Source organism: Massilia oculi (assembly GCF_017582745.1).
GTDB classification, from domain to species: Bacteria; Pseudomonadota; Gammaproteobacteria; order Burkholderiales; family Burkholderiaceae_D; genus Telluria; species Telluria oculi_A.
Genome location: NZ_JAFVIM010000002.1, coordinates 113188 through 339024 on the forward strand (window position 1 = coordinate 113188; position 225837 = coordinate 339024).

The following is a 225837-nucleotide window of genomic DNA, read 5'->3' on the forward strand; positions in this document are numbered from 1 at the left end:
TCCGTATCTTCCCGGACAAGCCGATTTCGAACAAGCCGGCCGAAGTCCGTATGGGTAACGGTAAGGGTAACCCAGAGTACTACGTCGCTGAAATCCAGCCAGGCAAAGTCCTGTACGAGATGGACGGCGTCGCTGAAGAACTGGCGCGCGAAGCGTTCCGCCTGGCCGCTGCCAAACTGCCACTGGCTACCACCTTCGTGGTGCGCCAAGTTGGCCAATAACAGGAGTTGAATATGAAAGCATCGGAACTCCGCGGCAAAGACCAGGAAGCGCTGCAGAAGGAGCTGAACGAGCTGCTGAAGGCCCAGTTCGGTCTGCGCATGCAAGTCGCTACCCAGCAGCTCGGTAACACCGCGCAGCTCAAGAAAGTACGTCGCGATATCGCGCGTGTGAAGACTGTGATGAACACGAAGGAAGCCAAATGAACGACACCACTAAAACGGCGCTGAAGCGTACGCTGGTCGGCAAAGTCGTGTCCGACAAAATGGACAAGACGGTGACCGTGCTGATCGAACGTCACGTCAAGCACCCGCTGTACGGCAAGATCATCGTGCGCTCGAACAAGTATCACGCGCACGACGAAGCGAACGAAGCGAAAATCGGTGACACCGTCGAGATCGCAGAAGGTCGCCCGATCTCGAAGACGAAAGCGTGGACTGTGACCAAAGTGTTGCAAGTCGCACAGGTACTGTAAGTATCTAGAAAATTTGTCTTGCGTGGCCCGCTGGTATCTGAGATACTAGCGGGCTTCGTTCATGTGTTGCCGCAGTTTGTCCCCTCGGCAAGTGCGGCCTGTAACGAATGCGTTATTGGAAAGTCCAATCACCCAATCGTGGTGCTCCAGCAGGGGCGGCACGGCGGGACCAAGACTGACCGCAGGCCCATGGGTTTCCGTGGGGTTTTCTACGGCTTAAGTTGGGAAAGAAAATACTATGATTCAAACCGAAAGCCGGCTCGAAGTAGCCGACAACACCGGTGCCAAGGAAGTTCTGTGCATCAAGGTGTTGGGCGGCTCGAAGCGCCGTTACGCGAGCATTGGCGACATCATCAAGGTCACCGTGAAAGTCGCTGCCCCACGTGGCCGCGTCAAAAAGGGTGAAATTTACAATGCCGTGGTTGTGCGTACCGCCAAGGGTGTGCGCCGCCAGGATGGTTCCCTGGTCAAGTTCGACGGCAATGCCGCCGTCCTGCTGAACGCCAAGCTGGAGCCGATCGGTACCCGTATCTTCGGACCGGTGACGCGCGAGCTGCGTACCGAGAAGTTCATGAAGATCGTGTCCCTGGCACCTGAAGTTCTGTAAGGATACGCGACATGGATAAGATTCGTAAAAACGACGAAGTCATCGTTCTGACCGGTAAGGACAAGGGCAAGCGTGGCGTCGTTCAGAAGCGTGTAGACGCTGAACACGTCATCGTCGAAGGCGTCAACGTCGCTAAGAAAGCGACCAAGCCGAACCCGATGACCGGTGTTACTGGTGGTATCGTCGACAAGACTATGCCGATTCACGTGTCGAACGTCGCGCTGTTCAACGCTGCGACCGGCAAGGCAGATCGCGTTGGCTTCAAAGACCAGGACGGCAAGAAAGTCCGCGTCTTCAAGTCGAACGGCGAAGTAGTGAAAGGGTAATAAGAAATGGCCCGTCTCCAAGCAATTTACAAAGACAAAGTCGTCGCCGAACTGACCGAGAAATTCGGCTACAAGTCGGTGATGGAAGTGCCGCGCCTGACCAAGATCACCCTGAACATGGGTCTGTCGGAAGCAGTCGCCGACAAGAAGATCATCGAGCACGCTACCGGCGACCTGACCAAGATCGCTGGCCAGAAGCCAGTCGTGACCAAGGCTCGCAAGGCAATCGCAGGTTTCAAGATCCGCGAAGGCTACCCGATCGGCACGATGGTGACCCTGCGCGGCGCCCGCATGTACGAATTCCTGGACCGTTTCATCACCGTGGCCCTGCCGCGCGTGCGTGACTTCCGTGGCGTGAGCGGCAAATCGTTCGACGGCCGTGGCAACTACAACATCGGTGTCAAAGAGCAGATCATCTTCCCAGAGATCGACTACGACAAGATCGATGCGCTGCGTGGCATGAACATCTCGATCACCACGACTGCTAAGACCGACGAAGAAGCCAAAGCGCTGCTCGCCGCCTTCAAATTCCCGTTCAGGAACTAAGAGCATGGCAAAACTTGCACTGATTAACCGCGAACAGAAGCGTGCAGACCTGGTGGAGAAATTCGCCGCGAAGCGTGCCGCTCTGAAAGCAATCATCGACGACCAGTCGAAGTCGGAAGAAGAACGTTACGAAGCGCGCCTGAAGCTGCAGGCTCTGCCGCGCAACTCGGCCCCGACCCGCCAGCGTAACCGCTGCGCCATGACCGGCCGTCCACGTGGCACTTTCCGTAAATTCGGTCTGGCCCGTACCAAACTCCGCGAATTCGCCATGAAGGGCGAAATTCCGGGTATGACCAAAGCTAGCTGGTAATAGGAGAATAAGCAATGAGTATGAGCGATCCTATCGCCGATATGCTGACCCGCATTCGCAACGCACAAGTTGTTCAGAAAACCTCGGTCGCAATGCCGTCGTCGAAAGTCAAGGTTGCCATTGCCAACGTCCTGAAGGACGAGGGTTACATTGAAGATTTCGCAGTGTCGTCCGAAGGCGGCAAAGCGGAACTGAAAATCGGTTTGAAGTATTACACCGGCCGTCCGGTCATCGAGCGCCTCGAGCGCGTTTCCCGTCCAGGCCTGCGTATCTACAAGGGCAAGGACGAGATCCCAACCGTCATGAACGGCCTGGGCGTGGCTATCGTCTCGACCCCGCAAGGCGTCATGACTGACCGCAAAGCACGTGCTACCGGCGTCGGTGGCGAAGTGATTTGCTACGTGGCTTAAGGAGTAGACGATGTCTCGAGTAGCTAAGATGCCAATCGCCGTCCCTGCCGGTGCCGAAGTCGCGATCAACGCGTCGTCGATCACCGTCAAGGGCCCGCTGGGCACCCTGACCCAAGCCCTGAACGGCCTGGTCAAAGTGGAAAACAACAATGGCACGCTGACCTTCGACGTGATCGACGAGTCGCGTGAATCGAACGCCATGTCGGGCACCCTGCGCGCCCTGGTCAACAACATGGTCGTCGGCGTCACCAAGGGCTTCGAGAAGAAGCTGAACCTGGTCGGCGTGGGCTACAAGGCAGCAGTGCAGGGCAACGCCCTGAACCTGTCGCTGGGCTTCTCGCACCCGGTCCTGCACGCGATGCCTGAAGGCGTCACCGCTGTGACCCCGACCCCAACCGAAATCGTGATCAAGGGTATCGATCGCCAGAAGGTTGGCCAGGTTGCCGCCGAAGTTCGCGCTTACCGCGCTCCTGAGCCTTACAAGGGCAAGGGCGTCCGTTATTCGGACGAAGTGGTGAAGCTTAAAGAAACCAAGAAGAAATAATCGGAGCTGACGATGGACAAGAAAGAATCGCGTCTGCGTCGTGGACGTCAAACCCGCATCAAGATCGCCCAGCTGGGCGTGAACCGCCTGTCGGTTCACCGCACCAACCTGCACATCTATGCGAACCTGATCAGCCCGGACGCAAAAGTACTGGTGTCGGCTTCGACCCTGGAAGCGGAAGTGCGCGCCGAACTGGCTGGCAAGACCGGCGCCGGCGGCAACGCTGCTGCAGCCGCCCTGGTCGGCAAGCGCGTCGCAGAAAAAGCACTGAAAGCAGGAATCACCGAAGTTGCGTTCGATCGCTCGGGTTTCCGTTACCACGGCCGTGTGAAGGCGCTGGCGGAAGCCGCGCGTGAAGCCGGTCTGAAGTTCTAAGGAAGAATCGTCATGGCAAAAATGCAAGCGAAAATGGCAAGCGACAAGCCGGATGATGGCATGCGCGAAAAAATGATCGCGATCAACCGCGTGACCAAAGTGGTCAAGGGTGGTCGTATCATGGGTTTTGCAGCGCTGACCGTTGTCGGTGACGGCGATGGCCGCATCGGCATGGGCAAGGGCAAGTCGAAGGAAGTTCCTGTCGGCGTGCAAAAAGCGATGGAAGAAGCCCGCCGCAACCTGATCAAGGTCCCGCTCAAGAACGGCACCCTGCATCACACCGTGTCCGGTCGTCACGGCGCCTCGCGCGTCATGATGATGCCAGCGAAACCTGGTACCGGCGTGATCGCTGGTGGCGCAATGCGCGCTATCTTCGAAGTGATGGGCGTGACCGACGTGGTCGCCAAGTCGACCGGTTCGTCGAATCCTTACAACCTGGTGCGCGCAACCCTCGACGGCCTGTCGAAGATGAGCACCGCGGCTGACATCGCTGCCAAGCGCGGCAAGTCGGTCGAAGACATCGTCGGTTAAGGAGAACTCACATGGCAAACACCGTTAAAGTTCAGCTCGTCAAGGGCCTGATCGGTACCCGTCAAGACCACCGCGCTACCGTGCGTGGCCTGGGCCTGCGTCGCGTCAACTCGGTCTCCGAGCTGCAAGACACCCCAGCCGTGCGTGGCATGATCAACAAAGTCGCGTACCTCGTGAAAGTTGTTTCGTAAGCCCTCGGGCTTGCGAACGGAGAAATCAATGGAACTCAATACCATTCAACCAGCCGAAGGCGCGAAACACGCCAAGCGTCGCGTCGGTCGCGGCATCGGCTCCGGCCTGGGCAAGACCGCCGGCCGTGGTCACAAGGGTCAGAAATCGCGTTCGGGCGGCTTCCACAAAGTCGGCTTCGAAGGCGGTCAGATGCCTCTGCAGCGCCGTCTGCCGAAGCGCGGCTTCAAATCGCTGAACGCGACCTTCAAGGCTGAAGTTCGTCTGTCCGACCTGAACAACCTGGCTGTCGGCGACGTCGACATCCTGGTGCTCAAGCAGGCAGGCATCCTGCCGGTCGTGGCACGCGATGTGCGCGTCATCCTGTCCGGCGAGATCACCAAGGCGGTGAACCTCAAGGGCCTGAAAGCGACCGCTGGCGCGAAAGCAGCGATCGAAGCAGCTGGCGGCTCGGTCGCGTAAAGCGGCCGCTGCCTGATCGGAGCAAAAATTGGCGACTAATTCACAACTTGGTAAAAGCGCCGCTTCCGGATTCCCCTGGGGCCGGCTGTGGTTTTTGCTTGGCGCATTGGTCGTGTACCGCATCGGTGCTCATATCCCGGTTCCCGGGATTGACCCGGTGCAGCTCGCTGCGCTGTTCAAGCAGAACGAGGGCGGCATCCTGGGCATGTTCAACATGTTCTCGGGTGGCGCCTTGTCCCGCTTTACCGTGTTCGCGCTCGGCATCATGCCTTACATTTCGGCTTCGATCATCATGCAGCTTGCATCGATCGTCTCGCCGCAACTCGAGGCGTTGAAGAAAGAGGGCGAGGCCGGCCGCCGCAAGATCACCCAGTACACCCGTTACTTCACGGTTGCGCTGGCTCTGTTCCAGGCGTTCGGCATCGCAGTCGCGCTCGAGGCGCAGCCTGGCCTGGTCATCGACCCTGGCCTCGGCTTCCGCTTCGTGACCGTCGTTACCCTCCTGACCGGCACCATGTTCCTCATGTGGCTGGGCGAGCAGATCACCGAGCGTGGTCTTGGCAACGGCATTTCGATCATCATCTTTGCCGGTATCGCAGCAGGTCTGCCTTCGGCCCTGGGCGGCTTGTTCACCCTGGTCTCGAACGGCTCGATCGGCAGCTTCTCGGCCATCCTGATCGTGGTCCTGGTGGCTGCGGTGACGTATGCGGTGGTGTTCGTGGAACGCGGACAGCGCAAGATCCTGGTCAATTACGCGAAACGTCAGGTCGGCAACAAGATCTACGGTGGCCAAACCAGCCACCTGCCCTTGAAGCTGAACATGGCAGGCGTGATCCCGCCGATCTTCGCATCGTCGATCATTCTGTTCCCGGCGACGATCGTCGACTGGTTCACGCGCGGCAAGGATTCGTCCGGCCCCGTGATCGGGTTCCTGAAGGATCTGGCGGCGTCGATGGCGCCAGGCGAGCCAATCCACGCGTTGCTGTATGCGGTGGCGATCGTGTTCTTCTGCTTCTTCTACACCGCGCTGGTATTCAACAGCAAGGAAACGGCGGACAACTTGAAGAAGAGCGGCGCGTTTGTTCCGGGCATCCGTCCGGGCGAGCAAACCGCACGCTATATCGACAAGATCCTGATGCGCCTGACCCTGGCCGGTGCAGTCTATATCACCCTGGTGTGCCTGGTGCCGGAGTTCATGACCGCCCAGTGGAAGGTTCCCTTCTACTTCGGTGGCACGTCGCTCCTGATCATCGTGGTGGTGACGATGGACTTCATGGCACAAGTGCAGAACTACGTCATGTCGCAGCAATATGATTCCCTGCTGCGTAAGGCTAACTTCAAGGGTGGAGTTCCTACGCGATAAGCGGGGGAGTGCATAGAGCGAATGGCAAAAGACGACGTCATCCAAATGCAGGGGGAGATCCTCGAGAATCTCCCAAACGCGACGTTCCGCGTGAAGCTGGAAAACGGACATGTGGTCCTGGGGCATATCTCGGGTAAAATGCGGATGAACTATATCCGCATCCTCCCGGGTGACAAGGTGACGGTGGAGTTGACCCCGTATGACCTGTCCCGGGCCCGCATCGTGTTCCGCACCAAGTAAAAACATCATCAAGTAAACGAACCGAAGAGAGTGCAAAATGAAAGTTAACGCTTCAGTCAAGCGGATTTGCCGCAACTGCAAGATCATCAAGCGCAAAGGCGTGGTCCGTGTGATCTGCGTCGAGCCGCGTCACAAGCAGCGTCAAGGTTAATCGAGGAATAACGAATGGCACGTATTGCAGGGGTTAACATCCCAAATCATCAGCACACCGTTATCGGCCTGACGGCTATCTACGGTATTGGCCGTCCGCGTTCGCAGAAGATCTGCGACGCAACCGGTATCGCGACCAACAAGAAGGTCAAGGACCTGGACGATAACGAACTCGAGAAACTGCGCGACGAAGTCGGCAAGTTTGTCGTGGAAGGCGACCTGCGCCGCGAACTGTCCATGAACATCAAGCGTCTGATGGACCTGGGTTGCTACCGCGGCATGCGTCACCGTAAGGGCCTGCCGGTCCGCGGTCAGCGTACCCGCACCAATGCTCGTACCCGTAAAGGTCCGCGCAAGGCAGCTCAATCGCTCAAGAAATAATCTAGGAACCGACCATGGCCAAGCAACAAAGCAGCGCAGCAGCAGCACGCGTGCGCAAGAAAGTGAAGAAGAACGTTGCCGAGGGCATCGCCCACGTGCACGCCTCGTTCAACAACACGATCATCACCATCACCGACCGTCAGGGCAACGCTCTGTCGTGGGCAACCTCCGGCGGCGCCGGCTTCAAGGGTTCGCGCAAATCGACCCCGTTCGCGGCTCAGGTCGCTGCCGAAGCTGCAGGCAAGGTCGCTCAGGAATCGGGCGTGAAAAACCTGGAAGTGCGTATCAAGGGCCCAGGCCCAGGCCGTGAATCGGCTGTGCGCGCTCTGAACAACCTCGGCATCAAGATCACCGAGATCCAGGACGTCACCCCAGTTCCACACAACGGCTGCCGTCCGCCGAAGCGTCGCCGTATCTGATGCGTCAGGGCAGGGCGGTCCGCCGCTCTCCCGCGCATTGATATCGACGCACGGGGCGCAAGCCCCGTTGTGTTTTACGAGATCGCCGGTGCAGTTGCCCAGAAATGGGTTATACTGCCCGGCTCTTGTCGCCTGCCATCTCGATGGCGGGCGATGTTGTAAGCCACGTCCGGCCTCATGCAGAGCTGGACTAGCGCCTGGGTGCATGTGCATCGCTGGGGCGTGATCAAATATTAAAGGAAATCTAACGTGGCACGTTATATCGGACCAAAAGCAAAACTGTCGCGCCGTGAAGGCACCGACCTGTTCCTGAAGAGCGCACGTCGCTCGCTCGATTCGAAGTGCAAACTGGACGTCAAGCCAGGCCAGCACGGCGTCAAGTCGGGTGCCCGCACCTCGGACTACGGCAACCAGCTGCGCGAAAAGCAGAAGGTCAAGCGTATCTACGGCGTGCTGGAACGTCAGTTCCGCCGCTACTTCGCTGAAGCGAACCGTCGCAAGGGCAACACCGGCGAAACCCTGCTGAAGCTGCTGGAATCGCGCCTGGACAACGTCGCTTACCGCATGGGCTTCGGCTCGACCCGCGCCGAAGCACGCCAGCTGGTGAGCCACAAGGCCTTCACCGTGAACGGCAACGTCGTGAACATCGCTTCGTACCAGGTCAAGACCGGCGACGTGATCGCTGTTCGTGAAAAAGCCAAGAAGCAAGTGCGTATCGCTGAAGCGCTGTCGCTGGCTGAGCAAGTCGGCTTCCCGAGCTGGGTCTCGGTCGACGCGAAGAAGCTGGAAGGCACCTTCCGTTCGTTCCCAGAGCGTAACGAAATCGCTGCTGACGTCAACGAAGCGCTGATCGTCGAACTGTACTCGCGTTAATCGACTGCGACAGAGCCGACTGCAAGTCGGCTCTTGGGCAGTCGTCCCCGCGCAGGCGGGGATCCCAGTTTGCCGGCTAGGTCGAAAAACTTGGGTTCCCGCCTACGCGGGAACGACGGGAGTGGTAGTGCAAGCGCAGCGACCTCGGGTCGGCCTTGCACTGATTCCAGAATTCCTCCTTCTCCCGTCGCACAGAATTCGTTTTACCGCCTGCTCACGCAGGCGTTCTCTTTAAAGCCATCAGCCTTATCGGTGTAACGAGCCGAGGGTATTGAAAAGGACTCATTCATGCAAAATAGTTTGTTGAAGCCACGTATCATCGACGTCGAAGCACTGGGCGCCGGCCACGCGAAAGTCGTGATGGAGCCGTTCGAGCGTGGTTACGGCCACACCCTCGGCAACGCACTGCGTCGCGTCCTGCTGTCGTCGATGGTGGGCTATGCGCCGACCGAAGTGACGATCGCTGGTGTCGTGCATGAATACTCGTCGCTGGATGGCGTGCAGGAAGATGTCGTCGACCTGCTGCTGAACCTGAAAGGCGTGGTCTTCAAGGTCCACAACCGCGATTCCGTCACCCTGACCCTGAAGAAGGAAGGCGAAGGCGCCGTCCTGGCTTCGGACATCGACCTGCCGCACGACGTCGAACTGATCAACCCTGACCACGTCATCGCCCACCTGACCGCAGGCGGCAAGCTGGACATGCAGATCAAGGTCGAAAAAGGCCGCGGCTACGTGCCGGGCAACGTCCGTCGCCTGTCGGAAGACACCAACAAGACCATCGGCCGCATCATCCTGGACGCATCGTTCTCGCCAGTGCGCCGCGTGTCGTACGCCGTGGAATCGGCCCGTGTCGAGCAGCGTACCGACCTGGACAAGCTGATCATCAACATCGAGACCAACGGCGTCATCACGCCTGAAGAAGCGATCCGCCAGTCGGCACGCGTGCTGGTCGACCAGCTGAACGTGTTCGCCGCCCTGGAAGGCACCGAAGCCGCCGCCGAAGCGCCATCGCGTGCACCGCTGGTCGATCCGATCCTGCTGCGTCCGGTCGACGACCTGGAACTGACCGTCCGTTCGGCCAACTGCCTGAAAGCAGAAAACATCTACTACATCGGCGACCTGATCCAGCGTTCGGAAAACGAACTGCTCAAGACGCCGAACCTGGGCCGCAAGTCGCTCAATGAAATCAAGGAAGTCCTTGCTTCGCGCGGCCTGACCCTGGGCATGAAGCTGGAAAACTGGCCACCAGCCGGCCTCGAGAAGTAATTTGTCGTACCCCGCCTGGACATGATGCCTGGGCGGATTTAACCCTGAACCGGTCCGCGGACATGCGCGAGCATGAACGATCGAAGAACTGGATTTGAAAACACCCGAAAGGAAATACCATGCGTCACCGTCACGGCCTTCGTAAACTGAACCGTACCTCGTCCCACCGTCTGGCAATGCTGCGCAACATGACTGTTTCGCTGCTGCGTCACGAAGCCATCAAGACCACCGTCCCGAAAGCCAAGGAACTGCGTCGCGTCATCGAACCGATCCTGACCCTGGGCAAGACCGACACCCTGGCAAACAAGCGCCTGGCCTTCGCTCGCCTGCGCGACCGCGAAATGGTCCAGAAGCTGTTCGCTGAACTGGGTCCTCGCTACGCAAACCGCAACGGCGGCTACCTGCGTATCCTGAAGATGGGCTTCCGCGTTGGCGACAATGCTCCTATGGCCTACGTCGAACTGCTGGACCGTCCAGAAGTCACCTCGGCTGAAGAAGCACCGACCGCCGAGTAATCGGTAGTCCGACGACTGAAAGACCAGGCCTTTGGCCTGGTTTTTTTTCGTCTATTCCAAATGAGTTCCGGCGTGAAACTAGGTCCGGGTGTACCATGCCGGTGCAGTAACAACTCAACGACCACCATGTACCGATCCTACGTTCGTGGCCTGCTCCAGGCCTGCCTGACGCTGTTCGCCGTCTTCTTCCTGTTCACCGCAACGCCAGCCCGCGCCCAGCAGGACTTCCTGGACCCCGCCGTCGCCTTCAAGTTCGAGGCACGCATGGCGGACCCGCAGACCGCCGAGATCACCTACGTCATCGCCCCCGCGTACTACATGTACCGCGAGCGCTTCGCCTTCAAGGCCAGCGGCGCCGGCGTCACGCTGGGCGAGCCGCAGATCCCGCAGGGCAAGGTGAAGTACGACCCGACCTTCGAAAAGGATCTCGAGACCCATACCGGCACCCTGACCATCCGCATCCCGGTCGAGGGCACGGGCCCATTCACCTTGACCGCCACCAGCCAGGGCTGCGCCGACGCCGGCCTGTGCTACCCACCGCAGGAGCACAGCGTCAATCTGGGCGCCGGCGGCGCCCAGCCCGCGTCCGGGCTGCCGATCGGAATCGGCGCAGCGCAGGCCCCGCTGTCCTCGCAGCCGATAGCCGACAGCGCGCCTGCCGCGAGCGCGGCGGCGCCGGCATCGGACCTGTCGAACATCGCCGGCATCCTCGGCGGCGGCAGCCTGCTGGCCATCGTGCCGGCCTTCATCCTGCTCGGCCTGGGCCTGGCGTTCACTCCCTGCGTGCTGCCGATGGTGCCGATCCTGTCCTCGATCATCGTGGGCGAGGGCAGGCACGTGAGCCGTTCGCGCGGCTTCGTGCTGTCGCTGGCGTATTCGCTGGGCATGGCGATTGTCTACACCTTGCTGGGCATCGCCGCCGGCCTGGCTGGCGAAGGGCTGGCTGCCGCGCTGCAGAACCCCTGGGTACTGGGCGCCTTCGCGACCCTGATCGTGGCCATGTCGCTGTCGATGTTCGGTTTCTATCAGTTACAACTGCCTAACACCTTGCAGACCCGTTTGACGCAGGCATCCAACAGCCAGCAGGGCGGCAAGCTGGCCGGGGTGTTCGTCATGGGCGCCATTTCGGCCCTGATCGTGGGTCCTTGCGTGGCGGCGCCGCTGGCCGGCGCCCTGGTCTACATCAGCCAGACGCGCGACGTCCTGATCGGCGGCGCGGCGCTGTTCTCGATGGCGGTGGGGATGAGCATCCCGCTGCTGCTGGTGGGTCTGTCGGCCGGCTCGCTGCTGCCGCGCGTGGGGCCGTGGATGGAATCGGTGAAGCGCCTGTTCGGCGTGCTGATGCTGGCGATGGCGATCTGGCTGGTGTCGCCGGTGATCCCGGGCCTGGCCCAGATGCTGCTGTGGGCCGCGCTGCTGCTCGGGTATGGTTTCTATCTGCTGCGCCATACCCGCCATTGGGCGGCGATGGCTTTCGGCGCGGCCTTTGCCGTGCTGGGGGCAACCCAGCTGGTGGGCCTCGCCAGCGGCGGGCGCGACGCCTGGGCGCCGCTGGCGCACCTGGGCGGCGCGCCGCAGAACCACGGGCTCGTGTTCAGCCGCATCAAGACCGTGGACCAGCTCGACGCCGCGCTGGCGGCCAACGCCGGCAAGACCGTGATGCTCGATTTTTATGCCGACTGGTGCGTGTCGTGCAAGGAGATGGAGAAGTTCACCTTCGTCGACCCGGCCGTGCAGCAAAAGCTGGCCGATACGGTGCTGCTGCAGGTCGACGTGACGGCCAACGACGCCGACGACAAGGCCATGCTCAAGCGCTTCGGCCTGTTCGGGCCGCCGGGCATCATCCTGTTCGACGGGCAGGGGAAGGAAATCGCGGACAGCCGGGTGATCGGCTTCCAGAATGCGGAGAAGTTCCTGGCCTCGCTGCAGCGGCTGCAGCGGTAAGGTTGGCGGCATCGCCGCCAACTTTGCGAGCGGTCAAAGTTATGCGTTCGCGCGCTTGCCATGATGGCCGTGATGGCGCGGACCCTTGCGGTGCTTGGCCTGCTCATCGAAGGTCTTGCGCTGCTCCGGCGTCAGCTGGGCATAGAAACTGTTCAGGGCGCCAAGGCGCGTTTCCATGCGCGCGGTGCGCTCCTTCTGCATGGCGATCTGCTTTTCCATGCGCTGTGGGGCGCTCAAGCTGGCCCAGGCGGCGCGGTCGCCACGTCCGGCGCGCTCACCCTTCTTTTGCGGCGCCATGCTGGCGACGAAGGCATCCCATGCCGGCTGCTGCTGCGCATTGAGCTTGAGCGCATCGCGCAGCTTGGCCTGGCGTTCGGCGCGATGTTGCTCCATCTTCGCGCGGCGTTCGCCGGCCTTGGCCTGCCACTCGGCCTTCTTGGCCAGGCGTTGCTCGGCCGTCAAGGCCGGACGTCCCTCGGCCGGGGCGGCGGTCTGGGCCTGGGCGCCAACGGTGGCGCCGAGCAGGCCGGCAGCGGTGAGGGCGATCACGAGGTTCTTGCGGAGGGTGTTCATGGTTCTTCCTTTGTGAGAGTCTGGTTGTCTGTGCATCCGAAACGCTCGCTGCACGGTTCCCATCTTGCGCACAAACTGTAACCGCGGGGTTTCCCCTGTCTCATACATTGTATCAATATGTATCGGGCCTATAGGCTTATACACAGCGATACAAAATGCTCCTCCGGGCTTGTCATAAACTCGGATAATTGAGGTTATGGATACTCCCTCTACGATTCTGATCGTCGACGATGACCGCGACATCCGGACGCTGCTGGCCGACTACCTCGAGTCGAACGGCTACCGGACGCTGGCCGCCGCCGACGGCACGGCGATGTGGAAGGCGCTCGACGAAACCCGTCCCGACCTCATCGTGCTCGACCTGAACATGCCCGGCGACGACGGGCTGACCCTGTGCCGCAAGCTGCGCGCCACCTCGACCCTGCCGGTCATCATGCTGACCGCCCGCAACGAGCCGCTGGACCGTATCCTCGGCCTCGAGATGGGCGCCGACGACTACCTGCCCAAGCCCTTCGAGCCGCGCGAGCTGCTGGCGCGCATCCGCAGCGTGCTGCGCCGCTCGCATGCCATGCCTTCCAACACGCCGTCCGAGAACGTGCAGCAGATGCGCTTCTCGGGCTGGACGCTCGACCTCACCGCGCGCCACCTGCTCAACCCGGACGGCATCGTGATCATGCTGTCGGGCGCCGAATTCCGCCTGCTGCGCGTGTTCCTCGAGCATCCGAACAGGGTGCTGAACCGCGACCAGTTGCTCAACCTCACGCAAGGGCGCGACGCCGATCCGTTCGACCGCTCGATCGACATCCAGATCAGCCGCCTGCGCCAGAAGCTGGGCGAGGATGCGCGCATGCCCCAGATCATCAAGACGGTCCGCAACGGCGGCTACGTGCTGGCCGGCCAGGTGACGGTGGAGCCGGCGGCGTGAAGGATTTCTTCGGGTCGATGACGGGCCGGGTGTTCCTCACGCTGCTGCTGGGCGTGTGGATCTCGGCCGCGCTGATCCAGCTGGTGGCGGACTACCAGCGCTGGCGCGACTGGGAGCGCCAGCTCGAGCAGCACAGGCTGGAACGCGCCGAGCAGCTGGTCATGGCCACCGAGATCGTGCCGGCCGAGGCGCGTTCGATCTATCTCGAAGTCGCCAACCGTCCCGGCCTGGAGCTCGAAGTCGCCGACACCCAGCCGGAAGCGGCCCCGCCCACGCCCTTCGCCCAGCAGCTGGCAGCGCGCCTCGGCAAGGGCTACCGGGTCGAATCGGTCACTGCACGCCCGGCCGCCTGCGACACCGCGCAACGCCTGCCGATGATGTACGGCCTGCTCAGCATGGCTTATGGCGGCGCCTGCGAATCGCTCAACCTGCACCTGCGCGATGGCGCCGAGCTGCGCCTGTCGGTGCTGCCGCCGCGCCTGCTCCGGGACGGCGACACCGACCTGCGCATCCTGGTGGCCCTGTTCATGGTCAGCATCGCCGTGCTGGCCTACCTGGTGGCGCGCATGACCACCAGGCCGTTCAAGCAGCTGGCCCAGGCCGCGCAAGACCTGGGGCAGGACATCAACCGTCCGCCGCTCGACCTCACGGGCGCCAGCGAGATCCGCCAGGCCAGCGCCGCCTTCAACGCGATGCAGGCGCGCATCCGCCAGTACATCTTCCAGCGCACGCAGATGCTGGCCGCGATCACCCACGACCTGCAGACGCCGCTCACGCGCATGCGCCTGCGGCTCGAGAAAGTATCGGACGGCGAGCTGCAGGAACGCCTGATCGGCGACCTGTCGGCGATGCAGGAAATGGTGCGCGAAGGCCTGGTGCTGGCGCGCAGCATGGACACCACGGAGGCGATGCAGATGCTGGACCTCGATTCGCTGCTCGAGGCGGTGTGCGCCGACGCGAGCGACGCCGGCCAGGACGTCACGCTGCAGGGCAAGGCCACGATGGCGGTGCTGGGCCGGCCGCTCGACCTGCGCCGCTGCCTGGGCAACCTGATCGACAACGCGGTGAAGTACGGCCGCGATGCGCGCGTCTGCGTCGACCGCATCAACGGCACGGCGCGGGTGCGCATCCGCGACAGCGGACCGGGCATCCCGAGGAGCGAGCTGGGACGGGTGTTCGACCCGTTCTACCGGGTCGAGACCTCGCGTTCGCGCGAATCGGGCGGCACCGGCCTGGGGCTGACGATCGCGCGCAACATCACCGAGCAGCACGGCGGCAGCATCACCCTGACCAATCACCCGGAAGGGGGACTCGAAGTGACCCTGATGCTGCCGGCCTATTATCCGAACAAATCCTGAACGCATAGCGAACAGACAAGCGCAGTACACGCAGCGGTAACAACACTGTGGGACAATGCGCCGCCCTCATTCCAGGGCGGGCGGCAATGCCACCACGATCATTGATGGAGTCGCCGACAACGGGCGGCAAGGGACGAGAATGAAAAAGAAGAATGTCGGCGTCATCGCCGGAATCGCGGCGCTGGCCGTGGCTGGCGGTTGGTATCTGAACCAGGGCAACGATGCCAAGGCCGAGGGGCCGGGAGGCAAGGGACCGGGCGCGGGCGGCCCGCCGCCGGTGACCGTCAACGTCATCGCGCCCGAGCGCCGCGACGTCGGCGTCGAACTGTTCGCCAACGGCAGCGTGACCCCAATGAAAACGGTCAACCTGCATCCGCAGACCGTCACCACGATCCGCGAAGTACACATCCGCGAAGGCCAGTTCGTCAAGGAAGGCCAGCTGATGTTCTCGCTCGACGACCGCGCCGACATGGCCAACGTCGCGCGCGCCGAAGCGCAGGTGGCGCGCGACTCGGCCACCCTGGCCGACCTCGAGCGCCAGTACAAGCGCAGCCAGGAACTGGTGGCCCAGAACTTCCTGGCCCAGAGCGCCCTCGATTCCCTGCTGAGCCAGGTCGAAGCCCAGCGCGCCCTGGTGCAGTCGAACCAGGCGGCGGCCCGCGCCACGCAAGTGAGTGCCAGCTACACCACGATCCGCGCGCCGATGACGGGCCGGGTCGGCGCCATCGACGTCCATCCGGGCGCCCTGGTGCAGATGAGCACCTCGCTCACCACCATCACCCAGCTCGATCCGATCAACGTCTCGTTCACCCTGCCGGAATCGACCCTCGGCGCGCTGCTGTCCGCGCAGAAGCAGGGCAACGTCGAAGTGCGGGTCAACCCGGGCAGCGGCAAGGACGACGAAGCACCGGTGGTCGGCCGCCTGAGCTTCATCGACAACGCCGTCGATCCGCAGGCCGGCACCATCCGCGTGAAGGGCGAGTTCGCCAACGGCGACACCTCCCTGTGGCCGGGCCAGTACGTGACCGCCAACGTGGTGGTGCAGACGCTGAAGAATGCGGTGGTGATCCCGCAGACCGCCATCATCACGTCGACCAACGGCACCTTCGTCTACGTGCTGGGCGAGGGCAACTCGGCGCGCCAGGTGCCGGTGCAGCGCGTGTACGCCTTCGGCGACCGCGCCGCCGTCAGCGGCCTCAAGGGCGACGAAAAAGTCATCACCGAAGGCAAGCAGAACCTGCGTCCGGGCGGCAAGGTGCGCCTCGCGGGCCAGGATGGCAAGCCGGCCGCGCCGGCGGCAAGCAAGCAGGGCGACAAGGCATGAATCTGTCCGAACTGTGTATCCGCCGTCCGGTGATGGTGGTGCTGCTGTCGCTCAGCCTGGTGCTGGTCGGCATCCTGTCGTACATGCAGATCCCGGTCGCCGCACTGCCCAGCTATAACACGCCGGTCATCAACGTCTCGGCCAACCTGCCGGGCGCCAGCCCGGAGACGATGGCGTCCTCGGTGGCGCTGCCGCTCGAGAAGCAGTTCTCGACCATCGCCGGCATCAAGCTGATCACCTCGAGCAACACCCAGGGCGACACCAATATCACGCTCGAATTCGACAACGAGATCGACGTCGACAAGGCGGCGGTGGACGTCCAGGCCGCGCTGCTGGTGGCCCAGCGCCGCCTGCCGCTGGAAATGACCGAACTGCCGGCCTACCGCAAGGTCAATCCGGCCGACGCCCCGATCCTGTTCATGCACCTGACCTCGCCGTCGATGGACCTGTCGGAGCTGAACGACTATGCCGAAAACCTGATCTCGCCGGCGATCTCGACCGTGCAAGGCGTGTCCCAGGTGTCGATCAACGGCGGCAAGCGCTTCGCCGTGCGCGTACGCGCCCGCTCCGACCTGATGAACGCCCGCAACATCTCGATGGACGAGCTGGCGGCCGCGCTGCGCGCCGCCAACTCGAACACCCCGCTGGGCATCCTCGACGGCCCGACCCAGGCGCTGACGATCCAGGGCGGCGGCCAGCTGATGAAGGCAGCCGACTTCGCCAACCTGATCATCGCCACCCGCGACGGCCTGCCGGTGCGCCTGCGCGACATCGCCGAGGTGCAGGACAGCTACCAGTCGGTCAAGGCCATGGGCAGCCTGAACGGCGAGCGCTCGATCTCGCTGATGGTGCAGCGCCAGCCGAATGCGAACACCGTGCAGGTGGTCGACGCGGTGCGCGCGCTGATCCCGCGCTTCGAAGGACAGTTGCCGGCCTCGATCAAGATCGAGCTGGTGAACGACCGCTCGCTGTCGATCCGCGAAGCGATCCACGACGTCAACCTGACCCTCGCCGGCACCGTGCTGCTGGTCATCCTGGTGATCTTCCTGTTCCTGCACCGCGCGGCCGCCACCTTCATCCCGGCGGTGACGGTGCCGATCTCGCTGCTCGGCGCGCTGTCGCTGCTGTACTGGTTCGGCTACAGCCTGGATAACATCTCGCTGCTCGGCATCACGCTGGCGGTCGGCCTGGTGGTCGACGACGCGATCGTGGTGCTCGAGAATATCGTGCGCCATATGGAGATGGGCAAGAAGCCGATGGCGGCGGCCCTCATCGGCGCGCGCGAAGTGGGCTTCACCATCATCTCGATCTCGATCTCGCTGGTGGCGGTGTTCATCCCGATCTTCTTCATGCCGGGCGTGATCGGCCTGCTGTTCCGCGAATTCGCGGTCGTCGTCGGGCTGGCGGTGCTGGTCTCGGCCCTGGTCTCGCTGACCCTGGTGCCGATGCTGTGCTCGCGCCTGCTCAAGGATGGCGGCCACGTCGATCCGAAAGACATGTCGTGGATCGGCCGCCGCTTCGAAGCCGGCTTCACCAGGTTACGCAACGGCTACGGTAAAACCCTCGACCTGGCGCTGCGCTTCCGCTTCATCGTCCTGATGCTGGCGGCGGGCACTTTCGTGCTGACCGGCGTGCTGTATTCGACCATGCCAAAAGGCTTCTTCCCGGAAGAAGACATCGGCCAGATCCGCGTGATGGTCGAAGCCTCGGAAGACACCTCGTCGATGGCGCTGGCCGAGCTGCAGGGCAAGGTGGTCGACATCATCCGCGCCAATCCCTATGTGAAGGACACGACCTCGTTCAGCGGCGGCGGCAATACCGGCCGCATGTTCCTGGTGCTGAAAGACCGCGGCGAGCGTCCGCCGATGGACCTGGTGATCGACGACCTGCGCAAGGCCACCCGCGCGGTGCCCGGCGTGCAGGTCTTCATGTCGCCGCAGCAGAACCTGCAGCTGGGCGGCCGCCAGAGCAAGGCGCGCTACCAGTACACGCTGCAGAGCGTGTCGGGCGGCGAGATCGGCGGCTGGGCCGAGCAATTCCTGGAAGGCATGCGCAAGGACGAGCGCTTCCGCGACGTCAACAGCGACTCGCAGAACAAGGCGCTGCAGGCGACGGTGGACATCGACCGCGACAAGGCGGCGCTGCTGGGCGTGGAAATGGACGATATCCGCACCGTGATGTACGCCTCCTTCGGCGAGCGCCAGGTGTCGACCATCTATTCCACGGCGGCCAGCTATTACGTGATCCTGGAAGCCGCCGCGAGCGACCGCTACTATGACGAAGCGCTGTCGCGGGTTTCGGTGCGTTCCAAGTCGGGTGAACTGGTAAAGCTGTCGAGCATCGCCAGCGTGCGCCGCACGGTCGGCCCGCTGCAGGTCAACCACCAGGGCCAGCTGCAGGCGATCACCCTGTCGTTCAACCTGGCGCCGGGCGTGTCGCTGGGCGACGCCACCGCCGCCATCGACGACATGGGCCGCGCGATGAAGCTGCCGGCCTCCGTCATCGCCACCTATGGCGGCGACGCCGCGGTGTTCCAGGACACGCAGTCGAGCCAGCTGATCCTGATCATCACGGCGGTCGGCGTCATCTATGTGCTGCTGGGTGTGCTGTACGAGAGTTATATTCACCCGTTGACCATCCTGGCCGGCCTGCCGTCGGCAGCCGTCGGCGCCCTGATCACCTTGTGGATTTTCGACAAGGACCTGACCCTGATCGCGATGATCGGCATCCTGATGCTGATCGGCATCGTCAAGAAGAACGCGATCATGATGATCGACTTCGCGCTCGACGCCCAGCGCAACCTGGGCATGAGCCCGCAAGAGGCGATCCGCGAGGCCTGCATCCTGCGCTTCCGTCCGATCCTGATGACGACCCTGGCGGCGCTGATGGGCGCGCTGCCGATCGCGCTGGGCATCGGCGCCGGCGCCGAGCTGCGCCAGCCGCTGGGCCTGGCGGTGTGCGGCGGCCTGATCTTCTCGCAAGTCATCACCCTGTACATCACCCCGGTGATCTACCTGTACCTGGACCGCTACAGCGGCTCCGGCCCGATGACCGATGAGCAGATCGCGAAGGCGGACCAGGATCACGTGGCGCATCCGGCCCCGTCGGCCCACCCGGTGCATCCCGCCTAAGGCAGCACGCCAGAAAAGCCCTCCGGCCGCCAGTATCGGATACAGTATTGTTCCGATACTGGCGGCCGGAAACATTTGGTAACAACCATCAATGGATTGGATGGGGCGGCCGGGCGGCTAGCGTGATGCGGTTGCGCCGCAAAACGGTTAGACTGCGGCTCTCTGCCGTTTTTTTAGACGTAGCTATCAGGAAACCGATCCATCTTGCGTGACCATTCCCACACCTACGAACAGGACAGTGAAGTGTGTTCCCACTGCGGGCAGCCGTTGCCGCCCACGGGGCCGCGTTACGGGCTGGGGATGAGTTACGGTCGCAAGAAGCCGAGCCGCTATGGCGTGGCCGGCACGATCGCGCTCCACCTGTTGCTGGTGCTGCTGTGGTTCTACGAGCCGAAGGAACCGGACCAGCGCACGGCGCGCCCGGCTTCCGAGGACCAGGGCGACAGCCAGGTCGTCTACGTGGCGCCGCTGCAGGAAACCTCGCCCGTCGAATCGGCGCCGCGGCCGACGCCGCGTCCCTTGCCGGCGCCGCCGGTGCCGCGCGTGGAACAGGAACGCATCATCGTCCAGCGCCTGCCGGACACCATCACGGTCCCCGACGAGCGTCCCGCGCCGCCGGCTCCGCCGCAACCGCAGCGCCAGCAGCCGCCAACCGAGGTGCCGCCCGACATGGACATGGCGGCCTACGTGAAGGCCCAGCGCGAGCGCCGCGGCGCGCCGACCGGCGCCGAAGTGCCGGCCCAGGAAAGCGACGCCGCGCGCGGCACCCGCAACGCGCTGGCGAACATCGCCGCCATCAATGGCCGCGGCACCGACGACAGCAACGAGACGGGCGGCATCTTCTCGGTGTCGAACAAGACCTTCAACACCATGGACCTCAAGTTCCGCGGCTGGAACCCGAGCTTCAAACGGCGCTGGCTGACGGCGGTGACGGTGGAGCAGGGCAGCGAGCGCGACATCGAGACCGCGGTGATCAAGAAGATGATCGAGCTGATCCGGCGCGAGAAGAAGGGCGATTTCGAGTGGGATTCGCACCGCCTGGGGCGCGTGGTGAAGCTCAGCGCGAGGCCGCAGGATACGGATCAGCTGGTGGAATTTCTGTACAAGGAAATGTTCCCGGATTACAGGCCGGCGCCTGGGCGCTGAGCGCGCATCAGCTTCCTAGGCGGCAACCGCGTCTTCATCTTCTTCGAGTTTAATTTCCGATTTCCACTTGGAACGTGATTCGGAAACGATGATTTTGGCGTGACTGATACGGTCGAGCGTATTGAGCATGTCCAATAACGCAGACACGTTCTTGTCGCCGCTATGTTTACGCACAAACAGCATCCTTAGCATCAGATCGATTGCCTTTGGCACCTTGCCAGTTTTTTCCCATTTGGCGACGGCTTGCTCGGTGTAGCCTACGGCCTGTCCCAAGGATTTCTGCGACAGCAACAACGCTGTGCGGATGTAGCGAAACTCGGCTCCGGTCAGTCGCCCTTGCTTCTTGACCAAGGCATTGCAGATGGCCACGACAAGCCCGTCGAGATCGTGAAAGGAAACCGTCTTGCCATAGGGCGTGCTGCGTTCGACGTAACCGTTCTTCAGCCAAACGTTCCGCAGGCCTCCGTCGGTAAAGCGGTACATGGTTCCTCCTAAATATGCATTGCTGTGACGACAAGCAGCGCGGGATCGTCGTCGCTCAAGGCGACGACGACGCCAATATTGTGCCCAGTGGTGTAGTGTTCCATCCGGCACTCGAGTGTGCCGAAGTGTGTGTTCGGCTCAGGCCGGCGTCGGATGCTGCCGTTTCTTAATGTGGCGAGGACGCATGGCATGGTTATCTTTCGTTCCCGCATCCGTTTTTGCACATGCACAGAGAAGGCCACATTGATCGAATCCTGCGATGTAGCTCGGATATGTGCCTGTAACTGAGGCGTCGACAGCGAAGTGATTTTCCGCGGTTGCTTCATCGAGCTACCTATACAAAATATAGGTTAGACAGAGGGATTCCGCAACAGTTTTCTTAAGGTGCAGCGTTCAGGATCTGCGTCATGTCGCCGTCTTTGCGGGGCCGTCGACAAAAAAAATGCCGCTCAGCTTTTGCTGAACGGCATACGTGCCTTGGCACCGGTCCTGTCAGTCGGATGCGATCAACCCGCCTTCAGCTTGCGCGCGATATCGAGCGCGAAATAGGTCAGCACGCCATCTGCGCCGGCACGCTTGAACGCCATCATCGATTCCATCATGACCTTGTCGTGATCGAGCCAGCCGTTGAGCGCCGCCGCCTTCAGCATCGCGTACTCGCCGCTGACCTGGTAGGCGAAGGTCGGCACCTTGAACTCGTCCTTTACGCGACGCACCACGTCCAGGTAGGGCATGCCCGGCTTGACCATCACCATGTCGGCGCCTTCGGCCAGGTCGAGCGCCACTTCGCGCAGCGCCTCGTCGCTATTGGCCGGGTCCATCTGGTAGGTGTTCTTGTCGGCCTTGCCCAGGTTGGCGCTGGAACCCACGGCGTCGCGGAACGGACCGTAGAAGGCGGACGCGTACTTGGCCGAATAGGCCATGATGCGGGTATGGATGTGGCCTTGCGCCTCGAAGGCGTTGCGAATCGCGCCAATGCGGCCGTCCATCATGTCCGACGGCGCCACGATGTCCACGCCGGCTTCGGCGTGGGTGAGCGCCTGCTTCACCAGCATCTCGATCGTCTTTTCGTTGACGATGTAGCCGTTCTCGTCCGGCAGGCCGTCCTGGCCGTGGGTGGTGTAGGGGTCGAGCGCGATGTCGCTGATCACGCCCAGTTCCGGGAAGTTCTTCTTGAGTTCGCGGATCACGCGCGGCACCAGCCCGTCCGGGTTGGTCGCCTCGATGCCGTCATAGGTCTTGACCGACTGGTCGACCAGCGGGAACAGGGCCATCGCCGGGATGCCGAGCGAAACGCATTCTTCGGCGACTTTCAGCAGCAGGTCGAGCGAGACGCGTTCGACGCCCGGCATCGACGCCACTTGCTGGCGCTGGTTTTGTCCTTCGAGCACGAAGACCGGGTAGATCAGGTCGGCGGCGGTGATGGTGTGTTCGCGCATCATGGCGCGCGAGAATGGGTCGCGCCGCATGCGGCGCGGGCGGGCCGCCGGATAGGCGGAGGTGATAATGGTCATCTTTGATCGTCCTAGCAAAATCAGGCGGAGGGTTTATCGTCGTCCGCCGACGGCGCAGCACTTTCTTCGTTGCCGATATTGTCTCCTGCTTCTTCCTCTTCCGAGTTCAGCCCGGCCAGCTCCAGGATCTTGGCGTCCGCCTCCTCGATGCCGATGCGCTTGAGCGCCGAGAACAGCTGCACCGTGAACGGGAAGGCGTTGCCTTCCTCGTCGACATAGCTGTCGAGCACGGCGCGCGCTTCGCGCAGGGCATTGGTCGACTCGTTGCGATTGAGCTTGTCGGCCTTGGTCAGGATGCAGTGGATCGGCTTGCCGGTCGGGGCGAACCATTCCAGCATCTGGACGTCGAGGTCGGTGAACGGACGGCGCGAATCCATGATCAGGATGAGCGCCGCCAGCTGGTCGCGGCGCTGGACGTAGTCACCCAGCAGTTTTTGCCAGTGCAGCTTGGCGGTGCCCGAGACTTCGGCATAGCCATAGCCCGGCAGGTCGACCAGCAGCGCTTCGATCTCGTCGACCCGGACCGCGTCCTTGCGGTGCTGGCCCACGTGGGCGCCGCCGATCGAGAAGTAATTGATGTGCTGGGTACGGCCGGGCGTCTTGGAAGCGAAAGCCAGACCCTTCTGGTTGGTCAGGATATTGATCGCTGTGGATTTGCCGGCGTTCGAGCGCCCGGCGAAGGCGATTTCCGGTACTTGCGTGCCTGGTAAATCGCGCAACTGGTTAACGGTCGTGAAGAACCGGGCTTGCCATAATCTGGACATTGGGAGAGGGATTAAGGGCCATGAAATGGCGTTGGGGAAACAAAGCTATTGTACAATAAGGGGTTGATTGCTGCTCCGCCCATCGGCGGGTAGATCAAGTCGCTGCACTGAACTTTCTAATTTGACTTTATAAGGTGCCAGTTATGAATCGGTTGACGTCCCCCCTGCTCAAAACACTGTTGGTCACTTCGCTGACTGTCTTTGGGGGACTACCGGCGGCGATGGCGGCGTCCGCCGCAACCGCTACCGCGGTCAAAGCCGATCCAGCCAAAGGTGGCGCCCTGTACGAAGCCGGCGACGCCGCGCGCGGCCTGCCGTCCTGCCTGTCCTGCCACGGCGCGGCCGGCAATTCGACGATCGCGGTCAATCCGAAACTGTCGGGCCAGTTCGCGACGTATACGCACAAGCAGCTGGTCGATTTCACGACCGCGCACCGCCAGCAGCCGATCATGACGACCTATGCCAAGATGCTGACGGAGCAGGAGAAGAAGGATATCGCAGCCTGGCTCGCGACGCAGGCGCACAAGCCTGGCGCGGCGAAAAACAAGGAGACAGTGGAACTGGGCCGCAAGATCTACCGCGGCGGCATCGCGGAAAAAGGCGTGGCGGCCTGCGCCAGCTGTCACGGCGCCACCGCCAACGGCATCCCGGCGCAATACCCGCGCCTGGCCGGCCAGCACCAGGATTACACCACTGCCCAGCTGGAAGCATTCAAGACCGGCGCCCGCGCCAACAGCCCGCAGATGACGGTGCTGTCGCAACGGATGTCGCCGGAAGAGATGCGTGCAGTGGCAGACTATATCGCCGGCTTACGCTAAAAGTGTCGCTTTAGCGCTACGCATGAGCATGAGATGAACGGAAGAGGGCGGCAGCGTCGAGCTGACGCCCTTTTTTCCACGCGTGGCCCCGACCGCGCGCAGGATGAAAGTTGTAGAGTATGAGTACCACCGGAATTGAACTGAATACCCGCCGCCGCTGGCTGGCCGAGGCAGTCGAGCTGATCTCCTCGATGCGTTTCGCGATCAGCCTGCTCACCATCATCTCCATCGCCTCCGTCATTGGCACCGTGCTCAAGCAGAACGAGCCGATGCCCAATTACGTCAACCAGTTCGGGCCGTTCTGGTTCGAGATCTTCGACAAGCTCGGCCTGTACAACGTCTATTCGAGCTGGTGGTTCCTGGTCATCCTGGTGGTGCTGATCGTCTCGACCGCGCTGTGCGTGGTGCGCAACACGCCCAAGATGCTGCGCGATATGCGCAGCTGGCGCGAAAACGTGCGTGTCGATTCGCTACGCAATTTCCACCACAAGGCTGAATGGCAGGCGCCGCTGGTGCGCGCCGAGCTGGCCGAGCAAAGCGCGCTGCGCCTGCGCCACGCCGGCTATGCCACCAAGGTCGTGGAAAAAGACCAGGCCATCCTGGTGTCGGCCAAGAAGGGCGCCGGCAACAAGTTCGGCTATATCTTCGCCCATACCTCGATCATCGTGATCTTGCTGGGCGGCATGCTGGATTCGGAACTTCCTGTGCGTGTCCAGCAGTGGTTCTTTGGCAAGACGCCCTTCACCGGCAGCGGCGTGATCGCCGAGATCCCGGCCCAGCATCGCCTCAGTACGAGCAATCCCAGCTTCCGCGGCAATACCGCGATCGCCGAGGGCCAGACCAGCCATACCGCGATCCTGAACCAGCCGTCCGGCGTGCTGGTGCAGGAATTGCCGTTCGGGATCGAGCTCAAGAAATTCCATATCGAGTTCTATTCGACCGGCATGCCCAAGCTGTTCGCCAGCGACGTCGTGGTGCACGACCTGGAAAACGGCCATACATTCGAGTCGACCATCAAGGTCAACCATCCGCTGATCTACAAGGGCATCGCCGTCTACCAGTCGAGCTTTGACGATGGCGGCAGCAAGCTCAGGCTGACCGGTTTCCCGATGACGGGCGCCAGCGCGGCCAGCTTCCCGATCGAAGGCGAAGTCAATGGCGCGACTGAGCTCAAGTTCGGCAAGGACACTTATGCCGTCGAGTGGTCGGGCTTCCGTCCCTTCAACGTCGAGAACGTCGCCCAGGGCAACGATGCGCGCGCGGTGGGCAAGAACGTCGGTTTCAATGCACAGTTGTCGGCCACGCTGGGCAAGGCCTCCGGCGCGGCGGCCGACCCGGACGCCAACAAGGACCTGAAAAACGTGGGCCCCAGCGTGCAATACAAGCTGCGCGACCACACGGGCCAGGCGCGCGAGTACATGAACTACATGCAGCCGCTGACCCTCGAAGGCGCCCAGGTCTACCTGGCCGGCGTGCGCTCGAACCCGTCCGAGAACTTCAGCTTCCTGCGCATCCCGTCCGACGAGCGCCACGGCGTGGGCGACTGGATGCGCCTGCGCGCGGCGCTGTCCGACCCGGCCGCACGCCAGGAGGCGGCCTTCCGCTACGCCAGCCGCGCGCTGAGCGCGGAACAGCGCGGCGGCGGTGCGCTTGCCGGCCAGTTGAAGGATTCGGCCGCGCGCACGCTCGACATCTTCGCCGGCGCCGACGGCCGCGGCGGTTTCGTCGGCGTGGCCCGCTTCCTGGAACAGATCCCGCAGGCCGAGCAGGAAAAGGCGGCCGGCATCTTCATGAAGATGCTCAACGGCGCGCTGTGGGAGCTGTGGCAGGTGGCGCGCGAGAAGAACGGCGACGCCGCGGCCGAGCCGACCGATGAAAACGGCCGCTTCCTGCAACTGGCCACCAATGCCTTGTCGGACAGCTTCCTGTACGGCGCGCCGGTCTATTTGCAGCTGGACGATTTCACCGAAGTAAAGGCCTCGGTGCTGCAGATGACGCGTTCGCCGGGCAAGAATGTGGTCTACTTCGGTTGCCTGCTGCTGACGCTGGGCGTGTTCGCGATGTTTTATATTCGCGAGCGCCGCGTCTGGATCTGGGTGCGCGACGTAGATGGAGGGGCCGAGGCCCTGATGGCGATGAGCACCCAGCGCAAGACGCTCGATTTCGAGCGTGAATACGAAGAATTGTCGGTCAAGCTGCCGCAACCGGCGTAAGCTGGCGACGATCTGGAGAAAATGATGGAACTGTCCCAAACGAAAAATAGCGCCCCGGCGCGCTCGACCGAGAAATACCAGGAAAAGGTCGGCTACTTCCGCCGCCTGACCGCGGCCGACTGGCTGTACGGCATCGCGCTGCTTGCGGCGGCCCTGTACGCGCAAGTCCAGTACGGCCATTTCATGGACATCTATGAAGAAATCATCCTGATCTGTACCGCGCCGGTGTTCGCGGCGCTGGGCTGGTACTGGAAGCCGATGCGCTGGCTGTTCCCGCTGGTCGGTGTGCTGTCGCTGGGCGCGATCTCGATGTACGACGGCAACCTGGCGGCGGCCGAGCAGAAATTCTTCCTCAAATACATGCTGTCGAGCGGCTCGGCCATCCTGTGGATGAGCACTCTGTTCATCTTCTCGACCGTGTTCTACTGGGTCGGCCTGTTCAGCCGCGGCAAGTTCGGCGGCAGCGTCGGCGCCAACCTGTGCTGGGCCGCCGTCGTGATCGGCTCGGTCGGCATGATGGTGCGCTGGTACGAAAGCTACCTGATCGGGCCGGACGTCGGCCACATCCCGGTGTCGAACCTGTACGAAGTGTTCATCCTGTTCGCGATCATCACCGCGATGTTCCACCTGTATTACGAAGAACACTACAAGACCCGCCAGCTGGGCCCGTTCGTGATGCTGATCATCTCGGCCGCGGTCGGCTTCCTGCTGTGGTACACGGTGTCGCGCGACGCCGCCCAGATCCAGCCGCTGGTTCCGGCGCTGCAGAGCTGGTGGATGAAGATCCACGTTCCGGCCAACTTCATCGGCTACGGCACCTTCGCCCTGGCGGCGATGGTGGGCAGCGCCTATTTGTTGAAATCCCACGGCATCCTGGCCGACCGCCTGCCGTCGCTCGAAGTGCTGGACGACGTGATGTACAAGTCGATCTCGGTCGGCTTCGCCTTCTTCACCGTGGCCACCATCCTGGGCGCCCTGTGGGCGGCCGAGGCCTGGGGCGGCTACTGGTCGTGGGACCCGAAAGAGACCTGGGCCCTGATCGTCTGGCTCAACTACGCGGCCTGGCTGCACATGCGCCTCATGACCGGCCTGCGCGGCCGCGTGGCGGCCTGGTGGGCGCTGGTGGGCCTGCTGGTGACCACCTTCGCTTTCCTGGGCGTGAACATGTTCCTGTCGGGGCTCCACTCCTACGGCGAGCTGTAAGTTGGTGGCCTAACGCTGGCTTAAGGGAACTTCGTGTAATGTGAAGACTCTTAAGCTCGCGGGGCCTGCCATGCTGTTCAAACGTCATCCCAACGGACTCGATCTTCCGTTCCCTTCCGAAATCACGCCGCAAGAGGTCTATACCGGGCGGCGTCAGTTCATCACCCGCATGGCGGCCACGGCGGCAGTCGGAACCGGCATGTGGGAGATGGCCAACCGCGAAGCCTTCGCCCAGGCCGCACCCGCCCAGAAACTGGCTGCGCGCGCCAACGTGGCGCTGTCCACCGACGAGAAGCAGACGCCGTTCAAGGACGCCTCCGGCTACAATAATTTCTATGAGTTCGGCCTCGACAAGGGCGATCCGGCCGAGAACGCGCACACCTTGCGCACCCGCCCCTGGACCGTGCGCATCGAGGGCGAGGTCAACAAGCCGCTTACGCTCGACATCGACAGCCTGCTCAAGCTGGCGCCACTCGAGGAACGCATCTACCGCCTACGCTGTGTCGAAGGCTGGTCGATGGTCATCCCATGGGTCGGCTATTCGCTGTCGAACCTGCTCAAGCAGGTGGAGCCGCTAGGTGCTGCCAAATTCGTCGAATTCACCACCCTGGCTGATCGCAAGCAGATGCCGGGCCTGAAGAGCGGCGTGCTCGACTGGCCATATGTCGAGGGCTTGCGCATCGACGAAGCCATGCATCCGCTGACCATGCTCACGATGGGCATGTATGGCCAGGTGCTGCCGAACCAGAACGGCGCGCCGGTGCGCCTGGTCGTGCCCTGGAAATACGGTTTCAAGTCGGCCAAGTCGATCGTGCGCATCCGCCTGGTGTCGCGCCAGCCGCGCACCGCCTGGAACGACTCGGCGCCGCGCGAATACGGTTTCTATTCGAACGTGAACCCGAACGTCGACCACCCGCGCTGGTCGCAGGCGAGCGAGCGCCGCATCGGCGAGACCGGCCTGTTCCAGCCCAAGCGCAAGACGCTCATGTTCAATGGCTATGACCAGGTTGCCTCGCTGTACACGGGCATGGACTTGAAGCACTATTACTGATGGCGCTCCAGCTTTCCAATAAACAGGTCGGGTGGGTCAAGGCCGCCATCTTCGTGCTGGCGCTGCTGCCCTTCGCGCGCCTGGTATGGGGGACGGCGACCGGCGCCTTCACCGATCCGCTGGCGGAAATCACCGGGGTCAGCGGCGAATGGGCGCTGTACTTCCTGTGCATCACGCTGGCGGTCACGCCGCTGCGGCGCCTGACGGGCTGGAACTGGCTGGTGAAGTTGCGGCGCATGGTCGGGCTGTTCGCCTTCTTTTATGCATTCGTGCACTTCATCGCCTTCCTGTGGTTCGACCATTTCTTCGACGTCGCCGCGATGCTGGCCGACGTGGTGAAGCGGCCGTTCATCCTGGTCGGCTTCATCGCCTTCGTGCTCCTGATCCCGCTGGCGGCCACGTCGACCAATGCGATGATCAAGCGCCTGGGCGGCAAGCGCTGGCAATGGCTGCACCGGCTGATCTATGTGATCGGTCCGCTGGCGATCCTGCACTACTGGTGGATGAAAGAGGGCAAGAGCGACTTCGCGCAGCCGATCCTGTTCGGCGCCATCGTGGCCGTGCTGCTGGGGCTGAGGGTGTTCTGGCATGTCAAACGCAAGCCGCAACCCGTGCGCGCCTAAAATCGAAAAGGCCCGCATTGCGCGGGCCTGGTTTTACTTGATCATCGTCTCGAGCGCGAACACCTCGGCCGGCGTTTCGCGCCGGCGCACCAGGTGGGTGACATCGCCATCGACGATCACCTCGGCCGCGCGGCCGCGGGTGTTGTAGTTCGACGCCATCGTCATGCCATAGGCGCCGGCCGTCATGATGGCCAGCAGGTCGCCCTGCTCGAGCGCCAGTTCGCGCTCGCGCGCCAGCCAGTCGCCCGACTCGCATACCGGGCCGACAATATCCCATACCAGCTTTTCACCGTCGCGCGGGCTCACCGGCTGCACGCCCATCCAGGCCTGGTACAGGGTCGGACGCATCAGGTCGTTCATCGCGGCGTCGACGATGCAGAAGTTCTTCTCGGCACCCGGTTTCAGGAATTCGGTCTTCGTCAGCAGCACGCCGGCGTTGGCCACGATCGAGCGGCCCGGCTCGAAGATCACCTTGATCGGCCGGCCGCCGTGTTTTTCCGCGCCCCAGGCGTCGATGCGCGCGAACAGGCGGCCGAGATAGTCGCCCACCGGCACCGCCGGCTTGTCGCCGGCCACGCCGTAGTCGACGCCGATGCCGCCGCCGATGTCCAGGTGGTGCAGGTGGATGCCCTCGGCGTCCAGGGTGTCGATCAGCTCGATCAGTTTATCGAGGGCTTCGAGCAGCGGGGCGTCGTCCAGCAGCTGCGAGCCGATATGGCAGTCGATGCCGACCACGTCCAGGTGCGGCAGGCTGGCGGCAGTGCGGTAGGTGTCCAGCGCATCGTCGAAGGCCACGCCGAACTTGTTGGCCTTCAGGCCGGTCGCAATATACGGGTGGGTCTTGGCGTCGACGTTCGGGTTCACGCGCAGCGAGACCGGGGCGCGCATGCCGAGCTTGCCGGCCACCTCGTTCAGGCGGTGCAGTTCGGGGATCGATTCCACGTTGAAGCACAGGATGCCCTTTTCCAGCGCCAGCTGCATCTCCTCGACGGTCTTGCCGACGCCCGAGAAGATGGTCTTGCCCGGGTCGCCGCCGGCCGCGATCACGCGCAGCAGTTCGCCGCCCGAGACAATGTCGAAGCCCGCGCCCTGGCGCGCCAGCAGGTCGAGCACGGCCAGGTTCGAGTTGGCCTTCATCGCGTAGCAGACCAGGGCGTCGCGGCCCTGGCAGGCGTCGTGGTAAGCGGAGAAGTTGTCGAGCAGGGCGGCTTTCGAGTAGACGTAGGTCGGCGTGCCGAATTGTTCCGCGATGGCGGACAGCGAAACGTTTTCGGCGTGCAGGACGCCGTCTTGGTGCGAGAAGTAGGACATCAGCGGTGCGGTGCAGGGGTGGAGGCGTTGTTCGAAGGGACGGGCTGGGGTGGCTGATCGACCGGGACTGCGGGCGGCGCCGATGCGGGCCTGGCGGGCGGCGTCGGCATGTACAGGTCGCCGGTCTGGCCGCAGCCCGACAGGGCGGCGAGCAAAACAGCGGCCGGGAGAAGCGCAAGAGAGGACTTCACGATTAGAATCACGGTTTGATTAGCAGATTCTGGAGTGTAGCATGACCGAAACCGAATTTTTGGACCTTGCCGACCTGACCCTCAAGCAGATCGAGGAAGCCTTCGATCGCCTGAACGACGAGGACGTGATCGACGTCGAATGCAAGCGCAGCGGCAATGTGCTGGAGATCGAGTTCATCGACAACGGCTCCAAGATCATCGTCAACAGCCAGGCGCCCTTGCAGGAAATGTGGGTGGCGGCGCGCTCGGGCGGCTACCACTACAAGCGCGTGGGCGATGAATGGCGCAATACGCGGGATGACAGCGAGTTCTTCGCGTCGTTGTCGAAGTATGCGGGCGAGCAGGGTGGGGCGCAGGTGTCGCTGTCGTAATGCTCGGGTGACTGAAGCGGTCGACATGCTTGCCTAATGCGTGTCGTCTGCACGCCCCAGACTAATACTCATCGTAAAATTTTTACAATGTATTAGTCACATGTTGCGATGCGTTGTATTGATGTCGCATTAGTCGAATTAAACAAATAATAACTACTTTAGGTATTTAAGTCTGAGCTACAGTGTCCGATTAACTATTTATCGGACATCATGGAAAAGACCATACCCAAGGGACTATCGCTGTACCTGGATGTGGTAAGGTTCGGCGCCGCCTTCGTCGTCCTGCTCAGCCACGCCTGGCCTGTACTGTTCCCCAAGTCTCCCTTGCCGTGGCCCGGACACGAAGCCGTCGTCGTGTTCTTCGTGCTGTCCGGCTACGTCATTGCGTTTGCCACCTTCAGGCCCGGGGTCACGCTGGGCAGCTATGCCATGCACCGCGCGGTCCGCATCCTGTCCGTGTCCGTGCCGGCGGTCGCGTTGTCGATCCTGATCGCCCCCTTCGTTGCCGGCGCGCCGGGCATGCCCTTTATCGCCGATATGTCGCCATCGGCGAACGATATCTGGCACGCGACGTGGATCAACCTGCTGTTCCTCGGCGAATCCTGGAGCAATAACGTACGTCCGCCATTCAATAGCCCGTACTGGTCGCTGTCGTTCGAAGTCTGGTATTACGTCATATTCGCCGCAGCGGTGTTCACGCCCCGTCGCTGGCGCTGGCTTGCCGTGCTGCTCGCGATGGTCGCGGCGGGACCGCGTATCCTGGCGCTGTTTCCGATCTGGCTCATGGGCGTGTGGCTGTACCGCTCGAAGTTGACGATGGGACGGCGCACGGCCGCTGCGCTCTTTGCGCTGACAGCGCTATGTGCCTTCGTCTTCTATTGGACCGGCTCTTCTCACTTGCTGCGCGCCGCTTTGGTCCAGATGTTTCCCGAGATGATGGGCATGCTCAATGGCGCGAACCAGTTCGCCGGCGACTTGATCCTTGGCGTGCTGGTGACAGCGCATTTTGCTGCCGCGCGCGCCCTGACCGATTGTTTCGACTGGCTGGCCCGACTGCAGGCGGTCATCCGCCATCTCGCCTCGTTTACCTTGTCCATCTACCTGTTCCATATGCCGCTGACCGTGCTGATCTGGAATGGTTGGGGGATCCACGAACCGTGGCAATTCTGTGCGCTGCTGTCTGGCGGGGTTTTCTTGCTGGGGTCATTGACGGAACAACGAAATGCGCGGTATCGCCGGCTGTGCGCGACCGGTGTCGCCTTGCTCCGGACACGTTTGCGACGCACCGAACGCATCGCCTGATCCGATGCCCAAAAAAGCAAGGGCGACCATAGGCCGCCCTTGCTTGCTGAAGCCGATCAGAACAACTCGTTCCTCACCGCATCACGCTCCTTCTGCTGTTCCGGCGCCGGTGGCGGCCCCACGTCCAGCGTCTCGACCCCGCTGCCCGGCGGCGTCTCGGCGTAGTAGTAATCCGACCCGTACTGCACCAGCCCGGCCGGCACTTCGCGCTCGACGTTCGGCTCGCCCTTGAGCGCCTTCTGCATGTAGCCGATCCAGATCGGCAGCGCCAGGCCGCCGCCGGTTTCGCGGGCGCCCAGGTTGCGCGGCTTGTCGTAGCCCATCCAGGCGATGCCCACCACCTTCGGCTGGTAGCCGGCGAACCAGGCGTCGATCGAGTCGTTGGTGGTGCCGGTCTTGCCTGCCAGGTCGGTGCGCTTGAGCGCCATCGCCTTGGCCGCGGTGCCGTAGCGCACCACGTCCTTGAGCATGCTGTCCATCAGGAAGGCGTTGCGCGCGTCGATCACGCGGTTGGCTTCGTCGCCGGCGCGCGCCGGGCGCGCCTCGGACAGCACCTTGCCGTCGCTGTCGGTGACCTTCGAGATCAGGTAGGGGCTGATGCGGTAGCCGCCGTTGGCGAACACCGCGTAGGCGCCGGCCATCTGCAGCGGCGTGGTGGCGCCGGCGCCCAGCGCCAGGGTCAGGTAGGCCGGATTGCGTTCCGGCTCGAAGCCGAAGCGGCTCGCGTATTCCTGGCCGTAGCGCGCGCCGATCTTGTTCAGGATGCGGATCGAGATCATGTTCTTCGACGAGGTCAGGCCGCGCCGCATGGTCATCGGACCTTCGTACTTGTTGTCGTAGTTCTTCGGCTCCCAGGCCTGGCCGCCGGTCTGGCCGGCGTCGAAGCTGATCGGGGCGTCGTTGACGATCGTCGCCGGCGACAGGCCGCGCTCGAGCGACGCCGAATAGATGAAGGGCTTGAACGAGGAACCCGGCTGGCGCCAGGCCTGCGTCACGTGGTTGAACTTGTTGCGGTTGAAGTCGAAGCCGCCGACCAGGGCGCGGATCGAACCGTCCTCGGTATTGGCCGCCACGAAGGCCGACTCGACTTCCGGCATCTGGGTGATCAGCCACTTCGACTCGTCGTCCTGCATCACGCGGATCACGGCGCCGCGGCGCACGCGGCGGTTCGGGGCCGCCTTGTCCGACAGCCAGGCGCGCGCGAAGGCGAGGCCCGGGCCCGAAATGGTGATCGTGTCGCCCGAGGCGATGGTGGCTTGCACCTGCGTGGCGGAAGCCTGCAGCACGACGGCGGCGATGATGTTGTCGCTGTCCGGATGCTCGGCCAGCTCGGCCTCGATCGCCTCGTCGGCGTCAAGCTTGGCGCTTGGGATGTCGATGAACGACTCGGGGCCGCGGTAGGGGCGGCGGCGCTCGTAGTCCATCACGCCGCGGCGCAGGGCCAGGTAGGCGGCGTCCTGGTCGGCCTTGGTGATGGTGGTGAACACGTTCAGGCCGCGGGTATAGGTGTCTTCCTTGAACTGCTCGTAGACCAGCTGGCGCGCCATCTCGGCCACGTATTCGGCATGCACGCCGAAGGCGGTGCTGTCGGTCTTGATCTTGAGCGGCTCTTCCTTCGCCTGGGCGAATTGCGCGTCATTGATGTAGCCGAGCGAGTGCATGCGCTGCAGGATGTATTGCTGGCGGGTCTTGGCGCGGGTCGGGTTGACGACTGGATTGTAAGCGCTGGGCGCCTTCGGCAGGCCGGCCAGCATGGCCGCTTCGGCCACGGTGATGTCGCGCAGGTCCTTGCCGAAATAGATCTGGGCCGCCGACTGGAAGCCGAAGGCGCGCTGGCCCAGGTAGATCTGGTTCATGTACAGCTCGAGGATCTGGTCCTTGGTCAGGTTCTTCTCGATCTTCCAGGCCAGCAGGGCCTCGTAGGCCTTGCGCTTGAAGGTCTGCTCGGACGACAGGAAGAAGTTGCGCGCGACCTGCTGGGTGATGGTCGAGGCGCCCTGGCGTGCGCCACCGGTGGCGTTGCGGAAGGCGGCGCGCAGGATCCCCAGGTAATCGATGCCGCTGTGCTCGTAGAAGCGGTCGTCCTCGATCGATAGCACGGCCTTTTTCATGACATCCGGGATGTCCTTGAAGTGGACCAGGGTGCGGCGCTCCTCGCCGAACTCGCCGATCAGGACATTATCGGCTGTAAAGATACGCAGCGGCATCTTGGGCCGGTAGTCGGTGATGGTATCCAGCGCCGGCAGGTTCGGGTAGGCCATCGCGAGGGCGAACACGAGCACCAGCACGCCGATGGCGCCCAGGCCGAACAGGCCGGCGATGGCCATCAGGATCAGGCGTTTGGGGCTGAATTTCGAGGAAGAAGAGGGTGCGGCTTGTTTCTCTTTCATGCTGACTTTCGCTTTGTTGATCCGCCTCATTATAAGGCAGCGGTTTGGAGCCCGATACTGGCTGGAGCTTAATGGAACTCAAGGGCAATATTGGCCTGGCAATGAAAACACCAGAGTGTGGCGCGCACGCCCCGGAAAGGGGTGTTCCAGTGCAGAAATTTCTTGTCCGTAGTCATCCTTTGTTGCTACGATCCTTGGCGGTGCTGCACGTAAGTACCGGATTTTTATAAGAAAGTTATAAGAAGTAAATAGCTGTTCTATTTACGACAACATCCAATTCCGGGCGATTTCAGGCCCATTCTGCAGCCAAGGGGTGTATTTGGTGATCAATCTGGGTTCCTTGTTTGGTAAATCGAGTCCGCCCATGGTCGGGCTCGATATCAGCACGTCGGGCGTCCGCCTGGTCGAGCTGGCCGATGCCGGCAAGGGTATCGTGCGCCTGGAGCGCTACGCCACCGAGGCGCTGCCGCGCGGCGCCGTGGTGGACGGCAATATCGAAAACATGGACCAGGTCGCCGACGCGGTGCGCCGGGTCTGGAAGAAGAGCGGCACCCGCGCCCGTCACGTGGCGCTCGGCATGCCGCCTGCCGCAGTGATCACCAAGAAGATCATCCTGCCGGCCGGCTTGTCGGAAGACCAGTTGGAAGTGCAGGTCGAGTCCGAGGCCAGCCAGTATATCCCGTTCGCGCTCGATGAGGTCAGCCTCGACTTCGACGTGATCGGCCCGGCCCCGAATTCGCTGGACGACATGGAAGTGATGCTGGCCGCCGCGCGCCGCGAAAAGGTCGAGGACCGGGTCGCGATCGCCGAAGCCGCCGGCCTCACCGCCACCGTGATGGACATCGAATCGTACGCCGCGCGCAGCGCGCTCGAACACGCGGCCCTGCCGCGGCAGGACCAGATCGTGGCCTTGTTCCAGATCGGCGCCCACGCCACCCACGTGTCGGTGCTGCTCAATGGCGAAGCGGTCTATGAGCGCGAGCAGCCCTTCGGCGGCAATGCGCTGACCCAGGACATCGTGCGCAGCTACGGCATGGCGTTCGAGGAAGCCGAGACGCGCAAGAAGGCGGGCGACCTGCCCGAGAACTACCGCGCCGACATCCTGGCGCCGTTCCTGGAAAGCGCGGCGCTGGAAATCACGCGCGCCATCCAGTTCTTCTACACCTCGACCCCATATACCCGGATCGACGGGTTGTACCTGGCCGGCGGCTGCGCGCTGCTGCCCGGGATCGTCGACATCGTGGCCGGCCGCACCCGTCTCCCGGTCAGCCTCGCGGCGCCGTTCGAGGGCATGCAGCTCGGTTCCGGCGTGCGCGAACACCAGCTGCGCCAGGACGCCCCGGCCTACCTGGTCGCCTGCGGCCTGGCGCTGCGGAGGTTCGGCTGATGATCCGGATTAACCTGCTGCCCCACCGCGAGGCCAAGCGCAAGCAGAAGCAGGCCGCCTTCGTCGCCCTGCTGGCGCTGGGCGGCGTGCTGGGCGCCATCGTGGTGATGCTGGTCGGCGCCTATAACGCCAGCCAGATCTCGGTCCAGAACCAGCGCAACGACGTCCTGAAGAAGGCCAGCGCGGAGCTGGACAAGAAAATCGGCGAGATCACCAACCTGAAGGAAGAAATCGCGGCCCTGCAGGCGCGCCAGCAGGCGGTCGAGGACTTGCAGGGCGACCGCAACCAGCCGGTCCACCTGCTCGACGAACTGGTGCGCCAGACGCCGGAAGGCGTGCACCTGAAATCGGTCAAGCAGAGCGGCCAGCGCGTGATCCTGACCGGCAACGCCCAGTCGCAGGAGCGGGTGGCCGAGCTGCTGCGCAACCTGTCGAGCGGCTCGGCGTGGCTGCAGAACCCGGACCTGACCGAGGTCCGTGCGATCAGCCTGGCCCAGGGCAAGACCAGCCGCAATGTGGTCGAGTTCACGCTCGGCGTGTCGATCAAGCGCGCGCGCCTGAGCGACGAGGGTGAAGAGGCTGCAGACGGCGGCAAGCCGGCCGGGGCCAAGCGTGCGGCGGAGAAGTCATGAACATCGACATCAAAGAACTCGGCGCCCGCCTGGCGGCGCAGTTCCAGGATCTGCAGGGCCGTCCGCCCGGCCAGTGGCCGCTGGCGCCACGCCTGCTGTGCGCCGCCGGCGTGCTGCTGGCGGTCGTCGCCATGGGCTACTACTTTTACTGGAGCGACCAGTTCGCGGCCCAGGAGCGTGGCGCGCGCGACGAGGAAAAGCTGCGCGCGGAATACAAGACCAAGATGGCGCAGGCGATCAACCTGGAAGCGCTCAAGGCGCAGAAGGCGCAAGTCGACGGGTACGTGGTGCGCCTGGAGAAGCAGTTGCCGAGCAAGTCCGAGATGTATTCGCTGCTGTCCGACATCAACCAGTCGGGCGTCGGCCGCGGCCTGCAGTTCGAGCTGTTCAAGCCGGGCCAGGAAGTGGTGCGCGACTACTACGCCGAGCTGCCGATCGACATCAAGGTGAGCGGCCGTTACCACGACATGGGCGCGTTCGCCGCCGACATGGCCAACCTGCCGCGCATCGTCACCCTGAACAACCTGACCCTGCAGGCCGGCAAGGACGGCCGCCTGGGGATGCAGGCGGTGGCCAAGACCTTCCGCTACCTCGACCAGGAAGAACTGGCGGCCCAGCGCGCCGCACGCGCGGCCGAGAAGAAGAAGGGCAAAGGCAAGGGCAAGACCAAGGCCAAGACCGGGGGCAAGAAATGATGCGCGCACGAGTGATGGTGCTGTTGCTGGCGAGCGGCCTGCTGGCCGCCTGCGGCGACGGCGGCGTGGGCGAGACCCGGGCCTGGATGAAACAGGTGGAAAAGCAGACCGTGCCGAAGGTCAAGCCGCTGCCGGAGCCGAAGACCTTCGAGCCCTATGCCTACGATGCGCGCCAGGCGCCGGACCCCTTCGATCCGGGCAAGCTGCTGGGCGAGATGGCGCGCATGGCGCAGGCCAGCAGCAATGCCAACCAGCCCGACCTCGAACGGCCGAAGGAATTGCTGGAGACCTTCCCGCTCGACACGATGCGGATGGTGGGCACGATCCAGAAGGGCGGCGTGAATTACGCGCTGGTGCAGGTCGAGCGCTCGTTGTACCGGGTGCGCAGCGGCCAGCGGATTGGACAGAACTATGGGCGCATCACGCGTGTGAGCGAGGGCGCAATCGAGATCAGGGAATCGGTGCAGGACGCCACTGGCGACTGGGTGGAACGCGTGGCCCACATCGAGCTGCAGCACCGCGCTGCGGCAAAATAAGGAGAGCAGTAAATGACCTTCAACGTCAAGATTCGCTTCGCACCGCCGGCATGGCTGGCGCGCGCCGCGGCCGCACTCATGCTCATGATGTGCGCCGGCGCCGCCCTGGCCCAGGGCAATGCGATCGAGTCGATCACGGCCAACCAGCAGGGCAGCAACGTGGTCATCAACGTGACCATGCGCGAGGTCCCGGCACGTGCGCCGATCGGCTTCGCGATCACCAATCCGTCCCGCATCGCGCTCGACTTCGGCGCCACCGCCAATGCCACCGGCAAGGCGGTGCACGAGCTGAACCTGGGCGACGTGCGCAGCCTGAACGTGGTGCAGGCCGGCGAGCGTACCCGCCTGGTGCTGAACCTGGCGCGCGCCCTCAACTACGCCACCACGATCGACGGCAAGTCGGTGATCGTGACCGTGGAAGGCTCGGGCGGCGTGGCGCGCGCGCTCGACGCCAGCGGCATGCCGGCAACGGCTGTCGCGGCGCCGGCCGCGCTGCCCGCGACGCGTCCTCAATTGCGCGACCTCGACTTCCGCCGCGGCGCCAATGGCGCCGGCCGGGTCGTGGTAGACCTGCCCGCCAACCAGGTGGCGGTCGACGTGCGCCAGACCGCCAGCGGCGTGACCGTCGACTTCCTCAATGCGCGCCTGCCGGAGTCGCTGCGCCGGCGCCTGGACGTGACCGATTTCGGCACGCCGGTCACCCGCGTCTCGACCCTGGCCCAGGGCGACAACGTGCGCATGACGGTGGAAGCGCAAGGCGACTGGGAACAGTCGGTCTTCCAGAGCGACTCCCAGCTCGTGGTCGAGGTGCGCAAGGTGGAAGGCGACCCGAATCGCAGCAGCACGGGCTCGCGCGACAACCCGCAGGGTTATCGCGGCGAAAAGCTGTCGTTCGATTTCCAGGACGTCGAAGTGCGCGCCGCGCTGCAGGCGGTGGCAGATATCTCGGGCCTGAACATCATCGCCAGCGATTCGGTCACCGGCTCGCTGACCCTGCGCCTGAAGAACGTGCCGTGGGACCAGGCGCTGGACGTGATCCTGACCGCCAAGGGCCTGGACCAGCGCAAGAACGGCAACGTGGTGTGGATCGCGCCGAAGGAAGAACTGCTGACCAAGGAAAAGCTCGAGCTCGAGCAGCGCGCCCAGATCGCCGAACTCGAGCCGCTGCGCTCCGAGATCTTCCAGCTCAATTACCAGAAGGCGGAATCGTTCCGCAACGTGTTCGGCCTGGACGCCGGCGGCGCCACCTCGAGCGCCGACTCGGGCGGCCGCAACCGCGTGCTGTCGCGGCGCGGCAGCGCGATCATCGATCCGCGCACCAACCAGCTGTTCGTGACCGACATCGCTTCCAGGATCGAAGACATCCGCAAGCTGATCCAGAAGACCGACATCGCCTCCAAGCAGGTGCTGATCGAGGCGCGCCTGGTCGAGGCCAACGACGGCTTCTCGCGCAACCTCGGCGCCAAGCTCGGCTTCAACGACCTGCGCACCCAGCGCGGCGGCGACTCCGGCTGGCAGATCAGCGGCAACGAACGCGTCGCCATCGGCGGCAACCTGGCCGGCGTCGGCCAGGTCACGGGCCAGACCCCTGCGACCACCAGCATCGACAACACCACCATGGTCAACCTGCCGGCGGCCGGCATCGGCGGCGTCCCGGCCTCGACGCTGGCGTTCTCGCTGTTCTCGTCGGCCGCCAACCGCTTCCTGAACCTGGAGCTGTCGGCGCTGGAAGCCGACGGCAAGGGCAAGATCATCTCGAGCCCGCGCGTGGTCACCGAGGACAAGCAGGTCGCCGTGATCGAGCAGGGCGTCGAGCTGCCCTACGAGCAGGCGACCAGCAGCGGCGCCACCTCGATCTCGTTCAAGAAGGCCAACCTGCGCCTGGAAGTGACGCCGCAGATCACGCCGGACGGCAACGTGGTGCTGGAAGTGGACGTCAACAAGGATTCGAAGGGTGAAGAGACCCGCGCCGGCTTCGCGATCAACACCCAGCACGTCAAGACCAAGGTGATGGTCGAGAACGGCGGCACGGTGGTGCTGGGCGGGATCTACCAGCAGACCGAGCGCAACAACGTGACCAAGGTGCCGCTGCTGGGCGACGTCCCGCTGCTGGGCTATCTGTTCAAGACCACCGGCACCGAGCACAGCAAGACCGAGCTGCTGGTCTTCATCACCCCGAAGATCGTGAACGAGAACGTGGCGGGCACGCGCTGAACCTACTTCAACAACAAGCGATAACAAAAAAATGAACAACCAGCACATCAAGTACGGCAGCCTGGCGCTGCTCCTGGCCGCGACCCTGTCCGCCTGCGGCGGCGGCGGCGGCAATCCGGGCACCCCGGGCGGCAGCGGCGGCAACGGCAGCGGCGGCACGCCGGTCACGCCGGCCGCGCCGACCGTCGGCGTCAGCCTGGTCGGCGCCACCGGCACGGCCAGCACCTCGCTGTCCGGCGCCACCCCGCTGACGGTGCGCGCCCTGGTGCTCGACGCCAACAAGCAGCCGGTACCGAATGCGCTGGTCACCTTCACCACCGCCGCCGACCTGGCCGTGTTCGCGCCCGGCGCCGGCACCGCCCTGACCGATGCCAGCGGCACCGCCAGCATCACCATGCGCGTGGCCAGCCTGGCGGCCGGCGGCGCGGGCACCGTCACCGCCAGCGCCACCGTGGCCGGCACCGCCATCACCAGCACCGCCAACTACTCGGTCAATGCCACCGCGCTGACCTTCAGCGCGCTGCGCCTGGAGCCGGCCAGCATCAACGCCTATGATTCGAGCAAGATCTCGGTCGACCTGCTGGCCAATGGCGCCAAGTACACCGGCCAGGTGAACGTCAACTTCACGTCGGCCTGCGTCGCCGCCGGCAAGGCGACCCTCGCCGCCGTCGTCGCCACCAGTAACGGCACCGCCGAGACGGTCTACCGCGACCAGGGCTGCGGCAACAACGACACCATCACCGTGACCGCCGACGGCGTCACGACCCCGGCCACGGGTTCGCTCGTGATCGCCCAGCCGGGCGCCGCGTCGGTGCAGTTCGTCGAAGCGCTGCCGACCGACAAGTCGATCGTGATCCGCGGCCAGGGCGGCATCAACCGCACCGAGACCGCGACCCTGCGCTTCCGCGTGTTCGACCTGTTCAACCGTCCGCTGGCCAACAAGGAAGTGCGCTTCTCGCTCGAACCCGATGGGCTGGTCACGCTGAACAAGAATATCGACCGCACCGACCAGAACGGCGAGGTGATCACCACCGTCAACTCGGGCGCCGTGCCCACCTCGTTCCGCGTGCGCGCCGTGCTGCCCGGCACCGCCAGCGGCAATGGCGCCGACATCTCCACCACCTCGGACTCGATCGTCGTGACGACCGGCCTGCCGGTGCAGCGCGCCTTCTCGCTGAGCGTGACCCAGGGTAATGTGGACGGCTGGGAATTCGACAGCGGTCCGGTCACGCCGGCCGCCACCGTCAATGTGCTGCTGGCCGATGCCTTCGGCAACCCGGTCGCCGACGGCACCCCGGTCGTGTTCCAGACCAATATGGGCGCCATCGGTTCGTCGGACAAGGGCGGCTGCACCACCGTCAACGGCGGCTGCTCGGTGCCGTTCCGCACCCAGGAACCGCGCAAGGCCATCCCGAACATTCCGGCTACCCCTTGCAATACCGGCCCCGGATCGAGCCCGGACGTCAACCGCATGGGCGTGGCCACGATCTGCGCCAGCACGACCGACGGCACCAATACCCAGTTCGCCAGGACCACGATCACCTTCAGCGATGCCGACGTGGCGAACGTCTACCTGGAAAACGTGCTCAAGCCACAGTCCGGATGGCCGATCGACCTGGGTAGCGCCAACGCCAACGATTCGAAGGTGCTCACGCTCAAGCTCACCGACCTGAACGACAATCCGCTGCCGGCCGGCACCACGATCTCGGTCAGCGGCGCGGTGAATGCCACCGGTGTGGAAGTGATCCCCGAGACCGTGCCGAGCATCTTCGTCACCGCCGCCACGGGCACCGTGGGGTCGAGCCACACCATCACCGTGGCCGCGACCGGCGAAAAGCCGTGCACGACCTCGAGCGCGGCCACGTTCAACGTGCGCGCCACCACGCCACGCGGCAAGATCACCTCGATCCCGTTCAAGCTGGCCTTTACGTGCACCCGTCCATAAAATTCGCGGATTGACAGGCGGCCAGTCTATACTGGCCGTCTTTTCATTAGAGCGGGTTTGGTAGTGCCACATCCCAAGAACGACAATATCTTCCTTGTTGGCCTGATGGGGGCAGGGAAGACCACGATCGGTCGATTGCTTGCACGCAAGCTCAATCGCCGCTTCGTCGATTCCGACCACGAGATCGAGGCGCGCACCGGCGCGACCATCCCCTGGATCTTCGAGATCGAGGGCGAGGCCTGCTTCCGGCGGCGCGAAGCGGACGTGATCCGCGACCTCTCCGGCCAGCAGGGCCTGGTGCTGGCCACCGGCGGCGGCGCCGTGCTCAACCCGCAAAGCCGCGCCTTGCTGGCCGAGCGCGGCACCGTGATCTACCTGCGCGCCTCGATCGGCAGCATCCTGCAGCGCACCGCCCACGACAAGAACCGTCCGCTGCTGCAGACGGCCGACCCGCGCGCGAAACTCGAAGAGCTGTGGACCCAGCGCGATCCGCTGTACCGCGAGATTGCGGACCTCGTCATCGACACCGGCCGTCCTAACGTACAATCGATGGTACAGACCATATTGGATCAGCTGGCGGCGCAGGAAACAGCTCGCGCGCGCCGGCTTGCAAGGACATCGATGAACGAACAGGACCACATCACCCTCAACGTCGAACTCGGCGAGCGCAGCTACCCGATCGCGATCGGCCCCGGCCTGCTGGACGACGCCGCGCTGCTGGCGCGCCACATCGGCGGCAACAAGGTGGCCATCGTCACCAACACCACCGTCGCGCCGCTGTACCTGGCCAAGGTGGCCGGCCACCTGCGCGCCGCGGGCCGCGACGTGGTCGAGATCGTGCTGCCGGACGGCGAAGAGCACAAGAACTGGCAGTCGCTCAACCTGGTGTACGACGCGCTGCTGCAACACAAATGCGACCGCAAGACCACGCTGGTGGCGCTGGGCGGCGGCGTGATCGGCGACCTGACGGGCTTTGCCGCCTCGAGCTACATGCGCGGCGTGCCTTTCGTGCAGATCCCGACTACCCTGCTGTCCCAGGTCGATTCGTCGGTGGGCGGCAAGACCGGCATCAATCACCCGCTGGGCAAGAACATGATCGGCGCCTTCTACCAGCCGCGCGCCGTCATCGCCGACACCGCGACGCTCGACACCCTGCCGGCGCGCGAGCTGTCGGCCGGCCTGGCCGAGGTGATCAAGCATGGCGCCATCCTCGACGCGACCTTCTTCGACTGGATCGAGGCCAACATCGAGCAATTGATGGCGCGCGAGCCGCAAGCCATCGCCCATGCGATCGCGCGCTCGTGCGAGATCAAGTCCGACGTGGTGCGCAAGGACGAACGCGAAGGCGGCCTGCGTGCGGTGCTGAACTTCGGCCATACCTTCGGCCACGCGATCGAGAACGGCCTGGGCTACGGCGAGTGGCTGCACGGCGAGGCGGTCGGCTGCGGCATGGTGATGGCGGCCGACATGTCGGCGCGCCTGGGCCTGATCGAACCGGCCGCCGTGGAGCGCGTGCGCGCCCTGGTGCGCGCCGCCGGCCTGCCGGCCGTGGCGCCCGATCTCGGCGAGGCGCGCTGGATCGAGCTGATGGAAGTCGACAAGAAGAACGAGGGCGGCGAAATCCGCTTCATCCTGCTCAAGCCGCTCGGCAGCCCGTCGATCACCACGGCCCCGCTCGACATCCTGCGCTCGACCCTGGCGGCGTGCAGCGGCTGAGGGGCGCACGATGAACGCGACGCGCAGCTTCGACGACGGCCTGGCTCCCTTTGCTGCGCACTCGTCGCAGTCGCGCGGCCGGCGCCACCTCGAACCGGGTCCGGGCTCGCGCAGCGAATACCAGCGCGACCGCGACCGCATCATCCACTCGACCGCCTTCCGCCGGCTCGAATATAAAACCCAGGTGTTCCTGAACCACGAGGGCGACCTGTTCCGCACCCGGCTGACCCACAGCATCGAGGTGGCGCAGATCGGCCGCACCCTGGCGCGCAGCCTGCGCCTGAACGAAGACCTGGTCGAAGCCACCGCGCTGGCGCATGACCTGGGCCACACGCCCTTCGGCCACGTGGGCCAGGACGTGCTCAACGACTGCATGAAGGATTTCGGCGGCTTCGAGCACAACCTGCAAAGCCTGCGCGTGGTCGACCACCTCGAGGAGCACTACGGCGCCTTCGATGGCCTGAACCTGACTTTCGAAACGCGCGAGGGCATCCTCAAGCACTGCTCGCTGAACAATGCGCGCCAGCTTGGCGAGCTGGGCCAGCGTTTCATCGACCGCAGCCAGCCCAGCCTGGAAGCGCAGCTCACCAACCTGGCCGACGAGATCGCGTACAACAACCACGATATCGACGACGGCCTGCGCTCGGGCCTGCTGACCATGAAGCAGATGGAAGAGGTGGAGCTGTTCGCGCGCCTTCGCCACGAGGTGGAGCTCCAGTATCCCGGGTTAGCCGGACGGCGCGCGCTGTACGAGACGATCCGCCTGATGATCACGGCGATGACGGCCGACCTGGTCGAGACCTCGGCCCAGCGGATCCTGGACGCGAACCCGCGGAGCATCGACGACGTGCGCGCCGGCCCGCCGCTGATCCGCTTCTCGGACAAGATGCGGGCCGAAACCACGGCCCTCAAGCGCTTTTTATACGCCAACCTGTACCGCCACTTCCAGGTCAACCGCATGCGGGTGAAGGCGAGTCGCATCGTGCGCGAGCTGTTCCAGGCCTTCCTGGACGACCCGGTGCTGCTGCCGAACGACTACCAGGTCGAGGGCGACCCGATGAAGCAGGCGCGCAAGATCGCCGACTACATCGCCGGCATGACCGACCGCTACGCGATCCGCGAGCATCGGCGCATCTTTTCGCTCGATCATTTCTGAACCGCCTGCCCGGCTCCCGCTTCTGGCCGAGGGCGGCAGGCAAGTTTGAAAGTAAGATATCGAGTGTGGACGGCGCACGGGCGCCCTACAGTGGAAGCTCTTTCATTCCAGGAGTTCACCATGACAGGCACCTATGCGCTGGCGCGCCGCCCCGAGGACATCGTCCCGGCCTTGCTCGCCCACCTCAACTCCCTCGATACCGAGGTGATGCTGAATTTCTACGATCCCGAAGGCATGCTGGTCGACGCCCAAGGCGTGCCGCAGGTCGGCCGCGAGGCGATCCGCGCCGAGCTGCGCAAATACTTCAGCCTCGGGCTGCCGATGAAGATCACGGCGCGCCACATCTTCGTGGCCGGCGACATCGCCTCGCTGGTGCTGGACTGGTCGTACACGGGCACCGGGCCGGATGGACAGGAGGTCGACATCGTTGCCACCGCCAACGACATCGCGCGCCGCGGCGCCGACGGGTATTGGCGCTACCTGATCGACAATCCCTTCGGCACGGCGCTGCGCACGGAAGTGTGAGATGCAGGCGCGTACCGAGGAGGATCCGCGCTGGCGCCGCATCGTCGCGCGCGACCGCTCGGCCGACGGCAGCTTCTGGTACTCGGTGTCCAGCACAGGCGTCTATTGCCGGCCGTCCTGCCCGGCGCGCACCGCGCACCCGCGCTTCGTGCGCATCCACGACACCCTGGACGCGGCGCGCGCCACGGGATGCCGGCCGTGCGGGCGCTGCCATCCCGAGGCGCCGTCGCTGCACGAGCAGAACCGCGACCTGGTCGAGCGGGCCTGCGCGCTGCTCAGGGACAGTCCCCACGAGCTGCCGCTGGGCGTGCTCGCGACTCTGGTCAATCGCAGCCCGAGCCACCTGCACCGGCTGTTCAAGACCTTCACCGGCCTGACGCCGAAGGCTTTCCAGGTGGCCTGCCGCGCCGAGCGCCTGCGCGCCGCGCTGGATGGCGACACGACCGTGACCACCGCGCTGTACGACGCCGGCTACGGTTCCAGTGGCGCCTTCTATGCGCAAGCTGCGGGCGTTCTCGGCATGCAGCCCGGGCGCTTTCGCGCCGGCGGCGTGCGCGAGACCCTGCATTTCGCGCTGGGCCAGTGTTCGCTCGGCGCGATCCTGGTGGCGTCCAGCCCGCGCGGCGTCGCCGCGATCGCCCTCGGCGACGATCCGGCGCAGCTGCTGCACGATGTGCAGCAGCGCTTTCCGCGCGCGCGGCTGATCGGCGCCGACCCCGGCTACGAGGCGCTGGTAGCGCAGGTGGTCGGAATGGTCGAGCGTCCAGGCCTGGGCTGCGAACTGCCGCTCGACATCCGCGGCACGGCCTTCCAGCAGCGCGTCTGGCAGATCCTGCGCCATACGCCGCCGGGCAGCACGATCAGCTACCGGGACATCGCCCGCGCGCTCGGCATGCCGCGCGGGATGCGCGCGGTGGCCGCGGCCTGCGCCGCCAATCCGCTGGCGGTGGCGATTCCCTGTCACCGCGTGGTGCGCGAGGATGGCAGTCCGTGGGGATATCGCTGGGGGCTGGCGCGCAAGGAGGCGCTGTTGCGGCGCGAAGCGGCGGGGCAGGCCGTTCCGGGCCGGTAGACGCGGGATACAGAAGGCCGTGGTTCCCGGGGTTTATGCGATGGCTTGCAGCAAGAGGCGCAGGCAGTTCTGGACCCGTTGCTCTGCATTGTCGATATGGCGTGTTGCTCTGGTCATCTCGGTCGATAACCGGTCGAAGTCATGCTCGACTATCTGTTTCAGCACACCGATCGTTCGTTCGCTGGCGACTCGTTGGATATCCTTGCCCAGCAAGTACACTCCAGCCAGATCGGGATCGTAGTCGCCAGCTTCGATGACGCCTTCTTCGTCGTACACACGGTCGATATTGCCTGCGGCGGCGTAGCTGTCCATCAGGTGGATGAGATCGTGGGCGTCCTTCGGATTTTCTCTTCCTCGATCAGACCATGCGACCAGCTTGAGTATGGCAAGGCCCGCAAGGGAGACGACTTTGCCGTCGAACCCGGGGGCGAATGTCACGAGTTCTGCCGTTGCAAGAACATCATCGTAACCGGCCAGATTCATGATGATTTTCATGTCCGGTGGCCAGGCCAGTTCGTCGGTGCCCTGTGATATTCGCCCGAATGGTACGAGGTCCAGATGGTAGTGCAGGTCGCCTCGAGCACCTTTGTAGTAAAGGCGTTGTTGCGCCTGTCCGCCAGAGTCGAAAGTTCCACGCGCAATGAGCCTGGCTCTGAGGGCATCGAACTGCGCCCAATCCTTGACGGCGATGGCGAAATCCACGTCGGACGTCGCACGCCTGGCGGACAATCCGAACACATGGGTAAGAAGGATATCGCGTGCTGTCGCCCCTACGAGCATGTAATCGACTTGCTCTGCCAGCGCTTCTTCCGCCACGGCACGCAGAATATCGATCGTGACATGGTCGACTGGGCGGTCAGCTCTGATCGTACGAAGCGTCAATGAACTTCTCCTTGAGCATACGCGCAGTCTCTTGCGTGCGTGGGTCCAGCAGCCCGAGCAATTCTGAATACACCAGTAGCGGCGGAGCGATATCTGGCGTTGGTGCTTGTTCCCAGTGCCAGAATTTTTCCAGTATTTCGATATTGCCGTTGTGATCGGGCCTGATGCGATGCTGCTTGCTCAATATCTTGATTGCACCATCCATGTCACCTGGTCGGACGTACAGGGTTTGTGTGGCTGGCTTGAGATGACCGGTCAACTTTGCTGCAGCGACCTCCGATCCCCACGCCGCGTCGATGCCTTGCAAGTCGGCCGCTTGCCACCACGACGATTCGGGAGCGCTGAAGCGCCGGCTGTTCAGCTTGGTACGCAGGGTCGTGGGGTAGTTGATCGCCCACTCGTCCACCAAGCGTTCCGGTTCCAGCAATCTACGGCGCTCGGAATCTCCTTTGTTGATGAGGTAGCCGCGTCGTTCGAGATCGTTCAGGACGTTATGGGCTGTACCTAAGGAAACGCCAGCGTGTCTTGCAAGTTCCTTGTACGGTAAATGAATAGAGTCTGGCTTGGCGAGCAAGACGAATACCACGCGCAGTGCCGCGGTACTCGTGAGTCCTTTCGGCGCCGGCAAGGACTGCTGTTTGCGTTCGTTTTTTTCGCCCGTAATGAGGACGAAAAGACCGGGGGCTTGCAAATAGGCGTTGCCGTTCGTGTCAATGAACTGCAATCCGGTTGCACGGCAGTGTACGGCCAGTTCTTTGGTGATATATGGTGCGATTAGCAGAGCTGGGCCGTCAGCCGTTTCCAGCTGGCGCCGGACCTGGTCGACGTGTGCCTTGCGGTCGACCAGAAACTTGCACTCGACGGCATAATGGGCGGAACCACCTTCGTATGCAAGATCGATCGCGGCGTCCGGCTGATACCTGGCAGACGAAACTGTTTCAAGTTCGACAATGCTTCCTCTGATACCGATCTTCTCCGCGAGCGCGTCAAGCGCAGCCAACATCAGACTTTCCTTGGCATCGGGAAGATTGTAGGAAAATGCGCGATCATTCATTCAATTTTCCTCATTTTCATGGGCGATGAATGAGGTCATTCTATGCAAAATAATCGGAGCTTTCAATAATTTTCCATTTTCACGTAACGTGAAAAATATAAAAAATTGAAAGCTCTGTTTAGCCAAACAAGCCTGGTCTAGCCAAGTCCAGCAACAGCTTCTTGACCGGCATCGGCAGCGGCGCCTCCTTGAGCGCATCCAGCTTCCACCAGACCTGGTCCTGCGGCAGTGCGACGTGCCGGATGACAGACGATCGAATGGCTGGACGTGTCATCGGCAGCGCCAGGCGCCAGGCTTCTGCCGACAACGGTCGTCGTCAGGAAGCGGCATGCGCAGCCGACTATGGAAGAACGTAATCCATCGTGTAGCTGTGCTTGCCGTTGTCGATCTCGATCGTCATCGCGCCACGCAATCCCGTCAGCTCACCGGTGCCGGAATCGGGGACCACCGTCAGCACCAGCGACGATGTCCCGCGGTCCATCGTGCCGCTGTGCTGCAGGACGAAGCTGCCTGTGCGACCGTGCAATGTCCCTGTCACGCGTTCCAGTGCTACATAACCGGCCGAACCTTGTACCTGGGTGCGAATCGCCAGCATTTCGCCGAGGCTGGCTGCGGCCAGGTCGCCCTGGAATTGCTTGTCGATCGTCATGCGACTGAGCGCTGCCGTTTCGATTCCGGGCGCTGCGGCTTGCGGTGTCAGCTTGACGTCGAATGTTCCTGTCGCATGCATTCTTGCCATCTCTTTCGTTGCGGTCGGTGATGCGGCTGCATCGTTATGGGATTGCGCATTGGGCAGCGGGCCGAGCACAAGAACCAATGCTGCCAGGCAGGCCAGTCCGTCGAGTCGTACAGGCATCGTTAGCATTCCAGTAAGATATGACGGCGAGCAACTGAGCCGCGGAGACATGAATATACCAAGGGCGGGAACACCGATGATAGGAAAAACGCGACAGGCAAACGCCTGGGGCGGTGGCGCGCGATGAGCGGCAAGCCTGGCGAGCCGCGCGGCGTATTGCGCCGGCAGGGCGCACGTGGCCGGTTCCAGCACGAACGTCTCCTGCCGTCGTCAGGGCTGGCCGGCCTGGTCGAGCACTACTGGTACGTCAGTTGGGACCTGAGCTTGCTGCCGCCGCAGTTGCAGGCGACGCTCCCCCATCCCAATGTCCATCTGGTGGTCGAAAGGAATGCATCGACGATCTACGGTGTACGGACCGAGCGTTTCGAGCGCTGTCTCGAGGGCCAGGATTTCGTCTTCGGCATCAAGTTCAGGCCAGGCGGCTTCCATCCCTTCCTGCAAGAACCAGTATCGACGCTGGCGAACCGCTCACTGCCTGCGCGAGCCGTGTTTGGCATTGCCTGCGAGTCGCTGGCGCCGCGGATCGCCGCCTGCGCCACCGTGGACGCGATGATGGCCGTGGCAGAGACCTTCCTGCTCGGGAACTTGCCCGCTCCCGATCCCGCTTCCGATCCCGACATCGCGCGCGCCGGCGCGCTCGTGTCCACCATTGCCGACGACCTCGGGATCACCTCGGTGGACTGTTTGATGACCATGGCGGCGATCGACAAGCGTGCCTTGCAACGGCTGTTCCAGAAATACGTCGGCATCGGTCCCAAGTGGGTGATCAGGCGCTATCGCCTGCATGAGGCGATCGCGCGGATACAGGACGGCGCGCCCGTGGACTGGGCCGCGCTCGCGGCGGAGCTGGGGTATTTCGATCAATCCCATTTCGGACGCGACTTCCGCGCCCTGGTGGGACAGTCGCCGACCGGATATGCGCAGTCCTTGATTGCGTCGGCAGCGGAAGACGAACAGTCGATCAGCCGAACAGGCTGGGCTGCGCCAGGTCCAGCAACAGCTTCTTGACCGGCGCCGGCAGCGGCGCCTCGCCGATCGTATCGAGTTTCCACCAGACGGTGCCAGGCGCCAGCTCTGCGCGCGTCGCCAGCGTCACTGCGAACGGCGCGATATGCAGCTTGTAGTGGGTGAAGACATGCACCAGCGGGCTCAGTGGCCGCACTTCGTCGAGCGTGCCGAATGGGCCGGCGGCGACAGCAACGTCCGAGGTACAGACCGGCGCTTCATCCTCATCCATCGGCACGTGTCCACCCACTTCCGGCAGCGACAGCAGGCCGCCCCAGATGCCGGTCTGCGGACGCTGTTCCAGCAGCACCTCGCCGCGGTCGATGACGACCAGCAGCGCGGTGCGCTTTTCCGGCGTCGCCTTCTTCGGTTTGCGCACCGGCAGTTCGGCCGTGCGGCCGGTGGCGAAGGCCACGCAGCGCGCCTGCAGCGGGCAGCGGCCGCAGTCGGGACGCGAGCGGGTGCACAGGGTGGCGCCCAGGTCCATCAGGCCCTGGGTATAGGCCTCGATGGCGCCCGGGTTGCCGGCCACCTCGGGCAGCAGGGCGTCGGCGCGCCGCCACAGCGCATCCTCGATGGGTTTCAGGCCGGGATAGGCGTCGATCCCGAACACGCGCGCGAACACGCGCTTGACGTTGCCGTCCAGGATGGCGGCGCGCACGCCGCTGGAAAACGCGGCGATCGCCGCTGCCGTCGAGCGGCCGATGCCGGGCAGGTCGGCCAGCAGCGCCGGGTCGCTCGGGAACACACCGTCGTAGTCCTGCACCACGCGCTTGGCACAGGCGTGCAGGTTGCGCGCGCGGGTGTAGTAACCGAGGCCGCTCCAGTGCGCCATCACGTCCTCTGAAGGCGCTTCGGCCAGCGCGTGGACGGTCGGGAAGCGTTCCAGGAAGCGGGCGTAATAGCCCAGCACTGCGGCCACTTGCGTCTGCTGCAGCATGATCTCGGACAGCCAGACGCGGTAGGCATCCTGGGTGTTTTGCCAGGGCAGGGTGTGGCGGCCATGGCTGCGCTGCCAGTCGATCACGGCCTTGGAGAAGGTCGGATCGGCCAGCTGGTCGAACTCGGTGAGGCGTTTCATGCGGTGTCGTGTTGCGGGCTCGAAGCCTCTAGTGTGGTGGTGACGCCGGCCGCGATGGCGGCCAGGCGCTGGCGCGTGGATTCGAGTTCGGCCTGGCCGTGCTCGAAGGCGCCGATCTTCTGTTCCAGGCTGTCGCTGGCGTCGTGGATGCGCTGGACCGTGGCCTGGCGCTGGCGCAGGCTGTCGCGGTGCTGGCGGATCTGCGCTTCCAGCGGCGCGTTGGCGACCTTCAGCCAGGCTTCGACGTCGGCGTTGGCGGCGCGATAGACGCGCCGCACGCGCGAGGCGATCGAATCGAAGAAGCGCTCGAGCAGCGTCGCGCGGCTGGTCATCAACAGGGTCGCGGTGCCGAACTGGCGCTCGAACAGCGTTTCGATGGCATCGATCTCGTCGACGTGGCGCGTCAGCGACAAGGCTTGCGGCAGCGCCAGCGACAGGCCGTGTTCGGCCGCGAAGCGGCGGTGCATGGCGTCCATCATGGACTTGATCTCGTCGACCTTGGCGCAGGCGTCGAGCAGGCCGGCGCGCGCGCCGGCGAAGTAGTTGCGCACCGGCGCGCGCATGCCGGTGGCGAAGCGCGCGGCCGACATCGCGGCGCGCACCGTTTCGGTCCGGTCCTGCAGGCCGTCCATGCCGACCAAGGTGTACAGCTCGGTCGACAGGCGCGTGAACACGGCGCGCGTGCCCTGCAGCTTGAACAGGCCGGCGTCGAATTCCTTCTTCTCGGCCTCCACCCGGCGCACCATGTGGGCGATCATGCCCTGGTTCTTGCCGCGCAGGCTGCGCAGCTCCTGCAGCTGCTCGACCAGCTCGCGCAGGCGCGCCGCCATCAATACCTGCTGGCCTGCCGCCAGGATCTCGAGGTCGGCGCGCAGCTGGCGCGCGTTGATCGCGCGCCGCGCCGGGATCAACTGGTGGAACAGCGCCGATTCGAGCGCCCCCATGCGGCTGCGCTCGAACAAGTCCATGTCGCCGCCGATGCGTCCGACCAGCGCCTTGTGGGCCGAGACCGGATAGACCTGGCCGGCGTCCAGCCCGAGCAGGCGCGCGACGTCGTGCTGCTGGCGCGCGATCTCGGTTTGCACGGCGACCGGGCTCTTGAGCTCGTCCCACATGGCGTCGATCTTGTTCAGCACCGCCAGCCGGCCCGGCCCGGCGCCGATATGGGTGCGCCAGACCTCGATGTCGCTGCGCGTCACGCCGGTGTCGGCGGCCAGCACGAACAGCACCGCGTGTGCGTTCGGGATCAGGTTCAGCGTCAGTTCCGGCTCGGTGCCGATCGCGTTCAGGCCCGGCGTGTCGAGGATCACCAGGCCCTGCTTGAGCAGCGGATGCGGCAGGTTGATGATGGCGTGGCGCCAGCGCGGGATCTCGATGCTGCCGTCCGCAACGACGCTGTCGGCCAGGTCGGGATCCTGCGGGTCGAACAGGCCGTAGCGCTCGGCCTCTTTCACCGGTACGTGGCGCGTCTGGCTGACCTGGCGCAACGTCTCGTGCATCGCGCCCGGATCGTCCAGGTCGAGCGGCAGCACGGTCCAGGCGCCGGAGTCGTCGCGGTAGTCGCCCAGGGACAGCTGGCCGGCGCGGGTCTCGACCGGCAGCAGGCGGATGCAGGGCGGAAGCTGAGCATCCCACAGCAGCTCGGTCGGGCACATGGTGGTGCGGCCGGCGCTGGACGGCAGGATGCGCTGGCCGTAGTCGGCGAAGAACAGGGCGTTGATCAGCTCGGTTTTGCCGCGCGAGAACTCGGCCACGAAGGCGACCGACAGCCGGTCGTCGCGCAGGCGTCCGAGCGCGCGCGCCAGCACCTGTTCGCCGGCGGCGTCGATCAGTCCGGCTTCGCGCAGGGCTTTGCCGTAGCCTTCGAGGCTGGCGGCAACGCTGGCCCTCCACGCCCCATACTGTTGTAGATCCTGCATCGTTTTAGCCCGTTATGTCCCTAGCGCTGGCACTGCGCGCAATAGAAGGTCGAGCGCTGGCCCTGCTTGATCTGGCGGACCGGCGCCTCGCACTGGCGGCAGGGCACACCAGCACGATCATAGACGAAATATGTCTGCTGGAAATATCCAGACTGGCCATTTACAGCAATAAAGTCACGCAGGGTACTGCCGCCCTGGACGATGGCGGCGGCCAGGATCTCGCGGATCGCTTCGGCCAGCCGGTCGTAGCGCGCGCGGCTGATGCGCGAGGCCGCCGTCCTGGGGCTGATCCCGGCGCGGAACAGGCTCTCGCAGGCGTAGATATTGCCGACGCCCACCACGATGTCGCCGGCCAGCAGCACCTGCTTGATCGGCGCGCTGCGGCGCCGCGTTTCCCGATGCAGCAGGGCGCCATTGAAGTGCTCGCCGAGCGGTTCCACGCCCAGGCCGCGCAACAGGATGTGTTCTTCCAGGTCGCCATCCTCGTTGGCATGCCACAGCACGGCGCCGAAGCGGCGCGGATCGTGCAGGCGCAGCACCTGCACGCCGTCAAGGCCATTGACGACGAGGTCGAAATGGTCGTGCTTGCGCGGTTCGATGCCCGGCGGCAGCACGCGCAGGTGGCCGGACATGCCCAGGTGGACGATCAGGGTGCCGTGCTCGAAATGAATCAACAGGTATTTACCGCGCCGGCCGGTGGCCAGGATACGGCGGCCGGCCAGCAGCGCGCCCAGGCCGGGCGGGAAGGGCCAGCGCAGGCCGTCGCGGCGGCAGACGACCTGCTCGACCACGCGGCCTTCGATATGGGGCGCGACACCGCGCCGGGTGACTTCTACTTCTGGCAGTTCAGGCATGGGGGAGACGAATCGTGTAAAGTCGGGTTGCCGTCGCGGCTGGGCAGCCTGCGGGCCGGGCTGGCGCCAGGAATCCTGACGCAGCTCATGCGCGGCAGGCGCCTGCGCATGAGCGTAGAATCAAATCAAAACATCAACTCGGATTTTGGACTTGCTTTGAAAAACGCTTTCGCCATTGTAACCGTCTCCGGGCTGCTTGCAGGCCTGCTCTCAGGATGTGCTGTCTCGCCGCAACAGCAGTCGCTCGCCGCCGGCGAGCAGGCCGAGTTCGGCCAGCAGCAATCCACGCAGCAAGAGACCGAGCCCGAGCTGGACGAGGAAGAGCTGGCGGCCAAGCAAAAGGCCGAGGAAGAAGCGCGCCTGCCCAAGGTCGAGCTCACGCCCGTCATGCTCGAGCAGCTGATGAAGGCGGAATTCGCGTTTCGCAACGGCGACTGGCAGGGGCCCTATCTCACCGTCTACAACCTGGCCCAGCGCACCGGCGATCCGCGCCTGGCGCGCCGTGCGGCCGAGATGGCGGTGGCCGCCAAGCAGGCCGACGACACCCTGGCCGCGGTGCGCCTGTGGTACCGGCTCGACCCGGAATCCGACGAAGCGACCCAGTATTTCGTCGGCATGGCGGTCACGTCCGACAAGATCGCCGAACTCGAACCGATCTTCGAGCAGCGCCTGCGCGAGGCGACTCCGGCCCGGCGCGGCGTGCTGCTGTTCCAGGTCCAGCAATTGCTGGGCCGTGCGAAGGACAAGGAAGCGGCGATCGCCATGCTCGAGCGCCTGATCGCGCCCTACGACAACACGATGGAAGCGCGCGTCGTGCGCGCCCAGATCGCGCTGGTGAAGGGCGACAAGGCGCTGGCCCGCAGCGAAGCCCAGGCGGCCCTGGCCATCAAGCCCGACGCCGAGATCGCCCTCCTGATGCTGGCGCAGGTGACCGAGGACGAGGCGCAAGTGGTGGCCTTGATGCAGAAATTCCTCAAGAGCTATCCGAAGGCGAACGACGTGCGCGCCGCCTATGCGCGGGTGCTGGTCAACTGCAAGGATTATCCGGCGGCACGGCGCGAGTTCGAGCTGCTGGTCAAGGCCCAGCCCGACAACGCCGCCCATCTGTATGCGCTGGGCATCCTGGCCACGCAGATGAACGATGCCCTCGGCGCCGAACAATATTTCACGCGCTTCGTGGAAGTGCTGGGACGCAATCCAGACGACGAACGCGATCCTTCGCGCGCGCTATTGATCCTGTCGCAACTGGCGGAAGAGCGCAACGACCTGGTCGGCGCCCTGCAATGGCTGGACAAGGTGCCGGAGGGTACGGATCCGCAAACCCGCTTCAATACCCAGCTGCGCCGCGTCCACCTGGTCGGCAAGGGCGGCGACCTGAACAGCGCGCGGCGCTTGCTGGCCGAGATAAAGACCGACGATCCGGCGCGCCAGGCCCAGCTCATGGCGGCCGAGGCGCAACTGCTGCGCGACGCCAACCAGCTGCAGGAAGCCTATGCGGTGATGGAAGCGGCGACCAAGCGCTTCCCGAAGAATCCCGACCTGCTGTACGACTTCGCGCTGCTGGCCGAAAAACTGGGCAAGGTCGACGTGATGGAGGCGCAATTGCGTGAAGTGATGGCGCAGGCGCCGGACAACCACCATGCCTATAACGCCCTCGGCTATTCGCTGGCGGAGCGCAATGTGCGCCTGCAGGAAGCCTATGGCCTGATCGCCAAGGCGCTCGACATGGCGCCGGACGACCCCTTCATCATGGACAGCATGGGCTGGATCCATTATCGGATGGGCAACCTGGCGGAAGCCGAGAAATTCCTGCGCCGCGCCTACGGCCTGCGCAAGGACCCCGAGATCGCCGTCCACCTGGGCGAAGTGCTGTGGCAGAAGGGCGATAAGTCGGCGGCCGAGAAGTTGTGGCGCGAGGCGCGCGCCAAGGATCCGCAGAACGATACGCTGCGCACCACGCTGGCGCGGTTGCGGCCTTCCTTGTGAAATAATCCAGCCTGGCGGCGGACCGCATTGCGCTGTCCGCCGCGTTTGTCCAATTCGCTATCGTTCCTATGCCACTGACCCGACGTCTTACCCTGCTCGCCGCCGCGTGCTCCTTCGCTGCCGCGCTTGCCGGCTGCGCCACCGGCACCGCCAACCTGTCCACCGCCACGGTCGGCGACTACCGCGACACCATCGACCTCTCGGGCAAGCTGTCGGTCAATTATCAGAAGGATGGCAGGCAGGAGTCGATCACCGGCAATTTCAACTGGGAACAGCGTCCGGAGGCGATCGACGTCGCCCTGATTTCTCCGCTGGGCCAGACCGTGGCGACGATCAATGTCACGCCCACTTCCGCGACCCTGGTCCAGGGCGGCGAGGAGCGCACGGCGGGCGACATCGACAGCCTGACCCAGGAAACCCTGGGCTGGCCGCTGCCGGTGTCCGGCCTGCGCGACTGGCTGCAGGGCTACGCGCTGGACGCGCAGGGGCAGCGCTTCCGCGCCTCGCCGGCCAATAACAGCGTGACGACCAGGGATGGCTGGCGCCTGCGCTTCGTCGAGTGGCAAGATCCGGCGGCAAGCCAGCCGGCGCCGCGCCTCATCCAGGCCGAGCGCGCCGCCTCGGGCGACATCACGGACCTGGCGATCCGCATCGTCATCCTGCCGGCAGCCTGATCCATGCGTTCGCTGCACGATTGCCCGGCGCCGGCCAAGCTCAACCTGTTCCTGCACGTCACCGGCCGCCGCGCCGATGGCTACCATCTGCTGCAAAGCGTATTTCAACTGATCGACCGTGCCGACCGCTTGCATTTCGATTTGCGCGACGACGAGCAGATTCGCCGTACCAACGAGGTGCCGGGCGTGCCCGAAGACCAGGACCTGGTCGTGCGCGCGCTGCGCCTGCTGCAGGCGGAGTTCGCGCGCCGGCATGGCCGGCTGCCGCCGGGCATCTCGGTCAGGGTGGACAAGGTCTTGCCCATGGGCGGCGGGCTCGGAGGAGGATCGTCGGATGCGGCCACGGCCTTGATGGCGGCCAACGCGCTCTGGCAAGCCGGCCTGAGCCGCGAGGAACTGATGACGCTGGGCCTGCCGCTGGGCGCCGACATCCCATTCTTCCTGTTCGGCGAAACCGCGTTCGCGGAAGGCGTGGGGGAGGCCTTGCAGGCGGTGCCGGGGCCGGATTGCTGGTATGTGGTGATCGAGCCGGGTGTCGCGGTGCCGACCCCCGCAATTTTTTCTGCGCCGGATTTGACAAGAGATTCAAAGCCCGTCAGAATAGCGGACTTTTCCAGCCACACCGATTCATGCAGTACGGTTGGTTTTGGGAAAAATGATTTGCAGGACGTGGCGATGCGCCTGTTCCCGCCGGTAGCAGAGGCGGTTGAATGGTTGAGCAGCCATGGCGATGCCAGGATGACTGGCTCAGGGGCGTGCGTGTTTTGCGCGTTCTCCAGCGAAGACGCCGCCAACCATGTGTTGGCGCAAGTGCCGGGCAAGTGGACGGCATGGAAGGCAAAGTCGCTGAAGACACACCCGCTGATGAAATCGCTCTTGCAAAATCAGGGAGTTATAGAATAAAATACTGCCTGTCGCAGCGTTGAGTAGTAAGTAAAATGCTGTGGCGAGCAGTAAAGATCGTGTAGGGGAATCGCCAAGTTGGTTAAGGCACCGGATTTTGATTCCGGCATTCCAAGGTTCGAATCCTTGTTCCCCTGCCAAAGTTTTCTTGTTCTGTCGATGCGGATGCGTCCAGCAAGAAAATCGCGATGCGGTGCCGAGCGCCACATCAGCATGCTAATCAGCCGGTCTATCCGGCTGATTGTTTTTCTACCGTACAAACGCTTTTTACCCTTTTAGGACTCCCATGGCTTACGAAAACCTGATGGTTTTTACCGGCAATGCCAATCCGGCACTAGCAGAGGGGGTCGCAAAAAGCCTCGGCATTCCTCTCGGTAAAGCAGTCGTCTCGAAGTTCTCCGACGGCGAAGTCATGGTCGAGATCAACGAGAACGTGCGTGGCAAGGACGTCTTCGTCCTGCAATCGACCTGCGCCCCGACCAATGACAGCCTGATGGAAATCATGCTGATGGTCGACGCCCTCAAGCGCGCCTCGGCCGGCCGTATCACCGCCGCCATTCCTTACTTCGGCTATGCCCGCCAAGATCGCCGTCCGCGTTCGGCGCGTGTCGCGATCTCGGCCAAGGTCGTCGCGAACATGCTGGAAGAAGCCGGCGTCGAGCGCGTCCTGATCATGGACCTGCACGCCGACCAGATTCAAGGTTTCTTCGACATCCCTGTCGACAATATCTACGCATCGCCAATCCTGCTGGGCGACCTGCAGAAGCGCAACTACGACGACCTGCTGGTCGTGTCGCCTGACGTCGGCGGCGTGGTGCGCGCACGTGCCCTGGCCAAGCGCCTGGGCTGCGACCTGGCGATCATCGACAAGCGTCGCCCGAAGGCCAACGTGTCGGAAGTGATGAACATCATCGGCGAAGTCGAAGGCCGCAACTGCGTGATCATGGATGACATGGTCGACACCGCAGGCACCCTGTGCAAGGCCGCCGAAGTGCTCAAGGAGCGCGGCGCCAAGAAAGTCGTTGCCTATTGCACGCACCCGGTCCTGTCGGGCCCGGCGATCGATCGCATCGCGAGCTCGCCGCTGGACGAACTGGTCGTCACCGACACCATCCCGCTGAGCCCAGCCGGCGCCGCTTGCGGCAAGATCCGCCAGCTGACCTGCGCACCGCTGCTGGCCGAGACCTTCAAGCGGATCGTCAAGGGTGACTCGGTGATTTCGCTGTTCGTCGACTAAGCAGTTTCGACGTCGTATTTCGCGGCGCGCCTGGCTGAAACAGCCGGCGCGCCGTTGTAGCATCCGGGATTTACCGTATTTCTTGAGCGTGCAGCATTGGCGCTCGTTCTTGACCGTCCCTGGTCGCGGGGATGGTCGCCACTTGGGCAACCGGGCCGGGAAACGTTTTCCCCGACATTCGGGCCCGATTTATTTTTGGAGTTTCACATGAAAGTAGTCGCATTCAACCGCACTCAGCAGGGGACCGGAGCGAGCCGCCGCCTGCGCAACGCTGGCCAGACCCCAGGCATCATCTACGGTGGCACCGAAGCCCCGGCACTGATCGCCCTGGACGGCAACGCGTTGTACCACGCGCTCAAGAAAGAAGCATTCCACGGTTCCGTGCTGGACCTGGAAATCGACGGCAAGACCCAGCAAGTGCTGCTGCGTGACTTCCAGATGCACGCATACAAGCAACTGGTCCTGCACGCTGACTTCCAGCGCGTCGACACCTCGAAGCCAATCCACACCAAGGTCACCCTGCACTTCGTGAACGCCGAGATCTCGCCAGCAGTCAAGCTGAGCGGCGCCATCGTGTCGCACGTGCTGAACGAAGTCGAAGTGTCCTGCCTGCCAGGCCAACTGCCAGAGTTCATCGAAGTCGACCTGTCGAAGCTGGAAGCCGGCCAGTCGATCCACACCGGCGACCTGGTCCTGCCAGAAGGCGTGACCGCGCTGACCCACGGCCAGAACCTGACCATCGTCACCACCTCGATCCCACGCGGCGCAGCGACTGCTGAAACCGCTGCTGAGTAATATCGGCTGAGGGCGCCGCTTCGGCGGCGCATCGATAAAAACCCGTCGTGGCTTGCCCGGCGGGTTTTTTGTTTTCCGTTGGCCTGCACCGAACATCGTTGTGTACGCCAGCTGGCCCGTTTAAGCGATAATCGCGTTTTCTCCAAAGAACACCACGCATGTCCATCCGTCTGATCGTCGGCCTCGGCAACCCTGGCCCGGAATACGAACAAACCCGCCACAACGCCGGCTTCTGGCTGGTCGACAACCTGGCCAACAGCCTGCCGGGCTGCCGCCTGCAGCGCGAATCGCGTTTCAACGCCCTGGTGGCCAAGACCTCGATCTCGGGCAACGACGTCTGGCTGCTCGAGCCGCAGACCTTCATGAACCGCTCCGGCCAGTCGGTCGGCGCGCTGGCGCGCTTCTACAAGATCAACCCGGACGAAGTCCTGGTCGTGCACGACGAGCTCGACCTGATGCCCGGCGTCGCCAAGCTCAAGAAGGGCGGCTCATCGGGCGGCCACAACGGCCTGAAGGACATCACCGCGGCCCTCGGCACCCAGGAATACTGGCGCCTGCGCCTCGGCATCGGCCATCCGCGCAGCCTGAACCTGCAACAGGGCGTGGCCGACTTCGTGCTGCATCGCCCGCGCCGCGAAGAGCAGAGCCTGATCGAGGAATCGATCGACAAGAGCCTGCGCATCATCCCGCTCGCCTGCGAAGGCAAGCTCGACGTGGCGACGATGCAACTGCATACGGCCTGAGGCCGCGTTCTTCACTTCTCCGGCTCATCCTCCCCGCACCACGACCTGCGAGCGCAGGTCGCGCAGCATGCGCTCGAGCGCCGGCCGCATGCGCCGGTAGTCGTCGGGCGAACAGGTGGCCGCCGTGTGCCTGAACTTGAGCTGGCGCTTGACCGTCACCAGTGCGCCGCGTCGCTGGTAGTGCGAGCGGTAGGCGAAGTTGGCATCTTCCACCTTGACGGCGCGCGGCAGGGCCAGCACCTGCGCGCGCTTCGGCAGGTGGAAGCGTAGTTCATCCTCGGCATCGATCGCCGGACACACGAACTCCTGGCGCCGCTCGGGCTCCTGCGTGAACGCGAACACGGCGTCGCCCAATCCTCCCCAGAAGTTATACGTGGTGGCCAGCCCCGTCGGCCCCGGCAGTTGCGTGAAGCCGCTGCTGGCGCCGCGGAACGACAGCGTATAGTCGTCGGCTACGCCTTCGGTATCGCCCGGCTCCAGCACGCCGCCGCCCTGTTGCCCCAGCCCTTGCAGCATGCGTTCGACGAAGCGGTCGCGCTCGGCCGCCGGCGTGGCGCGCACCACGCGGCGGTAGGGCTCGGCCTGGGCGCCGCTGCTGGTGCGCGTGACCTTGAAGCGGCTGCCGCCGTCCGGCTGGATGTCGAACTGGGTAAACGTGCGGCTGCGCGCCTGCTGGAAGAAGGGAATCATCGCGAACTCTCCCGAGCGCGCCAGCACCGCCGGCTTGCCGAGCAGCGCCGCCGGCAGGAAGCCGCCCGCCACCGATTCGGCGGTGGGATCGAGATACAGCTGCAGCGAAGGGATGTAGACGATCGCGTGATTGAGCACGCCCAGCGTGGGCACGCCCGGCAGGCGATAGGCGTCGCCGTTATTGACCAGCGCCACCGTGCTGTCGATGCCGGAGCTGGCCAGCAGCGCCTCGAGCAGGGTCGCGTGGTCCTTGCAGTCGCCATAGCGATTGGCCAGCACGCTGGACGCCGCATGCGGCACCACGCCGCCTGGGCCGAGATAGACACCGACGTAGCGCACGTTCTTGCGCACCCAGTCGGAGAGGGCGATCGCTCGGGTGCGGCGGTCGAGGGTGGCGCCCGTGATGCTGGCCGCCAGCGCCGCCACCGTGTCGTCGGGCAGCGCCTTGCCGGCGGCGCGCTCCTGGTAGGCGCGGGCGAAGGCGGCATAGTCGGCGAAGGTCGAGACCGCGAGCCGCTTGCCGTAGTCGAGATAGCTGACCGAATCGGCCTCCAGCCGCGCATTGTCGCCGTCGACGTAGCGCCAGGCGTAGCGGCGCTTGCCGGGCGTGGGTGCGGGCATGCTCATCGTGGCAATCGCCTCGAAGCCAACCGCGTCGGCGTGCAGCGGCATCGAAGCCGGCAAGTCGTAGACCAGGCGGAAGTCGCGCTGGCGCTGGAAGCGCGCCGAGGTCAGGTCTTCGAAGTGGCCGGGAAACAGCGGCGTGTGGCGCCGCACGACGTAGCGCACCGCGACCTTGTCGCCCGCTTCAACGTCAGGGAAGACGACGATCTTAAGCCGCGTATCCTGGAACATCGGGGCGTCGAGCGAGGCGGCTTCTTGCTGGTCGCGGATCTGGTGCGGCTGCACCGCCAGGCGCCGGCCGTCGGCTTTCTCGGTATGCGCCTCGACGGAGACGACTTCGTCGAGCGACTGGTTGTAGCCAATGTAGAACTGGGCGTGTTCGTGCAGCGCCGCGCGGTTGACGATGGTCTTGGCCTGCTCGACCGTGAGCGTGTAGCCGCCGCTGGCGTCGACGACGAAATGCTGGATGTAGCGGTCCACCACCACCGAACGGTCGGTGCCGCTGTCGGCCTCGAGCGCGCTCGCCATTGCCGGCAGCGAGCACAGCAATGGGCATAGAAGCAGACACAGCATGACGACGAAGCGCAGATGCATGACACTCTCCGGACACGCGACCGGCCCATGTTACGCAGCAGTACGGTGACAGGATTGATCGGGCGCAAGTGCATGCTTCCTGCGATAATTTCGGCATGAAGGCGCTCACTTTTCATGCCGGGCCGCTGGCCATGGCGCAGATTTCAGAACACGGCTTGCGGGCCCGGGACGTGGCCATCGTGCCGGCCGCGGCGGGCGGCCCCAAGGGCCTGATCTTCCAGTCGCTCGACCAATGGATGTTCGGAGAATGGTTCCCTTCGGCCCCGCGCGAACGTACGCTGATCGGCGCCTCGATCGGCGCCTGGCGCATGGCGGCCGCCTGCCAGAAGGATCCGGCCAAGGCTTTCGCCCTGCTGGGCGAGCTGTATGCAGGCCAGCGCTACACGAGCCTCAAGCCGACGCCGCAGGACATCGACGCGGTCGTGCAGGCCTTGCTGGGCGAACTGGTGCGTGGGCATGAAGACGACATCGTCAACCACGAGCACTACCGGCTGCACTTGCTGACCGTGCGCGGGCTGCGTTCGCTGGCGGCGCCGGCGCACCGCTACGCAGAGATGCGCGGTTTCCTGTCGGCGGCGCTGCACAATGCCGGCTCGCGCGCCTGGCTGGGGCGGCTGATGGAGCGGGTCGTGATTGGCGATGTACGAAGCCAGGCGCCATGGCTGCGCGAGCGCTTCGACAGCTTCAATACGCATTTCACCACGCTCACGCGCGACAACCTGGCGGCCGGACTGCTCGCTTCGGGCACGCTGCCCCTGATCATGAAGGCGGTGACCGGCATCGCCGAGGCGCCCGCCGGCAGCTACTGGGACGGCGGCATCATCGACTATCACCTGGCGCTGCCGTATTCGCGGGCTAGGGGCGAGCTGGTGCTGTACCCGCATTTCACCGAGCACATCGTGCCGGGCTGGCTGGATAAGGGATTCCCGTGGAGAAGGGCGGCGCGCGGCGCCAACCGTGGCTGGCTCGACAACGTGCTGCTGGTGGCGCCGTCCGACGAATTCCTGCGCACGCTGCCGCGCGGGAAACTGCCGGACCGCGCCGATTTCAAGTTCTACGGCCTGGATCACGACGAGCGCGTGCGCACCTGGAGGCGGGCGATCGGGGAAGGGGAGCGGCTGCGCGACGAGCTGGCCGAATTCGCCCTGCGGCCGGACCTTGGCCGCATCAAGCCGATCTAGCTTGTCACAGTAGAAACCAACCGTTGCAACGGGCACGGAAAGCGCCGTTTTTTGCGGCAGTCAAGCCTGTCCGGGTTACAATGCACGGTTTGGAGCGGTTCACCGATCGCTCGCGTTTACCGAATTAGGAATAGTATCCATGACCCTCAAATGCGGCATCGTCGGCCTGCCCAACGTTGGCAAATCCACCCTGTTCAACGCACTGACCAAGGCCGGCATCCCGGCTGAAAACTACCCGTTCTGCACCATCGAGCCGAACGTGGGCGTGGTCGAGGTGCCGGATCCGCGCATCGACGCGCTCTCCGCCATCGTCAAGCCGGAGCGCGTGGTCAAGGCCATCGTCGAATTCGTCGACATCGCGGGTCTGGTGGCCGGCGCGTCGAAGGGCGAGGGCCTGGGCAACCAGTTCCTGTCGCACATCCGCGAAACCGACGCGATCGTCAACGTGGTGCGCTGCTTCGAAGACCCGAACGTGATCCACGTGGCCGGCAAGGTCAGCCCGATCGACGACATCGAAGTCATCCAGACCGAACTGGCGCTGGCCGACATGGGCACCGTCGAGAAAGCCATCCACCGCGAGCAGAAGAAGGCGCGCTCGGGCGACAAGGACGCGGCCAAGCTGGTCGCGCTGCTCGAGCGCCTGATGCCGCACCTGAACGAAGGCCAGCCGGTGCGCACCATGGGCCTGGACAAGGAAGAGATGGCCATCATCTACCCGCTGCACCTGATCACCGCCAAGCCGGCGATGTTCGTGGCCAACGTGTCGGATACCGGTTTCACCGACAACCCGCTGCTGGACCAGCTGACCGAATTCGCCAACAAGCAGAACGCCCCGATCGTCGCCATCTGCGCCGCGATCGAATCGGAAATCGCCGAGATGGACGATGCCGACAAGGTCGACTTCCTGAACGATATGGGCATGGACGAGCCGGGCCTGGATCGCCTGATCCGTGCGGCGTTCAAGCTGCTGGGTCTGCAGACCTACTTCACCGCCGGCGTGAAGGAAGTGCGTGCCTGGACCGTGCCGATCGGCGCCACCGCGCCGCAGGCCGCGGGCGTGATCCACACCGACTTCGAGCGTGGTTTCATTCGCGCGCAGACCATTTCGTATGACGACTTCCTGACCTACAAGGGCGAGTCGGGCGCCAAGGAAGCGGGCAAGATGCGCGCCGAGGGCAAGGAATACATCGTCAAGGATGGCGACGTGCTGAACTTCCTGTTCAACGTCTGATCCACCAGGCGCGCGCTGCGCCCAACCCTACGCAAGCCCTTCCTTCCGAAGGGCTTGTTGCTTTTTGGCTTATACAAAAACAATAAGGCATGCCGTCTGGATACGGTTGAGCTACAGGAAAACATGAACGATACAGTCCAGAACCGCTTGCTGCCCTTGCCGTACTGGCGCGCCGCGCTGGCCGAAGTGAGCCTGCTGCATCCCGAGGTGGCACCCGACAGCAAACCGATCGCGCTCGCGGAAAACGACGGCGCGTGGCGGGTTGCACAAGCCGCGCCCGACCTGGCAAGCTGGATCGAGGCACAGTTCAGTGCCAGCAAGCTGGAACGGGCCGGCCGCATCCCCTTCGTGCTGATCCCGGCCCGGCTGGCGCTGGACGCAAGCCATGGCGCCAAGCAGGACGGCGCCGAGTTGCACAAGGGCGCTTCGGTGCTCTGCATCCCCTGCCTGCTCGATCGCCAGGGCGTGCTGTCGCCGGACCCTGATCGCATGCCGTGGATTCCGCGCGAGCTGCTGGAGCCGACCCTGCGGCGCACATCGGTCGGCGCGCTGGCCAGCGTCGACGCATTCATCGGCGCGCTGCCGGAGCAGGCCACCGGCATGGGCGATACCTTCCACGTGGCGGCGCGCCTGTTCGAAGCGGTGACGGGCGCCGGGCTGCCCGGGCTTTCCGCAATGGCGTCGGCCGAGCCAGGCCAGCGGCTGCCGGATTTCGCGCTGGAGGAGCACCGCCTGGTGTCGGGCTGGCACGGCATGCCCTACGAGCCACCGATCGTCGCGCGGCATCTCCTGAAGCTGTACGACCGCATTATCGCCGAGGGGCTGCCCACGCCACTGCTCGACACCTTGCGCACCGTCGCCGACCGGCCGGCGCGCGCGCCGCTGCCATTGCAGCAGACCGCGCCATATGACGGCCAGACGGTCGGCCACATGCATCCGCTTCACCACCTGTCGCCGTCCCAGCGCACAGCGATGGTCGAGCTGCAGCGCCTGGGCGAGGGGCAGGTCCTGGCGGTGAACGGTCCGCCCGGCACCGGCAAGACCACCTTGCTGCAAAGCGTGGTGGCCCAGCTCTGGGTCGATGCGGCCCTGGCCGGCGGCGATTGTCCGCTGATCGTGGTCGCCTCGACCAATGTGAAGGCGGTCGAGAACGTGCTCGACAGCTTCGCGAAAATCTCGTCCGAGACCGGGCATCGGCGCTGGCATCCCTACGGGCGCGGCTTCGGGCTGTTCCTGGCGTCCGAATCGCGCCAGACCCAGCATCCGGTCTGCACCGGCAAGAGCCACCCCTTCGAGGAGTTCGAGACGCCGGAAATGCTGGCGGCGGCGGAGCGCCATTACCTCGACTGCGCGGCGATGCACTTCAGGCGGCGCGGCGATGGCGTCGGCACCGTGGTCCACGACCTGCACGCCGAACTGAAGGAGCTGGCCGCCCGCCTCGACACCCTGGTGGCGGCGCGCCATACCCTGTTCCATGCGCTCGGCCAGGACGTCGACGACGGCGCCGTCGCCTCGTACCGCGCCTTGCTGGCGACCTTGAACGAGGAACTCACGCGTTGCCGTGAACAGCTGGCGCAACTGCGCGCGCGCCTGGACGAGAGCGAACAGGCCGCCGACGCCGCCTTGCGCGCCTACGAGGCGCGCCGCGACGACATCATGCAGGCCGAAAAGGCATGGGCGGCCTACCTGGCCGACGCCTCGATCTGGCTCGACCTCTTCAGTTTCGTACCGGCCGTGCGCCGGCGCCGCATGGCGCGCGACCGCCAGGTGCTGATGGCGCATCCGCTGACCGCCGACCTCCAGCACCGCGCCGACGGCGTGCCGGGGCATTTCCATACGCTCAAGAAGGAAGCGCTGCAGCACAAGAACGATACCGCGGCCGAGCTGCTCGCCTTGAAGGGGACGCTCGCGCGCCAGGGGGACGAGGTCAAGCAGGAGATGGCGCGGGCCGAGACGGAGCGCGCACGCATCACCAGCGCCTTCGCCGCCTGGCGCGACGTGGCCGGCGACGATCCCGAACTGCTCGACGCCAGCCTGGCCAACCTGAACGACTACCTGGACAAAAAGGTGCGCGCACGCATGTTCGCCGTCGCCGACTGGTACTGGTCGGGCCAGTGGATCCTGGAAGTGCGGCACCGGATCAGGAGCGGCATCAAGGATACGAAGGGGCGCAGCAAGCTGGAAGCGAAGTACCGCCGCTTCGCCAAGCTCTCTCCCTGCCTGGTGTCGAACTTTCACATGGCGCCGTCGTTCTTCACCGCCTGGGAAGGCGAAGACATGCCGTTCTGGAATACGATCGACCTGCTGGTGGTGGATGAGGCAGGGCAGGTCTCGCCCGATATCGGCGCGCCGATGTTCGCCCTGGCGCGGCGCGCGATGGTGGTCGGCGACACCTTCCAGATCGAGCCGGTCTGGAACAGCGGCGAAGCGACCGACCGCGCCAACGCCGTCAAGTTCGGCCTGGCGCCGGCCTTCCACGACCCCGCCTACGAGCGCCTGGAGCAGGCCGGCCACACATCGGCCAGCGGCAGCCTGATGCGCGTTGCCAACCGCGCCTGCACCGTCCAGCAGTACGAGGACGTCCGCGGCCTGATGCTGACCGAACACCGCCGCTCTGTGCCGGAACTGATCGATTACTGCAACCGGCTGATCTACGCGGGCCGCCTCGAACCGAAACGCGCGTCGCTGCCGCCGGAAGCGCGCATCCTGCCGCCATTCGAGCTGATTCACGTGGCCGGCAGGGATGCGCGGCGCGGCGGCAGCCGCTACAACGAGCTCGAAGCGGCCGCCGTCGTCGACTGGATCAAAGCCCACCGCGCCGACATCGAACGCCATTACCTCGATGACGCGGGCAAGCCGACGCCGATCTGGCAACTGGTGGGCATCGTGACCCCGTTCGCCGCGCAGGCGGGGGCCATCGAACGGCGCCTGCGCCGCGACATGCCGGACCTGCTGCGCAAGGACAGCCGCCTGACGGTCGGCACCGTGCATGCGCTGCAGGGCGCCGAGCGCGCCATCGTGCTGTTCTCGCCGACCTATGGCGAGGGTTTCAATGGCGGCGCCTTCTTCGACCAGAAGCCGAACATGCTGAACGTCGCGGTATCGCGCGCCAGGGACAGCTTCATCGTCATCGGCAACCGCAAGGTGTTCGATGCCGACCGCACTGCGCTGCCGTCCGGCCTGCTGGCGACGTATCTGGTGGAACGCAGCCGCGAGACGGTCGAGGGCTAGCGCAGGGGCAGGGCGGATTCCATCGAATCCGCCCTGCGGAATCGTGCCAGCGGCGCCGATTGCTGCCATACTGTTGGCTTCTTACCATCCCGATCACAGCATGGCCACCGTCACCGAACTCCTCCTTTATCCGATCAAGTCCTGTGGCGGCCTGTCCGTGCCGGAGGCGACGCTCGCCCTCGACGGCCTGTCGGCAAACGGCGTGCACGACCGCGAATGGATGGTGGTGACGCGCGAAGGCCTGTTCCTGACCCAGCGCGAATACCCGCGCATGGCGACCATCGCGCCGCGGGTCGAAGGTGACGATCTGGTGGTCGCGGCCCCCGGCATGCCGCCAATCCGCCTGCCGCTGGCGCACGACCTCGAGGCGCCAACGCTCGAAGTGCTGATCTGGGACGACCACGTCCTGGCCGCCGACTGCGGCGACAATATCGCCGCCTGGTTCTCCGACGCCGTCGGCGCCCCATGCCGCCTGGTGCGCTTCCGTCCCGACGTCGTGCGTCCGAAGATCAGCCCATGGACTGGCGGCCTGCCCGCCGCGGCCCGCTTCTCGGACGGCTACCCGATCCTGCTGATCGGCCAGTCCTCGCTCGACGACCTGAACGGCAAGTTGACGCAGGCCGGCCGCGCCGCGCTGCCCATGAACCGCTTTCGTCCCAATATGGTCGTGGAAGGCATCGACGCCTTCGAAGAAGACTTCGTGGAGACCTTCAGCGATGGCGCGATCAACCTGCGTCCAGTCAAACCCTGCGCCCGCTGCCCGATCCCGTCGGTCGACCAGGCCACCGGCATCCCCGGCCCCGATCCCCTCGACATCCTGCAGACCTACCGCGCCAACGCCCGCATGGAAGGCGCCGTCACGATGGGCATGAACGTCATCGTCCAGGACGGCATCGGCCGCACTTTGCGCGTGGGCCAGGAACTAAACGCCGAGCTCGCTTTCTAAAGTACAAGGGAGCGACGACAGGCCAAACGCCGGCGACACCGCAACAGTGTCGCAAAATCGCCTATTCCCGCCTCTTCCACGATATTGACAAGCGGTTTTTCATATCCAAGCAAGAGTGGATGGCGTAATGTTACGGTTATTGCTGAAAGGAATGCTCCATGCATGAGCCGAGCGCGTCGACGCGAGAACTGATGGCGGAAAACGAGACCTTGCGCGCGCGCATGGCGTACCTGCTCGAGCAGGCCGAACGCAACCACGAAATCATGTGCCGCCACCAGGCCTTCGACCTGCAGATCGTGGGCGCGGGCAGCTTTCCGGAACTGGTCGGCACTATCTTCCGCACGCTGCCGGTGATCTCGGAACTGGATACCGTCACCCTGTCGCTGGTCGATCCGGATGCCGACATCTATACCGTCATGCACCGCCTGGGCGTCGATTTCGAGCAGTTCCCCAACCTGATGTTCTGCGAGCATGCGGTCGAACTCGGCTTCGACATGTCGCCCGAGCGCCGTCCGCGTCCGATCCTCGGCGCCTATGCGCCGTCCCAGCACTGCGTCGTGTTCCCGCATCCGCCCGCCGGCCTGCAGAGCGTGGCCCTGGTGCCGCTGCTGCGCAATACGCGCCTGATCGGCAGCCTCAACCTGGGCAGCACCGATCCGACCCGCTTCACGCCGAACCTGGGCACCGATTTCGTCGAGCACATGGGCTCGATCATCGCGATCTGCCTCGAAAACGTGATCAGCAACGAGATGCTGAAATACATCGGCCTCACCGATTCGCTCACCGGCGTCTACAACCGCCGCTACATGGACCGCCGCCTGCTCGAAGAGATTGCGCGCGCCCGGCGCCAGGGCTATCGCCTGTCCTGCATGTACATCGACATCGACCACTTCAAGCGCGTCAACGACACGGTCGGCCACCAGGGCGGCGACGACGTCCTGCGCGAGGTGTGCGGCCGCATCAAGGCCGAGCTGCGCATGTCGGATGCGCTGGGCCGCTTCGGCGGAGAAGAATTCGTGGTGCTGCTGATCGACGCCGACCTGGAAAGCGCGAGCATGGTCGCGCAGCGTATCCGCGCCAGCGTGGCCGCCGAACCGGTGAGCTTGAGCAGCGGCGAGCGGGTCGACGTGACGGTGTCGATCGGCGTCGCCGCGTTGTCAGCGCAGTTGTCCGATCCTGCGCGCGATAACGCGATCGAAGGCGTTGCGCAGGAACTCGTGGCATCGGCCGATGCGGCGCTGTACCAGGCCAAGGCCGGTGGCCGCAACAAGGTCGTGACGTTCGCTTAGGGCTGTCATAACAACCGGTCCTCGGCCCGGCTGACCGCCTCCCCATCCCCGCGCAACACCACCACGTCGCCGGCGGCCAGCACCACCTCGGGCCGCGGCTCGACATCCTCGCCGCAGCGCCGCAGCGCCGTCACCTCGGCCGCCACGTCCTCCAGCCGCAACTCCTGCAAGCTCCTGCCCACGGCGCCGGCCTGCGCATGCAGCCGCACCGAATGCAGCCGCACATGTCCCGGCTCGAGATCGGCGCCGCTGTCGCTCGCGCCGTGGAAGTAGCCGCGCAGGGTGGCGTAGCGGTCGTAGCGCGCCGCCTGCACCCGGTGCACGACGCGCCGCAGCGGCACGCCCAGCGTCAACAGCGCGTGCGAGGCCAGCATCAGGCTGCTCTCCAGCGCTTCCGGCACCACCTCGGTGGCGCCGGCTGCCTTGAGCATCTCCGTATCGCGATCGTCGTAGCTGCGCACGATCACCGGCAGCGATGGCGCCAGTTCGTGCACCAGGTGCAGCACCTTCATGGCGAACCGGGTGTCGGCGAAGGTGATCACCAGGGCGCTGGCGCGGTTGATGCCGGCCGCCATCAGGCTCTCGCGCCGCGTAGCGTCGCCGTACGAGACGGTGGCGCCGGCGGCTTGCGCGTCCTGCACCCGCTCCGGATCCAGGTCGAGCGCATGCCAGGGCAGCGCCTCTTCCTTGAGCAAGGCCGCCAGGCTCTGGCCATTGCGCCCGAAGCCGGCAATGATCACGTGGTTCTGGGTCTTCATGGTGCGCGTGGCGAGCTGGGTCAGCTGCAGCGACTGCGTCATCCACTCATTGGCCGCGAGCTTCATCACGATCCGGTCCATGCTGGCGATGACGAAGGGCGCGAGCAGCATCGACAGCACCATCGATGCCAGCACCAGCTGCATCACGAACGGGTCGACCAGCTTCGAGCCGGCAGCGTGATTGAGCAGCACGAAGCTGAATTCGCCCGCCTGGGCCAGCGCCAGGCCGGTGCGCATCGCCGTGCCAAGGGATGCCCCGAAGGCGCGCGCAAGCAGCGCGATCAGGCCGAACTTGAGCAGCAGCACCAATGCCAGCAGGAGCAGCACCAGCCACCAGTGTTCGGCCACCATCCCCAGGTCGAGCAGCATGCCGATCGTGATGAAGAACAGCCCGAGCAGCACGTCGCGGAACGGCTTGATGTCTTCTTCCACCTGATGCTTGTATGGCGTCTCCGAGATCAGCATGCCGGCGACAAAAGCGCCGAGGGCCAGCGACAGGCCGGCCTGCTCGGTGATCCAGGCCGCGCCCAGGGTCACCAGCAGCAGGTTGAGCATGAACAGCTCCTGCGAGCGGCGCTTGGCGACGATGGTGAACCAGCGTCCCATCAGCTTCTGGCCGAAGAACAGCAGCAGGGCCAGCACCAGCGCCGCCTTGGCCGCTTCCACCCCGAGCGTGATCGCCATGTCTTCCGGATCGCGCGCCAGCGCCGGGATCATGATCAAGAGCGGCACCACCGCCAGGTCCTGGAACAGCAGGATGCCGACGATGCGCCGTCCATGCTCGCTTTCGAGCTCCAGCCGCTCGGTGAGCAGTTTGACGACGATGGCGGTCGAGGACATCGCCAGCGCGCCGCCCAGCGCGAAGGCGGCCTGCCAGCCGAGCGGAATGCCGGGCAGGGCCCAGGCCACCAGCAGCCCGATTCCCATGGCGGCCACGATGGTCGACACCACCTGGGCCAGGCCCAGCCCGAACACGATGCGCCGCATCGATCGCAGCTGCCCGAGCGAGAACTCCAGGCCGATCGAGAACATCAGGAACACGACCCCGAACTCGCCCAGCGCATGGGTGGTCGGGCTGTCTTCGGCCAGGGCCAGGGCGTGGGGGCCGATCAGGACACCGACGGCGAGGTAGCCGAGCATCGGCGGCAGATGAAGGCTACGGAAGGCGACCACGCCCAGGACGGCGCAGCCCAGAAGGAGGAGGGTGAGTTCGAGGCCGGAATGCATTGATGCGATGCTGGGATAAACAGCAAAAGTGTTGATCTTATGGCACTAGCCAGGTGTGGTGCGGCATGCGCTTGTTATCGTTTGTTACGACTGGCAAGTTTTTTGCTTTCCCAATTCGTTTATACTTCCAAAATGAGTGTAACCGATGAAAAAATAATGCCGAAAAGTTTTGACGAGACCCTGGCCCGGCGCGTGCTGGAATTGGGTCGCGAAACGCTGTCGATCGAAGCCGACGCCATCCGCGCGCTGCAGTCGCGCCTGGGCGACGACGACAGTTTCGTGAACGCCGCGCAGCTGATCATGGCCTGCGACGGCCGCGTGGTCGTGTCCGGGATGGGCAAGTCGGGCCACATCGGCCGCAAGATTGCCGCCACCCTGGCGTCCACCGGCACCCCGGCCTTCTTCATGCACCCGGGCGAGGCCGCGCACGGCGACCTGGGCATGGTCACCAAAAATGATGTCGTGATCGCGATTTCCAATTCGGGCGAATCGTCCGAGATCCTCGACATCCTGCCGGCCGTGAAGCGCCTGGGCGCACGCGTGATCGCCATGACCGGCAAACCATCCTCGCGCCTGGCCAAGCTGGCCGACGTACACCTGAACATCGCGGTGGACAAGGAAGCCTGCCCACTCAACCTGGCGCCGACCACCAGCACCACCGTCACCCTCGCCATGGGCGATGCGCTGGCCGTGGCGCTGCTGGATGCGCGCGGCTTCCGGGAGCAAGACTTCGCGCTGTCGCATCCGGGCGGCGCGCTGGGTCGCCGCCTCCTGACCCATGTGCGCGACGTGATGCGCAGCGGCGATGCGGTGCCGAGCGTCGGTCCCGAGACGTCGCTGGTCGAAGCGCTGCTGGAAGTCACCCGCAAGGGCCTCGGCATGACCGCCATCGTCGACGCCGAAGGCCGTCCGGTCGGCGTGTTCACCGACGGCGACCTGCGCCGCGTGATCGAGCGCATGCATGATTTTTCGAACGTCCAGATCCGCGACGTGATGCACGCCAACCCGCGTCGCGTGCGCCCCGAGCAGCTGGCGGTCGACGCCGTCGCCGTGATGGAAGAATTCCGCATCAACCAGATGCTGGTTGTCGATCAGGACGACCGCCTGGTCGGTGCGCTGCACATCCACGACCTGACCCGCGCCAAGGTGATCTGATGAGTGAATTCATTCCCGCCATTACCCCGCTGGCGCACATGGAACGCGCGGCCCGCATCAAGGTCATGATCTTCGACGTGGACGGCGTGCTGACCGACGGCAGCCTGACCTACGGCCCGGAAGGCGAAGTCACCAAGACCTTCAACGTGCTCGACGGCCTGGGCATCCAGCTGTTGAACAAGACCGGTGTCCAGACCGCGATCATCAGCGCGCGCCTGTCGCCGATCGTCGTCAAGCGCGCGGCCGATCTGGGCATCTCGCATGTCCACCAGGGCATCCACGACAAGCGCATCGGCTTCGCCAAGCTGCTCGAGGCCACCGGCTTCACCGCCGAGCAGTGCGGCTACATCGGCGACGACGTGATCGACCTGCCGCTGTTCGCGCGCGTCGGCTTCGCCGTCGCGGTGCCGTCCGGCCACCCCGAAGTGCAGCACCGCGCGCACTACGTGACGAAGAACGCCGGCGGGCGCGGCGCGGTGCGCGAGGTGTGCGATCTCGTGATGCGCGCCCAGGGCACCTACGACCAGGCGCTCGCGCCGTACTTCGCCTGAGGTTATAAAAAATGGCTACCGTCGTCGTCAACAAGCGCACCGCGCACCGCTGGAATCTGCTGGCGATGATCGTGATCGGCACCTTCTTCGCCTTCGGCAGCTTCTGGCTGCTGCAGCTGATGCAGGCCTCCGACATCGACGCCCAGCTGGGCGGACCGCCGGACGAGCCGGACTACATCGTCGAGAACTTCTCCTTCGTGCGCATGACCGAGAACGGCCAGCCGAGCTATCTGGTGTCGGGCAAGCGCCTCGCGCACATCCCGAATGGCGACGTGTCGCACGTCGACGAGCCGGTGCTGCGCGGCGTCGAGCCGGGCCGCCCGCCGATGACGGTGGTCGCGAAGAACGCGCAGATCCATCACCAGGAGCACCGGGTCGAACTGATGGGCGACGTCGACCTGCAGCGTCCCAAGACCGCGCAGAGCGAGGCGCTGCGCGTGCGCAGCCAGGCGCTCACCGTGCTGCCCGATGAAGAAATCGTGAAGACCGATCTGCCGATCGACATGCAACTTGGCGCGTCCACGCTCAAGGGCACCGGCATGGTCGCCAACAATGCGACCCAGCAGATGCACCTGTCCAGCCGTGGCCAGATCGTCTATCCGCCACGCCAGCGCTGATCCTTGAACGACGTGCGCCGCGTGCCAACCCGAGACCCGTTTCCAATCATGAAAAAACTCCTTGCTGCCGCTTTCCTTTCCCTGCTGTCGCTGACCGCGGCCGCCGAGCGCGCCGATTCGCTCAAGCCGGCCACCATCGAATACGACTCCGCCGACGTCGACGGCATCACGGGCACCCGCGTCTTCACCGGCAACGTGGTCCTGACCCGCGGCACGCTGCTGCTCAAGGCCGACCGCGCCGTGGTCAATGAGTCGCCGGAAGGGTATATGAGCGTGACGCTCACCGCGTCCAACGGCAAGCTGACCACCTTCCGCCAGAAGCGCGACGGCGGCCCCGACCTGTGGGTCGAAGGCCAGGCCGAGCGCATCGAGTACGACGAGCGTTCCGAGCTGGTGCGCCTGTACTCGAACGCCCTGATCAAGGAGCTCGAGAATTCGCGCATGACCAACCAGATCACCGGTCCTTTCATCTCCTACGACAACCGCAAGGAAGTGGCCACCGTGCGCAACGACGTCAGCGGCCAGACCAAGGCCGGCGGCGGACGCGGCACCCTGATCCTGTCGCCCAAGCGCGCCCCGGCCGGAGGCGCTCAATGACGGCGATCCCGATGGAGCTGGGCGATTGCAGCACCCTGGTCGTCAAGGGCCTGCAGAAAAGCTATGGCAAGCGCCTGGTGGTGCGCGACGTGTCGCTGCAGGTCGAATGCGGTGAAGTGGTCGGCTTGCTGGGCCCGAACGGCGCCGGCAAGACCACGTCGTTCTACATGATCGTCGGCCTGGTGCCGTCGGATGCCGGCTCGATCGACATCAACGGCACCGACATCACCAGCCTGCCGATCCACCGCCGCGCCGTATTGGGCCTGTCCTACCTGCCGCAGGAGGCGTCGGTATTCCGCAAGCTGACGGTGGAAGAGAACATCCGCGCCGTGCTCGAGCTGCAGAAGGACAACGGCAAGCCGCTGTCGAAGGACCAGATCAACGAGCGCCTCGACACCCTGCTGGCCGACCTGCAGATCGAGAAGCTGCGCGAGAATCCGGCGCTGTCGCTGTCGGGCGGCGAGCGCCGCCGCGTGGAAATCGCGCGCGCGCTGGCGACCAATCCGCGCTTCGTGCTGCTCGACGAACCGTTCGCCGGCGTCGATCCGATCGCCGTGATCGAGATCCAGCGCATCGTGCGCTTCCTGAAGGAGCGCCGGATCGGTGTTTTGATCACCGACCACAACGTGCGCGAGACGCTCGGCATCTGCGACCGCGCCTACATCATCAACCAGGGCGCGGTGCTTGCCTCCGGCCGCCCTGACGACATCATCGCGGACGAGTCGGTGCGCCGCGTGTACCTGGGTGAACACTTCCGCATGTGAGCGACGCCTAGATGAAACAGTCCCTGCAACTCCGCACTTCGCAGCACCTCGCGCTTACGCCGCAACTGCAGCAGTCGATCCGGTTGCTGCAACTGTCGACGCTCGAGCTGCACCAGGAGATCGAGCAGATACTGGGCGATAACCCCTTGCTCGAGCGGCTCGACGATCCGCTCGACCGCTCGGTGCGCTTGCTGGCCGATGGCGCCATCAACAATGCGCCCGCCAACGGCGAAGCGCCGCCGGCGCCCGGCCAGCAGGCCGAGGGCCAGGATGCGCCGGCGCAGGAGGGCGAGGGTTTCGAGGGCGGCGCCGACAACGATCGCGTCGATGCCGACTGGAGCGAAGGCGGCGCGCCATCCTCGGGCGGCGGCGAGGACGAGGACGGCCGTCCGCAGCTGGAAGCCTGCGCCATCACCCTGCGCGAACACCTGATGGAACAGGTGCGCGAAGCCACCCTGTCGGCGCGCGACCGTGCGCTGGCCGAGCTGGTGATCGATGCGCTGGACGACAACGGCTACCTCGAAGAGCCGCTCGACGAGATCCATGCCAGGCTGCCCGAAGAGCTCGAGATCGAGCTCGACGAGCTGCGCTGCGCGCTGGCGCTGGTGCAGAGCATGGACCCGGTGGGCGTCGGCGCGCGCAGCGCGGCCGAGTGCCTGGCGCTGCAGATCCGGCGCATGCCGGGCGTGCCGCTGGTCACGCGGCGCATGGCCCTGACCATCGTCGAGGGTTACCTGAGCTGGTTCGCCCAGCGCGAATACAGCAAGCTGAAAAAAGCGCTCGACTGCGACGACGAAGACTTGCGCGAGGTGCAGGCCGTGGTGCGCCAATGCAATCCGCATCCGGGCGCGGCGTTTGCCTCGAACGTGTCGGACTACGTTGTACCGGACGTGATCGTGCGCCGTTCCAAGAGCGGCTGGGCGGTCACCCTGAACCCGGACGTGATGCCGCGCCTGCGCGTGAACAGCCTGTACGCCAGCCTGCTCAAGCAGGGCAAGAGCGAGGCGCAGATGGGCGCGCAGCTGCAGGAAGCGAAGTGGCTCATCAAGAATATGCGCCAGCGATTCGACACCATCCTGCGTGTGGCGGAGGCGATCGTCGAGCGCCAGCGCAACTTTTTCTCCCATGGCGCGGTTGCCATGCGGCCCCTTGTTTTACGTGAGATAGCTGATACACTAGGCCTACACGAGAGCACAATTTCTCGTGTCACAACCCAGAAATACATGCTGACCCCGCACGGCATGTTTGAGTTGAAGTATTTCTTCGGCAGCCACGTTGCCACCGAGGCGGGAGGCGAAGCATCCTCGACGGCAATCCGTGCGCTCATTGCACAATTGACAGGAGCAGAAGACCCTAGGAACCCTTTATCCGACAGCAAGATCGCGGAGATGCTCGGGGAACAAGGCATGGTCATCGCGCGCCGCACGGTTGCAAAATACCGTGAAGCCCTCAAGATACCCCCTGTAAGCCTCCGCAAGTCCTTGTAACTGCGCCGTCCACACCCGTCGTGCCTTGTCGCGTTGCTGTGGTCCACACGGTGCAATATTTTCAAAGGAGTGTGTATGAACCTCACAATCAGTGGCCATCATCTCGAAGTAACCCCCGCCATCCGTGAATACGTTCAGAATAAGCTCGAGCGCATCATTCGCCATTTCGACCAGGTGATCGACACCCACGTCTTCCTGGCCGTCGACAACCTCACTGAAAAAGAAAAAAGGCAGAAAGCAGAGATCAACGTCCAGGTGTCGGGCAAGACCCTGCACGTGGCAAGCGTCGCACAAGACCTGTACGCCGCGATCGATACGCTGATGGATAAGCTGGACCGACAGATCCTCAAACACAAGCAAATGCTGAAGGACCATAGCCGTACCTCGATCAAACGCCTGCCGGAAAACGGCGGCGAAGACGCTGCTGTCGCCTGATCAGGCGCAGGGCTCACACTAGCTAAGGGCGTCTGAGGGGACGCCCTTTTTGCATCCGGCTTCCCCGATGTGACGCGTATCGTGTGTTCGGTAAAATGCATGTCTCTCCAATACGGATTACGCCATGACCGACCACGTCCTGACCCGCATCGCCAACCGCACCGGCATCATCACCCTGGACCGCCCAAAGGCGCTCAATTCGCTGTCGCTCGAGATGGTGCGCGCGCTGACCGACGTGCTGCGCGCCTGGCAGCATGATGCGCAGGTCGAGGCGGTCGTACTGACCAGCAGCAGCGAGAAGGCCTTGTGCGCGGGCGGCGACATTCGCTTCTTCCATGAGGTCGGCCATGCGTCGCCGATGGGAGGCAGCGCGCTGCTCGAGGATTTCTTCACCGAAGAATACGCGCTGAACCACCTGATCCATTTCTATCCCAAGCCCTATATCGCCATCATGGACGGCGTCGTGATGGGCGGCGGTATGGGCATCGCCCAGGGCGGCCCGGATTGCGGCCTGCGCATCGTGACCGAGCGCACCAGGATGGCCATGCCCGAGGTGAACATCGGCCTGTTCCCGGACGTCGGCGGCAGCCACTTCCTGTCGCATGCGCCGGGACAGCTCGGCAACTACCTGGGCCTGACCGGGCTGACGATCGGCGCCGCTGACGCGCTCTATATCGGCCTGGCCGACGTCTTCGTGCCGAGTGCCGAGCTGCCAGCGTTGCGCACGTTGATCGAGACGACGCAGGGCACCGGCCTGCCGGCGGCGATCCGCGCCTTTGCCGCGCCGTTTACTTCGATGGCGGGGGAGAGCGAACTGCAGACCCAGCGCACGTCGATCGACGCGCATTTCGGCGCCGCCTCGGTCGCTGCGATCATGGCCTCGCTCGAACGCGACGAGACGCCGTTCGCGCAGAAGGCCCTGGCGGCGATGCGCCAGCGCTCGCCGCTGCTGATGTGTGTGACGCGCGAGCTGCTGGCGCGCGGCGCGCAGCTGTCCGTCGCCGAGTGCCTGCGCATGGAGCGCTCGCTGGTGCGCCGCAATTTCGAGCATGGCGAAGTGCTGGAAGGCATACGCGCGCTGGTCATCGACAAGGACAATGCGCCGCAATGGAATCCGCCGTCGCTCGAACAGGTGACGCCCGAGATGGTGGCGCGCTTCTTCGAGCCGGTGTGGCCGGAGCACGCGCATCCGCTCAGGCATCTCGCATAAACATTTGCATGCATATCCATTTTTGCGTGACACGATATTGATGAGGTGTGAACATCGGGCCTTCATGAGCTGAAAGGAAACCGATGCGCCTGCCTGTCTTGCTGATTTCGATGACCTTGTGCGGGACTGCCGCCGCGCAGGATTACCAGCCCGCCTTCGATCCAAGCCGGCTCAAGGGGCCGACAGCAGGACCGGTCAACGAGATCATGGTGCTCGGCTCGCCCCACCTGGCGCATTTGCCCAAGACCTTCCAGGTGTCGAGCCTGGCCCCGCTGAACGAACGGCTCGCCGCCTGGAAGCCGCAGGCGATCGCGGTCGAGGACCGCTCCGGCCCGCAGTGCGATTTCATGCGCCGTTATGCGGTGCGCTACCAGGAGGCGGTCGACACCTATTGCCGGGATACCGCGCCGGCCAGGGCGGCGACCGGACTCGATGTGCCGCAGGCCACCGCCGAGGCCGAAAGGCTGCTGGCTGCCTGGCCCGCGGCGCCGTCGGCCGCCCAGCGGCGGCGCCTGGCGGCCGTGTTCCTGGCCGGCGGCGAGGAGGCGTCGGCGGTGGTCCAGTGGCTCCGCCTGCCTGCCTCTGAACGCCGCGCCGGCGACGGGCTGGATGACGTCCTGGTCGCGCAGCTGCAAAAGCTGGCGGACCATCCCAACGAAAGCGTGTCGGTCGCGGCGCAACTGGCGGCGCGGCTGGGGCATGAACGCGTGTACGCGATGGATGACCAGACGGCAGGCCGTCCGTACACCGATCGCAAGGCGGCCGGCGAGGCGATCATGAAGGCCTGGGACAATCCGGCCAATGCGAAGCGCAAGAAGGAGGACGAGATCCTCGACCGGGGTGTGGCTACCCCGGAAGGGCTGCTGGCGATGTACCGCGCCTACAATTCGCCGGCCCACGTCGCGGCGACCTTCGAGATCGACTTCGGCGCGGCGATGAACGAACCGTCACTGCAGCGCTTCGGCCGCGCCTACGTCGGCTACTGGGAAACGCGCAACCTGCGCATGGCGGCCAATATCCGCGACGTGGTGGGCGTCATGCCGGGCACGCGGCTCTTGGTCATCGTCGGGGCATCGCACAAGGGCTATCTGGAGGCGTATCTGCACCAGATGCATGATGTGCGGGTAGTGGATACGGCGGCGGTGCTGCGGTAAATGCCGCACTGTCGCACGGGGCCCGATTTAATGCAATGCAGGGCCGTAGCTCACGGCAAAGCGCGCCGCCAGTTTGTCGAGCCGCTTGTCTCGCGTCCATAGTCGCGAGCCGGGCGTCAGCAACGTCGATGACAGCAAGGCGAGATCGACCAGGCCGCAGCCGAGCCCATAGAGTTGTTCTCGCTCGATCAGTTCTCTTATCTCGTCGAGGCTGGCTTGCTTTGCCATCGGCAGCGCCGCGATATCTGCCAAGGTTCGTGCACGCGGAGCTGGAGGTGTGCCGCAGGCTAACTCGGCCACTACCATTGGGTGGGCAAGTGCGAGGTCGAGCGAGAGCAAGCCGACCAATGGCGCATTATGATGAAGGAAATGATCGACCCAGACAGAGGTGTCGATCAGGACTCTATTCATCGGTTCAGCTCAGGACGCCTGCGAGGTATTTCGGACATGTCAGGCGTGGCACCACCAAGAGCAGCAAGACGTTTGGCTGCTTGCACGCGCACGAATGTCTTGATCGCCTCCCTGAACAAGTCCGCCTTGTCCATTTCTGGATCAGCCATCTCCAGCGCTTTCGCATAAAGCTCATCATCGATAGTGACTGTCGTTCGCATGGCACTTTTCCTGCGTGGGAAATAAAGTCATTCTGCGGGAATCGGGAAATCCCTGCAAGCCGGCGGTGAGAATGCGTGAGCCTGCAAGCCATCTCCATATGCTACTGTCAGATTTTTATCAATCATGACAGCTGCCCATGATTTCCTGGCAAGACCTGATCTCTAGATACCGCGCGCTCCCGTCATTCGTGAAAGCATCCCTGGCAATCAGCGTCGTATCGCTGGCATTCCTGGTCCCATACCACATGGGTGAGAGCATAGGCGTCGCAGCCTATTACTTCTTCAATAGCTGAACAGCGACGACGAGATCACGCCGCCGGATTCTTCGGCTGCTCCCGATGCCGCACGATCACCCGCTCGGTATCGCCGAAATAGGCGCCGAGGTGCTCGGCCATGTACACCGAGCGGTGCTGGCCGCCGGTGCAGCCCACCGCCACCGTCAGGTAGCTGCGGTTGTCGGTCTTGAACGAAGGCAGCCACTTGGCCACGAAGTTGCGGATGTCGGCCAGCATCTCGATCGCGCTCGGCTGGGCGTCGAGGAAGTCGATCACCGGCTGGTCCTTGCCGGTGAGAGGGCGCAGGGCCAGGTCGTAATACGGGTTCGGGATCGCGCGCACGTCGAACACGAAGTCGGCGTCGAGCGGCACGCCGACCTTGAAGGCGAACGATTCGAAGAACAGGGTCAGCGGCGCATGATCGACCTCGGCCAGCTCCTTGATCCAGGCACGCAGCTTGTTGGCCGAGAGTTCCGAGGTGTCGATCACATGGCCCAGGTTCTCGATCGACGACAGGCGCTCGCGCTCTTCGGCGATGCATTCGATCAGGGTGCGGCGCGAGGCCGGGTTCTCGCCCGGGCGCAGCTCGTGCGACAGCGGATGGCTGCGGCGGGTTTCGGAAAAGCGCGCGACCAGCGAATGGGTGCTCGAGGTCAGGAACATGACCTTGACCGCATGGCCGTCCTCGCGCATGCGGCGCACGCTCACCGGCAGTTCGACCAGCGACTCGGCGCTGCGCGCGTCGACTGCGACCGCCATCTTGGCGGTGCCGGTCTCGTTGACCGTATTGACGAGGGCCGGCAGCAGGGCCGGCGGCAGGTTGTCGACGCAGTAGTAACCCGCGTCTTCCAGGACATTCAGGGCCACGGACTTGCCCGAGCCCGAGATGCCGGTGATGAGGACGATGTGCATGCGGCGATGATACCGCAACCTTCACCCGATGGCACGCCGCCGGGCCGTCGATACCGGTTCCTCGGTTGTTCAGTCTGCGCTCATCGCCTGGCGCTGGCGCTCCATGAATTCCTGCAGCGTGTCGATGCCGCGCAGTTGCAGGATCGTGTTGCGCACCGCGGCCTCGAGCAGCACCGCGATGTTGCGGCCGGCCGCCACCGGGATGACGACCTTGCGGATCGGCAGGCCCAGCACATCCTCGGTCGGGAAGTGGAAGGGCAGGCGCTCGACTTCTTCGTCCAGCGCGCCGCGCTTGACCAGGTGCACGATCAGCTTGAGGCGCATCTTGCGCCGCACCGCCGTCTCGCCGAAGATCGCCTTGATGTCCAGCAGGCCCAGGCCACGCACTTCGAGCAGGTTCTGCAGCAGCGGCGGGCAGCGGCCCTCGATCATGTTGGGCGCGATGCGCGAGAACTCCACGGCGTCGTCGGCCACCAGGCCGTGCGAGCGCGAGATCAGTTCCAGGCCCAGTTCGCTCTTGCCCAGGCCCGAGTCGCCCGTGATCAGCACGCCCACGCCCAGCACGTCCATGAACACGCCGTGCATGATCACGCGCTGCGCCAGCTTCTTGGACAGGTAGACGCGCAGGAAGTCGATCACCTGCGCCGCCGGCAGCGGGGTCGAGAACAGCGGGATATTCTGCTCGTCGCAGATGGCCAGGATGTCGGGCGGGGTTTCCAGGCCCTGGGCGATGATCAGCGCGGGCGGGCCGCCGCCGATCAGTTCGCCAACCACGTGGCTGCGCGAATTGGCCTTGAGGCGGTGGTAATAGTCGAGTTCCTGATGGCCGAACACCTGGATGCGGCCCGGGTGGATCAGGTTCAGGTGGCCAACCTGGTCGGCGGCCGAGGCGGCGTCGCCGGCGATCTGGCGTTCACCGCCGGGAAAGCCCGCGAACCAGCCGAGTTGCAGGCTGTCGCGGTTGTCGTCGTACAGCCGTTGGATGGTCAGCGGAGACTGCAGCATGGGCATTGTCGTCGTCGCAAAAAAGGCGCGCGCGGCGTGATTGCCGAGCGCTCAGCAAACGATCAGTTTAACCCAGAGCCTGGAGGCTGGGTTGCCAGTTGATAATGCGGTCATGCACCGACTTCGGATCCGGGTCGGTCGCCAGGGCGGTGCGCACTGACTCGTCGGAGAACAGCTCGGCGATCTCGGACAGGATCTCGAGGTGCTGCTGGGTGACGTGATCGGGAATTAGCAGGAAGAACAGCAGGCTCACCGGCTGCCCGTCGGGCGACTCGAAGGGAATCGGCTCCTTCAGGCGCACGAAGGCGGCTAGCGGAGACTTGAGGCTCTTGCTGCCCTTGATGCGACCGTGCGGGACGGCGACGCCGTGTCCCAGGCCGGTCGAGCCCAGGCGTTCGCGCGCGAACAGGTTGTCCGACACGATCGAGCGGGCGATGCCGCAGTTGTTCTCGAAGATCAGGCCGGCTTGCTCGAAGGCTCGTTTCTTGCTCGACACTTCGATGTCGAGTTGCACGTTCTCGAGCGAGAGAATTTTGCTTAGATTCGTCATAACGTGGGTGCGATGCACGCGTGGAGTGCTTGCGAGCACGGGATTATAGGCCTGTTTGGGGCCTGAGACACTCGATTTCGCGACAGTTTGGGCTTCTCGCCGAACGGCCGCACGATACCCGTCGAAACGGGATAAGCAGTTAGTTGATTTGCATCAACATCGTTACGCAATTTCCTCAACGAATCAGCTGTTGAGGCCAGCAATCGTATGCCGGTCCTCCTGTTTACCGATGATTGCTCGCAGGCCTGCTCAAAAACAAGGCAGGTTGTTCAGTATCGTATAGCAAAAGGTGAAGCCATGCACGGTGCATGGCTGTCGCCTAAAACGCACAAGCGTGCGGGTAATATCCTGACAGAAATTGGATGTTTACTGGCGCGCGCCACGCAGATTACCTGGCTTGCCGGTAGTAAAGTTGGCCCGCCATGGATTGATGTCCAGGCCGCCGCGCCGCGTATAGCGCGCATACACGGCCAGCTTGCTCGGCTGACACTGGCGCAGCACGTCCATGAAGATGCGCTCCACGCACTGTTCGTGGAATTCATTGTGTTCGCGGAAGCCGATCAGGTATTTCAGCAAGCCTTCCTGGTCGATTTGCGGACCGACGTAGCGGATCTGCACCGTGCCCCAGTCCGGCTGGCCAGTGACCAGGCAATTGGACTTGAGCAGGTGCGACACCAGGGTTTCTTCCACCGGCGCGTCCTCGTGGTTGGCCTTGAGCAGCTGCGGGGCCGGCGAGTAATCATCGACCTCGATGTCGAGGCGGTCCAGCAGCGTGCCTTCCAGCTCGCCCATCTTGATGCCACCAAATTGTTCCGGGCTGGTCAGGGTGACGTGGACCGGCGCGCCGAAGCCGTTCGACAAGTCGTCGCGCAGCAGGGCCAGCAGGGCCTCGGGACCGGCGAGGCGGGTCTGGTTGAACGAGTTCAGGTACAGCTTGAACGACTTCGATTCGATGATGTTCGGCGAATCGGCGGGCGCCGTCACGGTCGCGATCGCGACCTGCGGCTTGCCTCGCATGTTCAGCCACGACAATTCATAGGCGTTCCAGATGTCGACCCCGAAGAAGGGGAGCGTGCCCGACAGGCCCAGTTCCTCGCGCTTTTGCTGGCGCGGGATCGGGAACAGCAGCTCCGGGGCGTACTGGCTCTGGTAGGCGGAAGATTTGCCAAGTGGCGATTGATCAGGGGTATTCATAGACTTGGGGCGTCATGCCCCCAAAAACAATTTATAGACGGGATTCCCGCTCTCGTCCCAGTAGCGGTAACCGAGCGAGGCCAGGAACTGGCGGAACTCATCCATCTCGGCCTGCGGCACTTGCAGTCCGACCAGGATGCGCCCCACGTCGCCGCCCTGGTTGCGGTAGTGGAACAGCGAGATATTCCAGTTCGGCGCCATGCTGTCCAGGAAGCGCATCAGCGCACCTGGCCGTTCGGGGAACTCGAAACGATACAGCAATTCGTCATGCGCAAGTGAACTTTTCCCGCCCACCAGGTGGCGGATATGCAGCTTGGCCAGCTCGTCATAGGTGAGATCCAGCGTCTTGTAGCCGTGTTCCTCGAAGGTGCGCGCCAGCAGGCCCGATTCGCTGCGGTTGCCCACCTGCACGCCGACGAAGACGTGGGCTTCGTTTTCATCGCTGATGCGGTAATTGAACTCGGTGACGTTGCGCGGGCCGACCAGCGCGCAGAAACGGCGGAAACTGCCGCGCTGCTCGGGCACGGTCACGGCAAAGACTGCTTCGCGCGATTCGCCCAGCTCGGCGCGCTCGGCCACGAAGCGCAGGCGGTCGAAGTTCATGTTGGCGCCGCAGGCCACCGCCACCAGCGTCTCGTTTTTTATCGGCTCGCGGTTCATCTGCGAACGCTCGACATAGGCCTTGGCGCCGGCCACCGCCAGCGCGCCGGCCGGCTCGAGGATGCTGCGCGTATCCTGGAACACGTCCTGGATCGCGGCGCAGATGGCGTCGGTATCGACCAGGATGATCTCGTCGACCACCTGCTGGGCGACGCGGAAGGTCTCTTCTCCCACCAGGCGCACCGCGGTGCCGTCCGAGAACAGGCCGACGTCAGTGAGCGTCACGCGCTGGCCGGCCTTCAGGCTGCGCGCCATCGCGTCCGAATCCAGGGTCTGTACGCCGATGATCTTGATGTCGGGACGGATCTGCTTGACGTAGGCGCCGATGCCGGCGATCAGCCCGCCGCCGCCGATGGCGACGAAGATCGCGTGGATCGGGCTCGACAGCTGGCGCAGGATTTCCATGCCGATCGTGCCCTGACCGGCGATCACGTCCGGATCGTCGAAGGGGTGCACGAAGGTCAGGCGTTGCTCTTTTTCCAGCAGCAGCGCATGGTTGTAGGCGTCGGTATAGGAGTCGCCATGCAGCACGACTTCGACGCTGGCGCCGCCGCGTGCCTTGACCGCGTCGATCTTGACCTGCGGGGTCGTGGTCGGCATCACGATCAGCGCGCGGCAGCCGAGACGGCAGGCCGACAGCGCCACGCCCTGGGCGTGGTTGCCGGCCGAGGCGCAGATCACGCCGCGCTTGAGTTGCTCGGGCGTCAGGTTCGCCATCTTGTTGTAGGCGCCGCGCAGCTTGAAGCTGAACACGCTCTGCATGTCCTCGCGCTTGAAGTAAATGCGGTTGCCCATGCGCTGGGACAGGGTCGGGGCGAGGTCGAGCGGCGTCTGTTCGGCGACGTCGTAGACGCGGGCGGTCAGGATTTTTCTCAGGTAGTCGGTAGTCATGGTCGGGTTGCAAAGGTCAGGCCGGCTGGGCCGGCGGGACGGACGACGTGAACTGTTCCGCTAGGGTGGGTGACCATGGCGCAAAGGTCGATACGGCGCGCTGGATGGCAGGCTCGTCGTATCGTGTCGTGACGATATTACCGGATCATTATAATGGAGGCTTATTGTCACCACTAGGCCATGGCCTAAGCCCGCATGATCGAATCCGCTGTCCAATGGCTGCTTGACTTCCTGGCTGCACCGACCGTCGGGCTGACCTCGATCTTCATCGTCAGTTTCGTCTCCGCCACCTTGTTGCCGCTCGGCTCCGAGCCGGCCGTGTTCGCCGTGATCAAGGCCAACCCCGACATGTTCTGGCCGGCAATCCTGGTCGGGACGCTCGGCAATACCCTGGGTGGCGCTTTCGATTATTTTCTTGGCTACCGCGCCAAGGTCGCGTTCGCGAAAGAGCGCCAGAGCCGCTGGTTCGGCTGGCTCAAGCGCTATGGCGCCAAGACCATGCTGCTGTCGTGGCTGCCGGGCATCGGCGACCCGCTGTGCACGCTGGCTGGCTGGCTGCACCTGCCGTTCTGGCCCAGCGTGCTGTATATGGCAATCGGCAAGTTCGCGCGCTACCTGACCATGACGCTGGCGCTGCTGTACATTCCGGACGGCTTCTGGCAGTCGCTGGGTGATATGCTCACCCGGGTGTTTGGCTAGGATTGCATCATGACCGACCGTCTGCCTGTTCCGCTCGACAAAGCCTATCGCCTGATGAACCACGGCCCGACCGTGCTTGTCTCTGCACGCCATGGCGAAGCGATCAACGTGATGGCCGCCGCCTGGTCGATGCCGCTCGACTTCGCGCCGCCCAAGGTGGCAGTGGTGCTCGACAAGAGCACGCTCACGCGCAACATGGTCGAAGCATCCGGCGAATTCGCCCTGATGGTGCCTTCGCGCGAACTGGCGCAGCTGACCCTGCAGGTCGGCTCGACCAGCGGCCGCGAGGTCGACAAGTTTGCCGCCTTCGGCGCCGGCTACTGGACCGGCGAGCAGACCGGCGCGCCGCTGCTGGACGGCTGCCTGGCCTGGCTCGAATGCCGGCTGCTGCCCGAGCCGCACATCCAGGACACCTATGACCTGTTCCTTGGCCAGGTGGTCGCCGCCTGGGCCGATCCGGCCGTGTTCCGCGACGGCCATTGGGTCACGACCGACGGGGGGCCGAAGAGCATCCACTATGTCGCCGGCGGCCATTTCTTCGAGCTCGGCGAGGCCTTCGAGACCAGCGCAGAGCTGCCGGAAACGCCAAACAACGCCGGATGACATATGCCATTCGGGTCGCGTGGCTTTATGAATGATGCAACGTAGCCATTTTCAGAAAATTAAGTTTGGTCATTCAAATTAGTATAGACATTTTGTTGTGTCGGCCAGAATGGCGGCCCGGGCATTAACCGAGCGTGGTGCATCGCAATAAGCTAGAATGAACGTCCTTCGGGCCTGTCCGATCGTCGACCAGAATTCATGAACGCCCCCGCACACATCCATACCCTGCTTGCCGACAACGCACCCGCGCGCCTGCGCGAGATCCCCTATAACTACACTTCGTTCTCGGACCGCGAAATCGTGATCCGCCTGCTCGGTGAGTCATCGTGGGAGTTGCTCGACAGCCTGCGCGGCGCGCGCCAGACCGGCCGTTCGGCGCGCATGCTGTACGAGGTGCTGGGCGATATCTGGGTGGTGCGCCGCAATCCCTACCTGCAGGACGACATGCTGGACAACCCGAAGCGCCGGGCCAAGCTGATCGAAGCGCTGCACCACCGCCTGGCCGAGATCGACAAGCGTCGCACCACGGTCGATGCGCTCGACGGCGGCGACCCCGACATGGTGGCGAACCGCAGCGCCGCCGTGGAGCAGCTGCTGGCGGCCGCGCGCCGCGCCGTGGACGACTTCGGCCGCGAGTTTGCCGAGACCTACGACCTGCGCAAGCGCGCCACCAGGGTGCTGGGCGCCTACACCGACAAGCGCAACATCCGCTTCGACGGCATGCACCGCACCTCGCACGTCACCGACGCCACCGACTGGCGCGTCGAGTATCCCTTCCTGGTCCTGCTGCCGGACAGCGAGGACGAGATGGCCGGCCTGGTCAAGGGCTGCATCGAGCTCGGACTGACCATCATCCCGCGCGGCGGCGGCACCGGCTATACCGGCGGCGCGATCCCGCTCACGCCGATGTCGGCCGTGATCAATACCGAAAAGCTGATCGGCATCGGCGAGGTCGAGATGACGACCATGCCTGGCCTGAACCGCGAGTACGCGACCATCCACACCTATGCCGGCGTCGTCACGCAGCGGGTGTCGCAGGCGGCCGAGAAGGCCGGCTTCGTGTTCGCGGTCGACCCGACCTCGGCCCACGCATCCTGCGTGGGCGGCAATATCGCGATGAACGCGGGCGGCAAGAAGGCCGTGTTGTGGGGCACGGCGCTCGACAACCTCGCGTCGTGGCGCATGGTCGACCCGAATGGCGACTGGCTCGACGTCACCCGCATCAACCACAACCTGGGCAAGATCCACGACGCGCCGACGGCCGAATTCCTGCTCGAATGGACGCACCCTTCCGTCAAGGGCGCGCCAAAAGGCCAGCCGTTCCGCACCGAGACCCTGACCATCGAGGGCAAGCGCTTCCGCAAGGAAGGCCTGGGCAAGGACGTCACCGACAAATTCCTGGCCGGCCTGCCGGGCATCCAGAAAGAGGGCACCGACGGCCTGATCACGTCCGGCCGCTGGATCCTGCACAAGATGCCCAAGTTCACCCGCACGGTGGCGCTGGAATTCTTCGGCCAGGCGCGCGACGCGATACCGTCGATCGTCGAGATCAAGGATTACCTGGACAGCCTGCCGAAGAACGGCGACCCGGCGTTCGCCACGCTGCGCCTGGCGGGCCTGGAACACTTGGATGAACGCTATCTGCGCGCGGTCGGCTATGCCACCAAGTCCAAGCGCGGCGTGCTGCCCAAGATGGCGCTGTTCGGCGACATCGTCGGCGACGACGAGAACGCGGTGGCGCTGGCCGCCTCCGAAGTCGTGCGCCTGGCGAATACCCGCGTGGGCGAGGGCTTCGTCGCCGTCAGCCCCGAGGCGCGCAAGAAGTTCTGGCTCGACCGCGCCCGCACCGCGGCCATCGCGCGCCATACCAACGCCTTCAAGATCAACGAAGACGTCGTCATTCCGCTGAACCGCATGGGCGAGTACACCGACGGCATCGAGCGCATCAACGTCGAGCTGTCGATCAAGAACAAGCTGCAGCTGATTGACCAGCTGCGCGCCTACCTCGCCAGCGACCACCTGCCGCTGGCCAAGAGCGACGACGCCAGCGGCGACGCGGTCGACCGCGACGAGATCATGGGCGACCGTCCGCTGCAGGCGCGCGCCCTGGTCGACCTGGTCGACAAGCGCTGGACCTTCATCCTGGCCAATCTCGATGCGCCGCTGGCCGAAGTGCGCGAGCAGCTGCAGACCCTGGGCCTCGACCACCTGAACGAAGCGATCCTGCAGCGCCTGGCGATCCAGCCCGATGCGCGCCTGTTCGACGCGGTGCAGGACCATACCGTGCGTGTCTCGTGGAAGGCCGAAGTGCGCGCGCCGCTGCGCCAGATCTTCAACGGCGCCGCCTACCAGTGCATCCTCGACGAAGCGGTCGCGATCCACAAGCGCGTGCTGCGTTCGCGCGTGTTCGTCGCCCTGCACATGCACGCGGGCGACGGCAACGTCCACACCAACCTGCCGGTGAACTCGGACGACTACGCCATGCTGCAGGACGCCCATAAGGCGGTCGAGCGCATCATGAAGCTGGCGCGTTCGCTGGACGGCGTGATCTCGGGCGAGCACGGCATCGGCATCACCAAGCTGGAATTCCTGACCGACGAGGAAATCCAGGACTTCCGCGACTACAAGGTGCGCGTCGATCCGGAAGGCCGCTTCAACAAGGGCAAGCTGCTCAACCTGGAAGGCGCCCACGCCGACCTGCGCAATGCCTATACGCCGTCGTTCGGCCTGATGGGCCACGAATCGCTGATCATGCAGCAGAGCGATATCGGCGAGATCGCCAACAGCATCAAGGACTGCCTGCGCTGCGGCAAGTGTAAACCCGTGTGCACGACCCACGTGCCGCAGGCGAACCTGCTGTATTCGCCGCGCGACAAGATTCTCGCCACCTCGGCGCTGATCGAAGCCTTCCTGTACGAGGAACAGACCCGGCGCGGCGTCTCGCTGCGCCACTGGGAAGAGTTCGAGGACGTGTCCGACCACTGCACCGTGTGCCACAAATGCGTCACGCCCTGTCCGGTCAACATCGACTTCGGCGACGTGTCGATGAATATGCGTAACCTGCTGCGCAAGATGGACAAGCGCAGCTTCAAGCCGGCCAACCGCGCGGCCATGTTCTTCCTGAATGCGACCGACCCGACCACCATCAACGCCACGCGCAAGGTGATGATCGATTTCGGTTTCAAGGCCCAGCGCATGGGCAACCGCCTGCTGAAAGGCCTGTCCAAGCCGCAGACCGCCGCGCCGCCGCCGACGGTCGGCAAGGCGCCGGTGCGCGAGCAGGTGATCCACTTCATCAACAAGAAGATGCCGGGCAACCTGCCGAAGAAGACGGCGCGCGCGCTGCTCGACATCGAGGACGACAAGATCGTCCCGATCATCCGCAACCCCAAGAAGACCAACGCCGACACCGAAGCCGTGTTCTACTTCCCTGGCTGCGGCTCCGAGCGCCTGTTCTCGCAGGTCGGCCTGGCCACCCAGGCGATGCTGTGGGAAGTCGGCGTGCAGACCGTGCTGCCGCCAGGTTACCTGTGCTGCGGCTATCCGCAGCGCGGCGCCGGCCAGTACGACAAGGCCGACAAGATGATGACGGATAACCGCGTGCTGTTCCACCGCATGGCCAATACGCTGAACTACCTCGACATCAAGACGGTGCTGGTCTCCTGTGGCACCTGCTACGACCAGCTGGCGACCTATGAATTCGAGAAGATCTTCCCGGGCTGCCGCATCATGGACATCCATGAATACCTGCTGGAGAAGGGCGTCAAGCTCGAAGGCGTGAACGGCACCCGCTATATGTACCACGAGCCTTGCCACAACCCGATGAAGCTGCAGGACTCGGTGAAGACGGTCAATGCGCTGGTCTCGACGCATGACGACGTCAAGATCGAGAAGAACGACCGCTGCTGCGGCGAGTCGGGCACCTTCGCCGTGAGCCGTCCCGACATCTCGACCCAGGTGCGCTCGCGCAAGGAAGCCGAGATGGTCAAGGGCGGCGATAAACTGCGCGCCGACGGCTTCAAGGGCGACGTGAAAATCCTGACCAGCTGCCCGTCCTGCCTGCAGGGCCTCTCCCGCTACAATGACGACTCGGGCACCACCGCCGACTACATCGTGGTCGAGATCGCGAAGCACCTGCTGGGCGAGAACTGGCTGCCAGAGTACGTGGCGCGCGCCAATAACGGCGGCATCGAAAGGGTGCTGGTATGACGCGCGAAGCTGGCTGCGAGCTGTGCAACCTGTCCGTGCCGACCGTATGGCGCGGCGACAAGTTCAGCGTCATCGTCGTCGACGACGCCAACTACCCCGGCTTTTGCCGCGTGATCTGGCACGACCACGTGCGCGAGGTGAGCGATCTTTCGCGCGACGACAGGCTGCTGGTGAACGAGGCCGTGTTCCTGGTCGAGGAGGCGGTGCGCGAAGTCATGCAGCCGCTGAAGGTCAATGTGGCCAGCCTGGGCAATGTGGTGCCGCACCTGCACTGGCATATCATTCCGCGCTATGCGGATGACGCGCACTTCCCGGCGCCCGTATGGGCCCAGGCGGTGCGTGAGACTGAACCCGACACCCTGGCCGCGCGCCGCGCGCTGGCCGGACAACTGGGCGCCGCGATCGCGCGCCGTTTCAACCGATAGAGAAAAGATTCATGCCTAATCCAACCGAACTGACCGTCCACCAGAAATCGCGCGTGCTCGACATCGCCTACGACGACGGCAGCGCCTATTCGATCCCGTTCGAGCTGATGCGCGTGTACTCGCCGTCGGCCGAAGTGAAGGGCCACGGCCCGGGCCAGGAAGTCCTGCAGGTCGGCAAGCGCGAAGTCGGCATCGCCGACGTCGAGCAGGTCGGCAACTACGCGATCAAGCCGACCTTCTCGGACGGCCACGACACCGGCATCTTCAGCTGGGACTACCTGTATGAGCTGGGCCGCAGCCAGGAGTCGCTGTGGAAGCAGTACGTGGCGCGCCTGCAGGCGGCCGGCTTCGACGAAGAAACCGGCCGCGCGTCGGGCACCATCCTGCCGGGCTCGGCGCCGGCCAAGTCGGGCGGCGGTTGCGGCTCGGGCGGTTGCGGCTGCAAATAAGCGACGCCGTTTGCGTCAGCCAAAACAAAAGAGCACATCCGCGGATGTGCTCTTTTGTTTTTTGTAGCCCGCCTTGGCGGGCTGATGCAGTATCAAGCCTGTGGCTGGATGTTTGCAGCCTGCTTGCCTTTAGGGCCGGCAGTGATGTCGAAGGTCACGCGCTGGTTTTCCTGCAGCGACTTGAAGCCGGTGGCGTTGATTGCCGAGAAGTGTGCGAACACGTCTTCGCCGCCGCCATCAGGGGTGATGAAGCCGAAACCTTTAGCGTCGTTGAACCATTTGACAATGCCAGTAGCCATGTTAATTCCCTCAAATATAAGTTGTTTTGCGTTGATGCCCTGTTTGCGTACCTAGGACAAAAACCAGGGCCACGCTCTACATTGCAAATCTGATTATAAGGATAATTTCTTAAAACGGAAGCAAGATTTTTCAACCGTGCTCGTATTTACCACAAGTCATCCAGACCGCATGTTCTACGAGCCTGGACGCCGATCAGAACGTCATCGGCACCCGCAGCGTGAGGGTGACGTCGGGGGTATCGCGGGTTACGCCGGCGCCCACCGCGATGTTCAGCGTGCGCTTCGGGCTCAGGCGGTAGGAGTAGCCCAGCAGCAGGGTACCGAGCTGGGTGCGCACCGAGCCGGCCACCGGCTGGCCATTCTGCTTCATGCGCGCGATGGTGCTGTGGTCGTAGCCCAGGCTGAGCGAAGCCTTGTCGTTCAGCGCGAGACCCATGCCGAAGTTAAAGCCGAGCACGTAACCCGGTTCCAGCTCGCCCAGCGGCTCGCGCACGCCGTTGCGCACCAGGCGCGTCACGTCCGAACGCTTGAAGTTGTGCACATAGCTCAGGTTGCCGAAGAAGACCGCCGGATCCGATGGATACAGCCAGGTCAGGGTGCCTTGCAGCGAATGGAAGCCGGAACCGGTCGGCAGGTCCAGCGGCAGGCCGGTGCCGGTCACGTTCTCGCCGATGCAGCGCTGGTCGCAGTCGGTCACGACCTCGAACGGGTCGCGCCCGGTGCGGCTCTTGTAGCGCAGGCCGGCGATGTAATAACCCTGGTCCGGGCCGCCGTTATTGAGCTGGTAGCGGCCGGCGACTTCGACGTCGCCCAGGCCCTTGCCGGTGGTGTCGAACACGCGCTCGACCGCGGTGCCGGTGAACAGCTCGCGGCTGACGGTGGCGTCCGAGCGGTACACATAGGGCACCTTGACCTCGACTTCCATCCGGTTGTTGATGCCGGTGCGGCCGGTGATCGCGGTGGTGAAGGTGTTGCGCTTGATTTCGCGCACGTCGACCAGGCCGATCAGGATCGCGGGAATCACCGTGTAGCCGACCAGGGCCACGCGGTTGCTCGACGAGTAGCCGTACTGCACCGACGGCTCGAGCACATAGGTGCCGCGCTGGGTCAGCACGCCCGGCTGGTCGCCGATAGGCGCGACCTCGGGCGGACGGTTCGGCTCCTGGCGGTTATTGTTCTGCGCCGTCTGCGGCTGCTGGCTCTGTTGCTGGGCCGGCCGCTGGGTCTGCGCCTGGGCCGGACCGGGGGCCGGAAGGGTAGGCTGGTTGGGACGCGGCTGCGGCGGCAGCGGGGCCGCCACGCCGCTTTCGGCCGGCGGCAGCACCGGCGGCTGGGCCACCGGCGCCTGCATCGACATGCCGGTGCCGCGCTGCTGCGACAGCAGCACGCCGTCGGCCAGCGCCGTCGGCACGGCGAACGGGGCGCCCGACAGCGGGGTGGCTTCTTCCACGATGCGCTCGCGTGCCGCCAGCGCCGGGGCCGCAGGTGCGCTCTGGTCCTGCATGCGCTGCAGCTGTTCGCGCTGGGCCTGGAGTTCGAGCACCAGACGGTTCACCAATGCCCGCTGTTCGGCCAGTTCGTCCCTGAGTTGGGACAGTTCGGTCTGTCGGTCCCGCGGGCCTGGCTCGGCCGCAGGTTGTTGAGCGAGCACGGGCGGCGCCAGGAGGGCGGCCGCCAGGCCGGCGGCGCCAAGCCGCGCGACGTGTGGATACATCCAGATCTCCAGTTTTATATTAACAATTTTGCAATACTACAGTGTTCCCGGGGAACGTACTACCGCGTCACGAATCGTGCTCTGGAAATTCATGTCTTTTAGTAAGGACATGCTATTGACGGCCGAGGTAATGGTGGTGACCGAGCTGATCGCCTGGTTGTCGAGGGTGTTCTGTACCAGGGTCGCGCCATTCGGCAGGTTCAGGTCGGCCGCCGCGAAGTTGTTGCCGCCGATCTGGATCATGCGTGCGGCGCCCAGCGCGTCCTGGGCCAGGCGGGCCTGGTCGGCGGTCATCGCGGCCAGGTCGGGAATGGCGATATTGGTGCGCGACATGATTTCGCCGTTGACCGACACCACGCGCTCGATGCCGAGCGCCACCGACAGGCCGCCCGCGATCTCGAAGCCGCCCCTGGCGCCGTCCAGCGTCTCGGCCCCGACCGGGGCGCCGAAGCCGGCCACATTGTTCGCGCTGGCATCGGCGGCCTGCACGGCCGGCATCGTGCCGATCGCCGCGCACAGGGCGCCCGCTAGAAAGCCGCGTTGGATCATCGTCTTGAAATTTGGCCAGCGCATATCACGTCCTTTGGTCAAAAGTCGCCTGGGCCGAACTTCGGCAGCGAGGCGCTCAGTTGGTCCTGGTGCATGCCGGTGCCCAGCGGCGCGCGCGGGGCGCCGCGCCAGTCGCCCGGATTGTTGAAGGCGATGCCGTCCTTGTGGCTGTGGATCACGAACAGGATCTTGTTGCGCCAGATTTCCTGGAAGCGTTCCATGCTCACGACGCGGTTGCCGGTGGACGGGTCGCCGATCAGGATGCGGCCATCCTCGAAGCCCTTGACGACCACGAAGTGGTTGAAGCCGCGGTCAGTGATCAGCACGATGGCCGGCAGTTTTTCTGCGATCAGCTTTTCGATCGGCAGCTTGAAGCCGTCGGCGCGAAAGCCGCGCGCGGCCAGGAAGCGCTGCATGTCGAGCAGCGAAAAGCCTTCCTTGTGAATCTTGGTCTTGTCCCCTTTTTCGTACATCTCCTGGAACACGTCCTGTTCCGGCGTCGGGGTGTTGTAGTGGTGTGACAGCAGGGTCGACAAGGCGGCGGCGCCGCAGCTGTAGTCGTACTGCTGGCGCGTGGTGCGCTGGAATTTGATGTCCTTGAGGCTGGTGACGGGCACGTTGACGCGCCCGACCACCGCCAGTTCGAGCGCTGGCGCCGGAGCCGGCGCCAGCAGGGTGCCGCACAGGGCGGCGAGGAAGATCCCGTGCTTCATGCTCTTCCTATTGCAGTTGCAGGTTGATGACGGTCGCGTTCTGGATCAGGACGTTCGCGCCGGAGTTCTGGATCACGACAGGCAAGCCCGAGGAATTCGCGAACGAGCCGTTGTCGATGACGTTGAAGCCGGTGGTCACGTTGGTGGCCGTGTTGTTGCCGACCGTGCCGCCGAGCGTCGCCTCGGTGGTCACGATGTCGGCGCCGCCACGCAGGCCGCCCAGTTCCTCGGCGTCGGTCGTCTTGCCCCAGCCTTTGGTGAAGTCGTCTTCCCGGCTCGGCGCGACATCCACCTTCGACAGGAAGCCCACCACCACCGGCAGCTTCGCCGGTTCCGACGCCTGGGCCGCCACCGGCAGCGCCATGCAGGCCGCCAGGAGGAGAGCGCTAATCTGGGTAATCCGTTTCATGATGCCTCGCTCGAAAAGCCGCCACGCGAAGAAGGCCGCGTGGCGGATCGCAGGCGGCTGGCCTGGCCGGCCGCCTGCGTGGTTGCAGCTCACGCCAGATTACTGGCCGCCGACGTTCATGTTCGACTGAACGTTGACGCTTTGCTGGATCAGCGACGAGAAGCCGTTGTTCTGGCTGATGATCGAGATGCCGGCAGCCGACTGGGCGATGTTGCTCATCGAGTTCGACATGTCGAACGAACCCGCAGTCACGTTGTTGGTGCCGCCGTTGCCGCCGGTGCCGGCGCCGCCGAAGCCGCCGGTGCCTGCGCCGGCAACCATTTCGCCGGTCGAGCCGCCAGCGCCGCCGGTGCTCGAGCCGCCCGCGCCGCCTGCGCCGCCTGCGCCCGAGGTGGCGTCGCCCGAGGTGGCCGAGCCGCCGGTGGCCGAGCCGCCGGTCGACGAGCCGCCTGCGCCGCCGGTGCCGGTCGATGCGGTCGCTTCAGCGCCCGAACCGCCCATGCCGCCCGCGCCAGCCGTGCCGCCCTGGCCCGCGCCGCCTGCGCCGCCGGTGCCGGTGGCACCGTTGCCGCCAGTGCCGGCCGTGCCAGCCGCGCCCGAACCGCCCGCGCCTGCGGTGCCGGTGGCGCCGGCGCCGCCGGTGCCTGCCAGTGCCGCGCCCGAACCTGCGGTGCCGCCGGTGGCCGCGCCGCCTGCTGCGCCGGCGCCCGAGGTGTTGGTGCCTGCTGCGCCCGAACCGCCTGCGCCGCCTGCCGCGCCTGCGCCGCCGGTGCCGGCCATCGAGTCACCCGCGGTGCCCGAGCTGGCGCCGCTGGTCGGGCTGCCTGCGGTCGAGGTGCCGCCGGTGTTGGTGGCCGCGCCGCTGGCGCCGCCGGTGCCGGCGGTTTCGGTGCCCGAGCCTGGCATGCCGCCCGAACCCGAGGTCGAGGTGGCGTCGCCGATTGCTGCGCCGCCGCCGCTGGCGCCGTTCGATGCGGTCAGGGTCGAGCCGGACGAATTGCCGCCCATGCCGCCTGCGCCGCCCAGGCCGCCTGCCGCGCCTGCGCCGCCGTTGGATTCGCCTGCGCCGCCCGCGCCGCCGGCGCCGGTGCTGATCGCGCCGTTCGCGCCGCCGTTGCCGCCAGCCAGCGAGCCGGTCGAGCCGCCTGCGCCGCCGATGGCTGCGCCGCCTGCCGCGCCGCTGCCGCCGTTGGCCGCGCCGCCCGAGGCGCCTGCGCCGCCGGTGCCCACGCCGCCTGCCGCGCCGTTGCCGCCGGCAGCGTAGCCGCCGGTTGCGCCTGCTGCGCCGGCGCCGCCGGCCGAATCAGCCGCGCCGCTCGCGCCGCCTGCGCCGCCGGCTGCGTTGCCGACGGTCGAAGCGCCGGTCGATGCGGTGCCCGCAGCAGCGTAGCCGCCTGCGCCGCCAGCTGCGCCAGCCGCGCCCGAAGCCGAACCGCCGGCTGCGCCGGTGGCCGAGGTCGAGCCGCCGTTGCCCACGCCGCCGGCCGAGCCGGTGCCGGCTGCGCCGTTCGCGCCGCCGGTGTTCTGGGCGGTGTTGCCGATGTTGCTGATGTTATTGCCCGACACGGTGCCGGTCAGCGAGCTGACGGCGTTGGCCGACGAGGTGTTGAACGAGTTGGCGACCGACGAATTGGCGCTGCCACCGTTGTTGGCGGCTGCGGCGCCGGCGGCTGCCGCGCGCGCGTCACCCGAGCTGTTGTTCTGGCCCGAGCTGTCCTGGCTGCTGTCGTTGGTGGTCGTGGTGGTCGAGGTGATCGTGTCGTTGCTGTCGATCGTGGTGGTGTTGGTGCGGGTGTCCGACTGCGAGTTGGTGTTCGTGGTGGTCGCGGTGCGGTTGTCCGAGTTGTCCACCTGGTTGTTGTTGTTGGTCGTGTTGGTGCTGTTGTTGTTTTGCTGGCTGTTGTTGTTGGCCTGGCTGTTGTTGGTGTTGGTCGTCGTGTTGGTGTTGGTCGACTGGTTGTTGCTGTCCGAGGTGTTGGTGCTGCTGTTGTTGGCCTGGCTGTTGTCGGTGTTGGTGCTGGTGTTCGTATTCGTATTCGTGTTCGTGTTGGTTGCCTGGTTGTTGCTGTTGGCCTGGCTGTTGTTGGTATTGGTCGTGGTGTTCGTGTTGGTGTTGGTGTTCGTGTTCGTGTTCGTTGCCTGGTTGTTGCTGTTCGAGCTGTCGGTGTTGGTCGACGAGTTGGTCGAGGTATTGCCGCTGTTGCGGGTATCAGTGACGGTGCTGTTGTCGGTGTTGGTGGTCACCGACGAAGTCTGGGTGTTGCCGCCGCGGACGTCGTTGACGGAATTTTCTTGTGCGTGAGCCATGCTGAATGCCAGGGCGATCGCGGTTGCCAGGATAGTGCGCTTCATTGTTGCTCCCCTAATTGTCACTGAGTTGAATTCCCGGGGTCCCATGACGCCCGGTCCACTCGTCTCATAGCAGTTCCCATGCCAGGTGAATGTCGTCTTTTTAAGTCCTTGATTATGTAGGACTATTTTGATGAGTTTTGGGCGTGCTAAAGGGGGAAATGAAGCAGAACAATAGCTAGAAAATAAAGTGTCTCAGACCTGTGACAAACTTAACTGAACGGTCATGAAACTGTATCAAATTGCAAGCGCCAGGCACTCGCGCCAGAGTGACAGTGGCGCTGCAACGCGCTGCCGGGAGGCAACGCGCTGGCGGGAAAAGCCTGTCAAATCAAGGGGGAAGGGCGTAGGAAGAGGACGACGGGAGGGGAGGGCCGAGGATTACGAGGAAATCGCGTGCTTGGCCATCAGGCGATACAGTGTCATGCGCGAGACACCCAGGTCGCGCGCGGCCTGGCTGATGTTGTTGCCGCTGCGCGCCAGGCTTTCGCCGATGGCGATGCGCTCGGCGGAGAGACGCGAATTGCCGAGTCCTTCCTTGACCGGGCAGATCGGGCCGGCGCTGGGCAGGTCCAGGTCTTCCGGCATGACCAGCCGTTGTTCGGCCAGCACCATGGCGCGCCGCACCCGGTTGATGAGTTCGCGCACATTGCCCGGCCACTCGTAGCGCGCCATCGCCTGCAGCGCTTCGCGGCTCACGCCCTTCAGTTGCGGGCTGCGTTCGGCGGCGTACTTGTTGAAGATGAGGTCGGTCAGCAATGGCAGGTCTTCCTTGCGTTCGCGCAGCGGCGGCACCCTGATCGGGAACACGCTGAGGCGGTAGTACAGGTCTTCGCGGAAGCGTCCCTCGGCCACGGCCTGCGGCAGGTTGACGTGGGTGGCGGCAATCACGCGCGCATCGACCGCGATGGTGCGGGTGCCGCCGACGCGGTAGATCACGCGCTCCTGCAAAAAGCGCAGCAGGCTGGCCTGCAGGTCGAGCGGCAGGTCGCCGATTTCGTCCAGGAAGATGCTGCCGCCGGACGCCGCCTCGAGCAGGCCCTGCTTGTCGCGGGTGGCGCCGGTGAAGGCGCCGCGCTCGTGGCCGAACAGCTCGGAGTGGATCAGGGCCGGCGCCACGGCCGCGCAATTGATGGCGATGAAGGGGCCGCCGGCGCGCTGTGAGCGCAGGTGGACCTCCTGGGCAGCGAGTTCCTTGCCGCTGCCGCTCTCGCCCGAGATCAGCACCGGCGCGTCGACCGCGGCGATCTTGTCGATGTGGGCGCGCAGGCGCACGATGGCGCGCGAGACGCCGTCGATGTGGCTGGCCTGGCTGGCGGCCTGGCGCCGGTGCGGCGGCGTGGTCTTGGCCAGCGTCGCCATGCCGTGGGCGTGGCCAAGCGAATGTTTCAGCCGCAGTGTATCGACCGGAAGCGTATGGAAATCGACCAGGTGGGCGGCAATCAGCTCGCGCAGCGACGGCTGATCCAGGCGCGGCGCATCGAACACGCCGATCCAGCGCGTGTGGTGGTGCTGGCGCAGGAAGCGTTCGATCTCGGCGTCGCCCACGCCGTCGCTGCTGTCGAGCAGCAGGCCGACCCCATAGTGCTGCTGCGACAGGACCTTGCGTGCGGCGGCAATATTCTCGACCACGCACACATCCCAGCCGGACAGCTCCCCGTGGCAGGCTCGCGCATGCGCGCTGCCCTTACCCGAAATGCATAAAAGACGTTTTACAGACACCGTTGCCCTCGTTATCGCCGGTCTTGCCGGCTTCGTTGTTATGAGTCCTGGTGCGTGTTGGCATGACGCATCCGTGCGGCAACTGATCCCGCAACGCGGGTTGCTGACGCGAAAAGTATTGTTCAATTAAACCTGAAATACCTGCGGGGTGGCGCACAAACATTAATAGAAGCTTAATGACATGTGCAATTGTGAATCATGTATTTACTTTAATTTAAAGATTCGGCGCTAATTTTGTTAGCTGCATGATATTGATCTTACCGAGGGCGGGCGTGGCCGGGAAGGGAGGCGTGCGAGAAGTGTCGCTGCTGAGCGGCCTGTTAGCGCTCCAAGCGTTGTGCATGTCCAACAAGGGCGAATGCTTCGATTCCGCCGGGCAGCAAATCGCGCCGGCATGCCAGCGTGGCGGCCTGGCCGCCAATGAGGAGGTCCAGCGCCGCCCTGCTTGTATAATGCGCCAACACCCAACCGTTTCGCACATATGACCAATACCACTCACTTCGGCTACAAGACTGTCGCCGAGGACCAGAAGGTCCAGGAAGTCGCCAAGGTTTTCCACTCGGTCGCCTCGAAGTACGACGTCATGAACGACCTGATGTCGGCCGGCCTGCACCGCGCCTGGAAGATGTTCACGATCGCCCAGGCCGGCGTGCGTCCCGGCTTCAAGGTGCTCGACATCGCCGGCGGTACCGGCGACCTGGCCAAGGCGTTCGCGAAGCAGGCGGGCAAGACCGGCGAGGTCTGGCTCACCGACATCAACGAGTCGATGCTGCGCGTGGGGCGCGATCGCCTCTTGAATAAAGGGCTTGTCACCCCAACCATGTTGTGTGACGCCGAAAAATTGCCGTTCCCGGACAACTATTTCGATCGGGTCAGTGTCGCTTTCGGGCTGCGCAATATGACCCATAAAGACCAGGCCCTGGCCGAGATGCGCCGGGTGCTCAAGCCGGGCGGCAAGCTGCTGGTGCTGGAATTCTCGAAAGTGATCGCGCCGCTGCAGAAACCGTACGATGTGTATTCGTTCTCGGTGCTGCCGTGGCTGGGCCAGAAGATCGCCGGCGATGCCGAGAGCTATCGCTACCTGGCCGAATCGATCCGCATGCACCCCGACCAGGACACCCTGAAGGGGATGATGCAAGATGCAGGACTGGAGCGGGTCCAGTATTTCAACCTGACGGCGGGTGTGGCCGCATTGCACACCGGTATCAAACTGTAGTTTCACTCTAAGGACGGAGACGATGAAAAAATTCCTGGTCACGACGATGTTGGCAGTCACCGCGTTCGCGATGGTGGCGGACGCCTTCGCCCGACCAATGGGCGGCAAGCGCTCGATCGGACGGCAATCGCAGTCCGTGCAGCAGCAGGGCCCGGCCCCGGCGCCAGCCCAGAACATGCAGCGCCAGACCCCGAATTCGGCAGCACCGGCTGCAGCGGGCGCCGGCGCCGCAGGCGCCGCTGCGGCTGCCAAGAAACCAAGCATGATGCGTAACATCCTGGGCGGCGCACTGCTGGGCCTGGGCCTGGGCGCGCTGCTGTCGCACCTGGGCATCGGCGGCGCCCTGGCCAGCATCATCTCGACCATCCTGATGGTCGCGCTGATCGGCCTGGTGATCATGTTCATCGTGCGCATGGTCCGCCGCAAGGATACGCCGGCCAATCCGGCCAATCCGGCCGCGGCGACCGCGGGCGGCTTCGGTGGCTTCCAGCCGCCTGCCGCCGGTTCGACCGCCACGCCAGAGATCGGTTCCGGCCTGCGCAATCAGCCGGCCGCTTTCCAGGGCAATGTAGGCCTGGATAAAGGCACCGCAGCCGGCTTCGGCGGCGCTGCTGCTGCCGCGCCGGCCTACCAGCAATGGGGCGTGCCGAGCGACTTCGACACCGAGAGCTTCCTGCGCCACGCGAAATCGTCCTTCATCCGCATGCAGGCGGCCTGGGATCGCGGCGACACCGACGACCTGCGCGAATTCACCGCGCCCGAAGTGTTCGCCGAACTCAAGATGCAGATCCAGGAACGCGGCGGCGTGGCCGACTATACCGACGTCGTCAATATCGACGCCCAGCTGCTGGGCATCGAGAAGACCGCGACCGACTACCTGGCGAGCGTGCAGTTCAACGCCATGATCCGCAGCGCCAAGGACGCGCTGCCGGAGCCGTTCGTCGAAGTCTGGAATATGTCGAAGCCGCTGTCGGGCTCGGGCGGTTGGGTGCTGGCCGGTATCCAGCAGACCAATTAAGCGCATCTGCCGAGCGTTTAGTTTTGGCGGAATTATTTTTCGATAAACATTCCGTGCCACCGGGTTTGCGCCCGGCAAACTGGTAAGATCAAAACCGCCCGCATCAACCCGGGCGGTTTTGTTTTTTGAGGGTGTCCTTCTTCATGTTTGCTAGTCTTTCCTCACTGTCGCCCCAGCACGCTCTCACGCTGCCCGCGGTCGCCGCGATCAACCACTTGCTGGCCCAGGAAGCCTGGGCCAGGGCCTTGCTCATGCGCCATGCCGGCAAGGACGCCTGCATCGACGCCGGCCTGGCCCGGCTGCGCATGCGTGTCGGCCGCGATGGCCTGCTCGAAGCGAGCCAGGGAGACGCCGCGGCCAGCGTCACGATCCGCGTGAAACCGGCCGACCTGCCGCTGATCGCCCAGGACCGCACGCGCGCGTTGTCGTACGTGAAGATCGAAGGCGACGCCGAGTTCGCCAACGTGATCTCGCAGCTGGCCAACGGTCTGCGCTGGGATGCCGAGCACGACCTCGAGCGGGTGGTGGGGCCGCTGGGCGCCCATCGCCTGGTCAAGACCGCGCGCGGCGCCGCCGGCGGCGCGACCGAGGCGACGCGGCGCCTGGCCGAGAACCTGGCCGAGTTCCTGGCCGAGGAAAGGCCGGTGCTGGTGCGGCCCGCGCAGCGCGAAGCCTTCGCCGCCGACGTGGTGCGCCTGCGCGACGACGTCGAGCGCACCGCCAAGCGCGTAGCTAGACTCGAGCAAGCGCTGGCCCAGCGCGATGCCGCCACCCCCTCCATCATATTGACCAGCGCAGACCACCACCCGGATCGTCGATGATATTGAAATTCCTGCGCCTGCTGCGCATCCTCACCGTCTTCACCAGGTACGGCCTGGACGAGATCGCCGTCACCAGCATCAATGCCCCGCGCACCGCGCGCCTGATGAACACCTTCTTCTTCTGGCGCCGCATCACCTCGCCGCGCGCGATCCGCCTGCGCCAGGCGCTGGAAGAGCTGGGCCCGATCTTCGTGAAGTTCGGCCAGGTGCTGTCGACCCGGCGCGACCTGGTCCCGCCCGATATCGCCGACGAGCTGGCGCTGCTGCAGGACCGGGTGCCGCCGTTCGGCTCCGACCTGGCGGTGGCCCAGATCACGCGCTCGCTGGGCGCCCATCCCGACGAGCTGTTCGCCCGCTTCGACCGGGAGCCGGTGGCCTCCGCCTCGATCGCCCAGGTCCACTTCGCCCAGCTCAAGGATGGCAAGGAGGTCGCGGTCAAGGTGCTGCGTCCCGGCATGAAGAAGCTGATCGACGAAGACATGGCCCTGATGCACCTGGCGGCCAGCCTGATCGAGCGCGTGTGGGGCGAGGCGCGGCGCCTGAAGCCGCGCGAAGTCGTGGCCGAGTTCGACAAATACCTGCACGACGAGCTGGACCTGATGCGCGAGGCCGCCAATGCCAGCCAGCTGCGCCGCAACTTCGCCGGCTCCGATTTGCTGATGGTGCCCGAGATGTTCTGGGATTATTGCTCGAGCAGCGTGATCGTGATGGAGCGCATGTACGGCATCCCGATCTCGCAGATCGATCGCCTGGCGGCCGCCGGCGTCGACCTCAAGAAGCTGTCGAGCGACGGCGTGGAGATCTTCTTCACCCAGGTGTTCCGTGACGGTTTCTTCCACGCCGATATGCACCCGGGGAACATCCTGGTCTCGACCGCGCCGGAGACCCTGGGCCGCTATATCGCGCTGGACTTCGGCATCGTCGGCACGCTGAACGATTTCGACAAGGATTACCTGTCGCAGAACTTCCTGGCCTTCTTCCGCCGCGACTACAAACGCGTGGCCGAGGCCCACATCGAATCGGGCTGGGCGCCCTCGACCACGCGCGTGGACGAGCTGGAGGCCGCGGTGCGCGCCTGCTGCGAACCGATCTTCGATCGCCCGCTGAAGGACATCTCGTTCGGCCAGGTGCTGCTGCGCCTGTTCCAGACCTCGCGCCGCTTCAACGTCGAGGTGCAGCCCCAGCTCGTGCTGCTGCAGAAGACCCTGCTCAATATCGAAGGATTGGGGCGCCAGCTCGATCCCGACCTGGACCTGTGGAAGACCGCCAAGCCGTATCTCGAGCGCTGGATGACGGAGCAGGTCGGCTGGAAAGGCCTGACCGACCGCCTGCGCGCCGAAGCGCCGCGCTACGCCCAGATCTTCCCGCAGCTGCCGCGCCTGGTGTACCAGGTGCTGGAGCGCGAATCGACAGGGCATATGGCGCATCCGCATGTCGCGAACGCCGACATGCTGGCCATGGTGCTGCTCGAGCAGCGCCGCACCAATCGCATGCTGGCCTTCCTGACCTGCATGGCTGCCGGGTTCGGGTTGGGGCTCGTGGCGCTGTATCTGCTGTGATTGAACGCGTGGACGGCTTCGCCGTCCACGCGTTCAACCGACGTCCGCCCACCGCGGCCCAAAAAGAAAAAGCCCGCATACGCGGGCTTGGCAAGCTAGTGTTCTTGTACGGACCGCGCTGATGGGGACATCGCGCAGTCTTCTGTTTCTTCTTTGCGGTGAGCGACAGGGGTTTCCTGTCACCAACATTCGGTGAAACAGGCCGTATTAAAACATCTGCGGCATCCTTGGGCAAACGAAACACCTGTTGACGATGGTGAAAAACAACATCCTTTCGTGCGCGCTTGCCCATGCGCCGGGTCTGTGCCAGCCAAGGCAGGCCGCAAACGGTTAATTCCCGTGTAAAAGCTTTATAATTCAGGGTTTTGAAGATTTTTGCGGAGCACCCAGCATGCCGATTTACGCCTACCGCTGCGAAGAATGCGGTTTTACCAAAGATGTGCTGCAAAAGATTTCGGATCCGGTCCTGACCGTGTGCCCGTCCTGCGCCAAGCCGTCCTTCAAGAAACAAGTGACCGCTGCCGGCTTCCAGCTCAAGGGCACCGGCTGGTACGTGACCGATTTCCGTGGCGGCACGCCGCCGGCCACCGGCACGTCGAGCAACGGCAATGGCGCCGCGCCGGCGCCGGCCGCGTCTACCGAGTCCAGCGCACCGGCAGCCGCTCCGGCGGCCCCGGCCGCGCCGAGCACGTCCGGCGGCGACAAGGGCAGCACCTGAGCCGGGCGCGGCTTTGACGCCGCACGCCAACAAGAATAACGGGAATCCGATGCGCAAATATTTCATCACCGGCCTGCTGGTCCTGGTCCCCCTGGTCATCACGGCCTGGGTGCTGAACCTGATCATCAGCACGCTCGACCAGTCGCTGCTGTTCGTGCCCGACGCCTGGCAACCACGCACCATGTTCGGCATGGACGTACCGGGCTTCGGCGCGGTGCTGACCCTGGCCATCGTGTTCCTGACGGGACTGCTCACCAACAACCTGGTCGGCAACTACATCGTGCGCCTGGGCGAACGCCTGCTCAAGCGCGTGCCGGTGGTCAGCTCCCTGTATGGCAGCGTCAAGCAGGTGTCGGACACGCTGTTCTCGCCGTCGGGCAATGCCTTCCGCCAGGCGGTGCTGGTCCCGTATCCGCATGCCGATTCATACACCATCGCCTTCCTCACCGGCGTGCCGGGCGGCGAAGTGGCGGCGCACCTGGGCGGCGACTACGTCAGCGTCTACGTGCCGACCACCCCGAACCCGACCTCCGGCTTCTTCCTGATGATGGAGCGCAGCCGCGTCAAAGAGCTGGACATGTCGGTCGATGCGGCATTGAAGTACATCGTCTCGATGGGCGTGGTCGCGCCGGTGGAAGCGTCCGCCAGCGCGCCGGCCACGGCGATCAAGTAACACCGAATCAAAGAATAGTGGCCGCCATCGATGGCGGCGCGAGCAATCAACCAACCTGGAACGAAAACTATGTCCACCATGCGTACCAACTACTGCGGCCTCGTGACCGAGGAACTGCTGGGCCAAACCGTCAGCCTGTGCGGCTGGGTGCACCGCCGCCGCGACCACGGCGGTGTGATCTTCATCGACCTGCGCGACCGCGAAGGCCTGGTGCAGGTGGTCTGCCATCCGGACAACGCCGCCGTCTTCAAGGCGGCCGAGCACGTGCGCAACGAGTACTGCCTGCGCATCGTCGGCTCCGTGACCAACCGCCTGGAAGGCACGGCCAACGCCAACCTGAAGTCGGGCAAGATCGAGATCAACGCGACCGAAGTCGAAGTGCTCAACGCCTCGGTGCCGGTGCCGTTCCAGCTGGACGACGACAACCTGTCGGAAACCACCCGCCTGACGCACCGCGTGCTCGACCTGCGCCGCCAGCAGATGCAGCACAACCTGCGCCTGCGCTACAAGGTGTCGATGGAAGTGCGCAAATACCTGGACAACCTGGGCTTCATCGACATCGAAACCCCGATGCTGACCAAGTCGACCCCGGAAGGCGCGCGCGACTACCTGGTGCCGTCGCGCGTCAATGCCGGCAACTTCTTCGCGCTGCCGCAGTCGCCGCAGCTGTTCAAGCAGCTGCTGATGGTCGCCAACTTCGACCGCTACTACCAGATCACCAAGTGCTTCCGCGACGAAGACCTGCGCGCCGACCGCCAGCCTGAATTCACCCAGATCGACTGCGAGACCTCGTTCCTGACCGAACAGGAAATCCGCGACCTGTTCGAAGAGATGATGCGCGTCGTGTTCAAGAACACCACCGGCATCGAGCTGGCCAACCCGTTCCCGGTGATGGACTTCGCCACCGCGATGGGCAAATACGGTTCGGACAAGCCGGACATGCGCGTCAAGCTCGAGTTCACCGAACTGACCGAGCTGATGAAGTCGGTCGAGTTCAAGGTGTTCAACAGCGCCGCCAACCTGCCGAACGGCCGCGTGGTCGGCATGCGCGTGCCGCAGGGCGGTTCGATGCCGCGTTCGGAAATCGACGCCTACACCCAGTTCGTCGCGATCTACGGCGCCAAGGGCCTGGCCTACATCAAGGTCAACGAGAAGGCGAAGGGCCGTGACGGCCTGCAGTCGCCGATCGTCAAGAACATCTCGGACGAGGTGCTGGCGCAGATCCTGGAACTGACGGGCGCCGAAGACGGCGACCTGATCTTCTTCGGCGCGGATAAAGCCAAGGTCGTCAACGACGCCATCGGCGCGCTGCGCGTGAAGATCGGCCACTCGGAATTCGGCAAGAAGGCTGGCCTGTTCGACGATGTCTGGGCGCCGCTGTGGGTGATCGACTTCCCGATGTTCGAATACGACGAAGACGGCGACCGCTGGAACGCGACCCACCACCCGTTCACCGCGCCGAAGGACGGCCACGAAGACATGCTCGAGACCAACCCAGGCGCCTGCATCGCCAAGGCCTACGACATGGTCCTGAACGGCTGGGAACTGGGCGGCGGCTCGATCCGTATCCACCGCGAAGAAGTCCAGAGCAAGGTGTTCCGCGCGCTGAAGATCGATGCCGAGGAAGCGCAGCTCAAGTTCGGCTTCCTGCTGGACGCGCTGCAGTACGGCGCGCCGCCGCACGGTGGCCTGGCCTTCGGCCTGGATCGCCTGATCACGCTGATGACCGGCTCCGAGTCGATCCGCGACGTGATCGCCTTCCCGAAAACCCAGCGTGCGCAGTGCCTGCTGACCAACGCGCCGTCGGAAGTCGACGAGAAGCAGCTCAAGGAGCTGCATATCCGCCTGCGTAACGAGCCAAAGGTGGCGTAACGATGGCCGGGGCGGACGGCCATGCCGTCCGCCTCCCGTCCTGCCCATGAAACCGCACAAGATCCCCGAATCGGTCCTGGTCGTGATCCACACTTCCGACATGGAAGTGCTGGTGCTCGAACGCGCCGACCGCCCGGGCTTCTGGCAATCGGTCACCGGTTCGCTCGACGCGGCCGACGAGCCGTTGATAGCGACCGCCGCGCGCGAACTGTTCGAAGAGACCGGCATCGTGGTTGATGGCGAAAGTATCCGCCTGCGCGACTGGCAGCTCTCGAACGTCTACGAAATCTATCCCGTCTGGCGTCACCGCTACGCCCCCGGCGTGACTCACAATACCGAGCACGTGTTCTCGGTCTGCGTGCCGCGCGACATCCCCATCCTCCTCAGCCCGCGCGAACACCTGCGCCATGCCTGGTTGCCATATCTGGAAGCGGCGGACCGCTGCTTTTCGTCATCCAACGCCGAAGCCATCCTACAATTGCCCCGCAAAATCGCTTAAAAATTGCGAACAGCAAATAAAATTTCCTTAAAGCAGGTTATTTGCCGAAAATCAGCATTGAAATATGGCATCTTCACGCAATAAAATGACGTTTTTTAACAAAAGTACGTAGGTACTTTTTTCAAAAATGGTCTGTGCGTGGCCGCGCATATGAGCTCGCTCAAACGCATTCTCTCCTATGAAAATACATTTGAATACACTTCACCTGTCTTTTTCATAACAGGAGGAAATTTTGTCGAATTGCATGTGCACGAGATATTCCACGTTTGACATGTGTAAATGCGTGGATTAAGGTCAACGGCTCACCCATGGTGAATTTTTGATGTGCAACTTTTAAGTGGATGATTCTGGGAGATAAAATGGATAACCTCGAACTGAATAGCGACAAGAAAGTTAAGGCAATCACCCTAGGGGACGACTGCATCTATATCGACCTGTTCGACGGCCTGCGCCTGAGCGGTCCGCTGGCGCCGCGCCAGGAGAAGCAGGGCGCGCAAGAGCGTCGCCCGCGCCGCATGATCGTGTCGGGGCATGAAGCGGTCTACGACACGGCGCTGGCGCTTGCCTGAATGTCAGATTCAGCTCAGTAAGGGCGCGACGGCATTAAAATCGACCGCCGCGCTCCGCGCTCCAGCACCAGGCTGGGAAGCGCACGATTGGGCCCGTTTCACGAGAACGCTGGTCCGATCCGGGTAGAATGTTCCCATGAAAATCCGTGTAGCCACCTACAACATTCATAAGGGCGTCTCGTCCCTGCGCAGCACGCCACGCGTGATCGCACTCAAGAAAGCCATTGCCGAATTCGACGCCAACGTCGTCTTCCTGCAAGAGGTGCAAGGGCGGCACGACCGCTTCCAGGCGCGCTACGGCAAGGAAGACCGCGGCCACCGCCATTGGCCAGAAACGGCCCAGTACGATTATTTCGCTCCCGACGCCCACCACACGGCCTACGGGATGAACGCGGTCTATGACCACGGCCACCACGGCAATGCGTTGCTGAGCTGCTGGCCGATCGAGAATTCGCACAACCACGACGTCTCCGACCACGCCTACGAGCAGCGCGGCATCCTGCACTGCATCCTGGGCGCGCCCGAATGCCGCGTGCACTGCTATGTGGTCCACCTCGGCCTGTTCGAGGGCAGCCGCGGCCGCCAGACCGCCTCGCTGATCGAGGCCGTCAACGCATCGGCGCCGAACGGCGAGCCGGTGATCATCGCGGGCGACTTCAACGACTGGCGCAATACCCTCAGCGACAAGCTGCGCAACGCCCTGGGCGTCAAGGAAGTGTTCGACGAACTGGGGCCGCGCTCGCCGATGGGCGATATGGTGCGCAGCTGGGCCGGCCGCCAGCCGCGCCTGGCGCCGGCCCGCACCTTCCCGGCCATGCTGCCGTGGTTCAGGCTCGACCGCATCTATGTGCGCGGCTTCAAGGTCAACAACGCCAAAGTGATGCATGGTCCCTTGTGGGCCAAGCTGTCCGATCACGCGCCGATCGTGGCCGAGCTCGAACTCACACAAGGGCCATGCGCAGTCTGACCTTTGTCGACAACAATGACATCACGCTGCTGCAGAGCGGCATCGCATTCTTCCCGGCGCTGATCGAGGCGCTCGATGCCGCCCAGCACGAGGTCTTGTTCGAGACCTATATCTTTGCCGAGGACGAGACCGGCGTTGCCGTGCGCGACGCCCTCGCGCGCGCCGCGCGGCGCGGCGTGAAGGTGAGGGTGCTGGTCGACTGGTTCGGCACCGGCCACCGCTGCTGCGGCCGGCTCGGGCCCATCCTGCTTGACGCTGGCGCCCAGTACCGCGTCTTCAATCCCTGGTGCCGGCGCGGCATCGCCCGTTCGCACCGCAAGATCGCCGTGATCGACCGCGAAGTCGCTTTCGTGGGCGGCATCAACGTCAACGACGACTGGCTGTGCGACCACGCCGACGGCCACCGTCTGCCGGCGCCGCGCTGGGATTTCTCGGTGCGCGTGCGCGGGCCGCTGGTGGCGCAGATCCACCACGAGGCGCAAGTCCAGTGGGCCCGCAGCGGCCGCCTGCGGCTGCGCAAGCGCTTCCAGTTGTTCCGCGAGATGCGCAAACAGCCCATTCCCTCTTGCGAAAGCCCGGCACGGGCCGCATTTGTAGTGCGTGACAACCTGCGTAACCGCAGCACGATCCAGAAAGCCTATCTGCACGCGCTGGGCCATGCGCGCCACAGCGTGCTGCTGGCGACGCCGTACTTCGCGCCGGGCCGCAAGTTCCGCAAGGCGCTGGCGCATGCGGCGCGGCGCGGCGTGCAGGTGACGCTCCTGATCGGGGTGGGGGAGTTCAAGATCCAGGATGCGGTCGCGCATTCCTTCTATCCCAAGCTGCTGGCGGATGGCGTGCGGGTGGTCGAATACCGCAAGACCCAGCTGCATGCAAAGGTGGCGGTGGTCGACGACGACTGGGCCACGGTCGGTTCCAGCAATTGCGACGGCCTGTCGCTGTTCCTGAACCAGGAGGCCAATGTGGTGGTGAGCGATCCGGTGTTCGCCGCCACAATGCGCGCTCACATCGAGCGCGGCATCCTGGACGGCAAGGAGGTCTGCCCGCAGGAGTTCGCCCACACCGGCTGGCTGCGCCGCGCCACCTATGGCATGGCGTATATGGCCTACAAGCTGGTGATGCGGGTGGTCACGTTCGGCTATACCTAGAGCCTATCCCGGTAGGTGGGGGGAAGCTCATGGCGACATGCGCGTAGGCGATGCACGGCAGGCGTGGGCCAGGCGCGAGGAGGCCGCATGGCGGGCCATGCAACGACGAGCAACGCAGCACACGCCTGCCAGGCGCGTCAGGAGCGACTCCCACCTGCCGGGATAGGCTCTTATGGATTGGAAAGAGAAAATGGAAAACGAGAACGTACGAATCGATAAATGGCTGTGGGCGGCGCGCTTCTTCAAGACCCGCTCGCTGGCCCAGGACGCGGTGGACCGCGGCCGGGTGCGCATCGGCGGGGAACCGGTCAAGCCGGCGCGCGCCGTCAAGATGAACGACCGCATCATGATCGACAACGGTTCCGATCGCTGGGAAGTGATCGTGGCCGCGATCTCGGGTTCGCGCGGCCCGGCGCCGGTGGCGCGCACCCTGTATTTCGAGACCGACGAGAGCATCGCGCGGCGCGAGAACGACAAGACGGCGCGCCGCCTGTATCCCGAGCCGAGCATGGACATCAAGGGCCGGCCGACCAAGCGCGACCGGCGTGCGATGGAGCGTGTCGGCGAGGAGTGACGACGGCGCAATGCCCTCCGTCAACGGGATATCCCGTTCCCTCAAAATGCTGTACCTTAATGGCTGAAACAACAAACTTCCATTCGCCGCCTGCGGTGGCGGATGGAAGCGCCTCACGATGCCGTCTCCCGGCATCGGTCCTTGTCTTGCGTTGTCTTGCATCAATAGAACGCCACCTCTAAGTTCCCGTTTGACATTCCTCGGCTGATAGATAATAGTACGAGCGTTCGGATTTTTTTCGATTCAGGGGCAGCCATCAGTACTTCAGCAAAATTCATGCGCAAGGGCGAACAGACGCGGGCCGCGATCCTCGACGTTGCGCTCGAGCTTGCCAGCCGCAACGGCCTCGAAGGCTTGACCATCGGCCTGCTGGCCGACCGGATGAGCATGAGCAAATCGGGCGTGTTCGCCCACTTCGGTTCGCGCGAAGACCTGCAGCTCGAGGTGGTCAAGCTGTACCACCACCGCTTCGAGCAAGAGGTGTTTTACCCGAGCATCAAGGAAGCGCGCGGCCTGCCGCGCCTGGTGGCGATGTACACCCGCTGGGTCAAGCGCGTGTCGGTCGAGATCGCGTCCGGCTGCATCTATATCAGTGGCGCGGTCGAATACGACGACCGCGAAGGCCAGATTCGCGAGCAGCTGGTGTCGATGGTGCGCGCCTGGCAGGAAGCGCTGCTGCGCAGCGTGCAGCAGGCGGTCGAGCTTGGCCACCTGCGCGCCGACCTGGATGCCGCCCAGCTGGTGTTCGAGATGCACGGCCTGATCCTGGCGCTGCACCACGACGCCCGCTTCCTGCGCAATCCAGGCGCGGTCGAACGCGCACGGGCCGCCTTCGAGCGCCTGGTCGAGAATTACCGCAATCCCCAACTACCGCAAGACCATCAGGCGGATTGAAGCCGCCTGCCACGTCCAACATCTTTACCATCGTTCAGGAGATAACCATGGGTCAGTACGTCGCGCCAATCCGGGATATGCAGTTCGTTCTGCACGAATTCCTCAACGTCACCGAAGAATTCAAGAATCTGCCGAAGTACTCGGAGATCGATGCCGACATCATCAACCAGGTGCTCGAAGAAGGCGCGAAGTTCACGCAAGAGGTGCTGTTCCCGCTGAACCACTCGGGCGACCGCGAAGGCTGCCATTTCAACGCCGCGGATAAAACCGTCACGACCCCGAAGGGCTTCAAGGAAGCCTATAAACAGTACGTCGAAGGCGGCTGGGCGGCATTGGCCTGCGATCCCGAATACGGCGGCCAGGGCCTGCCGATCTCCCTGAACAACTCGTTCTACGAGATGCTGAACTCGTCGAACCAGGCCTGGTCGATGTACCCGGGCCTGTCGCACGGCGCCTACGAGTGCCTGCTGGAGCACGGCACCGACGACCAGAAACGCCTGTACCTGCCGAAGCTGGTCTCGGGCGAGTGGACCGGCACCATGTGCCTGACCGAAGCCCACTGCGGCACCGACCTGGGCCTGCTGCGCTCGAAGGCCGAACCGCAGGCCGACGGCACCTATCTCATCACCGGCTCCAAGATCTTCATCTCGGCCGGCGAGCATGACATGTCCGAGAACATCGTCCACCTGGTGCTGGCGCGCCTGCCGGACGCGCCGGAAGGCTCGAAGGGCATCTCGCTGTTCCTGGTGCCGAAGTTCCTGCCGAACGACGACGGCTCGCTGGGCGAACGCAACGGCATCGCCTGCGGCGCCATCGAAGAAAAGATGGGCATCCACGGCAACTCGACCTGCCAGATGAACCTGGACAATGCCCGCGGCACCCTGATCGGCCAGCCGCACAAGGGCCTGCAGGCGATGTTCGTGTTCATGAACGCGGCCCGCCTGGGTGTGGGCATGCAGTCGCTGGGCCTGACCGAAGTCGCCTACCAGAACGCGCTGGCCTACGCCAAGGACCGCATCCAGATGCGCAGCCTGTCGGGCCCGAAGGCGCCGGATAAACCAGCCGACCCGATCATCGTGCACCCGGACGTGCGCCGGATGCTGCTGACCGCTAAAGCCTATGCCGAAGGCGCGCGCGCGTTCTCGTCGTATGTCGCGCTGCAGATCGACCGCGAGCTGAACCACCCTGACGAAGACGTGCGCAAGGAAGCGGCCGACGAAGTGGCTCTGCTGACCCCGATCATCAAGGCCTTCATCACCGACAACGGCTGGATCGCCACCTCGGAAGCGATGCAGGTGTACGGCGGCCACGGCTACATCGCCGAGTGGGGCATGGAGCAGTACGTGCGCGACGCCCGCATCAACATGATCTACGAAGGCACGAACACCGTGCAGTCGCTGGATCTGTTGGGCCGCAAGATCCTGATGGACAACGGTGCCAAACTGCGCAAGTTCGGCGAGAAGATCAAGGCCTTCGTCGAAGACAACGGCCTGGACGAATCGCTGTCCGAGTTCGTGACCCCGCTGGGCGAACTGGGTGACAAGGTCACCAAGCTGACCATGGAAATTGGCATGAAGGCCTTCCAGAACCCTGACGAAGTGGGCGCCGCCGCCGTGCCTTACCTGCGCGTGGCCGGCCACCTGGTGTACAGCTACCTGTTCGCGCAACAGGCCAAGATCGCGCTGGCCAAGCTCGATTCGGGCGACAAGTTCTACGAGTCCAAGCTGGCGACGATCCGCTTCTACTTCGCCCGCCTGTATCCGGAAACCGCGATGCTGATCCGCCAGGCGCGTTCGGGCGCCGCGAACCTGACGGCGCTGGATGCCGAGCTGTTTTAATCACCTGTCACGCTGATAGAAACCGCCGTCGTCCCCGCGGAGGCGGGGATGACGAGCCAACTAAGGAATACTTACATGTCCAATTTCATCGTCAAGAAAGTCGCCGTGCTGGGCGCCGGCGTGATGGGTGCGCAGATCGCCGCGCACTGCGTGAACGCCAAGGTGCCGGTCGTGCTGTTCGACCTGCCGGCCAAGGAAGGTGCTAAAAACGGCATCGTCCTGCGCGCCATCGAGAACCTCAAGAAACTGTCGCCGGCCCCGCTGGGCAACAAGGATGACGCAGCGCTGATCGAAGTGGCCAACTACGAGGACAACCTCGACGTGCTGGCGGGCTGCGACCTGATCATCGAAGCCATCGCCGAGCGCATGGACTGGAAACACGACCTGTACGCCAAGGTCGCGCCGCACATCGCGCCGCATGCGATCTTCGCCTCGAACACCTCGGGCCTGTCGATCAACAAGCTGGCCGAAGGTTTTGACAGCGAGCTGAAGGCGCGCTTCTGCGGCGTGCACTTCTTCAATCCACCGCGCTATATGCACCTGGTGGAGCTGATCCCGACCGAAGCCACCCGCCCGGAAATCCTGGACCAGCTCGAGACCTTCCTGACCTCGACCCTGGGCAAGGGCGTCGTGCGCGCGAAAGACACGCCGAACTTCATCGCCAACCGCGTCGGCATCTTCGGCATGCTGGCCACCATCGTCGAAGCAGAGAAGTTCGCTTTGAGCGTAGACGTGGTCGACGACCTCACCGGCGCCAAGCTGGGTCGCGCCAAGTCGGGCACCTTCCGCACCGCGGACGTGGTCGGCCTGGACACCATGGGCCACGTGATCAAGACCATGCAGGACAACCTGAAGGACGATCCGTTCTTCAGCGTCTACAAGACGCCTGACATCCTGGCCAAGCTGATCGAGAAGGGCGCCCTGGGCCAGAAGACCGGCGCCGGCTTCTACAAGAAGGTCGGCAAGGAGATCCAGCGCCTGGACTTCGCCACCGGCGAATACGTGCCGAGCGGCGCGAAAGCCGCCGACATCGTCGGCCGCATCCTGAAAGAGAAAGACCCGGTCAAGAAGTTCAAGGCCATGCGCGATTCGACCAACCCGCAGGCGCAGTTCCTGTGGGCGATCTTCCGCGACGCTTTCCACTACATCGCCTTCCACCTCGACACCATCGCCGACAATGCGCGCGACGTCGACTTCGCGATGCGCTGGGGCTTCGGCTGGAGTGTCGGTCCGTTCGAGACCTGGCAAGCCGCCGGCTGGACCCAGATCGCGCAGTGGGTGAAGGAAGACATCGAAGCGGGCAAGGCCCTGTCCGATGCGCCGCTCCCAAGCTGGGTGTTCGAGGGTGCGGTCGCCGAGAAGGGCGTGCACACCCCTGAAGGTTCGTACTCGGTCACCAAGAATGCCTACGTTCCTGTCTCGGACCTGCCGGTGTATAAGCGCCAGCAGTTCCGCGCGCCTGTGGTCGGATCGACCACGCTGGACGCCAAGACTGCCGGCACCACCGTGTTCGAAGACGACTCCGTGCGCCTCTGGCACTCGGGCGACGAGGTCCTGGTCATCTCGCTCAAGACCAAGATGCACGTCATCGGCGATGGCGTCATCAAGGGCATCCAGCGCGCGCTGAAGGAAGCCGAGCAGGGCTACAAGGGCGTCGTGATCTGGAATACCGACGCGGCCGAAGGCGGCGCCTTCTCGGCCGGCGCCGACCTGCAATCGGCCCTGCCGGCCTTCATGGCCGGCGGCGCGAAGGCAATGGAGCCGATCGTGCGCGAGCTGCAGGACACGTTCATGGCGATGAAGTATTCGAACATCCCGGTCGTCGCGGCCGTGGCCGGCCTGGCGCTGGGCGGCGGTTGCGAACTGGTGCTGCATGCAAGCAAGCGCGTGGCCTCGATCGAGTCGTACATCGGCCTGGTCGAAGTGGGCGTGGGCCTGGTGCCGGCCGGCGGCGGCCTGAAGGAAGCTGCGCTGCGCGCGGCGAACGAAGCCAAGGGCAACGACATCCTGCAATTCCTGAAGAACGGCTTCATGAACGCGGCCACCGCGCAGGTGTCGAAGTCGGCGCTGGAAGCGAAGGCGATGGGTTACCTGAAGGAAGACGACGTCATCGTGTTCAACGCGTATGAACTGCTGCACGTGGCGAAGACCACCGCGCGCGCCATGTTCGACGCCGGTTATCATGCTCCTGCACGCCGCACCTTCCCGGTCACCGGCCGCTACGGCTGGGCCACCATCCGCGGCCAGATGGTCAATATGCGCGACGGCGGCTTCATCTCGGCCTACGACTACCACCTGGGAGACACCATCGCCGAGATCGTGACCGGCGGCGACATCGACCAGGGCAGCGTGGTGAGCGAGCAGTGGATCCTCGACCTGGAACGCAAGGCCTTCGTGGCCCTGCTGAACAATCCGAAGACCCAGGAACGCATCATGGGCATGATGCAGACCGGTAAGCCCGTACGCAACTAACGCTGACGACTGAACAGGACTACTGACATGAGCAAACAACTTCAAGACGCATACATCGTCGCAGCGACCCGTACCCCGATCGGCAAGGCGCCGCGCGGCATGTTCAACAAGACCCGCCCGGACGACCTGCTGGTGCACGCGATCCGCGGCGCCATGGCCGCCGTGCCGAACCTCGACCCGGCGCTGATCGTCGACGCCATCGTCGGCTGCTCGTTCCCGGAAGCGGAACAGGGCTTCAACGTGGCGCGTAACGCCGTCGTGCTGGCCGGCCTGCCGAACACGGTGGGCGGCGTCACCGTCAACCGCTACTGCGCCTCGGGCATCACCGCGCTGGCGATGGCGGCCGACCGCATCCGCGTGGGCGAAGCCGACGTGATGATCGCCGGCGGCGTCGAATCGATGTCGATGGTGCCGATGATGGGCCATCACCCGTCGATCAATATGGATGTGTTCAAGGACGAGAACGTGGGCCTGGCCTACGGCATGGGCCTGACCGCCGAGAAGGTCGCCAACCAGTGGAAGGTGTCGCGCGAAGACCAGGACGCCTTCGGCCTGGAATCGCACCGCCGCGCCATCGCCGCCCAGCAAGCCGGCTACTTCAAGGACGAAATCACCCCGGTCGAGATCGTCACCCGCACGCCGAACCTGGCCACCGGCGAGATCAGCGTCAAGAAACGCACCGTGGACAGCGACGAAGGCCCGCGCGCCGACGCCAGCGCCGAAGGCATGGCGAAACTGAAGCCGGTGTTTGCGGCCAAGGGTTCGGTCACCGCCGCGACCTCGTCGCAGATGTCGGACGGCGCCGGCGCGCTGATCGTCGTCAGCGAAAAAATCCTGAAGGAGCACAACCTGACCCCGCTGGCCAAGTTCTCCTCGTTCGCCGTGCGCGGCGTGCCGCCGGAGATCATGGGCATCGGCCCGAAGGTGGCGATCCCCGCCGCGCTGGCCGCCGCCGGCATCACGCAGGACCAGCTGGACTGGATCGAACTGAACGAAGCCTTCGCCGCCCAGGCGCTGGCCGTGATCCGCGACCTGGACCTGGACACCAGCAAGGTCAACCCGATGGGCGGCGCGATCGCCCTGGGCCACCCGCTGGGCGCCACCGGCGCGATCCGCGCCGCGACCGTCGTGCACGCGCTGCGCCGTAACAACCTCAAGTACGGCATGGTGACGATGTGCGTCGGCGCCGGCATGGGCGCTGCGGGCATCATCGAGCGCGTCTAAAAGACATGGCGGCGCTTTGCTGCGCCGCCGCATTTCAAGCGTGGGCGGGAAATCCAAGCACCGTACGTCAATGCCGCGAGCGTGACGTGGGGTGGGCGGGTCTCCCGCCCACGCGTCCAATCGGCCCATGAACAATTCTGGAGACAACACCATGAGCATCCGCCTCACCAAAGCCGACGGCATCCTCACCATCGAATTCAACCGCGTCGAACGCAAGAACGCGATCACCGGCGCGATGTACCAGGCCATGGCCGACGCGCTGCGCGACGCCGACCAGGACGCCGCGGTGCGCGCCATCCTGATCACCGGCCAGCCCGAGATCTTCACCGCCGGGAACGACCTCGACGACTTCCTGAACAACGTCGGCGAAGGCGCGATGACGCCGGAACGCCCCGTATTCCAGTTCATGACGGCGCTGGAAGGCGCGACGAAGCCGGTGGTGGCGGCCGTCGCCGGCGCCGCGGTCGGCATCGGCACTACCCTGCTGATGCACTGCGACCTGGTCTACGCCGCCGACAACGCCAAGTTCTCGATGCCGTTCACCCAGCTCGGCCTGTGCCCGGAATTCGCATCGTCGCTGCTGGTGGCGCAATCGGCGGGCTACACGCGCGCGGCCGAGAAGCTGCTGCTGGGCGAGCCGTTCCTGGCCCAGGAAGCGCTGGAGATGGGCATCGTGGCCCGCGTGCTGCCGGATGCCGAGCTGCTGTTCTTCGCGCAGGGCCAGGCCGCCAAGCTGGCCAAGCTGCCTCCTAGCTCGATCCGCACCACCAAGGCGCTGATGAAGCGGGCACGTGGCGCGCTGGTGAAGGAGACCATCGCCGCCGAGAACGAACGTTTCAGCGCGATGCTGACCGGAGCGGAGGCAAAGGAGGCGTTCACCGCCTTCTTCGAGAAGCGCAAGCCGGATTTCAGCAAATTCGATTGAATATCTCGCCGCCTGCGATGCCTCAAGCAGCGTTTCCTTAAGTTTTGCTCAGGCCTTCCGATATTGTCGATATGATCAATGAATAGGGAGGCGAGCATGAGCCTGAGCATCTCCAGTGTCGGCCAGCAGGGAGCGACCCTCCCTGCCGCCAGGGTAAAACCCGCGGTGGCCGAAGCACGACAGGAAACGGAAACCTTGGTCCAGGACAAAGTGACCCTGGGCGGACGACAGGCCGAGCCACTGACCTATGGCAGCAAAGGCGGCGGCAAGGTGACCCAGTCCGAGCTTGCAAGCATGATCGAGGAATCCGATCGCAAGGCCCAGGAAGTCATCGACCTGATCCGCCCGCTGGTCGAGCAGCAGGGTCTCAACTTCGCCAAGGTGGCGAGCGGAGAACAGCAACTGACGGCGGATCCCGACACCATCGAAGCAGCCAGGGCGGCTATCGCGGATGGCGGCGAATTCAGCGTGGAAAAGACTTCCGAGCGCATCCTGGGCTTTGCCAGGGCAATGATCGGCGCCGATCCATCCAGGATGGACGCCATTCGCGCCGCGGTCGAAAAAGGCTTCCAGGAAGCGCAGGACATGCTGGGAGGAAGCTTGCCCGAGATCAGCCAGAAAACCCTGGCTGCGGTGCAGGCCGGTTTCGATCAATGGCAGAAGGATGGCATCCCGGCGGACTGAATCGCCCGTCCGTCGCGCTGCCGGGTTCCGCAGGTTTATTTGGCCTCGCGCGGTGGCTTGAGGCTCTTGCTGTAAAAACCCGACGGGTCGAAGCAACAGACCCGCTTCTTGCCGGCGGCCAGCATGTCGCCGGCGTCGGCTACCCGGCTCATACGGGTCTTGGCCTGCTTGGCCGACTCGATCCAGTGGATCCAGTCGATGCGGGCGATGGTGGTGGTGGCGTCCCAGGTCGCCCTGGCTGGTGGCGATGCGTCGAGTACTTCATCCAACTCGGGCGGGACTAGTGGTTCCTGCTCGCTCGGTGCTGGAGCAACGTCGAACGTGACGATATCCCCGATCGCGACACCCGCCTCAGTCATCAGCGTGGCCGGAACCCTGAACCAGTGACTCAACTGGCCGTCGGGCTCCAGCGTGGCCTGGAACAGGTGGCCGTTGAGTGTGCCTTGCATGCTTGTCCTGCCGCGCCGCGGGAAGACCTCGCTGACCGGTTTTGGCAGGACGACGAAGGCCCAGCGATCGTTTTCCTGTACCTCGGCCGGGTGGCATAGCGCAGCTTCGAAACTTGACTCGGCAATTGCAGCTTTCATTCCTTCCCCTCGCGGGCTCGACGATCAGTGGAGTGTAGAAAGCAAATTCAGTCACTGTCAATGCAGCGCCTGCTGACCAGCCAAGAACCCGGATCTTGACTGTATCAATTAACGGACTATACTGGCTCGAGGTTCGTTAGTGGAGGTCATTGTGCGCTACAAGGATTTTCCCAAGCACGATTTCAGAAGGTGTTTGCTGGTACTCGTCACGCTGGAGAAACTCGGCGCACGAGCCACATTGCATTACACCGCACAAGCACTCGAATGCACACGGGCCGAGGTATTGCGCGCTATCGAGCTCGCGCAGCAACAGTTTTTTGTCGGGATCGACAAGAACGGTCCGGTCTATCGAATCACATCGTGGGGCGTGCTCGACCGGGGCGGTGTCGCCACAGCGCTTCGCCAGGTATCCGGCGACGATCGCCTTTCGCAGATTTTTGGGCAAGAGAGCATCGTGTGGAACAGGGAAACTGAAGCCGATCTGGTCAATTCGCTTGCCGATGCAGTGGCAATGCGCAGATTGCCGAAATCGGGGCGCGAGGCCGATGTCTACCGACTGTCGGCACAGTTACTCAAGACAAGGCACCGGGTAGCGGCTGATTTTCTTGATTCCGCGGCACGCCAGTTTCACTACCAGGCGCACACCGTGCCGCGGCCGTTTCCTGACGTGGTCAAGGATGGCCTGGTCAGCGATATGCCTCGTTTGCGCAGTCTTCTCGAGAAGCGCATGGATGGAGTGCGGTCATGGTGAAACCAATCGAGTTTGCGACCCACACCGATCTGGCGAATGGACTGCGATCGCTGATCGTCGAACTTGAACGACGAGTGAATTTGCGTGAGCCGCTGACGATGCTCATTGCCGGCGGCATGGCGATTCATTTGTACACGGCCGCGCGGACTACCACAGACGTCGACGCCGAGTTTTCAAAGCGAATCCTGTTGCCTGCCGACCTGGTTGTCGAGACGAGGGAAGGCAATATGCTGTACCTGGATGCCAGCTATAACAGTACGTTCGCATTAATGCATGAGGACTACCAGCAAGATGCAGTGCCGGTGCCGATTGGAACGGACATGATGAGAGTCCATGTGCTGAGTCCTCTCGACCTCATTGTCAGCAAGATCGCCAGATTGTCCGACCCGGATAAAGAAGACATCCAGAATATGATTCGTCGTTTTCATATCTCTGCTGAAGAGATCGAGAAACGTGCAGAGGAAGCGCTCGGTGGATATATCGGTAATACGGATTACTTGCGCATGAATCTGCGCGAGGTTCTGGCGATGGCCCGGCAGGGCGGCTCGACAGGTCGTATCCTGACGGACGCCTGAGTATCCGGGTCAAGCGACGCCCTGGGATGCGAAAGACGACATCGCGCTGGCGATCGCGTCGAACGTCACGCGGCAGCCGGTATTCTGGCGCAGGTCCTCGTGCATCGTCACCCAGGTCTCGAGCGATATCGATAATTCGCCGGGCAGGATGCGCACCAGTCGCGGCTCGCTTCGCGCCAGCGCAACCTGGCAGATGCCGATGCCGGCATCGGCGCGGATCAGGGCCAGTTGCGCCAGGTCGTTGTCGGTGCGTAGCGCGAGATTCGCATGCTGGAACTGTGGCCAATGCCGCAGCGCTTCGCGGATGAACGGCGTGCCGCAGTCATAGCCGATCAGCGTATGGCTGGCGAGGTCGGCGAGGCTGGCAGGTTCACCGCAGCGCGCCAGGTAGCCACTGCCTGCATGCAGGCCCCACTCGATGATGCCGGTGCGACGCGCGATAAGCTGCTCTTGCGTGGGGCGGGAGACGCGCACGGCGATATCGGCTTCGCGATGCAGCAGATTCTGTACCTGGTTGACCACGACCAGTTCGATCTTTAATTCGGGATAACGTTCGCGCAATGTCGCGATAACGGCCGGCATCACCTCGACACCGATCACCTCGCTCACGCTGACCCTGACGGTGCCCCGCACGCCGTGACCGAAACCGCTGGCCGTCCGCTCCAGCGTGGCGGCCATGCTTTCCATTGCGTGGGCGTGCGCCTGAAGTGCGAGCGCGGCTTCGGTCGGCAGAAAACCGGTCGGCGACCGCGTGAACAGCACCAGTCCCAGGGCGTCTTCGAGCGCCGCGATATGGCGCCCGACCGTCGGCTGGGCCATGCCCAGCACGCGGGCAGCGCCTGACAGCGACCCTTCGCGCAGGACGTGGGAGAAGCTCCGATACAGTTCCCATTCGATCAAGCCGGCACCTTCGAGGTATTCAAATCTGCATAGCAGCTAGCGCAGTTCATGCAATTTTCAATTGGCCCAGCATGCATCAGTATGTCTTCATCGTCAAGGAGGCAACCATGGATACGAAAAACGCTCCCGCAGTGCTGCGGGGCTTGCTCTGCTCGATCATCGTGATGTCGCTGCCAACCGGGGCGGGCGTGGCGCTCATCGCGCTGGCGTCGGCGCCGCCCTGGCGCCTGGCGGCGCTGCGCGGTATGTCACGCCGGTGCGCGTTCCAGGCGAAGCGCATAGCAGCCATATGCGGCGTAGCGGCCAGGGAAGGCGAGAGTGTGGTCATGGCGGCGTCACTGCGAAAGTGGAGATGCCGCGATCTTCGCGCAATCCCGCCCGCGTCGCGCCTCGTTCCTTGCTGTCGAATCCCGTCAGCGCGCCTGGGTGACGTGCGCTTCGCGCAGCGGCCGCCATCCGAGCCGCGCCTCGATCGCGCGCCGGTAACGGGTGTCGATGTGGGCCGGCGTGCGGCGGATATAGTCCTCGGCCGCTTCGCGCTGCGCGCCGGCGCGGCCGTCCAGCCAATCCACCACCTCGTCGGCCGTCGGCACACGGCCGTTGTGACCGTCGAACTTGGGCGGCACGGCGGTCCACACCGCCGCGTCGATGCGCCTGGCGCGCAGCCATGCCGCGATGCGCGGATCTTCCCGCGTGCCGTCGCGGGCAGGAATGCTGCCGATCCATTCGGGCCGCTCGAGCGTGATCTTTTCGCGCTCGCGCACCATGGCGCGCGCCTCATCGAGGTCGCCGGTGGCGAGCCAGGCCCAGTAGGTCGGCGCCAGGCGCGCGGTTTCGCACAGCACCAGCGCCAGCTCGGGACTGTCGTCGCTCTGGCGCGCGAATTCGAGGGGAAGCGGCGGGCCGCCGGGATGCCAGCCAGAGGCCAGCTTGAGACCCTGGGGCTTCCACAGAAGCGAGCCCCAGGCGATACAGACGATGTTCATGACGGAAGAGCCTGGCAATCAAAACCCCAGTCTAGCCCGTCATGCGAAAGCGGCGAGCACGGCTATACAGCCGGCATCAGTCTTCCCGGGCTTCCTTGGCCGCCGCCGCGCCGAACAGGCGGTCCTTGGCCGACAACAGCTTCTGCACCTTGGAACCCATCTTCATCAGCTGCGACATCGACTCGGGCGACAGGCGCTGCAGGTCGTCGAACCAGTTATTGGCCAGGTCGACCAGCTCGTGCATCTCGCGCATGCGCTCTTGCGCGAACTGGTCTTCGGGGCTCTTGGCGGTGGCCAGCAGCGATTCGCGCAGCACCGACAGGGTCGGCGCGACTTCGCGGCGGCGGCGTTCGGCCGCGACCACGCGGAAGATTTCCCAGACGTCGCCGAGCGAGGTGAAGTACTCGCGCCGGTCGCCGGGAATGCGCGACAGGCGCACCAGGCCCCAGGACTGCAGTTCCTTGAGGCCGATGCTGACGTTGGAGCGTGAAATGCCGAGCTTCTCGCCGATGTCGTCGGCGTGCAGCTGTTCCTCGGTAACGAAGAGCAGGGCGTAGATCTGCCCCACCGTGCGGTTGATGCCCCAGCGGCTGCCCATTTCACCGAAGTGACTGACAAAGGTTTGGACGAGTGGCGTCATGTTGAGAACTTTTCGATGCTTTTGAAAGGTGGATTATCCCACGGTCCCACGACACGCACACGGACTGGCTCACCACGGTGGTGCAAGCAAGCCGTTAATACATGAGTAATTCCCGACAAAGTCACTCTCCTTTCCAGACAAACTTGAAGTTTCAGTGCATAATTTCACTAATTTCTGAAAATTCAAAATCTTTAGAAGGCTTGGCGTAAGCTAAGGATAACGTAGATCAAGGCATCGGCTTCACCGCTGGACTGAACACCATGAACGCGCAACGCAACCGCTCCATCATCCTCTGGCTCGCCGCCCTGGCGATCCTGTGGGGCATGCTTGCTCCCTCACTAGCGGCGAATTTCGCATCGCCTCAGGCGAACCAGGGCAAGACCTGGATCGAAGTCTGCATGTCGGCTGGCACCAGGCTGATGGCGCTCGACCTCGATACCGACAGTGCCGCCGGCGACAAGCTCGTCCATCCCGGCATGCATTGCCCGGCCTGCGTGTCGCAGTACGACCTGGCCATCGTCGGGCATCCTCCGGGCAGCCTGGTGCTGCTGGACACCCCGCTCGTAGCTGCCCTGCGCCCTCACGGGCCGGCGCTGCGGCTCGCTTCGACCTTCCGCACCGACCACCGCAGCAGGGCGCCGCCACCCGCCGCCTGACCCGGTATCAGCACGCGGCCCGCCGCCCCCCTCAATCGTCTGGAGAACCACCATGCTTCGCCGTCAAGGCCGTGGCCCGGCCACGCACGTCCCATCCACCCGCAGCGCCACCTTCGTGATAAGCGCGGCGGCGCTGCTGTGGATTCCGCAGGCAGCCCTGCTGGCCCATGCCGTGCAGCGGCTGGCCAATGGCGCCGGCCTGGCGGACATGCTGGCGCTGGCCTGCGGCTTCCTGGCGCTGGGCGTGCTGCGCGCCAGCAGCGAAGCCTGGGGCGCGCGCCGCCTGTTCGCGGCCTCGCGCCTGCACCTGGCCCAGCTGCGCAGCAAGGCGGCGCAAGCCCTGGCATCGCGTTCGACGCTGGACCGTGAGCGCCTGGCCAGCGGCCGCGCCGCCAGCGCATTGGCCGAGCAAGCCGAAGCCGTGCTGCCCTGGCTGGTACGCTACCAGCCGGCGCGCATGCGCACGATGCTGGCGCCGCCCGCGATCGCGCTCGCCGTCCTCCATTACTCGTGGGTGGCTGCCCTGATCCTGGTGGTGGCCGCACCGCTGATCCCGATCTTCATGGCCGTCATCGGCTGGCGCGCCAAGGCCGCCAGCGAAGCGCAATTGCAGGTCATCGGCGGCATGAGCGGCTTCCTGCTCGACCGCCTGCGCGGACTGTCGACCCTGCGCGCGCTTCGAGCCGTGGACGCTACCGCGCAGCGCGTGCGCGCCACCGCCGACAGCGTGCGCGCCAGTACCATGCGTGTGCTGCGCATCGCCTTCCTGTCTTCCACCGCGCTGGAACTGTTCTCGGCGCTGGGCGTGGCGCTGGTCGCTGTCTACGTGGGCTTCCACCTGCTTGGCGAGATTGGACCGGGCAGCTGGGGTGTGCGCCTGACGCTGGCCCAAGGGCTGTTCATCCTGCTGCTGGCCCCCGCCTTCTTCGAGCCATTGCGAGAACTGTCGGCCGTGTGGCACGACAAGGCCTCGGGCGAGGCGGCGCTGAAGGAGCTCGAACAGCTCCAGCACGCCGGCCTGGCGCTGCCGGGTGCCTTGGTCCCGCAGGGTAAGCAGCCTGCTGGCCGCTCGCCGGTGGCGCCGTCGGTCGAGATCGAGGGCCTGGTATTCCAGCACCCCGGCGAAGCGCCGCTGTTCGATGGCGAGGACTTGCACGTCCGCGCCGGCGAGCACGTGGCCCTGGTCGGCCCCAGCGGCAGCGGCAAGACCACGCTGCTGTCGGTCGTCGCGGGCCTGGCGCCCGCCAACGGCGGAGTGGTGCGCATCGGTGGCGTGCCGCTCGACGACAGTTCGGCGGCCGGCCTGCGCGCCAGCATGGCCTGGATCGGCCAGAAGCCGCACGTGTTTTCCGGCTCGGTGCGCGGCAACGTGTCGCTCGAGCGCGACGGCATCGACAGCGCGGCGGTCGGCGCCGCCGTGCGCCGCGCCGGCCTGGGCCATGTGGCCCACGCGACGCCGGGCGACAGCCTGGGCGAGGGCGGCCTCGGCCTGTCGGGCGGCGAGCTGGTGCGCCTGGCGCTGGCGCGCGCGGTGTGCGCGCCGCATGCCGGCCTGCTGCTGGCCGACGAACCCACTGCCCACCTCGACCGTGACACCGCCGCCAGCGTGATCGATGCGCTGGTGGAGCTGGCCCGGGGCCGCACCCTAATCGTCGCCACCCATGACCTGACCCTGGCCGCGCGCCTGGGACGCGTGGTGCGCATCGGCGAACCCTTTATCAAACGGAGCGCGGCATGAAATCCCGTCACGACCTGCAACCGGTGCTTGCCCTGTTTCTGAAAACGGGCGGGCGCCGGCTGGCGCTGGGCGCCTTCCTTTCCACCCTGGTGGTGCTGGCCGGGATGGCGCTGCTGGGCACCTCCGGCTGGTTCATCACCGCCACCGCGCTGGCCGGTCTCGCAGGCGCTGCCGCGATGTTCAACGTCTTCGTGCCGAGCGCCGCGATCCGCCTGCTGGCGCTGGGCCGCACCTTCGGCCGCTACGCCGAGCGCATGGTGACCCACGACGCGACGCTCGGCGTGCTGGCCGCGCTGCGCGAACGGCTGTTTCGCGGCTGGGCCGGCCCGCAGGCGGCGCGCACCTTGCTGCGCCGTCCCGCGCGACTGCTGTTCCGCCTGACCGGCGACATCGACGCGCTCGAATCGATCTACCTGCGCCTGATCGTGCCGGCCATCGCCGCCCTTGGCGCGGCGCTGCTGGCCGGCGTGGTGCTGGCGAATCTCGACTGGCGCCTCGGGCTGGCGATGTTCGCCTGGCTGCTGGCCTTCGGCTGGGGTGTGACGGTCCTCGTGGCGCGTCTTGCCCGCCCGGTGGCGCTGCGCCGCGCCCGCGCGCTGGAACGGCTGCGGGCCCAGGCCATCGACCTGGTCGCCGGCCAGACCGACCTCGCCATGGCCGGCCGCCTGCAGGCCCAGTGCGCGCGCCTTGTACAGACGGACGACAGGCTGGCGCGCGCCGACGATGCGCTGCACCGGCTCGAGACCGGCGCCGGCTGGACCTATGCGGTCGGCGGCCATCTGACCGTCGCGGCGACCTTGCTGGCGGTGGCTGCGCTGGGAGCGAGCGCACCGGCGGCGGCACTGGCCTTGCTGATCGCCCTGGCCGCGCTGGAACCGTTCGCCGCGATGCGCCGCGGCGCCATCGAAGCCGGCCGCAGCTGGCTGGCCGCGCGCCGCGTGGGCCCCCGTTTGCGAGAGGAGGCGGATGACGCCAGCGCCGTCGGCGCCCCTGGCGAGGACGAAGCGCTGCTGCTGTGCGACGCCAGCGTCGTGCATCCAGGCCGCGAAGGCGCCGCGCTGCACGAGGTCAGCTTGCGCATCGCGCGCGGCGAGCGGGTCGCCGTGGTCGGCGGCAGCGGCGCCGGCAAGTCGACCTTGCTGGGACTCGTCGCCGGCGAACTGGCGACGCATGCGGGGCAGGTGAGGGCGCTCCCCGCCACCTGGCTGACCCAGCGCACCGAATTGTTCCAGGACAGCCTGCGCGACAACCTGCGCCTGGCCGATGCGCAGGCGAGCGACGAGCAGCTGTGGGACGCGCTGCGCGCCGCCGGCCTCGAGGTCGACGTGCGCCTGCTGGCGCGCGGCCTGGACACGCCGCTGGGCGAGGGCGGCCTGGGCCTGTCGGGCGGGCAGTCGCGCCGCCTGGCGCTGGCGCGGCTGCTGCTGCGCCGGGCCGATTTCTGGCTGCTGGACGAGCCGACCGAGGCGCTCGACGCCGCCACCGCCGCCGACGTGATGGAACGCCTGGCCCGTCATGCGGACGGGCGCACCGTGCTGCTGGCCACGCACCTGCGGCGTGAGGCGCAACTGGCCGATCGCCTGCTGGTGATGCGCGCGGGACGCCTGGTCGCCGACCACCGGCGCGGGACACGAGGATTCGACGCGGCGCTGCTGGCGCTGCGTCAGGACTAGACAACCAACATCGATTCACCAATAAGAAAGGATTCACCATGGATCTCGACGTCGTCGGGCTCTCCCGACTACAGTTCGCCCTCACGGCGCTGTACCACTTTTTGTTCGTTCCCCTGACACTGGGGCTGTCGATGGTCATCGCCATCATGGAAACCGTGTACGTGATGACCGGCCGCCCGATCTGGCGCCAGATGACCAAGTTCTGGGGCGTGCTGTTCGGGATTAACTTCGCCATCGGCGTGTCCACCGGCCTGGTGATGGAGTTCCAGTTCGGGATGAACTGGAGCTACTACAGCCACTACGTCGGCGACGTGTTCGGCGCGCCGCTGGCCATCGAAGGCCTGATGGCGTTCTTCCTCGAAGCTACTTTTGTGGGCCTGTTCTTCTTCGGCTGGGACAGGCTGTCGAAGCGCCAGCACCTGATGGTGACCTGGCTGACCGCCATCGGCACCAACTTCTCGGCGCTGTGGATCCTGATCGCCAACGGCTGGATGCAGAATCCGGTCGGCGCATCGCTCAATCCGCAGACCATGCGCATGGAGGTGTCGGACTTCGGCGCGGTGCTGGCCAATCCGGTGGCGCAGGCCAAGTTCGTGCACACCGTGTCGGCCGGCTACGTGATCGCGGCGCTGTTCGTGCTCGGCATCTCGGCCTGGTACTTGCTGAAAGGCCGTCACATCGAGCTGGCCAAGCGCTCGATGACGGTGGCCGCCTCGTTCGGCCTGGCCGCCTCGCTGTCGGTGGTGGTGCTGGGCGACGAAAGCGGCTACCTGGCCACCGAGCACCAGCACATGAAGCTGGCCGCGGTCGAAGCCATGTGGGACACGCAGCCGGCGCCGGCCGCCTTCACCGCGGTGGGCTTCCCGGACCAGGATGCGCGCGAAACCCATTACGCCATCCACATCCCCTGGGTAATGGGCCTGATCGGCACCCGTTCGATCTCCAGCGAGATCCCGGGCATCAACGACCTGGTCAAGCTGGCCGAGGTGCGCGTGCGCCAGGGCATCCTGGCCTATGACGCGCTGGAGAGAATCCGCGCCCTTGGCGGCAAGGGCCCCGTGCCGGCCGAGCTGCAGGCGAAGTTCGAAGAGAACAGCAAGGTGCTGGGCTATGCACTGCTGCTCAAGCGCTACGTCGACGATCCGCGCCAGGCTACCGAGGCGCAGATCAGGCAGGCCGCCAACGACACCGTGCCGCAGGTGGCGCCGCTGTTCTGGTCGTTCCGCATCATGGTCGGCTTGGGGCTGTACTTCATCGTGCTCACCGCGGTGTTCTTCTGGCTGTCGGCACGCCGCCGCCTGGACGCGTATCCATGGCTGCTGAAAGTGGCCGTGTGGTCGATCCCGTTGCCGTGGATCGCCGCCGAAGCCGGCTGGATCGTGGCCGAACTGGGGCGCCAGCCATGGGCCGTCGAAGGCGTGCTGCCGACCGCGGTCGCGGTGTCGAACATCGGCATCCAGACCGTGCTGGCCACCTTGCTCGGCTTCGTGGTGCTGTATTCGATCCTGATCGTGGTCGAGATGAAGCTGATGCTCAAAGCGATCCGCAAGGGTCCCGAAGAAGAGGCCGAGCATTCGCCAGGCACCCACAGCCCCCTGGTCGGCACCACGCCGGCAATGCGCACTGCGCCAATGATCACTGCGGAGTAACGACATGATTCTTCATATGCTTCTCGACTACGACACCCTGCGTGTCATCTGGTGGGTGCTGCTGGGCGTCCTGCTGGTCGCCTTCGCGGTGACCGACGGCTTCGACCTCGGCACCGGCACCCTGCTGCCTTTCGTGGCCAAGACCGACCTCGAACGGCGCGTCGTCATCAACACCGTCGGCCCTGTATGGGAAGGCAACCAGGTCTGGCTGGTGCTGGGCGGCGGCGCCATCTTCGCCGCCTGGCCGCAGCTGTACGCGGTCTCGTTCTCGGGCTTCTACCTCGCCATGGCGGCCGTGCTGCTGGCGCTGATCCTGCGCCCGGTCGGCTTCAAGTACCGCAGCAAGCGTGACAGCACCCAATGGCGCGCGGCCTGGGACTGGGCCCTGTTCGTCGGCGGCTTCGTGCCGGCGCTGATCTTCGGCGTCGCCATGGGCAATGTGCTGCAGGGCGTGCCGTTCCGCATCCAGCCCGACATGCAGATCTTTTATGAAGGCGGCTTCTTCGGCCTGCTCAATCCTTTTGCGCTGCTGTGCGGCCTGGTGTCGGTGGCGATGCTGGTGATGCATGGCGCGGCCTGGCTGGTGCTCAAGACCGATGGCCTGGTGGCCAGCCGTGCGCGCACCTGGGGCATCCGCGCGGCGCTTGCCACCGTGGTGCTGTACGCCGTTGCCGGCGTGCTGCTGTGGAACGTGGTCGATGGCTACCGCATCAGCAGCGAGCTGGTGACGACCGGTCCATCGAACCCGCTGTTCAAGACCGTGCAGGCGGGCGTCGCCGGCAGCTGGTTCGCCAACTATGCGGCCCACTCCTGGACCCAGCTGGCGCCCGCCGCCGGCATCGTCGGCGCGCTGCTGACCTGGATGGCGCTGGTCAAGCGCAAGGAAGGCGTGGCGATGCTGACTTCGAGCCTGTCGGTCGCCGGCATCGTGCTGAGCGTGGGCGCCTCGATGTTCCCCTTCATCCTGCCGTCGTCGACCCAGCCGCAGGCCAGCCTGACGGTGTGGGATTCGTCGTCGAGCCACCTGACGCTGTTCATCATGCTGGTCTGCGCCTGCATCTTCCTGCCGCTGATCATCATGTACACCAGCTGGGTCTACAAGGTACTGTGGGGCAAGGTGAATCCGACCGACATCCGCGATGGCAAGGGCCACGCCTACTAATCGAAGAAAGAAAGGAAACCATCATGTGGTATTTCGCCTGGTTGTTGGGACTGCCGCTGGCAGCGGCGTTCGGCGTGCTGAACGCGATGTGGTATGAGCTGATGGACGATGCGGCGGTCGCCACCGCGGCCAAGCAGAAGGAGCCGTCAGTGCTGCCGGTGCAGGACGCATTGCGCAAACGCGCCTGACGGCTAACGCGCGCCGGGGCGCTGGTCCCGGCGCACGTTTTGTCATCACCCTGTCAAAGTCTTTCGACAGTATTCGAACCGTGGCTCCAGCATCGACGCGCTGGCCCTTGAATCGAAAGAATACTGTTCGCATGCAAACCAATCTCGCCATCGCGGCGCTTTCCGCGCTCGCCCAGGAATCGCGCTTCGCCGCCTTCCGCCTGTTGGTGCAGGCCGGTCCCCAGGGCCAGTCCGCCAGCAATATCGCCGCCGCCCTTGAAATGCCGGCCTCGTCGCTGTCTTTCCATTTGAAGGAACTCACCCACGCCGGCCTGGTATCCCCACGCCAGCAAGGCCGCTACATCATCTATGCGGCGCGCCTGGAGACCTTGCAGCGTTTGATGGAGTTCCTCGCGTCCACTTGCGGCAGCGCTGGCGCGCAGTCGATGCAGGAGCGCCTGGCCCCGGTATGATGGCTTGCGCCGGAAGATCCGGCGCGTATCCATCATGAGGAAAGCCAATGACGCCACACCGTGTGCAATTGAGTCGCAAGAAGGGCTGGCGCATGCCGCCGAACACGATTTCGGTGGCGCGTCCGGGCCGCTGGGGCAATCCATTCTCGGTGCTGCCCGACGTGGCGCCGGGCACGCCGGTCGGGCGCTATGTGGCGATGCCGACGGTGGAAGAGGCGGTGGCGGCCTACCGTCGCTGGCTGAACGACGATCCCGACGGCCGCCAGCTGGCGCAAGAGGCGCAGAGCATCCTGCGCGGGCATAACCTGGCTTGCTGGTGCCGGCTCGACGGGCCTTGCCATGCTCAGGTGCTGCTCGACCTGGTCAACGGGTAACCGCGTCGGCAGCGTGGCTGCCAACCCCACAGGGTGGTGTGGCGTTATTTGGCGGCGGTGACGTTGCCGATGCCCGACACCGAGCGGCTGACCGAACGCGGTTGGCCGTAATAAGTCAGGTTACCCAGGCCCTGCACGCTGGCATTGAGGCGGTTCTTGGCGTGCACCGACACTTCGCCGATGCCGCGGAAGGTGACGTCGGCATCCTGGGCCACCAGGTCCTTGGCAATGACCTCGCCCACACCCTCGGCGTTCAGGCGCAGATGGCCCACGCGGCCGTTCATCTGCAGGCTGCCGGCGCCGCGGTAGTTGACGTCGAAGTTGTCGCCGCGAACGTTATTCAGCACCATCAGGCCGGCGCCTTCGCCGCGGAAGCTGGCGAGCTCCGGCATGGTGACGACGACCCGCTCGCCATCCTTGATATTGACGTTGTTCCTGTTCTTGTCCTCGAAGCCCAGGCGCAGTTCGCCGTTCACGACTTCGGTCGTGACGCGGTCGATGAATTTCTGATTGCCTTCGACCCGCACCGAATGGGCCTTGCCCACCTCGACCACCAGGCTGACCGGGCCGCGCGCATCGATGGTCTTGAATGGCGTGACGTTACGCACCTGGTCGGCGGCCTGGGCCGACAGGGAGGCAAGGGCGAGAAGGGCGGCGATGGCGGCGCGTTTCATGGTGGTCTCCGGTAAGTTGATGAAACCATTCTAGGGAGCGCGTCCTTGCCTTGCGCGCCCCGTGCGATGGACTGCACAAAACCGTGCCTGAACTGCACAGGCGCCGGAACCAGGAGGGATCAATGCTTGGTCGCCAGGAATTCGCCCTTGCCGACCGGGACCAGGCTGGTGCTCCATCCGGACGCGCAGCGCAGCGCCTGCATGAAGGGCGCCAGTTCCTGGGCGTGCGAGGTAGCGTTGTCGACCACCACCAGCCCGCCCGGGCGCAGGATGCGTTCGATGTGCGGCAGCCAGCCGAGGTAGGCGCTGCGTTCGGAGTCGAGGAAAAGCAGGTCGAACGATTCGTCGGCGCTGCTGGCCAGGAAATCGGCGGCCTGGCCTTCGACCTGCACGATGCGATCCTGTAAAGACGCGCGCGCAAAATTCTCGCGCGCCAGCGCGACCTTCTCGGCCGACAGCTCGACCGTGGTGACGCTGCCGTTGATGCCTTGCGCGGCGTCGGCCAGCCACAAGGTGGAATAGCCGTTCGAGGTGCCGATCTCGAGGACGCGGCGGGCGCCCATGGCGCGCACCAGCACCGCCAGGAATTCGCCGGTGTCGTGGGTGATATTGAGCAGGCGGCGCGCGCGGTTGGCGGGCGCGGCATCATGGCTGACGCCATGGGTTTCGAGCTCCTTGAGCAGGGCTTTGAGTGAGGTAGGCAACATTGTTCTCCTTTTGACACGAGAAATCGATCCGCACGATTGCGTGGATGCTAATATTGTCGAAGAGATAAGGCTATAATCTTTTCGTCCATTAGCAAGCCACTATCATGCACATCTCAACCGTTACACTACCTGAAATGAAGCTCGCCGGGCTGCCTGTCGCAGGGCCCGCCTCGGTTCTGGAAACGGAGTTGCCAGAGATCTGGAAATCCTTCCTTGCCCGCGAGGCGGAGCTGGGCGAGACCGATGGCCTGCATTATGGCGTGCGCATGCCGCAATATGGCGGCATGAAACTCGAATGCATCGCCGTCGAAGTCTCGGACCTCAACAACCTCCCTCCCGGCATGATCGCGATCCGGATCCCGGAACGCCGCTACGCCCTGATGACCCATCGCGGGCCCATGGTGCACGCCCAGGCCAGCACCGTGACCGGGATCGCCACCATGGAACAGCTGGGCATGGAAGAAGACGAAGACGGCATCCGCCTGGAGCGCTACGACCGCCGCTATACGCCGACGGTCGACGATGATGCGCGGCCAGACAATGCCTACGACATCCTGATTCCGCTATACGGCTGAAGCGGGGCTGGAAAAAATGCAGGCCCACGCATGTGGGCCTGCATTCAGAGAAATTGGTGCCGGTATGTTTCCCGACCGCCGGCGCCGGTAGGGCGGTTTGCACCGCCGAGTGCCCTTCCCTAGGAGCACTTGCATTGTGACCTCGAAATGTGACGCCTCTTTGACGCACCACACTTTATTTGTTTCCGATTGTTTCCATTCGTAAATTGCGCGGATAATAGTTCCTTCGCGGCCGCCAGGGCCGACAGCAAGAGGAGCTATACGTGCAAGATCAAGAGCGAGAGCAACACCGCGGACCCGAGGCGTCCATCCAGCCAGAGAACCCCACGCGCAGGCGCATCTTCCAGGCCGCCGCCGCGGTCGGCGCCGCCGCCACCCTGCCCGGTGTGACGAATGCGGCCGCAGCGCCGGCAAAGCCCGCCGCCAAGGGATCGCTCGACGCCAAGCTGCGCGCCCATGTCAAGAACGTGGTCGTGATCTACCTGGAAAACCGCAGCTTCAACAACCTGTTCGCCGACTTCCCCGGCCTGGCCGTGCCGCTGGCAAGCGTGCCGGCAGCCAGCGTCCAGCAGCGCGACCGCGATGGCTCGATCCTGCCGACCTTGCCCAAGGCCTGGGGCGGCGTGGTGCCGGGCCGCCAGAACATCGGCGGCAAGGACTACATCACCACCGAAGCCCAGTCGGCCAACCTGCCGAACGCACCGTACAAGCTGACGGATGCCGAGGGCAAGCCGTTGCCGGAAGGCGTCATTACGCGCGACCTGGTGCACCAGTTCTACCACAACCAGATGCAGATCAATGGCGGCCGCAACGACGGCTTTGCCGCCTGGTCCGATGCCGGCGGCATGGTGATGGGTTATTACGGCGAAACCTCGAAGAACCTGGGCCTGTACCAGATCGCGCGCGAGTTCACCCTGTGCGACAACTTCTTCATGGCGGCTTTCGGCGGCTCCTACCTGAACCACCAGTTCCTGATCAGCGGCCGCGTGCCGGAATACTTCAATGCGGCCGAGACGGCGGCGAAGAACAAGATCGCGGTGCTGGAAGACGGCCCGCAGGGCGTGCGCCTGGCGCTGGCCCCCGATTCGCCGGCCTCGGCGCTGGACGGCAAGCCGAAGTTCGTGCGCAACGGCGCGATGACGCCCGATGGCTACGCCGTCAACACGATGGCGCCGCCGTACCAGCCGAGCTGGGTGCGTCCGGCCTTCGACGGCGACCCGCTGCACGCCGACCCCGCGGACGCCTCGACCCTGCCGCCGCAGACCTATGACACGATCGGCCACCTGCTGTCGCGCAAGGGCGTGAGCTGGGCCTGGTATGGTGGCGGCATGCAGGCGGCGCTCGACGGCCGCGGCGCCGGTGAGCGCCCGAACTTCCAGTATCACCACCAGCCGTTCAATTACTTCAAGCAGTTCGCACCGGGCACGAAAGAGCGCGCGGAGCACTTGCGCGACGGCGGCCTGGGCGACAGCCCGATCTCCAACAAGTTCATCGCCGACATCGTCGCCGGCAAGCTGCCGGCGGTGGCCTTCTACAAGCCGCAGGGCAACCTGAACCTGCACGCCGGTTACTCGGACATCGAGTCGGGCGACGCCCATGTGGCCAACATCATCGAGCACCTGAAGAAATCGCCACAGTGGAAGGACATGGTGGTGGTGATCACCTTCGACGAAAACGGCGGCTGGTGGGACCACGTGGCGCCGCCGCAGGGCGACCGCTGGGGCCCGGGCTCGCGCATCCCGGCGATCGTGGTGTCGCCGCACGCCAAGCGCGGCGCGGTCGACCATAATTTCTACGACACGACCTCGATCCTGCGCTTCATCACGCGCCTGCACGGCCTGCCGCTGCTCGAGGGCCTGGCCACCCGCAACGCCGCTTTCGAAGCGCGCGGCGCGCGCCCGCCGGGCGACCTGACGGCGGCGCTCAGCTTCCGCTGATCGCACCTGCTTTCCTCGAAAGCCAGCCTGTCCGGGCTGGCTTTTTTTATGAAATTGCTTGTCGGCTAACGCGCGCTAGTCTTGAACAGGCAGGACTACACTCGGCTCATCCAACTATTTCAACGGAGAGTCAAATGCAAAAGAATCACATTCTCAAGCGCCTGATGGCGGTTTCGGTTGCCGCGGCCATGTTCGGTGCGGTCGGCGCGCAGGCACAGACCAGCCAGGCCGACCAGCAGTCGGGCGCCAGCAGCACTTCCGCCACCGCCAGCAGCGACGCCAAGCTGACCGCCGCCGACCGCAAGGCAATCATGGACATGGGCATGTCGAACATGGCCGAAGTCGAAATGGGCAAGCTGGCGCAAAGCAAGAGCCAGAACGCCGAGGTGAAAGCCTTCGCCACCAAGATGGTCGACGACCACGGCAAGGCGCTGAGCGAGGTGCAGACCCTGGCCCAGTCGAAGGGAGTGACCCTGCCGACCGAACTCGACGCCAAGCACAAGGCCATGTCGGCCAAGCTCGAGAAAATGTCGGGAGACGCCTTCGACAAGGCTTATGTCAAGCAGGGCGGCGTCGGCGCCCACAAGGAAACCCTGACCAAGCTGCAGGCGGCCTCGAAAGGCGCCAAGGATTCGGAAGTCAAGGGCCAGGTCGACAAGATGATCCCGGTCGTCCAGGAACACTTGAAGCATGCCGAGCAACTGGCGCAAGGCAAGTCGAGCAGCACCGGCAGCTCCGGCGCCGGCCATACCGGTTCCAGCCACTAAGCGGCTTAAGCTAGCTGAGCCGTTGCCACCCGTGGCGGCGGCTCGCTTTTCCACTTCCCCTCGATGCGATCGATCGTGATCTCGATGCCCACGATGGCGGCCAGCAGCTTGTCCGTGTAGTCGGACGGCGCGTCGTCGACCGACCACGGATCCGGCAGCGCCGCTTCCTGATGGTCGGTCTGGCGCTCGACCAGCGCGCGCAGCCAGTCGCGATCGTCGATCGCGCGCAGGGTGCCGTGCACGTGCACGACGTTGTAGGTCCAGGTCGGGACCACGCGGCCGCCGCGTTCCACCTTCTCGATCCGGTCCGGTGTCGCATAGCCGGACGGTCCGCGAAACACCACCAGCACCCGCTGCCCGGCGCGCTGCCACACCGGATTGCCGCGCGCCACATGGGCGCGCAGAACACCTTCCTCGGCCAGCAGCTCGAACGGCAGGTGATCGGCATCCGGCATGCCGCCCTGCTGCGTGACCAGCATGCCGAGCGGATGGTCGGCGACCAGGGCGTGCATCGGGGCGGACTCGGATTGCGTGAAGCGGGTAGGGCAGTACATCTGGGCGTTCTCCAAAATGACGATCTCGGTGATGCGGAAATTGGCGACAGAGCGGCGCTCGTGTCCAGGACCTTTATCGTAGGTCGTGCTTTGGCTTGCTGAAATAGCCAATTCCATGGAAGATGGGCAGTCCAATTCTTCGCCCCCGCCATGCACGTCCACGACCTGATCGCCAGCACCTCGCTCGACCGCAGCAGCGCTGTGCCGCTGTTTCGCCAGTTGTACGCCCGCCTGAAAGAGGCGATCCTGCACGGCGCGCTGGCGCCGGGCGCGCGCCTGCCGGCCACGCGCGACTTGTGCCGGCAGCTCGGCGTGTCGCGCCAGACCGTGCTGGCGGCCTACGACCAGCTCACCAGCGAAGGCTATCTGCGCGGCGGCGTGGGGCAGGGCACCTTCGTCGACGAAGCCCTGCCGCTGGCGCGCCAGGCGCCGGCAGCGCCAGGACTGCTGCGCGCGCTGCCGGAACGCGGCGCGGCGCTGGCGGAAGCCATGGGGACGCGCCGTCTCTACGAGGGCCCGGTGCGCGCCTTCCGCCCCAGCATGCCGGGCCTGGACCTGTTCCCCTTCGACCTGTGGCGCAAGCTGGAAGCGCGCCACCTGCGCCATTCGCAGCGGGGCCCCTATCTTGGCTACGGTCCCGCCAACGGCTACGCCCCGCTGCGCGAGCTGCTGTGCGCCTACCTGCGCGCCTCGCGCGGTGTGGTCTGCACGCCGGAGCAGATCGTCATCACCTCGGGCTCGCAGCAGGCGCTGTACCTGCTGACGCAGCTGCTGCTGGCGCCGGGCGACGAAGTCTGGGTCGAGTCGCCCGGCTACCAGGGCGCCTGCGCGCCGATGCTGGTGGCCGGCGCGCGCATCCGCACCGTGCCGGTGACGAGCGAGGGCATGGACGTGGCCTATGCCGCGCGCCACTATCCCGATGCGCGCCTGGTGTTCGCGACGCCGTCGCACCAGCTGCCGCTGGGCGCGACCATGAGCCTGGCGCGCCGGCTGGAGCTGCTGCGCTGGGCCGCGGCCAAACGCGCCTGGGTGATCGAGGACGACTACGACAGCGAATACCGCTACACCGGCCCGCCGCTGGCCTCGATGCAGAGCCTGGATCGCGCCGGCTGCGTGGTCTACGTCGGCACCCTGTCGAAGGTGCTGTTCCCGGCGCTGCGCCTGGGCTATGTGGTAGCGCCGCCGGCGCTGGCCGAGCCGCTGGCGCGCGCCAAGGCGGTGGTCGACATGCACCACGCCATGCTGCCGCAGGCGGTGCTGGCCGACTTCATCGCCGAAGGCCACTTCATGCGCCATATCCGGCGCACGCGCGACGCCTATGCCGAACGGCGCGCGGTCCTGATGGCGGCGCTGGAAGACCGGCTCGGCGAACGCCTGGCCTGCGGGCCGGCGGACGTGGGACTCGACCTGTGCACGCATTTCAGGCCAGACCGCAAGGGGCGCATCCCGGATGAAGCGGGGGTTGCGCAGGCGGCCCTGGAAGCCGGCATCGAGCTGCGGCCGCTCGGCTATTACGCGAACGCCGCCGCCACGCCCGCATGCGCGGTGGCGCCCGGCCTGCTGCTCGGCTTTTCGGCGGTGAAGCCGGAGGCGATCCGGCAGGGCGTCGAGGCGCTGGCGCGGGTGATCGAAGCCCAGTGGCCGCGCAAATAAGCGGCTATCGGAGCCAGGGATAGGCCGCCAGCCACCTTCCGAGCTCGTTGTCGTTGGCGCAGCCCAGCTTGTGAAAGATATTGGCGCGGTGCGTCTCGACCGAGCGCGGGCCGCAGGGCGGCACCAGCACCCGCGCGATCTCCTTGTTGGGCTGCCCCAGGCCGACCAGGCGCGCAACTTCGCGCTCGCGCGGCGTCAGTTCTTCCCACAGCCGGCTCGCGTGGCCGCGCGCGCGGGCCTCCATGATGGCGTCGGGCAGCTTGTCCAGCAATTGCTGGGTGTCCGGCTTGGCCACCCAGTCCCAGGCGCCGCTGCGCACCGCCTCAAGGGCCATGGGGATGTCGCCGTGCCCGGAAAGGAACACCGTCACCAGCGGACTGTGTTCGGCCCGCAGGCGCTCGAACACGGCCAGGCCGCTCATGCCGCCCATGCGCAGGTCGAGGATCACGCAGCCCGGCTGGCTCGGGTCGACCGCCTCGAGGAAGGCTTCGCCGGAGTCGAAGGCCTGCACCGCCAGCCCCTGCGAGAACAGCAGGAGCAGCATCGAGCGGCGCAGGGCTTCGTCGTCGTCGACGACGTACAGGGTCAATGGTGAATCTTTCATGGTGCTGCTTTCATGGAACGATAGGCAGGATGAACGAGAAGGTGGCGCCGCCCTCGGCGTCGTTCGCCACCGTCATCGACCCGCCATGGGCTTCGACGATGGTGCGGCAGATGTTCAGGCCCAGGCCAAGGCCGTCGCGCTTGGTGGTGAAGAAGGGGGCGAAGATCTGGTCGAGCTGCTCGGGCGGGATCCCCGGGCCCTGGTCGCTGACCGCGATGCGCACGCCCTGCGCGACCCGGCAGGTAGCCAGCACGATGCGGCGGCGATGGCGCGGCTGGTCGTGCATGGCCTGCGCCGCGTTGTGGATCAGGTTGACCAGCACCTGCTCGAGCAGGACCTGGTCGCCGCGCACCTTCACGGCGGGGTCTTCCAGCATCACGCGCAGCAGCACTCCCTGGCCGTTCAGCTCGGGCCTGAGCAGCGCTTCGACATGATCGATCACGGCGCCGAGGACGAGGGTGGCGTAGTCGGCGCGCTGTGGGTTGATCATGGCGCGCACCCGCTTGACGATCTCGCTGGCGCGCCGCGATTGCTCGACGATGTCGTCGAGCGCGCCGGTCAGCATGGCGGCGTCGCCCCTGGCGGCGAGGGCGCGCGAGGCGATCGCGAAGTTGGACAAGGCCATGAGGGGTTGATTGAGCTCGTGGGCCAGGGTCGAGGCCATCTCGCCGGCGCTGGCCAGGCGCGCGCTGCGTTGCAGGCGCAGTTCCTGGTCGCGCTGGCGCGCCTCGGCCTGCTTCTGCGCGGTGATGTCCACGATCGAACTCATCCAGCCCCGGTGCACGCCGTCGGCGTCGATCAGGGGCGCGGTGTAGACCATGGTGAGCACGTCGTGTCCGTCCTTGTGGCGGATGCGCGATTCGAAGCCGTGCGGCGCGGCGCGGCCAAGCAGGGCGTCGTCGCTGTCTCGCTCGTGCTTTTCGAGGTCGTCCGGATGCCAGTACGGATATGGCGGCCGGCAGCCGAGCAATTCGCCCGGACTGTAGCCGACCATGGCGCAGAAGGCGGGGTTGACGTAGATGATCTTGCCCTCCGGGTCGCGCGCGCGCATGCCGACCAGCAGGGAGTCCTCCATCGCCTTGCGGAAGGCGTATTCCTGCTGGAGGTCGCGGGTGCGCTCTTCGACCCGGTGCTCGAGCTCGAGCCGGGCCGACTGCTGCTCGGCATAGCGCCGCTCGCGCAGGCGCCAGTACAGTACGCCGAGCAGCAGCAGCGCCACCGCCAGCGTGCCCAGCGCGAGCGCCAGGCGCCGCGCCTCGCGCACCTCGCGCATGTCTTCAAGGACCGTCAGGGTCCAGCCCAGGCCGGGCAAGGGCGTATCCAATGCCAGATAGTCGCGCGCCCTTCCTCCGGTGCTGGTCCTGAGGACGAAGCCCGGCACGTCGTCGCGCACCCGGATCGTCCAGGGCAGGACGTCGAAGCGGCGCCGCGCGCCGTACTGGCCGTGGTCCGCGATCCAGGCCGCGTCCAGCGCGGACACCGGCCCGACGCTCTTGAACAGCCACTCGGGCACGCCGCTCAGGAACACCACGCCGCGGCTGTCCCTGAGGACCACCGGGTTGGCGCCATGGCGCCATGTCTGTTCCAGCGGATCGAGGCTGATCTTGACGACCATTACACCCATCACGTCCTTGCCGTTGCGGACCGGCTCCGCGATGAACAGGCCGGCCTGGCCGGTGGTCAGTCCCAGGCCGTAGAACAGCCCGCGGCGGCCCTCCACCGCATCCTCGAAATAAGGGCGCTGGCGGTAGGATTCGCCGACGAAGCTCGATGGCAGGTTCCAGTTGCTGGAGGCGATGGTCAGGCCCGCGCGATCGATCAGGAACAGCGCGGTGGCGCCGGTCGTGGTCTGCAGGTCGGCGAAATAGGCATTCACGCGCGACCGCAGGGCGGCGTCGTGGGGCGCCTGCAGCAGGTGGTGCACGTCGGGGTGGCGCGCCGCCGCATGCGGTAAAAAGTCATGCTTTTCCACCAGGCCGCGCAGGCCCAGCACGTGCGCCGCCGTCGCCTGGTGCAGCGCTTCCATCTTGGCCTGCAGCTCGCGCTGCTCGGCGAACCAGCCGGCGGCGAAGATCAGGGCCAGCGCGCCGGCCAAGGCGAGCAGCTTGCGCCAGAGATGTCGTTTGAACAAGGATGACATCGAATAGTCCCTGGCCAAAATAGCCAACAATAGCAGCTGTACGGGCTTCGCGCGGCCTCCTCCGTATTTTTACGGAGAAGCCCGCGCCAATATTGCGGATGTGCCGCCTGCTGGCGGTGTCGACAATGGGGTATCCAGAAGAGGAGACACCTTCATGACAACAACCATCAGCAATCCGGTCGCCGGCGCACAGCCGCAGGCCGCCGAACCCATTTCCGGCTCGCGCCTGCGCGCCATCTTCGTCGGCTCGGCCGGCAACCTGGTCGAGTGGTTCGACTTCTACTGCTACGCGGCCTTCGCCCTGTACTTCGCCAATTCCTTCTTCCCGGCCCAGGACCCGACGGCCCAGATGATGTCGACCGCGGGCATCTTCGCCCTCGGCTTCTTCGTGCGCCCGATCGGCGGCATCCTGTTCGGCCACCTGGGCGACCGCCACGGCCGCAAGGTGGCCCTGATGGCGTCGGTGCTGCTGATGTGCGCCGGCTCGCTGCTGATCGCCTGCGCGCCGACCTATGCCACCGCCGGCATCCTGTCGCCCTGCATCCTGCTGCTGGCGCGCCTGCTGCAAGGCCTGAGCCTGGGCGGCGAATACGGCGCCAGCGCGACCTATCTGTCGGAGATGGCGGACTCGAAGCGGCGCGGCTTCTACGCCAGCTTCCAGTACGTGACCCTGATCGGCGGCCAGCTGCTGGCCCTGGTGCTGCTGCTGGTACTGCAGCATTTCCTGCTCACCGACGCCCAGCTGCGTGAATGGGGCTGGCGTATTCCCTTCGTCTGCGGTGCGGCGCTGGCCCTGATCGCGCTGATGATGCGTCACGATATGCCGGAAACCGACTCGTTCGAGAAGGCGCGCAAGAAGGCCAAGCCGATGGGGGGCCTGAAGCAGCTGGCCCAGCATCCGAAGGAAGTGCTGCTGGTGGTCGGCCTGACCATGGGCGGCACCCTGGCGTTCTACGTCTACACCGTCTACATGCAGAAATTCCTGCGCCTGTCGGTCGGCCTGACCGACTCGCAGACGACCGCCGTCTCGGCCGCCTCGCTGCTGTTCGCCATGTGCCTGCAGCCGCTGTACGGCGCGCTGTCGGACCGCATCGGCCGCCGCCCGCTGCTGGTGGGCTTCGCGCTGCTCGGCACGATCTTCACCGTGCCTCTGCTGACGGCCATCCGCCACGCCAGTGGGCCGTGGGAAGCGTTTGGCCTGATCGCCTGCGCCTGGATCATCGTTTCGGGCTACACCTCGATCAATGCGCTGGTGAAGGCGGAGATGTTCCCGGCCTCGATTCGCGCTACGGGCGTCGGCGTGCCGTATGCGTTTGCGGTGTCCATCTTCGGTGGCACGGCCGAGTACGTCGGGTTGTGGTTCAAGTCGGTGGATCTGGAATCGGGGTTTTACTGGTATGTCACTGGCGTGATCGCCTGCACCTTGATCGTGTGCTGGTTCATGCGCGATACGGCGGCGCATTCGAAGATCGATGCGGAGTTGCGCGGGCATTGAGCCGGGAAAGGCGCCAATCCTGGCACCAGGACTGCGGTCCTGGTGCGATTGAATACACAGCCTGAACTGGTCACTCGCGCCTGTGAATGCTATCGCCAGGCTGCTTCCTTATTCTAGAGCTGCCGATATCAAGAGGTCGGCAACGACATCACCCCGAAGTGGACCATCTACAAGCTCAGCGAATTCAAGCATCTGGTTTCGTAGCTCGACCATGCGTGGGGTAGGCTCGGCTTGTGAAGACCAGAAAAGCTCGGACGGCCATTGGGCATACGCAAAATAGTGGCCGTCGGTGCAGCGATGCAAACGCGACCCCAGACCGCCTCGCTCGTCGCGTATTAGTTCGGTGAATTCCAGCCAGGCGTGCTCGAAGTCTCGCTCATGGCCAGAAGCCACTTTCCATCTGAAGTAAATCGCGTGCATGACATCCTGTTGGCTTGTGGCCGAACCATTCCGGTCGCGAGTGGATGACGTCCTGTTCGTGAGTATGTCGTCTATCTGCCTGCTCATACTTTTTCCTTGCTTGTGATGGGAGCGAGAAAAAGTATAAAATCTCAACTTAACTTGAGGTCAAGCGCAATGACGACGATCGATCCCGACAAGAAGGCCCTCACGGTGGGCGAAGTGGCGCGCCGCAGCGGGGTGGCGGTCTCCACCATCCATTTCTATGAATCGAAAGGCCTGATCAAGGGCTGGCGCACCGACGGCAACCAGCGCCGTTATGCGCGCGAGGTGCTGCGCCACATCGCCATCATCAAGGTGGCGCAGCGCACCGGGATCCCGCTCGAGACGATCCGGGAAAACCTGGCCGGGCTGCCGGAAGGACGTCCGATCAGCGCCAAAGAGTGGCGGGTGCTCGGCGCGGGCTGGCGCGCGGAACTCGACGAGCGCATCGCGCGCCTGCAGCGGCTGCGTGACGAACTCGATACCTGCATCGGCTGCGGCTGCCTTTCCCTCGCCGATTGCCCGCTGCGCAACCCGGCCGACAAGCTTGGCGAGGACAGCGCCGGCGCGGTGTTCCTCGATCGCCCGGCCGAGGCGGGGTATGATGCGGTCTCCACCAGCAAGCCGACGCCATGACCGCGACCCCATGACCGATTCTGAACGCCTCTCCCCCGACTCCATCGCCGCGCTCCAGGCGCGCTTCGACGGCCATTCGCGCAAGGCGCAGGCCTATTACGCCGTCATGCATGAGGCGCGCAAGGTGCTCGGAAACGACGATGCCGCCGATGCCTGGATGAAGGCGCCCCAGCAGGCGCTGGACGGACGCACGCCGGCCGAGCTGGTGGCGGATGGCCATACCGACGACGTCCTGGCCTGCCTGCGTGGCGCAACACCGGGGGCGGCGCGATGACGGTCAAGCGCTGCTCCTGGGCCAATATGGCCAATCCGCGCTACATCGCCTACCACGACAACGAGTGGGGCGTGCCCTGCCACGACGAGAATACCTTGTTCGAGATGCTCAACCTCGAAGGCGCGCAGGCCGGCCTGTCGTGGGAAACCATCCTGAACAAGCGCGACACCTACCGCGCCGCCTTCGACGGCTGGGATGCGGAAAAGATCGCGGCCTACGATGACGACAAGAAGGCCGAGCTGCTGCTCAACCCCGGCATCGTGCGCAACCGCCTGAAGGTCGCCGCCGCGATCACCAACGCCCGGGCCTATCTCGCGCTGCGCGAGCAGGGCCTGACGCTCGACGAGTACCTGTGGGCTTTCGTCGACGGCAAGCCGATCGTCAACGACTGGCCCGATCACGCCCGCCCGGCGCGCACCGAGCTGTCCGACCGCATCTCCAAGGATCTCTCGAAACGCGGCTTCAAGTTCGTCGGCTCGACCATCGTCTACGCCTATATGCAGGGCATCGGCATGGTGGACGACCATGACCGCGAGTGCCACTGCCGCAGCAGGCGCCGCTGACATGCATGTGCAGCACCACTGGCGCGGCCGCGCGCGCTATACCGTCTTCGACTGCGACCATGGCGACGGCAGCCGCTTCGCCGCCCTGGTCGCGGCCTGGCGCGCCGACCCACAGCGGCCCGCGCACTTGCACGTGGTGGCGCTCACCGACAGCTTGCAGCCGGGCTTTCACCGCATCCCGCAGGACGACAACAACGTCACGCTCGACCTGCTGGCGGCGCCGCTCGAGACGGCGCTGGCCGAACTGAATGCGCACCCCGATTTCATCCGCCTGCACGGCGCGCAGGGCACGGCCTTCATCCGTCCGCTGGCGCGCCTGACTGCGCTCGGCGCGCGACTGGAAGCGCAGGGCCTCGATAGCGAACAGCGCGCCGCCCTGAGCGCCCAGGGATTCGCCTTCGATGGCGACAATGCGACCTTCTCGACCCGCAAGCCGCGCCTGCCGTCGACGCCCGAGCCACGCCGGCGCGCGCTGGTGCTGGGCGCCGGCGTGGCCGGCTGCGCCGCGGCCGCGCGCCTGTGCGCGCGCGGCTGGCAGGTCACGCTGATCGAACGTCATCCGCAGGTCGCGATGGAAGCGTCGGGCAACCTGGCCGGCATCTTCATGCCGCTGCTCTCGCGCGACGACAATATCCCGACCCGCCTGACGCGCGCCGCCTACCTGTACGCGCTGCGCCTGTGGGAACAGCTGGGTGGCGTCGGCCGCGCCTTCGACGGCGACGGGTGCGGCGTGCTGCAACTGGCGCGCGATGCCGGCCATGCGGCCGTCTCGCGCGCGATCGCCGGCGACGGCAAGCTGCCGCCCGACTTCGCGCGCTGGCTCGAACCCCTGGAGGCCGAAGCGTTGCTCGGCCTGCCCGCGCCGGATGGCGGCTGGCTGTTCCCGCAAGGCGGCTGGGCGCGGCCGGGCAGCGTGTGCGAGGCGCTGCTGGCGTCCTGCGGCGACCTCTTGACGCGGCGCTTCGGCGCAGGCGACGTGCGGCTGGAACGCGCTGGCGACGATTGGCAGGCGCGCGATGCCGATCGTGGTGTCGTCGGCCAGGCGCCGACCGTGGTGCTGGCCAGCGGCGCCGGCGCGCGCCAGATGGTGCAGACCCGTGAGCTGCCGCTGCAGGCGCTGCGCGGGCAGGTGACGCACCTGGCGCCGGAGCACGCTCCGCAACTGCCGCTGGTGCTGTGTCGCGAAGCCTACCTGACGCCGTCCGCCCACGGCGTCACCTGCGCCGGCGCCACCTATGACCTGGACGACGATCCGCATTTGCGCGCCGCCAGCCAGGAAGAGAACGTGGCGCGACTGCGCGGCCTGGTATCCGATCCCGGTGCCGCCGAGGGCGCGCCGCTGGCGGGCAGGGTGGGTTTCCGCTGCGTGGCGCCGGACCGCCTGCCCCTGGTCGGCCGCCTGCCCGATTTCGCCGCCGCCGGCGCCACCGAAAGATTGCGCGACGTGCCGCGTCATCCGGGCCTTTACGGCTTGCTGGGCTATGCCTCGCGCGGCCTGATCTGGGCGCCGCTGGCGGCCGAGCTGCTGGCCGCCCAGCTGGAAGGCGAGCCGCTGCCGCTCGAGATGGCCCTGGTCGATGCGCTCGATCCGGCCCGGTTCGTGCTGCGCGCACGGCGCAACAGCCGCTATAGCCCTGATGCTGCGCCAAACGCCGCGGATATCGGTCCTTGACCGTTGCGCCGCCGCAAACGTGCGCGCGGAATCGGCGTGTGCGGCCAAACTCTGGAATGCCTGCGAGTATAATTTACTGGTAGCAACTTTTTGGCCGAAAGGGCCTGTCCGGATGGAAGATTCACACCACTCGCCCGAGCTGTTCCTGTTCCTGGCGTCCACCGCGCACGACATGAAGAACTCGATCAGCGTCCTGTCCGGCACGCTCGAGCGCCTGCTCGACGGCGCCTCGCCCGAAACCGAGAAGGCGTATGCGCAGATGGCGCAGATGCTGTACCAGACGCGTCGCCTGAACGACAACCTGATGCAGCTGCTGGCGCTGTACAAGCAGGTCGGCAAGCCGGGCTACCCGTTCGACGTCCAGCCGATCGAAGTGGGCCAACTGGTCGAGCAGGTGGTGGCGCTCGAGCGCGTGCTGCTCGAGTCGCGCGGCGTGGCCCTGGAACTGGACGTCGATCCCGAACTGATCGCCCACGTCGACGCAGACCTGATCGTGGGCGTGGTCTCGCACGCCGTCAACAACGCGCTGCACTACACGCGCGACCGCATCCGCCTGTCGGCGCGCGAAGTCGACGGCGACCTCGAGATCCGGGTCGAAGACAACGGCGCCGGCTTTCCGCCCGCGCTGCTGGCGGCCGGCACGCCGGGCAGCGCCGACAGCGGCGTCAACTTTTTGACCAATAGCGCCGGCCTGGGCCTGTACTTCTCGGGCGAGGTGGCGCGCATGCACCGCCACCGCGAGCGGTCCGGCGCGGTGCGGCTCGAAAACGGCGGCCCGCTCGGCGGTGGCTGCTTCATCCTGACCCTGCCATGAACACGCCCGCCGCCCCTGCAAAGCCGGACGCCAAGCCGGATGCAAAAACGGACGCCAAGCCGGACGCCAAGCCGGCCGCGCAAGCCGTTTCCAAGCCCAAGGTGCTGGAAGAGATCGACTGGGCCAGCAAGCACTACCTGATCGTCGACGACTTCGTCGGCATCCGCCAGCTGCTGCGCGAGAGCCTGCGCAGCCTGGGGGCCAGGAATATCGACCAGGCGTCAAGCGGCGGCGAGGCCATGGGCCTGCTCAACAAGCTGCGCTACGACGTGGTGCTGTGCGATTACAACCTGGGGGAGGGCAAGAACGGCCAGCAGGTGCTGGAAGAAGCGCGCATGCGCCATCTCTTGATGCCGTCCTCGGTGTTCGTGATGGTCTCGGCCGAGAAGAGCGTCGAGTCGGTGATGGGCGCGGCCGAGCACCAGCCCGACGCCTATCTGGTAAAGCCGATCACCGAAGGCGTGCTGCTGACGCGCCTGAACCGCGTGTGGCGGCGCAAGCAGATTTTCCGCCTGATCGACCAGGCCTTCATCGAAAAGGATTACCTGCGCGCGGCGCGCCTGTGCGACGACCAGATCGCCGCCAGCCGGGTGCACGAGATCGAGCTGCTGCGCATGAAGGCGCGCATGCTGGAGCGAAGCGGCCAGCCGGCGCGCGCGCGCGAAGTGTACGAAAGAGTGCTGGCCCAGCGCGAATACCACTGGGCGCGCGCGGGCCTGGGCAAGATCCGCATGGCCGATGGCGACTTCGAGCAGGCGCGCCAGATGTTCCAGACCGTGATCGCCGAGAACCGCCACTACATCGACGCCTACGACCAGCTGGCGCGCGCCTACCAGGGCATGGGCCAGCACGAAGAGGCGGCCGCGGTGCTCGAGCGCGCGGCCAAGCTGTCGCCCAACTCGGTGCCGCGCCAGCGCCACCTGGGCCAGGCCGCGCTGCGCCTGGGGAACGTGCCGATGGCCGAGAAGGCCTTCCGCAAATGCCTGGTGATCGGCGAGTATTCGATCCGCAAGGCGCCGGACGACTACCTCGGCCTGGCGCGCGTGTGCGGCCTGAAGGGCAATACCAAGGACGCGCTGCAGCTGCTGTTGCTGGCCCAGCGCGAATTCGGCAGCGAGCACGAACACATGGTGCTGCGCGCGAAGATCACCGAAGGCCACGTCTACCACGAGAGCGGCGACTACCTGAACGCGCGCCGCGCCGGCGACGAGCTCGATGGGATGCTGCAGGCCGATCCCAAGCGGCCCGGCACCGCGATCTGCATCGAGATGGCGACCCTGCTGTTCGCGGTCGGCGTCAAGGGCACGCCCAACGAGGTGCTGGCCTATGTCATCCGCAATAACCACGACAACACGCTGCTGCAGGACGAAGTGCAGAAGATCTTCGACCGCGCACGCCTGCCCGACGAGGGCGCGCTCATCATCCGCACTGCGCGCAAGGAGGCGGTGGACCTGATGAACCAGGGCGTGGTGCTGTGGAAGACCGGCAAGCTGCCCGACGCCGTCAAGTGGATGCGCAAGGCACGCGAGCGGCTGCCGGACAACGTCCGGGTGCTGTTCAACGCCGTGCAGATCCTGATCTCGCACATGCAGCAGCGCGGCTACGATCCCGAGCTGGAAGAGGAGGCGCGCGAGGTGCTGGAGCATGTCGACCGGCTGCAGCCGGGCCAGCAGCGCTTCGCGCAGCTGATGGAGCAGCTGGGGGCACTGCAGCCGAAGCCGGAGCCGGAGTCCGCCCAGCCGGCGCCGCAGCAGGCTCCCGAGGACGAAGCCGAACCGTCCAAGGCCTGACATGCCGCGCGGCGCAATGGTGCGTTGACGGCGGAGGCGTTTCCGCAGGCGCCGATCGAGCCTAGAATGGCATGACCATTCCACGAGGTGAGATCACGATGAGCAAGGCCGCAGACCAGTTGCTGCTGTACCCGGACGGCTATCCGGTACACATCGACGTACCGCAGGAGCAGGTGGGCGGCGCGGGAACGGCGCTGCGCTTCTCCTTGCCGCTGCGCGCAGTGAACTTCCCTTTGTCGCATGCGCGTGAATCCAAGCTGGTGGTCGCGCTGGCGGGAGAATTGAGCTTGCGTGCCGGCGCCCGAGCGCATGCCGTCCTGCGGGCGGGCCAGGCGGTGCTGGTGCCGCCCGCTACCGCCCACCGCATCGCCCAGCATGGCGACCGGCCGGCAGTGGTCGGCGTGGCGCTCTGGCCCGGGGCGGTGGAAGAGGCTTTTCGCACGCTCGACCGGATGGTGGCGCAGCGTGGTTTCGAGCATGCCGCCGTCGCCGCGCTGTTTGCGCGCTACGGCGTGCAGTGGGATGCCGCCATCGCGCCGCATGCACATGCTTCGGCGCCCGAAGTCACGACCTTTCGTACAGCGGCGCGGGCATTGCCGCCGGCGCTAGCGGAGCGGTTGGCGGCCTGCTGGCGTGAATGGCTGCCGCCGGCGTGAACAGGCTCTCGAAGCCGGCGTCCTCGATATCTTCCAGCAGCCCGATCAGGATCAGCGACTGCTGTTTGAGCTCGCTCATCAGGGGCGTTATGTCGGCCTGGCTGGCGCCGGCCCGGATGCGCTCGACGATGCGGGCGCCGATCTCGTGCAGCCTGCGGTGCGGCGCATCGAGCGCGTGGTAGGTCGGCGTGCCCGCGAAATAGCGGCCCTCGTTCAGGTACCAGCGGCCGAGGGAGCACTTGGTGACGCACAGGGTCGGGTGGCCGGCCGACTGGCGCAGCGGCGCATCGGGCGGCAGGGAGGCGCGCCGGATCGCAAAGCTGGCCAGCTGGCGCCGCCACTGCACGTGGTCGACGATCGCCATGTGCACCAGGCCGACCGGCAGGCCGCGGCACTTGCCGGCGGCGGCGCAGAATGCCTTGAATCCTTCCAGGGGGAGGGCGCGGCTGATCAGGAAGCCCTGGGCCACGCCACAGCCGGCTTCCACCAGAAAATCGTGCTGCGCGACCGTTTCGACGCCTTCCGCGACCACCTCCAGGCCGAGTTCATGGCCGAGGCGGATCGAGGAGCGGACGATGGTCGCGTTCTTGGGAGAGTCGAGCATGCGCACCACGATGCCCTGGTCCAGCTTGATGGTCGTGAATGGCCACTGGCTCAGCGTATCGATGCTCGAGTAGCCGATGCCATAGTCGTCCATCGCCAGGCCGATCCCGGCCTCGGTCAGCGCCTGCACGTTGTACAGCACGCAGGGGGCGGCCTGCAGGGCTTGGGTCTCGGTGATCTCGAGTTCGAGCGCTGCCGGCGGCAGGCCGCCGCGCACGATGGCGTCGAGGATCATGGTGGTCAGCGTGCTGTTTTCGAGGTCGCAGGAGCAGACATTGAACGACACCTGGAATTGTTCCGCCAGGCCGCCGTCGACCAAGTCGTGTACCAATTGCGGCAGCAGCCGCCGGGTCAGGCTCTTGAGCAGGCCGGCGCGCTCGATGGCGCCGATGAAGGCCGATGCCGGCAGCAGCGTGCCGTCGGGGCGCTGCCAGCGCACCAGGGCCTCGGCGCCGACGATGCGGTTGCTGGTCAGCGAGACCTTGGGCTGGTAGTACAGGACGAACTCGCGCCGGCGCAGCGCGCCGGCGATCTCCTCTCGGCTGACGATCGACATGGCATTTCCCGTGGACGGTCCATACCGATGTTATCCGCCGAAGCCGCCAGCCGGTCAAGCGCTTCGCCATCTGCCATCGGCGGGAGGCGAAGCGCCGCGTCTCAATAATCGACCGGGTAGTCCTTGCGGAACCTGGCGCCGCTGAACGCCTTCTTCTGCGTCCAGTCCTGGGCCGGAGAGGTCCAGTAGGAATCGTCGGCCGGCAGGCCCAGCGCCAGGAAGCTGGCCGAGGCGATGTACATGCTGCCGTTGTTGGAATACCAGTCGCCCAGCTCCGGCTGGTGGCCGGCGAAGCCGATGGTGAGGTAGCCGTCGTCGGTGAAGTTGCCGGGAGCGGTGTACAAGGCCTGGTGCACCGCCTGCAGCGCCGCGCGCACCTGGCCTTCGGGGAGGTTCGGCGGCAGCTGCTTGCGCCAGGCCAGCAGGGCCAGCGGCTGGAAAGCGGCGCTGCGGTAGGTCAGCGAGCGGCCGATCGGCGGGAAGGTTCCTTGCGGCGAGATGAAGCGCTCCAGGTGCTCGCTGTAGCGCTGGACGCGCTTGAGGGCCTGGGCGCGCAGCTCGGCCGGCTTGCCGTTCCAGAACGGTGCGTTATGGCGTTCGAGCACTTCGAGGATCTCGAGCAGCATGGGGTACATCACGAAGGAGCTGTAGTAGTCGAAGTGGAAGGATTCGCCATCCTTGATCCAGCCGTCGCCCACATACCATTCGTTGATCTTGCGGATCGCGACGTTGGTGCGCAGCGGGTCGGCTTCTTCGCCGACCGACAGCAGCCAGGCTTCGTTCATCGCCGCGAACAGCAGCCAGTTGATGTAGGGCGGCTCGATCCGGCGCAGTCCCTTGATCTCGGCGACGATGCGTTTCTTGGTGGTCGTGTCGAGCGGCTCCCACAAGGCTTTCGGCGCGCGCATCAGCGCATTGGTGAAGTAGGCGGAATCGACCAGCGCCTGGCCGTGGCCGCGCCAGGTCAGGTAGTCGGGACTTTTCGGATCGACCGAGTGCACATAGCTCTGCAGCGCCTGCTGGCGCAGGCGCGCGCGAATCCTGCCTTCCGGGCTGGCGTCGTCCGGCAGCGCCAGCCAGGGGGCGACGCCGGCGATCAGGCGGCCGAAGCATTCCAGGTAGGCGACGTTCTTGTCGCGCCCATCCCAGGTCGGACTGACCTCCAGCGCGAAACGCTTTTTGAGTTCGCCGCGCGCCATGGTCGACAGCACCGGCTCGGCCATCTTTTGCAGCAGGCCGGCCATGTAGGCGCGGTCGCTCCCCGTGGTGGCCGCGCTCGCCCGCATGGACAGGCCCCCAAGCGCGGCGCCCGCCGCCAGGCTGCCGATGAAATCTCTTCTCTGCATTGCGTCTCCTTGTCGTTATGTGAATCGCCGCGTCAGGGCTCGCCGGCCAGCCGTTCGCCGGCATAGGCGCGATACCTGCGGATGCGGCCCGTAACGTCGTCCTTGCCCTGGCGCGGTACGTAGCGCAGGCCGGCCACCTCGACATCCTTGCCGAGGTCGATCACCAGGCGATGCGGGTGCGCCGTGCCGGCGCCCGGGCCGCTGTAGGCCGTGTGCCAGTAGTCGCTGTTCTGGCCATTGATCGCATTGAGGGCGCCGCCATCTTCCTTGTGCGCTTCTTCGCTGTCGACCCAGGCGATGGTCCAGGCGGATTGCTCGATCGTCTTGCCGTTCTTGTCCAATAGGGCCAGCTCGGCCACCGCGGCGTAGGGCTTGCCGTCGAAGGCGTCGAGCGACTCCAGGCAGAACTGGCGCGCGCGCAAGGGCGCGGCGAAGCGCACGTCCTGGGTCGCGGAGCCGGGCGCGAACACGCCTTCGTGCGCGGGCTGAACGCCATCGAGCTGCAGCCTGACGGTGCTGGGTGGGCGCTCGAGATCGCGCTCGCGGTGCAACTGGTCGAGGATCGGTTTGGCCAGGCCCACGATGCGCGCCTCGCGCGGGCCGGTCAGGTCGAGCACGACCACTTCGTTGCGGCCGCGCCGGATCCACGGCCCCGGCAGGTACATGGTCTGGGTCGGTCCGATGCTCCAGTAGCGGCCCAGGCAGCGGCCGTTGATCCAGACGATGCCCTGGCCCCAGCCCGACATGTCGAGGAAGGTATCGTGGGTGGCACTCGTGTCGAAGCTGCCGCGCCAGAAAGCCGCGTCCTTGCTGCGGCCGCGCTTGAACGCCAGCGGCGGCAGCACGCCTTCGGCATCGAAGTCGATGGCGCGGATCTCCCAGTTCTCCAGCGCCTGGGCCTCGCCGCTGTTCGGCGTGAACGTGACCGGGCCGTGCATGCCCTTGCGGTCGTGGATCTCGACCCCGAAGTTCACGCGCGCGATCGTGTACAGCACGATCTCGACGACAGCCGGCTTGCTGCGCGCGGGGATCGACACCTTGAAGCGGCGATGGCGCGTGTCCATCGTGCCCACCGGCTTGCCGTCGACCCGCACCCAGGCCAGGTCGCGCACCCTGGCCGCCGCCAGCACGCCGGCCGGGCCGGCCGGCAAGGTGACGCGGTAGGCGACGATGCCGCGGCTGATGTCGTATTCCTCGATCGGGCGCGGCGACGCGTCGCGGATCGTGCGCGCCGGCAGACTGGCTTTCAATGGCGCGGTCTCGTGCAGCGCGAAGGCGGGGATCGTCATCACCGGCATCTGCGCCGGCGGCTGCGGCAAGGTTTCGCCGGCGGCCAGGAAGGGCGTCATCGCGGCGCGGTAGGCCTCGAACTTGGCGCCGATCCAGCCGGCCTCGCTGATCGGGGCGTCGTAGTCGTAGCTGGTGGTGTCGGGCCGGAACGGACGGTCGCAGCCGCCCCACAGGCCGAAGGTGGTGCCGCCGTGCGCCATGTAGAGGCTGAACGAGCCGTTCGCCGCCAGCATCGTCCTGACGTCGGCCACGGCGTTCTCGACGCCGCCGCGGCGGTGCGGCGCGCCCCAGGTGTCGAACCAGCCGGAATAGTATTCGCCGCACATCAGCGGTCCCTGCTGCACCTCGGCCAGCGCCTTGAAGCCGGCCTCGGGATTGCTGCCGAAGTTCGCCACCGAATACAGCTCGGGGATGTGGGTCTTGGCCACCGCATTGGTCGGGTTGCATTGGAATAGCGGGACGTCGAAGCCGGCGTCCAGCACGGCCTGGCGCAGCGCGCGCATATAGTCCAGGTCTTCGCCATAGAAACCGTATTCGTTCTCGACCTGCACCATCAGGATCGGGCCGCCCCGCGTCACCTGCTGCGGCCCGAGCACGCGGCCGACCTCGCGCAGCCAGCGCCGCGACGGCGCCAGGAAGGCCTCGCTGGTGGAGCGCAGGAAGGCGTCACCCGGCTGCTTGAGCAGCCACCATGGCAGGCCGCCCATCTCCCATTCGGCGCAGGCGTACGGGCCGGGGCGCAGGATCACCCACAGGCCTTCCTGCTGCGCCAGCCGGCAGAACTCGGCGGCATCGCGCTGGCCGGCCCAGTCAAATTTCCCTTCGCGCCACTCGTGGTAATTCCAGAACAGGTAGGCGCAGACGCTGTTCAGGCCCATCGCCTTGATGGTCTTCAGGCGGTGGGTCCAGTACTCACGCGGCACGCGCGAAAAATGCATCTCGCCGCAGCGGATCTGCAGCGGCTTGCCGTCCAGCAGAAAGTCATTGCGGCCGATCGCGAAGCGGTGTGAGGCCGCGGCGTGGACCTGGGCCGGCAACAGCGCCAGCGCGGAGGTGGCGGCGGCGCCCTGCAGCAGGCGCCGGCGCGGCAGTTTTGGCGTCATCGCTTATCTCCCACCTTATCTCCCGCGCTATCGACCAGGCTTGCCATCTCGCTCGCCGCCAGCAGGAAGGCGCCGACGCCGAAGGGGGCGGTCGAGTCCTGGTTCACGACCTGGCCGGGGATCGCGCGCTCGCCGATCGGCTGCACGTAGCCGACCCGGCCATCGGCCTGCAGCGCGACCCGGCTCAGGAAGCGCCAACCGTGCAGGGCGGTCGGCGCATACGCGGCGCGGTCGAGGTAGCCGTTGTTGATGCCCCAGGCGTAGGCATAGGTGAAGAACGCGGTGCCGCTGCTTTCCGGGCCCGGCGCATGGCCCGGGTCGAGCAGGCTGCGGGTCCAGTAGCCATCGTCCTGCTGCAGCGGCTTGAGGGCCGCCGCCATGCGGCGGAAGCGCTCGGTCAGCAGGGGCCGGCTCGGATTGTCCTGCGGCAGGTCGGCCAGCGTTTTCGCCAGGGCGGCGAACACCCAGCCGTCGCCGCGCGCCCAGAAGTCCTTGCCGCCGTTGGCCGACTTGTGCTTGGGGTAGATGTACTTGGCGTCGCGGTAGTACAGGCCCGCGTCCGGGTCGTACATCAGCTGGTCGGCATACGTGAAGTACTCGTGCAGCTTGTCGAGGTAGCGCTGCTCGCGCGTGGCCTTGTACAGTTTCGTCATCGCGGGCATCACCATATAGATGCCGTCGGCCCACCACCAGTAATCGCGGTTGGGGGTGCTCATCTGGTATTCCATGACCTCGCGTGCACGCGCGATGCGGCGCGGGTCCTTGCGGCCATCGAGTTCGTACAGGTCGACATAGGTCTGGAAGCAGGTCTGCCAGTCTCCGAACAGGACATATTCCTGGGTCTCGCCATAGCTGTACTTCCATTCGGCCCGCTTGTCCGAGTCCGCGCCGCGCCAGCGGTTATGCTCGGCCCAGGCGGTCGAGTAAGCGCGGTAAGCTTCGTTGCGGGTGAGCGCATAGGCTGCCATATTGCCGGTGTGGTAGGCGGCGACGTCCCAGAATGCCCATTGCTGCGGGGCGTGGTTGCGTTGCCAGTAATCGTTGGCGCGGGTCAGGTCGGCCAGGACGTCGGCCCGTGTAGGCGCTTGACCACCAGTGCTGGCGCAGCCGCCGGAGAGGGTGACCAGCGTGGCCAGGGCAAGCTTGAGGTAGAGTCGTCTCGTCATGTCGTCTTTCATTGAATGTGGGTGTCGCTTGCGGGTCGCCACTGCAAGACCTGCACGGTGGATGGCGGCACGTCGGCCAGCCCTTCGCCATCGACTTGCCGCACCGCCTGCAGGTACAGGTGCAGTTCTCCCTGGCGCCGCCACAACTCGGTGTCGTAGCTCGGTTCCCAGGCGCCGACGCTGCTTTCCGTCAGGTCGTGCACCGACCAGCGCGGCGCGTCGAAGCCGGCAATGCGCACCACCGACACGCGCTCGCCGCGCTCGCTGTCGCGAAACACGAGGACGCCGGATGGGTTGGCGCCGTGCTGGTCGATCAGCAGCTGCGGGCGCGCGATCGGGATCGCCTTGGTGCCCATGCCGGCGAGCGAGAAGGCGGTCTGGCGAAAGTCCAGGTCGAGCCGGCGCCAGCCTTCGTCGCGCCGGTACAGCACGCGGTACTGGGGCACGGCGCTGTCCTTCGTCCTCCAGTAGCTGGCGATATAGGGCCGGCCCTGGGCGTCAAAGGCCATCGAGGTCTGGTTGATCAAGTCGCTGTTCTGCGGGATGCGCGCCGCATACTCGGCGCTGGCGGCGCTGATCGGTAACTGGTAGGGCTTGCCGTTGCTGTCTTCCCAGCTCGCGCCGCCGTCGCGCGAGCGCGCATAGGCCATGTCGTGGTTGCTGGCGACGTCGGGCGATTCGCGCCAGACCCAGGACAGGTGGATGACCCCGAGGCCATCCACGCCGGCCTGCCAGTAGGCGTTGCGTCGGCCCTCGCCGCTGATCAGGTTGTCGGCCACGCGGCGCCAGCCCGTGGCCGGATGGTAGCGGTTGGCGACCAGGTTGCCGCGTCCCGAACCGCCGTCGCGGTACAGGAACAGCAGGCCGCCGTCGGGCATGCGGAAGAACTCCGGATAGGACAGCGACGCTTCGTCGCGCCCCAGCATCGGCGCCTTTCGCAGTTCGAGGCTGCCGGGGGAAACGCCACGAGCGTAGTTCAGCGCGTTGTTGTGCTGGTCCCAGGCCATGTGCAGCACGCCTTCGCCATCGACCATGATGCTGATCGCATTGTGGGCGTCGCGCACATTGCCGTGCCAGTCAGTCTGCCGCAGTTCCCAGGTGTCGCCGCCGAGGCGGCGCTTGCCCAGCACGACCTGGCCGGCGCCGTCGTAGTAGGCGATGTACTGGTGCGCGCCGTCGCTCGCCAGGGCGTTCTTGCGAAACACCACGGCGTTGACCGAGTTGCCGGCCCAGCCGGGGCCGACGTCGACGATGCTGGCTCCGGGCTTGCTGGCGCAGCCGTGCAGCACCACGGCGCCAGCAACGAGCCCGACGCAGCGGGCGAGAAAGCCGGTCATCCGCATCACAGCTTGCCGCGGATGCCGATCTTGAACGTGCGCCCGTCGTACTTCGCGTAGTCCATCCGCGTGTGCTTGCCGCTGCCGTACTGGCCGGTGGCGTCCTCGAAGTAGTCGTAGTTCAGGGTGTCGGTCAGGTTCAGCGCATCCAGGCGCAGCTCCAGGTTCTCGGACAGCTTGTAGCTGATGGTGCCGTCCAGGTAGCCGCGCGCGGCGCGCCAGCGTATCAGGTCGTCGCCGTTATTCCGCGGATTGTCGCCATGCAGCGAGCGGTCCTTGTAGTTGTAGGACAGGCGCATCGCCAGCGGGCCGCGCTCGTAATAGGCGGTGACGCTGTAGGCATATTTCGGCACCGAGTTGACCTCGATCTCCTTGCCCGCGTTGGTGATCCAGCGCATGCTGTTGAAGGGATCGATGTGGGTATAGCTGGCCAGCGCGCCGAAGCCCTTGAACGGGTCGGGCAGGAAGGTGAAGTCCTGCTGGTAGGCCAGCTCGTAGCCCTTGAGCGTCTGTTCGCCGGCGTTGCTGTAAGTGCGCAGCACCATCGGCAGGTTCGGATCGACCCGGCCGCTGCTGTCCTGGAAGATCGCCCCGAGCGCGGTGTCGGGCAGGCCGAGCGCGCCGAAGGTGGTGTTGGTGGTAGTCGACACCGTGGCGTCGGTCAGCTTCTTCTTGAAATACGCGGCCGACAGCAGGCTGCCCGGCTTGAAATACCATTCCAGGCTGGTGTCGAAGTTCTTCGACTGCTGCGGCCGCAGGTTCGGGTTGCCGGCGGTCGCGGTATTGTCGAAGGCGTTCGGGATCACGGTCTGGGCCGCGATGATCGACAGCGAGGCGCGGCTGATGGTCTTGCCCCAGGAGGTGCGGAAGATCAGCTCGTCGTTCAGGTCCCAGGCCGCGCTGACGGCCGGCAGCACATTGGTGTACTTGCCCTGTTCGCTGTTCGGCTGGTAGGTGTTGCCGCTGCCGCTGCGCTTGAAGTTGTCGATGTCGAGCTTCGTCTGCGACCAGCGCACGCCGGCGTTCAGGCGCAGCTCGCGTCCCAGCACGTCGCCCTTGAAATCGGACTGGACGAAGCCGGTGCTGACCTTCTCGGCCGCGCCGAAGCTCTGCGCCGGCGTGAACGCCTCGCTCGTGTTGAAGGCGACCGGGTCGTAGGTCGAGAACGCATAGTCGCGGGTGAAGGTGCCGAAGCGGTTCGGCCAGCCGGCGCCCATGTCCAGGTCGGGGATCGGCAGGACCGAGACCATATTGGCGCGCACGCTGGCGTCGCCCAGGCCGACCATCTTCGCCTTCATGGCGGCGCCGGCATTGCGTTTTTCGACGTCCTTGCTGGTGTCGACGTAGACCAGGCCAGTCTTGAGGCGCCCGGTCCAGCCGCCAAACAGGTCGTAGTCGTAGTCCACCACCAGGCGCGCCTGGCGGCCCTTGTCGCGCTCGCGGGTCCAGCCGGTGGTGACGTCGAAGCCGCTGAAATTGGCCGGGTCGGTGTAGTCGACCGGCGAGGACATCGATGGATAGACGTGATCTAGGCCGTAGTCGATCGTCGTGTCGACGCCGAAGATCTGGCCCGACAGGGTGTCCGAATAGCTGGTGGCCTTGCTGTTGTTGGCGCTCACCTGGCCGGTAATCACCAGCCCCGGGCGCGCCTCCCAGCGGCCGTTGAGCGCCAGGTAGCCGAACTCGGTCTTGTCTTCGCCATAGGTCACGCCGCTGCTGTACGAGGTATTGCCGAAGGTGCCGGTCAGGAGGTTCGAGCCGGGATCGATCTTGACGTCGATCGGCACCAGGCCATTGTGGCCGTTGGTTCCCGGCGGCGCGTTGCGGTTGGTGGTGCGGGTGTTGCGGATCAGGAGGCCGTAATACAGCTCGTCGCGGCTGTTCTCCAGGCGCGAATACAGGCCGTCCAGACTCAGGTTCAGGCCGCCCTGCTTGAACTGCAGGGAGCTCACCAGGCCGTCGCGGCTGCGCCGGTTCTGCGAGCCGTAGTAGCGGTAGATGCGCGGCAGCAGGGCGTTGTCGATCTGTTCGCGCGAGTAGCCCGAGAGGTTGGCGCGCGGGTCGTCGTAGTCGAGGGCGAGGGCGAAGTTGCCCATCACGGGATTGCGGCTGCCGTTGGCCGAGCTGTTGTAGCCGCCGGTGGCTTCGAAGCCGGAGCGGTTGTTGACCGCCTTCGAATGCGCCACGCCGGCCAGGAAGCCCCACGCACCCCAGGTGTTCGAATACAGCGCGAAGCCGGTCGGATCGGCCTCCTTGGCGCTGGTGTTGTAGGCGCCGGAGACCGCGTAGCGGATGGTGCGCTTGGGACTGTCGAACGGGCGCGGGGTCTGCAGGTCGACGATGCCGCCCATGCCGCCCTCGGTCAGTTCGGCCAGTGGCGATTTGTAGAAGTCGACCCGGCCGAACAGTTCGGACGCGAAGACGTCGTAGTTGAAACCGCGCGCGGCGCTGCCGATGGTGCTGGTCGATGTCGTGTTGACCGGCGCGCCGTTCAGGGTCGTCACCGAATACTCGGTGGGCAGGCCGCGGATCGAGATGCGCTGGCCTTCGCCCGAGCTGTCGTCGCGGTTCAGGATCACGCCGGGAACGCGCTGCAGCGACTCGGCCACGTTCGCCTCGGGGAATTTGCCGATGTCCTCGGCGACGATCGAATCGCGCACGCCGATCGCCTGCTGCTTGAGGTTCAGCGCCTTCTGCAGGCTGGAACGAAAGCCCGTGACGACCACGGTGGTGGGCGCGGCCGTGCTGTCGGCGGCTGGTGGTTCCGCGGTAGCGTCCGCGGTCGCGGTGTCGGGCGGGGAGGGGGGAACGGTGGGCGCCTGCTGGGCCAGCGCGGGTGTCATGTATGCGGCGGCCAAAGCCAGCGGCAGCGCCGCGGCCAAAATCTTCTTCTGCATAGTGTCTCCTGACCGCGAACTTCGAGGTTCGCTTGTAATGTCGGGCCGCTGTGCTCGGCACGTGCGGCTGAAGATGAAGCACCGGTCGCCGACCATCGCTGCTTATATGACAACCGTATGGTTACGTTACCATGTGCATCGTAAATACTCAACAATGGTGATGCACAGGCCGTGCCTGCAGGATAAGCGCCTGATTTTGCAGAAAAAACTCTGGAATCGGCCGAGCTCGACGTGGTATCGTAACCACAGGTTAGTGCTGAGTTACTGCAAACACTCAACAACATGATCGATTGAAGGAGACAGATGGCCAAAGCCAGCAAACTGAGCGAGGTCGCCCGCCTGGCCGGCGTCGCGCCGATCACCGCCTCGCGCGCGATCCGCGGCACCGGCTATGTGTCGGAGGCGGCGCGCGAGCGCATCATGGCGGCCGCGGCCCAGCTGAACTACACGCCGGACATGCTGGCGCGCCGCATGCGCGGCGACAAGAGCAAGCTGATCGGCGTGTTCATGAACAACTACGGCCCGGTGGTGCTGCACGAGCTGGTGCGCGCCATCGGCGAGCAGGCGAGAAAGCGCGACTACGACCTGCTGCTGTTCAATGCCGACCGCTTCGACAGCCCGGACCGGATGACCACCTGCGCCACGCTCAGCAAGCTGTGCGACGGCCTGCTGCTCCTGATGCCAACCGCCGACGACCGCTTCCTCGATGCGGTCGAGCGCCAGCAGCTCAATTGCGCGCTGGTGTTCTTCGATGCGCGCCAGCTGGCGCTGCCGACCATCGTGCTGGAAAACCGCATCGGCGCGCGGCGCGCGGTCGAGCACCTGATCGGCCTGGGGCACCGCCGCATCGCCTTCATCGCCGGCACCAAGCGCACCGGCCAGAGCGCCGAGCGCGAACGCGGTTATGCCGAAGCGCTGGCGGCGGCCGGCATCGCCGTCGACCCGGACCTGGTGGTGGACGGCGCCTTCAACCAGCCTGGCGGCTTCGCCGCTACATGCCGCCTGCTCGAGCTGGCGGCGCCGCCCACCGCCATCTTCGCCGCCAACGACGAGATGGCCTTTGGCGCCTTCGACGCCATCGCCAGCCGCGGCCTGAAAGTGCCGGCCGACGTCTCGGTGGTCGGCTTCGACGACATCTCGACCGCCAGCCACGTGTTCCCGCGCCTGACCACGATGCACCAGCCCTACGAGGCGCTGGCCGAGCGCGCGGTGGAGGAGGTGGTCGAGATGATCGAAGGCCGCCCGCCGGCCGCCGCCCGCATCGCCTTCGCCACCGAGCTGGTGGTGCGCGACTCGACCGGCCCGGCGCCGGCCTAGCGCCGTGAGGCCGCGCGCCGTCCTCGATCAGGCAAGGTGGCAGGCGGGCACGCTGCGCTATGGCGCCTGGGGCTTGTGCGTGCTGGTCGGCTGGCTGCTGGTCGGCGCCCTCGGGATCGCGGTGCGCGAGCGCTGGGCCGGCCCGATCGGGCTGGTCGTGCTGCGCAACCACGGCGCCTCGGACACCGCCGTCGCCATGCTGTTGTCGACCGTGCCGGCGCTCATCAGCCTGCTGGTGGTGCCGGCGATCGGGCTGAGGTCGGACCGCAGCCGCAGCCGCTGGGGACGGCGCCGTCCTTACCTGGTAGTCAGTGCGCCGCTGGCCGCCGCCGCCATGTTGTGCGTGGCCCTGGCGCCGGCGTTCGCGGCCGGCGCGCACGCGCTGCTGGGCGCCTGGTCGCCGGGCCTCTCCGCGCTCGAACTGGGCTTGTTCTGCCTGTTCTGGACCGTGTTCGACGCCGCCGCCATGACCACCATGGCGCTGTTCGCCGGGCTGGTGGCCGACGTCATTCCCTTCGGGCTGGCCGGCCGCTTCTATGCCGCGGTGCGCGTCGTCGGCCTGGGCGTGGCGATCGGCTTCAACATGACCCTGTTCGCCCTGAGCGAAGCCTGGCTGGCCGAGATCCTGGTGGCCATCGCCCTGATCTTCGGCCTGACGATACCGCTGATGTGCCTGATGGTGCGCGAGGGGGACTATCCGCCGCCGGCGCCAGCCGCGCATGACGACGCGGCGGCTGCAGGCGGGCGGCTGGCGCTGGCGCGCACGCAGCTGCGCCTGTGCTGCGCCCAGCGCCGCTACCTGTGGATCTTCGGCGCCTTCATGCTGGCCGCCGTCACCTTCGTCCCCTTCAATACTTTTTCGCTGCACTATGCGCTCGACCTGGGCTTGTCGAAGGTGGAGCTGGGCGAGCTGACCGCGCTGGCCTATGCGGTGTCGATCGCCAGCGCCTTCGTCATCGGCTGGCTGGTCGACCGGCGCGGCGCGGTGCGCGTGGCCGCCGCCATGATGGCGCTGTACTTCGCGATCGCGCTGGGCGGCTGGCTGCTGGTCGACGGCGCCGCCAGTTTCCGCCCGTTCTACGTGGCCCACGTGATCTGCTCCGGCGCCTATTTCACCGCGGCGGCGGCGATGCCGCTGGCGCTGTTCCCGCGCGAGGAGTTCGTGCGCTACAACGCGAGCAAGGACATCCTGGTCGCTTTCGCCAACATCCTGGTGGCCAGCTGCATCGGGCCCCTGCTCGACCATTCGGGCCACGATTACCGGCTGACGCTGGGCAGCGCGGTGCTGTTCTCGCTGCTGGCGCTGGCCTGCCTGGGACGCTTGCTGGCGGCGCACACGGTACCTTCACGCGCGCCGTTGCCGGAACCGACATCGGCGGGCTGACTATTCCGGAGCGCGGCTGCGCGCGCCCGGCCCATGCCGCTGCAGCAGTTGCGCGCACAGTGCCTCGATGTCCTGTTCGCCATTCGCGCCCACGGTGGCGCGCGCCGCCTCGCGCAGCGCGCAATCGACGATGTGGTCGCCCAGCGCGCGGTAGCTCTCGAACTGGGCTTCGTCGAACCACTGGTCGGCGATGCTTTCGTGCGGGTAGTCGGGATGGAGCTTGCGGTAGTTGAGCAGGTCGGCGTTCTCGCTGCCGACGATGGCCGGTTTCACGTACAGGAGCACGCCGTCGGCCGCGCCGCGGTCGGCCTGGCTGTAGCGGATGCTGCCGGCCGCGCAGCTTGCGCCGCACATGCCCCTGTCGCCTTCGGCCGCCAGGCGCGAGACATCGAGGTCGATCCGCACGTGCAGGTCGGTGCCGCAGCGCCGGATCGCATTGCCCAGGTCTTCGAAGGCGAGATAGCGGTCGCTGCCGACGTCGACCGCGATCACCAGCCGGCAGCGGCGCCGCACCAGCTCGTAGATGCCGAGGTTGTCGAAGTGGCCGCCGTCGGTCAGGTGGACATAGGCGGCGTCGGAGTCGAGCTGGCCGAACAGCTCGGACAAGAGGCTGAACAGGCCGATCGGCGGCGAGGCGCTGGTCCAGGCGCGGCGCGCGGGGTTCGGGCACCAGCGTCCCAGGCGCACGTTGAACATCGTCATCAGGAAGTTCAGCGGCGGCGACGAGTGCGCGCCCATGTTCGGGCTGGCCGCGGCGCCGGACAAGGCCACCGCCATCCCGAGCCGCACGCCGGCGTCGTCGTCCAGGCCGACCCCGGAGCGCGAGGCATACCCGTCGGTCGGCCGGTAGCAGCCCGATGGCGCGCCCGCGCCGCCGGGGACCGCGCTGGCCTGCTCGTAACCGCACCAGCGCGGCGTGAACGCGAACGAGGCGGTGCGCCGCGTCTGCCAGGCCAGCTCGGCGCCGCTGACCAGGTTCAGCGCGGTGTTCACGATCGGGTAGGGCCGGCCGTAGCGCAGCTCGGCCAGCAGCATGTCGTCGTTGGGATCGAAGCCGGTGAAGGGATGCGGCTGGCGCGCGCGGTTGCTGGCGCCGAACCAGGCCCGCACCACACGGTTGCGGTACAGCATATAGAGGGAAAACTTGTTGATGTCGACCCGCCAGCCGAGCAGCAGGGCGGCGCCCAGGAAGGCGCCGAAGGCCAGCAGCAGGGTCGTGCCGCCCGTGGCGAGGGTGGCGTCGGCATGGGCGCGCAGCACGCAGGTCAGCTCGGCCTTCGGGCAGGCAGCGTCCGGCAGCGCCACCGTGGCCTGCACCAGGCTGCTCAGGAGGGCGAAGATCCCGACCGTGAACACATAGGGCGCCAGCCGCGCGACCAGTTCGAGCTTCGGGTCCGGGGCGCCGCGCGCGCCGGTCGACATGCTGCTGCCGGCCTTGAGCCCGAAGGCGGTCATCGCCAGCCAGCCGAGCAGGGTGCCCAGGTTCGACCAGGGTTCGTAGGTGAGCCAGGCCCAGTGCAGCAACGGAGGGATGTAAAAGCACGTGGCGTAGACGGTCAGCCACAGGAGGGCGAAGATCGCGGTCCAGGCGCCCTGGCGGCTCCACCACTCGCGGCTGGCGTCGCTGTACAGGCGGCCGACCAGGCCGATCATCAGGGTCATGGTGGCGGCGAACAGCGCCATCATCAGCGGCATGCCGAAGGTGGCGAGGGCGATCGCGTCGTTCAGCACGCGCTGGCCGGCGGGATCGGGCAGCACCGCCATCCCGCCCAGCAGCAGCAGGGTGCCGAGGGTGAGCGCGCCCATCGCGCACAGGAAGTGCGACAGGCCTTCGCCCAGCTCGGCGCGGGAGAGGTCGCGCAGCGGCGGGTCGGCGTGCAGCCGCGTGTAGATGGCCAGCCAGCCGGCCAGCACCAGCAGCACGCCCACCGTCCAGCACAGCAGCAGCGACAGCCGGGCGGCATCGACCCGCAGCAGCGCCAGGATCCCGGGGGCGAAGGCGCGGCCGGCTTCCAGCAGCACCAGCAGCACGGCCGCCGCACCTGCGGCGCACACGGTATAGCCGCTGCGGCGGTAGGGACTGGAGCGGTCGTGGGCCAGGTACCAGCCGCAGGCCCAGACGATGAAATACACCAGGCCCGGGGCCAGCAGCCAGTGCCAGCGGCCCTCGAGCTGGGTGGGCAGGAAGCTCGATGGCGCCGCGCCGCCGTGGCGCCACAGGCCCAGGCTGCCGAGGAAGCCCGCCAGCAGCAGGGGCAGGTTGATGCACCACAGGACCGCGCCCTGCGACAGCGGAAAGCGGCGCATCCCGCGCGAGCTTTCGGGCTTGCTCGAAATCGACAGCGCGATGCAGAACACGGCGAACAGGAACAGCAGCACGCCGAGGATCCAGGCGATGTCGGCCAGATGCGTCCATGGCCCGCCCGGCGCGACCACGCGGTGCACGGCCCAGACGGCGAAGCGCGGCAGCAGCAGCAGGGCGCACATCCAGGCCACCAGCATGGCCAGGTTGAGGCCCGTGTTGCGCACATAGGTGCCGACCAGGGTCCAGGTGTCGGCGCTGAACATGCCGCCCTGCGGCGACAGGTAGTTGCTGTACTGGCGCAGGAAACGCAGCTCGGGCGCCTCGACGCTGCCGGCCTGCGGCGCGAGCATGGCTTCCACCTTGGCGATGTCGCCGCCGTTGGCATGCAGGCATCTGGACAGCCAGCCGCCGACGAAGCCGCCGCCGGACACGGTGGACAGGTAGTCGATGTGGCGCAGCAGGCCGCAGCGCGCCAGCGCCTGCAAGGCGCCCAGGCTGAAGGTGGCGCTGCGCACGCCGCCGCCGGACAGGGCCAGGCCGGCCAGCATGCCGCCATGGGCGCGCTGCAACAGGCGCTCGCGGTCGGGCGGCAGGGCGGCTTCGAGCGCGGCGTAGCCCTCTTGCGTGGTCTCGGGGCGCAGCATGTCGAGTTCGTCCCGCAACACCTCGCCGAACAGGTGGCCGGCGGCGGCGTCGAGGCAGCGCAGCAGCGCCGCGTCGATCTTGTCCGACGGGGGCAAAGCGTGGCGCTTGCGCAGCAGGGCGAAGGCGTCCCGCAGCTCGGCGACGGTGCGCGCGCCGGGCGGCGGATCGCAGCCGGCGGCGGCGAGCTTGCGCCGCAGGTCGTCGACCTGCGAGGGCGTCAGGTGGGTCAGGTCGCTCGGCAACATGGCGCTCGCTCCGGCTGGACGGGGAAGCGGCCGGGCCGGGCAGGCCGGGCCGCCGCGTCAGTTCAGCACGGTTTGGGGGCGAGCGCCACCGTCTGGATCAAGCGTTCAGGCCTTGTCGGTCTTGCCGCGCGCGCCGCGCCGGCCGGGGGCCGGATTGCCGTTGCCATTCTGGGCGCTGGCGGATTGGCCTGCGGCGGATGGCTTGCCGGCGGCAGCGGCGCCGGCTGCGGGGTGGTCGCCGCCATCGGACGGCGCGCCGCCGGCCTTGTCGGGATGGGCGCTGTCCGGCGGCATGGCGCTGGCCACGGCCTGGCGGAACTGGTCCTGCAAGAGATTCCACCAGGCGACGGCGGCCGGCATGGCCGCGCCCGATGCCTCGGCGCCCGGTGGCGGAACCGGGGTGTCGGGCGCCGCCGCGGATGGCGCCGGCGGCGGTGGCGCGGCGCTGTCGGCGGGCCTGGCGGCGGCGGGCGCGGCGGCCTGCGCGGCCTGGGTGAAGAATTGCGCGAACGGCGCCATGGCGGCGTCGCTGGCGGCGCCGGTCTGGCTCATGGCCTGGGCCATGCTGTCGCCCATCGCCTTGAGCGTGGCCAGGGTGCCGCGCTGGATTTCCAGCGCCTGGATCGAGCCGCGCAGCATGCCCAGGTTGAGGTTGAGCCAGGACTCGACCGCCTTCAGGTCGGCGATCTTCTTGTCCAGGTCTTCCACCGACAGGCCGGCGCCCGGCATGTGCATGCCGCCCATGCCTGGCATGGCGCCGGGGATGTTCATGCCGCCCCACAGGTTCTTGACGAATTCGAGCGTGTCGGTCATTCCTGGCATGGGCTGATTCAGCATGGTTGGTCTCCAGTGGTTGTGCGGCAAGCGTAGCAGATTACGCACGGATGGGCCATGCGGGGCGCGGACCTGGAAGACGTCTCGTTTGCGCTGGACCCAAGACAGCTTGAACTGTCAGGAATATTGTCTATTTAGCAAATGTCATCTCTACGTTAGGATGGAAAAGTTGCGCTGCACAAAATTGAAAATTGGCAATTTAACCTTTCGTGGTGAATCCGATGCTCATCGATGGCCGGCAGCTGGCACCAGACACGACACTCCAGGCCGATATCTGCATCGTCGGCACCGGCATGGGAGCGATTTCCGCGGCCCATCCCCTGGTGCGCGCCGGCCACGACGTGCTGTTCGTCGAAACCGGGCCGATGACGGCGTCGCGCCACGATCCGCCTTCGGTGCGTATCGAAAGTGTCGGCCGTCCCTTCGGCATTTCGACCAGCCGCGGACTGGAGGTGGGCGGCGGCACCGCTTTCTGGCATGGCGTGTGCGCGCCGCTCGACGACGAGGATTTTCTCGCGCGCCCCTGGATCGCCCACAGCGGCTGGGCCATCACGCGCGCCGATCTCGACCCCTGGTATGCGGTGGCGCTGGACTTCCTGTGCGGCGGCCAGGACCTGCCGCAGGACACTGCCGGCCACCACGGCGGCATGGCGCTCAGTATGAGCAATATGCTGGCTTCCAAGGCTTACCGCTACCGCTCGCCGCCGTTCCGGGGCAAGCCTGTCTTGCGCGAATGGTGCCGCAACGGCAAGGCGCGCTGCGTGTGCAACAGCACCGCGCTGCAGCTGCGGCAACGGCATGGAGGCACGCAGGGAATGGCAGGAAGCGTGGTCGTGGGCAGCGGCGCGCAGCGCTTCGAAGTGCGCGCCAACCGCTTCGTGATCGCGGCGGGCGCGCTAGAGACGCCACGCCTCCTTCTGAATTCGCTCGGCCCGCATGGCATGGCGCAGCCGCCATCCTGGTGGCTCGGGCGCAACCTGATCGACCATCCCGCCGGCTACCTGTCGCAAGTCACGTTCCGCCAGCCGCTTGCGGCCAAGCCGAAGGCGCGCGCCAGGACGGTCAAGGACGACATCCAGGTCTTCCCGGGGCTCATGCTCAGCAGCGAATTCCAGCAGGCGCACCGCCTGCCCAACCACGCCGTGTTCATCCGCAAGGGCATCAACCGGCGCCCGGTGCCGAACAAGGCGGTGATGTCCTTCCTCGGCGTGCGCGGTCCGCGCGACATCGGCCTGTCGCACGTGGCGTCCCTGGTGCGCCATCCCTACATCCTGTGGCGCATCGCGCACCAGAAGCTGCCGCTGGGCCTGCGCTCGCACCATGGCGACCTGTTCTTCATGACGGAACAGCTGCCGAACCCGGACAGCCAGGTCAGCCTGTCCGGGCACGAGCGTGACCGCTACGGCATGCCGATCGCCCGTGTGCACTGGCAGCTGAGCAAGCAGGACCTCGAGATGTTCACGCAGTACCACGAGCTGCTGATGGCCGGCTTTCGCCGGCATGGCGAGGTGAGCGGCTGCCGGGCCGACCCGATGACGGGTTGGCGCGATACCTGCGCCTCCGCCGCCCACCACCTCGGTACGGCGCGCATGGCGACGACGCTGCGACACGGCGTCGTCGACCCCGACCTGAAGGTATTCGGTTTCGAGAATGTGTGGGTGAGCGACGGCTCGGTGTTCCCGACCGCCGGCAGCGTCAATCCTTCGCTGACTATTTGCGCGCTGGGCCATCGGCTCGGCAGCCATTTGAACTCGCTGCGTTGACCGTCCTAGCCTTCGACCAGGGCGTCCCAGCTGCGCATGGCCACCTTCACCGCCGCCTCCAGTTCGGCGCGGCTGGCGCCGTCGCGCGCGTGGAGCGACATCCCGTTCTGGACGATCTGCACGAAGCGGGCGAGTGCGTCCAGGTCGACCGACACCGGGATCTCACCATCCGCGGCGCCCTGCTCGAGGCGTTTCCTGACGACCGCTCGCGGCGCGGCGCGCGCGGCGCGTGTCTGCTCGCACAGTTCCTGGTGGCCCGCGGCGCCGATCACCGACAGGGTCGCCATGCAGCCGAGGGGGACGTCTTCGACGCCGCCGGTCAGGAAGGCGGCGGAATCCATCAGCCATGCCTGGACCGCGTCGCGCGCGGTCGGGGCGTCGAGGAAGTTCTTCCAGCCCCAGGCATAGGTGGCGCCGTAATGGTTCAGGGCCTCGACGAACAAGGCCTCCTTGGAGCCGAAGGCTGCGTACAGGCTCGGTGAGGCGATGCCCATCGCGGCGGTGAGGTCGGTGAGCGACGTGGCTTCATAACCCTTTTGCCAGAACAGGCGCATGGCCTTTGACAAGGCGGCCTCGCGGTCGAAGGCGCGTGGCCGGCCGCGGGCGCGCGTCGCCGGCGCCGGGGAGGCCGCTTCGTCGTGGAGAGGTTGGTCGGGCGTTTGCATTGCGCACAGTATATGTCCGGCTGCGGGTCGGGACAACGCCGCACGCCGTTTCACAATATATGTGTCGATCACTAAAAAAATCAATTGACAGCGCGCCGACGGAGGATCTACCATTTCTGTATCGATCAACACAGAAAAGGAATATCATGAACAACTTGCAAGGAAAACGCGCCATCGTGACCGGCGCGTCGCGCGGCATCGGCGCCGCGATCGCCATCGAACTGGCGCAGCAGGGCGCCGACGTGGCGATCACCTACGAGCGTTCGGCCGAGCGGGCCCAGGAAGTCGTGCGCACCATCGAAGGCCACGGCCGCAAGGCGGTCGCGATCCAGGCCGACAGCGCCGACCCGGCGGCGATCCGGCGCGCGGTCGACGCGGCGGCCCAGGCTTTGGGCGGCCTGGACATCCTGGTCAATAACGCCGCGATCGCCCGCTATGCGCCGATCGCCGACATCGCCGTGGACGATATCGACGCCCTGCTGGACGTGAACGTGCGCGGTCCGATCCTGGCGGCGCAGGCGGCCATCCCGCACCTGGGTCAGGGCGGGCGCATCGTCAACATCGGCTCGGCCGGCGCCGACCGCATCGTCGGCGAGGGGGCCACCGTGTATTTCCTGACCAAGGCCGCGCTCAAGACCTTCACCAGCGGCCTGGCGCGCGAACTGGGTGCGCGCGACATCACCGTCAACCTGGTGCAGCCGGGTTCGACCGACACCGAGATGAATCCGGCCAATGGCGACTTCGCCGAATTCCAGAAGTCGCTGATTCCGCTGGGACGCTTCGGCGAGCCGCGCGACGTGGCGGCGGCGGTGGCGTTCCTGGCCAGCCCGGCGGCGCGCCAGATCACCGGCGCCGTGCTCACCGTCGACGGCGGGGCGATCACCTGAGGTTGCTGAAGGAAGATCCAGGCGCCGTGCAGCGCGGGCCTTGCCCGCGCTACACTAGCGGATATGCAATCCGCACCACTTTTACTTCCGCGTCGCCGCCGGCTGCTGCCGGTCGCGCTGGTCGTATTGCTGCACTGGATCGTGCTGAGCGTGCTGCTCGACGTCAACCTGGAGTTGCCGCGCCAGGGCCATGGCGAAGGCGGGGCGGCGACGATCCTGGCGCAAGTCTTGCCGGCCGCCGTGCCGCCGCCACCGCCGCCGCCCGCGCCCCTGCCGGTGCCGGAGGCGGCGCCGCTGCCCTTGCCCGTGATTGCGCCGGTCGAATTCGGAATACCGGCCCAGGCGGGCGGCATTACCGTCGGGATGGAACCCGGCGCGGCCGATGGCGTCGCCGGGGGAAGCGGCCTGGAGCCGGCGCCTGCCGTGCCGGCGCCGCCACCCGCTGCGCCGGCGCCAGCGCCAGCCGCAGAAGCGCCGGCGCCCGCCGAGCCGGCCGCCCCAGCCGCTCCCGAGATGCGCCGCTACAAGGTCGACATGCCGCCCCCGGCTTCGATCACGCTGGACGTCGCCCGCACCGACAAGGACGGCACCGAATGGTCGGGAGAGGCCTTGTTGGCGTGGCAACTGAACGACGACACCTACAAGATCCAGGTCGAGGCCGGCATTCGGGTGGTATTTACGCGGGTCAACCTGGTGGTCTTGCACAGCGAGGGCGCGGTGGCGGCAAGCGGCTTTGCGCCGATCAAGATGACGGAAAAGCGGCGCGGCCGTTCGCTCACCGCCACCCATTTCAACTGGGGCGAGAACAAGGTGACCTTCTCGGCGTCGCAGGCGGCCTATCCGCTGGTGCCCGGCGCCCAGGACAAGGCCAGCGTGCCGCTGCAGCTGTCGGCGATCGCGCGCGGCGACCCCAAGCAACTCAGCGGCGATATCGACATCTTTGTCGGCGAAGACCGCGACGCCGCCGTTTACCGGTTCAATGTGGTGGGGCAGGAAGAGATCGATACCAGGCTTGGCAAGCTGCAAACCTGGCACCTGACGCGCCCGCCTCAGCCCGGCTCCTACAAGTCGACACTCGACATCTGGCTGGCCCCGCAACACGGCTGGTATCCAGTGCGGATTCGCAATACGGAGGCCAATGGAGCAGTAACCACGCAAACAGTGAATAATATCGTCTTGAACCATTCAGGATTTTGATATGCTTCTAAACAACATTCGAAAGGCCGGCGTCGCATGCACGCTGGCACTCGCCCTGGGCAGCACTGCCGCCCAGGCCGCCAATCCGTCGGCTGCGGCGCATCCCGCCGTCAAGCGCGCCTTCGAATTGCCGCCATCGGCCGACCTGCAGTATGACCTGAGCGCGCGCCAGCGCGGCCTGTCGCTCAAGGGCGACGCCACCGTCACATGGCGCGCCGGCGACGGTAAATACGACCTGCACGTCGAATCGCGCGTGGCCATCCTGGGCACCCTGCTCGACAACCGCAGCCAGGGCGCCATCGACGAGTTCGGCCTGGCGCCGGTGGAATTTTCCGAAAAGCGGCTGCGCAAGGACCCGACTTCGATCACCTTCGACCGTGGCGAAAAAGTCATGAGTTTCTCGGAAGGCGACAAGACCTATCCGCTCAAGGGCGGCGAGCAGGACCGGGTATCGATCACCTGGCAGCTAGCGGCCGTCGCGCGCGCCGCAGGCGACAAGTTCAAGCCGGGCTCGGAATGGCCGTTCTTCGTGGCCGGCCGCACCAGCGCCGAAGCCTGGACTTTCAAGGTGGTCAAGCGCGAGAAGGTGAAGACCGGGCTGGGCCAGGTCGATGCGGTGCTGGTCAGCCGCGAGGCCCTGCCGGACAGCCGCGACCAGAACATCGAGGTGTGGCTGGCGCCGGAGCACGAATGGTATCCGGTCAAGATCCGTTTCACGGAAGGCGACAAGGAAACCATCGAACAGACGCTGAAGAGTATTGCTAAACCATAAGTCACATCTGTGTCTTCCCCGCAATTGTCGGCCCCCGGTCGGGGCCGGCAATCGCTGATTGGGCAGTCCAGCCTGTTATACTGACGCCCCCGCGACGCCGGTCGGGCCTGTCAATACGTTCATGTAGATATTGTCAACATTGTCAATATTGCGCATGCCAGGCCCGTCTCGACCGCGCACGAGAGACTGGTAACAACGATGATCGATCCCCTTGCCGGCGCGGCCCTCGCTGCCGACTCCCCGGCCTTAGCGCCGGAACTTGATCCGCTGCAGGCACACTTCCAGGAAGGCGTCGCTCCCGACGAAATCGAGCAAGTCTTCCACCTCAAGCGTGCCCAGCCGATGCTGTCGGCCTTCACGGCCCTGTTCCACGGCACCCAGGACGGCGTGCTGGTGCGCCTGCTCGTCCTGCGCGAACTGGCCGGTGACACCGCCACTTCGGCGTTCTCGCGCGCCGACATCAACCAGAAGCTGGCCTACCTGATTCCCGAGAGCCTGGAGACGGTGCTCAACCGCCTGCGCGGCCACGGCCTGCTCGCTTGGGATGCCCCGGCCGCGGTGTACCGCATCACGCCGCTGGCGCGCAACGTCCTGTCGGCGCTCGAGACCCTGCTGGCGCTGGGTAAACCAGAAGACGACGACGCCGAGATGGGCTTCCTGCTGTCGCAGGTGGCCGGCGCCCAGGCGGTCGGCGGCGTGACCGTCGACCAGCTGAAGCACCTGCTGGGCCGCCTGATCGAGCTGACCGAGGAATTCCGCGACGCGATCGCCTCCGGCTCCGAGTTTCGCCTCCGCACCTCGCAGGCCAAGTGGCATATGGCCTGCGACTGGGTGGAGAAGGGCTCGGTCATCCTGCGCGCCATCACCTCGGACGAGCGCGCCGACAGCGCCACCCATCGCGCGGCCCAGGCCATCGGCCGGGCCCAGAGCGCGCTGCTCAATATGCAGGGCATGTTCTCGCGCGCGCTGAACCAGATCGAGCGCCAGCGCGTGCACCTGGGCCAGTCCGGCCTGTCGACCACCGACGTCAAGCGTTGGCTGCTGGCCCATGACGACCTGGCGAGCCTGGCCTCGGATGCGATCGACCGCCCGGTGACGCCGCTGTTCGCCACCCCGGCCGAGATGATCGACGTGGCCGAGACCGAGCTGCTGGCCGAGCGCGTGATCTCGACCGGCCCGAAAGGCCTGCCGAGCGGCCAGGATGCGCCGCTGACGATCAACGACAACCCGGCCATGATGGTCGAGCTGAACGACTGGATCAACAAGCTGGCCGACTTCGCCAACCTGGGCAACTTCCCGGAATTTTCGGATGTCGGTCCCAAGAAGGTCCAGCTGCACGAATCCCTGCTGCCGGCCAGCTTCGCCGTCGCGTCCTACCGCGCCTCGCTGCTGCCGCTGCTGGGCGACGCGGCCGAGGCCAGCCTGCAGGGCGCGACCGCCGACCTGGCGCGCCTGCCGCTCGCCTTCGAGGCCCAGGACCAGATGATCGAACTCGACGACCCCGAAGTGGCGGCCATGTCGATCGCGACCCTCTCCCTCAATCTAGATCACCCTTCGGACGGCACGCCCAAATGAATGACGATGCACAAATCCTGATCGCGCGCCTGCTGACGCACCAGACCCTGCGCCGCGACGACAAGATGGTCAAGCGCGCGCTGTCGGACGACCAGTTCCGCGCCGAAGTCGACAAGCGCCTGCTCGAATCGGGCCTCAAACTGCTCGACAACGTGTATGCCGACCATGTGACCGTGGCCCTGCACCGCAACGTCGAGCCGAAGATCTTCGGCGCCAAGGACATCTGGCAGAACAATAACTTCGGCCTGACCCGCGACGGCGTGGCCCTGCTGGTGGTCCTGTGGGCCCAGATCATCCTGCCCAAGCGCGAGCGCCAGGAAACCCACACCACGGTGGACGACGACCAGAACGATATGTTCGAGAAGGAGACGCCGATCCCGCGCGCCGAAGACGCCTCGATCGGCATCTCGTACACCGCGCTGCTGTCGGACTTCGGCGACAAGCTCGGCAAGAAGACCCGCATGGACATGAACCTGGGCGTGCTGTCGAAGCTGGGCTTCATCGAACGGCGCGGCGACGTGATCCTGGAAGGTCCGCTGCTGGACCTGATGATGGACACCGACGTGCTCAAGGAGCGCATCATCAACGGCGCGCTGTCCGAAGTCTTCAAGCGCGCGCCGCTGGCCGCCGCTCCGCGCAAGGTGGCCGTCGACGCCGAAGCCGCCAACGATGCGGTGGCGGCCGAGCAGCTCGAGCCTACCGCTCATGTAGCCGATGACGCAACCGATACCCCGAACTGAGATAGCCGATGTTCCACATTAAATCACTCGAACTGGTCCACTGGGATTACTGGCAGCGGATCAAGAACATCCCGCTGGACGCCAAGATCATTACGATCGCCGGCCAGAACGGCTCGGGCAAGACCACGCTGCTCGACGCGATGCGCACCCTGTTCGGCCTCGATTGCTCGATGGGCCGGACGTACAAGCACTATGCGCGCCACTCGGGCCAGCAAAGCGCCTGGCTGCGCGCCGTGGTCGACAACAAGCCGATCGGACGCCAGCTGTCGAACCGGCCGTTCCGCCATTCGGGCTTCTTCTCGGACGACGAGGTGACCCTGTTCTGCCAGGTGCAGAAGAACGGCGGCGACTGGAAGCGCCAGTACCTGATGCGACCCGGTAACGTCGAGATCGAGGAAGTGACCGAAGCCACCGACTGGCTGGGCGTCGAGAACTATCGCAAGCGCCTGGCCTCGGCCGGCCTGTCGCCGGCGATGTCGAAGGTGCTGGCGCTGGAGCAGGGCGAGACCGACAAACTGTGCGAATACGCGCCGCGCCAGTTGCTGGACCTGGTGTTCCAGGTCTTCGGCGACAAGGAAGTGCTGGACGCCTACGACGAAGCCAAGCGCCACCAGCGCGACACCGAGGTCGAGCTGAAACGCTTCGAGACCGAACTCGAGACCTCGCGCACCAACCTCGAGGGCCTGCGCCTGCGCGTGGCCAACCACCACCAGTGGTCCGACCTGAACAAGGAAAAGCGCGAGCTGCACGAAGAAGTGCTGCCGGCGCTGCAATACCACGAGGCGCGCGAAAAGGCGGCCAACAACAGCCGCATGCTGCGCGAGGCGAAGAAGCCGCTGGTGCAGGCCGACGGCCAGCTGGCCGAGAAGCGCAGCCAACTGGCGGCGCAGCAGCGCGCGCTCACCGAGGCGCAGAAGCAGGAAACCGCGCTGGAACAGGAAGGCGGCGAACTGGCCAAGCGCCTGTCCGAGGTGAACACGCGCCTCAAACCCCTGGAAAGCCTGCTCGAGCAGCGCGACCGCCTGCAGAAGCTGGCGGCGGACGCCGGCGCCGACATCGCCGAAGTGGCCAAGCAGCTCGAAGAAAAGGAAGCCGAGCTGGCGCGCCAGAAGAGCGCTCGTGAAGCGGTGTCCAGCAAGATCGCGGGCGAGATGGCGACCATCTCCGCGCTGCAGGGCAAGACCTCGATGCCGGAGCCGGAAGCGCAGCGCCTGATGCGCCGCGCGCTGCGCGACGAGGGCATCGCCCACGCCATGCTGTCGGACATCGTCGAGGTGACCGATCCGAAATGGCAGGGCGCGGTTGAGGGTGTGCTGGGCGGCTACGCCTCGGTGGTGCTGCTGGAGAATGCGAAAGATGCGCCGGCGGCCTACCGCCTGGCCGAGAAGGAACGCTATCGCCACTTCATCGTGCCGGATTGCGTCAACGCGCCGGTGGTGAAGGACGACAGCCTGCTGTCCGTCGTGCGCTTCTCGAGCAAGGCGCCGGGCTGGCTGATCGACCAGCTGGAACGCATCGAACGCGTCGACTCGGTCGACGAAGGCTTCAAGAGCCGTTCGGACGAATGGATCACGCCGGACGCCTACCACCGCGAACGCCGCGGTGGCCGCTCGCTGTTCGTCGAGGCTTCGCGCTACCGCTTCGGCGCCGCGGGCAAGACCCAGCGCCTGGAGGCAATCCAGAAACTGATGCCGGCGCTGGAAAAACGCGAAGACGAGCTGACCCTCGCGATCTCGAAGCTGGCCGCCGAAGTGGGCGGCCTGAAGGCGCGTATCGCCGGCGTCGACGCCGCCAAGGAGCTGTCGGCGCGCCAGGAAGAATTCGAGGAAGCCGCGCGCGCGATTGCGCCGCTCAAGACCGAGCGTCTGGAAGTCGGCGCGCGCCTGGGCGAGCTGCAGACCCTGAGCAAGAACGCCACGGTGGCGCGCACCCGCGCCGACACCGTGTGGCAGAACGCGCGCATGGCCTTGTCGGAAGCCGAAGCCGGCATGCGCCTGAATCATCGCCGCCAGATCGAGCAGCGCAGCGAGCACGCCAGGGCGCTGCTGGAGCTGCGCCGGGGCTGGCGCGCGGTGCCTGTCACCTGGAAGAACCCCAACTGGCGCGGTGACCTGGTGGCCAAGCACCAGAACGCGCACCAGGTCAACCTGCGCCTCGGCTCGCTGGAGCACTCGCTGGCGCGCGAGGACTGGGAACTGGACCCGACCGTCATCGACCAATATGCGCGCCTGCACGAGCAGCTCGAAGCCCGCCAGAGCGAGACCGAAGAGCGCCGCTACCAGAACAACCGCGCGATCGAAGCCACCGGCAATGCGCGCGGGGCCTATATCGAGCGCCTGCGCTACACGATCAAGACCTATACCAAGAACATCCGCGAACTGGGTTCGCTGGCCGGCATCGACGTCCAGGCCGACCCGGTGCGGCTGGAGAACGACGACGTGCAGCTGGCGCAGGCCGGCCTGCACGTGCGCTTCAAGTTCGACGGCAAGGACCAGATCGGGATGAACGACGGCGAAGCCTCGGGCGGCCAGCAGGTGATGAAGTCGCTGGTCTTGCTGATCGGCCTGTTGAAATCGGAAGAAGGCTCGGGCGGCTTCGTGTTCATCGACGAACCGTTCGCGCACCTGGATATCCGGAATATCCAGCTGGTCGGCGAGTTCCTGAAGAACACCGATGCCCAGTACCTGATGACGACGCCGCTGACGCACAACACCGACGTCTACGATCCTTCGGAACTCACGCTCATCACGAGCAAGAAGAAGAAGGACATGCAGTGGGCGCAGCCGATCTTCGTGCTGCAGCGAAGGAAGGACGAGGCGAAGGCCGCATAAACAAGAAAGGGGCCATCGGCCCCTTTCTTGTTGCATCGTCCTTGTCGGATCATCACACCTGATCGATCGCCTTGCGCACCTTGCGCCGCCAGCGCAGCAGCGCCGCCGAGTAGTAGCCGAAGTAACCGGCCGTGATCCCCACGCACAGCATGGTGAGCGGGCTGTCGGTCAGGCGCGGCGTGGGAATGCCCTTGCCCTGGTTGGCATACACCTCGATGCCGATGTACAGCAGGCGCGCCACCAGGATCATCGCCATCACCAGCCCCAGGCGCGCGGGCGGCGTGAAGAAATAACCCTGCGGGGTTTCCTCGAACCGGGTCAGTTTCAGTCCCCAGACCGCATAGCCGATGCCGCCGCCGGCGCCGACCAGCAGCGCCGCCAGGTTGTAGGGCGTGTCGAACAGCTGCGCCAGCGGCACCAGGATCATCGCGCCGAATACCAGCACGCCGGTGTAGTGGCGCGAGACGATCGAGCGCTGGCGCTGCATTTGCGTCTTGATGCGGCTGTAGATGCGCCACACCAGCAGCGGGGTCAGGACGAGCAGGGCCAGGGTGGTGATCGAGAATTCCATGTGCGGCGAGAAGGCTGTGTTCAGGAAAAACCGCATTGTAGCCCACTGCCGGCGCGCGCCGCGCCGCCGGGCCGCATGATAAGGTAGCTTGAACCGCATTCCAGCAAGGAGACCGCATCATGCACGCAGCGCTTCACTCCACCCCGCAGGCGCACCGGATGCCGCCGCGCTTTTCGATCCACGCTCATCGGGCGCCCGATCCGGCCCCGATCGAAGAACCGATGCCCGAGCCCTTCGACACCCCGCACCCGCACCACCAGCCGGTGCACCTGCCGCAGGACGAGGAACCGGTGCCCGATCCCAAGCCGAGCTGACGCGGAGCGCGTCCCGGATGAGCGTGCTACCATGAAGCCATAGTTGTACTCTCATCCCGACGTAATGAAACACCGACTCTTCCTGTTCGACCTCGACGATACCCTGCTCGATTTCCGCGCTTCCGAACAGCGCTCCTTCATGCGCACCATGGAGCAACTCGGCGTGCGCGAGCAGGTCGGCGCTTTGTTCCAGCAATACCAGGCGACCAATCTGGCGCTGTGGCGCAGCTTCGAACAAGGCGCCGTCACCAAGGATTTCCTCAAGGTCGAGCGCTTCCGCAAGACCTTCGCGGACAACGGCATCGAGATCGATCCGCAGCGCGCCAGCGACCTGTACCTCGAATCGCTGACCGACACCGTGGTGCTGGTCGACGGCGCGGCCCAGCTGTGCGAAACCCTGGCCGGCATCGGCGAAGTGGGGATCATCACCAATGGCGCCCACCAGATCCAGCACCGCCGCATTGCCAGCTCCGGGCTGCAGGGCCACCTGTCCTTCGTCGCCACCTCCGAAGCCTGCGGCTTCGCCAAGCCCGACAGCCGTTTCTTCGAGTTCACCAGCAAGATGGCGCGCAGCTTCGCCAAGCACGAGACCGTGATCGTCGGCGACCGCCTGGACGCCGACATCCTCGGCGCCAACCGCTTCGGCATCGAGAGCTGCTGGTTCAATCCCGGCCGCCTGGCCAACGACTCGCAGGCGATCCCGAGCTGCGAGGTCGCCAGCCTGCACGATATCGTCGCGTCGCTGCGCGGCCTGGCCGCCGCCTGAATTCAGTGCCCGGCAACGGCCGGGCCGCTACGGGCGCCAGGGCGGAAGCCATGCGTCCTGCTCGACCAGGCGATCGCGAAGCCGAGCGTCGCCAGCAAGGCGGTCGACCACGGAAAGGACGCCGCGCCCCAGCGGTCAAGCAGGAAACCACCGAGCAGGCCGCCGCCCGCGATCGCGCCATTCCAGGCCACCACGTTCATCGACAGCGCCACGTCGGCGCCATCGCCCGCGGCGTCGGCCAGGGCCGTCTGCAGCAAGGTGGCCGCGCCGCCGAAGCTCAGGCCCCATGCGGCCACGCCCGCGTACACGACCAGCGGCGCCGCCGACAGCCAGGCGAACAGCAAAGACAGGATGGCGAAACCGCCCAGGCTTGCCAGGACGGTGGCGCGCAGGTGGCTGTCCACCAGCCGGCCGGCGATCCAGATTCCGCCCAGCGCGGCGATGCCGAAGACCAGCAAGACCACGTCGACGCGCCCGGCCAGCCCGGCCTGCGCCACGAAAGGCGCGATATAGGTGTACAGGATGTTATGCGCCAGCATCCACGCGATCACGGTCGCCAGCACCGGACGCACGCCCGGCGTGGCAAGCACCTTGCGCAGCGGCAGGCGCTGGCGGTCCGACTGGCCGGGGTAGTCGGGCACCTTGGCCACCACCCACACCAGCAGCACCACGCACAGCGCCGACATGAGGCCGAACGCCGTGCGCCAGCCGACCGCGCCGCCGAGCCAGGCGCCAAGGGGCACGCCGAGCGATAGCGCGATCGGCGTGCCGACCATGGCGATGGCCATGGCCTGTCCCTGCTGGTGGACGGCGACCATCCGGCGCGCATAGCCGGCCAGCAGGCTCCAGGCCAGGCCCGCAGCCATCCCGGCGCAGAAGCGGGCCGCCAGGGTGAGCGTGAAATCGGAAGACAGCGCGGTCAGCGTATTGAAGACCAGGAAACCGACGATGGTCAGCAACAGGACGCTGCGGCGGCGCCAGCCACGGGTGGCGATGGTGAGCGGAATGGCGGCCAGCACCGAACCCAGGGCATAGGCGGTCACGGTCTGTCCGGCCATCGAACTGGTCACGCCGAGACCCTCGGCGACCAGCGGCAACAGGCCGGCAGGCAGGGTTTCGGTGGCGATGCAGATGAATCCGGTCATGGCCAGGGCCAGCAGCGCCGCGATTGGCAGGCTGCCGGCGCGGGCGGACGGGTGGGGTGTATGTATTGCTTCCATCAAGACTCCTGTCGACGATGACCCGGCCGGGTCGGCAGGGCACTTATATACTGATCGGTATAAATGTAGTTCGGGCAAGCGTCGCTTGTCAACGACTTTTGTACCGATTAGTATTGAAATCGGATGGAAAGGAGAACGACATGGCGACAATGGGCCGCCCCCGACAATTCGACCGCAGCGCGGCGGTGACGACCGCGATGCACCTGTTCTGGGAGCATGGGTATGAATCGACTTCGCTGAGCCAGTTGAAGGCGGGCCTGGGCATTTCGGCGCCGAGCTTCTACGCCGCCTTCGCATCGAAGGAGGCGCTGTTCCAGGAAGCGGTGACGTGCTACCTCGCGTCCCACGGGCGGGTGACCGAATGCCTGTGGGATGCCGGACTCGCACCGCGCGCCGCCATCGAACTGGCGCTCAGGCGGTCGGCCGCGATGCAGTGCGAGGAGGGCCACCCGAAAGGATGCATGGTGTCGCTTGGCGTGATGAGCGCGAGCGGCCCTGGAAACGAGGGAGTGACGGCCGCGCTGGGCGCCTCGCGCGCGCGCACGCGCGCCGGCATCCTGGCCTGCGTCGAGCGCGGCATCGCGCACGGTCAGCTCGCGCCCGCGACCGACCCGCAGGCGCTGGCCACGGTGTTCGACAGCTTCCTGACCGGCCTGTCGACGCTGGCGCGCGACGGCGCGACGCATGAAGGCCTGGATGCGGCCATCACGCAGGTGATGCGCTTGTGGGACGCGGCCTCGCGCTAGTGCGGACCAGCTTCAAGTCGCAGGACCGGCGTCCACCCGGTTGCGGCCCGCATGCTTGGCGTTGTACAGATGCCGGTCGGCGTGTGCGACGAGCTCCCCCGGATCCGCATCGCCGCCGGAAGCCCGGACGAGGACGGCGACGCCGATGCTGGCGGTGACGACGCCGGACGGCGAGTCCTGGTGCGGCAGTTGCAGGGCCTGGATCTCATGGCGCAGCCGTTCCGCCACCGTCATCGCGCCGGCCAGTTCGGTATCCGGCAGGATCACCGCGAATTCCTCGCCGCCGTAGCGTGCCGGCAGGTCGCGGTTGCGGTTGACCTGGGCCGCCAGGATGCGGGCCACCTCCTGCAGGCAGGCGTCGCCGGCCGGATGGCCGTAGCGGTCATTGAACTTCTTGAAGTAGTCCACGTCCAGCAGCAGCAGGGCGGTCGGGGTGCCGGCAATCCGCGCATGGCGCAGTTCGTGCGCCAGCACGTCGTCGAAGCGGCGCCGGTTGGCCAACCGGGTCAGCTTGTCGGTATGGGCGAGCTCCTGCAGCCCGAGGTTGTCGCGCCGCAGGTCGTGCGAATAGGCGCGCAGCTTCTGGTCGAGCCGGTCGCGGATGGCGAATTGCCGGATCAGCTTGCGGGCGAACAGCGCGAAGACGGCGGCGATCAGCACGACCGCGATCCCGATCAGCGTGCTCGAACGCTTCCAGGGGCCGAGCAACTCGTCCTTGGTCTGGCCGACGGCGATCACGAAGGCGAAGTTGTCGACCCGCCGGTAACTGTACAGCCGCTCGATATTGTCGATGCGGGCGACCAGGAAGTCCGAGCCGGCCGCATTGTCCCTGATGGCCTGGAATATCGCGCCGCCCGCCAGGTTGGTGCCGATCAGCTTGTCGTCGAAAGGGCGGCGGTAGATCACCGTGCCGTCTTCCAGGGCCAGCAGGACCGTGCCGGTCTTGCCGACGTCCAGCTCGTCGTAGATGCGTTCGAAGAAATTCACTTTCAGGGTGACCAGCGCCACGCCGGCGAAGCTGCCGTCGGGATGGTCGATGCGGCGCGAGATCGGCAGCACCCAGACCCCGGTGGAGCGGCTCCTGATCGGGTGGCCCACATAGATGCCGCGGTCGGCATGGGTGCGGTGGTACTGGAAATAGGCGCGGTCCGAGTTGTCGCCCCGGGGCGTGCCGACCAGCGAGGACGCTAGCCAGCGACCGTCGGCGGCGTACACGAAGATTCCGTGCAGCTCGGGCGTGGTCCTGGTCAGCACGACCAGGTGGGCCTGGAGCCGCTTCATCGCGGCCGCATCGGTGCCGTCATGTTCCACCCGCTCGACGACGTTCGCCAGGGCCATGGTGGTGGCCTTCATCGCGGTCTCGACCTGGACCCCGACCATGCGCGCCACGTTCGAGGTTGCCACTTCGGTCTGCTCGATCTGCGTATGCCGCGACGACCAGATGAACCAGGCCGCGAACGCGACCAGCAGGCTGCAACCCAGGGCGGTGGCCGCCATCACCAGGCGCACGACGGGGCGCCGCTTGTCGCTTAGGCGGTCGACGTGGCTATCCAGGCTGTCGGTGGATGAATTCAATGCGCCTCACCGGAAGATGGTTGCGATGCACAGGGTTGCAATGCTGTCCAAAAATTGTGCCATTAGAAATAAAACCGTGTCGCCGGACTGCGCTGGTGCGTCTGCGCTTGCCTGATTCTGCACAGTTGTTGCCTTTTCGTTTCGTGCGGCTCGTGTGCGCGGGACGCCTGGTCTACATTCTGGGCACTACCCCATTTCAGACAGAAGGAGTGCGCCATGACGACCGGCCCCGATCCATCCAGCCTGCTTCCCCAGGTAACACAGGTCAGCCGGCGCGAGTTCGTGCTGTCGGTGCTGTCGGTGGCCGCGGCGAGCGGCGCCGTCGGTGCCGGCGAGGCCCAGGCCCGGCCCGCGGACGCCGCGCCGGAAGTCCATGCCGGCGGCGTGCCGCTCAGCTTCACGGTCAACGGGCGGCAGCAATCGCTGACGGTCGATCCCAGGACCTCGGCGCTCGACCTGCTGCGCGAGCGGCTGGCACTGACCGGCGCCAAGAAGGGCTGCGACCATGGCCAGTGCGGCGCCTGCACCATCCACGTCGACGGCCGCCGCGTCGTGTCGTGCCTGACGCCGGCGCTGCAGCTCGAGGGCCGCCGGGTCGACACCATCGAAGGCCTGCAGCGGCCCGATGGCAGCCTGCACCCGATGCAGCAAGCCTTCATCGACCACGACGCGCTGCAGTGTGGCTACTGCACGCCGGGCCAGATCATGGCGGCGATCGCCTGCGTCCGCGAAGGCAATGCGGGTTCGCCCGAGCGCATCAAGGAAACCATGAGCGGCAACTTGTGCCGCTGCGGCGCCTACAACGGCATCGTGGCCGCCATTGGCCAGGCCGCCGGCGAGATGGGAAAGGCGTGAACCATGCGTGAATTCAGCCTGATCCGTGCCCGTTCGCCCGCGCAGGCCGTGCAAGCCATGGCCACCTATCCGGAGGCGCGCCTGATGGCCGGCGGCACCACCCTGTACGACTTGATGAAGCTCGGCGTCGAGCGTCCGCCGGCCATCGTCGACATCAACGCGATCGAGGAATTGCGCGCCTTCGATACTTCCGGCGCGCGCGAGCTGGTATTCGGCAGCCTGGCGCGCATGAGCGACGTGGCGGCCGACCCGCGCCTGGTCAAGGACTATCCGGCGCTGTCGGAATCGCTGTGGCGCGCGGCGTCGCAGCAGCTGCGCAATATGGCCAGCCTGGGCGGCAACGTGCTGCAGCGCACGCGCTGCGCTTATTTCCGTGGCGGCGAGCCGTTCGCCTGCAACAAGCGGCAGCCCGGCAGCGGCTGCGCGGCCCTGGACGGCATCGACCGCGGCCACGCCCTGCTGGGGACGAGCCCCAGCTGCATCGCCACCTATCCCGGCGACTTCGCGGTCGCGCTGGTCGCCTTCGACGCGGTGCTCGACGTGCTGGGCCCGGACGGCGTGCGCAGCATCCCGGTCGAGGCCTTGCACCGTCTGCCGGGCGACCGGCCCGACCTCGAGACCACCCTGGCGCCGGGCGAGATCATCACCCGCATCCGGGTGCCGGTCACGTCCCTCGGGCGCGCATCGACCTATCACAAGATCCGCGACCGGGAATCGTATGCCTTCGCCCTCAGCTCGGCCGCCGTGGCCGTGACGATGGACGGCAAGCGGGTCGCGCAGGCGCGCATCGCACTGGGCGGCGTCGCCACCAAGCCGTGGCGCGCACGCCTGGCCGAGCAGGGACTGGCCGGCCGCGAACTCACCATCGAGACCGCGCTGGCGGCCGGCTTTGCGGCCTTCGCGGATGCCAGGGCCGGACACCACAACGCCTTCCGCATCGAGCTCGGCGCCCGCACGGTGGCCGACGCCCTGATGATCGCTGCACAGAGGACTTGAACATGAGCATGGATATAAATGAGTCGGCATTCCCCAAACAGGCGCGCATCGACGCGCGCGACAAGGTCCGTGGCGCCGCGCTGTACGCGGCCGACCAGGCGCTGCCCGGCATGCTGCATGCGGCGCTGGCGGTGTCCACCATCAACCGCGGCGAGGTGCGGTCCATCGATACCCGGGCCGCGCGGGAGGTGGGGGGCGTGCGGCTGGTGCTGACCCACGCCGACATGGGCGAGTACAAGCCGGCCGGCCACGTGCTGGGCGGCGGCTTCGCCTTCCAGAGCATGCAGCCGATGCTGGAGCCGAAGATCGCGTATCGCGGCCAGCCGATCGCGCTGGTGGTGGCCGACACGCTGGAGGCGGCGCTCGAAGCGGCCTCCTTGATCCGCGCGAAGTATGACGAGCAGCCATTCCAGGTGACCCTTGACGCGCCGGCCAAGGACATCGTGCCGCAACAGGGTTCGCCGCTGCCGCAGCAGATGTTCGCCGACAAGGTGGCGGGCGACGCCGACGCCGCCTTCGCCGGCGCGGCGCACAAGATCGACGCCGAGTACCTGCACCCGCCCCAGCACCAGAACCCGATTGAGCTGGTGTCGACCGTGGCCGAGTGGCGCAAGGGCACGCTGGTGATCCACGAGGGCACGCAGAACAGCGGGGCGATCCGCCACGGCCTCGCGCGCCAGCTGAATCTCGACCCGGCGCGCATCGAAGTGATTTCGCCGCAGTGCGGCGGCGGCTTCGGCCTCAAGAACTCGCTGCAGATGCAGACCCTGTTCGCGGCGGTGGCGGCGCGCAGGCTCGGCCAGCCGGTCAAGCTGGTGGTGCCGCGCAGTCAGCTGTTCCACGACGCCAGCTTCCGCCCGGCCAGCCGCCACCACATCCAGCTGGGAGCCGACGCCTCCGGCAAGATTCTGGCCGCCATCCACGAAGTCGACCAGCAGACTTCGCGCCATGACCTGTTCCCGGCCTCGTACGCCGACATGAGCGCACGCCTGTACGGCATCCCGAATTTCCGCGGGCGCGAGCGGCTGGTGCGCACCGACGTGCAGACGCCGGGCTATATGCGCGCGCCGTTCGAGCACCCGGCGGCGTTCGCCTTCGAATCGGCGGTGGATGAGCTGGCCCAGCAACTGGGCATCGATCCGGTGGACCTCAGGCTGCGCAACGATACGCAGGCCGACGCGCTCAGCGGCAAGCCGCTGTCCTCGCGCTTCATGGCCGAATGCCTGCGCGAAGGCGCGCGCCGCTTCGGCTGGAGCCGGCGCGATGCGCGGCCGGCCTCGATGAAGGCGGCGGACGGCGCCGCCATCGGCTGGGGCGTGGCCTGCGGCGCCTACAAGGCCGCGACCAGCCCGGCGATCGCGCGCATCGCCGCCACCCGCGACGGCCGCATCCTGTTCACGGTGGCCGGCCACGAGATGGGGCAGGGGATGCGCACCGCGATCGCCAACGTGCTGGTGCGCCGTTTGCGGGTCGAGCCGCAGGCGCTGGCGATCCAGATCGGCGACACCCGCGGCGCGCCCCAGCACCTGACCGCCGGCTCCTGGGGCACGGCCAGCGTGGTGCCGGCGGCGGAAGAAGCCGCGCAGGCGCTGCTGGACGCACTGGCGCAGCTGGCGCCTGGTCATGATCCCGCCCTGAAGCCGGCCGAGGTGCTGGCGCTGGCGCAGCGCGAGCGCATCGAGGCCGAGACGCGGCGCAAGGCGCCGGGCCAGCCGGACGCCGTCTACGGCCGCCTGCAGGGCGGCATGCCGGCGCCGGCGGGGCCGGTGTACCCGGAATTCGTGTCGATGAGCTATGCGGCCCACTTCGTCGAGGTGAGCGTGGAGCCGGTGACGCGCCGCATCCGCGTGCCGCGCGTGGTGAGCATGATCGACTGCGGCCGCGTGGTAAGTCCGGTGACAGCCGACAGCCAGGTGCGCGGCGGGGTGGTGTGGGGCATCGGCGCCGCCCTGCGCGAAATCAGCGAGGTCGATCCGCGCTATGGCGGCTTCCTGAACGCCGACCTGGCCGAATATGTGCTGCCGGTGCATGCCGATGTCCAGCACATCGACGTGGGCTTCATCGACCGGCCCGATCCGCTGCTCAATGCGAGCGGCGTCAAGGGCCTGGGCGAGGTGGCGATGGTGGGCGTGGCGGCGGCGATCGCCAATGCCGTGCATCACGCGACCGGCAAACGCATCCGCCGGCTGCCGATCCGCATCGAAGACGTCCTGTAGCGGGGATCAGGCCACGAGTTCCGGCGCCGCAACGGTGGCCGGACGCCGCGCATCGCGCCGCGGCGGCGCGCCGAACAGGCGCGCATACTCGCGCGTGAACTGCGAGCTGCTCTCGTAGCCGACCTCGAACGCCGCCTTGTTGGCGGTGGCTCCCTCGTACAGCATCAGGCGCCGCGCCTCGATCAGCCGCAGGCGCTTCTGGTATTGCACCGGCGTGAGCGAGGTGTAGTCCTTGAAGTGCTTGTGGAAAGCCGACAGGCTCATCGACGCAGCCTGGGCCAGTTCCTCGACCCGCAGCTTCTGGTGGTAAGACAGGCGCAGCATCGCCACCGCGCGGTTCAGCCGCACCGGATGGGCCTCGGGCGCCATCGATGCGCGCAACTGCCGGCCATGCGCGCCGTTGAGCAGCCAGAAATGCAGCTCGCGCATCAGGCCGGGATGCAGGATGGCCACCGCCTCGGGATGCGCGAGCAGGCGCATCAGGCGCCAGGCGCAATCGAGGATCGCCGCGTCGACGTCCTGCACCAGCATCGTCGCCGCCGGGTCCGGTGGCGGGGGCGCCGTTTCTCGCAATTGGTCGGCCAGTTCGGACAGCAGGGCCATGTCGAGTTCGATCGCCAGCGCGATATACGGACGTTCTTTGGATGCGGTCACCACCTGGCCCGTCACCGGCAGGTCGGCGCTGACGATGATCGCCTGGCCTTCGGCGCACAGCTTTTCCTGGCGCCCGGCCAGCAAGTGCTTTTCGCCCTGCAGCACGAGGCAGACGAGCGGCCGGTAGGTCGACTCGAGCTTGTCGCCCGGCTGGTCGAGGCACATCATGCGTACGCCCGGGATGGGCGTGAGCGCCAGGCCGTCGCGGTTGGCGTGGGCACGGGCGTAGTTGGCGACGGCGTCGAGTAATTCCTGGTTCATGGCGGATAGTGTGCCGCCGGTTGGCGCGGCTGTCCAGCGCAGCACGGATGGGTTCATTCATGATGCTGGCTCATATGGCCAATGAGCCGATCGGGTCTACCCGCACGGTTTGTCGAAAGTTATATTGGATTTCCTTCCCATCATCGATGCACTCCAAGGAGAACCCATGAAACTGCTCGCCGCGACTGCGCTGTCGCTGATGTTCGTCGCTCCCGTATTCGCCCGGGCCGCCAAGGACGCGGCGTCGACCATGGTCATCTCGCGCGCCGGCAGCCAGCCGTCGAGCCAGGGCCCGGCACAGAACTTCACCGGCAGCGTGCGCGTCGACCCCCTGTTCCCGGCGCGCGCACCGGCCGTCACTTCGGGCGCCCTCGTCACCTTCGAGCCGGGCGCGCGTTCGGCCTGGCATACGCATCCGCACGGCCAGGTGCTGGTGGTGACGGCCGGCGCCGGCCGCATCCAGCAATGGGGCGGGAAGGTAGAGGACATCCGCCCGGGCGACGTGATCTGGACCCCGCCGGGCGTCAAGCACTGGCATGGCGCGGCGCCGACGACGTCGGTGAGCCATATGGCGATCCAGGAGGCCGTCAATGGCAAGAACGTCGAATGGCTGGAAAAGGTGAGCGACGCGCAGTACAACAAATAAGTCGATTCATGAGTGGTCTTCATAAGCCTAGTCAAAATCTGCGTCGTTTTTCGCATGAATTTGCGACTACCATGCTCCCCTGACAAATCGCGTCACCCATGCCGGGTGCGCTAAAACGACATTGAACGATACGGAAAACATCATGACAGTCAAAGCCTACGGCGCGCATGCCGCCGACAAACCCCTCGAATCCATGGACATCGCCCGCCGCGCCCCCGGCGCCCACGACGTCCAGATCGACATCGACTTCTGCGGCGTCTGCCACTCCGACCTGCACACGGTGCGCGCCGAATGGGCCGGCACCCTGTATCCCTGCGTGCCGGGCCACGAGATCGTGGGCCGCGTGTCGGCGGTCGGCGCCCACGTGAGCGGCCAGAAGGTGGGCGACCTGGTCGGCGTCGGCTGCATGGTCGACAGCTGCAAGGCTTGCGCGGATTGCGGCGAAGGCCTGGAGAACTATTGCGACAATATGGTGGGCACCTACAACGGCCCGACCGCGGATGCGCCGGGCCACACGCTGGGCGGCTATTCGCAGCAGATCGTGGTCAACGAGCGCTTCGTGCTGCGTGTGCGCCACCCGCAGGAGCAGCTGGCGGCCGTGGCGCCGCTGCTGTGCGCCGGCATTACCACCTGGTCGCCGCTGCGCCACTGGAATGCCGGTCCCGGCAAGCGCGTGGGCATCGTCGGCATCGGCGGCCTGGGCCACATGGGCATCAAGCTGGCCCACGCCCTGGGCGCCCATGTGGTCGCCTTCACCACCTCGGAATCGAAGCGCCAGGATGCCCTGGACCTGGGCGCCGACGAAGTCGTGATCTCGAAGGATGCGGACGCGATGGCGGTCCAGGCCAGGAGCCTGGACCTGATCGTCAACACGGTCGCCGCGCCGCACGACCTGGACGCCTTCCTCAACCTGCTCAAGCGCGACGGCACCATGGTGCTGGTCGGCGCGCCCGAGTCGCCGCATCCGTCGCCGCAGGTGTTCAACCTGATCACGAAGCGCCGCGCGATCGCCGGCTCGATGATCGGCGGCATTCCGGAAACCCAGGAAATGCTCGACTTCTGCGCCGAGCACGGCATCGTGGCCGACATCGAGATGATCCGCGCCGACGACATCAACGGCGCCTACGAGCGCATGCTCAAGGGCGACGTCAAGTACCGCTTCGTGATCGATAACGCCAGCCTGGCCGCTTGATCCACCCACCGGCCCGCAACGCGGGCCTTCACGAGCGGCGTCGCCGCTCGTCCCGCATCAACCCTGTTTGCTCAACAATGAATCCAACCATTTCCGCCGCTTGCGACAGCAAGCCGGCCCAGCCCGCGGCATGGGGCGCCGTGATGGCGATGTCGCTCGCCGCCTTCGCCCTGGTCGCCTCCGAATTCATGCCGGTCAGCCTGCTCACGCCGCTGGCGGCCGAGCTGCGCATCAGCGAAGGCCAGGCCGGCCAGTCGATCGCGATTTCCGGCCTCTTCGCCCTGATTACCAGCCTGTTCCTCGGTTCGATCGTTGGACGGCTCGACCGCAAGACCCTGCTGCTGGGCCTGACCTTCCTGATGATCGTCTCCGGCACCGTGGCCGCGTTCGCGCCCAACTACTTCCTGTTCATGGTCGGCCGCGCGCTGATCGGCGTCGCCATCGGCGGCTTCTGGTCGATGTCGGCGGCGACCGTCATGCGCCTGGTGCCGGCGCGCGACGTGCCGCGCGCCCTGGCCCTGCTCAACGGCGGCAATGCGCTGGCGACCGTCATCGCGGCGCCGGCCGGCAGCTATCTCGGCGCCATCATCGGCTGGCGCGGCGCCTTCTTCTGCCTGGTGCCGGTGGCGGCGATCGCGCTCGCCTGGCTGCTGTTCAGCCTTCCCGCGCTGCGCGCCAGCGAAGCCTCGGCGGCGGGCGGCATCCCGCGCCTGTTGCGGCGGCCGGCCGTCGTCCTCGGCATGGCGGCGGTGAGCCTGCTGTTCATGGGGCAGTTCGCGCTGTTTACTTACCTGCGCCCCTTCCTGGAAGGCGTCACCGGCGTGAGCGCCGCAACCCTGTCGCTGATGCTGCTGGTGCTGGGCGTGGCCGGCTTCGTCGGCACGACCCTGATCGGCGCCGTGCTCAAGGACCGCTTGTACCGGGTGCTGGTGGCGATGCCGCTCGCGATGGCGCTGGTGGCCGGCGCCCTGGTCGCCTTCGGCCACTCGGCGGCGGCGGTGACCGTGCTGCTCGCGTTCTGGGGACTGGTCGGGACCTCGGCGCCGGTCGGCTGGTGGACCTGGCTGGCGCAGACGTTGCCGCAGGATGCGGAAGCCGGCGGCGGGCTGATGGTGGCCGTGGTCCAGCTCGCGATCATGCTCGGCGCGACCCTGGGCGGCCTGCTGTTCGACGCCAGCGGCTATCGCGCGACCTTTTACCTGAGCGCGGGCTTGCTGGTCGCTGCCGCCGTGGTTGCGATGCTGGCGGGACGGTCGGCGCGCCATGCCGATTCATGAACAGGAAACATAAGCCCATGCCGTGCCCTTCATGAATCGCGGGATGGCGTTGCCGTAACATCAACCGGATTTTTTAACCGCTGACAGAAGGAAGCAACCCTGATGGACGACTCCACCAATATCAACCAGACCCGGCGCGGTGTCCTGATCGGCGGCGCGCTCGGCGCGACGGCGGCGGCCCTGCCGCTGGCCGGGGCCCAGGCTGCAGGCCAGGGCGCCGTCGGCGCGGCCCAGACGCCGGCGCCGGTGACCAGCAATGTCACCCTGCGCGTAAATGGCCAGCCGCGCGAGCTGACGCTCGACACCCGCACGACGCTCCTCGACGCGCTGCGCGAAAACCTGCACCTGACCGGCACCAAGAAGGGCTGCGACCAGGGCCAGTGCGGCGCCTGCACGGTGCTGGTCGACGGCCGCCGCATCAATTCCTGCCTGAGCCTCGCGATCATGCACGACGGCGCCGAGATCACCACCATCGAAGGCATGGGCACGCCCGACAAGCTGCATCCGATGCAGGCGGCGTTCGTCAAGCACGACGGCTTCCAGTGCGGCTACTGTACCCCGGGGCAGATCTGTTCGGCCGTGGCGGTGATCGACGAGATCCGCCAGGGCATCCCGAGCCATGTGACCGGCGACCTGAATGCGAAGCCGCTGCTGTCGGTCGACGAGATCCGCGAACGCATGAGCGGCAATATCTGCCGCTGCGGCGCCTATTCGAACATCATCGACGCGATCAAGGAAGTCGGCGGAGTCAAGGCATGAAAGCATTCAGCTACCAGAAGGCCGCTACCCCGGCCGAGGCGGCGGCCGCCGCCGCCAGGACCCCCAACGCGCGTTTCATCGCGGGCGGCACCAACCTGCTCGACCTGATGAAGCTCGAGATCGAAACCCCGGCCCACCTGATCGACGTGAATGGCCTGGCGCTCGACAAGATCGAGCCGACGAAGGAGGGCGGCCTGCGCATCGGCGCGCTGGTGCGCAACACCGACCTGGCGGCCGACGCGCGTGTGCGCAAGGATTACGCCGTGCTGTCGCGCGCGCTGCTGGCCGGCGCCTCGACCCAGCTGCGCAACAAGGCGACCACCGCCGGCAACCTGCTGCAGCGCACCCGCTGCCCCTACTTCTACGACACCAATATGGCATGCAACAAGCGCGTGCCCGGCAGCGGCTGCTCGGCCATCGGCGGCCACACGCGCGGCCATGCGATCGTGGGCCAGAGCGATGCCTGCATCGCGACGCACCCGAGCGATATGGCGGTGGCCATGCAGCTGCTGGACGCCGGCGTCGAGACCGTGCGGCCCGACGGCAGCGCGCGCACGATCCCGATCGCCGACTTCTATCGCCTGCCGGGCAATACGCCGCACATCGAGCACAGCTTGATGCCGGGTGAGCTGATCACGGCGGTGACCTTGCCCAAGCCGCTGGGCGGCAAGCATTACTACCGCAAGGTGCGCGACCGCGCCTCGTATGCGTTCGCCCTGGTTTCGGTGGCGGCCGTGGTGCAGCCGGACGGCAGCGGCCGCGTGGCCGTGGGCGGCGTGGCGCACCGGCCGTGGCGCGTGCCGGCGGCGGAAAGCCAGCTGCCGCGCGGCGGCAAGGCCACTACCGCGCAATTGCTGGCCGGCGCCCGCACCACCGACGACAACGCATTCAAGATCCTGCTCGTCGAACGCACGCTCGATTCGATCCTGGCGCAAGCCCGCGCGAGCTGAATGAAAGGCTTGAGACCATGAAATTCACCAAACCAGAAACCACCAATCCGATCGACCAGATGAAGGTCGTCGGCAAGCCGCTCGACCGCATCGACGGCCCGCTCAAGACCACCGGCTCCGCCCCTTACGCCTACGAGCAGCATGCGGCAGCGCCGAATGCTGCCTACGGCTACGTCATCGGCGCGGCGATCGCCAAGGGCCGCATCGTGTCGATCGACACGGCAGCCGCGCGCCGCGCGCCGGGCGTGATCGCCGTCGTCACCCATGAGAACGCCGGCAAGCTGGGCAAGGGCAACTTCAACACCGCCCACTTGCTGGCTGGCCCGGAAGTGCAGCATTACCACCAGGCGGTCGGCATCGTCGTGGCCGAGACCTTCGAGCAGGCGCGCGCCGCGTCGTCGCTGGTGAAGGTCGAGTACGCGAAGGCGAACGGCTCCTATGACCTGGCCGCTGCAATGAATGCGGCGGTCACTCCCAAGACCGGCGACGCCGAGTCGAAGGTCGGCGATTTCGACGGCGCCTTCGCGGGCGCGCCGGTCAAGCTGGACGCCACCTACACCACGCCCGACCAGTCGCACGCGATGATGGAGCCGCATGCCTCGATCGCTTCGTGGGATGGCGACAAGGTCACCGTCTGGACGTCGAACCAGATGATCGACTGGGGCAAGCAGGACCTGGCCAAGACGCTGGGCGTCCCGGCCCGTAACGTGCGCCTGGTCTCGCCCTATATCGGCGGCGGCTTCGGCGGCAAGCTGTTCCTGCGCGCCGAGGCGGTGCTGGCGGCGCTCGGCGCCCGCGCGGCCAAGCGGCCGGTCAAGGTCGCGCTGCAGCGCGCGCTGATGATCAACAACACCACCCACCGTCCGGCCACGATCCAGCGCATCCGCATCGGCGCCACGCGCGAAGGACGCATCAGCGCGATCGCCCACGAAAGCTGGTCGGGCGACCTGCCGGGAGGCCAGCCGGAAACCGCGGTCCAGCAAACCCGCCTGCTGTACGCGGGTGGCAACCGCCTGACCCGCCTGCAACTGGCCACGCTCGACCTGCCCGAGGGGAATGCGATGCGCGCGCCGGGCGAGGCGCCGGGCATGATGGCGCTCGAGGTGGCGATGGACGAGATGGCCGAAAAGCTCAGGATGGACCCGGTCACCTTCCGCATCGTCAACGACACCACGGTCGATCCCGAAAAAGCGGGCCGCAAGTTCTCGCAGCGCCGCTACGTGCAGTGCCTGCGCCAGGGCGCCGAACGCTTCGGTTGGGACAAGCGCAAGGCGCAACCGGCCCAGGTGCGCGAGGGCCAGTGGCTGGTCGGCATGGGCATGGCCTCGGCCTTCCGCAACAATATGAACATGAAGTCGGCCGCGCGCGTGCGCCTCGAGAGCGACGGCAAGGTGACGGTCGAAACCGACATGACCGACATCGGCACCGGCAGCTACACCATCATCGCGCAAACCGCGGCCGAGATGCTCGGCCTGCCGGTGGAACGCGTCAACGTGCGCCTGGGCGACTCGGACTATCCGGTGTCGGCCGGCTCGGGCGGCCAGTGGGGCGCCAACAGTTCCACCGCCGGCGTCTACGCGGCCTGCGTCAAGCTGCGCGAGCAGATCGCGCAGAAGGCGGGGCTGGATGCGGCCAAGGCCGAATTCATCGACGGCGCCGTGCGCGTGGGCGCTCGTTCGGTGCCGTTGACCGAGGTGGCCAGGGGCGGCGCCATCGTGGCCGAGGACACGATGGAATACGGCGACCTGGAAAAGAAGATGCAGCAGTCGACCTTCGGCGCCCACTTCGTCGAAGTCGCGGTGGACGTCGCCACGGCCGAGGTGCGCGTGCGGCGCATGCTGTCGGTGTGCGCGGCGGGCCGCATCCTGAATCCGAAGTCGGCGCGCAGTCAGGTGATCGGCGCGATGACGATGGGCGTGGGCGGCGCGCTGATGGAACACCTGGCCGTCGACAAACGCCACGGCTTCTTCGTCAACCACGACCTGGCCGGCTACGAGGTGCCGGTGCATGCCGACATCCCGCACCAGGAGGTGATCTTCATCGACGAGACCGACCCTACTACGTCGCCGATGAAGGCCAAGGGCGTCGGTGAACTGGGCCTGTGCGGCGTCGGCGCGGCGGTGGCGAACGCGATCTACAACGCCACCGGCGTGCGCGTGCGCGACTATCCGGTCACGCTCGACAAGATGCTGGCCCGGATGCCGGCGCTGGCGTAACCACGGGCGCCGTCCGCTTCACTCCTTGAAGCGAATGGCGTCGATCACCAGCATCAGCGCGCGCGAGGAGTGGCGGCGGCTGGGGTAGAAGGCGTGCAGGGGTTCGAAGGGGGCGCACCAGTCGTCCATCACGCTGACCAGCCGCCCGGCTTGCAGGTGCGGGCCGACCAGGCTCTCGGGCAGGAAGGCCAGGCCGACGCCGTGCAATGCGGCGTCCAGCATGTGGTAGACGTTGGTGAACACCGACTGCCCGCGCACGCGCGCCTCCAGCGGCTGGCCTTCGTGCGCCAGTTCCCAGGCATACAGGCCGCCGCTGCTGGGCAGGCGCAGGGTGATGCAGTTGTGCTTCATGAGCTCCTGCAGCGAAGTCGGCCTTGGCCGTCGCTCGAAATAGGAGGGGGCGCCGACGATCCGCATCGGCACTTCGCTTGTCAGGCGCACGCCGATCATGTCCTTCTCGAGCTGGTCGCCATGGCGCACGCCGATGTCGTAGCGCTCGGCGGCGATGTCGATCAGGCGGTAGTCGGAACTGATCTCGACGTGCAGGTCGGGGTATTGCGGCAGCAGCGGCGCGATGCGCGGCCACAGGATCGTGTCGATCACGTGGTCGATCGCGGTGATGCGGATGGTGCCGGCCGGCTTGTCGCCCAGGTCGCTGACGGCCGTGATCTCGGCTTCGATCTCTTCCAGCCGCGGTCCCACGTTCTGCAGCAGGCGCTCGCCGGCCTCGGTCGGCGACACGCTGCGGGTGGTGCGCGTGAGCAGGCGCACGCCCAGGCGCGCTTCCAGCGAGCGCACGATGTGGCTGAGCGCCGATTGGGTCATGCCGAGTTTCGCCGCGGCGCGCGTGAAGCTGCGCTCGCGGGCGACGGCGAGAAAGACGAGAATATCGTTGATGTTGTCACGGGCCATTGATTGATGATACAGGAACATCAAACAGGCCGTGCATCAATGATTATTTTTCATGGATTCGTGCTTTTGAGCCAGTCGCGGCCCTTCGCGTCCAGCGCGGCATCGATGACGTCCTGCGGCAGGCTGTAGACCGTGGCCCAGGTGGCGCGGCCGTCGGCGGCGTTGGACGGGAAGCTCGTGGTCTCGATCGGCCAGTGGTACTTGCGTTTGAGGGCGCGGACGATGGCGGCCAGGGTCACGCGGCCGCGCAGCGGTTCGGCGCCGGCCTGGTCGGCGCCCGACAGCAGGACGGCCAGCACGGCGCCGCGCGCGGTGCGTGGGCCTGGGAAGATGGGAGTTTTGCGCGGCATGCGCGGATTCTACCCGGCGGCGGCGAATTTCGCGCCGTGCACGTGCGTTTCGCGCCGCAGGGATGACGCTTCGTCGCACGACGCTGCGCTTCATCCGACCGAACCACATACTGGCTCCACTTTCAACCCTTGCCGGAGCCCGCCATGCTGATCCAGATCCTGAGCCATACACCTCTCTACGCCTGGGCGATCTTCGCCTTCCTCGTCTGGCGCGGCGTCGCCGAACTGCGCGAGCGCGAGATCGCCATGCCCCGGATGTTCATGCTGCCGCTGGCGATGCTCGTCCTGTCCCTGCACGATATCGCGCGCAAGTTCGGCTTGGACGCGACCGCGTTCATCGCGTGGACGACGGCCTTCGCGGCGGCCACACTGCTGGCCTGGCGTTTCGGCCGCATGCGCGTGGCGCCCGGCAGCGCGCCGGGCCGGGTGCGCGTGGCGGGCAGCGTTATCCCGCTGGTGCTGATGCTGTCGATCTTCACGCTCAAGTACGTTACTTCGGTGCTGCTGGCCGTGCGCCCGGACCTGACGGGCCAGCCGACGGTGGCGGCCGGAGTGTGCGCCATGTTCGGCGTCTTCAACGGCTATTTCCTGGGCCGCCTGCTGCGCGACGTCGGCTTGACGCCCGCGGCCTGCTTCAATCGTAGCGCGGCAGGTTCCTGACGCAGCCTCCCAGCTCTGCGCGGGTCAGGAACACGCTCGGGATGCCCTGGGCGAAGCTGCCCACTTCATACGGATCCCAGTGAAATTCGATACCGGTCGGCGTCGGAATGAACTTCGGTTCCTTGAACACGTCCAGCGCGCCTTGCTCGGCCCACGACAGTCCTTGCGCAGCCAGTTTGGCCACGAGCGCAGTGGAGACTTTTTCACGACAGGCCGTGCCGGAATCGACGAAACCGGTGAAACGGGTATGCACGGGCTCGCCGCCGCCAAGCGCATAGTGACGCATCGATGAGCTGTAGTTGCCGTGGGCGGCGCCATAGCCGAAGGTCCAGGCGCTGGCGTCGAGCGACAGCTGGCCCTTCGAATGCCAGCGCACCAGGACCTTGTTCGTGCACTCGGTATCCGCATCGCAGCGCCCGGCCATCTCGCGCACCCAGGCGTCCAGCGCCTCATCACCGAACACCGGGAACACGGCGGAAAACACGAATGGCTGGTCCGAACCCTCGGCCTGGGCCTCCGGCGACGGCCGGGTGAGGGCAACCGCGCGGTACGTCACGACGCGCTTCAAGGAGAACGACCGCGCTTCTTCGTCTTCCGCCTGCCGCCAGCTACCCTTGCCGCCGCTCCGGTCGGCATCGAGATCGACCGCGAACCGTTCCGGCCCCTGGACCCCTGAGTCGAGCAGAGGCGCCAGCTCCAGCCTGCCCGGCGCCGCCTCCAGGGCCGCCAGGCTGCGGGCCTTGCCCGTGTAATCGCGCGGGAACCAGGAGGTGCTGTCCATGATCTTTCCTGCGTTGCCGGGCAGTCCCTCGGGCGCGGGATAGGCCAGCGCCACCTGGAACGGCGTGCCGTCCGGGAGGCGGCCCTCGTACAAGCCGCCGGCCTCCCATTCGACCCGCTCTGGCGCCTGCAGCAGGTCGCCATGGTCTTGCGCCATGGCGGCGCAGGCGAGCGCCAGCAGCGCGGGGAGGAGGCAGGCGGCCGCTCTCAATTTAATCGAAGGCCCAGGAATACAGCACGTCGAGCGCGCTATTGGTGCCGGTCTGGAACTGCAGCGCGATGCGCGGCGTGAGCTTGTAGCGCAGGCGCACCAGGCTCGAGGCGGTGCTGGTGCCCTGCTCGAAGCTCAGGTAGGCGCGCGACGAGATGCGCTTGCCGACCGTGACCACGGTGCTTTCCAGGCCCGACGAATCGCCGCCGCCGGCGCCCTGCTTGAGCCCCAGTTCGTCGACGCCCAGCGAGTTGGCGATCTTGGACTGGATGCCGCCGGTGCCGCCGCTGCCGCCAAGCAGGGCGCCGGCGGCCGCCGTCAGCACGCCTTTCTGGTCGCCGCTGGCCGCTTCCATGCTGTGGCCCAGCACGAGCCAGGACAGCTTGTCGCTGTCCGACACGTTCGGTGTCGACACCAGGCGCGCGGTAGGCGACTGCGCGGTGCCGCGCACCTGCACGCCGGCTTCGACGTTGGTTTCCGAGAGCTGTTCGCCTTCGGGGCGCTTGCGCACCGCCAGGATGTCGAGCGACGGGTTGTCGTAGGGGCCGCTGAAGGTCAGCACCGCGCGCTCGATCGACAGGTTCTGGCCATAGGCGGCGTAGGTGCCGTTCACCGCACGAATCGTTCCGTTGATGCGCGGCTGGCCGGCGCCGGTCATGCGCACCCGCGCATTGCCGGCCAGGTAGGCGTCGATGCCCATGGCGCGCACGTGGAAATCGTCGCCCAGGTCGGCCGCGAGGTCGACCGTCAGCGGCACTTCCTTTTCCTTGATGGCCGGCGTCTTTTTCTCGGCGCCGCGGCCCAGCACGATGACGTCGTCCGAGATCGTCGGCCTGCCTTGCGGCGCGAATTCGATCAGCGCGCGGTCGGCGCGGAATTTACCCTCCAGCGCGAAGCGGCTGGCGTCGCGCACCAGCGAAGCCTGGCCGCTCATGATCAGGGTGCGGTCCGGACGCGAGAGCGCCTCCAGCTTGTCCATGTTCAGGCGCACGTCCATCGTCGGCGCGCCATCGGCGAAGCGCACGAAGCCGCTGGCGGCGGCGCTGCCCTGGCGGCCCTGGAAGGTCAGGCGTTCCACCCGCAGCTGGTCGCCGCCGAGCTGGGCGCGCAATTCGCCGTTCTGCAGGCGCACGCCCTGTTCGGCCCAGCGCACCGCGAGCTTGTCGCCATCGAGGTTGCCGTTCAGGCTGGGGCGGCCGATGGTGCCGCCGCCCGTCATGGCCAGGCGCAGCGCGCCGTCGAGTTCCAGTCCCGGCTGGCCGGCCAGCGAGGCCAGCCAGGCGATCGACGGGATGTCGGCATTGGCCGTCATGCGCAGCGGGCTGTCGCTTTCCAGGCGGCCGTTCAGCATCTGGGCATTCGCCTCGACTTTCGCCACGCCGGTGCGGGCGCCGTCGAAGTCCAGGTTCACGCGCAGGCCGCTGCCGACCACTTCGGCCGACGCCTCCAGCTTGCGCAGGCCGAGCGGCACCGGCGTGTCGCCGCCGACGATGGCGTCGCCTGCCTCCCTGAATACGCGGACGTTGCCGTCCAGCGAAGGCGCGGCGCCGTTGGCCTGCGGCGCGCGCATGTCGACCGACCAGGCAGCGCCCAGCGTCAGGTCGCCGCGTGCATTGTCGGCCAGGGCCGGCGAGAACTGCGCCAGGTAGGTGAGCGGGACCTTGTCGGCGTGGCCGCGGCTGCTCCAGCGCGGGCCGTCCTTGGTGAGCGTGTCGATCGTGATGCTGCCATTCGGCAGGGCGATCACGGCGCCGTTGAAGGCGATGCGTTCCGGGCTGGCCAGGCCTTTCATGCCGGAGCCGGGCGCACCGGCGATCGTGACCGGCACCGGATTCTGCAAGCGCATGGCGTAGCGGCCGCGGTTCTGCAGCGCGGCCAGCGTGCCGCTCCAGGTGTCGCGGTTGAAGCCGCCGCGAATTTCCGTGTTGGCATCGAAGGCGTCGCCCAATGCCGACAGTTTCACGGTGTGTTCGCCGCGCGTGCCCTCGGTCTGCAGGCGCACCGACGCCACGCGCGTCTCGCCGCTGACGTAGTCGAGCACCTCCACGTTGCTGACCAGCGGATCGGCCGCGCCGCGGCCGGAACCTAGATTGGCGCTGGCGCGCAGCGAGCGCACATTGTGCGTGCCCAGCGCCTTAAGGTTCTGGCCCTCGACCGTGGCGGTCAGCGAGGGCGTGTCCATGGTGCCGGACAACACGCCCGAGCCGCGCAGCACGCCGCCGAACTCAGGGCCGAGCGCCGCCAGTTGCGGCGCGTCGATCTTCCAGTTGAGCGCATCGCGCGCGAGACCGAAGGCGCCGCTGGCGGCGATGACGTTCGGGCCGATGCGCAGGTCGACGTCGGCATTGGACACGTGGCGGCGGTCGGCCGTCAGGCGCGCGTGGCCGCGCAGCGGCGAACTGGCCAGGGTCGAATCGTCGGCCAGCTTGAAATCGAGCGCGCCGCGCCAGTCGGCGCCAGCGCGGCCGCTGCCGCTGAAGGTCGAATTGATGTTGCCGGCCAGCGGAGAGCCGAAGGCGGCCGGGTTGAAGCGCTGGGTGCTGCCGCTGGCCTTGACCTCGACCGCGCGCGCATTCTCCGGCCCGCCGAGCCAGGCTTCGCCGCTGGCGCGCAGCACGCCGCTGCCGTTCTTGCGCTGGGCCGCGACCCAGCCCAGGTCTTGCGCATTGACCTCGAACGTGGTGCGCGGCGCCTGCATGGTGCCGCTGACGACGCCGTTGGCCGTGAGCGCGCCATACAGGTCGCTGCGCACCGCCGCCAGCTGGCGGCCATCGAGGCGCCAGTTGAGACGGTCGCCGGCGCCGCCGAAGGCGCCCTTCAGATCGACCTTGTTCTGGCCCAGCGCCAGGTTGGCGTCGATGCCGCTGATGCGTTTCGCATCGGCGCTCAGCTTGCCGCTGCCGGACAGCGCCTGGTTCATCAGGCGGCTCTGGCGCACCGCGAAATCGGCGTCGACCTTCCATTCGGGGCTGAGCGCGCCCGCCGCATTGACCGTGGCGTTGATGTCGGCCACCGGCAGGTCGCCGAAGGCCGACGGGTCGAAGCGGTTTGCGCTGGCCGTGGCCTTGAAGGCCTTGTCGCCTTCGAGGTTCATGCTCCCGCTGGCGGTGACGCTGCCGCGGCCGGCGTTCAGGCGCGCCTCCTTGAGTGTCGCGACGTTGTTTTCCAATGTCGCCAGGGCCGACAGGCGCAGGCCGGCGTCCGCCAGGTTCGCTTCCAGGGTCTGGCGCGTGGCTTCGTTGGTCACCGCGATGCTGCCCTTGATCGCGGTCGGCTTCATCGCCGAATGGACTTCACGCAGGTTGAAGCGCTCGGTCTGCAGCGCGAAGCGCGCGGTGCCGATGCCTTCTTCGTCCTTTTCGCGCTGGACGCCTCCGGTGCCGGTGAACTTGCCGGCGGCGCCGAAGTCCAGCAGCACGTCGGAGATCCGCACCGCGTCCAGGCTGCCGCCCAGCTGGCCGCGCGCGGCGCGCAGCGGCAGGCGTTGCTGGTCGATCGTGCCTTCCGGCCCGGTATTGGTGATGTCGACGCTGCCGCTGATATTGCGGTTGGCGTCCAGCTTGCCGGCCACGGCCAGGGTCAGGTCGGCGGTCGGCAGGGCAGGGTTGAAGAAGCCCGGATCGAGGTTGCGGCCATTGATGCGCAGCGCGCGCAGCGGAATCTCGGCATAGGGCGAGATGGTGAAATGGGCGTCGCCGATGGCGCGCCCGGCCTGGCCGGTGGCGTCGATCTGGGTCGCGTTCTCGATGTCGCCGCCTACCTTCAGCTGCAGCTGGGCGGCGCGCGCGCCGGCGCTGGCCTTCGATTGCGTGAGGCTGCCCGAAGCGTCGATCTTGAACGGACGCTGGGCGCCGAGCGTGGCGTTGGCCGCCACCTGGCCCCAGGGCGTGCTGGCCGCGGCATCCTGCACCACCCAGCTGCGCTTGTCGCCCTTGGCGCGCACGCGGATATTGTCGATCGTCGTTTCGGCGCCGGCGATGTTCACCATCGTCAGGCGGTTCAGCCGTGCGTTGTCGGCTTCGATCCGGAACGGCGGCGCGAGGCTTGCCGGCAGCACCGAGGGTTCGTCGGTTTCCTTCAGCGTCTGCATGCGCACGCTGGCGGCCCACAGCTTGTCGACCAGGATGCCGCCCGACAGGATCTGCGATGGCGACCAGTCGACGTCGATCTTGACCGCCGTGACGATCTGTTCGTCGGTGCGCCACACGAGGCGCTCGATGTGCATGGCGCCGTAGATCGAACCGGTGACGCCCGTGACGGTGAGCTTGCCGCCGGTGGCGTCGGCGACGCGCTGGACGATCATTTGCAGGGTGGTCTCGCGGCCGAGGTACCACAGCGCGCCGCCGACGATGACGCCGGTGGCGACGACGCCGATCGCGACGCGGCGCGGCCAGCGGCGTGTGTTATGAGCCTGAGGCTGGTCAGGCGCTGGCGCCTGCTGGTTTTCAGGGGTATCCATCAGAACGTGAATCCGAGTGAGAAGTGCAGGCGCGCCTTGCGCACCGCGTGGCCATAGGCCAGGTCGACATTGATCGGGCCGACCGGGCTGCGCCAGCGCGCGCCGACGCCGTAGCCCGACTTGGGATTGAGGTCGCCGAACTTGTCGGCGGCGTTGCCGACGTCATAGAACACGGCCACGCCCCAGGGCGGCTTGAACCAGTACTGGTATTCGGCGCTGGCGGTGGCGAGATAACGTCCGCCGACGGTGGCGCCGTTCTCCTGCACGCCCAGTTCCTGGTAGCCGTAGCCGCGCACCGACTGGTCGCCGCCGGCGCGGAACAGGAAGGTGCTCGGCACGCCCAGCTTCTCTTTCGACGCCACGGCGCCGGTCTCGCCACGCAGGATCAGCGAACCGGCGGCGCCGACCGGCTTGTAATAGATGCCGCGCAGGTACAGGCGCAGGAATTTTTCGTCGGTCAGGATCGGCAGCACGGCGCCGCCGAACTGGGCGTTCCACACATAGCCGTTGGTCGGCTGGATCAGGCTATCCAGCTTGCGCCGGGTGATGCTGTAGGTGAGCGGCAGGCTCTTGGCGCGGGTGGCTTCGAGGCCGTCGACTTCGCGTTTCTCGGTCAGCACCTCCAGGGTCAGGCTGCGCTCGAGCAGCGGCGAGCCCCAGGTGCGGCGCGCCGCCACGCTGGCCAGGGTGGTGATCTCGCCGCGCACGTCCTCGCGTTCGACCCCGGCGCTGACGCTGTCGTTATGGCCTTTGGACGAGGTCGGCCAGAAGAATTCGCCCTTCGCGGTCTGGCGTTTCTGTTCGTAGATCAGGTCGCTCTTGAAGCGCTTGCCGAACACGCTCAGGTCGTCGTAGCCCAGTGAGGCGCGGGCGCCGGTGTCGGTCGAGAAGCCGACGCCGGCCTCGACGTTCTTCTGCTTGTTCTCGGTCACGCGCACCACGACCGGCAGCACGGTCGGGCCGGTCGGCGGCTGCGGCGTGGCGGGATTCGCGTCGTCGTCGTCATCGTCCTTGATGTCTGCGATCTCTGCATTGAGCACGGCGCGCATGTCGGTGCTGACCTCGACGCTGCTGAAGTAGCCGGTGTCCTGCACCCGCGACTGCAGGGCCTGCAGGGCGGCTTCGCTGTATTCGTCGCCCGGGTTGATCTTGTTGAGGTTGGTGATGACCTCGCGCGGATAGCGCTTCAGGCCGCGGATGCGCAGCTCGCCGAAGCGCATCTCGGGGCCGGAATCGATCACCACCCGCAGCAGGGCGCGGCGCGTGTCCGGGTCGACCGTGGCGCTGGTCTCGACCAGGCGCGCGCGCGGAAAGCGCGTCTGGGCGACGTCGCGCAGCAGGCCGCGCTTGGCGCCTTCCCAGTCGGACTGGCGGAACTGGCTGCCGACCGGCAGGGTCCAGCGGTTGCGCAGGGCATTGGCGTCGAACGGCGCGCCGCCTTGCTCGAACGGGGCGAAGCCCTGCAGCACCAGGTCGACGTCGCCCACCAGCACCGGCTGGCCGGGGTCGACGATGATGCGCGCCACCGGTTGCGCGCCGCTGGTATCCAGGCCGGCCGAGACCTTGGGCGAGTAATAGCCCTCGGTGGCGATCAGGGTGCGCGCCTGTTCGGGCGCTTCTTTCACGAGGCGCTGCAATTGTTCCAGGTCGACCCGTGCATTGCCGCGCCAGCGCATCAGGTCGAGGTTATCTTCGAGCAGTTCTTCGAGGGCGCCGGGGGCATCGATGCGTACCGTGTAGTCGACCGCCTTGGTGTCTTGTGCGTATACGGCAGTGGCGAATAACAATGCGCCCAATCCGGTCAGTGCGTCGCGCACGGGCTGGGATAAGGGACGCAGGCGGGGAATCGATCGAGGTAACAACATGGCGCTCCACTGAGAATACTCGTTCGCATCTTAACTGATTGGCAAAGTCGATGCCGCCACGGAATGTTGTACGTGCGCCTCGGACCGGCTCGCACACGGTGCCGGCAATCTGTGACAGAATGCCCCGCTTATCGATCACAGTTCTTGCCTTTCATACCATGACCACTCCATCTTCCGACACCGCGCTCGTCCTGTTCAGCGGCGGCCAAGACTCCACCACCTGCCTCGCCTGGGCGCTGCAGCGCTATGCGCGGGTCGAGACGATCGGTTTCGATTACGGCCAGCGCCACGCGATCGAACTGGAGGTGCGACCAACCCTGCTGTCGAAACTGCGCGCGCTCAATCCGGGCTGGGACGCGCGCCTGGGCGATGACCACATGATCGACCTGTCCCTGATCTCGAAAATCTCTGACACGGCTTTGACCAGCAATGTTGCGATCGCCATGCAGGAAAACGGCTTGCCGAATACTTTCGTGCCTGGACGCAACCTGATGTTCATGACGGTGGCGGCCACGGTGGCCTACCGGCGCGGTCTGAACGTGCTGGTGGGCGGCATGTGCGAAACCGACTTCTCGGGCTATCCGGACTGCCGCGACGACACCATGAAGGCGCTGCAGGTGGCGCTCAACCTGGGCATGGCGACGCGCCTGAAGGTCGAGACCCCGCTGATGTGGATCGACAAGGCGCAAACGTGGGAACTGGCGCAGCAGGAGGGCGGCGACGCGCTGGTGGACCTGATCCGCTTCGACACCCACACCTGCTACCTGGGCGAGCGTGGCGATGCGCATCCCTGGGGCCATGGCTGCGGCACCTGCCCGGCATGCGCCTTGCGCGCGCGCGGCTACGAACAATACGTGGCGCGCAAGCAGGCATAAAAAAGGCCGGGGCAAGCCCGGCCAACAGAGGAATCGTGATGGCGGTCAGGCGCTGGCGGGCTTTTCCAGGTTGACCTTGCGCGAGCGGCTCATGAAGTACCAGATGATGGCCACCGGGATCACCAGCGGCAGCAGCAGCGGCGAGATGGCCAGGGCCAGGACGATGGCGCCGATGCCCAGCGAGCCCAGCAGCATCACGCCTACGCCGGCGAACACCACCGCCAGGAGCACGCCCACCATGAGGGTGATGAACACCGCCAGCAAGGCGCCGCCGCCTGCGAACAGGGTGGCCAGCATCCAGCCCAGAGGACCGTCGATCTCGTCGCCGTCGAAGTGCACCGTCATGTCGTTGCCCCAGCTGTTGAACAGCAGCGCGGCGAACAGGAACAGGATGATGTAGGGGGCGTATTTTTTCATGGCGGTCCTCGCAGTTGGGGTAGTAGTCGGTTCAACGTTTTGTTCTTGCATGCTCGAACTGTATGCCTCCGCGCGCGGCGCGGCCACCGGCGTGCGACAGGCGGCACGTTTTGCGGGACGAAACGTGCATAGGCGGGGCCGGACAGGGCTGTAGGCAATTTTTTGCTTGTAATGCCTGCTCGGTTTCCTATACTGATCCTCTCTGTCACAGGGGGATCCTATGCACGCTGTCATTCATGGAATCCGGAACCGCCTGGCCGTCGTCATTGGCAGTCCCAAAGATCCGCCATCGGCGCCGCCCGCGATACCGCCGATCATCATCAACCCGCATCATCCGGCCGGCCGGCATATGCCGGCGCCAAACGGCGACCCGCGGCCGATTCCCGTGGGCCCGCCGATCGTGCCGCCGCCAGGCCCCGATTGGCGCTGTCCGCGCATCGTCGACGACTGTCCGGCCTGATATTGTCGAGTCACTCGCAAAAAGCCCGTACTGCCTGCGCGTACGGGCTTTTTCATGGGTCTGGTTTCCTCTATGATCGTGGTTTTGGCGCAAGCGATACAGAAGGAAGCAGATGAACGACCAGACCCACGATCACGACGAAGAAGAGCAGGACACCGGTCCGGTGCAGGAACCCCGCCTGTGGCAGGGCAATGGCTGGACCGCGCGCGTGATCAAGAACGACGACGACGAAGGCTGGGCGGTGGCCATGTACAAGGACGGCGAGCCGGAACCGGCGCTGGTCGGTCCGTGGACCATGGGCCGCGACAAGAAGAACCCGAAGCCGCTCGACGTGAATGCCTTCAATACGCTGATCAAGACCGCGTCCGAGGTGATCCGCCGCCACGAGCAGCACATGCACGCGATCCTGCACAAGAACCTGTTCGTGTCGACCGGCGAGGGCGAGCTGAAAGTGACGCTCGACATCGTGCCGGACGACGACGACCCCTATGCCGTGCTGGCCGCGACGGACGAGATGGGCGAACAGGTGGCGAAGGTGCGGGTAGCCCCGACCTTCAAGCTGACCCAGGCCGCGGCCCTGGCCTGGATCGAGAACGATTTCCGCGCCCCGCGCTGAAACATCACAGATAAACCACATTCACTCGCCGCAGGACTGCTGCGGTGGGTGGCAAGCTGCTACTATTTCCTCTACGCATTTTCTGATTACGTGGGGGAAGCATGGAACGTCTTGACCGGCTGGAAGCGGTCCAGTCGATGCTGCTCGAGATCGGGCAATTATCGACCAGCTGCAGCGACATCACCGCATTCATCGAGGCCGTGCACCGGGCGCTGGGCCGCATCATGTATGCGGCTAATTTCTACGTTGCGCTGGCCGACCGCGAAGACGGTACGGTGCGCTTCCCCTATTTCGTCGACGAGGCCGACGGCACCCGCGATCCCAACGAACGGATCACCCTGGCCTCGCCCGAGCAGTCGCCGACCGCCTGGGTGCTGCTCAACCGCCAGACGCTGGTGCTGACGGCGTCCGACTTCCACGAACGCCTGAAGAACAGCGGGCGCTGGGGCGATGGCAGCGTGCCGGAGCACTTCGTCGCCTGCCCGCTGCTGGACCAGAATCACCAGGCGCTGGGAGCGATCGTCATCCAGAGCTATTCTCCCGACGAGACCTATAGCGCGGAAGACCAGGCGTTGTTCGCCCTGATCGCCAATCACGTGTCGAACGCGCTGCAAGGCTTGCAGAGCGTGGAGCGGCTGGAGCGCGCGGTCTCGGCGCGCACCGCGGCCCTCGCCCACGAGGTGGCCGAGCGCGGCCGCGCCGAGAAGGTGCAGCACGCGCTGTACCAGATCGCCGACCTGTCGGCCCAGGCGCTCGACGCCGACGCCCTGAGCGCCAGCCTGCACGGGATCATCGGCGAGCTGATGGTGGCCGACAACTTCCTGATCGCGCTCTACCACCCGGATACGGAAGAGATCAGCATCCCGTATTTCGTCGACCAGAAGGACAGCACGCCGCCGCTGCAGCGATTCCCGTTCGGCAAGGCCATGTGTTCCTATGTCTTGTCGAGCAAGCAGGCGCAGTTGCACGACCTGGGGAGCTTCCGCCAGCTGGTGGCCAACGGCATCGTCGCCGAGCCTCTCGGCAGTACGGAAATCGCGAGCTGGATGGGGGCGCCGATGCTGGTCCACGAAAAGCCGTATGGCGTGCTCGTGGTGCAGAGCTACGACCCGGCGATCGTCTATACCAAGGCCGACCTGGACTTGCTGGCCTTCATGGCCAGCCATGTGGCGGTGGCGATCGCGCGCATGCAGGCCGACCGCAAGATCCGCAAGGCCAAGCAGGAACTCGAGCAGCAGAATGCGGCGCTGAACGACGCCCTGCACGCGCTGCAGGAAGCGCAGTCGGAACTGGTGCGCCAGGAGAAGCTGGCCTCGCTGGGACGGCTGGTGGCGGGCGTGGCGCACGAGATCAATACCCCGCTGGGCATTTGCGTGACCGCGACCAGCCATCTGGTGCAGGAACTCAAGCTCACGCGCGAGGAGCTGGCGGCGGGGGAGATGACGGAAGAGAGCCTGGCCACCTTCTTCGACGTGGTCGACCAGTCGCTGCGCATCATGACCACCAATACCCAGCGCGCGGCGGCGCTCGTCCGAAGCTTCAAGCAAGTCGCGGTGGACCAGTCGTCGGGCGATATTCGCAGCTTTAATCTTGACGCGTATCTGAAGGAAGTGTTGTTGTCATTGCAGCCCAAACTGAAAGGGCGGCCGGTGAAGGTGGAGGTCGAATGTCCGAAGGATCTGGTGCTGGACAGTTATCCGGGGGCGGTGTCGCAGATCGTGACCAATATGGTGGTCAATTCATTGGTGCACGGATTCGAGCGCGATCAGCCGGGCAATATCAGCGTGCGGGCGGCGGTTGAAGAAAATGGCTGGGTCGTGCTCGACTATGCCGACGATGGGGCGGGGATGGACAAGGACACGCTGGACAAGCTGTTCGATCCGTTCTTTACCACCAAGCGTGGGACGGGTGGGAGCGGGTTGGGGGCGCATATTCTGTACAACCTGGTGACCGGGGCGCTGGGCGGAACGGTGAGGGTGGAGAGTGGGCTGGGGGAAGGACTGCGGTATCACTTGCGGTTTCCGCAGTCGCTGCGCGCGGAAAAAGCCGCAGCGTGATTGCTGCCTTTGTAGGGTGGACGGCTTTGCCGTCCACGCGTTCAACCCGTGTTTGATTGGCCGGTCACACGATGGTTGGACGCGTGGACGGGGAACCCGTCCACCCTACGTCATTCATCGTCGGTCAATCCGGCCACTTCTCATTGATCGCCAACGCCTTGTCCATATTCTTGATCAGTAGGTCGACGTATTTCGGATCCAGATGATGTCCAGCCACCTCGCGCAGGTGCTCGGTCACCTTCGCCGGCGGCCACGCATCCTTGTAGCAGCGCTTGTGGCTCAGCGCGTCGAACACGTCGGCCACCGCCACGATGCGCGCATACGGGTGGATGTCCTCGCCGCGCAGCCCCTGCGGGTAGCCCGTGCCGTCGAATTTCTCGTGGTGCTGGTGCGCGATCACCGCCGCCGCCTTCAGGATCGGGCGCTGCGAGCCGTCCAGGATCTGCAGCCCGATGGTCGGGTGCTGCTTCATGATTTCCCATTCTTCTTCGGTCAGGCGGCCCGGCTTGAGCAGCACCGCGTCGGGCGTCGCGATCTTGCCCACGTCGTGCATCGGCGCGGCGTGCATCAAGACTGCCGTCTCGTCTTCCGGCATGCCAGAGGCCTGGGCCAGCATGTGGCAGACCTGGGACATGCGGCGCACGTGGTTGCCGGCCTCGTGCGAGCGCGATTCGACGACGTCGCCCAGCCGCAGGATCAGCTCGGCCTGGGTATCGGTGATTTCCTGATTGAGAAGGATGTTGTCGAAGGCAATCGCCACGCCCGAACAGAACACTTCCAGCAGCTGGGCGTCGATGTCCGAGATCTCGTCCACGCCCTTGAGCACCAAGAGCGAAGCCTTGCCGCTATTGTTCGGGAAGTAGCCGACATAGGTGTCGCCGTGCAGGCGCGAGATGCGGTTGTGGCGGGCGTCGTCGAGCTGGCTCAGTAGTTCCGGGCCGATTTCTTCCTCGCCCATGTCGCCGATCTGGGCCAGCACCTCGTACTGGCTGGTGCCTGTGATCACGCTGGCCGCCTTCAGGCGCAGCAGCATGCTCTGTTCCAGGCGCAGCAGGGCCACCACCTGCTGCAGCAGGCCATTGGCGAAGTCCTTCAGGTTGCGTTGCTGGAAGATGTGGGCGGAGGCGGCGATCACCCGTTCCAGGCCTTCGCGGTAGGTCTGCTGCACGCGGCGCGCTTCCTCGACCTTCATGATGTCGCGGTAGGCGCGCAGTGCGGCGAAAGTGGTGGTGAACAGCTTGGTGCGGTCGAGCTCGGTCTTTTCCTTGTAATCGTTGATGTCGTAGTCGACGATCACGCGTTCCTCGGGCGCCTGGCCCGGCTGGCCGGTGCGCAGCACGATGCGGGTAAATTGATTGTCGAGCTCCTGGCGCATCCAGCGCGCCACTTCCAGGCCGCTGTCCTCGCGCTCCATCACCACGTCCAGGAAGACCAGCGCGATGTCCTCTTCGCGCGCCAGCACTTCCTTCGCCTCGGCGCCGCTGTAGGCATGCACGAAGGATAGCGCGCGGCCGTCGAGGCGGAAGCGGGACAGGGTCAGCTTGGTGATGTCATGGATGTCGGGTTCGTCATCGACCAGCAATACTTTCCAGGGTGCGAGCTTGGGCGCAGCGGAAGACAGGAAGGACATAGACGAATCCGATATCGTAGGAAAAGTTGTCTGGACATGCAATTTCTGAACGTAAACGTAGCCCAGAGTCAAGTCGATTGTAGTACGACACATGACCCTTAACAACAGGCAATATTGAAATTGTGCGGCGGCAATGTAACAGCTACTCTGCCGATAGTGAGAGGATGTTGCAGGCAAAATACAAGGTTGCTTCAGGCGTAAAGTTTTTGACAACGTTCGCAATAAAAGGCGCGTCGTCGCGTGTTGCCGAGATTGGCTTTTTTGAACGGAATATCGCAGCGGGGGCAGATTTTCTTGGCATGGGCCAGCCAGTGCTGCTTGAGCACGAACGCTTTTTTCCAGCCGAGGAAATCGAAGCTGTACTGGCGCGCCTCGTCGACGAGGGCCCGCAGCTTGGGCGCTGGCAGCGCGCCCATGGTCGACAGGGGATGGACGCGGATGCGAAACAGCACCTCGTTCTTGATGATGTTGCCGACGCCCGAAAAGATGTCCTGGTCGAGCAGGGCGTCGCAGGCGAGCAGATCGGGCTGCGCGCGCAGCTTCTTGCGCGCCTGTTTCGGATCCCAGCTGTCCGACATGACGTCGGCGCTGAAGTCATAGGCCTCGAAGGTCGCGCGATCGATCTCGCGGATTGCGCAGGCGTAGAAATTCATTTCGCCGCCGTCTTGCGTCTCGATCGACAGTCTCGGTTCCTTGTCGCGCCGTTCGTCGATGCGGTAGGTGCCGAACAGCAAAAAATGGATGCGCAGGATGAGCTCGGGCGTCTCGATGAGGAAATGCTTGCCCCAGGTGTGGAGGCCGACGATACGCTGGCCCACCAGCCGCTCCGGGTCGACGGCGCGGACGTTGCCGCCGGCGCGCACGATATCCTGGCCCACGAAGCGGGCCGATTGTTCCTTCAAGATGACGAGCGATGTACCTTCCGGCATGGCATTCTCCCTTGCGCCATTCTCATCCGTCACCATCTATTGGTCATGTGCGGGGCCTAACATTTGGATACAAAGTACGACGATTCGAGACGAGCGCGGCTGCACGAAGCGGCGTATATTTCAATGCAATACGAACGATAAAAGCAATCCAAGGAGCTAGAGATGAAATCATTACTGATGAAAACGGCCTTCGCGGGCCTGTGTGCGCTGACAGCCGGCGCCGCCTCGGCCGGCGTCACCGTGAATTACATCGAATCCGACAAGTTTGCCGACCTGCCTTTCGCGCCATGGGAGCGCGAGCAGGTGCTCAAGGATTTGAGCGACTATTTCACCAAGCTGGGCGCCCAGCTGCCGGAAGGCCAGGACCTGGCGATCGAAGTCACCGACATCGACCTGGCTGGCCGCGAATACCCGAACTTCCGCGGCGGCCGCGAGCTGCGCATCCTGAAAGGCACGGCGGACTGGCCGATCATCAACCTGCGTTATTCGCTGACCCAGAATGGGCAGGTGCTCAAGGGCGGCGATGCGCGGCTGGCCGACATGAACTATATGCAGCGCATCAACCGCATGTCGGACAGCGACAGCCTGCGCGCGGAGAAGCGCATGATTGACGACTGGTTCAACGAGACCATCCTGGCCAAGAAGCGGGGGAGTTGAGCGCTTGATGTCCTTATGAATCGCTAACGACGCCCCTGTCGTTATCATGAGCACGTCGTTACTGCCACTGGCAGTAACGACTCCCCGCCTTCGCGGGGACGACGTTTATACGCTAACGAAGAATGGTCGCATTGTCGTCTAAAGGCTAGTCGTCCTTGCCGCCCGTCCTGGTACTGCTCACCTTGAGCGGATCGCGCACCGTATAGTCCGATGGAACGCTGAACAGGGCCGCAGGCGGCTCGCCGCGCTTGAGCTTGTCGAGCCGGTACACCACCTCGCCGCTGCGCGGATCGCTGCGCTTGTGGTACACCGTCACCTGCAGCTCGGGCGAATACCAGGTCTCGCTGCTGACCTCGATCGGCGCGCGGTTGCCGATCTCGCCGGCCGGGATCGTGTAGCTGCGCTGGTTGCCCTCGGCGCGCACGCCCGAGAAATCGCGCCCGCCCAGTTCGCGCGTGACCGCCTTGGCCGACCACTTGCCGTCGTTGACGGCGCCGATGATCATCGGCGCGATCTGGGCCGACATCGCCTGCGCCGCCGGCATGGCCATGGGCGCCGGCTGGGCGACGCGCACGCGCACCTCGGTCGCGTCGACGCCGCGCTGGACGTCCTTGACGATGATGTGCGTCCCCTCCTGCAGCTTGCCTTCCCTGCGTAATTGATCGATGCGCTCGCGCGCCTGGTCGGCCGCGCGCCGTTGCTGGTCGGCTTCGTGCCGCTGCTGATCGGCCGCACGCCGCTGCTGGTCGGCGAGGGCGCGGGCCTGGGCCGCGGCGATCCGGGCCTGCGTCGCCGCGGCGCGCGCCGCATCCGCTTCGGCCCGGGCGAGCTCGGACTTCATGTCGAGGCGGGTGGCGCTCTTGCGCTGCGGGTTCAGGATCCAGCGCGCGCCTTCGACCGGGTCGCTGATGGTGATGGTGCGCAGCTCGCCGTCATCGCCGTGCACCTCGGTGCGGGTGCGGCCGGCGCCGTCGCGATACTGCATCGAGCGCGAGGTGTTGACGATCTGGTTGCCGTCCGCCAGCCGCTGCATGCTCTCCGAGACCGCTTCGGCGCTGTAGGGCGCATTCTTGACGATGCCGGAGCTCGAGATCCTGAGCATGGATGCGGTCAGGGTGGTGGTGTCGCCGGCGCGCTGCGCAGCCTGCTGACCGGGCGGCAGGGTCACCGTGCCCTGGCGGATCACGATGCGGCGTTCGCCGTCGCTGCCCTGGTCGATCGTATAGTCCTCGGCCAGGGCCGGAGCAAAGGCGCTTGCCAGCAGGGTGGCGATCAGGATGTTCCTGGTATTCATACAGTCCTCACAGTAAATCGTGTCAGTTGACGGCGCTCAGGCGCACCGCCAGGGGATGGCCGTCCTGCGCCACCAGCATTTCGGCGCGCACCGTCTCGCCCGCGGTCTGCGGATTGAGCGGCATGCCCAGCGGCGCCAGCGCGCTCTGCGGCAGCTCGGCCTCGACCACCCGGGTATAGGGTTCGCTCTCGATCCGTTCCAGCGATTCGAGGGCGATGAAGGCGGCGCCGTCGTCGACACCGATCACCGGTGGGCCGACCGTGATCGCCTGGTGCGGCGCCAGCGCCAGCAACAGCGCCACGCCGCACAGCGAGGCCAGGGCGCCGGCCGTGCCCCATTGGGGCAGCGACAGCTTGCGGTACCAGGGCTGCTTCTTCGGGAACTGGCGGGCGAAAGCCTGCAACAATTCCTTTTCCACGCAGCGCGGGGCGTCGTGTCCGGCCAGCTCGCCGCGCAGCGCGGCGAAGCCGGTGGCGAGTAGCGGGTCGGGATTGTCGTGTTGGTCGTTCATCATTCTTCCTTCCAGCTTCTTTGGCTTCATGCGAGGTGCGCATCGTTCGACGGCGCGCCCTGCAGCCCGTACAAGCGCTTGGCCAGCGCCGCCCGGCCACGCGCCAGCCGCGAGCGCACTGTGCCGATGTCGACCTGGCAGACGGTGGCGATTTCCTGGTACGACAGGTCGTGCAGCTCGTACAGGATCACCGGATCGCGGTAGTGCGGCGGCAGCAGCGACAGCGCGCGCCGCACTTCTTCCGCCGCCTCGTTGCCGAGCAGCCGTGCCAGCGGGCCGGCGGCGTCGCTGACCGCGTCCAGGTCCAGGTCGCCGTCATCGTCCAGCGGTTCGGGCAACTGCGGATGGCGTTGGCGCGCTTCGTCCAGCTTCAGCGCCAGGTTGCGCGCCACGCCGAACAGGAAGTGCTGCAACTGGCCGCGCAGCGGGTCGTAGCCGAGCCGCCCCGTCAGCAGGCCCATGAAGGCTTCCTGCACGATGTCGGCCGCCGCATCGCCCGAGCCGCAGCGCAGCAGCGCGTAGCGGTACAAGGGCCCCTGGTGCCGCCGGTACAGCGCCGTGAACGCCTCGGCTTGTCCGGCGTGAACTCGGCGCAGCAGTTCGGTGTCAAGTTGTTCTGTCGTCAAGGTCATGGCAGTCTTCTTTTCTTGTATTCCGCCGGGAGCCCTAAAAAGTTCCAACTATTTTTAGAAAACAAAACGCCCCGTGCCGGAAACCGGGACGGGGCGTGCTCATGAGGCTTGGCCGACTCAGTCGATCCAGTTCACGCGTTCGAACTTGTTGCGGAAGTCTTCCGGCATGTAGCAAACCTGGCTGGTCTTGTAGTTGTAGAAGACGAAACCGGATTTGGCCATGGCGATGAGGGTCTTGTCGCGCGGGCGGGTGATGCGGAAGATCAGGTCGCCGCCGTATTTATTGAAATCCATGACGCCGACTTCGAACAGCAACTGGTCGCGTCCATACGCTTCGGCGCGGTAGGTCGCGGCCAGGTCGGTGACGATGATGCCATTGCCGTCGCGCTCGGTCTCTGCGACACCAAATTCGAACAGGAAGCGCGCCCTGGCCTCGGAGATCATCGCGATCATCGATTCATTGCCCAGGTGGTTGGCGGCGTTGATGTCCGTGACCCTTACCGTCAGCTGCGTCGAATAGTAAAACTGGTCTTCGGGAAGATTGAGTTGTAAGCGTGCCATCTCTTTATTCTAAACTCATTGTGTGGCGCCGCGTCCAATTTTATGGATGGCTCCGTCACTCGTGAGTAAGTACAGCTCGCCTTCGGCATCCCGGCCGAAGGACACGATGCCGCCGATGTCGGCGATCTCCCAGTCGCGCTGCTCGACGACGTTCGTGCCGGTGACAAGAAAACTCTTCAGGTAGCCGCCGCAGAAATCGGAATAAAAATAGCGGCCGGCCAGCTCGGGCAGGGCGCGCCCGCGGTACACGAAGCCGCCGGTGATCGAGCAGCCGTTGACGTCGTTCGCGCCGTGGTCGTATTCGAATACGGGCAGGGTCAGCCCGGCGCGCTCGCAGGTCTCGGCGCCGTAGCACAGCGTTCCCTCCAGGACGTTCCAGCCATAGTCCAGGCCGGCCTGGCCCGTGCCGGCGATATTAATTTCTTCGCGCCGCTCCTGGCCGACGTCCGTCAGGTAGAGCTGGCTGGCATCGAAGCTGAAGCGCCACGGGTTGCGCAGGCCCGAAGCCCAGATCTCGGGGCGGCGCCCGGCCGCGTCGCGATACGGATTGCCGGCCGGGATCGCATAGGGCTGGGCCGTCGTGGCGCTTGTTACGTCGATGCGCAGCAGCTTGCCGAGCAGGCTGGCCAGGTTGCGCGCATTGCCTTGCGGGTCGCCGGCGCCGCCACCGTCGCCGGTGCCCAGGTACAGGTAGCCATCGGGACCGAAGGCGAGCTGGCCGCCGAAATGGTTGAGGTAGGTCGGATGCGGGATGCGCAGGATGACCAGGCCGGACGTCGGATTGGCGGCCGTCGCCGTGGCGCCGGCATTGAAGCGCTCGACCACGATATTGCGCTGCAAGTCGGTGTAGTAGACGTAGAAATAACCGTTGCGCTCGAACTGCGGATCGAAGGCGAGCGATAGCAGGCCGCCTTCGCCTTCGGTGGACACGCGCGCGCCGATGTCGAGGTAGGGCTGGTCGCGCGTGCTGCCGTTGTCTACGATGCGCACCCGGCCCGGCCGCTCGGTGACGAACAGGCGGCGGTCGCCGGGCGGGGCGGTCAGCCAGGTCGGACTGTCGAGCCCGGCGACGACTTGCGTCGCGACCAGCGTCAGCGGACCGCTGCCATAGCTCACCGTGGCGGCCGCGGTGGCGCCGGCGGTGACGGTCGCCGCTTGCGAGACCGGCGCCGGCTGATAGGTGACGCCGCCGCTCGTGACCGGCGAGGCCGACACGTTATAGCTGCCGGGCGCCAGGTTGGCGAGGGTTTGAGACTGGGCCAGGTCTTGCAGGTAGTTGTTGGGGCCGGTGACGCGCAGGACTGCATTGACGCCGGCCGGCAGGCCGCTGGCGCTGACGGCCAGCGATCCGGTGCTGGCCGGTGGCGGGACCGCTCCGGTGACGCCCGGGCTGCCGCCACCGCCGCCGCAGGCAAGCAGGGCCATGCCGATCAGCATGGCTCCGAACAGCAACAGCATGGTCCGCAGATGCTCGATGCGCATGGCCACCTCCATGACGGTAGTATCGCTTGCGTCATTGTGCCAGCGAATACCGACGCTACCGTGGCGCGGCGGCTACAGAGCGTGCTCGGTCCCGAATCTCGGGCTCGACCAGTTTCGCCAGTTGCTCGAGCGACTCTTGCCAGCCGAGATAGCACAGCTCGACCGGGATCTGGGAAGGAATGCCTTCCTGCTTGATATGAACCTCGACCCGTTCCTTCAAACTTACGCAAAGCTCTTTATAGTTAACTTTGCTGTTGAATTCCTGCTTCACCGGGGCCGGTTTCACCTCGCACTTGACGCGCGAGGCCAGCGCCTGCCCCTCCACAGGCCGATGCGGTGGAACTCACCGCCATGTTTTTCAGGTTGATTGCCGCGTTGACGTCCCGGTCATGCAGTGCGCCACAGCCGGGACAACGCCAATGGCGAACCGTCAGTGGAAGCACATCCATCCGGTAGCCACAGCAGGAGCACGTCTTGCTGCTCGGATACCAGCGATCCACCACGACAACCTGACCGCCGCGCCGCGTCGCCTTGTATTCCAGCTGGCGGCGAAGTTCACCAAATCCCATGTCAGCGATCGCTCGGGCCAGGCAACGGTTTCCGAGCATGCCCTTCACGTGCAGGTCTTCGATACCGATAGTGTGGAAACAGCGGGTGATATAGGTGCTCAACTGATGCAGGCCGTTGCGCCTCTGATCGGCAATCCTGGCGTATAGCCGGGCAAGCTTGGCTTTCGCCTTGGCACGATTGCGTGATCCTTTGACTTTGCGTGAAACCTCGCGCGACAGGCGTTGCAGACGGGCGAGCAGTGTGCCCAACGCTTTCGGGCCGGTGAACACTTCACCGGTCGACAGCGTGGCCAGCGCCGAGACACCGAAGTCGACTCCCACCGCGCCTTGGGTTTCGGCTGGCGGTTGATGTTGATCCTTGATGTCAACGGTAATGCTCGCGTACCAGTGATCCGCAATCCGGCTGATCGAGGCCGAGACGATGCGCCCGGAGAAACGCAGGGATTCGCGCATGCGAACCCATCCCAGTTTTGGAATGTGGATGCGATTTTCCTCGACACGGAACTGGTCATTGCTTAATGTAAATCGATCGTCACGGCCCTTGCGGCGAAAGGTGGGATAGCGGGCACGACCTTTGAAGAAATTCTCGAATGCTTGCCCCAACTGCATGATCGCCATCTGTGGTGCGTTCTTGGTCACTTCCAGCATCCAGGGGAATTGCTCGGCCTTGATCGCATTGAGCTGGCGCCGCAACGCCGCCTCATTTGGCTTGTCCACCGTCGGATCGGTCTTGCTTGCCTCGTACTGCCGCCTCCACTCGACCAAGGCCCAGTTATAGGCGAAACGTGCAGTGCCGGCGGCACGTGCCAGGTACGTCGCCTGGACATTGTTCGGATCGAGTCGCATGCGATGGCCTAGATACATTGCGACTCCTTGAGTGCTGTGCGCACGCCATCGATCAGCTTCTGGTTGCGGTGACTGCGGCTTCCATAGAGACGGGCCGAGAAGACGGTGATGATCTCGAGCACATCGCTGGCTAGCTCTTCTTCGAAATTGGTGTCCTCGCCCTGGTTGATGATGACCACTTCGACCTGCCTTGCCTGGCACAGGGAGAAAATCAGCTCTGCGCCAAAACGCAGCAGCCGGTCCTTGTGCGTCAAGGCCAGGCGCCCAACCTCATCTTCGACTATCCCATCGAGCAAACGTTTCAAGCCTTTCTTGCGATAGTTCATGCCCGACCCAAGGTCGGTAATCATGTCGAACGCCCATCCATGACTCGCGCAGTACAATTCAAGTACCCGCTTTTGCCGCTCCAGGTCCGCCTGTTGATCATGACTGGACACCCGCGCATAGGCGACAGTCTTGCGCACCGCCTGGGCACCGCCCTGCGTTTCAGGTCGCAAGGCGGCCAAGTCGTACCGGCGCTGACCTCCTTCTGTTCGTACCGGAGTGAGCCGACCGCTGGCCTCCCAGCGACGCAGGGTACTGGTCGAGACGCCCAAGGCTTGCGCAGCCGTGCCGATGGAAACGAACTTGTTCATAATGCATAAGACTGCATAGATTTAAACAAGTTCTCATCTAACTGTTAATAACCCTCCAGAATTCGACACCGGCGCAAAAAAAAATTGGTTTGGAACAGCGCAAACCGCACCATTCCAAACCATTGTCCTGCCCAATGGATGGGCAGCTTCAACCATATGCAATTACTTCTTCGCTTCGACGCCCGGAGTGGCCGAACGTGCCAGGAAAGCCTGGGTGATTTGCGGCAGGTGGTCCAGCAGCCAGGCCGCCATCGCCTTTTCCTGCTCCAGGATCTGTTCCAGCTGGGCCTGGGTTGCCGTATCGCCCACGGATTTCGCCGCCGCGATCAGCGCGGTATAGCTCGCGATCTCGACGTTCTCGAACACATAGCCCGCCATGGCGCCCTTGACGACTTCGTCGCTGGCCGCCATGCCGCCCACGGCCTGGCCGAAGGCCGCCAGGCGGGCGCCAATGTCCTTCAGGACCGAGTTGTCGGTGCCGCGGCGGGCCAGGATTTCGTCGAGGATGCCGTGCTGCCAGCGGGTCTCGTCGATGTGCTGGACGATGCGCGCGCGCAGCTCGGGATAGTGTTCGAGGCGCTCGGCCTGCGCGGTCAGCATCTGCTCGGCCTGCTTTTCCATCGCGTGGGCATCGCGCAGCCAGTCGTTGAAGTTTTCGTCTGCAGTCGTCGTCATGATTCCTCCGTGAATGTTTGTACAGGTGGCGTTTTCGCCCTGCCGTTACCTTCGCAGAGTTATGGAATCACGTTTGTTAGGTGTTACACACTGTCGATGAATCCGGCGCACCGGCAGTTCATGGCATTGATGGCGCGCGTGTGCGTGTCTTGCTGACCATGCCGGAGGGATCGATCAGCACGACAAATTCACTGAACCGCCCGCCGCCGGCCGGCGACTGATAGACCCAGGCCTCATAGCCGCTGTCGAAGCGCACGCTTTTCGTCGGGCCGAGGGCGGCCAGTAGTTCCGCCTTCGTGGTGCGCCCGGCCACCACCGTTGCCGACAGCCGCTCGGCCGCGATGATGGAACCCGGCGGCGCCGGTTGCGTCGCGCAGCCCGCCAGCAGCACAGCGCACAGGGCAAAGCGCAGCTTCATGGCGTCACCCCGCCTGGCGCATCGACCATGTATTCGAACTCGACCAGCGTATCGTCGGGCCAGCTCGTATCCCACAGCGGCACGTAATAGGTGCGGTCGAGCAGCACCTGGCAATCGCAGAAGGGCAGCATGTCGGGCGTTTGTTCGCCGCCGGCGTACAGCATATTGAAGGGCAATGTTTCGACCCGCTCGCCGGCGCGCAAGGTGACTGCGAAGATCGGCCGTTCGGCAAAGAACAGGTAATTGCCGTCCGGGCTGGTGCACACGCCTTCGGGCGTGTTCAGCGCATCCGAGATCCAGCCGAACAGCGGCGAGCTGTTCGAGACCAGGCCGGCTTCCTTGCCGACCCGGCATTCCAGGCGCAAGTCGCCCAGGCGCCGTGTGCCTGCAGGCAAGCCAGGTGACTCGATCCGCGCGCGCCAGGTCATGCTGGCGGTCTTGCGGCTGGCGAGCACGGCCGCGTCTTCCTGCAAGGCCTGGGCGTTACGTGGCAGGACGAAAAAATTATTCTCGTCGATGTCGACCGGTACCGACACCGAGTCGCCGGCAATGCGCAACGTGATGCCGCGCATGTCCGTCGACGGCAGGCGCGGCAGCAGCTGGAAGCGCAGGGTGGCGTTGGGCGCGAAGGCGCGTTCGCGTTCGAAGCGCTCCATGCCGCGGATCATCTTGCGATAGGACTTGTCGACCGGGTCGCGGGTGGACTTGACGGTGACGGTGTTCTGGCCGGCGGCGTGAAGCGGCAAGCAGAGGGAAGCGGCCATGAGCACGGAGCCCATGGCAAGCGAAGAAATAACGCGGACGATCTGCCGCGTCATGGTCTTACCAATACCGGACGCGGCCGGTATCCATGTGGACGAACTGCGAGCTGGCGTAATAGCCGACGCCGCCGCCCTTGAGCGACATCGCCGCTTTCTGCAGGGTGCGCAGGTCGGTGCCCGGCAGGCGGATGTCGATCGCCTTGCCGTCCATGTGCAGGCTGCGCTTGGCGACGCCGCCACTGCCGTGGCTGCGCAGGAAGGCGTTCGATTCCGGCGCCCGATAGCCCGAAATGATGTGCAGTTCCTTGCTGTTGTCGAGCTTGGCATTAAGCTGGCCGAGCAGCAGCAGCAATTGCGGATCGATCTCGGCAATCTTGTTGCTGCGGTGGTCGCGCAGCACTTTATTGATGTCTTTCAGGGCGTTCTGATCGAATTCGCCTTCGGCCCAGAACGTGCTCGTCAGCTTCTCGCCGGTGTGCGTGTTATAGAAACGCAGGCAGCACTCGCCGGACAGGACACTGCTGTCAGGTGATGTATTCTTGGCAAGGGTTGGAAGGGCGAGGGAGGAAGATGCGAGGAGGAGAGAGCTCTTGAGGAAGGAGCGTCGTTGAATCATTGAAGGGAGTCCTTACGCTGGTTCGCTGAACCATCAATGATACGCCGATTGCGTCGAACGTGCAGATAAAATGACGGAAAATGCGGCGAATCAGCTACGATGTCAAGTGTTCAATGTTTTTTGAGAGAGGAAGTTATGCCGAGTATTGTCAGGAAGTTCTTGAGCAAAAAACTGGTTCTGGCCGCCGCATTGGCAACGGTCGGCGCTGCCGCCGTGGCGCAAGAAGTGACGCCGGTCGACAAGCCGCCGCTCGCCAAGGGCTGGAAGCTCGAAACGGTCGCCACCGGCGCGCCGCAGCCCTGGGGCATGGCCTGGCTGCCGGATGGCCGCATGCTGGTCACCGGCAAGCAGGGCACGCTGCACCTGTTGAACGGCAAGAGCTTCGAGCAAATTCCTCTCGACGGTTTGCCGAACCTGTACGCCAGCGGCCAGGGCGGCCTGCTCGACATCGCGGTCCATCCCGCCGATAAAACCAATCCGCGCATCTACATGACGATGTCCGGCGGCACCGACGACGAGAACCGGACCGTGCTGGTGCAGGGCGTGTTCGACGGCAAGCGCGTGACCGGCATCAAGCAACTGTTCGCGGTCAACCTCGGCAAGAGCGGCGGCCAGCACTTCGGCTCGCGCATCCTGTTCCTGCCCGATAACACCATCCTGATGAGTGTTGGCGACGGCGGCAATACGCCTCAGCGCATCGGCAATATGCTGGCGCGCGACCACGCCCAGAGCCTGGCTTCGCACACGGGCAAGATCCTGCACCTGACCGACGCCGGCCAGCCGGTCGGCAAGGGCGCATTCGCCGGCAAGGACAACGCCCGCCCCGAGATCTACAGCTATGGCCACCGCAACGTGCAGGGCCTGGCGCGCGATCCGAAGAGCGGCCGCGTCTACGCCAACGAGCACGGCTCGCGCGGCGGCGACGAGATCAACGTGATCGAGGCCGGCAAGAACTACGGCTGGCCGCTGCAAAGCTATACGCTCGACTACGGCACGCGCGAGCCGATCGGCATGAAGGTGGTGCCGGGCACGGTGCAGCCGATCGTCGTCTGGACGCCGTCGCCGGCGCCGTCGGGCCTGGCTTTCTATACCGGTAAAGCCTTCCCGCAATGGCAGGGCAGCCTGTTCAGTGGCAGCCTGGCCGGCCAGGACGTGCGCCGCGTGCAGCTCGACGCGCAGGGCAAGGTGACGGCCCAGGAACTGCTGCCGGTCGGCAAGCGCGTGCGTGACGTGCGCCAGGGGCCGGATGGCGAGCTGTACGTACTGACCGACGAAGCCAAGGGTAGCTTGCTGCGGATCGTGCCGCGCTGAGGTCCCCAAGTGATGCGCGGCGCATGAAGTGACGCCATCCTGGCGTATGCACGCATGTTTTTGTTTGTTGACAACGTGAAACCTGCCTAGAATGAATGTTTGCAAGGCGCGTCCCGGAGGCGCGCCTTGTGCGTTTCGTTTCCGTCCCGACCTTTTCAGGAGGAGCAGCATGGCAGTTTCCGTTCGTCTCACCATCGGCCTGGCGCTCGCGCTTGCGTTTGGCACGTCTTCCCTCCAGGCCGCGCCGGCGAAACCGGCCGCCGCGCCGGACATCCCGATCCCGGACATCAAGTACACCAAGTTCACGCTCAAGAACGGGCTGACGGTGCTGGTGCACGAAGACCGCAAGACGCCGGTGGTGGCGATCAATACCTGGTACCACGTCGGCTCCAAGAACGAGAAAGTGGGCAAGACCGGCTTCGCCCACCTGTTCGAACACCTGATGTTCAGCGGCAGCGACAACTTCAACCACACCTACCTGAACGCGATGGAGCGCATCGGCGCGACCGACCTGAACGGCACGACGAACCAGGACCGTACCAATTATTTCCAGAACGTGCCGACCTCGATGCTCGACTATGCGCTGTTCGCCGAGAGCGACCGCATGGGCTATCTGCTGGGCACGGTCGACCAGAAGAAGCTCGACATCCAGCGCGGCGTGGTGCAGAACGAGAAACGCCAGTACGAGAACCAGCCCTATGGCATCGCCTGGGAACTCCTGACCACCAATACCTACCCGGCCGGCCACCCGTATTCCTGGACCGTGATCGGCAAGATGGAAGACCTCGACGCGGCCTCGATGACCGACGTGCAGGACTGGTTCAAGCAGAACTACGGCCCGAACAACACGGTGCTGGTGTTGTCGGGCGATATCTCGCCGGCAGAAGCGCGCGAGAAGGTCGAACGCTTCTACGGCGCGATCCCGCCCGGCCCGCCGCTGGCCAAGCATGACGCCTGGATCGCCAAGCGCAGCGGCACCCACCGCACGGTGGCGCAGGACCGCGTGCCGCAATCGCGCATCTACCGCACCTGGAACGTGCCGGGCGCGCACACGCAAGAGGAAGCGCTGCTCGACCTGGCCGCGCGCGTGCTGGGCGGCGGCAAGACCTCGCGCCTCTATAAACGCCTGGTGTACCAGGATCAATTGGCCACCAGCGCTACCGCGAGCGACAGCTCGTCCGAGATCGGCGGCCAGTTCAGCATGACCCTGACCGCGCGTCCGGGCGGCGACGTGGCGAAGATGGAGAAGGTCGCCGACGAAGAACTGCGCGCGCTGATGAAGAGCGGCCCCACGGAGGCGGAACTGCGCCTGGCCAAGACCGCGACCCTGGCCCAGTACACGCGCATGATCGAGCGCGTCGGCGGCTTCGGCGGCAAGAGCGACCTGCTGGCCTCGTGCGAGACCTATACCGGCAATCCGGACTGCTACAAGGTCTACCTGCAGCGCATCAAGGACGCCACGCCGGCCATGGTGAAGAAGGCGATGAACGACTGGCTCAGCGACGGCGACTTCGTGCTGCAGATCGACCCGTTCCCGACCGGCCTGGCCGCCACGCAAACCGGCCTGGACCGCAGCAAGGCGCCGGACACCGGCAAGGCGATGTCGCTCAAGCTGCCGCCGATGCAGCGCACCACCTTGTCGAACGGCCTGAAGGTCGTGCTGGCCGAGCGCCATGAAGCGCCGATCGTCAACCTGCAGATGCTGGTCGACAGCGGCTACGCCTCGGACAGCGCCGACATGCCGGGCGTGGCCAGCCTGGCCCTGCGCATGCTGGAAGAAGGCACGAGCAGCCGCAAGTCGCTGCAGATCGGCGAGGAGCTGGAAAGCCTGGGCGCGAGCTTCGGCGCCGGCACCAACCTCGACGGCGCCTTCGTCTCCATGAACGCGCTCAAGGCCACCTTGCCGCAGGCGCTGAACCTGTATTCGGACCTGGTGCTCAACCCCGCCTTCCCGCAGAACGAGTTCGCGCGCCTGCAGCAGGACCGCCTGGCCGCGATCGCGCGCGAGAAGTCCGATCCGCAATCGATCGCGATGCGCCTCGCGCCGGCGCTGCTGTACGGACAGAACCACGTGTACGCGAAGCCGGGCACCGGCACCGGCACCGAGGACGCCGTCAAGCGCATGACCCGCGCCGACCTGGTGAGCTACCACGCCACCTGGTTCAAGCCGAACAACGCCACCCTGCTGGTGGTGGGCGATACCACGCTGGCCGAGATGAAGCCGATGCTCGAGAAGGCCTTCGCGTCGTGGAAGGCGGGCGAGGTGCCCAAGAAAGTGATCGACACGGTGGCGCCGCGCGCCGCGCCGGTGGTCTACCTGGTCGACCGTCCCGGCGCGCTGCAGAGCGTGATCCTGGGCGGCCAGCTGGCGCCGCCGCGCAACAGCCCCGAGGCGCTGCCGCTCGAGATCGTCAACGACGTGTTCGGCGGCACCTTCAGCTCGCGCATCAACATGAACCTGCGCGAAGACAAGCACTGGTCGTACGGCGTGCGCAGCCAGGTGTCGCCGGCGATCGGCCAGCGTCAGTTCGTGAGCATTTCGCCGGTGCAGACCGACAAGACCGGCGACGCGCTGAAGGAACTGGTGGGCGAGTACCGCAACATCGCCGGCGCCAAGCCGATCGCGAACGAGGAACTCAAGTTCGCGCAGGACAATAAAACCCTGCGCCTGCCGGGCAGCTTCGAGACCGCGGGCCAGCTGGCCGGGGCCTATTCCACGATCCTGCAGTACGGCCTGCCCGAGGATTACTTCAACACCTATACCGAGAAGGCGCTGGCGCTCACGCCGCAGCAGGCCAATGCCCTGGCCGCGCGCAGCTTCGTGGCCGACCGGCTGGTGTGGGTGGTGGTGGGTGACATGGCCAAGGTCGAGAAGGACATCCGCGCCCTGAACCTGGGCGAGGTGCGCCGCATCGACGTGGACGGCAAGCCGCTGCCGTAAGTTGTCGTAGTACATGCCTGCGCGGCCCGGCCCTGCCTGTGCGCCGGGCATGCCGGGTTTCAGGGACACTATGGGCAGGAGGAATGCTCATGGACCAACAACTCACCCTGGACCCGGCGCATACCGCGCTGGTCCTGATCGATCTTCAGAACAGCAACGTCAAGCACGAGCTCGCGCCGCATGGCGCCGAGGACGTGGTCGGTAACTGCGTGCTGCTGGCGCAAGAGATGCGCGAACGTGGCGGCCTGGTCATCTACGTGCACGTGTTATTGAACGAATTGCCGCAAGTGCCGGCCGATTCTCCGCTGCGTCCGCAGGGCGCGCCGGCGGCGCCGCCCGACGCGTCGTGGCTGGCGCCGGAAGCCGGCGTCGAGGCGCAAGACCTCGTCATCGTCAAGC

Annotated in this window: 214 protein-coding genes and 1 tRNA gene (2 of these 215 cut by a window edge); 140 read left to right on the plus strand and 75 right to left on the minus strand. The window is 65.6% G+C overall.

The genetic code is table 11. From position 1 onward, the window contains the following. The 22 genes from rplP to dsbD all read left to right on the plus strand — a co-directional run. Window positions 1-221, plus strand: partial view of a 50S ribosomal protein L16 gene (gene rplP, locus J3U95_RS02625; RefSeq protein WP_005663456.1) — the 3' portion only. It extends 199 nt beyond the left edge of the window; the window shows 221 of its 420 coding nt (coding positions 200-420); its start codon lies off the left edge, out of view; it ends in the stop codon at window positions 219-221. A gap of 12 nt (window positions 222-233) precedes the next feature. After that, a complete protein-coding gene (gene rpmC, locus J3U95_RS02630; RefSeq protein WP_109345402.1) occupies window positions 234-425 on the plus strand; it encodes a 50S ribosomal protein L29 in 192 nt (63 codons plus the stop codon). Continuing rightward, the gene (gene rpsQ, locus J3U95_RS02635; RefSeq protein ID WP_005663453.1) at window positions 422-694 is read left to right on the plus strand and encodes a 30S ribosomal protein S17; all 273 of its coding nucleotides are present in this window, start codon (window positions 422-424) and stop codon (window positions 692-694) included. The genes rpmC and rpsQ overlap by 4 nt, the downstream gene beginning before the upstream one ends. A gap of 238 nt (window positions 695-932) precedes the next feature. Continuing rightward, entirely contained in the window at window positions 933-1301 is a 369-nt protein-coding gene (rplN, locus tag J3U95_RS02640; RefSeq protein WP_005663451.1) for a 50S ribosomal protein L14, read from the plus strand. 11 nt (window positions 1302-1312) lie between these two features. Next, complete coding sequence (gene rplX / locus J3U95_RS02645; protein ID WP_005663448.1) at window positions 1313-1627, plus strand: 50S ribosomal protein L24; 315 nt, start codon at window positions 1313-1315, stop codon at window positions 1625-1627. Between the two features lie 6 nt (window positions 1628-1633). Continuing rightward, window positions 1634-2173: a 50S ribosomal protein L5 gene (gene rplE, locus J3U95_RS02650; RefSeq protein ID WP_005663447.1), complete on the plus strand. Its 540-nt coding sequence runs from the start codon at window positions 1634-1636 to the stop codon at window positions 2171-2173. Window positions 2174-2177: 4 nt separating this feature from the next. Further along, window positions 2178-2483 carry a 30S ribosomal protein S14 gene (gene rpsN, locus J3U95_RS02655; protein WP_005663444.1) on the plus strand — a complete coding sequence of 102 codons (306 nt, stop codon included), beginning with the start codon at window positions 2178-2180 and terminating at the stop codon, window positions 2481-2483. Window positions 2484-2497: 14 nt separating this feature from the next. Then, window positions 2498-2893 (plus strand): 30S ribosomal protein S8, encoded by a 396-nt coding sequence (gene rpsH / locus J3U95_RS02660; RefSeq protein ID WP_005663442.1) that lies wholly within the window; start codon window positions 2498-2500, stop codon window positions 2891-2893. Window positions 2894-2903: 10 nt separating this feature from the next. Then, the gene (gene rplF / locus J3U95_RS02665; RefSeq protein WP_109345401.1) at window positions 2904-3437 is read left to right on the plus strand and encodes a 50S ribosomal protein L6; all 534 of its coding nucleotides are present in this window, start codon (window positions 2904-2906) and stop codon (window positions 3435-3437) included. A gap of 12 nt (window positions 3438-3449) precedes the next feature. After that, window positions 3450-3812 carry a 50S ribosomal protein L18 gene (gene rplR, locus J3U95_RS02670; RefSeq protein WP_109345400.1) on the plus strand — a complete coding sequence of 121 codons (363 nt, stop codon included), beginning with the start codon at window positions 3450-3452 and terminating at the stop codon, window positions 3810-3812. A gap of 12 nt (window positions 3813-3824) precedes the next feature. After that, the gene (gene rpsE / locus J3U95_RS02675; protein WP_005663437.1) at window positions 3825-4343 is read left to right on the plus strand and encodes a 30S ribosomal protein S5; all 519 of its coding nucleotides are present in this window, start codon (window positions 3825-3827) and stop codon (window positions 4341-4343) included. Between the two features lie 11 nt (window positions 4344-4354). Next, entirely contained in the window at window positions 4355-4534 is a 180-nt protein-coding gene (gene rpmD / locus J3U95_RS02680) for a 50S ribosomal protein L30 (protein ID WP_005663436.1), read from the plus strand. A 28-nt stretch (window positions 4535-4562) separates the two neighbouring features. After that, a complete protein-coding gene (gene rplO / locus J3U95_RS02685; RefSeq protein WP_005663434.1) occupies window positions 4563-4994 on the plus strand; it encodes a 50S ribosomal protein L15 in 432 nt (143 codons plus the stop codon). Window positions 4995-5022: 28 nt separating this feature from the next. Then, the gene (gene secY, locus J3U95_RS02690; RefSeq protein WP_005663430.1) at window positions 5023-6357 is read left to right on the plus strand and encodes a preprotein translocase subunit SecY; all 1335 of its coding nucleotides are present in this window, start codon (window positions 5023-5025) and stop codon (window positions 6355-6357) included. Between the two features lie 21 nt (window positions 6358-6378). Beyond that, the gene (infA, locus tag J3U95_RS02695) at window positions 6379-6597 is read left to right on the plus strand and encodes a translation initiation factor IF-1 (RefSeq protein WP_005663428.1); all 219 of its coding nucleotides are present in this window, start codon (window positions 6379-6381) and stop codon (window positions 6595-6597) included. Between the two features lie 37 nt (window positions 6598-6634). Continuing rightward, the gene (gene rpmJ, locus J3U95_RS02700) at window positions 6635-6748 is read left to right on the plus strand and encodes a 50S ribosomal protein L36 (protein ID WP_005663407.1); all 114 of its coding nucleotides are present in this window, start codon (window positions 6635-6637) and stop codon (window positions 6746-6748) included. A gap of 14 nt (window positions 6749-6762) precedes the next feature. Continuing rightward, window positions 6763-7128 (plus strand): 30S ribosomal protein S13, encoded by a 366-nt coding sequence (gene rpsM, locus J3U95_RS02705; protein WP_005663405.1) that lies wholly within the window; start codon window positions 6763-6765, stop codon window positions 7126-7128. Between the two features lie 14 nt (window positions 7129-7142). Beyond that, window positions 7143-7547: a 30S ribosomal protein S11 gene (rpsK, locus tag J3U95_RS02710; protein ID WP_005663404.1), complete on the plus strand. Its 405-nt coding sequence runs from the start codon at window positions 7143-7145 to the stop codon at window positions 7545-7547. Window positions 7548-7796: 249 nt separating this feature from the next. Then, on the plus strand, window positions 7797-8420 hold the full coding sequence (gene rpsD / locus J3U95_RS02715; protein WP_005663403.1) for a 30S ribosomal protein S4: 624 nt from the start codon (window positions 7797-7799) through the stop codon (window positions 8418-8420). A 288-nt stretch (window positions 8421-8708) separates the two neighbouring features. Next, on the plus strand, window positions 8709-9686 hold the full coding sequence (locus J3U95_RS02720; protein ID WP_005663401.1) for a DNA-directed RNA polymerase subunit alpha: 978 nt from the start codon (window positions 8709-8711) through the stop codon (window positions 9684-9686). Between the two features lie 119 nt (window positions 9687-9805). Next, on the plus strand, window positions 9806-10201 hold the full coding sequence (gene rplQ, locus J3U95_RS02725; protein ID WP_005663400.1) for a 50S ribosomal protein L17: 396 nt from the start codon (window positions 9806-9808) through the stop codon (window positions 10199-10201). A gap of 126 nt (window positions 10202-10327) precedes the next feature. After that, complete coding sequence (gene dsbD, locus J3U95_RS02730; protein WP_208277143.1) at window positions 10328-12145, plus strand: protein-disulfide reductase DsbD; 1818 nt, start codon at window positions 10328-10330, stop codon at window positions 12143-12145. Between the two features lie 39 nt (window positions 12146-12184). Here dsbD and J3U95_RS02735 read toward each other — a convergent pair whose 3' ends face one another. Continuing rightward, window positions 12185-12718: a Spy/CpxP family protein refolding chaperone gene (locus J3U95_RS02735; protein ID WP_208277144.1), complete on the minus strand. Its 534-nt coding sequence runs from the start codon at window positions 12716-12718 to the stop codon at window positions 12185-12187. A gap of 196 nt (window positions 12719-12914) precedes the next feature. Between J3U95_RS02735 and J3U95_RS02740 the strand changes: the two genes are divergently transcribed. From J3U95_RS02740 to J3U95_RS02760, 5 genes are all read left to right on the plus strand, one after another. Beyond that, window positions 12915-13643, plus strand: coding sequence for a response regulator (locus tag J3U95_RS02740; protein ID WP_109345397.1), 729 nt, complete (start codon window positions 12915-12917; stop codon window positions 13641-13643). Beyond that, on the plus strand, window positions 13640-15001 hold the full coding sequence (locus J3U95_RS02745) for an ATP-binding protein (protein ID WP_208277145.1): 1362 nt from the start codon (window positions 13640-13642) through the stop codon (window positions 14999-15001). The genes J3U95_RS02740 and J3U95_RS02745 overlap by 4 nt, the downstream gene beginning before the upstream one ends. Before the next feature lie 139 nt (window positions 15002-15140). Beyond that, window positions 15141-16325, plus strand: coding sequence for an efflux RND transporter periplasmic adaptor subunit (locus J3U95_RS02750; RefSeq protein WP_208277146.1), 1185 nt, complete (start codon window positions 15141-15143; stop codon window positions 16323-16325). Next, window positions 16322-19456, plus strand: a complete 3135-nt coding sequence (locus J3U95_RS02755; RefSeq protein ID WP_208277147.1) for an efflux RND transporter permease subunit — start codon at window positions 16322-16324, stop codon at window positions 19454-19456. Before J3U95_RS02750 ends, J3U95_RS02755 begins: the two co-directional genes overlap by 4 nt. 300 nt (window positions 19457-19756) lie before the next feature. Beyond that, entirely contained in the window at window positions 19757-20602 is an 846-nt protein-coding gene (locus J3U95_RS02760) for a hypothetical protein (protein WP_229519603.1), read from the plus strand. Window positions 20603-20617: 15 nt separating this feature from the next. Here J3U95_RS02760 and J3U95_RS02765 read toward each other — a convergent pair whose 3' ends face one another. The 4 genes from J3U95_RS02765 to yihA all read right to left on the minus strand — a co-directional run bounded on the left by J3U95_RS02765 (window position 20618) and on the right by yihA (window position 23363). Further along, the gene (locus J3U95_RS02765; protein WP_208277149.1) at window positions 20618-21085 is read right to left on the minus strand and encodes a hypothetical protein; all 468 of its coding nucleotides are present in this window, start codon (window positions 21083-21085) and stop codon (window positions 20618-20620) included. An 8-nt stretch (window positions 21086-21093) separates the two neighbouring features. Next, complete coding sequence (locus J3U95_RS28710; protein ID WP_208277150.1) at window positions 21094-21411, minus strand: DUF4258 domain-containing protein; 318 nt, start codon at window positions 21409-21411, stop codon at window positions 21094-21096. Between the two features lie 180 nt (window positions 21412-21591). Further along, the gene (gene hemB, locus J3U95_RS02775) at window positions 21592-22599 is read right to left on the minus strand and encodes a porphobilinogen synthase (RefSeq protein ID WP_208277151.1); all 1008 of its coding nucleotides are present in this window, start codon (window positions 22597-22599) and stop codon (window positions 21592-21594) included. Between the two features lie 20 nt (window positions 22600-22619). After that, on the minus strand, window positions 22620-23363 hold the full coding sequence (yihA, locus tag J3U95_RS02780) for a ribosome biogenesis GTP-binding protein YihA/YsxC (RefSeq protein ID WP_208277152.1): 744 nt from the start codon (window positions 23361-23363) through the stop codon (window positions 22620-22622). Window positions 23364-23506: 143 nt separating this feature from the next. Here yihA and J3U95_RS02785 point away from each other — a divergent pair, with 143 nt between their 5' ends. From J3U95_RS02785 to msrQ, 5 genes are all read left to right on the plus strand, one after another. Then, window positions 23507-24181 carry a c-type cytochrome gene (locus J3U95_RS02785; RefSeq protein ID WP_208277153.1) on the plus strand — a complete coding sequence of 225 codons (675 nt, stop codon included), beginning with the start codon at window positions 23507-23509 and terminating at the stop codon, window positions 24179-24181. Window positions 24182-24300: 119 nt separating this feature from the next. Next, entirely contained in the window at window positions 24301-26394 is a 2094-nt protein-coding gene (locus J3U95_RS02790; protein WP_208277154.1) for a cytochrome c biogenesis protein ResB, read from the plus strand. 24 nt (window positions 26395-26418) lie between these two features. After that, window positions 26419-27597 (plus strand): c-type cytochrome biogenesis protein CcsB, encoded by a 1179-nt coding sequence (gene ccsB, locus J3U95_RS02795; protein ID WP_208277155.1) that lies wholly within the window; start codon window positions 26419-26421, stop codon window positions 27595-27597. Between the two features lie 70 nt (window positions 27598-27667). Then, a complete protein-coding gene (gene msrP, locus J3U95_RS02800) occupies window positions 27668-28648 on the plus strand; it encodes a protein-methionine-sulfoxide reductase catalytic subunit MsrP (RefSeq protein WP_208277156.1) in 981 nt (326 codons plus the stop codon). After that, entirely contained in the window at window positions 28648-29271 is a 624-nt protein-coding gene (gene msrQ, locus J3U95_RS02805; protein WP_208277157.1) for a protein-methionine-sulfoxide reductase heme-binding subunit MsrQ, read from the plus strand. The genes msrP and msrQ overlap by 1 nt, the downstream gene beginning before the upstream one ends. Before the next feature lie 33 nt (window positions 29272-29304). Here the strand turns inward: msrQ and lysA are convergent, their stop codons facing one another. Then, the gene (gene lysA, locus J3U95_RS02810; RefSeq protein WP_208277158.1) at window positions 29305-30582 is read right to left on the minus strand and encodes a diaminopimelate decarboxylase; all 1278 of its coding nucleotides are present in this window, start codon (window positions 30580-30582) and stop codon (window positions 29305-29307) included. After that, window positions 30582-30773, minus strand: coding sequence for an LPS translocon maturation chaperone LptM (lptM, locus tag J3U95_RS02815; RefSeq protein WP_208277159.1), 192 nt, complete (start codon window positions 30771-30773; stop codon window positions 30582-30584). The genes lysA and lptM overlap by 1 nt, the downstream gene beginning before the upstream one ends. A gap of 41 nt (window positions 30774-30814) precedes the next feature. Here lptM and cyaY point away from each other — a divergent pair, with 41 nt between their 5' ends. Further along, a complete protein-coding gene (gene cyaY / locus J3U95_RS02820) occupies window positions 30815-31144 on the plus strand; it encodes an iron donor protein CyaY (protein ID WP_208277160.1) in 330 nt (109 codons plus the stop codon). A gap of 210 nt (window positions 31145-31354) precedes the next feature. Continuing rightward, a complete protein-coding gene (locus J3U95_RS02825; RefSeq protein WP_208277161.1) occupies window positions 31355-32446 on the plus strand; it encodes an acyltransferase family protein in 1092 nt (363 codons plus the stop codon). Between the two features lie 56 nt (window positions 32447-32502). Here J3U95_RS02825 and J3U95_RS02830 read toward each other — a convergent pair whose 3' ends face one another. Continuing rightward, a complete protein-coding gene (locus tag J3U95_RS02830) occupies window positions 32503-34836 on the minus strand; it encodes a penicillin-binding protein 1A (RefSeq protein WP_208277162.1) in 2334 nt (777 codons plus the stop codon). A gap of 322 nt (window positions 34837-35158) precedes the next feature. Here J3U95_RS02830 and J3U95_RS02835 point away from each other — a divergent pair, with 322 nt between their 5' ends. The 10 genes from J3U95_RS02835 to ada all read left to right on the plus strand — a co-directional run bounded on the left by J3U95_RS02835 (window position 35159) and on the right by ada (window position 46714). After that, a complete protein-coding gene (locus J3U95_RS02835; protein ID WP_208277393.1) occupies window positions 35159-36223 on the plus strand; it encodes a pilus assembly protein PilM in 1065 nt (354 codons plus the stop codon). Continuing rightward, complete coding sequence (locus J3U95_RS02840; RefSeq protein ID WP_208277163.1) at window positions 36223-36855, plus strand: PilN domain-containing protein; 633 nt, start codon at window positions 36223-36225, stop codon at window positions 36853-36855. Before J3U95_RS02835 ends, J3U95_RS02840 begins: the two co-directional genes overlap by 1 nt. Next, window positions 36852-37550 carry a type IV pilus inner membrane component PilO gene (locus J3U95_RS02845; RefSeq protein ID WP_208277164.1) on the plus strand — a complete coding sequence of 233 codons (699 nt, stop codon included), beginning with the start codon at window positions 36852-36854 and terminating at the stop codon, window positions 37548-37550. The genes J3U95_RS02840 and J3U95_RS02845 overlap by 4 nt, the downstream gene beginning before the upstream one ends. Continuing rightward, the gene (locus J3U95_RS02850; RefSeq protein ID WP_208277165.1) at window positions 37547-38086 is read left to right on the plus strand and encodes a pilus assembly protein PilP; all 540 of its coding nucleotides are present in this window, start codon (window positions 37547-37549) and stop codon (window positions 38084-38086) included. Before J3U95_RS02845 ends, J3U95_RS02850 begins: the two co-directional genes overlap by 4 nt. A gap of 12 nt (window positions 38087-38098) precedes the next feature. Beyond that, window positions 38099-40300 carry a type IV pilus secretin PilQ gene (locus J3U95_RS02855; RefSeq protein WP_208277166.1) on the plus strand — a complete coding sequence of 734 codons (2202 nt, stop codon included), beginning with the start codon at window positions 38099-38101 and terminating at the stop codon, window positions 40298-40300. A gap of 31 nt (window positions 40301-40331) precedes the next feature. Continuing rightward, entirely contained in the window at window positions 40332-42245 is a 1914-nt protein-coding gene (locus J3U95_RS28490) for an Ig-like domain-containing protein (RefSeq protein WP_208277167.1), read from the plus strand. 105 nt (window positions 42246-42350) lie between these two features. After that, a complete protein-coding gene (gene aroKB, locus J3U95_RS02865; protein ID WP_229519628.1) occupies window positions 42351-43961 on the plus strand; it encodes a bifunctional shikimate kinase/3-dehydroquinate synthase AroKB in 1611 nt (536 codons plus the stop codon). A gap of 10 nt (window positions 43962-43971) precedes the next feature. After that, window positions 43972-45117, plus strand: coding sequence for a deoxyguanosinetriphosphate triphosphohydrolase (locus tag J3U95_RS02870; RefSeq protein WP_208277169.1), 1146 nt, complete (start codon window positions 43972-43974; stop codon window positions 45115-45117). 120 nt (window positions 45118-45237) lie between these two features. Further along, window positions 45238-45642, plus strand: a complete 405-nt coding sequence (locus tag J3U95_RS02875; RefSeq protein WP_208277170.1) for a YybH family protein — start codon at window positions 45238-45240, stop codon at window positions 45640-45642. 1 nt (window position 45643) lies between these two features. Further along, window positions 45644-46714 carry a bifunctional DNA-binding transcriptional regulator/O6-methylguanine-DNA methyltransferase Ada gene (gene ada / locus J3U95_RS02880; RefSeq protein ID WP_208277171.1) on the plus strand — a complete coding sequence of 357 codons (1071 nt, stop codon included), beginning with the start codon at window positions 45644-45646 and terminating at the stop codon, window positions 46712-46714. A 33-nt stretch (window positions 46715-46747) separates the two neighbouring features. Here the strand turns inward: ada and J3U95_RS02885 are convergent, their stop codons facing one another. From J3U95_RS02885 to J3U95_RS02900, 4 genes are all read right to left on the minus strand, one after another. Beyond that, on the minus strand, window positions 46748-47596 hold the full coding sequence (locus J3U95_RS02885; RefSeq protein ID WP_208277172.1) for a nucleotidyl transferase AbiEii/AbiGii toxin family protein: 849 nt from the start codon (window positions 47594-47596) through the stop codon (window positions 46748-46750). After that, window positions 47571-48650: a type IV toxin-antitoxin system AbiEi family antitoxin gene (locus J3U95_RS02890; protein ID WP_208277173.1), complete on the minus strand. Its 1080-nt coding sequence runs from the start codon at window positions 48648-48650 to the stop codon at window positions 47571-47573. The genes J3U95_RS02885 and J3U95_RS02890 overlap by 26 nt, the downstream gene beginning before the upstream one ends. Before the next feature lie 118 nt (window positions 48651-48768). Next, entirely contained in the window at window positions 48769-48957 is a 189-nt protein-coding gene (locus J3U95_RS02895) for a hypothetical protein (RefSeq protein ID WP_208277174.1), read from the minus strand. Window positions 48958-48990: 33 nt separating this feature from the next. Further along, window positions 48991-49506 carry a DUF3224 domain-containing protein gene (locus J3U95_RS02900; protein ID WP_307728324.1) on the minus strand — a complete coding sequence of 172 codons (516 nt, stop codon included), beginning with the start codon at window positions 49504-49506 and terminating at the stop codon, window positions 48991-48993. A 123-nt stretch (window positions 49507-49629) separates the two neighbouring features. On the opposite strand from J3U95_RS02900, the gene J3U95_RS02905 reads away from it, so the two are divergent. Next, window positions 49630-50514, plus strand: a complete 885-nt coding sequence (locus J3U95_RS02905) for a helix-turn-helix domain-containing protein (protein ID WP_208277175.1) — start codon at window positions 49630-49632, stop codon at window positions 50512-50514. Here the strand turns inward: J3U95_RS02905 and mutY are convergent. The 3 genes from mutY to mutM are packed head-to-tail and all read right to left on the minus strand — an operon-like array spanning window position 50468 to window position 54365. Then, the gene (gene mutY, locus J3U95_RS02910) at window positions 50468-51592 is read right to left on the minus strand and encodes an A/G-specific adenine glycosylase (protein WP_208277176.1); all 1125 of its coding nucleotides are present in this window, start codon (window positions 51590-51592) and stop codon (window positions 50468-50470) included. The genes J3U95_RS02905 and mutY overlap by 47 nt on opposite strands. Continuing rightward, a complete protein-coding gene (locus J3U95_RS02915) occupies window positions 51589-53511 on the minus strand; it encodes a dynamin family protein (RefSeq protein WP_208277177.1) in 1923 nt (640 codons plus the stop codon). The genes mutY and J3U95_RS02915 overlap by 4 nt, the downstream gene beginning before the upstream one ends. Before the next feature lie 20 nt (window positions 53512-53531). Continuing rightward, window positions 53532-54365 (minus strand): bifunctional DNA-formamidopyrimidine glycosylase/DNA-(apurinic or apyrimidinic site) lyase, encoded by an 834-nt coding sequence (gene mutM / locus J3U95_RS02920; RefSeq protein ID WP_208277178.1) that lies wholly within the window; start codon window positions 54363-54365, stop codon window positions 53532-53534. 108 nt (window positions 54366-54473) lie between these two features. Between mutM and J3U95_RS02925 the strand changes: the two genes are divergently transcribed. The 7 genes from J3U95_RS02925 (at window position 54474) to pth (ending at window position 60703) form a co-directional block, all read left to right on the plus strand. Continuing rightward, entirely contained in the window at window positions 54474-56351 is a 1878-nt protein-coding gene (locus J3U95_RS02925) for a tetratricopeptide repeat protein (protein WP_208277179.1), read from the plus strand. Window positions 56352-56419: 68 nt separating this feature from the next. Then, on the plus strand, window positions 56420-57025 hold the full coding sequence (locus tag J3U95_RS02930) for an outer membrane lipoprotein LolB (RefSeq protein WP_208277180.1): 606 nt from the start codon (window positions 56420-56422) through the stop codon (window positions 57023-57025). 3 nt (window positions 57026-57028) lie between these two features. Beyond that, entirely contained in the window at window positions 57029-57928 is a 900-nt protein-coding gene (gene ispE, locus J3U95_RS02935; RefSeq protein WP_208277181.1) for a 4-(cytidine 5'-diphospho)-2-C-methyl-D-erythritol kinase, read from the plus strand. A gap of 63 nt (window positions 57929-57991) precedes the next feature. Continuing rightward, a tRNA-Gln gene (locus J3U95_RS02940) sits at window positions 57992-58068 on the plus strand. Window positions 58069-58214: 146 nt separating this feature from the next. Further along, window positions 58215-59165 carry a ribose-phosphate pyrophosphokinase gene (locus J3U95_RS02945; protein WP_005663342.1) on the plus strand — a complete coding sequence of 317 codons (951 nt, stop codon included), beginning with the start codon at window positions 58215-58217 and terminating at the stop codon, window positions 59163-59165. Between the two features lie 207 nt (window positions 59166-59372). Continuing rightward, on the plus strand, window positions 59373-59960 hold the full coding sequence (locus J3U95_RS02950; RefSeq protein WP_005663341.1) for a 50S ribosomal protein L25/general stress protein Ctc: 588 nt from the start codon (window positions 59373-59375) through the stop codon (window positions 59958-59960). Between the two features lie 158 nt (window positions 59961-60118). After that, window positions 60119-60703, plus strand: coding sequence for an aminoacyl-tRNA hydrolase (pth, locus tag J3U95_RS02955; RefSeq protein ID WP_208277182.1), 585 nt, complete (start codon window positions 60119-60121; stop codon window positions 60701-60703). A gap of 24 nt (window positions 60704-60727) precedes the next feature. On the opposite strand, the gene J3U95_RS02960 is transcribed toward pth, so the two are convergent. Then, window positions 60728-62611 carry a DUF3857 domain-containing transglutaminase family protein gene (locus tag J3U95_RS02960; RefSeq protein WP_208277183.1) on the minus strand — a complete coding sequence of 628 codons (1884 nt, stop codon included), beginning with the start codon at window positions 62609-62611 and terminating at the stop codon, window positions 60728-60730. Between the two features lie 95 nt (window positions 62612-62706). Here J3U95_RS02960 and J3U95_RS02965 point away from each other — a divergent pair, with 95 nt between their 5' ends. The 5 genes from J3U95_RS02965 to J3U95_RS02985 all read left to right on the plus strand — a co-directional run bounded on the left by J3U95_RS02965 (window position 62707) and on the right by J3U95_RS02985 (window position 70489). Next, window positions 62707-63792, plus strand: a complete 1086-nt coding sequence (locus J3U95_RS02965) for a patatin-like phospholipase family protein (RefSeq protein WP_208277184.1) — start codon at window positions 62707-62709, stop codon at window positions 63790-63792. 139 nt (window positions 63793-63931) lie between these two features. After that, window positions 63932-65023: a redox-regulated ATPase YchF gene (ychF, locus tag J3U95_RS02970; RefSeq protein WP_208277185.1), complete on the plus strand. Its 1092-nt coding sequence runs from the start codon at window positions 63932-63934 to the stop codon at window positions 65021-65023. Between the two features lie 123 nt (window positions 65024-65146). Beyond that, the gene (locus J3U95_RS02975; RefSeq protein ID WP_208277186.1) at window positions 65147-68254 is read left to right on the plus strand and encodes a DEAD/DEAH box helicase; all 3108 of its coding nucleotides are present in this window, start codon (window positions 65147-65149) and stop codon (window positions 68252-68254) included. A 100-nt stretch (window positions 68255-68354) separates the two neighbouring features. Further along, window positions 68355-69200 (plus strand): MOSC domain-containing protein, encoded by an 846-nt coding sequence (locus J3U95_RS02980; protein ID WP_208277187.1) that lies wholly within the window; start codon window positions 68355-68357, stop codon window positions 69198-69200. Window positions 69201-69358: 158 nt separating this feature from the next. Next, window positions 69359-70489: a GGDEF domain-containing protein gene (locus J3U95_RS02985; RefSeq protein ID WP_208277188.1), complete on the plus strand. Its 1131-nt coding sequence runs from the start codon at window positions 69359-69361 to the stop codon at window positions 70487-70489. Window positions 70490-70494: 5 nt separating this feature from the next. Here J3U95_RS02985 and J3U95_RS02990 read toward each other — a convergent pair whose 3' ends face one another. Then, window positions 70495-72474, minus strand: coding sequence for a monovalent cation:proton antiporter family protein (locus J3U95_RS02990; RefSeq protein ID WP_208277189.1), 1980 nt, complete (start codon window positions 72472-72474; stop codon window positions 70495-70497). 156 nt (window positions 72475-72630) lie between these two features. Here J3U95_RS02990 and J3U95_RS02995 point away from each other — a divergent pair, with 156 nt between their 5' ends. From J3U95_RS02995 to J3U95_RS03035, 9 genes are all read left to right on the plus strand, one after another. Beyond that, window positions 72631-73629, plus strand: coding sequence for a KpsF/GutQ family sugar-phosphate isomerase (locus J3U95_RS02995; protein ID WP_208277190.1), 999 nt, complete (start codon window positions 72631-72633; stop codon window positions 73627-73629). Further along, complete coding sequence (locus tag J3U95_RS03000; protein WP_229519605.1) at window positions 73629-74180, plus strand: KdsC family phosphatase; 552 nt, start codon at window positions 73629-73631, stop codon at window positions 74178-74180. Before J3U95_RS02995 ends, J3U95_RS03000 begins: the two co-directional genes overlap by 1 nt. A gap of 11 nt (window positions 74181-74191) precedes the next feature. After that, window positions 74192-74797 (plus strand): LPS export ABC transporter periplasmic protein LptC, encoded by a 606-nt coding sequence (lptC, locus tag J3U95_RS03005; RefSeq protein WP_109345361.1) that lies wholly within the window; start codon window positions 74192-74194, stop codon window positions 74795-74797. A gap of 48 nt (window positions 74798-74845) precedes the next feature. Further along, window positions 74846-75394, plus strand: coding sequence for a lipopolysaccharide transport periplasmic protein LptA (lptA, locus tag J3U95_RS03010; RefSeq protein WP_109345360.1), 549 nt, complete (start codon window positions 74846-74848; stop codon window positions 75392-75394). An 11-nt stretch (window positions 75395-75405) separates the two neighbouring features. Then, window positions 75406-76158 carry an LPS export ABC transporter ATP-binding protein gene (lptB, locus tag J3U95_RS03015; protein WP_109347996.1) on the plus strand — a complete coding sequence of 251 codons (753 nt, stop codon included), beginning with the start codon at window positions 75406-75408 and terminating at the stop codon, window positions 76156-76158. Window positions 76159-76169: 11 nt separating this feature from the next. Further along, entirely contained in the window at window positions 76170-77645 is a 1476-nt protein-coding gene (locus J3U95_RS03020) for an RNA polymerase factor sigma-54 (protein ID WP_208277191.1), read from the plus strand. 75 nt (window positions 77646-77720) lie between these two features. Next, on the plus strand, window positions 77721-78080 hold the full coding sequence (hpf, locus tag J3U95_RS03025; protein WP_005663316.1) for a ribosome hibernation-promoting factor, HPF/YfiA family: 360 nt from the start codon (window positions 77721-77723) through the stop codon (window positions 78078-78080). A 124-nt stretch (window positions 78081-78204) separates the two neighbouring features. Beyond that, complete coding sequence (locus J3U95_RS03030; protein ID WP_208277192.1) at window positions 78205-79290, plus strand: enoyl-CoA hydratase/isomerase family protein; 1086 nt, start codon at window positions 78205-78207, stop codon at window positions 79288-79290. An 83-nt stretch (window positions 79291-79373) separates the two neighbouring features. Then, window positions 79374-80444 carry a DUF5694 domain-containing protein gene (locus J3U95_RS03035; protein ID WP_208277193.1) on the plus strand — a complete coding sequence of 357 codons (1071 nt, stop codon included), beginning with the start codon at window positions 79374-79376 and terminating at the stop codon, window positions 80442-80444. A gap of 27 nt (window positions 80445-80471) precedes the next feature. On the opposite strand, the gene J3U95_RS03040 is transcribed toward J3U95_RS03035, so the two are convergent. The 7 genes from J3U95_RS03040 to ilvA all read right to left on the minus strand — a co-directional run bounded on the left by J3U95_RS03040 (window position 80472) and on the right by ilvA (window position 86542). Continuing rightward, window positions 80472-80855, minus strand: a complete 384-nt coding sequence (locus J3U95_RS03040; protein ID WP_208277194.1) for a PIN domain-containing protein — start codon at window positions 80853-80855, stop codon at window positions 80472-80474. Beyond that, window positions 80852-81055: a type II toxin-antitoxin system VapB family antitoxin gene (locus J3U95_RS03045; RefSeq protein ID WP_147937312.1), complete on the minus strand. Its 204-nt coding sequence runs from the start codon at window positions 81053-81055 to the stop codon at window positions 80852-80854. The genes J3U95_RS03040 and J3U95_RS03045 overlap by 4 nt, the downstream gene beginning before the upstream one ends. A gap of 308 nt (window positions 81056-81363) precedes the next feature. Further along, entirely contained in the window at window positions 81364-82242 is an 879-nt protein-coding gene (gene rapZ, locus J3U95_RS03050; RefSeq protein ID WP_208277195.1) for an RNase adapter RapZ, read from the minus strand. 69 nt (window positions 82243-82311) lie between these two features. After that, complete coding sequence (gene hprK / locus J3U95_RS03055) at window positions 82312-83247, minus strand: HPr(Ser) kinase/phosphatase (protein WP_005663306.1); 936 nt, start codon at window positions 83245-83247, stop codon at window positions 82312-82314. A gap of 67 nt (window positions 83248-83314) precedes the next feature. Further along, window positions 83315-83797 (minus strand): PTS sugar transporter subunit IIA, encoded by a 483-nt coding sequence (locus J3U95_RS03060; RefSeq protein ID WP_109345354.1) that lies wholly within the window; start codon window positions 83795-83797, stop codon window positions 83315-83317. Window positions 83798-84163: 366 nt separating this feature from the next. Beyond that, window positions 84164-84991, minus strand: coding sequence for an NADPH-dependent 7-cyano-7-deazaguanine reductase QueF (gene queF / locus J3U95_RS03065; RefSeq protein WP_208277196.1), 828 nt, complete (start codon window positions 84989-84991; stop codon window positions 84164-84166). Window positions 84992-85003: 12 nt separating this feature from the next. Beyond that, window positions 85004-86542, minus strand: a complete 1539-nt coding sequence (gene ilvA, locus J3U95_RS03070; protein ID WP_208277197.1) for a threonine ammonia-lyase, biosynthetic — start codon at window positions 86540-86542, stop codon at window positions 85004-85006. 195 nt (window positions 86543-86737) lie between these two features. Here ilvA and J3U95_RS03075 point away from each other — a divergent pair, with 195 nt between their 5' ends. The 5 genes from J3U95_RS03075 to J3U95_RS03095 all read left to right on the plus strand — a co-directional run bounded on the left by J3U95_RS03075 (window position 86738) and on the right by J3U95_RS03095 (window position 92927). Then, window positions 86738-87241, plus strand: coding sequence for a YqaA family protein (locus tag J3U95_RS03075; protein ID WP_208277198.1), 504 nt, complete (start codon window positions 86738-86740; stop codon window positions 87239-87241). Window positions 87242-87250: 9 nt separating this feature from the next. Then, complete coding sequence (locus J3U95_RS03080) at window positions 87251-87844, plus strand: flavin reductase family protein (protein WP_208277199.1); 594 nt, start codon at window positions 87251-87253, stop codon at window positions 87842-87844. 198 nt (window positions 87845-88042) lie between these two features. Beyond that, window positions 88043-92053, plus strand: coding sequence for a DUF3683 domain-containing protein (locus J3U95_RS03085; protein WP_208277200.1), 4011 nt, complete (start codon window positions 88043-88045; stop codon window positions 92051-92053). Then, window positions 92050-92478 carry an HIT family protein gene (locus tag J3U95_RS03090; protein WP_208277201.1) on the plus strand — a complete coding sequence of 143 codons (429 nt, stop codon included), beginning with the start codon at window positions 92050-92052 and terminating at the stop codon, window positions 92476-92478. Before J3U95_RS03085 ends, J3U95_RS03090 begins: the two co-directional genes overlap by 4 nt. 11 nt (window positions 92479-92489) lie before the next feature. After that, entirely contained in the window at window positions 92490-92927 is a 438-nt protein-coding gene (locus J3U95_RS03095) for a gamma-butyrobetaine hydroxylase family protein (protein WP_208277202.1), read from the plus strand. Between the two features lie 92 nt (window positions 92928-93019). Here the strand turns inward: J3U95_RS03095 and J3U95_RS03100 are convergent, their stop codons facing one another. The 7 genes from J3U95_RS03100 to J3U95_RS03130 form a co-directional block, all read right to left on the minus strand. Continuing rightward, window positions 93020-93226 (minus strand): cold-shock protein, encoded by a 207-nt coding sequence (locus J3U95_RS03100; RefSeq protein WP_208277203.1) that lies wholly within the window; start codon window positions 93224-93226, stop codon window positions 93020-93022. A gap of 193 nt (window positions 93227-93419) precedes the next feature. After that, window positions 93420-94940, minus strand: coding sequence for a hypothetical protein (locus J3U95_RS03105; protein WP_208277204.1), 1521 nt, complete (start codon window positions 94938-94940; stop codon window positions 93420-93422). Window positions 94941-94976: 36 nt separating this feature from the next. Continuing rightward, window positions 94977-95513, minus strand: a complete 537-nt coding sequence (locus J3U95_RS03110; RefSeq protein WP_208277205.1) for a hypothetical protein — start codon at window positions 95511-95513, stop codon at window positions 94977-94979. Window positions 95514-95527: 14 nt separating this feature from the next. Next, window positions 95528-96202: a C39 family peptidase gene (locus J3U95_RS03115; RefSeq protein ID WP_208277206.1), complete on the minus strand. Its 675-nt coding sequence runs from the start codon at window positions 96200-96202 to the stop codon at window positions 95528-95530. Between the two features lie 7 nt (window positions 96203-96209). After that, window positions 96210-96611, minus strand: coding sequence for a hypothetical protein (locus tag J3U95_RS03120; protein WP_109347994.1), 402 nt, complete (start codon window positions 96609-96611; stop codon window positions 96210-96212). Window positions 96612-96710: 99 nt separating this feature from the next. Beyond that, the gene (locus J3U95_RS03125) at window positions 96711-98963 is read right to left on the minus strand and encodes a hypothetical protein (protein WP_208277207.1); all 2253 of its coding nucleotides are present in this window, start codon (window positions 98961-98963) and stop codon (window positions 96711-96713) included. Window positions 98964-99341: 378 nt separating this feature from the next. Further along, on the minus strand, window positions 99342-100682 hold the full coding sequence (locus J3U95_RS03130; protein ID WP_208277208.1) for a sigma-54 dependent transcriptional regulator: 1341 nt from the start codon (window positions 100680-100682) through the stop codon (window positions 99342-99344). A 481-nt stretch (window positions 100683-101163) separates the two neighbouring features. Between J3U95_RS03130 and ubiE the strand changes: the two genes are divergently transcribed. The 18 genes from ubiE (at window position 101164) to J3U95_RS03220 (ending at window position 120353) form a co-directional block, all read left to right on the plus strand. Continuing rightward, complete coding sequence (ubiE, locus tag J3U95_RS03135) at window positions 101164-101898, plus strand: bifunctional demethylmenaquinone methyltransferase/2-methoxy-6-polyprenyl-1,4-benzoquinol methylase UbiE (RefSeq protein WP_123070098.1); 735 nt, start codon at window positions 101164-101166, stop codon at window positions 101896-101898. Between the two features lie 22 nt (window positions 101899-101920). Continuing rightward, window positions 101921-102916 (plus strand): Tim44 domain-containing protein, encoded by a 996-nt coding sequence (locus J3U95_RS03140; RefSeq protein ID WP_208277209.1) that lies wholly within the window; start codon window positions 101921-101923, stop codon window positions 102914-102916. A gap of 143 nt (window positions 102917-103059) precedes the next feature. Continuing rightward, complete coding sequence (locus tag J3U95_RS03145; protein WP_208277210.1) at window positions 103060-103737, plus strand: ubiquinone biosynthesis accessory factor UbiJ; 678 nt, start codon at window positions 103060-103062, stop codon at window positions 103735-103737. Then, a complete protein-coding gene (gene ubiB, locus J3U95_RS03150) occupies window positions 103734-105296 on the plus strand; it encodes a ubiquinone biosynthesis regulatory protein kinase UbiB (RefSeq protein WP_208277211.1) in 1563 nt (520 codons plus the stop codon). Before J3U95_RS03145 ends, ubiB begins: the two co-directional genes overlap by 4 nt. Before the next feature lie 391 nt (window positions 105297-105687). Beyond that, a complete protein-coding gene (locus J3U95_RS03155) occupies window positions 105688-106014 on the plus strand; it encodes an FmdB family zinc ribbon protein (protein ID WP_208277212.1) in 327 nt (108 codons plus the stop codon). Between the two features lie 49 nt (window positions 106015-106063). Then, window positions 106064-106687, plus strand: a complete 624-nt coding sequence (locus J3U95_RS03160; RefSeq protein ID WP_208277213.1) for a DUF502 domain-containing protein — start codon at window positions 106064-106066, stop codon at window positions 106685-106687. 69 nt (window positions 106688-106756) lie between these two features. Continuing rightward, on the plus strand, window positions 106757-108559 hold the full coding sequence (gene aspS, locus J3U95_RS03165) for an aspartate--tRNA ligase (protein ID WP_229519607.1): 1803 nt from the start codon (window positions 106757-106759) through the stop codon (window positions 108557-108559). 46 nt (window positions 108560-108605) lie between these two features. Beyond that, entirely contained in the window at window positions 108606-109058 is a 453-nt protein-coding gene (nudB, locus tag J3U95_RS03170; protein WP_208277214.1) for a dihydroneopterin triphosphate diphosphatase, read from the plus strand. Window positions 109059-109417: 359 nt separating this feature from the next. Then, window positions 109418-109627: a hypothetical protein gene (locus tag J3U95_RS03175; RefSeq protein WP_208277215.1), complete on the plus strand. Its 210-nt coding sequence runs from the start codon at window positions 109418-109420 to the stop codon at window positions 109625-109627. A gap of 136 nt (window positions 109628-109763) precedes the next feature. Continuing rightward, window positions 109764-110594 (plus strand): endonuclease/exonuclease/phosphatase family protein, encoded by an 831-nt coding sequence (locus J3U95_RS03180; protein ID WP_208277216.1) that lies wholly within the window; start codon window positions 109764-109766, stop codon window positions 110592-110594. Continuing rightward, complete coding sequence (gene clsB / locus J3U95_RS03185) at window positions 110582-111742, plus strand: cardiolipin synthase ClsB (RefSeq protein ID WP_208277217.1); 1161 nt, start codon at window positions 110582-110584, stop codon at window positions 111740-111742. The genes J3U95_RS03180 and clsB overlap by 13 nt, the downstream gene beginning before the upstream one ends. Before the next feature lie 190 nt (window positions 111743-111932). Then, window positions 111933-112316 carry an RNA-binding S4 domain-containing protein gene (locus tag J3U95_RS03190; protein WP_208277218.1) on the plus strand — a complete coding sequence of 128 codons (384 nt, stop codon included), beginning with the start codon at window positions 111933-111935 and terminating at the stop codon, window positions 112314-112316. Between the two features lie 276 nt (window positions 112317-112592). Beyond that, window positions 112593-113210 (plus strand): TetR/AcrR family transcriptional regulator, encoded by a 618-nt coding sequence (locus J3U95_RS03195; protein WP_208277219.1) that lies wholly within the window; start codon window positions 112593-112595, stop codon window positions 113208-113210. A gap of 47 nt (window positions 113211-113257) precedes the next feature. After that, the gene (locus tag J3U95_RS03200; protein ID WP_208277220.1) at window positions 113258-115048 is read left to right on the plus strand and encodes an acyl-CoA dehydrogenase C-terminal domain-containing protein; all 1791 of its coding nucleotides are present in this window, start codon (window positions 113258-113260) and stop codon (window positions 115046-115048) included. Between the two features lie 75 nt (window positions 115049-115123). Beyond that, window positions 115124-117520, plus strand: a complete 2397-nt coding sequence (locus J3U95_RS03205) for a 3-hydroxyacyl-CoA dehydrogenase/enoyl-CoA hydratase family protein (protein ID WP_208277221.1) — start codon at window positions 115124-115126, stop codon at window positions 117518-117520. Between the two features lie 27 nt (window positions 117521-117547). Beyond that, entirely contained in the window at window positions 117548-118744 is a 1197-nt protein-coding gene (locus J3U95_RS03210; protein ID WP_208277222.1) for an acetyl-CoA C-acyltransferase, read from the plus strand. 151 nt (window positions 118745-118895) lie between these two features. Further along, window positions 118896-119669 (plus strand): enoyl-CoA hydratase, encoded by a 774-nt coding sequence (locus J3U95_RS03215; protein WP_208277223.1) that lies wholly within the window; start codon window positions 118896-118898, stop codon window positions 119667-119669. 96 nt (window positions 119670-119765) lie between these two features. Next, a complete protein-coding gene (locus tag J3U95_RS03220) occupies window positions 119766-120353 on the plus strand; it encodes a DUF5610 domain-containing protein (protein WP_208277224.1) in 588 nt (195 codons plus the stop codon). 35 nt (window positions 120354-120388) lie between these two features. On the opposite strand, the gene J3U95_RS03225 is transcribed toward J3U95_RS03220, so the two are convergent. Beyond that, window positions 120389-120940, minus strand: coding sequence for a YdeI/OmpD-associated family protein (locus J3U95_RS03225; protein WP_208277225.1), 552 nt, complete (start codon window positions 120938-120940; stop codon window positions 120389-120391). A 151-nt stretch (window positions 120941-121091) separates the two neighbouring features. Between J3U95_RS03225 and J3U95_RS03230 the strand changes: the two genes are divergently transcribed. Both J3U95_RS03230 and J3U95_RS03235 read left to right on the plus strand, forming a co-directional pair. After that, the gene (locus J3U95_RS03230) at window positions 121092-121691 is read left to right on the plus strand and encodes a hypothetical protein (RefSeq protein ID WP_208277226.1); all 600 of its coding nucleotides are present in this window, start codon (window positions 121092-121094) and stop codon (window positions 121689-121691) included. Beyond that, window positions 121685-122266 carry a DUF6036 family nucleotidyltransferase gene (locus J3U95_RS03235; protein WP_208277227.1) on the plus strand — a complete coding sequence of 194 codons (582 nt, stop codon included), beginning with the start codon at window positions 121685-121687 and terminating at the stop codon, window positions 122264-122266. Before J3U95_RS03230 ends, J3U95_RS03235 begins: the two co-directional genes overlap by 7 nt. Before the next feature lie 9 nt (window positions 122267-122275). Here the strand turns inward: J3U95_RS03235 and J3U95_RS03240 are convergent, their stop codons facing one another. From J3U95_RS03240 to J3U95_RS03255, 4 genes are all read right to left on the minus strand, one after another. Beyond that, a complete protein-coding gene (locus tag J3U95_RS03240; protein WP_229519608.1) occupies window positions 122276-123166 on the minus strand; it encodes a LysR family transcriptional regulator in 891 nt (296 codons plus the stop codon). Window positions 123167-123242: 76 nt separating this feature from the next. After that, complete coding sequence (locus J3U95_RS03245; RefSeq protein ID WP_208277228.1) at window positions 123243-123494, minus strand: hypothetical protein; 252 nt, start codon at window positions 123492-123494, stop codon at window positions 123243-123245. An 85-nt stretch (window positions 123495-123579) separates the two neighbouring features. After that, the gene (locus J3U95_RS03250; protein WP_208277229.1) at window positions 123580-124152 is read right to left on the minus strand and encodes a hypothetical protein; all 573 of its coding nucleotides are present in this window, start codon (window positions 124150-124152) and stop codon (window positions 123580-123582) included. Window positions 124153-124228: 76 nt separating this feature from the next. Then, complete coding sequence (locus J3U95_RS03255) at window positions 124229-124792, minus strand: GbsR/MarR family transcriptional regulator (RefSeq protein WP_208277230.1); 564 nt, start codon at window positions 124790-124792, stop codon at window positions 124229-124231. A 260-nt stretch (window positions 124793-125052) separates the two neighbouring features. On the opposite strand from J3U95_RS03255, the gene J3U95_RS03260 reads away from it, so the two are divergent. The 8 genes from J3U95_RS03260 (at window position 125053) to J3U95_RS03295 (ending at window position 132684) form a co-directional block, all read left to right on the plus strand. Beyond that, complete coding sequence (locus J3U95_RS03260) at window positions 125053-125448, plus strand: DUF2946 domain-containing protein (RefSeq protein WP_208277231.1); 396 nt, start codon at window positions 125053-125055, stop codon at window positions 125446-125448. Between the two features lie 52 nt (window positions 125449-125500). After that, window positions 125501-127186 carry a thiol reductant ABC exporter subunit CydD gene (gene cydD, locus J3U95_RS03265; protein WP_208277232.1) on the plus strand — a complete coding sequence of 562 codons (1686 nt, stop codon included), beginning with the start codon at window positions 125501-125503 and terminating at the stop codon, window positions 127184-127186. Then, a complete protein-coding gene (locus J3U95_RS03270; protein WP_208277233.1) occupies window positions 127183-128859 on the plus strand; it encodes an amino acid ABC transporter ATP-binding/permease protein in 1677 nt (558 codons plus the stop codon). The genes cydD and J3U95_RS03270 overlap by 4 nt, the downstream gene beginning before the upstream one ends. A gap of 38 nt (window positions 128860-128897) precedes the next feature. Further along, window positions 128898-130508 (plus strand): cytochrome ubiquinol oxidase subunit I, encoded by a 1611-nt coding sequence (locus J3U95_RS03275; RefSeq protein WP_208277234.1) that lies wholly within the window; start codon window positions 128898-128900, stop codon window positions 130506-130508. Between the two features lie 4 nt (window positions 130509-130512). After that, window positions 130513-131670, plus strand: coding sequence for a cytochrome d ubiquinol oxidase subunit II (gene cydB, locus J3U95_RS03280; protein ID WP_208277235.1), 1158 nt, complete (start codon window positions 130513-130515; stop codon window positions 131668-131670). 23 nt (window positions 131671-131693) lie between these two features. Continuing rightward, window positions 131694-131858 (plus strand): cytochrome bd-I oxidase subunit CydX, encoded by a 165-nt coding sequence (gene cydX / locus J3U95_RS03285; RefSeq protein ID WP_208277236.1) that lies wholly within the window; start codon window positions 131694-131696, stop codon window positions 131856-131858. A gap of 131 nt (window positions 131859-131989) precedes the next feature. Next, window positions 131990-132310, plus strand: a complete 321-nt coding sequence (locus tag J3U95_RS03290) for an ArsR/SmtB family transcription factor (RefSeq protein WP_109345315.1) — start codon at window positions 131990-131992, stop codon at window positions 132308-132310. A 47-nt stretch (window positions 132311-132357) separates the two neighbouring features. Continuing rightward, window positions 132358-132684: a DUF4326 domain-containing protein gene (locus J3U95_RS03295; protein WP_208277237.1), complete on the plus strand. Its 327-nt coding sequence runs from the start codon at window positions 132358-132360 to the stop codon at window positions 132682-132684. Window positions 132685-132728: 44 nt separating this feature from the next. On the opposite strand, the gene J3U95_RS03300 is transcribed toward J3U95_RS03295, so the two are convergent. Both J3U95_RS03300 and J3U95_RS03305 read right to left on the minus strand, forming a co-directional pair. After that, complete coding sequence (locus J3U95_RS03300) at window positions 132729-133358, minus strand: head GIN domain-containing protein (RefSeq protein WP_208277238.1); 630 nt, start codon at window positions 133356-133358, stop codon at window positions 132729-132731. A gap of 119 nt (window positions 133359-133477) precedes the next feature. Continuing rightward, the gene (locus J3U95_RS03305; RefSeq protein WP_208277239.1) at window positions 133478-134065 is read right to left on the minus strand and encodes an O-methyltransferase; all 588 of its coding nucleotides are present in this window, start codon (window positions 134063-134065) and stop codon (window positions 133478-133480) included. 104 nt (window positions 134066-134169) lie between these two features. Here J3U95_RS03305 and J3U95_RS03310 point away from each other — a divergent pair, with 104 nt between their 5' ends. The 3 genes from J3U95_RS03310 to J3U95_RS03320 all read left to right on the plus strand — a co-directional run bounded on the left by J3U95_RS03310 (window position 134170) and on the right by J3U95_RS03320 (window position 137344). Beyond that, window positions 134170-134640, plus strand: a complete 471-nt coding sequence (locus J3U95_RS03310) for a GyrI-like domain-containing protein (protein ID WP_208277240.1) — start codon at window positions 134170-134172, stop codon at window positions 134638-134640. 263 nt (window positions 134641-134903) lie between these two features. Next, window positions 134904-136577 carry an acid phosphatase gene (locus J3U95_RS03315; protein ID WP_208277241.1) on the plus strand — a complete coding sequence of 558 codons (1674 nt, stop codon included), beginning with the start codon at window positions 134904-134906 and terminating at the stop codon, window positions 136575-136577. 134 nt (window positions 136578-136711) lie between these two features. After that, window positions 136712-137344 carry a DUF4142 domain-containing protein gene (locus J3U95_RS03320; RefSeq protein ID WP_208277242.1) on the plus strand — a complete coding sequence of 211 codons (633 nt, stop codon included), beginning with the start codon at window positions 136712-136714 and terminating at the stop codon, window positions 137342-137344. A gap of 5 nt (window positions 137345-137349) precedes the next feature. Here the strand turns inward: J3U95_RS03320 and J3U95_RS03325 are convergent, their stop codons facing one another. Further along, a complete protein-coding gene (locus J3U95_RS03325) occupies window positions 137350-137898 on the minus strand; it encodes an FMN-binding negative transcriptional regulator (protein WP_208277243.1) in 549 nt (182 codons plus the stop codon). A 150-nt stretch (window positions 137899-138048) separates the two neighbouring features. On the opposite strand from J3U95_RS03325, the gene pdxR reads away from it, so the two are divergent. Next, window positions 138049-139551, plus strand: a complete 1503-nt coding sequence (pdxR, locus tag J3U95_RS03330; protein WP_208277244.1) for a MocR-like pyridoxine biosynthesis transcription factor PdxR — start codon at window positions 138049-138051, stop codon at window positions 139549-139551. A 4-nt stretch (window positions 139552-139555) separates the two neighbouring features. On the opposite strand, the gene J3U95_RS03335 is transcribed toward pdxR, so the two are convergent. Together J3U95_RS03335 and J3U95_RS03340 are read right to left on the minus strand one after the other, a co-directional pair. After that, a complete protein-coding gene (locus tag J3U95_RS03335; protein ID WP_208277245.1) occupies window positions 139556-140155 on the minus strand; it encodes a response regulator transcription factor in 600 nt (199 codons plus the stop codon). Between the two features lie 10 nt (window positions 140156-140165). Continuing rightward, window positions 140166-142295, minus strand: coding sequence for a sensor histidine kinase (locus J3U95_RS03340; protein WP_208277246.1), 2130 nt, complete (start codon window positions 142293-142295; stop codon window positions 140166-140168). Between the two features lie 154 nt (window positions 142296-142449). On the opposite strand from J3U95_RS03340, the gene J3U95_RS03345 reads away from it, so the two are divergent. Then, window positions 142450-143790 (plus strand): MFS transporter, encoded by a 1341-nt coding sequence (locus J3U95_RS03345; protein WP_208277247.1) that lies wholly within the window; start codon window positions 142450-142452, stop codon window positions 143788-143790. A gap of 108 nt (window positions 143791-143898) precedes the next feature. Here J3U95_RS03345 and J3U95_RS28715 read toward each other — a convergent pair whose 3' ends face one another. After that, complete coding sequence (locus J3U95_RS28715) at window positions 143899-144297, minus strand: antibiotic biosynthesis monooxygenase family protein (RefSeq protein WP_208277248.1); 399 nt, start codon at window positions 144295-144297, stop codon at window positions 143899-143901. A 69-nt stretch (window positions 144298-144366) separates the two neighbouring features. On the opposite strand from J3U95_RS28715, the gene soxR reads away from it, so the two are divergent. The 7 genes from soxR (at window position 144367) to J3U95_RS03385 (ending at window position 150636) form a co-directional block, all read left to right on the plus strand. After that, window positions 144367-144867, plus strand: a complete 501-nt coding sequence (gene soxR, locus J3U95_RS03355) for a redox-sensitive transcriptional activator SoxR (RefSeq protein WP_208277249.1) — start codon at window positions 144367-144369, stop codon at window positions 144865-144867. A 10-nt stretch (window positions 144868-144877) separates the two neighbouring features. Further along, entirely contained in the window at window positions 144878-145141 is a 264-nt protein-coding gene (locus tag J3U95_RS03360; RefSeq protein WP_208277250.1) for an antitoxin Xre/MbcA/ParS toxin-binding domain-containing protein, read from the plus strand. Beyond that, window positions 145138-145704, plus strand: coding sequence for a DNA-3-methyladenine glycosylase I (locus J3U95_RS03365; protein WP_208277251.1), 567 nt, complete (start codon window positions 145138-145140; stop codon window positions 145702-145704). The genes J3U95_RS03360 and J3U95_RS03365 overlap by 4 nt, the downstream gene beginning before the upstream one ends. Then, complete coding sequence (mnmC1, locus tag J3U95_RS03370) at window positions 145667-147376, plus strand: FAD-dependent 5-carboxymethylaminomethyl-2-thiouridine(34) oxidoreductase MnmC1 (RefSeq protein ID WP_229519609.1); 1710 nt, start codon at window positions 145667-145669, stop codon at window positions 147374-147376. The genes J3U95_RS03365 and mnmC1 overlap by 38 nt, the downstream gene beginning before the upstream one ends. Window positions 147377-147488: 112 nt before the next feature. Further along, window positions 147489-148190 carry a sensor histidine kinase gene (locus tag J3U95_RS03375; RefSeq protein WP_208277252.1) on the plus strand — a complete coding sequence of 234 codons (702 nt, stop codon included), beginning with the start codon at window positions 147489-147491 and terminating at the stop codon, window positions 148188-148190. Next, window positions 148187-149980, plus strand: a complete 1794-nt coding sequence (locus J3U95_RS03380; RefSeq protein ID WP_229519610.1) for a response regulator — start codon at window positions 148187-148189, stop codon at window positions 149978-149980. The genes J3U95_RS03375 and J3U95_RS03380 overlap by 4 nt, the downstream gene beginning before the upstream one ends. Before the next feature lie 98 nt (window positions 149981-150078). Continuing rightward, window positions 150079-150636, plus strand: a complete 558-nt coding sequence (locus J3U95_RS03385; protein WP_208277253.1) for a cupin domain-containing protein — start codon at window positions 150079-150081, stop codon at window positions 150634-150636. Here J3U95_RS03385 and J3U95_RS03390 read toward each other — a convergent pair. The 6 genes from J3U95_RS03390 to J3U95_RS03415 all read right to left on the minus strand — a co-directional run bounded on the left by J3U95_RS03390 (window position 150545) and on the right by J3U95_RS03415 (window position 160934). After that, window positions 150545-151795, minus strand: coding sequence for an EAL domain-containing protein (locus J3U95_RS03390; RefSeq protein ID WP_208277254.1), 1251 nt, complete (start codon window positions 151793-151795; stop codon window positions 150545-150547). The genes J3U95_RS03385 and J3U95_RS03390 overlap by 92 nt on opposite strands. 101 nt (window positions 151796-151896) lie before the next feature. Then, window positions 151897-153141, minus strand: coding sequence for a DUF2264 domain-containing protein (locus tag J3U95_RS03395; RefSeq protein ID WP_208277255.1), 1245 nt, complete (start codon window positions 153139-153141; stop codon window positions 151897-151899). A 32-nt stretch (window positions 153142-153173) separates the two neighbouring features. Beyond that, the gene (locus J3U95_RS03400; protein WP_208277256.1) at window positions 153174-155534 is read right to left on the minus strand and encodes a beta-galactosidase; all 2361 of its coding nucleotides are present in this window, start codon (window positions 155532-155534) and stop codon (window positions 153174-153176) included. Beyond that, complete coding sequence (locus J3U95_RS03405) at window positions 155531-156700, minus strand: glycoside hydrolase family 88/105 protein (RefSeq protein WP_229519611.1); 1170 nt, start codon at window positions 156698-156700, stop codon at window positions 155531-155533. Before J3U95_RS03405 ends, J3U95_RS03400 begins: the two co-directional genes overlap by 4 nt. Before the next feature lie 8 nt (window positions 156701-156708). Next, window positions 156709-158037 (minus strand): BNR repeat-containing protein, encoded by a 1329-nt coding sequence (locus tag J3U95_RS03410; RefSeq protein WP_229519612.1) that lies wholly within the window; start codon window positions 158035-158037, stop codon window positions 156709-156711. A 5-nt stretch (window positions 158038-158042) separates the two neighbouring features. Next, window positions 158043-160934, minus strand: coding sequence for a TonB-dependent receptor (locus J3U95_RS03415; protein WP_208277259.1), 2892 nt, complete (start codon window positions 160932-160934; stop codon window positions 158043-158045). A 303-nt stretch (window positions 160935-161237) separates the two neighbouring features. Here J3U95_RS03415 and J3U95_RS03420 point away from each other — a divergent pair, with 303 nt between their 5' ends. Together J3U95_RS03420 and J3U95_RS03425 are read left to right on the plus strand one after the other, a co-directional pair. Beyond that, window positions 161238-162251: a LacI family DNA-binding transcriptional regulator gene (locus J3U95_RS03420; protein WP_208277260.1), complete on the plus strand. Its 1014-nt coding sequence runs from the start codon at window positions 161238-161240 to the stop codon at window positions 162249-162251. A 4-nt stretch (window positions 162252-162255) separates the two neighbouring features. Next, window positions 162256-163635 (plus strand): MFS transporter, encoded by a 1380-nt coding sequence (locus tag J3U95_RS03425; protein ID WP_208277261.1) that lies wholly within the window; start codon window positions 162256-162258, stop codon window positions 163633-163635. Here the strand turns inward: J3U95_RS03425 and J3U95_RS03430 are convergent, their stop codons facing one another. Next, window positions 163636-166830, minus strand: coding sequence for a patatin-like phospholipase family protein (locus J3U95_RS03430; protein ID WP_208277262.1), 3195 nt, complete (start codon window positions 166828-166830; stop codon window positions 163636-163638). A 105-nt stretch (window positions 166831-166935) separates the two neighbouring features. After that, a complete protein-coding gene (locus tag J3U95_RS03435; RefSeq protein WP_208277263.1) occupies window positions 166936-167667 on the minus strand; it encodes a PhaM family polyhydroxyalkanoate granule multifunctional regulatory protein in 732 nt (243 codons plus the stop codon). A gap of 218 nt (window positions 167668-167885) precedes the next feature. Between J3U95_RS03435 and J3U95_RS03440 the strand changes: the two genes are divergently transcribed. Continuing rightward, window positions 167886-169427, plus strand: a complete 1542-nt coding sequence (locus J3U95_RS03440) for a GMC oxidoreductase (RefSeq protein WP_208277264.1) — start codon at window positions 167886-167888, stop codon at window positions 169425-169427. 5 nt (window positions 169428-169432) lie between these two features. Here J3U95_RS03440 and J3U95_RS03445 read toward each other — a convergent pair whose 3' ends face one another. Then, on the minus strand, window positions 169433-170092 hold the full coding sequence (locus J3U95_RS03445; protein WP_208277265.1) for a TetR/AcrR family transcriptional regulator: 660 nt from the start codon (window positions 170090-170092) through the stop codon (window positions 169433-169435). Window positions 170093-170238: 146 nt separating this feature from the next. Between J3U95_RS03445 and J3U95_RS03450 the strand changes: the two genes are divergently transcribed. The 6 genes from J3U95_RS03450 to J3U95_RS03475 all read left to right on the plus strand — a co-directional run bounded on the left by J3U95_RS03450 (window position 170239) and on the right by J3U95_RS03475 (window position 178094). After that, complete coding sequence (locus tag J3U95_RS03450; protein ID WP_208277266.1) at window positions 170239-170979, plus strand: SDR family NAD(P)-dependent oxidoreductase; 741 nt, start codon at window positions 170239-170241, stop codon at window positions 170977-170979. A gap of 63 nt (window positions 170980-171042) precedes the next feature. Then, window positions 171043-172176: a DUF3108 domain-containing protein gene (locus J3U95_RS03455; protein WP_208277267.1), complete on the plus strand. Its 1134-nt coding sequence runs from the start codon at window positions 171043-171045 to the stop codon at window positions 172174-172176. A gap of 1 nt (window position 172177) precedes the next feature. Next, window positions 172178-172948, plus strand: coding sequence for a DUF3108 domain-containing protein (locus J3U95_RS03460; protein WP_208277268.1), 771 nt, complete (start codon window positions 172178-172180; stop codon window positions 172946-172948). 198 nt (window positions 172949-173146) lie between these two features. After that, on the plus strand, window positions 173147-174523 hold the full coding sequence (locus tag J3U95_RS03465) for a hypothetical protein (protein WP_208277269.1): 1377 nt from the start codon (window positions 173147-173149) through the stop codon (window positions 174521-174523). Then, window positions 174520-175263: a hypothetical protein gene (locus J3U95_RS03470; RefSeq protein ID WP_208277270.1), complete on the plus strand. Its 744-nt coding sequence runs from the start codon at window positions 174520-174522 to the stop codon at window positions 175261-175263. The genes J3U95_RS03465 and J3U95_RS03470 overlap by 4 nt, the downstream gene beginning before the upstream one ends. Window positions 175264-175271: 8 nt before the next feature. After that, window positions 175272-178094 (plus strand): ATP-binding protein, encoded by a 2823-nt coding sequence (locus J3U95_RS03475; RefSeq protein ID WP_208277271.1) that lies wholly within the window; start codon window positions 175272-175274, stop codon window positions 178092-178094. A 52-nt stretch (window positions 178095-178146) separates the two neighbouring features. Here J3U95_RS03475 and J3U95_RS03480 read toward each other — a convergent pair whose 3' ends face one another. Next, window positions 178147-178701 (minus strand): CcdC protein domain-containing protein, encoded by a 555-nt coding sequence (locus J3U95_RS03480; RefSeq protein ID WP_229519613.1) that lies wholly within the window; start codon window positions 178699-178701, stop codon window positions 178147-178149. An 83-nt stretch (window positions 178702-178784) separates the two neighbouring features. Between J3U95_RS03480 and J3U95_RS03485 the strand changes: the two genes are divergently transcribed. Together J3U95_RS03485 and J3U95_RS03490 are read left to right on the plus strand one after the other, a co-directional pair. Further along, the gene (locus J3U95_RS03485) at window positions 178785-178979 is read left to right on the plus strand and encodes a hypothetical protein (RefSeq protein WP_208277272.1); all 195 of its coding nucleotides are present in this window, start codon (window positions 178785-178787) and stop codon (window positions 178977-178979) included. Between the two features lie 64 nt (window positions 178980-179043). Then, window positions 179044-179745: a YjjG family noncanonical pyrimidine nucleotidase gene (locus J3U95_RS03490; protein ID WP_208277273.1), complete on the plus strand. Its 702-nt coding sequence runs from the start codon at window positions 179044-179046 to the stop codon at window positions 179743-179745. A gap of 2 nt (window positions 179746-179747) precedes the next feature. Here J3U95_RS03490 and J3U95_RS03495 read toward each other — a convergent pair whose 3' ends face one another. Further along, complete coding sequence (locus J3U95_RS03495) at window positions 179748-180965, minus strand: MFS transporter (protein ID WP_229519614.1); 1218 nt, start codon at window positions 180963-180965, stop codon at window positions 179748-179750. A gap of 140 nt (window positions 180966-181105) precedes the next feature. Between J3U95_RS03495 and J3U95_RS03500 the strand changes: the two genes are divergently transcribed. Next, window positions 181106-181711: a TetR/AcrR family transcriptional regulator gene (locus J3U95_RS03500; protein WP_208277274.1), complete on the plus strand. Its 606-nt coding sequence runs from the start codon at window positions 181106-181108 to the stop codon at window positions 181709-181711. A 12-nt stretch (window positions 181712-181723) separates the two neighbouring features. Here J3U95_RS03500 and J3U95_RS03505 read toward each other — a convergent pair whose 3' ends face one another. Continuing rightward, the gene (locus J3U95_RS03505; RefSeq protein ID WP_208277275.1) at window positions 181724-183286 is read right to left on the minus strand and encodes a GGDEF domain-containing protein; all 1563 of its coding nucleotides are present in this window, start codon (window positions 183284-183286) and stop codon (window positions 181724-181726) included. 216 nt (window positions 183287-183502) lie between these two features. Between J3U95_RS03505 and J3U95_RS03510 the strand changes: the two genes are divergently transcribed. Genes J3U95_RS03510 through J3U95_RS03520 form a run of 3 tightly spaced genes read left to right on the plus strand, consistent with a single transcriptional unit; the run spans window position 183503 to window position 187353 of the window. After that, window positions 183503-184141: a (2Fe-2S)-binding protein gene (locus tag J3U95_RS03510; protein WP_208277276.1), complete on the plus strand. Its 639-nt coding sequence runs from the start codon at window positions 183503-183505 to the stop codon at window positions 184139-184141. A gap of 3 nt (window positions 184142-184144) precedes the next feature. Further along, a complete protein-coding gene (locus J3U95_RS03515) occupies window positions 184145-185137 on the plus strand; it encodes an FAD binding domain-containing protein (RefSeq protein WP_208277277.1) in 993 nt (330 codons plus the stop codon). 2 nt (window positions 185138-185139) lie between these two features. Further along, a complete protein-coding gene (locus J3U95_RS03520; protein ID WP_208277278.1) occupies window positions 185140-187353 on the plus strand; it encodes a xanthine dehydrogenase family protein molybdopterin-binding subunit in 2214 nt (737 codons plus the stop codon). Between the two features lie 6 nt (window positions 187354-187359). On the opposite strand, the gene J3U95_RS03525 is transcribed toward J3U95_RS03520, so the two are convergent. After that, complete coding sequence (locus J3U95_RS03525) at window positions 187360-188325, minus strand: AraC family transcriptional regulator (RefSeq protein ID WP_229519615.1); 966 nt, start codon at window positions 188323-188325, stop codon at window positions 187360-187362. A 109-nt stretch (window positions 188326-188434) separates the two neighbouring features. On the opposite strand from J3U95_RS03525, the gene J3U95_RS03530 reads away from it, so the two are divergent. The 6 genes from J3U95_RS03530 (at window position 188435) to paoC (ending at window position 195308) form a co-directional block, all read left to right on the plus strand. Beyond that, on the plus strand, window positions 188435-188914 hold the full coding sequence (locus J3U95_RS03530; RefSeq protein WP_208277279.1) for a (R)-mandelonitrile lyase: 480 nt from the start codon (window positions 188435-188437) through the stop codon (window positions 188912-188914). A gap of 142 nt (window positions 188915-189056) precedes the next feature. Continuing rightward, a complete protein-coding gene (locus J3U95_RS03535) occupies window positions 189057-190106 on the plus strand; it encodes an NAD(P)-dependent alcohol dehydrogenase (protein WP_208277280.1) in 1050 nt (349 codons plus the stop codon). Window positions 190107-190183: 77 nt separating this feature from the next. Then, a complete protein-coding gene (locus J3U95_RS03540; protein ID WP_208277281.1) occupies window positions 190184-191383 on the plus strand; it encodes an MFS transporter in 1200 nt (399 codons plus the stop codon). 102 nt (window positions 191384-191485) lie between these two features. Continuing rightward, on the plus strand, window positions 191486-192142 hold the full coding sequence (gene paoA, locus J3U95_RS03545) for an aldehyde dehydrogenase iron-sulfur subunit PaoA (protein WP_208277282.1): 657 nt from the start codon (window positions 191486-191488) through the stop codon (window positions 192140-192142). Then, window positions 192139-193092, plus strand: coding sequence for an FAD binding domain-containing protein (locus J3U95_RS03550; protein ID WP_208277283.1), 954 nt, complete (start codon window positions 192139-192141; stop codon window positions 193090-193092). The genes paoA and J3U95_RS03550 overlap by 4 nt, the downstream gene beginning before the upstream one ends. A 17-nt stretch (window positions 193093-193109) precedes the next feature. Continuing rightward, window positions 193110-195308: an aldehyde oxidoreductase molybdenum-binding subunit PaoC gene (gene paoC / locus J3U95_RS03555; RefSeq protein ID WP_208277284.1), complete on the plus strand. Its 2199-nt coding sequence runs from the start codon at window positions 193110-193112 to the stop codon at window positions 195306-195308. A gap of 18 nt (window positions 195309-195326) precedes the next feature. Here the strand turns inward: paoC and J3U95_RS03560 are convergent, their stop codons facing one another. Together J3U95_RS03560 and J3U95_RS03565 are read right to left on the minus strand one after the other, a co-directional pair. Next, complete coding sequence (locus J3U95_RS03560; RefSeq protein WP_208277285.1) at window positions 195327-196220, minus strand: LysR family transcriptional regulator; 894 nt, start codon at window positions 196218-196220, stop codon at window positions 195327-195329. A gap of 50 nt (window positions 196221-196270) precedes the next feature. Next, complete coding sequence (locus tag J3U95_RS03565) at window positions 196271-196570, minus strand: hypothetical protein (protein WP_109345263.1); 300 nt, start codon at window positions 196568-196570, stop codon at window positions 196271-196273. Between the two features lie 144 nt (window positions 196571-196714). Here J3U95_RS03565 and J3U95_RS03570 point away from each other — a divergent pair, with 144 nt between their 5' ends. After that, window positions 196715-197230: a DUF6622 family protein gene (locus J3U95_RS03570; protein WP_208277286.1), complete on the plus strand. Its 516-nt coding sequence runs from the start codon at window positions 196715-196717 to the stop codon at window positions 197228-197230. Here the strand turns inward: J3U95_RS03570 and J3U95_RS03575 are convergent. From J3U95_RS03575 to J3U95_RS03585, 3 genes are read right to left on the minus strand one after another with little or no spacing between them, the layout of a single operon-like run. Then, window positions 197205-198221, minus strand: coding sequence for an RsiV family protein (locus J3U95_RS03575; RefSeq protein ID WP_208277287.1), 1017 nt, complete (start codon window positions 198219-198221; stop codon window positions 197205-197207). The two genes, J3U95_RS03570 and J3U95_RS03575, sit on opposite strands and share 26 nt — an antisense overlap. 1 nt (window position 198222) lies before the next feature. Continuing rightward, window positions 198223-202680: a translocation/assembly module TamB domain-containing protein gene (locus tag J3U95_RS03580; protein WP_208277288.1), complete on the minus strand. Its 4458-nt coding sequence runs from the start codon at window positions 202678-202680 to the stop codon at window positions 198223-198225. Beyond that, window positions 202680-204545 (minus strand): autotransporter assembly complex protein TamA, encoded by a 1866-nt coding sequence (locus J3U95_RS03585; RefSeq protein WP_208277289.1) that lies wholly within the window; start codon window positions 204543-204545, stop codon window positions 202680-202682. The genes J3U95_RS03580 and J3U95_RS03585 overlap by 1 nt, the downstream gene beginning before the upstream one ends. A gap of 158 nt (window positions 204546-204703) precedes the next feature. Here J3U95_RS03585 and queC point away from each other — a divergent pair, with 158 nt between their 5' ends. Further along, on the plus strand, window positions 204704-205420 hold the full coding sequence (queC, locus tag J3U95_RS03590; protein WP_208277290.1) for a 7-cyano-7-deazaguanine synthase QueC: 717 nt from the start codon (window positions 204704-204706) through the stop codon (window positions 205418-205420). 45 nt (window positions 205421-205465) lie between these two features. Here the strand turns inward: queC and J3U95_RS03595 are convergent, their stop codons facing one another. Continuing rightward, entirely contained in the window at window positions 205466-205837 is a 372-nt protein-coding gene (locus J3U95_RS03595) for a hypothetical protein (protein ID WP_208277291.1), read from the minus strand. 572 nt (window positions 205838-206409) lie between these two features. Here J3U95_RS03595 and J3U95_RS03600 point away from each other — a divergent pair. Further along, window positions 206410-206913, plus strand: a complete 504-nt coding sequence (locus J3U95_RS03600) for a hypothetical protein (RefSeq protein WP_208277292.1) — start codon at window positions 206410-206412, stop codon at window positions 206911-206913. Between the two features lie 101 nt (window positions 206914-207014). Beyond that, on the plus strand, window positions 207015-208970 hold the full coding sequence (locus J3U95_RS03605; protein WP_208277293.1) for a GAF domain-containing sensor histidine kinase: 1956 nt from the start codon (window positions 207015-207017) through the stop codon (window positions 208968-208970). A gap of 124 nt (window positions 208971-209094) precedes the next feature. Here J3U95_RS03605 and J3U95_RS03610 read toward each other — a convergent pair whose 3' ends face one another. Beyond that, window positions 209095-210600 carry a DUF3369 domain-containing protein gene (locus tag J3U95_RS03610; RefSeq protein ID WP_208277294.1) on the minus strand — a complete coding sequence of 502 codons (1506 nt, stop codon included), beginning with the start codon at window positions 210598-210600 and terminating at the stop codon, window positions 209095-209097. A gap of 191 nt (window positions 210601-210791) precedes the next feature. Continuing rightward, complete coding sequence (locus J3U95_RS03615) at window positions 210792-211529, minus strand: DNA-formamidopyrimidine glycosylase family protein (protein WP_208277295.1); 738 nt, start codon at window positions 211527-211529, stop codon at window positions 210792-210794. 162 nt (window positions 211530-211691) lie between these two features. Between J3U95_RS03615 and J3U95_RS03620 the strand changes: the two genes are divergently transcribed. After that, complete coding sequence (locus J3U95_RS03620; protein ID WP_208277296.1) at window positions 211692-212186, plus strand: DUF3016 domain-containing protein; 495 nt, start codon at window positions 211692-211694, stop codon at window positions 212184-212186. A 145-nt stretch (window positions 212187-212331) separates the two neighbouring features. Here J3U95_RS03620 and J3U95_RS03625 read toward each other — a convergent pair whose 3' ends face one another. The 12 genes from J3U95_RS03625 to mepK form a co-directional block, all read right to left on the minus strand. Then, window positions 212332-213480 (minus strand): hypothetical protein, encoded by a 1149-nt coding sequence (locus J3U95_RS03625; RefSeq protein WP_208277297.1) that lies wholly within the window; start codon window positions 213478-213480, stop codon window positions 212332-212334. A 22-nt stretch (window positions 213481-213502) separates the two neighbouring features. Continuing rightward, a complete protein-coding gene (locus J3U95_RS03630) occupies window positions 213503-213991 on the minus strand; it encodes a hypothetical protein (RefSeq protein ID WP_208277298.1) in 489 nt (162 codons plus the stop codon). 26 nt (window positions 213992-214017) lie between these two features. Further along, window positions 214018-214623 carry an RNA polymerase sigma factor gene (locus J3U95_RS03635; protein ID WP_208277299.1) on the minus strand — a complete coding sequence of 202 codons (606 nt, stop codon included), beginning with the start codon at window positions 214621-214623 and terminating at the stop codon, window positions 214018-214020. 117 nt (window positions 214624-214740) lie between these two features. Further along, a complete protein-coding gene (locus J3U95_RS03640; RefSeq protein WP_109345247.1) occupies window positions 214741-215184 on the minus strand; it encodes a thioesterase family protein in 444 nt (147 codons plus the stop codon). 15 nt (window positions 215185-215199) lie between these two features. Then, window positions 215200-216666, minus strand: a complete 1467-nt coding sequence (locus tag J3U95_RS03645) for a PQQ-dependent sugar dehydrogenase (protein ID WP_208277300.1) — start codon at window positions 216664-216666, stop codon at window positions 215200-215202. A 55-nt stretch (window positions 216667-216721) separates the two neighbouring features. Continuing rightward, window positions 216722-216937: an SRPBCC family protein gene (locus J3U95_RS03650; RefSeq protein WP_208277406.1), complete on the minus strand. Its 216-nt coding sequence runs from the start codon at window positions 216935-216937 to the stop codon at window positions 216722-216724. After that, on the minus strand, window positions 216909-218099 hold the full coding sequence (locus J3U95_RS03655) for an RNA-guided endonuclease InsQ/TnpB family protein (protein ID WP_208277301.1): 1191 nt from the start codon (window positions 218097-218099) through the stop codon (window positions 216909-216911). The genes J3U95_RS03650 and J3U95_RS03655 overlap by 29 nt, the downstream gene beginning before the upstream one ends. After that, window positions 218090-218716: an IS607 family transposase gene (locus J3U95_RS03660; RefSeq protein ID WP_208277302.1), complete on the minus strand. Its 627-nt coding sequence runs from the start codon at window positions 218714-218716 to the stop codon at window positions 218090-218092. Before J3U95_RS03660 ends, J3U95_RS03655 begins: the two co-directional genes overlap by 10 nt. 162 nt (window positions 218717-218878) lie before the next feature. Continuing rightward, complete coding sequence (locus J3U95_RS03665) at window positions 218879-219391, minus strand: ferritin-like domain-containing protein (protein WP_208277303.1); 513 nt, start codon at window positions 219389-219391, stop codon at window positions 218879-218881. A 118-nt stretch (window positions 219392-219509) separates the two neighbouring features. Continuing rightward, entirely contained in the window at window positions 219510-219809 is a 300-nt protein-coding gene (locus J3U95_RS03670; protein ID WP_208277304.1) for a hypothetical protein, read from the minus strand. After that, window positions 219806-220573 (minus strand): hypothetical protein, encoded by a 768-nt coding sequence (locus J3U95_RS03675; protein WP_229519616.1) that lies wholly within the window; start codon window positions 220571-220573, stop codon window positions 219806-219808. Before J3U95_RS03675 ends, J3U95_RS03670 begins: the two co-directional genes overlap by 4 nt. A 58-nt stretch (window positions 220574-220631) precedes the next feature. Continuing rightward, window positions 220632-221186 (minus strand): peptidoglycan L,D-endopeptidase MepK, encoded by a 555-nt coding sequence (gene mepK / locus J3U95_RS03680; RefSeq protein WP_208277306.1) that lies wholly within the window; start codon window positions 221184-221186, stop codon window positions 220632-220634. A gap of 159 nt (window positions 221187-221345) precedes the next feature. On the opposite strand from mepK, the gene J3U95_RS03685 reads away from it, so the two are divergent. From J3U95_RS03685 to J3U95_RS03695, 3 genes are all read left to right on the plus strand, one after another. Next, the gene (locus J3U95_RS03685) at window positions 221346-222497 is read left to right on the plus strand and encodes a PQQ-dependent sugar dehydrogenase (protein ID WP_229519617.1); all 1152 of its coding nucleotides are present in this window, start codon (window positions 221346-221348) and stop codon (window positions 222495-222497) included. Between the two features lie 169 nt (window positions 222498-222666). Further along, complete coding sequence (locus J3U95_RS03690; RefSeq protein WP_208277308.1) at window positions 222667-225438, plus strand: M16 family metallopeptidase; 2772 nt, start codon at window positions 222667-222669, stop codon at window positions 225436-225438. An 89-nt stretch (window positions 225439-225527) separates the two neighbouring features. Further along, window positions 225528-225837 carry the 5' portion of an isochorismatase family protein gene (locus J3U95_RS03695; protein ID WP_208277309.1) on the plus strand. Its footprint extends 284 nt past the window's final position, so only the first 310 of its 594 coding nucleotides appear in the window; the start codon lies at window positions 225528-225530; its stop codon lies beyond the right edge, outside the window.

Excerpts from the sequence above, each read along its gene's own strand:
- rpmC (WP_109345402.1), top strand. The coding sequence starts at position 234 with ATGAAAGCATCGGAACTCCGCGGCAAAGACCAGGAAGCGCTGCAGAAG.
- rpsQ (WP_005663453.1), top strand. The coding sequence starts at position 422 with ATGAACGACACCACTAAAACGGCGCTGAAGCGTACGCTGGTCGGCAAA.
- rplN (WP_005663451.1), top strand. The coding sequence starts at position 933 with ATGATTCAAACCGAAAGCCGGCTCGAAGTAGCCGACAACACCGGTGCC.
- rplX (WP_005663448.1), top strand. The coding sequence starts at position 1,313 with ATGGATAAGATTCGTAAAAACGACGAAGTCATCGTTCTGACCGGTAAG.
- rplE (WP_005663447.1), top strand. The coding sequence starts at position 1,634 with ATGGCCCGTCTCCAAGCAATTTACAAAGACAAAGTCGTCGCCGAACTG.
- rpsN (WP_005663444.1), top strand. The coding sequence starts at position 2,178 with ATGGCAAAACTTGCACTGATTAACCGCGAACAGAAGCGTGCAGACCTG.
- rpsH (WP_005663442.1), top strand. The coding sequence starts at position 2,498 with ATGAGTATGAGCGATCCTATCGCCGATATGCTGACCCGCATTCGCAAC.
- rplF (WP_109345401.1), top strand. The coding sequence starts at position 2,904 with ATGTCTCGAGTAGCTAAGATGCCAATCGCCGTCCCTGCCGGTGCCGAA.
- rplR (WP_109345400.1), top strand. The coding sequence starts at position 3,450 with ATGGACAAGAAAGAATCGCGTCTGCGTCGTGGACGTCAAACCCGCATC.
- rpsE (WP_005663437.1), top strand. The coding sequence starts at position 3,825 with ATGGCAAAAATGCAAGCGAAAATGGCAAGCGACAAGCCGGATGATGGC.
- rpmD (WP_005663436.1), top strand. The coding sequence starts at position 4,355 with ATGGCAAACACCGTTAAAGTTCAGCTCGTCAAGGGCCTGATCGGTACC.
- rplO (WP_005663434.1), top strand. The coding sequence starts at position 4,563 with ATGGAACTCAATACCATTCAACCAGCCGAAGGCGCGAAACACGCCAAG.
- infA (WP_005663428.1), top strand. The coding sequence starts at position 6,379 with ATGGCAAAAGACGACGTCATCCAAATGCAGGGGGAGATCCTCGAGAAT.
- rpmJ (WP_005663407.1), top strand. The coding sequence starts at position 6,635 with ATGAAAGTTAACGCTTCAGTCAAGCGGATTTGCCGCAACTGCAAGATC.
- rpsM (WP_005663405.1), top strand. The coding sequence starts at position 6,763 with ATGGCACGTATTGCAGGGGTTAACATCCCAAATCATCAGCACACCGTT.
- rpsK (WP_005663404.1), top strand. The coding sequence starts at position 7,143 with ATGGCCAAGCAACAAAGCAGCGCAGCAGCAGCACGCGTGCGCAAGAAA.
- J3U95_RS02720 (WP_005663401.1), top strand. The coding sequence starts at position 8,709 with ATGCAAAATAGTTTGTTGAAGCCACGTATCATCGACGTCGAAGCACTG.
- rplQ (WP_005663400.1), top strand. The coding sequence starts at position 9,806 with ATGCGTCACCGTCACGGCCTTCGTAAACTGAACCGTACCTCGTCCCAC.
- dsbD (WP_208277143.1), top strand. The coding sequence starts at position 10,328 with ATGTACCGATCCTACGTTCGTGGCCTGCTCCAGGCCTGCCTGACGCTG.
- J3U95_RS02735 (WP_208277144.1), bottom strand. The coding sequence starts at position 12,718 with ATGAACACCCTCCGCAAGAACCTCGTGATCGCCCTCACCGCTGCCGGC.
- J3U95_RS02740 (WP_109345397.1), top strand. The coding sequence starts at position 12,915 with ATGGATACTCCCTCTACGATTCTGATCGTCGACGATGACCGCGACATC.
- J3U95_RS02750 (WP_208277146.1), top strand. The coding sequence starts at position 15,141 with ATGAAAAAGAAGAATGTCGGCGTCATCGCCGGAATCGCGGCGCTGGCC.
- J3U95_RS02755 (WP_208277147.1), top strand. The coding sequence starts at position 16,322 with ATGAATCTGTCCGAACTGTGTATCCGCCGTCCGGTGATGGTGGTGCTG.
- J3U95_RS02760 (WP_229519603.1), top strand. The coding sequence starts at position 19,757 with ATGAGTTACGGTCGCAAGAAGCCGAGCCGCTATGGCGTGGCCGGCACG.
- J3U95_RS02765 (WP_208277149.1), bottom strand. The coding sequence starts at position 21,085 with ATGTACCGCTTTACCGACGGAGGCCTGCGGAACGTTTGGCTGAAGAAC.
- J3U95_RS28710 (WP_208277150.1), bottom strand. The coding sequence starts at position 21,411 with ATGAAGCAACCGCGGAAAATCACTTCGCTGTCGACGCCTCAGTTACAG.
- hemB (WP_208277151.1), bottom strand. The coding sequence starts at position 22,599 with ATGACCATTATCACCTCCGCCTATCCGGCGGCCCGCCCGCGCCGCATG.
- yihA (WP_208277152.1), bottom strand. The coding sequence starts at position 23,363 with ATGTCCAGATTATGGCAAGCCCGGTTCTTCACGACCGTTAACCAGTTG.
- J3U95_RS02785 (WP_208277153.1), top strand. The coding sequence starts at position 23,507 with ATGAATCGGTTGACGTCCCCCCTGCTCAAAACACTGTTGGTCACTTCG.
- J3U95_RS02790 (WP_208277154.1), top strand. The coding sequence starts at position 24,301 with ATGAGTACCACCGGAATTGAACTGAATACCCGCCGCCGCTGGCTGGCC.
- ccsB (WP_208277155.1), top strand. The coding sequence starts at position 26,419 with ATGGAACTGTCCCAAACGAAAAATAGCGCCCCGGCGCGCTCGACCGAG.
- msrP (WP_208277156.1), top strand. The coding sequence starts at position 27,668 with ATGCTGTTCAAACGTCATCCCAACGGACTCGATCTTCCGTTCCCTTCC.
- msrQ (WP_208277157.1), top strand. The coding sequence starts at position 28,648 with ATGGCGCTCCAGCTTTCCAATAAACAGGTCGGGTGGGTCAAGGCCGCC.
- lysA (WP_208277158.1), bottom strand. The coding sequence starts at position 30,582 with ATGTCCTACTTCTCGCACCAAGACGGCGTCCTGCACGCCGAAAACGTT.
- cyaY (WP_208277160.1), top strand. The coding sequence starts at position 30,815 with ATGACCGAAACCGAATTTTTGGACCTTGCCGACCTGACCCTCAAGCAG.
- J3U95_RS02825 (WP_208277161.1), top strand. The coding sequence starts at position 31,355 with ATGGAAAAGACCATACCCAAGGGACTATCGCTGTACCTGGATGTGGTA.
- J3U95_RS02830 (WP_208277162.1), bottom strand. The coding sequence starts at position 34,836 with ATGAAAGAGAAACAAGCCGCACCCTCTTCTTCCTCGAAATTCAGCCCC.
- J3U95_RS02840 (WP_208277163.1), top strand. The coding sequence starts at position 36,223 with ATGATCCGGATTAACCTGCTGCCCCACCGCGAGGCCAAGCGCAAGCAG.
- J3U95_RS02845 (WP_208277164.1), top strand. The coding sequence starts at position 36,852 with ATGAACATCGACATCAAAGAACTCGGCGCCCGCCTGGCGGCGCAGTTC.
- J3U95_RS02850 (WP_208277165.1), top strand. The coding sequence starts at position 37,547 with ATGATGCGCGCACGAGTGATGGTGCTGTTGCTGGCGAGCGGCCTGCTG.
- J3U95_RS02855 (WP_208277166.1), top strand. The coding sequence starts at position 38,099 with ATGACCTTCAACGTCAAGATTCGCTTCGCACCGCCGGCATGGCTGGCG.
- J3U95_RS28490 (WP_208277167.1), top strand. The coding sequence starts at position 40,332 with ATGAACAACCAGCACATCAAGTACGGCAGCCTGGCGCTGCTCCTGGCC.
- aroKB (WP_229519628.1), top strand. The coding sequence starts at position 42,351 with ATGGGGGCAGGGAAGACCACGATCGGTCGATTGCTTGCACGCAAGCTC.
- J3U95_RS02870 (WP_208277169.1), top strand. The coding sequence starts at position 43,972 with ATGAACGCGACGCGCAGCTTCGACGACGGCCTGGCTCCCTTTGCTGCG.
- J3U95_RS02875 (WP_208277170.1), top strand. The coding sequence starts at position 45,238 with ATGACAGGCACCTATGCGCTGGCGCGCCGCCCCGAGGACATCGTCCCG.
- ada (WP_208277171.1), top strand. The coding sequence starts at position 45,644 with ATGCAGGCGCGTACCGAGGAGGATCCGCGCTGGCGCCGCATCGTCGCG.
- J3U95_RS02890 (WP_208277173.1), bottom strand. The coding sequence starts at position 48,650 with ATGAATGATCGCGCATTTTCCTACAATCTTCCCGATGCCAAGGAAAGT.
- J3U95_RS02900 (WP_307728324.1), bottom strand. The coding sequence starts at position 49,506 with ATGCCTGTACGACTCGACGGACTGGCCTGCCTGGCAGCATTGGTTCTT.
- J3U95_RS02905 (WP_208277175.1), top strand. The coding sequence starts at position 49,630 with ATGAGCGGCAAGCCTGGCGAGCCGCGCGGCGTATTGCGCCGGCAGGGC.
- mutY (WP_208277176.1), bottom strand. The coding sequence starts at position 51,592 with ATGAAACGCCTCACCGAGTTCGACCAGCTGGCCGATCCGACCTTCTCC.
- J3U95_RS02915 (WP_208277177.1), bottom strand. The coding sequence starts at position 53,511 with ATGCAGGATCTACAACAGTATGGGGCGTGGAGGGCCAGCGTTGCCGCC.
- mutM (WP_208277178.1), bottom strand. The coding sequence starts at position 54,365 with ATGCCTGAACTGCCAGAAGTAGAAGTCACCCGGCGCGGTGTCGCGCCC.
- J3U95_RS02925 (WP_208277179.1), top strand. The coding sequence starts at position 54,474 with ATGAGCGTAGAATCAAATCAAAACATCAACTCGGATTTTGGACTTGCT.
- J3U95_RS02930 (WP_208277180.1), top strand. The coding sequence starts at position 56,420 with ATGCCACTGACCCGACGTCTTACCCTGCTCGCCGCCGCGTGCTCCTTC.
- ispE (WP_208277181.1), top strand. The coding sequence starts at position 57,029 with ATGCGTTCGCTGCACGATTGCCCGGCGCCGGCCAAGCTCAACCTGTTC.
- J3U95_RS02945 (WP_005663342.1), top strand. The coding sequence starts at position 58,215 with ATGGCTTACGAAAACCTGATGGTTTTTACCGGCAATGCCAATCCGGCA.
- J3U95_RS02950 (WP_005663341.1), top strand. The coding sequence starts at position 59,373 with ATGAAAGTAGTCGCATTCAACCGCACTCAGCAGGGGACCGGAGCGAGC.
- pth (WP_208277182.1), top strand. The coding sequence starts at position 60,119 with ATGTCCATCCGTCTGATCGTCGGCCTCGGCAACCCTGGCCCGGAATAC.
- J3U95_RS02960 (WP_208277183.1), bottom strand. The coding sequence starts at position 62,611 with ATGCATCTGCGCTTCGTCGTCATGCTGTGTCTGCTTCTATGCCCATTG.
- J3U95_RS02965 (WP_208277184.1), top strand. The coding sequence starts at position 62,707 with ATGAAGGCGCTCACTTTTCATGCCGGGCCGCTGGCCATGGCGCAGATT.
- ychF (WP_208277185.1), top strand. The coding sequence starts at position 63,932 with ATGACCCTCAAATGCGGCATCGTCGGCCTGCCCAACGTTGGCAAATCC.
- J3U95_RS02975 (WP_208277186.1), top strand. The coding sequence starts at position 65,147 with ATGAACGATACAGTCCAGAACCGCTTGCTGCCCTTGCCGTACTGGCGC.
- J3U95_RS02980 (WP_208277187.1), top strand. The coding sequence starts at position 68,355 with ATGGCCACCGTCACCGAACTCCTCCTTTATCCGATCAAGTCCTGTGGC.
- J3U95_RS02985 (WP_208277188.1), top strand. The coding sequence starts at position 69,359 with ATGCATGAGCCGAGCGCGTCGACGCGAGAACTGATGGCGGAAAACGAG.
- J3U95_RS02990 (WP_208277189.1), bottom strand. The coding sequence starts at position 72,474 with ATGCATTCCGGCCTCGAACTCACCCTCCTCCTTCTGGGCTGCGCCGTC.
- J3U95_RS02995 (WP_208277190.1), top strand. The coding sequence starts at position 72,631 with ATGCCGAAAAGTTTTGACGAGACCCTGGCCCGGCGCGTGCTGGAATTG.
- J3U95_RS03000 (WP_229519605.1), top strand. The coding sequence starts at position 73,629 with ATGAGTGAATTCATTCCCGCCATTACCCCGCTGGCGCACATGGAACGC.
- lptC (WP_109345361.1), top strand. The coding sequence starts at position 74,192 with ATGGCTACCGTCGTCGTCAACAAGCGCACCGCGCACCGCTGGAATCTG.
- lptA (WP_109345360.1), top strand. The coding sequence starts at position 74,846 with ATGAAAAAACTCCTTGCTGCCGCTTTCCTTTCCCTGCTGTCGCTGACC.
- lptB (WP_109347996.1), top strand. The coding sequence starts at position 75,406 with ATGGAGCTGGGCGATTGCAGCACCCTGGTCGTCAAGGGCCTGCAGAAA.
- J3U95_RS03020 (WP_208277191.1), top strand. The coding sequence starts at position 76,170 with ATGAAACAGTCCCTGCAACTCCGCACTTCGCAGCACCTCGCGCTTACG.
- hpf (WP_005663316.1), top strand. The coding sequence starts at position 77,721 with ATGAACCTCACAATCAGTGGCCATCATCTCGAAGTAACCCCCGCCATC.
- J3U95_RS03030 (WP_208277192.1), top strand. The coding sequence starts at position 78,205 with ATGACCGACCACGTCCTGACCCGCATCGCCAACCGCACCGGCATCATC.
- J3U95_RS03035 (WP_208277193.1), top strand. The coding sequence starts at position 79,374 with ATGCGCCTGCCTGTCTTGCTGATTTCGATGACCTTGTGCGGGACTGCC.
- J3U95_RS03040 (WP_208277194.1), bottom strand. The coding sequence starts at position 80,855 with ATGAATAGAGTCCTGATCGACACCTCTGTCTGGGTCGATCATTTCCTT.
- J3U95_RS03045 (WP_147937312.1), bottom strand. The coding sequence starts at position 81,055 with ATGCGAACGACAGTCACTATCGATGATGAGCTTTATGCGAAAGCGCTG.
- rapZ (WP_208277195.1), bottom strand. The coding sequence starts at position 82,242 with ATGCACATCGTCCTCATCACCGGCATCTCGGGCTCGGGCAAGTCCGTG.
- hprK (WP_005663306.1), bottom strand. The coding sequence starts at position 83,247 with ATGCTGCAGTCTCCGCTGACCATCCAACGGCTGTACGACGACAACCGC.
- J3U95_RS03060 (WP_109345354.1), bottom strand. The coding sequence starts at position 83,797 with ATGACGAATCTAAGCAAAATTCTCTCGCTCGAGAACGTGCAACTCGAC.
- queF (WP_208277196.1), bottom strand. The coding sequence starts at position 84,991 with ATGAATACCCCTGATCAATCGCCACTTGGCAAATCTTCCGCCTACCAG.
- ilvA (WP_208277197.1), bottom strand. The coding sequence starts at position 86,542 with ATGACTACCGACTACCTGAGAAAAATCCTGACCGCCCGCGTCTACGAC.
- J3U95_RS03075 (WP_208277198.1), top strand. The coding sequence starts at position 86,738 with ATGATCGAATCCGCTGTCCAATGGCTGCTTGACTTCCTGGCTGCACCG.
- J3U95_RS03080 (WP_208277199.1), top strand. The coding sequence starts at position 87,251 with ATGACCGACCGTCTGCCTGTTCCGCTCGACAAAGCCTATCGCCTGATG.
- J3U95_RS03085 (WP_208277200.1), top strand. The coding sequence starts at position 88,043 with ATGAACGCCCCCGCACACATCCATACCCTGCTTGCCGACAACGCACCC.
- J3U95_RS03090 (WP_208277201.1), top strand. The coding sequence starts at position 92,050 with ATGACGCGCGAAGCTGGCTGCGAGCTGTGCAACCTGTCCGTGCCGACC.
- J3U95_RS03095 (WP_208277202.1), top strand. The coding sequence starts at position 92,490 with ATGCCTAATCCAACCGAACTGACCGTCCACCAGAAATCGCGCGTGCTC.
- J3U95_RS03100 (WP_208277203.1), bottom strand. The coding sequence starts at position 93,226 with ATGGCTACTGGCATTGTCAAATGGTTCAACGACGCTAAAGGTTTCGGC.
- J3U95_RS03105 (WP_208277204.1), bottom strand. The coding sequence starts at position 94,940 with ATGTATCCACACGTCGCGCGGCTTGGCGCCGCCGGCCTGGCGGCCGCC.
- J3U95_RS03110 (WP_208277205.1), bottom strand. The coding sequence starts at position 95,513 with ATGCGCTGGCCAAATTTCAAGACGATGATCCAACGCGGCTTTCTAGCG.
- J3U95_RS03115 (WP_208277206.1), bottom strand. The coding sequence starts at position 96,202 with ATGAAGCACGGGATCTTCCTCGCCGCCCTGTGCGGCACCCTGCTGGCG.
- J3U95_RS03120 (WP_109347994.1), bottom strand. The coding sequence starts at position 96,611 with ATGAAACGGATTACCCAGATTAGCGCTCTCCTCCTGGCGGCCTGCATG.
- J3U95_RS03125 (WP_208277207.1), bottom strand. The coding sequence starts at position 98,963 with ATGAAGCGCACTATCCTGGCAACCGCGATCGCCCTGGCATTCAGCATG.
- ubiE (WP_123070098.1), top strand. The coding sequence starts at position 101,164 with ATGACCAATACCACTCACTTCGGCTACAAGACTGTCGCCGAGGACCAG.
- J3U95_RS03140 (WP_208277209.1), top strand. The coding sequence starts at position 101,921 with ATGAAAAAATTCCTGGTCACGACGATGTTGGCAGTCACCGCGTTCGCG.
- J3U95_RS03145 (WP_208277210.1), top strand. The coding sequence starts at position 103,060 with ATGTTTGCTAGTCTTTCCTCACTGTCGCCCCAGCACGCTCTCACGCTG.
- ubiB (WP_208277211.1), top strand. The coding sequence starts at position 103,734 with ATGATATTGAAATTCCTGCGCCTGCTGCGCATCCTCACCGTCTTCACC.
- J3U95_RS03155 (WP_208277212.1), top strand. The coding sequence starts at position 105,688 with ATGCCGATTTACGCCTACCGCTGCGAAGAATGCGGTTTTACCAAAGAT.
- J3U95_RS03160 (WP_208277213.1), top strand. The coding sequence starts at position 106,064 with ATGCGCAAATATTTCATCACCGGCCTGCTGGTCCTGGTCCCCCTGGTC.
- aspS (WP_229519607.1), top strand. The coding sequence starts at position 106,757 with ATGTCCACCATGCGTACCAACTACTGCGGCCTCGTGACCGAGGAACTG.
- nudB (WP_208277214.1), top strand. The coding sequence starts at position 108,606 with ATGAAACCGCACAAGATCCCCGAATCGGTCCTGGTCGTGATCCACACT.
- J3U95_RS03175 (WP_208277215.1), top strand. The coding sequence starts at position 109,418 with ATGGATAACCTCGAACTGAATAGCGACAAGAAAGTTAAGGCAATCACC.
- J3U95_RS03180 (WP_208277216.1), top strand. The coding sequence starts at position 109,764 with ATGAAAATCCGTGTAGCCACCTACAACATTCATAAGGGCGTCTCGTCC.
- clsB (WP_208277217.1), top strand. The coding sequence starts at position 110,582 with ATGCGCAGTCTGACCTTTGTCGACAACAATGACATCACGCTGCTGCAG.
- J3U95_RS03190 (WP_208277218.1), top strand. The coding sequence starts at position 111,933 with ATGGAAAACGAGAACGTACGAATCGATAAATGGCTGTGGGCGGCGCGC.
- J3U95_RS03195 (WP_208277219.1), top strand. The coding sequence starts at position 112,593 with ATGCGCAAGGGCGAACAGACGCGGGCCGCGATCCTCGACGTTGCGCTC.
- J3U95_RS03200 (WP_208277220.1), top strand. The coding sequence starts at position 113,258 with ATGGGTCAGTACGTCGCGCCAATCCGGGATATGCAGTTCGTTCTGCAC.
- J3U95_RS03205 (WP_208277221.1), top strand. The coding sequence starts at position 115,124 with ATGTCCAATTTCATCGTCAAGAAAGTCGCCGTGCTGGGCGCCGGCGTG.
- J3U95_RS03210 (WP_208277222.1), top strand. The coding sequence starts at position 117,548 with ATGAGCAAACAACTTCAAGACGCATACATCGTCGCAGCGACCCGTACC.
- J3U95_RS03215 (WP_208277223.1), top strand. The coding sequence starts at position 118,896 with ATGAGCATCCGCCTCACCAAAGCCGACGGCATCCTCACCATCGAATTC.
- J3U95_RS03220 (WP_208277224.1), top strand. The coding sequence starts at position 119,766 with ATGAGCCTGAGCATCTCCAGTGTCGGCCAGCAGGGAGCGACCCTCCCT.
- J3U95_RS03225 (WP_208277225.1), bottom strand. The coding sequence starts at position 120,940 with ATGAAAGCTGCAATTGCCGAGTCAAGTTTCGAAGCTGCGCTATGCCAC.
- J3U95_RS03235 (WP_208277227.1), top strand. The coding sequence starts at position 121,685 with ATGGTGAAACCAATCGAGTTTGCGACCCACACCGATCTGGCGAATGGA.
- J3U95_RS03245 (WP_208277228.1), bottom strand. The coding sequence starts at position 123,494 with ATGACCACACTCTCGCCTTCCCTGGCCGCTACGCCGCATATGGCTGCT.
- J3U95_RS03250 (WP_208277229.1), bottom strand. The coding sequence starts at position 124,152 with ATGAACATCGTCTGTATCGCCTGGGGCTCGCTTCTGTGGAAGCCCCAG.
- J3U95_RS03255 (WP_208277230.1), bottom strand. The coding sequence starts at position 124,792 with ATGACGCCACTCGTCCAAACCTTTGTCAGTCACTTCGGTGAAATGGGC.
- J3U95_RS03260 (WP_208277231.1), top strand. The coding sequence starts at position 125,053 with ATGAACGCGCAACGCAACCGCTCCATCATCCTCTGGCTCGCCGCCCTG.
- cydD (WP_208277232.1), top strand. The coding sequence starts at position 125,501 with ATGCTTCGCCGTCAAGGCCGTGGCCCGGCCACGCACGTCCCATCCACC.
- J3U95_RS03270 (WP_208277233.1), top strand. The coding sequence starts at position 127,183 with ATGAAATCCCGTCACGACCTGCAACCGGTGCTTGCCCTGTTTCTGAAA.
- J3U95_RS03275 (WP_208277234.1), top strand. The coding sequence starts at position 128,898 with ATGGATCTCGACGTCGTCGGGCTCTCCCGACTACAGTTCGCCCTCACG.
- cydB (WP_208277235.1), top strand. The coding sequence starts at position 130,513 with ATGATTCTTCATATGCTTCTCGACTACGACACCCTGCGTGTCATCTGG.
- cydX (WP_208277236.1), top strand. The coding sequence starts at position 131,694 with ATGTGGTATTTCGCCTGGTTGTTGGGACTGCCGCTGGCAGCGGCGTTC.
- J3U95_RS03290 (WP_109345315.1), top strand. The coding sequence starts at position 131,990 with ATGCAAACCAATCTCGCCATCGCGGCGCTTTCCGCGCTCGCCCAGGAA.
- J3U95_RS03295 (WP_208277237.1), top strand. The coding sequence starts at position 132,358 with ATGACGCCACACCGTGTGCAATTGAGTCGCAAGAAGGGCTGGCGCATG.
- J3U95_RS03300 (WP_208277238.1), bottom strand. The coding sequence starts at position 133,358 with ATGAAACGCGCCGCCATCGCCGCCCTTCTCGCCCTTGCCTCCCTGTCG.
- J3U95_RS03305 (WP_208277239.1), bottom strand. The coding sequence starts at position 134,065 with ATGTTGCCTACCTCACTCAAAGCCCTGCTCAAGGAGCTCGAAACCCAT.
- J3U95_RS03310 (WP_208277240.1), top strand. The coding sequence starts at position 134,170 with ATGCACATCTCAACCGTTACACTACCTGAAATGAAGCTCGCCGGGCTG.
- J3U95_RS03320 (WP_208277242.1), top strand. The coding sequence starts at position 136,712 with ATGCAAAAGAATCACATTCTCAAGCGCCTGATGGCGGTTTCGGTTGCC.
- J3U95_RS03325 (WP_208277243.1), bottom strand. The coding sequence starts at position 137,898 with ATGTACTGCCCTACCCGCTTCACGCAATCCGAGTCCGCCCCGATGCAC.
- pdxR (WP_208277244.1), top strand. The coding sequence starts at position 138,049 with ATGCACGTCCACGACCTGATCGCCAGCACCTCGCTCGACCGCAGCAGC.
- J3U95_RS03335 (WP_208277245.1), bottom strand. The coding sequence starts at position 140,155 with ATGAAAGATTCACCATTGACCCTGTACGTCGTCGACGACGACGAAGCC.
- J3U95_RS03340 (WP_208277246.1), bottom strand. The coding sequence starts at position 142,295 with ATGTCATCCTTGTTCAAACGACATCTCTGGCGCAAGCTGCTCGCCTTG.
- J3U95_RS03345 (WP_208277247.1), top strand. The coding sequence starts at position 142,450 with ATGACAACAACCATCAGCAATCCGGTCGCCGGCGCACAGCCGCAGGCC.
- J3U95_RS28715 (WP_208277248.1), bottom strand. The coding sequence starts at position 144,297 with ATGAGCAGGCAGATAGACGACATACTCACGAACAGGACGTCATCCACT.
- soxR (WP_208277249.1), top strand. The coding sequence starts at position 144,367 with ATGACGACGATCGATCCCGACAAGAAGGCCCTCACGGTGGGCGAAGTG.
- J3U95_RS03360 (WP_208277250.1), top strand. The coding sequence starts at position 144,878 with ATGACCGATTCTGAACGCCTCTCCCCCGACTCCATCGCCGCGCTCCAG.
- J3U95_RS03365 (WP_208277251.1), top strand. The coding sequence starts at position 145,138 with ATGACGGTCAAGCGCTGCTCCTGGGCCAATATGGCCAATCCGCGCTAC.
- mnmC1 (WP_229519609.1), top strand. The coding sequence starts at position 145,667 with ATGACCGCGAGTGCCACTGCCGCAGCAGGCGCCGCTGACATGCATGTG.
- J3U95_RS03375 (WP_208277252.1), top strand. The coding sequence starts at position 147,489 with ATGGAAGATTCACACCACTCGCCCGAGCTGTTCCTGTTCCTGGCGTCC.
- J3U95_RS03380 (WP_229519610.1), top strand. The coding sequence starts at position 148,187 with ATGAACACGCCCGCCGCCCCTGCAAAGCCGGACGCCAAGCCGGATGCA.
- J3U95_RS03385 (WP_208277253.1), top strand. The coding sequence starts at position 150,079 with ATGAGCAAGGCCGCAGACCAGTTGCTGCTGTACCCGGACGGCTATCCG.
- J3U95_RS03390 (WP_208277254.1), bottom strand. The coding sequence starts at position 151,795 with ATGTCGATCGTCAGCCGAGAGGAGATCGCCGGCGCGCTGCGCCGGCGC.
- J3U95_RS03395 (WP_208277255.1), bottom strand. The coding sequence starts at position 153,141 with ATGCAGAGAAGAGATTTCATCGGCAGCCTGGCGGCGGGCGCCGCGCTT.
- J3U95_RS03400 (WP_208277256.1), bottom strand. The coding sequence starts at position 155,534 with ATGACGCCAAAACTGCCGCGCCGGCGCCTGCTGCAGGGCGCCGCCGCC.
- J3U95_RS03405 (WP_229519611.1), bottom strand. The coding sequence starts at position 156,700 with ATGACGAGACGACTCTACCTCAAGCTTGCCCTGGCCACGCTGGTCACC.
- J3U95_RS03410 (WP_229519612.1), bottom strand. The coding sequence starts at position 158,037 with ATGACCGGCTTTCTCGCCCGCTGCGTCGGGCTCGTTGCTGGCGCCGTG.
- J3U95_RS03415 (WP_208277259.1), bottom strand. The coding sequence starts at position 160,934 with ATGCAGAAGAAGATTTTGGCCGCGGCGCTGCCGCTGGCTTTGGCCGCC.
- J3U95_RS03420 (WP_208277260.1), top strand. The coding sequence starts at position 161,238 with ATGGCCAAAGCCAGCAAACTGAGCGAGGTCGCCCGCCTGGCCGGCGTC.
- J3U95_RS03430 (WP_208277262.1), bottom strand. The coding sequence starts at position 166,830 with ATGTTGCCGAGCGACCTGACCCACCTGACGCCCTCGCAGGTCGACGAC.
- J3U95_RS03435 (WP_208277263.1), bottom strand. The coding sequence starts at position 167,667 with ATGCTGAATCAGCCCATGCCAGGAATGACCGACACGCTCGAATTCGTC.
- J3U95_RS03440 (WP_208277264.1), top strand. The coding sequence starts at position 167,886 with ATGCTCATCGATGGCCGGCAGCTGGCACCAGACACGACACTCCAGGCC.
- J3U95_RS03445 (WP_208277265.1), bottom strand. The coding sequence starts at position 170,092 with ATGCAAACGCCCGACCAACCTCTCCACGACGAAGCGGCCTCCCCGGCG.
- J3U95_RS03450 (WP_208277266.1), top strand. The coding sequence starts at position 170,239 with ATGAACAACTTGCAAGGAAAACGCGCCATCGTGACCGGCGCGTCGCGC.
- J3U95_RS03455 (WP_208277267.1), top strand. The coding sequence starts at position 171,043 with ATGCAATCCGCACCACTTTTACTTCCGCGTCGCCGCCGGCTGCTGCCG.
- J3U95_RS03460 (WP_208277268.1), top strand. The coding sequence starts at position 172,178 with ATGCTTCTAAACAACATTCGAAAGGCCGGCGTCGCATGCACGCTGGCA.
- J3U95_RS03465 (WP_208277269.1), top strand. The coding sequence starts at position 173,147 with ATGATCGATCCCCTTGCCGGCGCGGCCCTCGCTGCCGACTCCCCGGCC.
- J3U95_RS03470 (WP_208277270.1), top strand. The coding sequence starts at position 174,520 with ATGAATGACGATGCACAAATCCTGATCGCGCGCCTGCTGACGCACCAG.
- J3U95_RS03475 (WP_208277271.1), top strand. The coding sequence starts at position 175,272 with ATGTTCCACATTAAATCACTCGAACTGGTCCACTGGGATTACTGGCAG.
- J3U95_RS03480 (WP_229519613.1), bottom strand. The coding sequence starts at position 178,701 with ATGCGGTTTTTCCTGAACACAGCCTTCTCGCCGCACATGGAATTCTCG.
- J3U95_RS03485 (WP_208277272.1), top strand. The coding sequence starts at position 178,785 with ATGCACGCAGCGCTTCACTCCACCCCGCAGGCGCACCGGATGCCGCCG.
- J3U95_RS03490 (WP_208277273.1), top strand. The coding sequence starts at position 179,044 with ATGAAACACCGACTCTTCCTGTTCGACCTCGACGATACCCTGCTCGAT.
- J3U95_RS03495 (WP_229519614.1), bottom strand. The coding sequence starts at position 180,965 with ATGGAAGCAATACATACACCCCACCCGTCCGCCCGCGCCGGCAGCCTG.
- J3U95_RS03500 (WP_208277274.1), top strand. The coding sequence starts at position 181,106 with ATGGCGACAATGGGCCGCCCCCGACAATTCGACCGCAGCGCGGCGGTG.
- J3U95_RS03510 (WP_208277276.1), top strand. The coding sequence starts at position 183,503 with ATGACGACCGGCCCCGATCCATCCAGCCTGCTTCCCCAGGTAACACAG.
- J3U95_RS03515 (WP_208277277.1), top strand. The coding sequence starts at position 184,145 with ATGCGTGAATTCAGCCTGATCCGTGCCCGTTCGCCCGCGCAGGCCGTG.
- J3U95_RS03520 (WP_208277278.1), top strand. The coding sequence starts at position 185,140 with ATGAGCATGGATATAAATGAGTCGGCATTCCCCAAACAGGCGCGCATC.
- J3U95_RS03525 (WP_229519615.1), bottom strand. The coding sequence starts at position 188,325 with ATGAACCCATCCGTGCTGCGCTGGACAGCCGCGCCAACCGGCGGCACA.
- J3U95_RS03530 (WP_208277279.1), top strand. The coding sequence starts at position 188,435 with ATGAAACTGCTCGCCGCGACTGCGCTGTCGCTGATGTTCGTCGCTCCC.
- J3U95_RS03535 (WP_208277280.1), top strand. The coding sequence starts at position 189,057 with ATGACAGTCAAAGCCTACGGCGCGCATGCCGCCGACAAACCCCTCGAA.
- J3U95_RS03540 (WP_208277281.1), top strand. The coding sequence starts at position 190,184 with ATGAATCCAACCATTTCCGCCGCTTGCGACAGCAAGCCGGCCCAGCCC.
- paoA (WP_208277282.1), top strand. The coding sequence starts at position 191,486 with ATGGACGACTCCACCAATATCAACCAGACCCGGCGCGGTGTCCTGATC.
- J3U95_RS03550 (WP_208277283.1), top strand. The coding sequence starts at position 192,139 with ATGAAAGCATTCAGCTACCAGAAGGCCGCTACCCCGGCCGAGGCGGCG.
- paoC (WP_208277284.1), top strand. The coding sequence starts at position 193,110 with ATGAAATTCACCAAACCAGAAACCACCAATCCGATCGACCAGATGAAG.
- J3U95_RS03560 (WP_208277285.1), bottom strand. The coding sequence starts at position 196,220 with ATGGCCCGTGACAACATCAACGATATTCTCGTCTTTCTCGCCGTCGCC.
- J3U95_RS03565 (WP_109345263.1), bottom strand. The coding sequence starts at position 196,570 with ATGCCGCGCAAAACTCCCATCTTCCCAGGCCCACGCACCGCGCGCGGC.
- J3U95_RS03570 (WP_208277286.1), top strand. The coding sequence starts at position 196,715 with ATGCTGATCCAGATCCTGAGCCATACACCTCTCTACGCCTGGGCGATC.
- J3U95_RS03580 (WP_208277288.1), bottom strand. The coding sequence starts at position 202,680 with ATGGATACCCCTGAAAACCAGCAGGCGCCAGCGCCTGACCAGCCTCAG.
- J3U95_RS03585 (WP_208277289.1), bottom strand. The coding sequence starts at position 204,545 with ATGTTGTTACCTCGATCGATTCCCCGCCTGCGTCCCTTATCCCAGCCC.
- queC (WP_208277290.1), top strand. The coding sequence starts at position 204,704 with ATGACCACTCCATCTTCCGACACCGCGCTCGTCCTGTTCAGCGGCGGC.
- J3U95_RS03595 (WP_208277291.1), bottom strand. The coding sequence starts at position 205,837 with ATGAAAAAATACGCCCCCTACATCATCCTGTTCCTGTTCGCCGCGCTG.
- J3U95_RS03600 (WP_208277292.1), top strand. The coding sequence starts at position 206,410 with ATGAACGACCAGACCCACGATCACGACGAAGAAGAGCAGGACACCGGT.
- J3U95_RS03605 (WP_208277293.1), top strand. The coding sequence starts at position 207,015 with ATGGAACGTCTTGACCGGCTGGAAGCGGTCCAGTCGATGCTGCTCGAG.
- J3U95_RS03610 (WP_208277294.1), bottom strand. The coding sequence starts at position 210,600 with ATGTCCTTCCTGTCTTCCGCTGCGCCCAAGCTCGCACCCTGGAAAGTA.
- J3U95_RS03615 (WP_208277295.1), bottom strand. The coding sequence starts at position 211,529 with ATGCCGGAAGGTACATCGCTCGTCATCTTGAAGGAACAATCGGCCCGC.
- J3U95_RS03620 (WP_208277296.1), top strand. The coding sequence starts at position 211,692 with ATGAAATCATTACTGATGAAAACGGCCTTCGCGGGCCTGTGTGCGCTG.
- J3U95_RS03625 (WP_208277297.1), bottom strand. The coding sequence starts at position 213,480 with ATGAATACCAGGAACATCCTGATCGCCACCCTGCTGGCAAGCGCCTTT.
- J3U95_RS03630 (WP_208277298.1), bottom strand. The coding sequence starts at position 213,991 with ATGAACGACCAACACGACAATCCCGACCCGCTACTCGCCACCGGCTTC.
- J3U95_RS03635 (WP_208277299.1), bottom strand. The coding sequence starts at position 214,623 with ATGACCTTGACGACAGAACAACTTGACACCGAACTGCTGCGCCGAGTT.
- J3U95_RS03640 (WP_109345247.1), bottom strand. The coding sequence starts at position 215,184 with ATGGCACGCTTACAACTCAATCTTCCCGAAGACCAGTTTTACTATTCG.
- J3U95_RS03645 (WP_208277300.1), bottom strand. The coding sequence starts at position 216,666 with ATGCGCATCGAGCATCTGCGGACCATGCTGTTGCTGTTCGGAGCCATG.
- J3U95_RS03655 (WP_208277301.1), bottom strand. The coding sequence starts at position 218,099 with ATGTATCTAGGCCATCGCATGCGACTCGATCCGAACAATGTCCAGGCG.
- J3U95_RS03660 (WP_208277302.1), bottom strand. The coding sequence starts at position 218,716 with ATGAACAAGTTCGTTTCCATCGGCACGGCTGCGCAAGCCTTGGGCGTC.
- J3U95_RS03665 (WP_208277303.1), bottom strand. The coding sequence starts at position 219,391 with ATGACGACGACTGCAGACGAAAACTTCAACGACTGGCTGCGCGATGCC.
- J3U95_RS03670 (WP_208277304.1), bottom strand. The coding sequence starts at position 219,809 with ATGAAGCTGCGCTTTGCCCTGTGCGCTGTGCTGCTGGCGGGCTGCGCG.
- J3U95_RS03675 (WP_229519616.1), bottom strand. The coding sequence starts at position 220,573 with ATGGCCGCTTCCCTCTGCTTGCCGCTTCACGCCGCCGGCCAGAACACC.
- mepK (WP_208277306.1), bottom strand. The coding sequence starts at position 221,186 with ATGATTCAACGACGCTCCTTCCTCAAGAGCTCTCTCCTCCTCGCATCT.
- J3U95_RS03690 (WP_208277308.1), top strand. The coding sequence starts at position 222,667 with ATGGCAGTTTCCGTTCGTCTCACCATCGGCCTGGCGCTCGCGCTTGCG.